The 230,686-nt window shown below is 41.0% G+C and carries 197 protein-coding genes (1 of these 197 cut by a window edge); 84 read left to right on the top strand and 113 right to left on the bottom strand.

Annotated elements, in window-relative coordinates:
* On the top strand, positions 1 to 244 hold a 244-nt coding region (locus LPA49_RS06435; RefSeq protein ID WP_230235958.1), incomplete at its 5' end, for an integrase core domain-containing protein.
* Positions 245 to 274: 30 nt separating this feature from the next.
* Here LPA49_RS06435 and LPA49_RS06440 read toward each other — a convergent pair.
* Positions 275 to 760: an arsinothricin resistance N-acetyltransferase ArsN1 family B gene (locus tag LPA49_RS06440; protein ID WP_036972311.1), complete on the bottom strand. Its 486-nt coding sequence runs from the start codon at positions 758 to 760 to the stop codon at positions 275 to 277.
* A gap of 125 nt (positions 761 to 885) precedes the next feature.
* Complete coding sequence (locus tag LPA49_RS06445; protein WP_036972313.1) at positions 886 to 2,406, bottom strand: aldehyde dehydrogenase family protein; 1,521 nt, start codon at positions 2,404 to 2,406, stop codon at positions 886 to 888.
* Positions 2,407 to 2,568: 162 nt separating this feature from the next.
* Here LPA49_RS06445 and LPA49_RS06450 point away from each other — a divergent pair, with 162 nt between their 5' ends.
* Positions 2,569 to 3,477 (top strand): AraC family transcriptional regulator, encoded by a 909-nt coding sequence (locus LPA49_RS06450; protein ID WP_036972314.1) that lies wholly within the window; start codon positions 2,569 to 2,571, stop codon positions 3,475 to 3,477.
* A 1-nt stretch (position 3,478) separates the two neighbouring features.
* Here LPA49_RS06450 and LPA49_RS06455 read toward each other — a convergent pair whose 3' ends face one another.
* Positions 3,479 to 4,141 carry a YoaK family protein gene (locus tag LPA49_RS06455; RefSeq protein WP_036972315.1) on the bottom strand — a complete coding sequence of 221 codons (663 nt, stop codon included), beginning with the start codon at positions 4,139 to 4,141 and terminating at the stop codon, positions 3,479 to 3,481.
* 128 nt (positions 4,142 to 4,269) lie between these two features.
* On the opposite strand from LPA49_RS06455, the gene LPA49_RS06460 reads away from it, so the two are divergent.
* Positions 4,270 to 5,301 (top strand): LacI family DNA-binding transcriptional regulator, encoded by a 1,032-nt coding sequence (locus LPA49_RS06460; RefSeq protein ID WP_036972316.1) that lies wholly within the window; start codon positions 4,270 to 4,272, stop codon positions 5,299 to 5,301.
* Here LPA49_RS06460 and gtfA read toward each other — a convergent pair.
* Complete coding sequence (gtfA, locus tag LPA49_RS06465) at positions 5,298 to 6,770, bottom strand: sucrose phosphorylase (RefSeq protein WP_036972317.1); 1,473 nt, start codon at positions 6,768 to 6,770, stop codon at positions 5,298 to 5,300. The two genes, LPA49_RS06460 and gtfA, sit on opposite strands and share 4 nt — an antisense overlap.
* Positions 6,771 to 6,908: 138 nt before the next feature.
* Between gtfA and LPA49_RS06470 the strand changes: the two genes are divergently transcribed.
* Both LPA49_RS06470 and LPA49_RS06475 read left to right on the top strand, forming a co-directional pair.
* Entirely contained in the window at positions 6,909 to 8,129 is a 1,221-nt protein-coding gene (locus LPA49_RS06470; RefSeq protein WP_036972319.1) for a sugar MFS transporter, read from the top strand.
* 152 nt (positions 8,130 to 8,281) lie between these two features.
* A complete protein-coding gene (locus LPA49_RS06475) occupies positions 8,282 to 10,681 on the top strand; it encodes a TonB-dependent receptor (protein ID WP_230235960.1) in 2,400 nt (799 codons plus the stop codon).
* A 65-nt stretch (positions 10,682 to 10,746) separates the two neighbouring features.
* On the opposite strand, the gene LPA49_RS06480 is transcribed toward LPA49_RS06475, so the two are convergent.
* The 3 genes from LPA49_RS06480 to LPA49_RS06490 form a co-directional block, all read right to left on the bottom strand.
* Complete coding sequence (locus tag LPA49_RS06480; RefSeq protein WP_230235969.1) at positions 10,747 to 11,952, bottom strand: sugar efflux transporter; 1,206 nt, start codon at positions 11,950 to 11,952, stop codon at positions 10,747 to 10,749.
* A gap of 392 nt (positions 11,953 to 12,344) precedes the next feature.
* Positions 12,345 to 15,482, bottom strand: a complete 3,138-nt coding sequence (locus LPA49_RS06485; protein WP_230235970.1) for a M1 family aminopeptidase — start codon at positions 15,480 to 15,482, stop codon at positions 12,345 to 12,347.
* A complete protein-coding gene (locus LPA49_RS06490; RefSeq protein WP_036972323.1) occupies positions 15,469 to 16,344 on the bottom strand; it encodes an ABC transporter ATP-binding protein in 876 nt (291 codons plus the stop codon). Before LPA49_RS06490 ends, LPA49_RS06485 begins: the two co-directional genes overlap by 14 nt.
* A 447-nt stretch (positions 16,345 to 16,791) precedes the next feature.
* Here LPA49_RS06490 and LPA49_RS06495 point away from each other — a divergent pair, with 447 nt between their 5' ends.
* Positions 16,792 to 18,168 carry a sensor histidine kinase gene (locus tag LPA49_RS06495; RefSeq protein ID WP_230235972.1) on the top strand — a complete coding sequence of 459 codons (1,377 nt, stop codon included), beginning with the start codon at positions 16,792 to 16,794 and terminating at the stop codon, positions 18,166 to 18,168.
* A complete protein-coding gene (locus LPA49_RS06500; protein ID WP_036972324.1) occupies positions 18,146 to 18,820 on the top strand; it encodes a LytTR family DNA-binding domain-containing protein in 675 nt (224 codons plus the stop codon). The genes LPA49_RS06495 and LPA49_RS06500 overlap by 23 nt, the downstream gene beginning before the upstream one ends.
* On the opposite strand, the gene LPA49_RS06505 is transcribed toward LPA49_RS06500, so the two are convergent.
* From LPA49_RS06505 to LPA49_RS06515, 3 genes are read right to left on the bottom strand one after another with little or no spacing between them, the layout of a single operon-like run.
* A complete protein-coding gene (locus tag LPA49_RS06505; protein WP_074988708.1) occupies positions 18,817 to 19,416 on the bottom strand; it encodes an SGNH/GDSL hydrolase family protein in 600 nt (199 codons plus the stop codon). The genes LPA49_RS06500 and LPA49_RS06505 overlap by 4 nt on opposite strands.
* The gene (locus tag LPA49_RS06510) at positions 19,416 to 19,940 is read right to left on the bottom strand and encodes a DsrE family protein (protein WP_036972326.1); all 525 of its coding nucleotides are present in this window, start codon (positions 19,938 to 19,940) and stop codon (positions 19,416 to 19,418) included. Before LPA49_RS06510 ends, LPA49_RS06505 begins: the two co-directional genes overlap by 1 nt.
* A gap of 48 nt (positions 19,941 to 19,988) precedes the next feature.
* Positions 19,989 to 20,453: a flavodoxin family protein gene (locus tag LPA49_RS06515; RefSeq protein ID WP_036972327.1), complete on the bottom strand. Its 465-nt coding sequence runs from the start codon at positions 20,451 to 20,453 to the stop codon at positions 19,989 to 19,991.
* Positions 20,454 to 20,530: 77 nt separating this feature from the next.
* Here LPA49_RS06515 and soxR point away from each other — a divergent pair, with 77 nt between their 5' ends.
* A complete protein-coding gene (soxR, locus tag LPA49_RS06520) occupies positions 20,531 to 20,992 on the top strand; it encodes a redox-sensitive transcriptional activator SoxR (RefSeq protein ID WP_036972328.1) in 462 nt (153 codons plus the stop codon).
* Here the strand turns inward: soxR and LPA49_RS06525 are convergent.
* From LPA49_RS06525 to LPA49_RS06645, 25 genes are all read right to left on the bottom strand, one after another.
* Entirely contained in the window at positions 20,989 to 21,501 is a 513-nt protein-coding gene (locus LPA49_RS06525; protein WP_230235974.1) for a DUF6795 domain-containing protein, read from the bottom strand. The genes soxR and LPA49_RS06525 overlap by 4 nt on opposite strands.
* Positions 21,502 to 21,598: 97 nt before the next feature.
* Positions 21,599 to 22,645, bottom strand: a complete 1,047-nt coding sequence (locus LPA49_RS06530; protein WP_230235982.1) for a hypothetical protein — start codon at positions 22,643 to 22,645, stop codon at positions 21,599 to 21,601.
* A gap of 73 nt (positions 22,646 to 22,718) precedes the next feature.
* Positions 22,719 to 22,907 carry a hypothetical protein gene (locus tag LPA49_RS06535; RefSeq protein WP_230235984.1) on the bottom strand — a complete coding sequence of 63 codons (189 nt, stop codon included), beginning with the start codon at positions 22,905 to 22,907 and terminating at the stop codon, positions 22,719 to 22,721.
* Between the two features lie 85 nt (positions 22,908 to 22,992).
* On the bottom strand, positions 22,993 to 24,219 hold the full coding sequence (locus LPA49_RS06540) for a hypothetical protein (protein WP_230235986.1): 1,227 nt from the start codon (positions 24,217 to 24,219) through the stop codon (positions 22,993 to 22,995).
* Between the two features lie 25 nt (positions 24,220 to 24,244).
* Positions 24,245 to 28,102: a toxin VasX gene (locus tag LPA49_RS06545; protein WP_230235995.1), complete on the bottom strand. Its 3,858-nt coding sequence runs from the start codon at positions 28,100 to 28,102 to the stop codon at positions 24,245 to 24,247.
* A complete protein-coding gene (locus tag LPA49_RS06550; RefSeq protein WP_230235997.1) occupies positions 28,099 to 29,124 on the bottom strand; it encodes a DUF4150 domain-containing protein in 1,026 nt (341 codons plus the stop codon). The genes LPA49_RS06545 and LPA49_RS06550 overlap by 4 nt, the downstream gene beginning before the upstream one ends.
* Positions 29,112 to 30,020, bottom strand: coding sequence for a hypothetical protein (locus tag LPA49_RS06555; protein WP_199524377.1), 909 nt, complete (start codon positions 30,018 to 30,020; stop codon positions 29,112 to 29,114). The genes LPA49_RS06550 and LPA49_RS06555 overlap by 13 nt, the downstream gene beginning before the upstream one ends.
* The gene (locus LPA49_RS06560) at positions 30,010 to 31,041 is read right to left on the bottom strand and encodes a DUF2169 domain-containing protein (RefSeq protein ID WP_199524378.1); all 1,032 of its coding nucleotides are present in this window, start codon (positions 31,039 to 31,041) and stop codon (positions 30,010 to 30,012) included. Before LPA49_RS06560 ends, LPA49_RS06555 begins: the two co-directional genes overlap by 11 nt.
* Positions 31,031 to 32,188 (bottom strand): hypothetical protein, encoded by a 1,158-nt coding sequence (locus LPA49_RS06565; RefSeq protein ID WP_199524379.1) that lies wholly within the window; start codon positions 32,186 to 32,188, stop codon positions 31,031 to 31,033. Before LPA49_RS06565 ends, LPA49_RS06560 begins: the two co-directional genes overlap by 11 nt.
* Before the next feature lies 1 nt (position 32,189).
* Positions 32,190 to 32,606, bottom strand: a complete 417-nt coding sequence (locus LPA49_RS06570) for a hypothetical protein (RefSeq protein WP_199524380.1) — start codon at positions 32,604 to 32,606, stop codon at positions 32,190 to 32,192.
* A gap of 15 nt (positions 32,607 to 32,621) precedes the next feature.
* On the bottom strand, positions 32,622 to 34,652 hold the full coding sequence (locus tag LPA49_RS06575) for a type VI secretion system Vgr family protein (RefSeq protein ID WP_230236027.1): 2,031 nt from the start codon (positions 34,650 to 34,652) through the stop codon (positions 32,622 to 32,624).
* Positions 34,653 to 34,664: 12 nt separating this feature from the next.
* Complete coding sequence (tssH, locus tag LPA49_RS06580; RefSeq protein ID WP_230236049.1) at positions 34,665 to 37,403, bottom strand: type VI secretion system ATPase TssH; 2,739 nt, start codon at positions 37,401 to 37,403, stop codon at positions 34,665 to 34,667.
* 27 nt (positions 37,404 to 37,430) lie between these two features.
* A complete protein-coding gene (tssG, locus tag LPA49_RS06585; protein WP_199524382.1) occupies positions 37,431 to 38,411 on the bottom strand; it encodes a type VI secretion system baseplate subunit TssG in 981 nt (326 codons plus the stop codon).
* Positions 38,408 to 40,126 (bottom strand): type VI secretion system baseplate subunit TssF, encoded by a 1,719-nt coding sequence (gene tssF / locus LPA49_RS06590; protein WP_199524383.1) that lies wholly within the window; start codon positions 40,124 to 40,126, stop codon positions 38,408 to 38,410. The genes tssG and tssF overlap by 4 nt, the downstream gene beginning before the upstream one ends.
* A 22-nt stretch (positions 40,127 to 40,148) precedes the next feature.
* Positions 40,149 to 40,556, bottom strand: coding sequence for a type VI secretion system baseplate subunit TssE (tssE, locus tag LPA49_RS06595; protein WP_199524384.1), 408 nt, complete (start codon positions 40,554 to 40,556; stop codon positions 40,149 to 40,151).
* A gap of 54 nt (positions 40,557 to 40,610) precedes the next feature.
* A complete protein-coding gene (locus tag LPA49_RS06600) occupies positions 40,611 to 41,096 on the bottom strand; it encodes an Hcp family type VI secretion system effector (protein WP_054554067.1) in 486 nt (161 codons plus the stop codon).
* A gap of 225 nt (positions 41,097 to 41,321) precedes the next feature.
* Positions 41,322 to 42,848 (bottom strand): type VI secretion system contractile sheath large subunit, encoded by a 1,527-nt coding sequence (tssC, locus tag LPA49_RS06605; protein WP_199524385.1) that lies wholly within the window; start codon positions 42,846 to 42,848, stop codon positions 41,322 to 41,324.
* 10 nt (positions 42,849 to 42,858) lie between these two features.
* Positions 42,859 to 43,380, bottom strand: coding sequence for a type VI secretion system contractile sheath small subunit (tssB, locus tag LPA49_RS06610; RefSeq protein ID WP_199524386.1), 522 nt, complete (start codon positions 43,378 to 43,380; stop codon positions 42,859 to 42,861).
* Between the two features lie 53 nt (positions 43,381 to 43,433).
* Entirely contained in the window at positions 43,434 to 44,987 is a 1,554-nt protein-coding gene (locus tag LPA49_RS06615; RefSeq protein WP_230236051.1) for a TssA family type VI secretion system protein, read from the bottom strand.
* The gene (gene tagF, locus LPA49_RS06620; RefSeq protein WP_230236061.1) at positions 44,984 to 45,976 is read right to left on the bottom strand and encodes a type VI secretion system-associated protein TagF; all 993 of its coding nucleotides are present in this window, start codon (positions 45,974 to 45,976) and stop codon (positions 44,984 to 44,986) included. Before tagF ends, LPA49_RS06615 begins: the two co-directional genes overlap by 4 nt.
* A gap of 8 nt (positions 45,977 to 45,984) precedes the next feature.
* Positions 45,985 to 49,701: a type VI secretion system membrane subunit TssM gene (gene tssM / locus LPA49_RS06625; RefSeq protein WP_230236064.1), complete on the bottom strand. Its 3,717-nt coding sequence runs from the start codon at positions 49,699 to 49,701 to the stop codon at positions 45,985 to 45,987.
* A 10-nt stretch (positions 49,702 to 49,711) separates the two neighbouring features.
* Positions 49,712 to 50,434 (bottom strand): type IVB secretion system protein IcmH/DotU, encoded by a 723-nt coding sequence (gene icmH / locus LPA49_RS06630; protein WP_199525353.1) that lies wholly within the window; start codon positions 50,432 to 50,434, stop codon positions 49,712 to 49,714.
* Between the two features lie 15 nt (positions 50,435 to 50,449).
* Complete coding sequence (tssK, locus tag LPA49_RS06635; RefSeq protein WP_230236066.1) at positions 50,450 to 51,790, bottom strand: type VI secretion system baseplate subunit TssK; 1,341 nt, start codon at positions 51,788 to 51,790, stop codon at positions 50,450 to 50,452.
* Positions 51,790 to 52,257 (bottom strand): type VI secretion system lipoprotein TssJ, encoded by a 468-nt coding sequence (gene tssJ / locus LPA49_RS06640; protein WP_199525355.1) that lies wholly within the window; start codon positions 52,255 to 52,257, stop codon positions 51,790 to 51,792. Before tssJ ends, tssK begins: the two co-directional genes overlap by 1 nt.
* Positions 52,258 to 52,285: 28 nt before the next feature.
* Positions 52,286 to 52,705: a hypothetical protein gene (locus LPA49_RS06645; protein ID WP_199525356.1), complete on the bottom strand. Its 420-nt coding sequence runs from the start codon at positions 52,703 to 52,705 to the stop codon at positions 52,286 to 52,288.
* Between the two features lie 348 nt (positions 52,706 to 53,053).
* On the opposite strand from LPA49_RS06645, the gene LPA49_RS06650 reads away from it, so the two are divergent.
* The 7 genes from LPA49_RS06650 (at position 53,054) to LPA49_RS06680 (ending at position 61,933) form a co-directional block, all read left to right on the top strand.
* Positions 53,054 to 56,878 carry a contractile injection system protein, VgrG/Pvc8 family gene (locus tag LPA49_RS06650; RefSeq protein ID WP_230236082.1) on the top strand — a complete coding sequence of 1,275 codons (3,825 nt, stop codon included), beginning with the start codon at positions 53,054 to 53,056 and terminating at the stop codon, positions 56,876 to 56,878.
* Positions 56,879 to 56,891: 13 nt separating this feature from the next.
* Positions 56,892 to 57,755: an immunity 49 family protein gene (locus LPA49_RS06655; protein ID WP_230236084.1), complete on the top strand. Its 864-nt coding sequence runs from the start codon at positions 56,892 to 56,894 to the stop codon at positions 57,753 to 57,755.
* A gap of 301 nt (positions 57,756 to 58,056) precedes the next feature.
* Positions 58,057 to 58,605, top strand: a complete 549-nt coding sequence (locus LPA49_RS06660) for a hypothetical protein (protein WP_230236086.1) — start codon at positions 58,057 to 58,059, stop codon at positions 58,603 to 58,605.
* Between the two features lie 322 nt (positions 58,606 to 58,927).
* Complete coding sequence (locus tag LPA49_RS06665) at positions 58,928 to 59,782, top strand: immunity 49 family protein (RefSeq protein WP_230236094.1); 855 nt, start codon at positions 58,928 to 58,930, stop codon at positions 59,780 to 59,782.
* Positions 59,779 to 60,099 (top strand): hypothetical protein, encoded by a 321-nt coding sequence (locus LPA49_RS06670; RefSeq protein ID WP_230236105.1) that lies wholly within the window; start codon positions 59,779 to 59,781, stop codon positions 60,097 to 60,099. Before LPA49_RS06665 ends, LPA49_RS06670 begins: the two co-directional genes overlap by 4 nt.
* A 21-nt stretch (positions 60,100 to 60,120) precedes the next feature.
* On the top strand, positions 60,121 to 60,453 hold the full coding sequence (locus LPA49_RS06675; RefSeq protein ID WP_230236107.1) for a DUF600 domain-containing protein: 333 nt from the start codon (positions 60,121 to 60,123) through the stop codon (positions 60,451 to 60,453).
* 1,135 nt (positions 60,454 to 61,588) lie between these two features.
* Positions 61,589 to 61,933, top strand: a complete 345-nt coding sequence (locus LPA49_RS06680) for a PEGA domain-containing protein (RefSeq protein WP_199524976.1) — start codon at positions 61,589 to 61,591, stop codon at positions 61,931 to 61,933.
* Positions 61,934 to 61,979: 46 nt separating this feature from the next.
* Here LPA49_RS06680 and LPA49_RS06685 read toward each other — a convergent pair whose 3' ends face one another.
* Positions 61,980 to 62,339 carry a DUF1294 domain-containing protein gene (locus LPA49_RS06685; protein ID WP_036972329.1) on the bottom strand — a complete coding sequence of 120 codons (360 nt, stop codon included), beginning with the start codon at positions 62,337 to 62,339 and terminating at the stop codon, positions 61,980 to 61,982.
* Between the two features lie 51 nt (positions 62,340 to 62,390).
* Here LPA49_RS06685 and LPA49_RS06690 point away from each other — a divergent pair, with 51 nt between their 5' ends.
* Positions 62,391 to 62,915, top strand: coding sequence for a hypothetical protein (locus LPA49_RS06690; protein WP_065978941.1), 525 nt, complete (start codon positions 62,391 to 62,393; stop codon positions 62,913 to 62,915).
* A 62-nt stretch (positions 62,916 to 62,977) separates the two neighbouring features.
* On the opposite strand, the gene LPA49_RS06695 is transcribed toward LPA49_RS06690, so the two are convergent.
* The 6 genes from LPA49_RS06695 to LPA49_RS06720 form a co-directional block, all read right to left on the bottom strand.
* Positions 62,978 to 64,495, bottom strand: a complete 1,518-nt coding sequence (locus tag LPA49_RS06695) for a DUF3360 family protein (RefSeq protein ID WP_036972331.1) — start codon at positions 64,493 to 64,495, stop codon at positions 62,978 to 62,980.
* A gap of 350 nt (positions 64,496 to 64,845) precedes the next feature.
* Positions 64,846 to 66,969, bottom strand: a complete 2,124-nt coding sequence (locus LPA49_RS06700; protein ID WP_074988707.1) for a methyl-accepting chemotaxis protein — start codon at positions 66,967 to 66,969, stop codon at positions 64,846 to 64,848.
* 90 nt (positions 66,970 to 67,059) lie between these two features.
* Positions 67,060 to 68,277, bottom strand: coding sequence for an organoarsenical effux MFS transporter ArsJ (arsJ, locus tag LPA49_RS06705; protein WP_118845175.1), 1,218 nt, complete (start codon positions 68,275 to 68,277; stop codon positions 67,060 to 67,062).
* A gap of 9 nt (positions 68,278 to 68,286) precedes the next feature.
* Positions 68,287 to 69,288: an ArsJ-associated glyceraldehyde-3-phosphate dehydrogenase gene (locus tag LPA49_RS06710; protein WP_230236109.1), complete on the bottom strand. Its 1,002-nt coding sequence runs from the start codon at positions 69,286 to 69,288 to the stop codon at positions 68,287 to 68,289.
* Between the two features lie 13 nt (positions 69,289 to 69,301).
* Entirely contained in the window at positions 69,302 to 69,655 is a 354-nt protein-coding gene (locus LPA49_RS06715) for a metalloregulator ArsR/SmtB family transcription factor (RefSeq protein ID WP_036972337.1), read from the bottom strand.
* 84 nt (positions 69,656 to 69,739) lie between these two features.
* The gene (locus LPA49_RS06720) at positions 69,740 to 70,750 is read right to left on the bottom strand and encodes an AraC family transcriptional regulator (protein ID WP_036972338.1); all 1,011 of its coding nucleotides are present in this window, start codon (positions 70,748 to 70,750) and stop codon (positions 69,740 to 69,742) included.
* A 106-nt stretch (positions 70,751 to 70,856) separates the two neighbouring features.
* Between LPA49_RS06720 and LPA49_RS06725 the strand changes: the two genes are divergently transcribed.
* The 5 genes from LPA49_RS06725 (at position 70,857) to LPA49_RS06745 (ending at position 76,030) form a co-directional block, all read left to right on the top strand.
* Positions 70,857 to 72,290, top strand: a complete 1,434-nt coding sequence (locus LPA49_RS06725; protein ID WP_230236111.1) for a coniferyl aldehyde dehydrogenase — start codon at positions 70,857 to 70,859, stop codon at positions 72,288 to 72,290.
* A gap of 25 nt (positions 72,291 to 72,315) precedes the next feature.
* Positions 72,316 to 74,034 (top strand): GMC family oxidoreductase, encoded by a 1,719-nt coding sequence (locus tag LPA49_RS06730; RefSeq protein ID WP_065978936.1) that lies wholly within the window; start codon positions 72,316 to 72,318, stop codon positions 74,032 to 74,034.
* 25 nt (positions 74,035 to 74,059) lie between these two features.
* Entirely contained in the window at positions 74,060 to 74,272 is a 213-nt protein-coding gene (locus LPA49_RS06735) for a hypothetical protein (protein WP_230236113.1), read from the top strand.
* A 207-nt stretch (positions 74,273 to 74,479) separates the two neighbouring features.
* A complete protein-coding gene (locus tag LPA49_RS22355; RefSeq protein WP_326847788.1) occupies positions 74,480 to 75,571 on the top strand; it encodes an alkyl sulfatase dimerization domain-containing protein in 1,092 nt (363 codons plus the stop codon).
* Positions 75,572 to 75,631: 60 nt separating this feature from the next.
* Entirely contained in the window at positions 75,632 to 76,030 is a 399-nt protein-coding gene (locus LPA49_RS06745) for an alkyl sulfatase C-terminal domain-containing protein (protein WP_230236115.1), read from the top strand.
* A gap of 38 nt (positions 76,031 to 76,068) precedes the next feature.
* On the opposite strand, the gene LPA49_RS06750 is transcribed toward LPA49_RS06745, so the two are convergent.
* Positions 76,069 to 76,497, bottom strand: a complete 429-nt coding sequence (locus tag LPA49_RS06750) for an organic hydroperoxide resistance protein (RefSeq protein WP_036972342.1) — start codon at positions 76,495 to 76,497, stop codon at positions 76,069 to 76,071.
* A gap of 121 nt (positions 76,498 to 76,618) precedes the next feature.
* On the opposite strand from LPA49_RS06750, the gene LPA49_RS06755 reads away from it, so the two are divergent.
* The 7 genes from LPA49_RS06755 to LPA49_RS06785 all read left to right on the top strand — a co-directional run bounded on the left by LPA49_RS06755 (position 76,619) and on the right by LPA49_RS06785 (position 83,751).
* The gene (locus tag LPA49_RS06755) at positions 76,619 to 77,050 is read left to right on the top strand and encodes a MarR family winged helix-turn-helix transcriptional regulator (protein WP_036972343.1); all 432 of its coding nucleotides are present in this window, start codon (positions 76,619 to 76,621) and stop codon (positions 77,048 to 77,050) included.
* A gap of 93 nt (positions 77,051 to 77,143) precedes the next feature.
* The gene (locus LPA49_RS06760) at positions 77,144 to 78,154 is read left to right on the top strand and encodes a zinc-binding alcohol dehydrogenase family protein (protein WP_036972344.1); all 1,011 of its coding nucleotides are present in this window, start codon (positions 77,144 to 77,146) and stop codon (positions 78,152 to 78,154) included.
* 401 nt (positions 78,155 to 78,555) lie between these two features.
* Positions 78,556 to 78,786 carry a helix-turn-helix domain-containing protein gene (locus LPA49_RS06765; RefSeq protein ID WP_036972346.1) on the top strand — a complete coding sequence of 77 codons (231 nt, stop codon included), beginning with the start codon at positions 78,556 to 78,558 and terminating at the stop codon, positions 78,784 to 78,786.
* 49 nt (positions 78,787 to 78,835) lie between these two features.
* A complete protein-coding gene (gene astB, locus LPA49_RS06770; RefSeq protein ID WP_230236117.1) occupies positions 78,836 to 80,179 on the top strand; it encodes an N-succinylarginine dihydrolase in 1,344 nt (447 codons plus the stop codon).
* Positions 80,180 to 80,183: 4 nt separating this feature from the next.
* Positions 80,184 to 80,699, top strand: a complete 516-nt coding sequence (locus tag LPA49_RS06775) for a GNAT family N-acetyltransferase (RefSeq protein ID WP_180311718.1) — start codon at positions 80,184 to 80,186, stop codon at positions 80,697 to 80,699.
* A gap of 281 nt (positions 80,700 to 80,980) precedes the next feature.
* On the top strand, positions 80,981 to 81,976 hold the full coding sequence (locus LPA49_RS06780; protein ID WP_065978933.1) for a DUF4382 domain-containing protein: 996 nt from the start codon (positions 80,981 to 80,983) through the stop codon (positions 81,974 to 81,976).
* A 179-nt stretch (positions 81,977 to 82,155) separates the two neighbouring features.
* Positions 82,156 to 83,751 (top strand): carboxylesterase/lipase family protein, encoded by a 1,596-nt coding sequence (locus LPA49_RS06785; RefSeq protein ID WP_230236119.1) that lies wholly within the window; start codon positions 82,156 to 82,158, stop codon positions 83,749 to 83,751.
* A gap of 40 nt (positions 83,752 to 83,791) precedes the next feature.
* On the opposite strand, the gene LPA49_RS06790 is transcribed toward LPA49_RS06785, so the two are convergent.
* The 3 genes from LPA49_RS06790 to LPA49_RS06800 form a co-directional block, all read right to left on the bottom strand.
* On the bottom strand, positions 83,792 to 84,511 hold the full coding sequence (locus LPA49_RS06790) for a Sir2 family NAD-dependent protein deacetylase (protein WP_036972352.1): 720 nt from the start codon (positions 84,509 to 84,511) through the stop codon (positions 83,792 to 83,794).
* Complete coding sequence (locus tag LPA49_RS06795) at positions 84,508 to 85,530, bottom strand: kelch repeat-containing protein (protein ID WP_074988567.1); 1,023 nt, start codon at positions 85,528 to 85,530, stop codon at positions 84,508 to 84,510. The genes LPA49_RS06790 and LPA49_RS06795 overlap by 4 nt, the downstream gene beginning before the upstream one ends.
* Positions 85,531 to 85,592: 62 nt before the next feature.
* Positions 85,593 to 86,222 (bottom strand): NAD(P)-dependent oxidoreductase, encoded by a 630-nt coding sequence (locus tag LPA49_RS06800; RefSeq protein WP_036972354.1) that lies wholly within the window; start codon positions 86,220 to 86,222, stop codon positions 85,593 to 85,595.
* Between the two features lie 102 nt (positions 86,223 to 86,324).
* Here LPA49_RS06800 and LPA49_RS06805 point away from each other — a divergent pair, with 102 nt between their 5' ends.
* Both LPA49_RS06805 and LPA49_RS06810 read left to right on the top strand, forming a co-directional pair.
* On the top strand, positions 86,325 to 87,209 hold the full coding sequence (locus LPA49_RS06805) for a LysR family transcriptional regulator (RefSeq protein ID WP_230236121.1): 885 nt from the start codon (positions 86,325 to 86,327) through the stop codon (positions 87,207 to 87,209).
* 45 nt (positions 87,210 to 87,254) lie between these two features.
* Positions 87,255 to 87,506, top strand: coding sequence for a TIGR03643 family protein (locus LPA49_RS06810; RefSeq protein WP_036972356.1), 252 nt, complete (start codon positions 87,255 to 87,257; stop codon positions 87,504 to 87,506).
* A gap of 64 nt (positions 87,507 to 87,570) precedes the next feature.
* Here the strand turns inward: LPA49_RS06810 and LPA49_RS06815 are convergent, their stop codons facing one another.
* From LPA49_RS06815 to LPA49_RS06830, 4 genes are all read right to left on the bottom strand, one after another.
* Positions 87,571 to 87,825, bottom strand: a complete 255-nt coding sequence (locus LPA49_RS06815; RefSeq protein WP_065978819.1) for a YfhL family 4Fe-4S dicluster ferredoxin — start codon at positions 87,823 to 87,825, stop codon at positions 87,571 to 87,573.
* A 541-nt stretch (positions 87,826 to 88,366) separates the two neighbouring features.
* Positions 88,367 to 89,665 (bottom strand): PAS domain-containing methyl-accepting chemotaxis protein, encoded by a 1,299-nt coding sequence (locus LPA49_RS06820; RefSeq protein ID WP_036972379.1) that lies wholly within the window; start codon positions 89,663 to 89,665, stop codon positions 88,367 to 88,369.
* A 341-nt stretch (positions 89,666 to 90,006) separates the two neighbouring features.
* Entirely contained in the window at positions 90,007 to 91,407 is a 1,401-nt protein-coding gene (locus LPA49_RS06825) for a heavy metal sensor histidine kinase (protein WP_036972380.1), read from the bottom strand.
* Positions 91,397 to 92,083 (bottom strand): heavy metal response regulator transcription factor, encoded by a 687-nt coding sequence (locus LPA49_RS06830; RefSeq protein ID WP_036972381.1) that lies wholly within the window; start codon positions 92,081 to 92,083, stop codon positions 91,397 to 91,399. The genes LPA49_RS06825 and LPA49_RS06830 overlap by 11 nt, the downstream gene beginning before the upstream one ends.
* 226 nt (positions 92,084 to 92,309) lie before the next feature.
* Here LPA49_RS06830 and LPA49_RS06835 point away from each other — a divergent pair, with 226 nt between their 5' ends.
* The 13 genes from LPA49_RS06835 (at position 92,310) to LPA49_RS06895 (ending at position 104,910) form a co-directional block, all read left to right on the top strand.
* Positions 92,310 to 92,717 (top strand): copper resistance CopC family protein, encoded by a 408-nt coding sequence (locus LPA49_RS06835; RefSeq protein ID WP_182396730.1) that lies wholly within the window; start codon positions 92,310 to 92,312, stop codon positions 92,715 to 92,717.
* A 15-nt stretch (positions 92,718 to 92,732) separates the two neighbouring features.
* Positions 92,733 to 93,638 carry a copper resistance D family protein gene (locus LPA49_RS06840; RefSeq protein ID WP_182396729.1) on the top strand — a complete coding sequence of 302 codons (906 nt, stop codon included), beginning with the start codon at positions 92,733 to 92,735 and terminating at the stop codon, positions 93,636 to 93,638.
* A gap of 22 nt (positions 93,639 to 93,660) precedes the next feature.
* The gene (locus LPA49_RS06845) at positions 93,661 to 94,149 is read left to right on the top strand and encodes a DUF4440 domain-containing protein (RefSeq protein ID WP_074988538.1); all 489 of its coding nucleotides are present in this window, start codon (positions 93,661 to 93,663) and stop codon (positions 94,147 to 94,149) included.
* A gap of 10 nt (positions 94,150 to 94,159) precedes the next feature.
* Positions 94,160 to 94,675 carry a DUF411 domain-containing protein gene (locus LPA49_RS06850; protein WP_227006877.1) on the top strand — a complete coding sequence of 172 codons (516 nt, stop codon included), beginning with the start codon at positions 94,160 to 94,162 and terminating at the stop codon, positions 94,673 to 94,675.
* Between the two features lie 145 nt (positions 94,676 to 94,820).
* Positions 94,821 to 97,064, top strand: coding sequence for a heavy metal translocating P-type ATPase (locus LPA49_RS06855; protein WP_230236123.1), 2,244 nt, complete (start codon positions 94,821 to 94,823; stop codon positions 97,062 to 97,064).
* A gap of 11 nt (positions 97,065 to 97,075) precedes the next feature.
* The gene (locus LPA49_RS06860) at positions 97,076 to 97,432 is read left to right on the top strand and encodes a cupredoxin domain-containing protein (protein WP_065978803.1); all 357 of its coding nucleotides are present in this window, start codon (positions 97,076 to 97,078) and stop codon (positions 97,430 to 97,432) included.
* Positions 97,433 to 97,471: 39 nt separating this feature from the next.
* Positions 97,472 to 97,846, top strand: coding sequence for a cation transporter (locus tag LPA49_RS06865; RefSeq protein ID WP_180311739.1), 375 nt, complete (start codon positions 97,472 to 97,474; stop codon positions 97,844 to 97,846).
* 450 nt (positions 97,847 to 98,296) lie between these two features.
* On the top strand, positions 98,297 to 98,863 hold the full coding sequence (locus LPA49_RS06870) for a hypothetical protein (protein ID WP_230236124.1): 567 nt from the start codon (positions 98,297 to 98,299) through the stop codon (positions 98,861 to 98,863).
* Positions 98,864 to 99,258: 395 nt separating this feature from the next.
* A complete protein-coding gene (locus LPA49_RS06875) occupies positions 99,259 to 99,750 on the top strand; it encodes a hypothetical protein (protein WP_230236126.1) in 492 nt (163 codons plus the stop codon).
* 173 nt (positions 99,751 to 99,923) lie between these two features.
* Complete coding sequence (locus tag LPA49_RS06880) at positions 99,924 to 101,648, top strand: ATP-dependent endonuclease (protein WP_230236128.1); 1,725 nt, start codon at positions 99,924 to 99,926, stop codon at positions 101,646 to 101,648.
* Positions 101,645 to 103,054 carry a UvrD-helicase domain-containing protein gene (locus tag LPA49_RS06885; RefSeq protein ID WP_230236130.1) on the top strand — a complete coding sequence of 470 codons (1,410 nt, stop codon included), beginning with the start codon at positions 101,645 to 101,647 and terminating at the stop codon, positions 103,052 to 103,054. Before LPA49_RS06880 ends, LPA49_RS06885 begins: the two co-directional genes overlap by 4 nt.
* Before the next feature lie 126 nt (positions 103,055 to 103,180).
* Positions 103,181 to 103,777, top strand: coding sequence for a tyrosine-type recombinase/integrase (locus LPA49_RS06890; protein ID WP_062565915.1), 597 nt, complete (start codon positions 103,181 to 103,183; stop codon positions 103,775 to 103,777).
* Between the two features lie 602 nt (positions 103,778 to 104,379).
* A complete protein-coding gene (locus tag LPA49_RS06895) occupies positions 104,380 to 104,910 on the top strand; it encodes a hypothetical protein (protein WP_156426486.1) in 531 nt (176 codons plus the stop codon).
* Between the two features lie 60 nt (positions 104,911 to 104,970).
* On the opposite strand, the gene LPA49_RS06900 is transcribed toward LPA49_RS06895, so the two are convergent.
* The 4 genes from LPA49_RS06900 to LPA49_RS06915 all read right to left on the bottom strand — a co-directional run bounded on the left by LPA49_RS06900 (position 104,971) and on the right by LPA49_RS06915 (position 107,933).
* Positions 104,971 to 105,444: a GGDEF domain-containing protein gene (locus LPA49_RS06900; protein WP_062565911.1), complete on the bottom strand. Its 474-nt coding sequence runs from the start codon at positions 105,442 to 105,444 to the stop codon at positions 104,971 to 104,973.
* The gene (locus tag LPA49_RS06905; RefSeq protein ID WP_281547079.1) at positions 105,428 to 105,961 is read right to left on the bottom strand and encodes a hypothetical protein; all 534 of its coding nucleotides are present in this window, start codon (positions 105,959 to 105,961) and stop codon (positions 105,428 to 105,430) included. The genes LPA49_RS06900 and LPA49_RS06905 overlap by 17 nt, the downstream gene beginning before the upstream one ends.
* 108 nt (positions 105,962 to 106,069) lie before the next feature.
* The gene (locus LPA49_RS06910) at positions 106,070 to 106,897 is read right to left on the bottom strand and encodes a mechanosensitive ion channel family protein (protein ID WP_180311776.1); all 828 of its coding nucleotides are present in this window, start codon (positions 106,895 to 106,897) and stop codon (positions 106,070 to 106,072) included.
* Between the two features lie 64 nt (positions 106,898 to 106,961).
* A complete protein-coding gene (locus LPA49_RS06915) occupies positions 106,962 to 107,933 on the bottom strand; it encodes a calcium/sodium antiporter (protein WP_230236134.1) in 972 nt (323 codons plus the stop codon).
* A gap of 398 nt (positions 107,934 to 108,331) precedes the next feature.
* Between LPA49_RS06915 and LPA49_RS06920 the strand changes: the two genes are divergently transcribed.
* Positions 108,332 to 109,036, top strand: coding sequence for a hypothetical protein (locus LPA49_RS06920; protein ID WP_130052460.1), 705 nt, complete (start codon positions 108,332 to 108,334; stop codon positions 109,034 to 109,036).
* A gap of 529 nt (positions 109,037 to 109,565) precedes the next feature.
* Here the strand turns inward: LPA49_RS06920 and LPA49_RS06925 are convergent.
* Genes LPA49_RS06925 through LPA49_RS06935 form a run of 3 tightly spaced genes read right to left on the bottom strand, consistent with a single transcriptional unit; the run spans position 109,566 to position 111,200 of the window.
* Positions 109,566 to 109,901 (bottom strand): DUF6488 family protein, encoded by a 336-nt coding sequence (locus LPA49_RS06925; RefSeq protein WP_230236136.1) that lies wholly within the window; start codon positions 109,899 to 109,901, stop codon positions 109,566 to 109,568.
* A gap of 49 nt (positions 109,902 to 109,950) precedes the next feature.
* The gene (locus LPA49_RS06930; protein ID WP_230236138.1) at positions 109,951 to 110,484 is read right to left on the bottom strand and encodes a hypothetical protein; all 534 of its coding nucleotides are present in this window, start codon (positions 110,482 to 110,484) and stop codon (positions 109,951 to 109,953) included.
* Between the two features lie 20 nt (positions 110,485 to 110,504).
* Positions 110,505 to 111,200 carry a HupE/UreJ family protein gene (locus tag LPA49_RS06935; protein ID WP_036972393.1) on the bottom strand — a complete coding sequence of 232 codons (696 nt, stop codon included), beginning with the start codon at positions 111,198 to 111,200 and terminating at the stop codon, positions 110,505 to 110,507.
* A 364-nt stretch (positions 111,201 to 111,564) separates the two neighbouring features.
* Between LPA49_RS06935 and LPA49_RS06940 the strand changes: the two genes are divergently transcribed.
* The 3 genes from LPA49_RS06940 to LPA49_RS06950 are packed head-to-tail and all read left to right on the top strand — an operon-like array spanning position 111,565 to position 115,256.
* Positions 111,565 to 113,394, top strand: a complete 1,830-nt coding sequence (locus LPA49_RS06940; protein WP_230236140.1) for a DUF3604 domain-containing protein — start codon at positions 111,565 to 111,567, stop codon at positions 113,392 to 113,394.
* Between the two features lie 9 nt (positions 113,395 to 113,403).
* A complete protein-coding gene (locus LPA49_RS06945; protein ID WP_230236142.1) occupies positions 113,404 to 114,273 on the top strand; it encodes a peptidyl-prolyl cis-trans isomerase in 870 nt (289 codons plus the stop codon).
* Positions 114,270 to 115,256 carry a HupE/UreJ family protein gene (locus LPA49_RS06950; protein ID WP_230236144.1) on the top strand — a complete coding sequence of 329 codons (987 nt, stop codon included), beginning with the start codon at positions 114,270 to 114,272 and terminating at the stop codon, positions 115,254 to 115,256. The genes LPA49_RS06945 and LPA49_RS06950 overlap by 4 nt, the downstream gene beginning before the upstream one ends.
* A 79-nt stretch (positions 115,257 to 115,335) precedes the next feature.
* Here the strand turns inward: LPA49_RS06950 and LPA49_RS06955 are convergent, their stop codons facing one another.
* The 12 genes from LPA49_RS06955 to LPA49_RS07010 form a co-directional block, all read right to left on the bottom strand.
* Entirely contained in the window at positions 115,336 to 117,117 is a 1,782-nt protein-coding gene (locus tag LPA49_RS06955; protein WP_230236146.1) for a bifunctional diguanylate cyclase/phosphodiesterase, read from the bottom strand.
* A 65-nt stretch (positions 117,118 to 117,182) separates the two neighbouring features.
* Positions 117,183 to 118,214 (bottom strand): MASE3 domain-containing protein, encoded by a 1,032-nt coding sequence (locus tag LPA49_RS06960; RefSeq protein WP_230236148.1) that lies wholly within the window; start codon positions 118,212 to 118,214, stop codon positions 117,183 to 117,185.
* A gap of 3 nt (positions 118,215 to 118,217) precedes the next feature.
* Positions 118,218 to 118,502: a hypothetical protein gene (locus tag LPA49_RS06965; RefSeq protein ID WP_230236150.1), complete on the bottom strand. Its 285-nt coding sequence runs from the start codon at positions 118,500 to 118,502 to the stop codon at positions 118,218 to 118,220.
* 132 nt (positions 118,503 to 118,634) lie between these two features.
* Entirely contained in the window at positions 118,635 to 119,627 is a 993-nt protein-coding gene (locus LPA49_RS06970) for an HD-GYP domain-containing protein (protein ID WP_230236152.1), read from the bottom strand.
* A gap of 388 nt (positions 119,628 to 120,015) precedes the next feature.
* Complete coding sequence (locus LPA49_RS06975; RefSeq protein WP_230236154.1) at positions 120,016 to 123,324, bottom strand: EAL domain-containing protein; 3,309 nt, start codon at positions 123,322 to 123,324, stop codon at positions 120,016 to 120,018.
* A gap of 126 nt (positions 123,325 to 123,450) precedes the next feature.
* Positions 123,451 to 124,836: a tRNA 5-hydroxyuridine modification protein YegQ gene (gene yegQ, locus LPA49_RS06980; RefSeq protein WP_230236156.1), complete on the bottom strand. Its 1,386-nt coding sequence runs from the start codon at positions 124,834 to 124,836 to the stop codon at positions 123,451 to 123,453.
* A 224-nt stretch (positions 124,837 to 125,060) separates the two neighbouring features.
* Complete coding sequence (locus LPA49_RS06985; RefSeq protein ID WP_230236158.1) at positions 125,061 to 126,605, bottom strand: S8 family serine peptidase; 1,545 nt, start codon at positions 126,603 to 126,605, stop codon at positions 125,061 to 125,063.
* 14 nt (positions 126,606 to 126,619) lie between these two features.
* Entirely contained in the window at positions 126,620 to 127,201 is a 582-nt protein-coding gene (locus LPA49_RS06990) for a hypothetical protein (RefSeq protein WP_036972400.1), read from the bottom strand.
* Between the two features lie 488 nt (positions 127,202 to 127,689).
* Positions 127,690 to 128,169 (bottom strand): hypothetical protein, encoded by a 480-nt coding sequence (locus LPA49_RS06995; RefSeq protein ID WP_118845085.1) that lies wholly within the window; start codon positions 128,167 to 128,169, stop codon positions 127,690 to 127,692.
* Between the two features lie 70 nt (positions 128,170 to 128,239).
* Positions 128,240 to 130,873, bottom strand: a complete 2,634-nt coding sequence (locus tag LPA49_RS07000; protein ID WP_230236160.1) for a hypothetical protein — start codon at positions 130,871 to 130,873, stop codon at positions 128,240 to 128,242.
* Positions 130,873 to 131,484, bottom strand: a complete 612-nt coding sequence (locus tag LPA49_RS07005; protein ID WP_036972403.1) for a hypothetical protein — start codon at positions 131,482 to 131,484, stop codon at positions 130,873 to 130,875. Before LPA49_RS07005 ends, LPA49_RS07000 begins: the two co-directional genes overlap by 1 nt.
* 404 nt (positions 131,485 to 131,888) lie before the next feature.
* Positions 131,889 to 132,485 (bottom strand): hypothetical protein, encoded by a 597-nt coding sequence (locus LPA49_RS07010; RefSeq protein WP_036972404.1) that lies wholly within the window; start codon positions 132,483 to 132,485, stop codon positions 131,889 to 131,891.
* A 242-nt stretch (positions 132,486 to 132,727) separates the two neighbouring features.
* Here LPA49_RS07010 and ndk point away from each other — a divergent pair, with 242 nt between their 5' ends.
* The 9 genes from ndk (at position 132,728) to der (ending at position 143,249) form a co-directional block, all read left to right on the top strand.
* Complete coding sequence (ndk, locus tag LPA49_RS07015) at positions 132,728 to 133,159, top strand: nucleoside-diphosphate kinase (RefSeq protein ID WP_036972405.1); 432 nt, start codon at positions 132,728 to 132,730, stop codon at positions 133,157 to 133,159.
* 172 nt (positions 133,160 to 133,331) lie between these two features.
* Positions 133,332 to 134,462, top strand: a complete 1,131-nt coding sequence (locus LPA49_RS07020; protein WP_036972406.1) for a bifunctional tRNA (adenosine(37)-C2)-methyltransferase TrmG/ribosomal RNA large subunit methyltransferase RlmN — start codon at positions 133,332 to 133,334, stop codon at positions 134,460 to 134,462.
* A 113-nt stretch (positions 134,463 to 134,575) separates the two neighbouring features.
* Positions 134,576 to 136,486, top strand: a complete 1,911-nt coding sequence (pilW, locus tag LPA49_RS07025; protein WP_230236162.1) for a type IV pilus biogenesis/stability protein PilW — start codon at positions 134,576 to 134,578, stop codon at positions 136,484 to 136,486.
* The gene (locus LPA49_RS07030) at positions 136,483 to 137,340 is read left to right on the top strand and encodes a RodZ domain-containing protein (RefSeq protein ID WP_075593185.1); all 858 of its coding nucleotides are present in this window, start codon (positions 136,483 to 136,485) and stop codon (positions 137,338 to 137,340) included. The genes pilW and LPA49_RS07030 overlap by 4 nt, the downstream gene beginning before the upstream one ends.
* 5 nt (positions 137,341 to 137,345) lie before the next feature.
* On the top strand, positions 137,346 to 138,464 hold the full coding sequence (ispG, locus tag LPA49_RS07035) for a flavodoxin-dependent (E)-4-hydroxy-3-methylbut-2-enyl-diphosphate synthase (RefSeq protein ID WP_075593184.1): 1,119 nt from the start codon (positions 137,346 to 137,348) through the stop codon (positions 138,462 to 138,464).
* Between the two features lie 132 nt (positions 138,465 to 138,596).
* The gene (hisS, locus tag LPA49_RS07040) at positions 138,597 to 139,871 is read left to right on the top strand and encodes a histidine--tRNA ligase (RefSeq protein WP_230236164.1); all 1,275 of its coding nucleotides are present in this window, start codon (positions 138,597 to 138,599) and stop codon (positions 139,869 to 139,871) included.
* Between the two features lie 24 nt (positions 139,872 to 139,895).
* Positions 139,896 to 140,516, top strand: a complete 621-nt coding sequence (locus LPA49_RS07045) for a tetratricopeptide repeat protein (RefSeq protein WP_036972411.1) — start codon at positions 139,896 to 139,898, stop codon at positions 140,514 to 140,516.
* 9 nt (positions 140,517 to 140,525) lie between these two features.
* Positions 140,526 to 141,704, top strand: coding sequence for an outer membrane protein assembly factor BamB (bamB, locus tag LPA49_RS07050; protein ID WP_036972412.1), 1,179 nt, complete (start codon positions 140,526 to 140,528; stop codon positions 141,702 to 141,704).
* 75 nt (positions 141,705 to 141,779) lie between these two features.
* Positions 141,780 to 143,249, top strand: a complete 1,470-nt coding sequence (gene der / locus LPA49_RS07055) for a ribosome biogenesis GTPase Der (protein WP_036972413.1) — start codon at positions 141,780 to 141,782, stop codon at positions 143,247 to 143,249.
* Positions 143,250 to 143,301: 52 nt separating this feature from the next.
* On the opposite strand, the gene LPA49_RS07060 is transcribed toward der, so the two are convergent.
* From LPA49_RS07060 to LPA49_RS07080, 6 genes are read right to left on the bottom strand one after another with little or no spacing between them, the layout of a single operon-like run.
* Positions 143,302 to 143,916 (bottom strand): hypothetical protein, encoded by a 615-nt coding sequence (locus tag LPA49_RS07060; RefSeq protein WP_065979599.1) that lies wholly within the window; start codon positions 143,914 to 143,916, stop codon positions 143,302 to 143,304.
* Entirely contained in the window at positions 143,910 to 144,044 is a 135-nt protein-coding gene (locus tag LPA49_RS22320) for a hypothetical protein (RefSeq protein ID WP_268260725.1), read from the bottom strand. Before LPA49_RS22320 ends, LPA49_RS07060 begins: the two co-directional genes overlap by 7 nt.
* Positions 144,031 to 144,789 (bottom strand): hypothetical protein, encoded by a 759-nt coding sequence (locus LPA49_RS07065; RefSeq protein ID WP_230236165.1) that lies wholly within the window; start codon positions 144,787 to 144,789, stop codon positions 144,031 to 144,033. Before LPA49_RS07065 ends, LPA49_RS22320 begins: the two co-directional genes overlap by 14 nt.
* Positions 144,776 to 145,534, bottom strand: a complete 759-nt coding sequence (locus LPA49_RS07070; RefSeq protein ID WP_065979600.1) for a hypothetical protein — start codon at positions 145,532 to 145,534, stop codon at positions 144,776 to 144,778. The genes LPA49_RS07065 and LPA49_RS07070 overlap by 14 nt, the downstream gene beginning before the upstream one ends.
* Positions 145,521 to 146,261 (bottom strand): hypothetical protein, encoded by a 741-nt coding sequence (locus LPA49_RS07075; RefSeq protein WP_230236167.1) that lies wholly within the window; start codon positions 146,259 to 146,261, stop codon positions 145,521 to 145,523. Before LPA49_RS07075 ends, LPA49_RS07070 begins: the two co-directional genes overlap by 14 nt.
* Before the next feature lie 24 nt (positions 146,262 to 146,285).
* Positions 146,286 to 146,480 (bottom strand): hypothetical protein, encoded by a 195-nt coding sequence (locus tag LPA49_RS07080; RefSeq protein WP_141687270.1) that lies wholly within the window; start codon positions 146,478 to 146,480, stop codon positions 146,286 to 146,288.
* A gap of 952 nt (positions 146,481 to 147,432) precedes the next feature.
* On the opposite strand from LPA49_RS07080, the gene LPA49_RS07085 reads away from it, so the two are divergent.
* Both LPA49_RS07085 and LPA49_RS07090 read left to right on the top strand, forming a co-directional pair.
* Positions 147,433 to 147,783, top strand: a complete 351-nt coding sequence (locus tag LPA49_RS07085) for a hypothetical protein (RefSeq protein ID WP_065979602.1) — start codon at positions 147,433 to 147,435, stop codon at positions 147,781 to 147,783.
* Between the two features lie 117 nt (positions 147,784 to 147,900).
* A complete protein-coding gene (locus LPA49_RS07090; RefSeq protein ID WP_036972420.1) occupies positions 147,901 to 148,281 on the top strand; it encodes a VOC family protein in 381 nt (126 codons plus the stop codon).
* Here LPA49_RS07090 and LPA49_RS07095 read toward each other — a convergent pair.
* Positions 148,278 to 148,703, bottom strand: coding sequence for a MarR family winged helix-turn-helix transcriptional regulator (locus LPA49_RS07095; protein WP_036972421.1), 426 nt, complete (start codon positions 148,701 to 148,703; stop codon positions 148,278 to 148,280). The two genes, LPA49_RS07090 and LPA49_RS07095, sit on opposite strands and share 4 nt — an antisense overlap.
* Positions 148,704 to 148,898: 195 nt before the next feature.
* Here LPA49_RS07095 and LPA49_RS07100 point away from each other — a divergent pair, with 195 nt between their 5' ends.
* Positions 148,899 to 149,897 carry an NADP-dependent oxidoreductase gene (locus LPA49_RS07100; RefSeq protein WP_118845078.1) on the top strand — a complete coding sequence of 333 codons (999 nt, stop codon included), beginning with the start codon at positions 148,899 to 148,901 and terminating at the stop codon, positions 149,895 to 149,897.
* A gap of 417 nt (positions 149,898 to 150,314) precedes the next feature.
* Here LPA49_RS07100 and LPA49_RS07105 read toward each other — a convergent pair whose 3' ends face one another.
* From LPA49_RS07105 to LPA49_RS07115, 3 genes are read right to left on the bottom strand one after another with little or no spacing between them, the layout of a single operon-like run.
* A complete protein-coding gene (locus tag LPA49_RS07105) occupies positions 150,315 to 150,710 on the bottom strand; it encodes a DUF805 domain-containing protein (RefSeq protein ID WP_182396714.1) in 396 nt (131 codons plus the stop codon).
* Positions 150,703 to 151,218: a zf-TFIIB domain-containing protein gene (locus tag LPA49_RS07110; protein WP_230236169.1), complete on the bottom strand. Its 516-nt coding sequence runs from the start codon at positions 151,216 to 151,218 to the stop codon at positions 150,703 to 150,705. The genes LPA49_RS07105 and LPA49_RS07110 overlap by 8 nt, the downstream gene beginning before the upstream one ends.
* A gap of 21 nt (positions 151,219 to 151,239) precedes the next feature.
* Entirely contained in the window at positions 151,240 to 151,827 is a 588-nt protein-coding gene (locus LPA49_RS07115; protein ID WP_230236171.1) for a DUF4202 domain-containing protein, read from the bottom strand.
* A 174-nt stretch (positions 151,828 to 152,001) separates the two neighbouring features.
* On the opposite strand from LPA49_RS07115, the gene LPA49_RS07120 reads away from it, so the two are divergent.
* The gene (locus LPA49_RS07120; RefSeq protein ID WP_176714564.1) at positions 152,002 to 154,512 is read left to right on the top strand and encodes a bifunctional diguanylate cyclase/phosphodiesterase; all 2,511 of its coding nucleotides are present in this window, start codon (positions 152,002 to 152,004) and stop codon (positions 154,510 to 154,512) included.
* Here LPA49_RS07120 and LPA49_RS07125 read toward each other — a convergent pair.
* Positions 154,487 to 154,951 (bottom strand): thioredoxin family protein, encoded by a 465-nt coding sequence (locus LPA49_RS07125; protein WP_036972428.1) that lies wholly within the window; start codon positions 154,949 to 154,951, stop codon positions 154,487 to 154,489. The genes LPA49_RS07120 and LPA49_RS07125 overlap by 26 nt on opposite strands.
* 245 nt (positions 154,952 to 155,196) lie before the next feature.
* On the opposite strand from LPA49_RS07125, the gene LPA49_RS07130 reads away from it, so the two are divergent.
* Both LPA49_RS07130 and LPA49_RS07135 read left to right on the top strand, forming a co-directional pair.
* Positions 155,197 to 155,766: a DUF3365 domain-containing protein gene (locus tag LPA49_RS07130; protein ID WP_074988515.1), complete on the top strand. Its 570-nt coding sequence runs from the start codon at positions 155,197 to 155,199 to the stop codon at positions 155,764 to 155,766.
* 99 nt (positions 155,767 to 155,865) lie between these two features.
* Positions 155,866 to 156,201: a zinc ribbon domain-containing protein YjdM gene (locus LPA49_RS07135; protein WP_074988514.1), complete on the top strand. Its 336-nt coding sequence runs from the start codon at positions 155,866 to 155,868 to the stop codon at positions 156,199 to 156,201.
* Here the strand turns inward: LPA49_RS07135 and LPA49_RS07140 are convergent.
* The 6 genes from LPA49_RS07140 to LPA49_RS07165 all read right to left on the bottom strand — a co-directional run bounded on the left by LPA49_RS07140 (position 156,198) and on the right by LPA49_RS07165 (position 161,068).
* Positions 156,198 to 156,998, bottom strand: a complete 801-nt coding sequence (locus LPA49_RS07140) for an alpha/beta hydrolase (RefSeq protein ID WP_065979609.1) — start codon at positions 156,996 to 156,998, stop codon at positions 156,198 to 156,200. The genes LPA49_RS07135 and LPA49_RS07140 overlap by 4 nt on opposite strands.
* Positions 156,999 to 157,187: 189 nt before the next feature.
* Positions 157,188 to 158,033, bottom strand: a complete 846-nt coding sequence (locus tag LPA49_RS07145) for a mechanosensitive ion channel family protein (RefSeq protein WP_074988513.1) — start codon at positions 158,031 to 158,033, stop codon at positions 157,188 to 157,190.
* A gap of 41 nt (positions 158,034 to 158,074) precedes the next feature.
* A complete protein-coding gene (locus LPA49_RS07150) occupies positions 158,075 to 159,046 on the bottom strand; it encodes a calcium/sodium antiporter (protein ID WP_065979611.1) in 972 nt (323 codons plus the stop codon).
* A gap of 344 nt (positions 159,047 to 159,390) precedes the next feature.
* Positions 159,391 to 159,795, bottom strand: a complete 405-nt coding sequence (locus LPA49_RS07155) for a hypothetical protein (RefSeq protein WP_036972435.1) — start codon at positions 159,793 to 159,795, stop codon at positions 159,391 to 159,393.
* A 14-nt stretch (positions 159,796 to 159,809) separates the two neighbouring features.
* Positions 159,810 to 160,040, bottom strand: a complete 231-nt coding sequence (locus LPA49_RS07160) for a hypothetical protein (RefSeq protein WP_065979612.1) — start codon at positions 160,038 to 160,040, stop codon at positions 159,810 to 159,812.
* A gap of 218 nt (positions 160,041 to 160,258) precedes the next feature.
* Positions 160,259 to 161,068, bottom strand: coding sequence for a sulfite exporter TauE/SafE family protein (locus LPA49_RS07165; protein WP_065979613.1), 810 nt, complete (start codon positions 161,066 to 161,068; stop codon positions 160,259 to 160,261).
* Positions 161,069 to 161,457: 389 nt separating this feature from the next.
* On the opposite strand from LPA49_RS07165, the gene LPA49_RS07170 reads away from it, so the two are divergent.
* The 3 genes from LPA49_RS07170 to LPA49_RS07180 all read left to right on the top strand — a co-directional run bounded on the left by LPA49_RS07170 (position 161,458) and on the right by LPA49_RS07180 (position 165,237).
* Positions 161,458 to 162,432, top strand: coding sequence for a DUF1852 domain-containing protein (locus tag LPA49_RS07170; protein WP_230236172.1), 975 nt, complete (start codon positions 161,458 to 161,460; stop codon positions 162,430 to 162,432).
* 24 nt (positions 162,433 to 162,456) lie between these two features.
* The gene (locus LPA49_RS07175; RefSeq protein WP_180311772.1) at positions 162,457 to 163,488 is read left to right on the top strand and encodes a methionine synthase; all 1,032 of its coding nucleotides are present in this window, start codon (positions 162,457 to 162,459) and stop codon (positions 163,486 to 163,488) included.
* Positions 163,489 to 163,701: 213 nt separating this feature from the next.
* Entirely contained in the window at positions 163,702 to 165,237 is a 1,536-nt protein-coding gene (locus tag LPA49_RS07180; protein WP_230236174.1) for an EAL domain-containing protein, read from the top strand.
* Positions 165,238 to 165,489: 252 nt separating this feature from the next.
* Here the strand turns inward: LPA49_RS07180 and LPA49_RS07185 are convergent, their stop codons facing one another.
* Positions 165,490 to 166,314, bottom strand: coding sequence for a MipA/OmpV family protein (locus LPA49_RS07185; protein WP_230236176.1), 825 nt, complete (start codon positions 166,312 to 166,314; stop codon positions 165,490 to 165,492).
* A gap of 578 nt (positions 166,315 to 166,892) precedes the next feature.
* On the opposite strand from LPA49_RS07185, the gene LPA49_RS07190 reads away from it, so the two are divergent.
* Positions 166,893 to 168,719, top strand: coding sequence for a tetratricopeptide repeat-containing diguanylate cyclase (locus tag LPA49_RS07190; protein WP_230236178.1), 1,827 nt, complete (start codon positions 166,893 to 166,895; stop codon positions 168,717 to 168,719).
* A 97-nt stretch (positions 168,720 to 168,816) separates the two neighbouring features.
* Here LPA49_RS07190 and LPA49_RS07195 read toward each other — a convergent pair whose 3' ends face one another.
* The 3 genes from LPA49_RS07195 to LPA49_RS07205 form a co-directional block, all read right to left on the bottom strand.
* Positions 168,817 to 169,044: a hypothetical protein gene (locus tag LPA49_RS07195; protein WP_118845051.1), complete on the bottom strand. Its 228-nt coding sequence runs from the start codon at positions 169,042 to 169,044 to the stop codon at positions 168,817 to 168,819.
* A 73-nt stretch (positions 169,045 to 169,117) separates the two neighbouring features.
* Positions 169,118 to 175,078 carry a DUF4011 domain-containing protein gene (locus LPA49_RS07200; protein WP_230236179.1) on the bottom strand — a complete coding sequence of 1,987 codons (5,961 nt, stop codon included), beginning with the start codon at positions 175,076 to 175,078 and terminating at the stop codon, positions 169,118 to 169,120.
* Between the two features lie 320 nt (positions 175,079 to 175,398).
* A complete protein-coding gene (locus LPA49_RS07205) occupies positions 175,399 to 176,331 on the bottom strand; it encodes a LysR family transcriptional regulator (RefSeq protein WP_230236181.1) in 933 nt (310 codons plus the stop codon).
* Positions 176,332 to 176,364: 33 nt separating this feature from the next.
* Between LPA49_RS07205 and LPA49_RS07210 the strand changes: the two genes are divergently transcribed.
* The 3 genes from LPA49_RS07210 (at position 176,365) to LPA49_RS07220 (ending at position 178,212) form a co-directional block, all read left to right on the top strand.
* Entirely contained in the window at positions 176,365 to 176,865 is a 501-nt protein-coding gene (locus LPA49_RS07210) for a DMT family transporter (protein WP_227006875.1), read from the top strand.
* Positions 176,866 to 176,873: 8 nt separating this feature from the next.
* Complete coding sequence (locus tag LPA49_RS07215; RefSeq protein WP_036972446.1) at positions 176,874 to 177,365, top strand: DMT family transporter; 492 nt, start codon at positions 176,874 to 176,876, stop codon at positions 177,363 to 177,365.
* 370 nt (positions 177,366 to 177,735) lie between these two features.
* Positions 177,736 to 178,212 (top strand): hypothetical protein, encoded by a 477-nt coding sequence (locus LPA49_RS07220; RefSeq protein ID WP_074988506.1) that lies wholly within the window; start codon positions 177,736 to 177,738, stop codon positions 178,210 to 178,212.
* On the opposite strand, the gene LPA49_RS07225 is transcribed toward LPA49_RS07220, so the two are convergent.
* Positions 178,209 to 179,414 carry an anhydro-N-acetylmuramic acid kinase gene (locus LPA49_RS07225; RefSeq protein WP_036972448.1) on the bottom strand — a complete coding sequence of 402 codons (1,206 nt, stop codon included), beginning with the start codon at positions 179,412 to 179,414 and terminating at the stop codon, positions 178,209 to 178,211. The genes LPA49_RS07220 and LPA49_RS07225 overlap by 4 nt on opposite strands.
* 260 nt (positions 179,415 to 179,674) lie before the next feature.
* Between LPA49_RS07225 and LPA49_RS07230 the strand changes: the two genes are divergently transcribed.
* Both LPA49_RS07230 and LPA49_RS07235 read left to right on the top strand, forming a co-directional pair.
* Positions 179,675 to 182,410 (top strand): TonB-dependent receptor, encoded by a 2,736-nt coding sequence (locus LPA49_RS07230; RefSeq protein WP_230236182.1) that lies wholly within the window; start codon positions 179,675 to 179,677, stop codon positions 182,408 to 182,410.
* 180 nt (positions 182,411 to 182,590) lie between these two features.
* Positions 182,591 to 182,824 (top strand): helix-hairpin-helix domain-containing protein, encoded by a 234-nt coding sequence (locus tag LPA49_RS07235; protein WP_230236184.1) that lies wholly within the window; start codon positions 182,591 to 182,593, stop codon positions 182,822 to 182,824.
* 1 nt (position 182,825) lies between these two features.
* On the opposite strand, the gene LPA49_RS07240 is transcribed toward LPA49_RS07235, so the two are convergent.
* Both LPA49_RS07240 and LPA49_RS07245 read right to left on the bottom strand, forming a co-directional pair.
* Positions 182,826 to 183,668: an SMP-30/gluconolactonase/LRE family protein gene (locus tag LPA49_RS07240; protein ID WP_230236186.1), complete on the bottom strand. Its 843-nt coding sequence runs from the start codon at positions 183,666 to 183,668 to the stop codon at positions 182,826 to 182,828.
* 10 nt (positions 183,669 to 183,678) lie between these two features.
* Positions 183,679 to 184,098, bottom strand: a complete 420-nt coding sequence (locus LPA49_RS07245) for a hypothetical protein (RefSeq protein ID WP_065978548.1) — start codon at positions 184,096 to 184,098, stop codon at positions 183,679 to 183,681.
* Between the two features lie 185 nt (positions 184,099 to 184,283).
* Between LPA49_RS07245 and LPA49_RS07250 the strand changes: the two genes are divergently transcribed.
* The 3 genes from LPA49_RS07250 (at position 184,284) to LPA49_RS07260 (ending at position 186,668) form a co-directional block, all read left to right on the top strand.
* Complete coding sequence (locus tag LPA49_RS07250) at positions 184,284 to 185,315, top strand: NADP-dependent oxidoreductase (protein WP_230236188.1); 1,032 nt, start codon at positions 184,284 to 184,286, stop codon at positions 185,313 to 185,315.
* Positions 185,316 to 185,363: 48 nt separating this feature from the next.
* Complete coding sequence (locus LPA49_RS07255) at positions 185,364 to 185,981, top strand: glutathione S-transferase family protein (protein WP_036972455.1); 618 nt, start codon at positions 185,364 to 185,366, stop codon at positions 185,979 to 185,981.
* A gap of 105 nt (positions 185,982 to 186,086) precedes the next feature.
* A complete protein-coding gene (locus tag LPA49_RS07260; protein ID WP_230236190.1) occupies positions 186,087 to 186,668 on the top strand; it encodes a hypothetical protein in 582 nt (193 codons plus the stop codon).
* 61 nt (positions 186,669 to 186,729) lie between these two features.
* Here the strand turns inward: LPA49_RS07260 and LPA49_RS07265 are convergent, their stop codons facing one another.
* The 3 genes from LPA49_RS07265 to LPA49_RS07275 form a co-directional block, all read right to left on the bottom strand.
* Complete coding sequence (locus LPA49_RS07265) at positions 186,730 to 187,638, bottom strand: diguanylate cyclase (RefSeq protein ID WP_230236192.1); 909 nt, start codon at positions 187,636 to 187,638, stop codon at positions 186,730 to 186,732.
* Positions 187,639 to 187,718: 80 nt separating this feature from the next.
* On the bottom strand, positions 187,719 to 188,387 hold the full coding sequence (locus LPA49_RS07270; protein ID WP_230236194.1) for a response regulator: 669 nt from the start codon (positions 188,385 to 188,387) through the stop codon (positions 187,719 to 187,721).
* Complete coding sequence (locus LPA49_RS07275; protein ID WP_230236196.1) at positions 188,380 to 189,684, bottom strand: DUF4118 domain-containing protein; 1,305 nt, start codon at positions 189,682 to 189,684, stop codon at positions 188,380 to 188,382. The genes LPA49_RS07270 and LPA49_RS07275 overlap by 8 nt, the downstream gene beginning before the upstream one ends.
* Before the next feature lie 186 nt (positions 189,685 to 189,870).
* On the opposite strand from LPA49_RS07275, the gene LPA49_RS07280 reads away from it, so the two are divergent.
* Positions 189,871 to 191,325, top strand: a complete 1,455-nt coding sequence (locus LPA49_RS07280) for a TrkH family potassium uptake protein (protein WP_230236198.1) — start codon at positions 189,871 to 189,873, stop codon at positions 191,323 to 191,325.
* Positions 191,326 to 191,512: 187 nt separating this feature from the next.
* On the opposite strand, the gene LPA49_RS07285 is transcribed toward LPA49_RS07280, so the two are convergent.
* Positions 191,513 to 193,447 carry an ATP-dependent DNA helicase RecQ gene (locus tag LPA49_RS07285; RefSeq protein ID WP_230236200.1) on the bottom strand — a complete coding sequence of 645 codons (1,935 nt, stop codon included), beginning with the start codon at positions 193,445 to 193,447 and terminating at the stop codon, positions 191,513 to 191,515.
* Between the two features lie 260 nt (positions 193,448 to 193,707).
* Here LPA49_RS07285 and LPA49_RS07290 point away from each other — a divergent pair, with 260 nt between their 5' ends.
* The 3 genes from LPA49_RS07290 (at position 193,708) to LPA49_RS07300 (ending at position 197,359) form a co-directional block, all read left to right on the top strand.
* Positions 193,708 to 195,012 carry an NAD(P)/FAD-dependent oxidoreductase gene (locus tag LPA49_RS07290; protein ID WP_180311782.1) on the top strand — a complete coding sequence of 435 codons (1,305 nt, stop codon included), beginning with the start codon at positions 193,708 to 193,710 and terminating at the stop codon, positions 195,010 to 195,012.
* A 90-nt stretch (positions 195,013 to 195,102) separates the two neighbouring features.
* The gene (locus LPA49_RS07295) at positions 195,103 to 195,672 is read left to right on the top strand and encodes a manganese efflux pump MntP family protein (protein ID WP_036972950.1); all 570 of its coding nucleotides are present in this window, start codon (positions 195,103 to 195,105) and stop codon (positions 195,670 to 195,672) included.
* A gap of 181 nt (positions 195,673 to 195,853) precedes the next feature.
* Positions 195,854 to 197,359: a DUF2235 domain-containing protein gene (locus LPA49_RS07300; protein WP_036972472.1), complete on the top strand. Its 1,506-nt coding sequence runs from the start codon at positions 195,854 to 195,856 to the stop codon at positions 197,357 to 197,359.
* Between the two features lies 1 nt (position 197,360).
* On the opposite strand, the gene LPA49_RS07305 is transcribed toward LPA49_RS07300, so the two are convergent.
* The 5 genes from LPA49_RS07305 to LPA49_RS07325 form a co-directional block, all read right to left on the bottom strand.
* Positions 197,361 to 198,113, bottom strand: coding sequence for an ABC transporter substrate-binding protein (locus LPA49_RS07305; protein ID WP_230236202.1), 753 nt, complete (start codon positions 198,111 to 198,113; stop codon positions 197,361 to 197,363).
* Between the two features lie 204 nt (positions 198,114 to 198,317).
* Positions 198,318 to 200,951, bottom strand: a complete 2,634-nt coding sequence (locus tag LPA49_RS07310; protein WP_065979273.1) for a glycosyl hydrolase family 18 protein — start codon at positions 200,949 to 200,951, stop codon at positions 198,318 to 198,320.
* Between the two features lie 65 nt (positions 200,952 to 201,016).
* Complete coding sequence (locus LPA49_RS07315) at positions 201,017 to 202,615, bottom strand: lytic polysaccharide monooxygenase (RefSeq protein ID WP_230236204.1); 1,599 nt, start codon at positions 202,613 to 202,615, stop codon at positions 201,017 to 201,019.
* A 55-nt stretch (positions 202,616 to 202,670) separates the two neighbouring features.
* Entirely contained in the window at positions 202,671 to 205,850 is a 3,180-nt protein-coding gene (locus LPA49_RS07320; RefSeq protein ID WP_230236206.1) for a glycosyl hydrolase family 18 protein, read from the bottom strand.
* A gap of 473 nt (positions 205,851 to 206,323) precedes the next feature.
* Entirely contained in the window at positions 206,324 to 206,515 is a 192-nt protein-coding gene (locus tag LPA49_RS07325) for an alternative ribosome-rescue factor A (protein WP_036972476.1), read from the bottom strand.
* 256 nt (positions 206,516 to 206,771) lie between these two features.
* Between LPA49_RS07325 and LPA49_RS07330 the strand changes: the two genes are divergently transcribed.
* Positions 206,772 to 208,640: a cation:proton antiporter gene (locus tag LPA49_RS07330; protein ID WP_230236208.1), complete on the top strand. Its 1,869-nt coding sequence runs from the start codon at positions 206,772 to 206,774 to the stop codon at positions 208,638 to 208,640.
* Between the two features lie 207 nt (positions 208,641 to 208,847).
* On the opposite strand, the gene LPA49_RS07335 is transcribed toward LPA49_RS07330, so the two are convergent.
* From LPA49_RS07335 to LPA49_RS07345, 3 genes are all read right to left on the bottom strand, one after another.
* The gene (locus tag LPA49_RS07335) at positions 208,848 to 211,391 is read right to left on the bottom strand and encodes a TonB-dependent siderophore receptor (RefSeq protein ID WP_036972479.1); all 2,544 of its coding nucleotides are present in this window, start codon (positions 211,389 to 211,391) and stop codon (positions 208,848 to 208,850) included.
* Between the two features lie 321 nt (positions 211,392 to 211,712).
* Complete coding sequence (locus LPA49_RS07340) at positions 211,713 to 212,357, bottom strand: UPF0149 family protein (protein ID WP_230236210.1); 645 nt, start codon at positions 212,355 to 212,357, stop codon at positions 211,713 to 211,715.
* 72 nt (positions 212,358 to 212,429) lie between these two features.
* Positions 212,430 to 213,392, bottom strand: a complete 963-nt coding sequence (locus LPA49_RS07345) for a sensor histidine kinase (protein WP_075593414.1) — start codon at positions 213,390 to 213,392, stop codon at positions 212,430 to 212,432.
* Between the two features lie 95 nt (positions 213,393 to 213,487).
* Between LPA49_RS07345 and LPA49_RS07350 the strand changes: the two genes are divergently transcribed.
* Both LPA49_RS07350 and hemH read left to right on the top strand, forming a co-directional pair.
* Positions 213,488 to 214,795 (top strand): HD domain-containing phosphohydrolase, encoded by a 1,308-nt coding sequence (locus tag LPA49_RS07350; protein ID WP_036972952.1) that lies wholly within the window; start codon positions 213,488 to 213,490, stop codon positions 214,793 to 214,795.
* 77 nt (positions 214,796 to 214,872) lie between these two features.
* Positions 214,873 to 215,895 carry a ferrochelatase gene (gene hemH, locus LPA49_RS07355; RefSeq protein WP_074988485.1) on the top strand — a complete coding sequence of 341 codons (1,023 nt, stop codon included), beginning with the start codon at positions 214,873 to 214,875 and terminating at the stop codon, positions 215,893 to 215,895.
* 38 nt (positions 215,896 to 215,933) lie between these two features.
* Here hemH and LPA49_RS07360 read toward each other — a convergent pair whose 3' ends face one another.
* The 3 genes from LPA49_RS07360 to LPA49_RS07370 form a co-directional block, all read right to left on the bottom strand.
* Positions 215,934 to 216,245: a cupin domain-containing protein gene (locus LPA49_RS07360; protein ID WP_230236211.1), complete on the bottom strand. Its 312-nt coding sequence runs from the start codon at positions 216,243 to 216,245 to the stop codon at positions 215,934 to 215,936.
* 256 nt (positions 216,246 to 216,501) lie between these two features.
* On the bottom strand, positions 216,502 to 217,650 hold the full coding sequence (locus tag LPA49_RS07365) for a benzoate/H(+) symporter BenE family transporter (RefSeq protein ID WP_075593413.1): 1,149 nt from the start codon (positions 217,648 to 217,650) through the stop codon (positions 216,502 to 216,504).
* Between the two features lie 162 nt (positions 217,651 to 217,812).
* A complete protein-coding gene (locus LPA49_RS07370; protein ID WP_036972486.1) occupies positions 217,813 to 218,772 on the bottom strand; it encodes a RimK family alpha-L-glutamate ligase in 960 nt (319 codons plus the stop codon).
* A gap of 195 nt (positions 218,773 to 218,967) precedes the next feature.
* On the opposite strand from LPA49_RS07370, the gene LPA49_RS07375 reads away from it, so the two are divergent.
* The gene (locus LPA49_RS07375; protein ID WP_065979268.1) at positions 218,968 to 219,504 is read left to right on the top strand and encodes a hypothetical protein; all 537 of its coding nucleotides are present in this window, start codon (positions 218,968 to 218,970) and stop codon (positions 219,502 to 219,504) included.
* A gap of 87 nt (positions 219,505 to 219,591) precedes the next feature.
* Here LPA49_RS07375 and LPA49_RS07380 read toward each other — a convergent pair whose 3' ends face one another.
* Genes LPA49_RS07380 through LPA49_RS07395 form a run of 4 tightly spaced genes read right to left on the bottom strand, consistent with a single transcriptional unit; the run spans position 219,592 to position 226,330 of the window.
* Positions 219,592 to 220,785 (bottom strand): alkaline phosphatase family protein, encoded by a 1,194-nt coding sequence (locus tag LPA49_RS07380; protein ID WP_230236213.1) that lies wholly within the window; start codon positions 220,783 to 220,785, stop codon positions 219,592 to 219,594.
* Between the two features lie 12 nt (positions 220,786 to 220,797).
* A complete protein-coding gene (locus LPA49_RS07385; protein WP_230236215.1) occupies positions 220,798 to 222,558 on the bottom strand; it encodes a hypothetical protein in 1,761 nt (586 codons plus the stop codon).
* Positions 222,559 to 222,575: 17 nt separating this feature from the next.
* Positions 222,576 to 224,891 (bottom strand): carboxypeptidase-like regulatory domain-containing protein, encoded by a 2,316-nt coding sequence (locus LPA49_RS07390; protein WP_074988483.1) that lies wholly within the window; start codon positions 224,889 to 224,891, stop codon positions 222,576 to 222,578.
* 11 nt (positions 224,892 to 224,902) lie between these two features.
* Positions 224,903 to 226,330 carry a glycerophosphodiester phosphodiesterase family protein gene (locus LPA49_RS07395; RefSeq protein WP_230236217.1) on the bottom strand — a complete coding sequence of 476 codons (1,428 nt, stop codon included), beginning with the start codon at positions 226,328 to 226,330 and terminating at the stop codon, positions 224,903 to 224,905.
* A gap of 205 nt (positions 226,331 to 226,535) precedes the next feature.
* On the opposite strand from LPA49_RS07395, the gene dgt reads away from it, so the two are divergent.
* Together dgt and LPA49_RS07405 are read left to right on the top strand one after the other, a co-directional pair.
* On the top strand, positions 226,536 to 227,993 hold the full coding sequence (gene dgt, locus LPA49_RS07400) for a dGTPase (RefSeq protein ID WP_065979264.1): 1,458 nt from the start codon (positions 226,536 to 226,538) through the stop codon (positions 227,991 to 227,993).
* A 113-nt stretch (positions 227,994 to 228,106) separates the two neighbouring features.
* On the top strand, positions 228,107 to 230,494 hold the full coding sequence (locus LPA49_RS07405) for a hypothetical protein (protein ID WP_230236219.1): 2,388 nt from the start codon (positions 228,107 to 228,109) through the stop codon (positions 230,492 to 230,494).
* Between the two features lie 78 nt (positions 230,495 to 230,572).
* On the opposite strand, the gene LPA49_RS07410 is transcribed toward LPA49_RS07405, so the two are convergent.
* On the bottom strand, positions 230,573 to 230,686 hold the 3' portion of the coding sequence (locus LPA49_RS07410) for a hypothetical protein (RefSeq protein WP_143104557.1). 576 nt of this gene lie beyond the right edge of the window; the window shows 114 of its 690 coding nt (coding positions 577-690); its start codon lies off the right edge, out of view; the stop codon is at positions 230,573 to 230,575.

The raw sequence follows: 230,686 nt of genomic DNA on the forward strand, positions 1-230,686 counted from the left end.
CATTACTCCATCGATGACCGATGGCTATGATTGCTATCAAAATGCATTGGCGGAGCGCATTAATGGCATATTGAAGCAAGAATTCTTACTCTATAAATGCCAAAACCTGAAAGAGCTACGTGAACTCGTCGAAGAATCAATAGTAATATACAATGAAATGAGGCCGCATTTGAGTTTAGGCATGGAAACCCCAAACCAAGTGCATAAAAAAGACCAGGAGCAAAAGCTACTGGCCTTCAATTAAAACCGTCAACGTATTTTAGGACGAGACAAGCTATAAAATAACCTGCCAATATGCAACATCAATCCAATCATCAAATTTTTTTCCAACTTGTTGAAAATGTGCAACCTTTTTCATACTAAACTTTTCGTGTAATGCAATACTGGCAGCATTAGGTAGTGCAATACCTGCCATAACAGCATGCAGATTACGCGTCTTTAAATGTGTGAAAAGTGCAGTGTAAAGTTGTGTACCCACTCCCTGTGCCTGACACTGCGCATCTAAATAAATCGAGACTTCAACGGAGTGTTGATATGCTTTACGCGCTTTCCACGGTGTTGCATAACAATAGCCAATGATCTTGCCGTTAACCTCAGCAACCAACCATGGTAAATGAGAATCAAGACTGGCCTGTATACGTTTTGCAATTTCGACCCCAGTAACCGGCTCAACTTCAAAGGTCACGGTGCTATTAAGAACATAAAAATTATAAATCTCAGCAATCGCTTCGCTATCATCTATTGTCGTATTTCTTATCATTATTAACTTACTCCCTGCTATTAATAATTGATTAATAGCAGAAAAAGCGCATTACAAATAGATGAAAAAACGCCACTAACTAAAAGTGGCGTTTGGGTAGTTTCGACAACAATAAGAAATTGCTTTTAAAAGAAGCCCAGTGGATTTTCACTGTAACTTACTAATAGATTTTTAGTTTGTTGGTAGTGGTCAAGCGCTAACTTATGTGTTTCGCGACCAATCCCTGACTTTTTATACCCACCAAATGCCGCATGTGCCGGGTACATGTGATAACAATTTGTCCAAACACGGCCAGCTTCAATCTTGCGGCCAAAATGATAAGCCCGGTTCATATTTCGACTCCAAACACCAGCTCCTAAACCAAATTCAGAACTATTGGCCAGCGCTAATGCTTCATCTTCATCTTTAAAAGTAGACATAGAAATCACTGGTCCAAAAATCTCCTCTTGGAATACACGCATATCATTGGTGCCTTTTAATAGCGTTGGCTGAATATAATAACCCCCGTTAAGCTCGTCTGATAACTGCTCTACTTCACCACCGGTAAGTACTTCGGCGCCTTCCTTTTTACCAATTTCAATATAGCTTAAAATTTTATCAAACTGCGCTTGTGATGCTTGCGCCCCTACCATGGTCTCGGTATCAAGCGGGTTACCCCGTTTAATTTGTAATGTGCGCGCCAGTACACGTTCAATAAATTGCTCGTAAATATCTTCTTGGATAAACAAACGTGATGGGCATGTACACACCTCACCTTGGTTAAAGTAAGCAAGTACAGCCCCTTCAATGGCTTTACTTAAAAATGCATCATCTTTGTCCATCACATCATTAAAGAAAATGTTGGGCGATTTACCACCGAGCTCTACAGTCGAAGGGATAATGTTTTCGGCGGCGCATTTTAAAATATGTGAACCAACAGGCGTTGATCCAGTAAAAGCAATTTTTGCAATGCGTGTGCTGGTTGCCAGCGCTTCACCCGCTTCTTTACCATAGCCATTCACTACATTTAATACACCTGCTGGTAATAAGTCACCAATCACTTCGAGCAAAACAAGGATTGATGCGGGTGTTTGCTCGGCAGGTTTTAAAACAACACAGTTGCCCGCTGCAAGTGCTGGAGCGAGTTTCCACGCAGCCATTAATAGTGGAAAGTTCCATGGAATAATCTGCCCGACAACCCCTAAAGGCTCATGAAAATGATACGCTACTGTGGTTTCGTCAATTTCACCAATTGATCCTTCTTGAGCACGCACACACCCCGCAAAATAACGAAAGTGATCCGCCGCCAGCGGAACATCTGCAGCAAGGGTTTCGCGAATAGCTTTACCATTATCCCACGTTTCAGCCACTGCGAGCATTTCGAGGTTTTGCTCAATACGGTCCGCAATTTTTAACAAAATATTACTACGCTCTGTCACCGATGTTGTGCCCCATGCTGCTTTTGCGTCGTGGGCTTTATCAAGTGCAAGTTCTATGTCTTCTTTACTTGAACGAGGTACTTTACAAAATACCTTACCGTTTACTGGGCTAATATTGTCAAAGTATTCACCGTTAACAGGGGCGACCCACTGCCCTCCAATATAGTTCTCATATTGCGCTTTAAAACTAACTTTGGCACCTTCACTGCCTGGATTTGCATAGATCATAATGTGTTCTCTCTTCAAATTGTTGTATTTTATTTAGGCGGTAGGTTATTGTTTATTTAACCGCTAACTAGTGAAGTTAGCCTAGTTCAACAAAACACATTTGATTCCCAGTCCAGATTTTTTGACTATTTGTCCAAATTTAAGGGAAAACACGAGGTAACAATGAACACATCACTAATCAACAGTCGCTTAGATAAAAAACGCCAACGTATTGATGTGCTAATTGAAAATAAGGTAAGTTTTGCCGGTGAGCATGCCGAATTAAGCATTTACGACACCTACCTTGATGCACAAAAAGTCGCGCTGCATTCCAGCGAACTATTATTTTGCGGCATGATCAGCGGTAAAAAAATTATGCATGTTGCCGACAGTGACTACCACAAAGAGTTTTTACCACACCAGTCGTTTGTACTAGCGCCAAAGCAAGGGGTATTAATTGATTTTCCAAACGCATCTCTTAATCAGCCTACGACCTGTTTAGCTATTGAAATTAGTACCGACAAAATTAGCCAAGTGGTTGATGCATTGAATGTTGAGCAGCAAATTAGCCATGATGATTTTTTTCATTATGAGCCTAAGTTAGTCCATGCAGAGCACAACATTCAAACCCAACAACTACTCGAACGCATGATCAATTTATTTAGTGAAAATGAGCAGCACAGAGACTACTTAATCGATCTTTCATTGAATGAACTTATCACTCGACTATTACAACAACAAAGCCGTGATTTAATGATTGCGAGTTGCAAACAGGGCAAGCTTGCAACACCACTGAGCCATGTTATCCAGTATATTGAGCAACATTTAGCGCACACTATCGACATTGATGTACTGTGTAAAATTGCCTGTATGAGTCGCAGTAAATTTTATCAACAATTTAAGCTAGCCTTTGGCTCTACTCCCGCACTTTGGCAACAGCAGCTGCGATTACAAAAGGCTTATAAACGCTTAGAAAAAGGTGAGTCTATTAGTAGTGTGTGTTATCAACTTGGTTTTAATAACCTTAGTCACTTTAGCAGGCTGTTTAAACAAACCTTTGGGGCAACACCTAAAAGCATTGCCAGCCATTAAGTTACTCTGTAATACGGTGCGAATATACTCGGTAAGTCACTGCCAACAAAATACAAATCGTACTCGGCACCAGCAAAGCTAAAAAGGCAAACTGGATAAAAAACCAGGCCCCTAAACAGCCGCCGATGATAAAACCTGCGATGATCAGCAAAAACAGTTTAGCTTTTCGTTTATCTAACGGCTCCCCCCGAAAAAAGCGCCCAAACATAATACCTAAATCAGTAAAAATTCCCGTAACATGGGTCGTACGAACAATAGCTCCACTGTAAGTGGTCGCTAGTGCGTTTTGCAAACCACACGCCGCCGAAGCCAAAAAGTGCCCATAGCCAGACCCCTCTGACAACAACCATAACGCTCCCAATAATAAAAAAGCTTCAATAAATAGCGCGGTGTCGTAATGACGCCCTAACTTTAATGCCGAGCTGTTCAGTAAAAAACCAGCAATGCATGATCCGACTAAAAAAGACACAAGCACGCCGAGCACATGTACAAGACCCAATACACTGCCCTTAATCATACCTACACCAAGTAAGGTGGCCGTACCCGATAAATGCGAGACTGCCTGATGTTCAAAACTAAGCAACCCAATCGCATTGACAAACCCCGCGACTAACGCAAGGATCAATGCGCCAACTTCTACCCATTTTGGTAATTTTGAAATCAAACCTCATCACCTTCGTAAACAAAAAGTCAGTTAATCTGTATGTTACGCTTATTTTTATCGTTAAAAACACTTTTTTTCGGGTCTTTCTATGGTAATTTACTGATAAGTAAATCGATTAAGTTGCCACCATGTCAAAACCTAAAAGCTGGACCTTAAAAAGTATTGCCAATGAATTAGGGGTTTCAAATGCCACCGTATCAAATGCGTTTAATCGTCCAGATCAACTGTCGAAAGCACGCCGAGAAGAAATCTTAGCTGCGTGTAAAAAACTCGGGTATTTCGGGCCAAATAAAGCTGCGCAATCATTGCGCCGTGGCACCTTTAATATTGTTGCCTTAGTGCTACCTGATAGCGTTGAGTATATGGTGTCAGATCCAGTGGCGAGTAGTTTTATGCGCGGTGTGTCATCGGTACTCGAGAAAAATGGCATTAACTTGCTGTTATTTTCTGGCAACAGCGACAACCTTAACAGCGTCGTTGACTTTGTTGACGGCTTTATTTGTTATGGTAGACCCCGAAATAAACAGCTAGTCGAACAGTTAAAAAAAGTACCAAAACATGTCGTTACTGTAGACTTTGACATTGGCCGTGAAGCGTCGGTCAATGTGAATAATCAACAAGCAAGTTTTGATATTGCCATGCATGCCCTCGAAAATAGTGATGATCGGGTGGCAATTTTAGGGCTCAGACTCCTTAATGATAATGTGTTGTGCCGAGTATATGAACATCATGAGTTTGAAGCAGGGCAATCTATCGCGCACCAACGTTTGCGGGGTTATCACCAAGCGATTAACGAAGCGGGCGTCACACTTAGCGATGATAGAACGTGGAATATTCCTGAAAGCAGTGAACGCTTCGCCAGTATTGCAGCTAAAGAGGCATTAAGCAGCACTCCCCGACCTAATGTCTTGTTATGCATGAGTGATTTAATTGCTTTAGCAGCCATGCGTGAGGCTATCAAAATGGGGCTTTCTATTCCAAACGATGTCAGAATTGTCGGGTTTGATGGTATTGATGAAGGCCAGCGATTTGTGCCAAAACTTACAACAGTACATCAAAATAGCGAAGAAAAAGGCCGCTTAGCAGCGACCTTATTTTTATCAAAAGAACAGCAAGTAGCGCAGATTGACTACCAGCTGCAAATAGGCCAAAGCGGTTAAGCGATAAAGTCAGCCAGAGAAATTAAAACTTGCTCATTATCATGCTGATCAATAATGAGGACTTCTCGGCTGGCAAAATTCACTTTAAGTTCAATTGAACTATCATCTTTATGCCAGTTTAAACAGCAACTAGTGCCTTCGCCTTTAATATTAAACTCACCATTAAATGCAGGATGTTCGTTACGCAGCTTAATCAATTTGATCAGTCCGTTAACAACCGGTTTAGCGAGTGCTTTATCAATATCAGCCGCGCTCAGATATGGGCGATTAATATCACGGCCTACATTGGTGTTAGCCAATAAATCCATGTCATTTTCACACGCAAATAATCCACCATAGTAAACCTGTGGAATACCCGGCGCAAAAAACTGTATGGCACGTGCGAGTAAATAATCAAAATCGTCTGCGCCAAGTGCGTTGTAATAAGTACAATTCACTTGATACAAGTCAACATTACTTGCAGCCGCACCGGTTGCTAAGCGACTTTGACCCTTGCTTTTTTCATGTATCGTTTCAACAAGATTATCAATTTGTTCAGCATCTAATAGCCCTGGCTTTTCACCCATTGGACCCGCATCAATAATGCCAATACCGTCATGTGTATCAAGCACGGTTAAACAATTACGCGGTGAAATAGCCAACCAGTCTACGAGTGCATCAGCGTTGTTACTGAATAAACTATGTAAAATCAAAGGAGGAAGAGCAAAGTCATATACCATATTGACACGTTTAGCGACTTCAACCTGTGTTTGATAATGGCTGTGGATTTCAGCAATGGTTTCCATGCCTAAATCATTTGCCTGAGCAGACAACTTGTCTAAATAAGCAAACGTTTCATCGAGCATAAAGCAGTTTGTGCCAGCTTGTTTAATTGCATAGCCTGCAGCGTCTAAACGAATGATATTGACGTTGTTTTCTGAAAACTTAGTTAATACATTATTTAAGTATTCAATACCTGCTAATGACTTAACATTTATATCAATTTGGTTATCGGTAAACGTGGTCCAAAAGTCATACGTATTACCGTCACCACACTTAATAGGTGTGAAACAGCTACCAGGGCGTGGACGATAAATGGCTTTTTGTTCTGTTTCAGACATTCCATTTGGGAAAACATCGTCTTTGGTTAAGAACAAATCCCAAAATTCAGACTCTTTGCCTTTCGCTAATACATCTTTAAATTGATATGACTGAGCAGACACATGATTGACGATTAGGTCAGCCATTAAGTCATAATTTGCACCTAATGCTTGAATGTCTTGCCAACTGCCAAGGCGTGAATCCACTTCACTATGATCAATGGGATCAAAACCAGCATCACTGCCGTCAATCGGGTTATAAAATGGCAATAAGTGTACACCTGCAAACACATCTTTAAGTGGGCCATTTAATAAATTACTTAATTCATCAATACCTTGACCAGTAATCCGGTCTGCGTAGGTGATTAATTGCACTTTATTGTTGATCATAATTGTTAATACCAAGTTGAAACTTAATCGATTAAGTTATATCTTTAACCACGACAGCAAATTATTCAAGCAGTTTTTATAACTTTTATACACTAAGATACATAGTAAAGGCGCAAGCCTTCATGTGAGGATACAACCATGAATAGAACACACGATCCTTTGCAAACGATTAGATGGCTGACATATATGATGTTTTTTATGTTTGCTATGACATCAGATGCCGTCGGTATGATCATTCCAGAGCTTATTAAAGAGTTTGATCTCAGTATGACGCAAGCCAGTGCTTTTCATTATGCACCGATGGCTTTAATTGCGTTTAGCGGACTGTTTTTAGGTTTTCTTGCCGACAGTTTAGGCCGTAAACAAACAATTATGCTAGGACTGGGTTTGTTTACAATTAGCTGCTTTTTATTTGCAGTGAGCAGTAGTTTCATGGTGTTTGTCCTGTTGTTAAGCTGTATTGGCCTTGCCATAGGCTTATTTAAAACAGGTGCACTGGCTTTATTAGGTGATATTTCTAAAAATAATTTAGAACACACCAAAACAATGAATTTAGTCGAAGGTTTCTTTGGTGTTGGCGCCATTGTCGGCCCTGCGTTAGTTAGCTTTTTAATCACCCAGAAAGTCAGTTGGACCTATCTATACCTTATCGCGGGTATAATGTGCTTAATACTCACGATTACCGCTTGGCGAGCTGACTACCCTAAACCTAAAAAGCAAGACAAGCATGCAAAGCCAGCCTCACTTGCGACAACCATGGAAATGATGAAAAACCCATACGCACTAGGATTTTCGCTAGCAATTGCACTTTATGTTGCAACCGAGGTGGCGATTTACGTTTGGATGCCGACACTTTTAGGTGACTATCAGGGTCCATGGCAATTCTTAGCGACCTATGCACTTACATTGTTCTTTATTTTGCGTGCCGCAGGGCGCTTTATGGCAGTGTGGTTATTAAATCATTTTAGCTGGCAAGCAGTTATGCTGTACTTAAGCTTAGGGATAGCACTGTGTTACATAGGGCTAATTTTAGGCGGCGTTGAGTGGGCTGTGTTTTTATTACCACTATCAGGCCTATTTATGTCAATGATCTACCCTACTTTAAACTCTAAGGGAATTTCATGTTTTGCAGTGCAGCAGCATGGAGCTGTGGCTGGCGTTATTTTATTCTTTACCGCCCTATCAGCCGCCGCAGCCCCCCTTTTAATGGGCATGATCAGTGATTACTTCGGGCATATCCGCTATGGCTTTTACTTAGCGACAGGGTTCGCATGTTTACTATTTTTAGCCATGCTCTATAACTATTTACGCAACCCTGCAGAGCACGCTTTAACTCAACACAGCGCGTTGAGCCATTAAAAAGTTATTTAAAATCAACGTTTGAATAGAAAACGTGCAACTTTTTGTTTAAAAATACTTGCACTATGTAAATTAATTGCTATCTTAACTTAATCGATTAAGATTAAATTTTAAGACAACAAAGTCACCTTTGGATTGAGATGAGGCACATTATGACAACACACAAACACGCCCTATACACTCTAAGCGCCTTAGCGCTTGCTATCAGCCACAATCTGTATGCTGAAGAGCAACAAGCACCGCAGGAAGCAAAAAAAACAGGCCTTGAAACAATTGTTGTGACGGGTGTACCCCGCCGCACAACCATCATGGCATCTAGCTCTTCGGTCAGCAGTGTTTCATTGGCTGAAATTGAAGTATCAACACCTCGCTCAACAGCAGAAGCATTTAGAACCATTCCGGGTGTGCGCTCTGAATCAACGGGTGGCGAAGGTAATGCAAATATCGCAGTTCGCGGCTTACCTGTCGCATCGGGGGGTGCTAAGTTCTTACAACTACAAGAAGATGGCTTACCCGTTATGCAGTTTGGCGATATTGCCTTTGGTAACGCAGACATTTTCATGCGCTTAGATTCTACCGTTCAAAGCGTTGAATCTATTCGTGGTGGCTCAGCCTCTACCGCAGCAAGTGACGCCCCTGGCGGTATTATTAACTTTATTTCTAAAACAGGTGAAAATGAGTCAGGCAGCGTGTCAACGACAGTGGGTCTTGATTACGACTCAATTCGCACAGACTTTGAATACGGTACTTATCTAAGTGACAGTGTCCGCTATCATATTGGTGGTTTTATTCGCCAAGGTGAAGGTCCGCGAGAAACTGGCTACACATCAAACAAAGGCGGTCAAATCAAGGCTAACCTAACCAAAGAGTTTGATACAGGGTACGTGCGTGTATACTTTAAGCACTTAGATGATAAAAGCGTGGGTTACCTGCCAATGCCAATGTATTCAAATGGCGACTCAATCCCAGGCTTTGACGCACAATCAGACACACCACATTCAGCATTATTTACACAAACCTTGCGCCTAAATGGTGATAACCAAATTAGCACCGGTGACATGACAAATGGTATGAACCCTGAAGTAACATCGCTAGGGTTTGAAGCTGCATTCGATTTAGAAAACGATTGGCGTATTGAAAATCGCTTTAGAAAATCATCTGTTAGCGGTAACTTTATTTCTCTTATTCCTGCCGAAGTAGCCAGCGCAAGCTCAATCGCTTCAAGCATTGCAGGCGACGGAGCATCAGTGATTTATGCTAATGGTGGCTCAGCTGGTCAAAACTATGGTGATAATCTGGCCATGCGTATCCACACATTTGATGTAACGCTTAACGACATGGGCTCTATCGTTAATGACCTAAAACTAACGAAGTCATTCTCTGATGACACCAGTGTTACTTTTGGTTACTTTGCATCTAGCCAGTCAATTGACATGTCGTGGCTTTGGAACTCATATGTTATGGAGCTTAAAGGCGATAATGCAGCCCTGCTTGATGTGGTAGCAGCCAATGGCGACAATTACTCAGAAAACGGGTTATACGCATACGGGACACCCTATTGGGGAAATTGCTGCCAACGTAATTACGATACAGAGTACGAAACACGTGCTCCTTATATAAACGTTGCTACCAAGTTCGGTGATTTAAGTATTGACGCAAGCGCTCGTTATGACAGCGGTGAAGCTCGTGGTAACTATGCCGGCGCTGTAACATCTACTGTCGATATGAATAATGACGGTGTTATTTCGATTCCAGAACAAAATGTAGCGGGTATCGATAACGCAAACCCAAGCATCGTTAACTATGACTGGAATTACAGCTCATATTCTGTCGGTGCGAACTATCAAATTGATCCAAGTTTTGCGACTTTTGCCCGCCTGAGCAAAGGCGGACGTGCGAATGCTGACCGTCTACTATTTGGTAAGGTTCAAGCTGATGGTTCAGTTGCAAAAGAAGACGCGATTGATGAAGTAAACCAGTACGAAATCGGTGTTAAAAAACGTTTTGATTCACTGTCAATCTTTGCAACCGCTTTCTATGCTGAAACCGAAGAGCAAAACTTTGAAGCAACATCACAAAAGTTCTTTGACCGCGAATACGAGGCTAAAGGGATTGAGATTGAATCGACTTACTTTATCGATGCATGGGATTTCCGTGGTAATTTAACTTGGACTGATGCCAAAATTGCAAAAGACGCGCTTTCGCCAGAACTTGTTGGTAATACACCGCGTCGCCAAGCAGATCTAATTTACTCTTTAATGGCGCGTTATAACTTTGATAAAGGTTCTGCTGGCTTAAGCTTTATCGGCACAACGGATGCGTACGCACAAGATAATAACGACCTGAAGTTTGATGGATACACGCAAGTAAATGGCTTTGTAAGCTATGACTTATCTGAAAACTTAAACTTATCGCTAAATGTAAATAACCTATTTGATACAGTGGGTATTACCGAAGCAGAAGAAGGGTCAGTGCCTGATAACGACATTATTCGTGCTCGTACAATCAATGGCCGTACAACATCACTAACATTAAAATATTTATTTAATTAATAAACACTCCCTTGTTTTAGCCCAGTATTTACTGGGCTTTTTCAGTTTAATACCATGACACTTAACTAAATTACTGAGTGTTCAACAAACCGCTTTTCGGTCTGCGCTTCTTTTTGTTTCAGCAATCTAAAAAGCGCTAGGCATAACATAGCAAACAATGCGGTAGTAATGGAGCCAAGTGTTGCAAACCGGAAGCTATAAAACTGTGCAATAATACCTGTAGCGCCCGCCCCGCACATTACCCCGAGCTTAATTGCATTGGTATAAAATGCAGATGTAAAGCCAATACGATCTGGTAATTGGTCTTGTAAAACCGTTAAACCAATCCCCGCAAAAATACCGTAAAACACACCATTTAACAGTTGCAAAACGATTAAGTGCCATACTTCAAAGGCAAAAAATACACCGACATAAAACACAATCGCACAGCAAAAAGCCCCTGCAAGCAATGTTATTCTATTGTGTGTTCTAGCAAGTTTAGCGCTATACAACATAATTGGAATTTCTAAAAAAGCCACCACCCCCATAAATATGCCTGGCGTGTGCTGTGCAAAACCCAGTTCATTAATACTGTAAAGAGGCAGCGCAGAGGAATACATTATGTTGCCTGTAGAACCCAACATAATAGCTAAACCTAAACACCAAAACGAACTGGGGGTCACTGGTGCTTGCTCACCAAGGCCGGTGCGCTTTTTGTTGTTGTAGTCTGGAATAAATAGAAAAGCAAAAATGAGTGCGAGTAATGCACACCCAGCAGCAAAATAAAAAGACAAACTAAATTGCCCACCCGACGCTAACAAATAACCTAAGGGCGGCCCACCGACCCAAGCAAATGAAATGGCAGCACGCAGACGCGAATTAAAGCTAGTTATATCAATGTTATCTTGTCGAGCTGCCCATTGCCTAGCGACTGTCATCATTTGCGGTATTGCAGCATTACCCATCGCTAAAAACAGCACTCCAGCAAGCATTACTTGCCAAAATGCAGTTGCATTGGCAAACGTAATGAGCGCACACACCATTCCTGAAACAGCCACCATAAACAGTGAACGTGCGCTTGTGCCTTTATCAGCCAAACCGCCCAGCCATTGGCTAATCACTATACCCGTTAAGGTAACCGCGACCATGTAAACACCTAAATATATAGGGGGGGAATTAAGGCCTTCAACAATAAATAAACTCATTAATGGGTTTACAAACGCGCCCATTAAGCCTGTTAACATACTGAGAAGAATAAAAATAACACCATGCTGCTTGAGCAACGTTTTCACGAAAAGACCCCATATAATGAAAAACCCACTATGACGTTACACAAGCCACAGAGGTTATTTAAAGGGCGCAAATTATACATGGCTTTTAGGTGAATTTCATTTTGTATTACAAATAAGCAGTGTAAAAAACTAAATATAACGACTGAGTAGAAAGTTATGGATAAAAGATTGATAGCTAAAATAAGTCATTTTTCTAACTGTTATCCAACAATAAGCTATCGTAATTACATATCACAGAAGAAAAAGTGTTATCTGGGTTTATGGTTTATTCCCCTTTCAATTTAAAAGGTTAAAGCCCAAGCCACCGTGTTTCATTACCTGTGGCTTTTTTGCTCAATTTATTTAAATTTTCATAATTAAATGGGTTATTTTAAGACCATAAAATCTTGTATTTAAGGCTCTAAGAAAAATTGATTAATCAGTGCCTTATCCTGTGTATTGACTTGTAACTGTAAAGCCCGTATTAAATCCATAGAAGTCGCAGGTCGGTTTGGAAATGCATAGTTTTCCCAGACTGACTTGAGTGCTTTAATAATGATTTCATCACCCACCCTATCTCTTAGTTTTGCAAAGATTATCGTTGCTTTAGAGTATTGATCATAACTTTTAGTTGAGTCTACAAGCGACTGTTTAGCTGAAATGTCCACACGTAAAGCTTGCTCATATCGCCTAGTTTCATACTCAATAAGAGAATTCATAGCGGCTTTCCCAAAGCGTTTTTCTATCATCACTAATTCAATATATTTAGCCATTGATTCGACTAAAAAGGCACTATCTTCATTAACGCTATTGCCTATATCGTGACCAAACCACTGATGGGCCGTTTCATGCACTGCACGTCGATATCGCTGATCAAAACCTGCATCAATACTTGGGCTTGCCCTAAAGCCTACTTTATTCTCAATGAGTATAATTTGCGGTAAGGCAAAACCAGTTCCTCCAAACTTAGGGGCTGCAACCAAACTCAATTGTTTTGCTTTATAAGCAACGACATTGTCTTTGAACCAAGTCAGTGTATCTTTCATTGCCTGTAAATGAATGACTATTGAATTTGGCGACTGTAGTAACGTTTTTTGCTTTGCAAATACCTGCAATTTAACATCCCCAAACTGCTCTATTACTGGTGAGTAAGGAATAGACAGCCAGGCTGGTAAATTATTGAATGCTGATGCCGCTTCAAACTTAAAAATTTCCCGATCATTTTCACGCTGAAGAGCGATTTGTTTGCCCTGTGTAACAACGTGGTAACCAACCGCAGTTGAAACTGTGCTCGACATTGTTATGTGATCATATCTATCTGGTCTATTTTTCTCAGAAGCAAACTGCTTAGAAGGGAGAGATACGTTCCTATCAAGTAAGCCATATTGTTTTCGAAGATTAATATCTATTAACTCATAATTAGCTTGGTAGCCAATCGTTGGCAGCATAGGCACAGAGCGAATATAATTAAACTCAGGAGTTAAAATATGATGTCCTACTGCTGGCCACAGCTTTGCTTGCCGAACCTCAAATCGAGACGAAAGTTGTCGTATTTCATTTGGTTTAATAGCACGCTCAAACTCATACACTGCTTGATTCAATGTTGGATAAAAGCGAACTCGCCTTGCACCTGCTATTTTTATGTTTGCCCATTTATAAAAACCAGCTCTACCAACTAAAACGTGTTTTATATCAACTGAATGAGGATTAGTAAGTGTATATGTGAGTTCAAAATGCGCAAACTGCTTGTGAGGATAAAAATCAACATTAGCATCAATATGACTAATAATTGGTTGCTTTTTATGCTTCCAATCAACAAAAGTTTTTTCGTAGTTTGCCTTAAATGACTCTCGCTTATGAGAATTAGTTAGCGGCTTTTCAGAAACTAAATTTATGTGTAATTGCACAAATAAACTAAGTGATAGAAAAATGGGAACCAATACCCAAGTATCCTTTACTTTTATCTGTCGCCGACCAACCCCTACACCACGGTGGTTAAAAATTTGACTAACAGCAACAAAGCTAAACACTGCAATAAGCCAAACTCTCATGTACGGCCAGTAATTATTTAAACTAGCACGATATCCCCAAAATTCATTGGGCGCTTGTAAAGGTGTCCAAGCTAAACTCCAAAAAGTATGAGTGAGACCAAAGAAAGTCATTACTGGCGTAAATTTAAGCAACAAGATAACAATGACAAATAAGCCAGCAACTAAAGAAGAGCATATGTTGAAAATACATACTGCCACCCAAGCAACTAAAATAAGCGGTAATAACATTAAAGCTAATATATAAATATGCTGACTAGGCTGATATTCACTGCCACTGAACCACTCTGCCAAGGAGGTGCCGATAAAGCTCATCACGGAAAATATTATCGCTAAAGTAGCTACCACTAATAATTGACTATATAAAAGTGTCACTGTTTTTACAGGCAATGCGGCAATAAGCTCCGCCATATTAAATCGTTTTGCATAACAACTTACCTGCCAACTCCAAAGAGCAAGCAGTAAACAACCAAAAAGTATATGCATATCAAATGCGTAGTGATTGATTGCATCTATACTCGTCGGGCTAACAATACTCATCGCTTCAGCATATTCAAATGATGAGGCGACACTGTTAAATACCACGACAGACCAGAGAAATAAAATGAGTGACGTTATTGGTTGTTTTAGTATATATGCAAGTGATAGCTGATAGAGTGTTCCCAGCATAAACCAATCGTTCCCTCTGGGCACTACGGACCTGTAATGCACAATCGAATTCAATACTGGCTCACGGATCTGTACGGGTTTATTTATATTTTTTTTAGTGGTGCGCATTGCCCAGATATATATAACCGTTGTAAGTACAATTATTACCAAACGGTTAATTATAAGCTCCCAATGGTGGGGCTCAGCAAAGCCAGCAATAAAAGCGGTGTATGCAAAGGGATCAAACCATAAAGACATCTGATACAAAGACTCGCTAACGATCCCACTACCCGCCAAAATGGGATTGCCAGTAATGCTAGCGAAAAACAAGTAACCAACCCATATCATGCCAAAAGTAGTATAGCTAACCAAGGCACTTTGAAACCTGTCACAGATCCAAAAAGCAATCACAATAAGAAGGTAGCAATTTGGAATTAGTAAAAAAAAGCTATTAAAAAATAGATGATTAACTGCCTGCCAATCAAAGCCATGCACTTGACATTGATAGAGCCAAATTACCAACGAACTCATCATTGAAATAATCAAAAGACATATAAGTAAGCTACCTACACGAAGCAGTGATCTATATTTAGATGTGATAGGCGTAGTACTGATAATCTCATCCATATTATGTATTTGATCACGCAAAAAAGTAACTGGGGCTATTACTCCAACCAGCACAGTGAGCTGTATCATTTGTATTGATAATAAGTGTAAAGAAAACTGCTTAAGCGTATTTCCCTCTTCAATAGCCAAACCAGAAGACAGTGTAAATGCAAATAATGGAGAAAAAATACTACATAACCAAATAATAGGCTGACTAAAAAGATACTTTAAGTCATTACGAAGTAGCATTTTTTACCTCTTGTGATTTTAATTCATAAAAATACTTATCTTGAAGTGTCACTTTTGCTGCTATTGCTTCGGCTGAGGGGCATTCCAAGGCAAAAACACGAAAAATAGGCTCACCATATCGATAGCTTTGACTTAATACGAATGAACCTTTAGCTAAATTTGATGGGAGACTTTTCAATAACCAGACATTACCAGCCAGTTGATTTATTAAATCATCCACATTTCCATGTTGAATGAGATGACCTTGATTGATCATTGCTACAAATCGGCACTGATTTTCTATATCTTCGACAATATGAGTAGAGAGTAAGACTAAACGCTCCTTGCTAATAGCCACTAACAAATTATTAAGACTTTCGCGTTCAGCAGGATCGAGCCCCGCAGTGGGTTCATCTAAAATAATAAGCTTGGGGTTACCGAGTAAGGCTTGCGCAATTCCAAAGCGCTGTTTCATCCCACCCGAAAAGTGGCTTACGTTTTTATTTGCAAATGTTGATAAGTTTAAAAGTGACAGTAAATCATTTATTTGTTGCTTTCGTTGCTTTGCATTAAGGCCTTTTAAAATAGCGATATGTTCCAGCAGAGCTCGACAACTCATCGTTGGGTACACACCAAATTGCTGCGGCAAATAACCTAACTGCTTACGCATATCATTTGGATACTTCAGAACATCTAAACCATCAAAGTTTATTTGGCCTTTATCAACGTTTTGTAAACACGCTAATGTTCGCATCAAACTCGATTTACCAGCTCCATTAGGCCCAAGTAAACCTACCATTCCTTTAGGGATACGAATCGTCACGTCATTTAATGCGTGTGTACCATCAGCATATCGCTTATTAATATTTTTTAGTGCTAGCATAGTTACGTTCCTTAATTAACGGACTGTTACCTTAAGTAACAGCTACTAAACTAGCGAGGAAGTAATGATCAACCCAAGAAAACACAGGATAAAAGTCAATATTTGACGTTCATCAGTAAAAATAACACTTTCATCATTACACTAGTGCAATAAAGGTCAAAAATAGTAAACTCGATTTAAAGTCTATAAAGCCTTGAAATGAATATGGTTTTGACTATATTAGTATGGCGTGATGTACTAAGCAGGTTTACTAGATTGTAATTACTAAAAAGCTAAAACAAGATAATGAGGTGACATTTGCGGGCTATTTTATCATTTCTGTCGAATAGCACTAATAGCAAGTACTTCATTGCCTTACTGCCATTATTCGCAGCTATATTGTTCGAAGGTCATACTCGTTACTTGTCATTAAGACTCGACTCACCAGTTCTATACTTGCAAATAAATATGCAGTTACTATTGGAATGCACCCCCTTTTTAGCTGCTCACTTTTTAACTTTTAAGCAGACATTTAAAAACTCTACTTTAGTGTGGCTTACTGGATTCATTTTATATCCGTTAAGTGTATATGCACTTAGCATGATTTCTTCGCTCTATGCACAGTGGCATTACCTCGGAGTAGAATGTTGGCTATTATGCACATTAGCCAGTCTGATTTGGCTTATTTCTCAACAGGGCATGGTAAAGAACAATGATTTCCTTACAAAATGGTTTAACTCTTTCATTTCATTAGATAACGTAACCTTAACGATTCTCATATGTTGGGCTTTCCTGCTAGCTGGTATACTAAATAGTCACGAAGAACCATTATTAAATCAACCTTTTGAACTAATTTTTGATTTCAGTAAGCTATTGTCTGAATTTGATCAGTTTTTATTTTATTTTCTTCAGCTTATCGTTTATGTAGTCATTATTTATAGCCTCTACTTAATCAACCGTTACGTACTTATTCGCCACTTACTTGCAAACTATGGCGTTTTCACTTTTGTGGTTGCATCCGTTATTTTTATGGTAACTCTCACCCCATTACTTATTGCAATTTTATTAGCGTTACCCCTTAATGATTTACCAAATAACGTTGCAAACTTGACCCCGAGTGGCAACCAAAACATTTTTTCTAAGTATAATTATCAATTCATGTTTTTCTTTTTACTTATTAGCACACCAGTAATCCTAGCTTTTGAAAGACAGCAACAGCAGAGTAAGTTTAATGAAATAGCAAAACAACAAACCACAATGGAATTAAAACTTCTTCAACAGCAAGTGAATCCACATTTTTTGTTTAATACTTTGAATAATTTATATGCGCTAACACTCACAAAATCAGAGCAAGCCCCACAGTTGGTGATGGACTTGGCTGATTTATTAAGATACACAGTATACGAAGGCCAAAAACCATATGTTCTGTTAGAGAAAGAGCTAAACTACATTAGGAACTTTATTGAGCTACAAAAAATTAGAAGTTCAAACAAATGCTCATTTAACCTAACATGGCCAAATAAACTAGAAACACTGCATATTGCCCCTCTATTACTAATTATAATCGTAGAAAACGCGATAAAACATGGCGTAGAACCAGCATTAGATAAAACAAAAATAACACTCTCAATCACAGTAGATGACAATGTGCTGACACTTTTCTGTGAGAACGCTATAAATGTTAAAGAAAAAATAAATCAACAGGGTTTGGGGCTAAACAACTTAAAAAAAAGGCTTCAACTACTCTACCCAAATAAACACTCTCTCACGACTATAAAGCAATCAAATTTATGGCAAACGACACTGATATTGGAGTTATCAAATGATAAGAGCTATCATCATTGACGATGAACCTCTCGCCCACCAAGTTATTGAGCATCACTTACAAGAACACCCCGATATTAAGTTAGTTGCTCAATTTTATAGTGCTAAAGATGCCTTATGTGCACTCGCTAAATCATCTGTTGATATGGTTTTTCTAGACATTAATATGCCAGAAGTTACTGGGCTTGAGTTGATAAAAGCACTTGCTAAACCACCTCAAATCGTCATAGTGAGTGCTTATCATGAGTATGCTATAACTGGCTTTGAATTGAATGTAACAGATTATCTATTGAAACCAGTGTCGGCGCCAAGGCTTGATCAAGCGCTTAATAAAGTGCGTGATCGCTTGCCTAAATACAGCGCTACAAACGCAAACTATATTACTCTTAAAGTAGATCGAGAAAAGCGCAAGTTTGATTTAAATTCTGTTGAATACATTGAAGCATACGGTAATTATGTAAAGCTGCATCAAGCACAGCAAGTCACACTTGCGACAGCCACTCTTAAGCAGCTTAGTGAACAGCTATCTCATTCATTTACCCAGATTCATAAATCATTACTAGTCAACAATCAAAATGTGATTAGTATAAGTCATGATCATGTTGAGCTAAACACAGGCACTACTCTAAAAATTGGTAAGTCCTTTAAAGAAATTGCTCAAACATTACTTTAAAGATGTTGAAATAAATGTTCTGCAAGTAACTTATGTTCTTTTTGTGGCCAATGAATGCCCTCAGTGGGGCAAGGGGAAATAAGTTCATAGCCATTTATAAAATGACAGTTATGACGTTCAGAAATCAATTTATACTCAGCAGTCAATTGTCTAACTTTATTAGCAGCCCCTGCATAAATAGACTGATAAGCCCCTACCTCGTAAATCTTTGGCGGACTCAACACCACAATTTTTGGCAATTCACGGTGCAGATAGTGGTTTTTTATTTCGATAATTAGCGTGTCGAGTGCGTTTGCAATATCAGCAACCGACAATGCAAATCGGCGCTTTAAATCGTTCGTACCTAGTTGAATAATAAGCGTATCAACATGATAGGCTCGTAGGTAAGGTTCTAAATATTTCACACCTAATTTATCACCACTAAACGGGGGCTCATTGGTCAGTGTACGGTTAGGTTGTCCGGCTTCGATAACCTGATACCCCGCCCCTAATTTAATACCCAATAAACTTGGCCAGCGCTCATTATCGTTGAAACGCTTGCCATCTACAGGCGAGATCCCATACGTATTTGAGTCACCAAAACAGAGAATATTCATTAGAATGGATTCAGGGTATAACCCTGTTGCTGTAAGAGTGCATGCGCTGTCATGGCTGATAGTGCCATTTGTACACCGGGGATCAGCTGCTCTTGTTTAACTTTCATATGGGTTGCCGACTGGCCGCATACATAGACAACCGTATTATGCGCTAATAATTGTGAAATCAATTGCTGGTTTTTATTGTCGCTATTAAAACGCTGCTTGTAAAAACTGTTCTCGAGTAAATCGACACTTGCCCCGCCATGTACAACTAAAGCCAGTTGAATATTTTCAGGTTTTACACCATGGGCAATATGCATATTAATAAAGCGTGCTAACGAGTTAATACTATTATTTTGCTTACCCTTTTGTGCAGCATCGGCCACATCAAACACGACTTTGAAGGTCGCTTGCTCTGCGATAGGCGCATGATTTGGTACATCATAATAAAAACCAAAACCTTCAATTGCAGGCTTAGTTTGCTCGGCATGGCTAAACGTGGTTAACAAGGTAAGCGATAAGCCTAATAGCGTTGATTTCATAAAGAATCCTGTTACTTTTTTACTCTAGCCTACCCTGTTTATCTGCGTTTAACTAGCCTCAATATGTTGATGTGCTTTAAAGCTCATGCCTAAATAATTAAAGGTGTTCTTAAACATGTCAATAAACGCATTCGGCGCTTTAGCAGAGCCTGCATTTGATAACAGTGAAAACTGTTTTTCACGCAGTGTTCTCAGTTTTGGTCTGAGTGTTTCGTCATCCATATAATCGGTTATGCGGTCTAAAAATGCTTTGAACTGGGGTGTCGTGTTATACCAGTAAACAGGCGATGCAAGCACCCAATGCTCGTACCCTAATAACGCCTCGAATACCGCATAAAAATCATCATTTTTGTACTGCTTGTCATAGCAATATGGCGAGATACTATAATCATCAAGGCAAACCACATCGCCACCATATTGTGTTTTATAATCATTTACTTGCAAACTTGTATTACCTTGTTTTCGGGCACTTGAATAGATAATTACCGTGTTTGTAGTCGGTTTTTGTTGCATTACTGTCACTCCTTTTTTTATGATGGGCGCAGCGTAAAACCTCAAGCTAACTTTAGGTCAATACTTAGGAGTAAAATATGTCAGGGTGTGAGAAAAAACTTGTTGAAGCGAACCTATCCGTTGGCTTTGTAGCAAAACGTAGCGGTGTAAAAGTATCGACTTTGCATTTTTATGAATCAAAAGGACTTATTCGCAGCTGGCGAAATAATGGAAATCAACGCCGCTATAAGCCCGATGTACTGCGCCGAATTGCGGTTATTAAAGCAGCGCAAACCATGGGGATTACTCTTGAAGACATCAAGCAAACATTAAGCACTCTACCTGAACAACGCACGCCAACAAAGCAAGATTGGGCAGCACTTTCTAAAGTCTGGCAAACTCAATTAGATGAAAAAATTCAATACATGCAGCGATTACGCGAACGCGTTAATGGCTGCATCGGCTGTGGCTGCTTATCAATGGCCAAATGCCCTATCTACAATAAAGACGATTATTTAGGCGAAGAGCACAGCGGCGCTGTGCTGTTAGAAAGAGATTAAAGTTTTGCTTTGCTCAGTTCGCACATACCGTAAATAGCAAAAGTATGCTCAGGTGCCTCTTCAATTTGAATATCAACTGTTTGCGGGCTTTTTGAGAGCTCGCAAACAAGATCGCCAAGCAACCCTTTAAGCGTATTACTACTTTCATGGATTGAAATACTTGTATACCAAAGCACAATACCTTCAGGAGTGCCATTTTCAAGATAAATGTGTTGAATAAGCGAGTCATTATCAAACATATTTGCAGGTTTGGCTGTTCGTATTAGCTTTTCATCAAAGCGAAAGCGGCCATTATCATCTGTTATCGTCTCATCAATATATTCTTTACCATAAGTAAGCGAACGGGTTATTCCTTGCTTTGCCACCGGCTTGCCATTATCAAGTAAAACACCTTGAACTGGAGCCGATAACAAAAAATCACTTTTATTGAAGAAACCAAACATACCCGTTAATTCCTGTGTTGAAATAAAAATAATAACAAATACTAAATAAGCTAGCCTAACTACCACAATCTTTCTCGAATAAGTACACTAATAAACAATTAACACCATTGATTTTGCAGTAAAACTTAGACAATACTCAATTTCACCTTAGTTAAGATAAACCCTAAACACCCATTGCTATTTGCCTTAATAATGTTTTTGTTAACCGCTTCCAATAAGGCGTTGTATCGGGCTGATTTAAGTTTTCGTCAATTGGCCATTTTTCCCATGGTTTGGTGATTTCTTCGTTTGCCCAGCGTTTAGGGTTGGTTATTGCACCATCAAAGTTAAAGCGATAAATATCGTTATCAAGCTGTTCTTCTATCTGCTGCATTTGTTTGTAACTCATTAAACGCCAATACTTTTCTGGGCGGTTATTCTGTTTATCGAAATCGCGTGTTGCTGGGTCTAAATGACGAAACGGCTCTATTTCAGGTGAGTCAACTAATGGTTTGCTTAAATCCATAAAGCGCACCACGCGCTCCCATGTATAACGACAGTAGTTTGGGTTTTGTGGGTTGTCTTTAACGCGAATTTCACTAAACGCACCACGGTGGTTGCGGTAATCTTTATGAGCCACATACATCGCATGGGTGACACCATGTCCTTGTGAATGGTTGGCTTTAGCGTAAAACGCCTCGATATCTGAGAACGGAAATGTCGCATGACCATGCTCATTCTTTTGCGCATTATCAACCGACCAGGTAAAGCTTACCGTTTGATTTATGCGGTCAAAATACACCTCACGTCGAGGTAAAATGTAGCGTGCTAAAATAGGCCCGAAGTTGAGGAAGAAAAGGTTAAAGCCAATTGCAGGTAATACAAACCAAAACGGAAAATCTTCTGGGGTGGATGTAAATTGTGAATAAAACCACACCCCAAAAAATATAATTGACATAAAAGTTAGCACTGCCCCCATCAATATAGGCCCTAATGTTAATGCAAGCATCGCATCATTTGCTTTTTGAAAGCCTAAATAACGAGCTTGATTATCTAAGCTTTTAGCTTTTACTGGTTTCTTATCATCTTTCTCAATTATAAAGCGTAGAAACATAAATCCTTTTGGATCTTTTAAATAATCAAATAATTCAGCTTGAATGTACCGCTTAAAGTTTTGTGACGCTTCGATTGTTCTTGCATTCATTTTTGCGAATCTATACGAAATAGACATAGCTATCCTTATAATTTTAAAATTTCTGCTTGCCAATCAATGGCTTTTTCGGGGTTGTCTCTTCTAAATTCTTCTATTCGCACCACTGGTTAATTGCGTTAATACGATTTTCTCTTTTAATTTTTTCTCTTTCTTCGTGTGTTAAACCGTCGTTTTGTTCAGCAATATAGCGTTTAAACTCCTCATCACTAATAAGGTTATCAAGTAAGTCATCCAACTTGCTTGATTCTACTGGGCCTTTATCATCACTACTCATTGTCATTGCTATCTACATTCCTTGTTATTTGGCCATTCTATTTAGTGCCTTAAGCCTTAAACCTTAAGTACTCTCTGCTATTTATGTTTTTTTACCACACGGCTTCTCTATTTACTTGGCAATCTACTGGATCTAAATAGGGTTTTAGCTCCTCAGGGAATCCGTGCTTTTCTGTTATGTCTTTATCAATTTTGAAGTAATGCTCTATCGATTGATATAAGTGAGTACCAAGCGGGATGGATGTATCCATAAAGGTCATGGCTGTGGCGTATGCCAGTGAATCCCATTCACGATTTGAACCACCTACATAAAAAGTCGGCTTGGTAAAGCGGTAATGTTTAGGGTATTTTAACGGCACCATAAGTGATACAAATACACGTGAGCCACCGCGGGCTGAACCGACATTACGCTCATTTGCGCCATAGCAAACAATGTCTTCGTAAGGTAAGTAAAACGGTTTTCTAAATAAGGTATGCGGAGTTTTTACAAGGCCAGTATGGCGATTAAAGTAAAACTTATCTCGGTGCGATAATATAGCGCGGTGTTTATGCATGTAAAAACCGACAATAAACATAGGTGCATATACAGCAAATGGTACCCATCGGTAGTCTCCCCACACAAAACCAATAACAACTAAATCAGCGAATAAAAACATTACGGCTGCGACCATTAGAAAGAAGCTTAGAGCAGTAAATAAGTTAGACCACCCTCCAAACCATGAAATAGCAAGTTGTTGCCCATCATTGCGAACCCAATGCCCCTCAAGTGTTGAGCCACTATCTGGGCACTCAAGTTCTGCTGAATATTTATCAGTAAAGCGCTTACTTTTAAAGGTGCGAGTTTTGAAGCGGCAGCCATTGAGTGCTTCTGCTTTTTTTAATCGCGTTTCATAACTGTCTTTATGTAAATAGTCTCTTGGTAGCCTTTCAGTGTACTTGGTGAAATTGGCTTGATAAATCGAGTAATTTCTTTGCTTAGTTCTCTCTGCCTTTTCTATTTCAGGATCTTTTTCTTCTTTATTTCTCTGCTCTCTTCTTTCAGCAAAGCTTTCATCGAGTGCTAATTGCCTAATGTTTTTGTCTTTTGCATAAATCGGTTTTTTTCTTGGGTTAAGTTTTTTCCATTCTTTTAGCTTCCTAATTCGTTCAGGCCTTTTTTTTTCATCTTCAGCACTAAACTTTGCTTTGAACTCATCAAAACGCCTATCGACTTCTTCTGGGTTTGCACGCATCCAATCTTCACGCTCTTGATCTCCACGCTTTATATATTCTAACGTTTCTTTTTTTATTTTATCAGTATCTAATTGATTTTCGCTCATTGCTATTCCTTACGCGCTATACTTTTTATAAATTTATCACAGCTTGACTGATCACTTTGCCAATTCGGTGGCTGAACTTGCGATCATCGCCCCAAGATAAAAACCCTGGCTTTTCACCTACCTTGTAATATTCGATTGGTAAACCATAAAGACTATTAAAGCCCTGAATTGTAGGTTGACCTTTACCTTCTGGGTACACTGTCGCCTCTAATTTAAGTTCGATTTGATCGCCAGGTTTTAATCCAAGCTCTGTCAACAAAATGTGATTATTTATTTCTGCTTGCCAACCCGTTCGAGCAGGCTGCAACGCCCACATACTTTTAAGGAAAATAACCGAATCTAATGGAATTTCAGTAAAGTGTTTATTCTTGCTATATCTTGCTAGTCTAGTGTCATAATCAGTTAGTAATGATGCAGCGTAATAATTTAGCATGCCCTTATCAGGTGGAAGCATTCGCCAACTAACCTTTGTATCAACACCTTCTTTCACTGCTGTTACGGGAGCAGTTAAGCCCATTGAGACTGTTTTTGCGTGTTCATTTGCGATGACTTTTGTATAAGGCTTGTAAAGTACGTTGTATATATCAAGAAGCGCTAAATCGGGCCGATTTCGCCATTGTTCTGCTCGTACACTTGTTGAACCATCATTAATAAAAGCAGCCTTACCCCATGGGCATGCATGCAACCAAGCTTCAACCTCTGATTCACTAAAATAATAAATAAGCCCTGCTGCAATGAGGATGATCACTAAGCCAGCGATACCAAAAACAGCAATTAATGCAGATGCCCCTTTAGTGACAATAGCAATGCCCGACGCTGCGGTCATGCTTAAAAACCCTAAAGCCATTACTGAGTTAGCTGTAGCTAGCCCCACATTGCCCTTGTTATATTCGTTAACGGCATCTCTTACAGCCACATAAGTACTAATCGCACCTGCAACCAATGTCGCTACATTGGCGGCGTAAAACAATATTACTTTCGCGGTAATTACACTGACTCTTCCTCTGAGTATTTTTTTAGTAAACTCACTAGCAGGTACTTTATTATCAGCATAAAGAATTAACTGACCTGAGCTTGGCATACCATAACGCCGCTCAACAAGGTCTTTACCTATATTCACCATTACATCAAGTAAATCAAATGCCGCTGATGTTTTATCCATGGCACTCACGCCATCACCCGTTATTACGGTATAAAAGTTAATGGCCTCTAAGCCAGAAACAAACGGCAATATACCAATACTGGCTGAGCCTACTTTACCCTGTTGCTGTTTACCAAATGCTGTTTGTGCGTATTTTTTGAGAGACTTATTGTGATCTTTGTATCCTGTTAAATCCCAGTTACTTTTAAGCTTTTCTTTCTCAAACTCTTTTAACTCTTCATCTAATAGCTTCTTATAAGCTTTCAAGTCAGCCAACTTACTTTTATCAAGTACCACCATTTTTCTAATCACTTTTTCGCTGGCGGTGTCTGCTTGGTAGTATTGCTTAGTAACCATGGCCTCAAGTTCATTTAAAGAGCCATCTAAACTTGTAATAAGGTCTAACCGGGCGGGTATGGTTACTTTATCGTTAACTTTAAGTTTAACAATCGGTCGCGTTCCGCCATTACCAGGGTAACTGCCCTGACTCAATGCTTCATCTATACCTTCAGTTATTTTATTAAACTCTAAAATGCGTTGTTCGGCACGCTTAGAGCGGCTATCAAAATTAAGCGGCACGACTGAATCGGGCAAGTTGCCTTGATAATAGTCGTTTACATCAATATCTATCTCAACAAGCAAGTCGTCTGAGATCATATGTGCTAAATGCATTATTTTTTGATACGGGTTGTACGACATCGCAACTGACTTAATACGTGCCTCACTATTTAGCATGTCTAGCCCCACACTTTTCAGTGTTGATAAATGCGCGCGGGTTACACTACTTTTTGTTTTTGCTTGTTTAAGCAATGTTTTGTAATGCTCTAGTTCTTTGTTTTTTTGTTTAAGCTGTCTGTTTAATTGCTCGGTGATGTCATCGCCATCAATCCCTTGGTTACGTGCTTCTTGAATTAGATCATCGCGTGATTTTTCAGAATTTTTAATTTCGTTTTGTTTATTTTTTATTTGTTTTTTTAAGTTTGATATTTGCTGCTGAACCTCGTTACTTTCTTGCTGAAGGGTCGATTGTTTTTTTCTACGAGCAGTAAACACATCTTTAATTGTTCCGCTACCTTGAGACATTGAATATGTAGCAGAGGGGACTTCCATAATAATATTAAAAAAGCCCCACACAGCTTGACTGCTTCGCCTAAATACTTGCGTTAAATCACCTTCAATGTAGCCATCTAGCCCATCGTCTTTGCTCTCAAGGGCATAAAACTCATCCATATCAAAATCGATATTTTTAGGGTCGTCAGGATCTCTAAAATTTAAGTAGTCGGTTAAGCCTGGGTTACTGCGCTTTTCGTCAGGAAAAAGTAACTTGTGTAATTTCAATAAGTTTGCACGATTACTAGTGTCTTCAGGGTGGGTACCTAACACTTTTAAAATGATATGCTGGCCTAAGTCATTACGGTCTATTTGCTTAAGCTTTTGTGCGTCTTTGTCATACACTACACTTGAACGAAGCAAGTCTGCCGTTAAATCTTTGAGTGGAGCTAATACATCGCACATGAGTTGATACATATCGAGCCTTCGATTACCCGTATGGTATGCATAATCCCTTGTACATTGATAAAAACTAGAGGCGCTATCTTCATCCTCTATAATATCTTTTACATTGGCTCTTAATTCATTGATGTATTCGCCTAACTCGAACACTTTTGCTGTTGCTAAAAATTTTCTGAACGCTGTTTTATCAAATTTGTTATCTACCCATTTTTTATAATCAGCAGCAATATCTTGCTCTTGTTCAGAAACACTGTCTTCACCATAGGTTGCTAACTTGTCTGAAACAGACTGTGGAAAAGCAAAAAAGGTTTGTTGAACAAACGATGCTAATTCGAGCTGACCCCTTTGCTCTTTTGTGAACTCAGCAACACTCGACACCATTTGTCCATTTGCGACTTGCTCTATCGGCAGTGAACTAATAACAGAACGCGTTAATGTAATATCCGCAGCGGCTTGGCGTACTTTGCCTATCTGGTCAGGAATAACTGGACAATACACACCCGCTTGATTAACAACATCAAGCACAACATGCTTAGGTAGTTTGGCGCTATTATAGCCTTGTTCAAAATCACCGAGTTTATCTAACGTGAAAAGCCTATCACCTCGTAATATTTGCGCATCACTATTATTATCGCCGGGTTTAACTGGCTCGCCATAATTTAATCTTGGATCTTCAGGGTTAAGGCCGCCAAAAAGCTCTATTTGCTTCCAAGACCATTGCACTTCAGAGTACGCTACTTGAACCTCGCAGGTTTGCCCATTTAGTTTATAAGGCACAATAACTGTTTTGAGTTCTTCGCCCGTTGCATCTCTGCAACCTTTATTTTGTTTCCATGTCATGACGCCTTTTTGCCACGCAAGATTAACATCATTAAAACGCGTCACGTTTTGCTGAGTAGTAACCTTGAGTTCACGCCATAAATGACCATCAACAAAAATGTATAAGTAACCATCTCTGAGATTCGTTTTATGATTATCTATCTCATCAGCAGGGTGTGCATATCTAATGGGAAAGATATGAACCAGTTCAATATCAGCTGTATTATCACTTTCTTCTTTTGCATCCACTTTGTATAAAGGAATTTTGTAAAAACCTTTTTGACTTCTATCAACTGACTCATCTTTAACCATCAGTGATACATTTTTGGCACCATCTGATTGGCGTTCAAAAACTAGTTCTCTGTGAGCATTTTTTATATTAATTTTGTCTGCGACACTTAAATCACTCATTGAATATTCACCCCGTCTTCGTCTAGCTTTTCTGCTCCAGATAATTTAACTATGATTTTCTTCCCTGCATTTTCAGCTTGCAAACTATCCCTATCTTGCACTTTAAGCCCCCTTGGTGCGGGGCCGCCAGACTGCATAAGTGGCATGGGTGGGGTATTTTTATTATTTGATATCATCGGGTCGCCTTGGCGAGCTGCGGGTTTGCCTTCAATCATTACGTTAAATGACCCCATAATAAATTCGGCTTTGCCATCGTTTGTACCGCTTATAATTCCTTTTTTATTACCGGGTTTATCACCTTTACTTTTTGAAAAGTTACTTTTTATATGCGCTGCGCCATTACCGTTCACTTTGACTGAACTGGCTACCCCTGTTACATCTCGAGACTGCGCATTATTTGGATAAGGAATAGGTATTACACTGGGGCCAACTGTCGTTAAACAGACATCGATGGTTGTTAGCTTACCGCCGCTATCTTTATGCACGGCGGTACGGCCATTAATAAGTACATTTTGCCCTGAGACTGTCGCAGTTTGCGGTGCCTCTGATTCAGTGTCTTTAACCAGTTGCTGCTCTGTACCTGCTTGCCAACCTAAATGATTCGATACTAAATCTAAAAAGGCACGGGGGTTATCGATTGGTTTGTTCACGTCCATATTCGTTTGCGGTTCGTTCCACGGCAGAATTGGCTCGTTTTTTTGGTTATCCCATTTTGGTGGCGGAATAATGTAAGTGGGAATAAAGGCATTAACCATTTCACCAAGTGTATGTTCTCGGTACTTGGGTCTGGCAATTTCATCTAAAAAAGCTGATTCGCCGGCAGTTCTGTCTGCAAAAATAGCCACGCCATTGGCCTTTCCTAGTGCACCGTTGCTTCGTGCACTATTGATTAGACCAAGTAATGTGGGGTTGTTATGGCGCCATGTTACACTGCCACCGCTTCGTACGTCAGCAGTGAGTGCATCTATGTCGTATTGTACGCTACCTGATTCTTTGCCGGCCATGGCATTTATATATGACATTCGCTTTCACTCCTTGAAATCTTAAATAACTGTTCGTTTGGCTGATTGAATACCACAAATACATGGTCACAATCAGTCATAAGCGGGTTCTGCAAATAGCTTCCGGCTAATGTAAATCCAGCTGATTGATTTGCCACACCTTGGTAACCAGTCACGGTGTTTAGTTCTGCAAACTCTATTAGTTCGTCATCATTTTTATAGTGCTTTTGGGTATAGCTAAACCACTGCTTTTGCCATTCATACGACTGCATGCCTGCAAAAATAAAAGGGTCACTCACCTGTATGTTTGCACTTTTGAGCTGAGTAGGCATTGGCTCATCAAAGGTCGTGGCTTTTAAACGACCTTGTCTGTGTACCAACAATGCATAGCCACCTTCGCCATTAATCACGCCGGCGGGGCCATTCAAAACCTGTACGGTGTGTTGCTTGGCTTGCTCTGCAACGTATTCAAAACTGATACATGAATCAATGGCTATTACTAACGTATCTGGTTCTGTTGATTCAAGCTGCCAGTCGCTCACTTGCTCAAAAGCGGGCGTTTGCGCTGGTATTGCGTCAGTCAATAATTCACTTAATGTGTCATTATCAATAACCGGTTGGCTGTCGTTGCCGTGCGGTAATATAAACAAAACTTTATTGACCCTAAATGAACGACACACACTTTTAAAGTCAATATTTTCAATAATATGAGATAAAATTAACATGCAACGTGTTTGTCTATCTAGTTGGGCAAGTTCTGCTAATTCAACAAACACATAAGGCGCATCTAAGCTAATATCACAACGTATCAGTGCTTTACTTGGCTTTGAAAACAACATTTGATTAGCCACTGCTGTATAAAAGCTTTCAGCTAAGCTGCCTGATGCATTCACATGATAAAGGCAATCAAACTGCATTTTCATCTCCTTGTTCAGCGACCAATATATTGCTGTTGCTTGCCACATTTTCACTGTTTATATGCCCGCGCCACAGAAGTGAAAAACACTGTGCATCTGAGTCAATCACTAACGTATCGCAGCGCATGTCGATATCTTGCCTAGTTAACGTATTAACCACTTGTACTATTGGCTTGAGCACAGGTAACTCTACCGTTTGTTGCTGGCCATATTCTTGTAACGGGTATAATCCGGTTAACGAAAACGCCCAGCCTTTTGTAAACGCATGTTTTGTTTGCTGATCAACGGGGGCTGTGTTGTAAACGTTGCTGGCTAATGAGGTTTTAAACGGGTATTTGCCTGCCATTAATGCTTGTTCGTCAATTTCTGGTATTAACTCAACACGGGGAGACCAATGACTTGGGATAGCAGAAAAACCAGCAGTGGATGCTTGATGGCTTGGCTTTCTTAAAACTTCATTTGCATATTCAATCGCTGGTAATAGCTGCCCTACTGCGTGTTTATTTTTAAGTTTAAACCCCACACCCAGCGGGTTTTCAAGTGAGTAGTCACTTGGAACATGAATCGCTTTGCCGCCATAAGCACGGCTATAACATAGAGCGGTTGGTAAAATTGGGGCTGGGTCGGTGGCAACAGGGCCTAATAATGATCGCCGCCACGTGCGCTCACCCGTTACGCGTAAACGCTTTTTAATTAAGGTTTTCTCGTTTTCCGCTAAGCAAAGCTCAACTTCGATAACCCGAGCTGTTTTTCCCTTTGGCGGATAAGCGGTAAAGTTACCATACACCTCAAAACCTTGCTTAAAAGCGACTTGTTCGTTCACTGCCACCAGCGGCTCGCTTGTTGGATCGCCTTTATATTCGTCGGCCATCACAATTTCAACACACGGATCCATTAAGCTGGTATTGCCTTTTTCATCAAATTCAAAGCTTTGTTTTACCAGCACAATATGCGAGGGCGAACCATCAGCTTGCCAACCTTCAAACAGACTTACTTGCCAAGGTGTAAAGTTATGCAGCATGCTGGGCTCCTGTTAATAAAGTTAGCCATTGCTTAGCTGTTTGTTGGGTGTGATAAAGGCCACAGGCCAGTGTTAACTCAAACTTAGGCGCGAGCACTCTCTGTACAATCTTACCGGCAAGTGGGGCTAATTGGTGTGCAGCATTCTCATTCGTAAAACTAATCCCTTTTAAAACACACTCCCCTTTGCTTAAGGCAAGTGCTTGTCTAGTATGCTCTGCATCGTGCAAATTTATACCCGCTTGCACATTATGTTGATTTTGAGCATTAACAAGCGTTAACGGCTCTGCCTTTTGCAAGGGTCTATCAGTTAAGATTAACCACGCTTGATATGCAGCTTCTTGAGTTTGCGCTACAGCCATTAGCTCAATCACCATAACAAGCGCTGGTTTATAAACATAATGACTCAAAACAGCTTGGCAATACTCAGGGTGTGCTTTACAAAATAATGCACAGGGTTCATGCCAGCGATTGTCGTTTACAAGACCAGCTAATTTTAATAATTGAGCTTTTTGTGCGGGCTCATTGGTGCTCGAAAACACTTTAAATAACTTATCACTTAAGCTGTTGTCGCGCTGGCAATAACAGTTAACCAAAGCTGCATAAACTAGAGTAAAATCATTGTGATCTAATGCGCTATTCAGTTCTGTGTCGTTAAGTGATTGCGAAAACAACATCGTTTTAAGTTGCTCTGGTAAGGACTCTTTCCCCTCTAATATTGTTGCTCTTAACGCTTTTTGTTCGGGAATATCCCAAAAGCTTAACTGCTGCGACAACAATGCAAAGTAAGACAACGCATGTTGCTTTTTTAGCTTAAGAAAATAATCACGGTTATCGTGTTCTGGCTTTGCAATTAAGCGTGTCGCACATAAGGCAAAAATAGCCTGTTTATCGCTTGCTAAAGCAAGCTCACAAAAATCATCACAGCTAAGTTCAGCAAGATCGTTAAAACTTTTTCCTTTAAAGTAATCACACGGCGACTCAGCCTTAAGTGCACCAAGCACGTAAAGGTGATTAAGCACTTGATTTTCTAGTACATCTTGCCGCGCAACACTGAACGCCCCAGATGCAAATAGCTTTTCTCTGTGCGCCATTAAGGTCGCAACGCGCTGCTGATGTTGTTTTAATTTAGAAACCGCTGCAAACATATTAATTAAGCCTAATAGGCCAACCTGCCAAGGTTAGGTCTTGCTGGCTATTTGCCGTTATGTCTTGACCTTCAAGCACAATGGTGCCGTCGGCAAACACCTCGATGCTGCCTTTTGCTGTTTGCAAACTAACACTCTGCTCAGCAGCAATTATTATATGGCCTGCGTTGTTAGTTATGTGTGCTGCTGGTGATTGTTCTGGCGCAGCTAAAAGTGCGGTTACAATGACACCTTGCTCGCTGTGCAGTACTACAACTTGGCTGCCGACTTTGCAGCAAGACACATGTGCAGCTTGTAATATGACGTTATAGCGAATGTGATTGATCATCACACTTAATACCTTACCTTGCGGTGACACTTCACTCACTTCTGCAAGGCTTTGTTGCTGATCAAATAACTGTTTTACTGTGGCTGTCATTTTCAATCCTTGAAATTAGTTATTACTAATTGCATTGCCTTTAATGGCTATATTTCGAGCTGATAAAGTGATATTGGTCGCATCAATCGTCAAATTCCCCGCAGCATCAATCTCAACACTTGCGCCGCCTTGGCTTAGCTGAATTGAGCCTTGTCCTTCACCTTTAATTGTGATGTTTGCGCCACTATTAAGTGTTAAATCACCATTTGGAGCTTGAAACTCTATATTGCCGTCTACCGAGTAAACACTAAAATCTTGCTCACTTTGTAGATTAAGTTCTTTCGAAGCTTTAAGCTCACTACTGCCATCGGTGGCTTCAATACGTGTATCAGCATCTGATTTTAATGTTAAATCGGCCGCCGCTGTCACATTAATGTCGCCCTCGCGAGTTTGAATTTGTAAGGTATTCTCTACACGATTTGTAAAGTTGCTGGCGGCAGTAAAAATGGCATCATTCTCAGCAACAAACTGAAGGTTTTCTTTGGCAGAAATTTTAACGTCACCATCTACCGATTTAAGTGTTGCATGATGGGCATTATCGGTTGCATCTAATAACAACTGGTTTTTATTGTCTTTATTAGCAAGACTGATTTTTTCTTCGCCACTTTTATCATCCATAATCAAGCTATGTCCTGCTCTAGTGACAAGCTTATTCTCAGTTGGGTTTTGGCTAGTAACAGGATTAGGTGCGCTTTGGTTATACAGTGCACCTAAAATAATAGGTCTATCTAGATCACCATTTTCACCGGTTACAAGTACTTCGGTGCCCTCTGTCAACGGGAAATGCATACCATGACCACTGCCACCATATTGCTGTAATAACCGAGTTGGACGGCTTTCTTGGCCCTCACCATCTTGATTAAAGGGTAAACGCACCAAATAATTGCCATCATCATCAACTTCTTGTTCAATTGTGGCATTAAAAGTTGCAAATACGCGCCTTGCTGCTGACAATTCAGCTCTAAAATCGACTGATACAGGTAATAAATAAGCTTGATTTTTATAGGTTAACCCTTTGACCTGTGAGCCATATTCTACAGCGGCTGACTGACTGCCCTTGTGATCAACTCGGGTAATTAAATACAGTCCCTTATACTCAGGGTGGTCATACACAGTAAGCAACATACCCGGCCTTAAAGCACGGCAATCGGTATCAATTATTAGCTGCTCTCGCTGACAATCAAATGCTTGCTGACGCACTTTAGCCAGCGAGTTACCAATATCGACTGTCGGAAAGTTATCTGCGTAATGACTGTCATCTCCAAAGCCTGGGTAACTGGTATTATTTGCTGTAGAAACGTTTAGGTTTCCTTGTGCTTTATAATTGTAATCATTGAGGGAGACGCTCTGTGGCTGTAACTGCGCCTTGCGACTAATAGCAAAAATACTTTCGCTATTGCGAACTTGCCCTGAGGGCGGCACATAACTAAGGCTAATGTCATCACACAGTCCAGAAAAATCTTTACTGCTGTTACATACTTTAAAGGTGCAATCGCCCCCTGTTTGCTCAACAAAACCATATACAAAGCCGTATTTTCGCATCAATCGAGTGACAAACTCATAATCTGTTTCGTTATATTGAACCGTCATTTCTAGGCTAGGGCCCGATGCCTGAATACTAAACTTTTGCATTGGAAAACCCGCTTTAGTGAATACACTTTTTACAATGGCTGCGGGGTCCATCATGGTGAATACGCGGTTAGAGTGTTGGTGTTTTAACACGGTTAAGTAAGAACTCAAGGTAAGCGTGTAATGATACCCTTGATGACTTTGTCCGTGCGCTGTAAAAGCACTTATTAGCCCAGAAATAGTACGGTCAGTCATAGACCATACTAAATTTAGGTTGGCATCTTTGCCTAACAGCATTTCTGCGCTTAAGTGCTCTTGACTTAAAACTTGAATATAAAAAGCATAGTCTTCACACAAGCTGTCATTAATTGATTCAAAATCTGTTACCGACACCATTCCATCGGGCAACCCTTGCACGCTGACACTAAAATGACTGGTATTGGCTTTTAGTTCATTTAGGCTATCCATGAATCCCATTGTTCAAATCCTTTATGCTTGGTCCGCGAAGGTTGCGGTAATTTCATCATTCTCATCAACGGCCAACGTGAGAATATCTGGCATGTCTTCTTCTGCCATAAACTCTAAAATTGACTTCGCAATACCCGGCAGAATTTGCTGCTCGATGACAGCATTCACCATACGCGCACCACTATCCGATAATCGGCATTGTTCTGTCAGTTTATTGAGCACTGTTTCATCAACACGAAGTTGCATTTTGTGATTATTCGCTAAACGTTTTGCGATACCATCTAGCTTTAAGCTGACAATTGATTGCAGTGCTTCTTTATCAAGTGCTAAATAAGGGATCACTTGCATACGCGCTAGTAACGCAGGTGCAAAAAACTGAAGTAACTGTGGCTTAATTAACTCTGTCAGCGCTGTAATCGAGGGTACTTGCCAAGGACTGCCGTCTTCATTTAACGGCGCTTGTTCGCTATTCAAGGCTGCGTTAATTTGTGCTTGATTTTCGGTATCAGCATTTTCATCGTCAGTCGGCTCAGTTAAATCAATTACATTTGGTGGGGTGCATGCATCAATCAGTTCGGCTGAGCCTAAGTTTGAAGTCATGATGATTACGGTATTTTTAAAGTCGATTTCACGGCCTTCACCATCACGCATACTGCCACGCTCAAACACTTGATAAAACATGTTCAGCACATCTTTGTGAGCTTTTTCTACTTCATCAAGCAAAATCACAGAGTATGGGCGCTGTCTTACTGCTTCTGTTAATACCCCACCTTCACCATAACCAACGTAACCCGGCGGCGACCCTTTAAGCTGCGATACAGTATGTGCTTCTTGGTACTCACTCATATTAATAGTGGTTAAAAACTTTTCTCCGCCAAACAATTGTTTAGCTAAACAACGCGCCGTTTCAGTTTTACCCACCCCAGACGGCCCAGCCAATAAAAATACACCAAGTGGTCCATATTCGTTACTGACCCCCGCCTTACTGACACGTAACGTTTGCGCTATTTTTGCAATCCCAGATTGCTGACCAATTACTTCTTGGCTTATCGTATTCTCGAGGGTTATTAAATTAGTGATTTGATCTTTCACCATGGCCCCTACGGGCACGCCAGTCCATTGCGAAATTATTTGCGCGACAGCATCGGCGTCAACTTCGCTGTATAGGCCGTTATCTTGGCTATTCTGCTCTTTTAGCGTTTGGCGTAAGTTAAGTAAAACGCTGCTGTCTAACTCATTTAATGTATTGGTCTGCTTGAACTCATTAATTTGTTTAAGTGTTGAAATTTGTGATTCACGTGCGCTAGTTAGTGCTGCTAAGTTTGTTTGCGCTGCGTTAAGCTCTTGCTGTAAATACAGCAATTTATCCATATCAATCGCCAAACCTTGCTCACTCTCTGCGGCAATACTTTTAATACGTGTTTCAAGGTAATTAATGTGTTCACGCTCGGATTCTATGGCAGCTGGGTCGGTTGCAAATGACATTCTTACTCTTGCTGCTGCAGTATCAAGCACATCAATCGCCTTATCGGGTAATTGACGGCCTGTTATATAGCGCGACGACAACACTACAGCGGCTTCAATTGCATCATCAGTAATTTGAATATTATGGTGTTGCTGATACTTATCTTTCAAACCCGCTAGCATGAGCTGCGCAGCTTGCTCTGTTGGCTCATCAACTTTAATAAGTTGAAAACGACGCTCAAGTGCGGCATCACGCTCAAAATACTTTTTATATTCGCTCCACGTCGTCGCGGCCACGGTACGCAACTCGCCACGTGCCAGTGCTGGTTTTAACAAATTGGCCGCATCACTCATGCCAGCATCGCCACCCGCACCAATCAGGGTGTGAGCTTCGTCAATAAACATGATAATAGGTGTTGTTGAATTTTTAACTTCATCAATCACTGTTTTTAAACGACGCTCAAATTCGCCTTTGACACCGGCACCTGCTTGCAATAACCCCATATCAAGCACAAGTAAACGTACACCTTTAAGGTCATCAGGGACTTGAGAGTCGACAATACGCTGTGCAAACCCTTCTACAACTGCTGTTTTACCTACTCCTGGCTCACCAACTAAAATAGGATTATTTTTACGACGACGGCAAAGTACATCAACCATCATACGAATTTCGTCATTACGTCCTAGAACAGGATCAATTTTACCTAGCTTCGCTTTTTCAGTTAGGTCTTCACAGTACTCATCAAGTGCGCCACCTTGAGAGTTTTGCTGATTTGCAGACGCTTGTTGCGTTGCATGTTTTGCCTGTGGGTTTAGGCGTTCACTGGAGCTCTGGCACAACTTGTCGAGATTTTCAGCTATAAAGCGCGCATCAATTTTTTCTAGTAACGCAGGCAATTGCAGTACGGGGCTATAAGGCAATAATTCGGTTAATGCATCGATTAGTGCTGCACCTGTTATCCAGTCACTTTTGTGCTGAACATTAGCACTTAGCCATGCACGCTCTAACCACTCATAAAGCCTACGCGAAAAAACAGGTTTACTTTGATTGCCCGCAGGTTGACGATTTAAAAAGTCGAGAAGCTCATGCCAAACCGCGTCTTGATTAATATTAAAAAAGTGAAAAATATGCTCTAGATCACCATTCCCTCCCTCTTCCATCAACTTAATTAATAAGTGTTCAGGTAACACTTCATAATGACTACGACTACTCGCAAACCCAGCTGCAGACTCAAGTGCTGTTGCAGTATGGCCATTTAGTTTGTCGATAAGTTGTTTTATGCCTTTTGCATCCATGTTGTTTTCCTTAAATCCTGATTACTTTTAATGTTGATATTGTTGATGTGTGTAGCTGTGAACGCTGATGTTTTCCTCAGCACTCCCCAAATAAGAGTTATGACCCAGCAATAAAACGCTTTGTCCTATGGCCTGTTCTTTCACAGCTTTATTGGCTACTTTTATTTGGCAAATCCATTGCACATTACTCGGTAAGTGCGTGCTTAGCATGGCTGCCATTTTTTTACCTTGCGAGTGTTGAGGGTTAAGCGCTATCGCTGTTTCAGAATCGACAGGACCAATAACTATGGTCAGTACACTGCCACTCACCAGCACTCGCTCACCCAGTACAGCTGACTCGCCTAACACCATTTGTTGATCTTTACCAAATGAACTTGGTGAATCTATTTGTTGCCAATTCGCGCGCGTATCATCAACACACAGTTGCTCAACATCCAACGAGTGACGAAGTAATTGCGCTAAGCCCGCAGCACTAGTTTGCTTTAAGCTCGCGATACCGCACTGTACCTTTTGCTCAGTTTTGCTTGATAAAATAGCCTCTATTAAGTGGTCAAATTGCTCAGCTCCACGACCCTCAACATTAATATGTGACTTTTTCCATGCTTGGAATAGTTGGCAATAAAGTACATGGTTAAACATGTCTAAAAATTGCCTAACTCGCCCGCCGCTTTGCTCATCGCTTGCGGCCTGTTCTAGTAAATAATGTGGCATAGGTGCATCTACGCCATACAAGCCTAAAAATGAAGTCGATAAACTTAAACGGCCGCGCCCTTGATTATCTAGCTCACAGCTTCGAACATCTGTGGCAGGAAAGCCTAGCTCTTTGTAAGGCTTAAACAGCACTCGCTCACTGATGCCTTTTTCAAGCTCTAAGGGCGTTGCCCAGTGCTTTTCTATAAGGCTCATCGCCTTAAACAGGTTAAACTGCCAAGGAGTTGCAATAAGCTTTTCAATAGGTACTGGTAGCTTTGCCCATACTGGGTGCTTAGTTGATTCGTACATATTCATAACTGGTAGCTCTTTCCTGGTTCAATTTCCCAGCAATGAGTTTTATAACTTGGAATCGCATTAACGCGAGTTTGCACGCTTTCATTGATTGGCGCGTACATCAAAAAGAACTGATGCAACATATTGCAAAAATGGTATAGGTCAGCATCACAAACAAATTTACTCTCATCAATGTCAATCAGTACATCAACACCTTTAATGAAAATACCGCGTTTAATTTGGCTTATGGGGGTGGCAGTAATTTTTTGTATACTATCAATACGTAAACGATTTTCTGCTTTTTTTGACCAGTCAAATAGTACAAGTAAACGTTTTAATTCAGTAACTTGTGTTATTTGCGAAAACTTTACATTTAATAAGCTGATCAATTGCCAATGCTTTGGTTGGTCAGGGCAAGGTAAATAGTTTGTTGGCCGAATAACATTTTCAACATTGGCAATACTGGGCATGCTAGGGCCACCAATATTCAGATCGCCCTCTTGTAATAGTTGCCTTGGCCAACCAGCATTAAACACTGTTAAATCAACTGATAAGGTTTCTTTTTCTTCTTCTAAGTTAAAAGGTAACTGTAGATAATGGCAAGGTGCAGCGGCACCAACATCTTTTGTTAAAACAGTAAAAAGCTTTTTTTCGTCTTCAAAAACGCTTTGATATCGCGGCGTGTAATCATATGACTTACCACTTAACGAGTTGCGCCCTTTTACCTCATTAATGGTATAGCTAAATATATGATCGGTGCGATTTTGATCAGCAGTGATCATATAATCTGTACGGTTAGACTCAATACGAATAGGCTCAGCTGGTTGTGCAAACAAATTAATCGCTGGCACACAGTTAAGTAAAATATTATCACGGCTGAGTTGATGTCCCGGTGGAAGTTTACTACTGCCTCTAAACACTAACTCAAATCGGTCGATATGCTCGGGTAAAGTAAAATCTTTTAAGCCATTAAAACGCATAAAGTAAAAACGATCTTTGGCATTAAAATAATCAAGTAGTAACGCATAACCCGGATGACTTTGTTCGGCATGTGGTAACAAAGCGCCATCAATATCTAAGTAGCTTGCACTACATCCCTTCACTTTTAACTTTTTGTTGTGCTCAAAATGTGATGGCCCAAAATCTATCTCTGTAAATTGCTCTGCTGTTTTTAATAACTTAAACAACGAGCTGCATAAAGGCGTGTCACCTCGTAAATAAAACTGTAGATTTGATAAGTCGTAATTTTTCCGCTCCCCTTGACACACAAAACGTAAGCCAACACGAAGCTCTGAACCTAAATGCGATTCTTGATAGCGCACATGTTCCACATCAAGTGGGCTTAGCTGTAAATCGTGGGTGGTAGTAAAAGTGATATTTTTATTATCGACTACAGACTTTTCAGCACTCAAAGTAAGCCCTTTTTCTATTAGATGCGATTTTTGCATTGCTAACTTAGGGTTAAACTTCACAACTGTGCTAGAAGGGTAGTAGCTTAACAAAATTGGACAGAGTTGACGCAACACTTGCTCTGATACTTCTGGTACTGACTCATCTAAGCGCTTTTGAGTATGCGCAGTTAAATACGCAACACCTTCAAGTAACCGCTCAATATGAGGATCACGATCTTTGAGTGCATCAATATTCAGCATGCCCGCATGCTCCGGGTAATGCTGCGCAAATTGTTTGCCTGCTTGAGTTAATAAACGCATTTGAGCATCAAAATATTGTTGCATTTTTTTATCCTTTTACGCTAAATCAATCAAATTGCTTGGCATGCTCTACTACATCGGCTTTACCACCTGACTCAAATCGTGTATTGAGTTTTATGCACTGACCTGATGTTAGAAACGCTTGAATATCAAGCCTAATTACGCAATTTTCTTCACGAATTTCCATTGGAATAACATTGGCATAGCGAACGCGGGGTTCGTATTTCTCAATCAATTTTTTAACTTCAAACGCCAGAGTGTGCTGAGAATAGGGTAAGCCTTCATAGATATCCTCGACATCGGGGAGCCCGTAATCTGCTAAGTGTTTTAAAACACCACGACGTGCATTAAGAAGTTCATTCAAATGTTTACAAACACTATGTTGCTCATCAGTTTGAAAACCTTGACTACCCGTTCGTGTGACAGGTTGAGTTAAAAAATCGAATAACGCCATAAACTTACCTCTAATAAAAGGATATGCTCTCGCATATCCTTTAGGTTTCTCGACTTATCGACCTTCAGTCCAAGAGTCAGAGAACTCAATGTTGCCATCAAGGTAAGTCCACGTAATGCGCTTATAACGTAGGCTAACTGTTTCAAGGTGCGGATAACGCTCCTTGTCTAAGTCTTTTACGTTATGCATTGTTGGTAAAATTGAGGTGATTTTTACATCTTCCAACTTGTGGCAGAAATATTCACGCTCGGTCCCTGTGTCATCAATACGGTACCATTTAAGCTCAAGTTGCTTTAATGTTTGACCGTTTGAACACGCTTTGTACAAGTACGGTGTTGCTGCATCAACCGCTTTTGTAATAACAAAAGGTTCGTGCTTACGCGTACCTGTAAGTTCGCCTGTATCGTTATCTGTAGGAATGCGAAGTTCATGATCAAAGTGTAGGATCTCAATTGAACCTTCACGCTCTGCAACAGTTACAGAACCTTTGATGTCATTACCTTGGTCATCCTTTAACCACATATACGCTGGAATTGCCATTTCATTATTCTCCTTTTAGAATGAATTGTTTCCTATTAGATGGCATAGGCATAAACAACCTTGTTTATGCCCCCCAAAAAGCCCGATGCTTCATGCCACTGGGGAACATGTCCCAAGTTGGGTGCAACCAACTTGGGACAATTCTGTTACACCAACCAGCTACTCACCAAATTGACGTCTTTGTATACAGCCTGCTTAAATCCGTTTCATCGGCGGCTTGGCAGTTCATTTTTCCCCAGGCATCTGACCTACAAGCGCTAAACGAACATCAATCCCTTCAACTTGAAAGTGTGGGACAATGTAGGTGCTTACACGGTAATAGCCAGGGTTACCCGGAATTTCAGACACTGTTACTTTTGCATCTTTTAATGGGTGGGTAGCTATTAATGATTCGTCAGGGTTATTCATCTTAGTAACCAACGCGCCTAACCAATCATTGAGTTGTTGCTCTAGCTCATGGCGAGGTTTGCTAGAACCAATATTTTCTCGCTGTAGCACTTTTAAATAATGAGCAATACGAGACACCAAGAAAATATATGGTAAACGCGAGTTAATACGTGCATTTGCAGTGGCTTCATGTGTTTCTAGCACTTGCGGTTTTTGTGCACTATTTGCAGAAAAGAAACAGGCAAAATCAGAATTTTTATAATAACTAAGTGGAATAAAGCCTTGGTTAGCAAATTCAAGCTCTTTCGTTTCTGAAATAAGGACTTCGGTAGGTATTTTAGTTTCCGATCCTTTTCCTGCTTCAAATGAATGCAGAGGTAAATTCTCTACTTTACCACCAGACTGCGGACCACGAATATTGACCGCCCAACCATTATCATGAAAACTGCGAATAATGTTTGCCGCAAATGCAAACGTTGCATTACCCCATAAATAACGCTCATGGTGCTGACTGTTTACATCTTCTTGGTAGTTAAAATTACGAATTGGATTTGTTTCACCGTACGGTAAACGCAATAAGAAACGTGGGAATGCTAAACCAATGTAACGTGAATCTTCTGACTCTCTAAAGTTCTTCCAACGTAAGAACTCTGCACGCTCCATGTATGAGCCAATATCTTGAATTTTAGATACTTCATCAAGTGAATCTTTCAAGAAGAACTTAGGCCCTACACTGCCCATAAACGGACAATGTGCGGCAGCTGATACCCGTGAAATTTCTTGTAGTAACGATACGTCAGGTGCAGAACAATCAAACTCAAAATTAGACACCATTGTCGAAACTGGTTCACCGCCTGGGGTGTCATAATCGGAGGTATAAACGTGCTTATAAAGTGCTGATTGTGTAGTATCAGGCGCTTCTTCAAAGTCATCGCGCAGTGTTTCTTTATCAACATCTAGCATTTCAATTTTGATGTTCGCGTTATTAGGCGTACGGTTAATTAAGTAACGTAATGATCGCCACGCTGATTCAACTTTTTGAAAATCTGGATGATGTAATATCTGATCCAGTTGCTGTGAAATGATCGTATCTACTTTTGCGATATAATCATCTAATAATAGCTTATCGATACGAGTAACTGATTCACCACTCGTGCCAGCCATATCTAAAAATACGTTAATTGCTGCTGTGAGTCGCTCGTTAGCGCGAGTCTCGGCTAAGTTGCTTGCATCACGAAAAGTATCTAGCTTAATTTCGCTACCTACGGGAGCAATATCAACCATACTGCATAAATTCTCATAGGTTGATACCGGTGCTTGCTCAACAGTGTGAGCCGCTACATTTAATTGTTCTTGCATTGACATGGCAACGTCCTTATTCAGTCACAGGTTGTTTTTCGTCTTCTGATGCAAGCGGCGCTATTTCATCTAGCTTCGCTTTTAATTCATCAAGCTCAGGTTGGTTCTGTAAAACACGTTCCAACTCTTTTCTAAGCGATGAGTTATCAAGAAGATTTGACTTTAAATCACGCAATAAATTACGCATTGCCATCATCTTATTTAGCTCAGGGACTTGCGCTGCAACTTGCTCTGGATCAAATGACTTAAATGAATCAAACTGCAAATTAACGTTGATTTCTCCATCGCCTTTTATTTTATTATTGACCTGAAAATTGGCTTTAGGGGCAATATCTTTTAACACTTGTTCAATGTTATTTTTATTGATGGTCACGCGTTCACGCTCAGCTAGTTCTTGGCTATTTTGGCCATTTGAATAGTCACCAATAACCAGCATTTTTAGAGGTAATTCACTCTTTTGTGATGCCCCATCTGTATCAAGCTCTAGCGAGATATTGATCCGCGCTCGTGGTATCTCTTTTTGAAATGTATCTGTCATGTTTCTTCCTTTGCAGTTTGTTTGTCTAACGACTCAATTCCAATTCGGCGTGGTTAAACCCAAGCAATTGCTTGCGCAGGGTTCGTAACCATCATTCGCTGACTAATTTGCTTAGCAGCTAAACTCATGTCATCACTCTCTGTCTGGGACAAGTTGGCATAACATTGCTTGGCAAAACGCCATACTTCCATGCAAAACGGTTGTTGCCACTTCGCTAATTGATAGGTTTCAATTTGCTCGAGTAATTCGGTTAAAATGGCTAAAGCATGTTCGTAGTGCTCAGCCTTAATAAGCAACTTTGCCTTAAGTAACTGACATTGTGCTTGATCAAATCCGGTTGGCGTAGCTAGTTGTGCTGCGAGGCTAAGCGCATTACTGAGCTGCCCTTTTGCAACTTCTTCGCATAAGGCTTTATATTGCTCATCGAACAAATTAACTTGCGATTGCTGAGAATCATTTTGAGTAGCCTGCGCATTAGCAATTTCCCGTAACGCTTCTTTATTGGCAGGGCTGCATAACCCCGAACCATCGTCGTACTGTAAATTTGTTAATAACGGAAAGTGATTAACTAACCCAACAAGCTGCTGCTCTAACCATTGAACTAACTTCACTTTATTGAGTTGTTTTAGTGCCGCGATTGTTAGCATTTGCAAATTCAAATTAAATTGCATTGCCCCTTCCATAAATAGACCTTCAGCAAGCAACAATGCGTGTTCAGCTTGCTCAGCAGCAAGCGCATTTTCGATTGGTGCAAATGCCGCTGCACGGGGAGCGGGTAAACGTGTTTTACCATTGTCATTAGCAGGAATAGCTAAACCAGACCAGCGTGCAGCACGAGAAAGCTTTAAAACACGCTCAAAATTATTGTGCTCTTTATCAAAGTTAAGAAGCTCTCGTATCGCAGCTAAATAAGTCGTGTCACTAGCAATTTCTGTAACTTTAGGGACGGCACTCATCGCTTTAGTCTGACTGCCTTGTGAAATAGGCTCTGCAGTAGCAGTTTGAGTGACTGGTTTTAGGTCGCTAGGCTCCTGTTCAGGCACTGGCTTAACGACAGGATTTCGCTTTATTTGCTCTAAGACCCATTCATTAAGGGTTGATAGGGGCCCTGATTCCGCGTCGAGCATTGGTACTGATACATGATTATACTCTGCAAGTACGTTTTCTAATTCAGCCCACTGCTCTGGGCTTGAATTCTGCCCTTGAGAAATGCCTTTTAGTCGCTCTTGTTGTTGTAAAAACCACGTATTAACAGCACTGCGCATACGCGCTTTGAGTGGATGAACCTGCTCTGTAAAGCGAGCTAACAATTGATTTAAAAGCTTTAAAGAATAGGTTAAACCAATAACACCAAACTCACTGGTTGCCGCTAAGCATAAGTAGCTCACAATACGTAAGTCTTTACTTTGGTTTTGCAATAAGTCAGTGGCTTGAATAAACATGACTTTAAAGTCAACTTCACCAACACCTGATGATGAGGCTTTTAATGTTTTAAACGTTTCTTCATATTTAAGATCTTCACCACACGCTAATCCAGATAACGGACTGCTTAGGTCATCAAGCCACTCTTGCCAGCTGTTGTGAGTATGAGGAATTATAAGGCTCATGCTTTGCACCACCTTCTTAAAGCATCATAAACACTCATATTGTCCATATCTGCAAAATTAAGACTGTACTCGCTCGGCACTTGATCCAGTGACAAATTAACCAGATCAACGATATCGTTTGATTTATCTTCCGCAAGCCACACTGAGCCAAAATACGACGCAGGTACAGGACGACAAAATACCGTTAGACTTGGCGGGTTATTTTGGCTACCTAATTGATAAAAAAACCAGGGTTGCCAATTATGATCCGCAACCATAGAGGCAATTAAATGCAACCAAAAACCTGCAACTAACGCGCTTTCATGTGTAAATGAAGGCATAGGAAGGCGAATACCAAATTGCGTGCGCAAACACCCACGATTAGCAATCGACTTTAACACCGCAGAGAGCTCTTCAATTAATATTGCTCTTCGGTGAATATCATTAATTCCCAAATGCTGCCACACAACACTCATTGGGATACTGCGTAATTTATCCAGTTCTAAATTCAAGTTAGGTTGATGTTTCAGTGCATCGGCTACTTTGCTATACGAATTAGCTTGTTCAGCCATTGCATCAATAGAGTTCGCCTGAACTATACGATCATTCACGCCTAATAAGTGCTCAATGACATGACTTGCAAACAAAAACAAAAATGCAGGATGACGCTTGTAGGTCTCAAGTCCGCTATAAATAAATGAGCTAAATGGATAAAAACGGCCACTGCTATCGGCACTTGGCTGCAATACACCTAGTAAACTACTGTCATCACTATTTCCTGACACAAAAAATAATGAGGCAACACCATTCAATGCCGTAGTTTTTCCGCCTATTACCCCACGATTTATATTTGCAAACCCTTCTTGCAACCAGTGATCAAATGAAACTGATTCGCGTGAAGAGATATTCAATTTAACAAAATCAGGCCTCACAGGTGTTTTGCCCATATACCCGAAGGCAAACTGCTGGACCAGCATTGGCTGCTTTTTCTTGGTAAATAAATTAAACATACCCGCCCCTACTGAACCAATGCTCTACTAGCTTGAGCAAGCTGAGGTTTGGGGGCAAACAATGAACTTGGTAGCGCAAATGAGGTCAGCATATATTTTGAAAAAATACCGCTATTTCGACCTGATTTTAATGAGAATTGAACCGTTAATCTTTGCTCTGATTTATCCACCAGTTCCCAAGTTGCTAAAAACTCAGTCCCTTTAATCCATTTCACATTGGCTTCGTTAAGCACTTTTAGTAATGCCCAAGGGCCATCTTGTTCTATTGTTAGTCTACGACCCGTATTATCTAGGCCATATAAAATCGCTTTTTCTGCTGCACCGCGGCCAGGCCAAGAAAAGTTTCGCCATTCTTCTGGCTCATTACGATAACGATAACCTTGTTCTGAAAAACCCAAATATGTCTCACGAATACCTTTTTGTGGCACAGGCATCATTTGGAAATTAAACCCAGCAGCGTCTACGCCATTTAAAAATAAAGATCGTGTTACTTTATTTGCTTTTGTAATGCCATCGAGTAGTTCTTGACTAAAGCCAATACCAACGCCATTCCATTGTTTTTCTTCCCATACCCCACGGCGTACCTTCATAAATGGTTTTAATTGGCTATTAATGAAATTCCAAAGTACCCCTGTTTCACTGTTTAAAAACTCAGAGACATCGGCAATTGCAGCATCTGGCCCAGTTAAATTAAATGGGTATTTTCCAGCAATACTGTTGCTGTACATTGTATAAACCTGATTTTCCCACTCTTCGTTTAGCTGACTGCGGGCTTTAGCCATAATGCTCGAAATACCAGACTGCAGGGGGGCTTTAAATAGTGTATCGAGGGTATCTTTAGTTTCTGGATCGAGAGCTCGTGTTTGACTTTCAATGATGATCCAAGATGATTGCAGCGCATTTTCTTGGCTATTACCCGATAATAAATCTTGAATAAACACCATCGCTTGTGCATCGTCTTCATTGCTTGCTGCCATGGATTTAATATCAGAATGAATACTACTTAGTGAGCTAATATACTGCCCAATGTAATCTGACATAGCTTTGTCTTCATCGTGTTGTGAGAATCGACGTAAGTCAGCAAAACGTGTTTCAAGTTCTGGTGCTCTTACAGTGTTCACTTGCGCAAAATCAGGACGTTCAGTAACTTGCTTAGCTAGCTTGCCTTTTGCTACTTTTTTAGTTGCACTATCTGTTGCACCAGAAAGTAACGTTGCAATTTTTTCGTTATTTTTGGTGACCGCAGATGGTTTATCAGCAACAACAATGTTGTTTTTCAATAATGTCATTAAATCTATAAAGGGACCATCTGAAGAGGAAAGACGAGCAAAGTTAATACTTGCATCATTTAAGTCTTTAAAAACAGGTACTTTGATACTCTTTAAGAACGTAAACCACGTATTAGCATAATCTTTAAAATAATATGTACGTATTGCTTTTGCTAATGCATCTGCCTGCGCTTCATCAACCGCATTTTGGCCACTTTCGTTGCTAGTGCCCATGACCCAATCACCAGAGAAAACGAGACGAGATATCCTCTGAATTTCTGGATAAACGTATTCTTGCCAACCTGCATTTGTATACACATAAGGAACACTAAAATCACTTCTAAGCACATCACGATTTTTAGCTGCCATGAACTGTTTAAGCTGAATCGCTTTTTTACGCTCAGCAAAGCTACTAATAATTTGCTGGTACAGAGGCTCTGCTTCTGGTTGAGTATTTAGGCTATTACGCGCATTTAGCACTGCCGTTTCATTGTTTTGCCAAAATAGGATTTGACCTGGGTTTTCTATATCAGTACTAATATTGGCTAAATATAAATCAACTAATGCACTTAGTTGTGTTGTGATAGGTGAGTCAGTTTGTGCTTCAATATCAATGTTAAAATGCTGGCTAATAAAGGCGAGCAACTGCTCTTTAGCGAACTCATTATCTTTGTGTTCAGGGTAAGCACTGAGCATTAGGTGCAGTTTTAAAGCGTCATAATATGCTTGACGGCTCGCTGCTCTTGCATCTGCATCATCAGCTGACCAAATATTTTCAAATTCTTTAAGCTTTGCTAGTGTTTGCTTTTCTGCAGGAAAAGTAATCAACTGATTCAATTGATTAAATAAAACTTTTGCAACACTATCGAGCGTTTCGTCACCTTCGTAAATCCCAAAAATAAAATACCATGGCAACTGCTTTTCATAGTTTTTAAGTGATTGGTAATGCTCAAATAAATCTAGTGTTGCAGCTAGTTTTTGCTCATCTTTCGCTTTATTTACATTCGCTTCAACAATCGCTTTAACATGCACTTCCCCTTGGTTAAGCAACAATTGGTTGCTGGTATAAGAAGTGATTAATAATGCTGTAACCGCCGCGATACTTGCCAAGCCCGACGTTACTGTTAAACCTTTTAACCAACGGCCAACCAAGCGTTTTTTACGATTACCACGGGTTAAGTCTTGCAGTTTAAAAATTACATCATTAAATACACGATTGATAAAATAACTTTGCGTAATGCTTTCCTGTTTTTGTTCAACGACAACAGCACCAAATTGGTCACGTACACCATTGGTTACGCGCTCAATCGGAGTCCCCTCTTGCGTGCCTGAAGTAAAGTACACGCCAGCGAACCAAGGAACCTCTTGATACGGATTTGCTTTAAATAACAAATTAACAAACTCAGTTAACTTTGTTGATGCAGATTTGAACTGGTTTGGAAAATCTAAAATTAACTGTTTACGGTGTTCATTACGCTCACGAGCCACTTTACTTAAACGCTGTTCGCAAAGTCGCTGATACAACTCTTCCATACGAACTTCGAACATTTCAGCAGGATCATTTTGCTGATCTTCACTTATATCTAGTAAATAGGCACCAAAAACTTGTTCGCGTTCTTTTTCGGTTAAATCATTAAAAAATGGCTCAAAACCGCTTATCAGATCGGTTTTTGTAAAGGTAATATAAACCGGAAAAATAACCCCTAATTGCGTGATCAGTTCTTCAATACGTTCTCGAACCAACTTTACATGCTGACGAATTTCTTCGCTGTCAGAGGTTAAAACATCTGCAACACTAATAGCGACCATCACACCATTGATTGGTAACTTGGGACGGTATTTCTTTAGTAAGCTTAAAAACGATAACCATTCTTTGTTTTCTGATTGCTCGGTGGTATAACGCCCTGCCGTGTCAATCAAAATAGCTTGATCAGAAAACCACCAGTCACAGTTACGTGTACCACCAAAACCTTGGATATGAAGTTCATTTGAGTTTGAATAAGGAAAATGCAGACCAGAATTAGCGAATAATGTACTTTTACCCGTTGCAGATGGACCAATGATCATATACCAAGGAAGTGCATACAAAGCCGTATTACCGCGATAACCGGCACCAAGATGGGATGCTTTCAATGAACTTAATGCTTCTTGCATTTTTTCTTTAATTTCATCTAGTTCAGCACTCGAGCCCGCATTATGGCTTGCTAGTTCTGATGCTAATTTATCACCCGAGCGTTTGGTCCATAACCAACGAATGAATATAAACACAATAAAAACGGCTGTTACAGCGGCCATTGCAAAAAGTTTTTTATCCGTTGTGTCTAAGCCAACGATACGGCCAGCAAACCAAACTATACTTAAAACAGCAATCAACCCAATTAACTGACCGGTCGCTCTTGATGACACTAAGCCCAGTAAAAAGTGCACTAGGCCACTTTTATTCACTCTTCCTTGCATTACTTTTGTCCTATCGAGTCTCGTTGGTTTTGTTCAATTGAGTAAGTACTTCAACTTGGTTGTCTATTCGTTGAGTGCTTTGTGTTGCCTGCTTGTTAATTACAAAATGAAAGCCAGCAAAAAGCGAAACGATTGACGCGAGGCATATAGATACAATCACCCAGTAAGGTATATTTCGGCCAACTTTCATGGCGAACCCTTCAAGAGGGACGCCATTATCAGATAATTGACCACGTGGAGTGCCTCGCACATCTTCAATTTGCGCACGTATATCAACAATTAAAGCCTTAAGCTGTTCAATACCTCTAACTTTATAGATGCCTTCAAAACCAAGCTGTAAACAGATGTAGTAAACTTCCAGAGCAGGAAATTTGGGCTCACCGCCAGTGCGAAGTTTTGCTAGTCGCTCGAAAAACTCTTCACCCGCTCTATTGTTGCCAAAAAACTCAAGTTGCAGAGGCCTAGACATCCACTCCATTCTAAAATGCGCTCCTGAGCTCATTACAAACTCATCACACATTGCTGTGAGTGCAAATTTAACTTCTTGCATAACGCTGGTTGTCACTTGTTGCGTATAGCAATTACGTTCAAATTCATCAAAGCTCGTTAATAATTGTTCTCGAAAATCATCTAGTTCAAGATCTGTTGATTGTTTTAGTTTTAAGGGAGCGAGTGCATTTACAACTGGAGAAATGCAGGCAATTAAATCAAGTTCTGTATTTTGTTCTTGCATAGCCAATCTACCTTCCTAATGTCTTGCCACAGTCACAATTTCAATTTGTGCAGCCTGTAAACCAAATGGAATAAATAAACTGAGTGATTGTTCTTCAACAATTTGCTGCCAAATATAGCCATGTGCTTCTAATCGAAAATATTCATAGCCACTTTTGATTGCTAACTTATTAGGTGGTCGCTGACAATGAGTTAATTGCACACCCGCTAATGCTGAGGCGATCATTATTTCGAGTTTTTCACTCGCACCAACTTTGACCTGATCGCTAAAGGTATCAATCCATTTCGTATCTTCTGATTCAAAGTAAACTGCTAAGTAGAAGTCATTATTATCAAAAATAGTAGAATCAATAGTGGCAACTTGATAAATCGCATTCGACACTTTTTCAAGTTTAAGTCCTGACATCTTTTTAGGAACAACTCCTTCAAGTAGCTTACTAAGTAAGGTGTCTAGGGTGCCGAAAACATGCGTCAACTGCTTATGTTGGTAAGGGGGGATCTGGCTAACTAAGTCACTGTGCTCAAACATTGATACAGAACTAATCAGATCAACAAGTTCACAATATAACCGCTCGGGGTGAACGAGTTGCAAGCTTTTCAAATGATCTAAACGCTTTGCCGAAGGAGCCATTGCATTTAATAGTAAAAAGCTATTCATTTCGTTTGGACCAAAGTCAGTTACTGAACCAAAGTTTTTTCTTCGGCTTAGTAACACATTCACTTTAGCATTGACTAGGTTTGCTGTGCGATTAAGCAGCTCTGTTAAGTAAAATGATGCCTGTATCGTTAATAATGGCGGAACAAATTCTTTACTGACTTTAAATGATCCATCTTCAGCACGAACAACTTTTATGCAAGCCAGCGTATCAAAATAGGTTTTTATATCTTGATCTGTCAGCAAAATATAATTGGGCTGTGCAATTAACACTTCTCGATTTCTGGCTGCATCATGATGATCACTAAACTCAATATAGTCGGCTTGATAAGCACTTAATTGCCCGCTTGCTGAATAACCTTCAATATCGCTTACAACTTTATTAGCCGCGATAGCTAAATACACCGTCACGTCATCTGCATTTGATGCGAGCTCAAGTTTTAACTCATCATTATGTTGGCGATCGAATTCAAGCAAACGGCCATTTTCTAATATAGCTTTAAAGCTAATTACTTTTAGAATGCCCCGCGCGAGTGCTGACTCATCAATAGTGAGGTGGTGCAAACCAAAAGCCAAAGGCGAAATTAAGCTTTGCCTAACAATCTGATTTTGCTCATGGTAATCATCAAAAAGCTGGAAATGTTGCTGTGCAAGCAGCACACCTTCAGCCCATACAGGTTTCATTGGACCTTTAACATTCATTATTCAGCCTCATCGACATCTGGTAGCTGAACTTCGTTATTGGTAATCAGAACATCAAGCGATGTTGATAGTTTTACTGGACCATCGCCGAGTGGGTAAAATGTTTTCCATTTATCTCCTTGGCGATCTCTAAACAAGGCAACAATAGCCACAAAACGTGCATTTTCAGCTTGCTCAAATTCTATTTTTGTTTGCTCTGCTGGGTTGATTGTTTTTTCTTCAACCGTGATTAAAGTATTTGATAATACTGACTTATCTGATTTCCATAAATCTTCGAAAGTTGCAGTTTTAAAACTTTGAATATCTGATAGCTGGTACACCCTTAGCACCACAGGTAATGCTTCATCAAATTGATTTAAATTAAGATTGTCTGTTGCTGTGATATCAAGCTTTACATTCGTACTCATACACGCAGTCAAAGACATAAGCAAAGTAATTAGCACTGCTTTTTTAATTGCAAAACGCATTCAAAACCTCATAGATTTATTAGATTAATTAGTTTTTACAAAGAATTTCTTCGTAAACAGGACATATCACTCGATTAAATCGCACTGATGCGCAATCGGACCATTTACGACTATTGAAAAATTTTGGAAAAATTCCAGCTTGCTTATTTTCTTGATTATCAACAGCTAGAGACTTAATGACCACATCATCGACAGAAGATATTATTTTTGTATTTAGAACAATTAATTCATCAATATACTTGATGATATTTTCTTTAATTAAAATTATTTTACCGTCATTTCTTGGTGGATTATTTATAAAAAAGAAATAATGATCGATAACCGACTCTGAAAATACGCGATGCGCTGGGATACCGGTCTGATCAAGTAAGGAAGAGATACTTTTAGTGAGAGACCAAGCCAATACATAAAAGCTATTAACTTGATTTATAAATAATTTTTTATCCATAAAATCATCCTTGATTAACCAGAAAAACACATAATCTGCGTTTCACAATTGGGTTCACTCGTCCTTAAATCGGGGGCATAATACAAAGATCACTTTTAAAATGTCAACTCAATATAGCTTAAAAATAAAACTAATTTACAATAAATATAAAAACCAATAAAAAAGCATTAATTTAAATAAACTTTCAATAATATTGAAAATTAATAAAAACGTATTACATAAACAACCAGGAATTATCAACATACTGGTGACGAAAAAATTTCGATTACAATTATTATATTGAACATTTATTAATAAATGTGTATTTTCATTTTTCGCTAATGGATTGAGTTAAAAAAGGACAAGGAAATGTCTCACTCGCGACTATTAATTGATGTAAATAACATTACACTCAATGTCACTCAAGTGAATGGATTTGAGCAACTAAATCAAGGATTTGAATTTACATTAATTGGCGATTCCAGCCATGACATTCTCCTCGAAAACTTACTTTTACAAAGTGCATTAATTACATTTGTAAATAAAGACGATTACTTCCGCCATCAATCTGGGATAATTTATGAATGCGAAAAAGTAGGTACATTTAAAAACAAATATCGATATAAAATAATAATTAAAGACAGACTAAGCACATTAAGAAACATCACAAACAGTAAGGTTTTTATTAGCGTTAATTTAAAAGACGTTATTTTTTATTTAGCCAGCCAAGCAGGATATTCACAAGGGCAAATTGATTTACGTGTGAGCACATCGTTACCAGATCTTCCACAATGTGTACAAGCGATGGAAACAAACTGGCATTTTCTACAACGTTTACTAGCCCAATTCGGTTTGTTTATTTGGTTTGAAACCAAAAACAACACTGAACTGTTAGTAATCAGTGATAGCAATTTAAACAGCCCATACTTACAACGCGGTGTCGTGACAGTCAAAAACACAGCAGGTATGAATAACGATGATAATACCGCATATATCGGTTTTTTTAACAGCCAAGTACATCATTCAATTTACAATGATCGCACTGACTGCGTGGCTCATGGCCAATATTTAAAGGTCGCAAGTAACAGTCAATCTTACTTTGAACCCTGCGCAACAACACCTGCAGCGGCTTCACTTCAAGCTCAAAACATTAGTAACGCTTTAGCTTCACTCAACAAAGTAATACACCTTGTAGGCAATGTATGCGATCTCTATGCTGGTAGTTCTATTGCAATTGACGACCAAACAGGTACAGGCAGTAGTGCTGATTTAATGTGTATTGGCGTGTATCACACAAGTGAACAACCCAGTGACGAAAGTACCCATCAAGGCTTAACGCGCTATAGCTGCAAAGCAGAATTTATCGAACGCGGTACGCCATTTAAAGCAAAACCGTTGCCGCACCAAGCTAAACCTATGGCATTCCCAGCCACAGTAGAATCTCTAACTACATCAAGTTTTATTGATGATATGGGTTGCTACCGTGTGCGAACTGATTTCGACACAATAGCAAGGCCTGTTACTCAATCGAGCAAAGCAATTCAGCAACTTGCTTTATACGCATGTCAAAACCAACCTCAGGCCACAGGCTGGCACTTCCCACTAGTTGGTGGTTCTGAGGTACTTATTGGCTGCATAAATAACGACCCAAATAACACGTTTTTAATGGGGTTTGCGATGAATGAATCGCAACCAAGCGTTGTTACAGCGGCAAATTATTCACAAAACAGACTTGTGAGTGCAGCGCAAAACGAACTGCAGTTTGATGATGACAAACAAGAACCAAAAGTAATTTTACAAACATTAGGCGGTGAGCACTATGTTGAACTCAATGCTAAAAAATCAGGCCGCCAATTTATAGAGTGGATAAGCCAGCTAGGCACCATTAACTTACATGCTGGCAAAGACCTCTGCCTCACAACTGAGAACGACAACATTCAATTTGTGATTAAAAATAATCAGTTTATTGATGTAAAAAATAATGTTTCGCTTAGCACTCAAAACCGCGATATCAATATGCAAAGTGCTGGTAGCCAAACCTGGCAAGGAAAAAACACCCTCATTGAATCTCACCAAGCTCTGTCGATGGTAAGTGGTCGCGCAATTAAAGCCTTTGCGCAAAGCGACATTCAGCTTAAAACCAGCTCAAGCGATTTAACTCTTTCGGCCCCCAATGGCTCTACATTTTTACAAACAAATAAGTCAATCACGATTACTGGCTCAGGCCGTGGTGATTTAATCCTGCATAACGAAGGCGGCGAAATTAAACTCGACAGTCAAGGAAATGTTGAGATTATTGCCACCAACATACTCACCCTCGATGGCACATTTATAAATTTTGATGGCCCCGTTGATTACGATATTGAAAGCCCAAGTACAGCTAGTGCACAAAGCCTTAATGTGAGTCGTGCGCCTACTATTTCATCGTTTGATTTGGCTGATAGCTCACTTGATTCTACTACGCTATGCACACTAGACTTAAGCTATTGCTACCTAGATGGCAGTGCTGAAGACAATATTCGTTACTCGCTTATCGATAGCCTTGGCCATGAACACACAGGCTCACTCAGTAATGGCAAGGCGCAACTGGCCAACGTGCCGCAAGGTCAAAGTCAGGTTCGTTTTATTGCTTCATCTGATGATGACGAACAGCGTTTAGTTACACTGCGTAATGAGTTTAAGCAGACCCTAGAAGCAATGCTAAATGAAGTTCGTCAAAAAGCGGCCATTGAAGATGCCTTGTTTGAACAAGAAAGCCTATTTAACCAATACATGATAGAGCTCGGTGCAAATGCTACTGGTTTTTATCAAGGTGCAAAATCACTTATTGAGGGCGTAGCGGACCTGATTGTACTCGGTATTGATATTAATATAAGTGTGTACTCTGCTTGCTTTAGAATTATAGAAGCCATTGCTCGCGGTGATAAAGAAGCCGTTAAATATGAGCTAGAAACAATAGTTTCTTTCTCACAAAAATCAGCCCAATCACTCACTCAGGCATGTGAGTTACTTTACATTTTACTTGATGATGAACAAACCCGCTTGGCGCTAGCGCGTTTCCCTTACGAGTATATTGATGCCCACTCACACGTAGAGCAAGAACGATTAACAGGTATTTTGGCATTTGAGGTCGTATTAGCACTGCTCACAGGTGGCGTGGGTGCGGCCGCTTCACTGGCAAGTAAATCACGGTATTTAGCAAAAGCAAATAAAGCACTGACTCAGATTGCCGAAATTGTTAAACGCAAGCAGCTAAATAAACAGTTATCACACGCTGTGACGGCTGAACATCCGACTGTTTCAGCCAAAATAACCAAACCAGATACACAGTTACAGCCAAGTAAAAACCACGCTGTGGCGACGCATGTGTCAGCAAAAGACCATGCTGAATATTTATTACTCACTGAATTATCTGACGATATGCGCGGCAATTACCGCGCATATACCAACGGTGAAGGTAAAGTCATTATTAGCCGCCTTGATGGCAAAAAGCCCCCTAAATTACGTTACGAAAATGGTAATTTAGTACCCGTGTCGGACCAAATAAATGTGTTTAACAAAATAGCGCAAAAATTAAAGATAAATCATGCTAATTTAAGTGACAACGTTAAACAGCGACTCAAACAGTTTGAAGCAGCACGCAATCAAGCGGTAGCCAAGCGTGATGTCGCACTCCTTGCCGGAAACGCAACTGCATTAAAAGAAGCGCAAAGTGCGATGCGCTTAGCCAGTGAAGCGCTTGGTGAAGAAGCCGCGCGCATTTATGTTAAACAAAATTATCCAGATGCCACACCACTGGCGAGTAAGCTCCCCGGCAAAGGCAAACAAGGCCAGTTTGACCAAGTGTATGTAACAGAAGACGGTAAAGTATTAATTATCGAAGCCAAAGGCGGTAATGCCAGTTGGGGTAGTCGGAGTGCTGGTAAAGATAGAGCCCAACAAGGCTCCTTAGAGTATATGGAGTCAATAATAAAAAATTACCAAGATAAACTTCGTAACCTAACAAAAGACCCTAGCTACTTAGCGGGCGATAAAGATTTTGTGAAAGAGGTTGAAGGAATTCAAGATATGCTGGATGAGTTAGAAATTGCAAAAGAGAACAAAACTCTAGAGTATATTGGCATACAACAAGAAGCCAATGACGCCGGGCTTATCGAAGTTATTGACGTATCGATTTTTGATATAGGATTTTAAGGAGTTCTTTAAGGTGATTAAAAGCCATTACAGCTTTGCACAAGTAAGCTACGACCGAACCATAAAGTTATATAACAGGTTGCAAGAGGGGGGACTTGGGCGTATTCAAGAAGATCCCAGTCATGGGCTACACAATCATTTTAAGCGCAACTTGATAGATACTTTTCCCATGGAAGCTATTCAAAACCCCAATAGCTATCATGCTTGGCTCTATGTTATTCGCGCTTCGCAATTAGGCCACGGCATATTTCAAAGCAATGCCCATGACGGCCAACCTTTCCCTTTTTTTTACGATGATGAATATATAGAAGTGATTGGAAAAAAAGACGACTATGGCACTAAACACAATAACTGGTTACTTGCATTTTATAGCAGCATCATTGCTCGTAATAACGAAGCTATTAACTACCTGATTACTGTCGACAACGATGTATTTAAACAAGCAAGGCTAAGTGAACAGCGCACCCCATTTGATTATGCATTGTCTGACTTACTTAAAGGCTTATTTAACCCTAGTGCCGATTTAGCCAACTTGATTGAGCAAGCATACCTAACTTGTAATCCAGATGATTATGCCGATGATGAAATTTACTTATATGTTAGTCGCTTGGAATGGCCGCTTATCCCGGTGATCACCGCCATATTCACTGATAACGGCGAGCAAGAATATAATCAAGCAATGGAAAAAGCCTTGCTGGCCCATAGAGAATATTACAACAACGAAGACCACGAAGGTGCAAACGAAGGTGCCATCCCATTAGCTTTAACAGCCTTAGCTATCATCGCTAAAGACGTAAAAGGCTACAAGCTCACTGTTGAAAATGGCTACATTCCAGCATGGTTAATTGATGTTACACCACCAACAGACCCAAATTAATAAACGACAGTAACCGCTCTTTAACAACATGGATGTTGGCAGCAAAGCATGAATTTATACCCTGCTTTGCTGCCATATAACTAAGTCGTACCTATAACAGAACCTGCAATAGGCATACCTACAAAACACCTGAAAAAGCTGTAAGTGCCCTAATACTTACGATAGACGCCCGTACTACGCCCTGTCGAGTGCTAATTACTGTTCTGATGATACTGAAGTGTCCACGTTTGTTGGTACTGTTCGAAAGGCATTAGATGATTTTTACAAGATAAAAATTAACTAGAAATTATAGGAGATATTTATGAGTTATGGTGTGATTCCCTATTGGATAGATCTTAACATTCTGTCAGGTATTATAGGGCCTGAAGATGATAGAAAAGGCTCGTTCGATGTAATGTTTGGCCTACTTCAACCGTCATTGTCTGGTTTAGATGATGAATTTGAAATTGAAGATGGCTGGCTTCCTGCTAACGATATATTGAGTTTACTTTTAAAAGGAGGCACTCCTCAACAATCTGAAAATTGTACCAAACATTGGTATGTGATCGAGCGTATTATTCAGGTATTTGGGAAGAGTTTAAATAACCGTTATTGGTATCCGAGTGATTCTGTCGATGTATTTTATGATTATGATGAATTCAAAATGTATAGAGTTGACCAGAAAGGGGAAATTAAAATAGGCTTTCCTGATGATTCCCCTGTTGTTTTCTCGGTAGTTAGAAATGACTTCAGTAAAGCGTTGGAAAATATTAGAAATAGTAATATTTCCAATAATCAAAAGAAGCAGTTTGAAAGCTGGATAATGCATGCAGAAGATAACAATACAGATTTAATTTTATATTATTATTAGAGGTGTTTGGGGGGCGTTACTTTGCCGAGAAACTATAGCTAAGATGCGTTGCTCTTTTCAGTAAAAAAAGCAACAACGTTCCCCAACTACCGAGACTAACGCTAACAGATGATAGTTGAAGACTACTATAAAGCATCAAGTATTTAACACATCGTATTGATAATAACCTGAGCACAGAATGACACTCGAAGGTATTTTATACTTCATGTTCAATATTTCATTCTTTGAAAAGTGAATAGTAAAAAGGGCTATTGATAATATTGATTGGTGTTTTTATCGTTACAGGCATTTGGTTAATATAGGATTTTAAGGAGTGTATAAAATGATTGAGAATCATTATAGTTTTGCCAAACTTAGTTATAATGAAATGGCCGAGGAATACATCAGGCACGAAGATAAAAATATACCCCGTATTCAAAAAAATCCTCGCTTAGGACTCTATACACAGTTTACCCGTAATATCATTGACTCATTCCCCATGGAAGCGATTCAAAACCCCAATAGCTACCATGCTTGGCTCTATGTTATTCGCGCTTCGCAATTAAGCCACGGCATATTTCAAAGCAATGCGCATGACGGCCAATCTTTCCCTTTTTTTTACGATGATGAATATATAGAAGTGACTGGTAAACGCGACCCTGAACATGCTGAGCACCCTGTGTGGTTACTTGCTTTGTACAGCAGTATTATTGCCCGTAACCATGATGCAATCGCTTACTTAACGACTATCGATAACGATGTGTTTAAAACATCTAATTATGGTAATCAGCGCACCCCGTTTGATTATGCATTGTCTGATTTACTCAAAGGGGTATTTAACCCTAGCGCTGATTTAGCCAACTTAATTGAGCAAGCATACCTTACCTGTAACCCAGATGATTATGTCGAAGATGAAATTTACTTATATGTTAGTCGTTTGGAGTGGCCACTTATCCCTGTGATCACCGCTATATTCACTGATAACGGTGAGCAAGAATATAATCAAGCCATGGAAAAAGCCTTGCTGGCTCATAGGGAATATTACAACAACGAAGATCACGAAGATGAAAATGAAGGTGCCATCCCATTAGCTTTAACAGCCTTAGCCATCATCGCTAAAGACGTAAAAGGCTACAAGCTCACTGTTGAAAATGGCTACATTCCAGCATGGTTAATGGATGTTGGCAGCAAAGCATGAACTTATATCCAGCTTTGCTGCCGTTAATACTCATCATGTTTGAGTTTTTCACAAAAATGCCCCACGAAGGTGGATTACCTCATGGCACAATAAGTACTGATGACCTTGTGGAAGGTGAAGATATTGGCTTAACACGCTTAATGGGCCGGTTAAATGCAAGAGGCGATCAAGGTTATAGTTTATATAACTATTCTCGCAAAGGTTTTGAAGGTTCAAGCTATCAACCATTAATTGTTTCAGATAGTTACCTATTTCAGGGCGGTTTTTTTGACACATGGAAAGAGCTTGCCAAAAAATACGAAAACGACACTTTATAACTACAATGCTAAGGACAGCACATGAACACAGACGCAAAACACATCCCACAGCAGCTGGGGCAATATCTCTATCAACAAATTAACGATGACTGGTCGAAAGCGATGCTAGTTTTAGATTGCCAGCACGATGAAGTCATTACATGCCAGGCCTTTTATGAAAAAGAGGCTGATAAAACTCAGCACCCTATTGCCGTTTCTGACCACATTATTGGTTTATTTAAAACAGTGTTTGATTCAGCAATACAAAATCAACCAGAAAATTGGCAGCGTGCGATTTTTAATCTCACTCGGCAAGGAAAGTTTAATATTACCTTTGAGCAAGAAGGTAGTACTGAAGAAAGCGTGATTCTTTAAATCTGACTAAAAATTAGATCAACAGAAACCTAACACACTGCTCTTTAACAACATGAATATTGGCAAAATCACTAAAAGTAATACAAAGAAATTAAGTTATTTAAACAGTTTATTAGAAGGAGCAGACTATGGCTCTGTTGAAACTTTCAACTTTGAGAGAAAGCTGATCAACTTAGAGCAATTTGGTGATGCTATTACAATCACACCTGTTATCACTTCTATTAAAAGGTAGCATTTAAATGACTAAACAATTTTTACCCCCCCCTAAAAGAAATAACAGATCCTAATAATCCTCCTGAAGGAGTAAAGCATCTGATTACTACAGCTGATTCACTAAATTACCCTAACAACTTTGAGTCTTTTTTACCCAAAGGAACTAACTCTCTATCGTCTCTCATAGAAATATCAAAAGAAAAGACAAACCTGACTTTAAATCAACTTGGCAATTTGATGCACTGCTGTCAATTTTACCTTGGTTCGTTAATAAATTTGAGTTTTTCACAAAAATGCCTCACGAAGGTGGATTACCCCATGGAAAAATAAGCACTGACGATTTAGTTTAAGGTGAAGATATTGGCTTAACACGCTTAATGGGGCGGTTAAATGATAGAGACGATCAAGGCTATAGCCTATCAAACTATTCACGGAAAGATCATGAGACAACAAATTATCAAATTTTAAATATATCAGATAGTTATTTTTTCCAGAGTGGCTTTTTTGATACGTGGAAAGAGCTTGCCAAAAAATACGAAAGTGGCACTTTACAACAACACCGCTAAGGACAGCAGATGACAACCATTATCCACACTCCAAAACAACACGTCTTATTTAACCTTATAAATCAGAGTCAATTTAATATCACTTTTGAGCTATATAGTAAAAACAACCAAACAAACCTTTAACTCATTAAATAAACAATAATGAAAAATCATTAAATAATGTATTTTTCAAAACTATAATTTGAACCTCATTAAGATACATACTAAAATACCACAAATTTATTATTGATAATAAATATGAAAGTCACGGAAGACTAATAATAGCCCCTGAAATACCTATTGTTATTCCTTGATTCTTCATGAAATTTCAAATCATAAACAGTTATGTTTATTGTGAACAATTAAATGGAGTAATTATGAAAAAGTTAAGTGCATTATTTGCCTTTTTAATATTAGCAGGCTGTTCATCAAGTCCTGATATTGAACCACAACCAGAACCAATTGTAGAACCTTCATCTGAAGTGATAGAAGACGAGTCAGTTATTTCTTTAACCGTTATCACAACACCTGATGATGCTCGAGTGCGCATTATGAATATCAAGCCTGTTTACGAAGATGGTATTGAGCTTAATGAAGGTAAATACGATATTGAGGTAACTAAACCTGGTTACTTAACTTACCGAAAGTGGGTTAATGTTGATAAGAAAACGATTTTAACCATCGAACTTGATAGCATTGAATCTATCCAAGCATCGCAATAAGTAATTTATTGATAAAAAAGGAAAGCCACTGCTTTCCTTTTAGTATTTAAATTAACTGTAAATAATACAGTGAAAACAGCGCACTACAGTTAACGATGATAGTTAACCACAGTACGGCGATAAAGCTGCGCTTTTTTGATTTATGCCTGAACCATTGTTGCGCAATTAATGATCCAGGCCAGCCACCAAACACACCTAAGAGGTGTAATGTGCGTTCAGGTACACGGATCACATCTTCACCATGTTGCACTGCTAATCGTTTATCCCAGCCATACACTAAAAAGCTAATTAAGCTTATACCGCTGTAAATCCCAGCGATAAGGTATGGCATATTTAACAGCCAACAGGCGAGCCATAACAATGCTAAAAACAACAATGAAAATGTAATTAATGTTTTCTTAATCAATGAACTATCGCCTATACTCAGCTAAACGAACGAAATTTATTAGGCTGTATTATGGCATATATAAAATCATTTTTACTATCACTGTGCTTTTGCTCTTTAACAGCACTTGCAACAGAGCAACCTCTCGATGAAAAACTAAAAGTATTTGAGCCTTACTTAGGCACTTGGCAATCAGACTTCAACGTAACAGCTGGCAAACCAGCAGTACAAGATGTAAGTACGTGGCAACGTGCACTAAATGGCACCGCCATTAAAACACTTCACTCAATTAACGAGGGTGAATACGGTGGCGAATCGATGATTTTCTGGGATAGCAAGAAACAATCGCTGGTTTTTTATTACTTCACCACCGCAGGTTTTTACACGCAAGGTACGATGAATGTTTTGAGCCCGACACAGTTTGTTGCCTACGAGAATGTGACTGGCAATAAAGAGGGAATTACAAAAGTTAAATCAACCAGCGAATTTAAAGATAACCAGTTTGTGGTGTCGACATCGTATCTTAAGAAAGGGCAATGGACTAAACCTGAAACACGCACTTATACCCGTAGTAATAAACAGGTGGTATTTAAGTAACGCGTATTTAAGTATTTAAAAGAAACTAGGGTAAGGCGACTTAGCCTTACCCCGTAAATCAGTTAGTGTCTAAAATCAGCCATTAATGCAGGGATCCCAGGCAACATTCCTACAAGAGCCATAACCCCCGTTAAAATAATAAACATCACTAATGGAATAATCCAACGACTCATTTGGCTTAATTCAGCGCTTCGCTCTTTACACCCAATTAAACCTAAATTATCGAGCAACATCGTTAATGACCAGCCAAATGCTGGATTAACCAAGGTTGATGAAAACACCACTATGGCTGCTGATTGCGTGGTTTTACCTTCTCGGGTCATTTCCATGCCTGCTTCAAGTAAGGGAATAAATACCCCAACAATCAAGGCTACACACAATACGGGTTGCCAAATAGCTAAATCCATTGGGTAACCCCAAATACTGGCAATAATACAAAATAATGCAGTTAAAACTGCACCCGCTGGGATTGGGCGTTTCGCAATGGCTGCTGGCACAATATAGGTGCCCCATGAAGAGGTAAAGTTCGAACCACCGAGAAGCGAGCCAAACGTTTGACGAATTGACGCACTGAACATTGTGTCGTCAATATTCATTTGTACTTTTTCAGTACGTTCTGGGTAACTAATTTTTTGGAACACTTGATGGCCTAAAAAGTCGGGAGACCACATCGCCACAGCCAGTACAGCAAATGGCAATACCACCACAAAACTTTCGAGTGTGGGTAGGCCTAACATCCAGCCTGTATTTTCACCCCACCAATACATTGGGTTCATATTCGGCAAGCCCGGCGCTGTTTTAAATTCAAAAGGTGCGCCAAGTGAAAAGGCAAGTAACCCCCCTAATAAACAGCTTAATGGCACAGCAAGCCAACGCTTTTTATAATGCTCAAGTAATGCATAAAGCACAATGGTTGATAAGATCACGATAAATGCGATATGAGTCATATCAATGCCTTCGGCCCACGCAAACAGCTTTTTAACCTGTGAAATAGTGCCAATAAAACCAAGGTAAAGAAGCAAACCACCGCACACACCGCGACTGGTTAACCCAGCGAGTAAACTCCCCCCTTTACTGAGCGCTAATAGCAAGCCAAACGCCCCAATTAGTAAACCAAATGCCATGGGATGACCTCCCGCAGCAACAACAATTGGAATTAAAGGAATAAGTGGTCCATGCGTTCCAGCTAAGTTTGCCGTTGGTAAAAAGAATCCTGAAAACAATAAAATAAAGATGGATACAATTAATAGCTCGTAGCGCACATTTTCTAATATAAAACCTTCGCCAAGACCAAGTGGTGCTGCAAACGTAGCTGCAATGGCTCCCACCATCACTACTTTACCGATTGTACCGGCCATTGCTGGAATTGAATCTTCGAGCTCAAAGCGATAATCCCTAAAGGGTAAGTTTGGACGCCAACGCTTTGGCTGCATAATTTGTAGTTCGTGTTCTAGGTATTCATCGCGACTTGAAAATTCACTGCTGGGTTTATGAAGTGCTTGATAGCTTTTTTGTCCACTAAGCGTCTCTGATTCCTGATCAGCAGGCGTTTTTGACGCTTCATGCTGCCTCATATTCATGACTTCTCCTACTACTTATCTTGAAAAATTGTGTGAGTATTTATTTTGTACTTAGGGTAAAGCAGCAAGACACAAAACACGATTAGGCAAAAGGTAGGGTATGAATTTTGAAAAACACCTTTCAAGCAAAAAGCACAACAGGAAAAGTAAACTTAAGCAATTGATTTTAAATGGATTAAATTAATATGAGACAGTGTTTTTAAATTTTAATACCCAGTAAAAAGTCAGAATTGAACACATTAACTATTAGTCTAATAAATTGCCTAAATAGTAAACGCTAAAGTACGGTATAAAAACAAAAGCCGTCAGTTACTCAGTAATCTGACGGCTTGAAGTGTGCGACTCAACCGCTATTTGGTTTTAAGCTTATTAAGCTCATCATCCTGCTGTGCCACGAGCGCATTGAGCGTTTGACTACCGTCGCCGGCTTGAGTCGAGAGCTCGGCTAGTTGCGATGCAGCATCTGAGATTAGGGTTAGATTACGGTTAATCTCCTCGGTTACTGAGCTTTGCTCTTCAGCTGCTGTCGCAATGTGGGTGATCTGTTGCGTGATTTCATCCACTTTAACAACCACTTCATGCAGCGCATCAAATGCAACAGACGTTTCGTCTACCGCAGTTTGAGCACGCACAACCCCTTGCTCAATGACTTTTGACGCATTGCCGACCTCTAGCTGTAAGCTGTCGATTAAACCACTAATATCGTCAGTTGATGCGCGTGTTTTTGATGCAAGTGCACGCACTTCATCCGCAACAACAGCAAAGCCTCGACCTTGCTCACCCGCTCTCGCAGCCTCAATTGCGGCATTGAGCGCTAATAAGTTGGTTTGCTCTGCAATGGTTCTGATCACATCAAGTATTTGTGTAATGTCATTACTTCGCGCAGCCACTTTTTCAACGGCTTGGTTCGCTTGTTTAATCTCACTCGACATCGTTTTAACTTGAGTCACCGCCGACGATAAGCTCGACTCACTGTTTACAACAAGGCTATTAATTTCGTCTGCTTGCAGTGCCGATTGCTCAGAAGCTCGTGCCACTTCAAGGGCAGTCGCACTCATTTCGTTCATGGCTGTAACCACGCTTTCAATCTCTTGGAACTGTGATTGAACATTGTGTTTTGTATCTACCGACACATGCGTCGCTAATTCAGCTTGTTGTTTTGTCTGCGCAGAAACATTTTTCAGTTCACAGATAAGATCTCTTAATTTAGCTAAGAAAGCATTAAACCCTGTTGCCAACGCAATCAACTCTTCATGGGTATCAACATGCAATGTTTGTGTTAAATCGCCCTCTGAACTTGCCAAATTATCAACCCGTTGCTGTATCTGCTGAAGAGGAGCAACGATCGTACGGATCACCAGCAACATGATCACAAAAGCAGCGCCTGCGATAATAATTCCGGTGACTAAAATCAATCCTCCAAGCGTATTAGCATTTTCGCTCATGCTGTCAGCTAATGCTTGCGGCCCTTCAAGAGCAAGTTCAGTCGGCACTTCGATTAATAAATTCCACTGCTTTTTAGCAAGCTTAATAGTGATGGGGTAGTTAACTAAATACTCGTCCTCGACCTTAAAAATTCCGTTTTGTTTTTTTAATCTGTTGTAGTTATCAAGCATATTTTTAGGCACGACTTCTTTAAGTGGTCGGCCTAATTTATCTTTGTGATGACTGCTCCCTACAACCAAATCAAGCGAGCTTAATAAGGTTACGCGCGCTTTTCCGTTATACAGCTCTTTTGACAGTTTTTCTGTCATTGTTTGGAACACGGGTAACGTTAAATCAACCCCTGCAACACCAATGAACTCACTGTTTCTAATAATAGGCACCGTAAGTGAGGTCATCATTTCTGAATAACCTGGCGAAATTTCGTATAGGTACGGCTCCATAATGCACGGGACTTTCGTGTCTTTTGCACAAAGGTACCATTCGGCTTCTCGTTGACCGAATTCACTCAGTTTATCTACATATTTTTCTTCTGCGTCTTCAACCACTTGCTGCTCAATAGCACCATCACGATTACGCGTAAAATAAATTTCTAGGGTACCTGCCCCTGCAACTGAATGATCATAACCACTTATAAAATTCGCATCACGGCCATCAAAACCATTGCGTTCGAATTGGGTATAGATAGATGAAAGAAGTGTATTTTTTTCTAATAATGCGCGGTTTAATTCAACCACAGCATCACGCGTAATGGCATTTGCAGCTTGTTCATCACCGAGGATAGCTGCAAATGAATAAGGCACACGGTAAGCTTCATTTATAAAGCCAGCGACTTGTTCGCCATATGCTGCCGCATTGGAAGAAAGTTTATCTTCAACCTCGGCAACAATTAATTTTTCAGACTGCCCAGCAAGTTGCTCATTACTTTGTGAAAGCTGCCACCAGAGCACACTAGAAAGTACAAACACTGTAATAAAAATGCTTCCTACGGTAAGCCATAAAAGCTTTTTTGCTAATGCTAACTGCCGCATTGAATATTCCCGTTTTTATTGTTTATTTGATAATAGTTTAGACTATCTTGCTAAACTAACAGCAACAAACATAAAAAAAAGTATGAGTTTTTACTTTTTATTCAACGACCAGGTCGTAACAGATGCCATTGCTAATAAAGCCACACTCACCCATAAACACGCAACCAGCCCGAACACCTGAAACACCCAACCAGAGAGCACCGTTCCCACTAGTCGTCCTAACGCATTTGCCATGTAATAAAAGCCCACGTCGAGCGACACGCCATCGTTGTCTGCGAAACTAACAATTAAGTAGCTATGCAACGATGAATTGACCGCAAAAATGAAGCCAAAAATCAATAAACCAATCAATAAGCTTAGTTGCATAAACACGTTTAATGTCAGTGCTGTAGCCAACAAACAAGTGAATAGTGTTAATGCAGTTACCCACATTGCAGCTTGGCGTGTTGGCAAAAAACCTACTTTTTTATGGCCTGTGATACGCGGTGCCTGAGTTTGCACTAAACCGTAACCAATTACCCAACACGCTAAAAAGCCACTCACCCACCAGTGTTGCCAACCAAACTGCGTTGCCAAATACACAGGCAGTGCCACTACAAACCACACATCTCGCGAAGCAAATAAGCACATTCGGGCAAAGCTGAGTAAATTAATTGCCCGCGATTTTGAGAATAAGGTTTTAAATTTTGGCTTATTCTTAGCTTTTCCGATGTCAGCATTAAGCGTAAGCAGGCTTAAAATCCAAACCACTCCCAGCATCACTAACATGGCAAAAATAGCGCCTGTGAAACCAAATAATGTGAGTAACACGCCGCCTAAAAAGAAGCCGAGTCCTTTCAACGCATTTTTAGAACCAGTTAGAATAGCAACCCATTTATACAGGGTTGACTCTCCCTCATGGCCTTTAGGTACCAAATACTTTATCGCACTTTTAGCACTCATTTTATTCAAGTCTTTAGCAATACCACTCAGCGCTTGTGCAGTCATGACAAACCCGACCGTTAACCAGTGACTGGGCGCACACAACATGGCGAGCGCAACAAGTTGCAACAATAATCCCAAATTCATGGTTTTATTGAGCCCCAAACGTGCCCCGAGCCAGCCACCGACTAAGTTGGTAATTACACCAAATACTTCATAAAACAAAAACAGCATGGCAATTGCTAATGCTTCATACCCAAGCTGATGAAAATACAGCACCACCAGCATTCTGAGCGCCCCATCGGTGAGGGTAAACGCCCAGTAGTTACCGGTTATTATTAGGTATTGTTTTAATTCGTTTGGCAAAGCTGCCAATTGTTCACGCATCAAAATACCTTAAGACAATGCCACTTTACGAACCAGCTCAGCAGTGCGATTTGCATAACCCCACTCGTTGTCGTACCAAACGTAGAGCTTTAATTGGGTATCGTTAACAACCATTGTTGAGAGCGCATCGATAATGCCACTGCGAGGATCGGTTTTATAATCAATAGACACTAATGGCTTTTCTTCGTAACCTAAAATACCTTTTAATTCACAGTCGGCGGCTTCCTTAAACCACGCATTGACTTGTTTTTCAGTCACGCTTTCTTTTAATTCAAACACACAGTCGGTGATTGACGCATTGGTCAGTGGCACTCGCACTGCATGACCATTTAATTTTCCTTTTAATTCAGGGAAAATATGGGTAATAGCAGTAGCGCTGCCTGTTGTGGTGGGGATCAAACTTGTGCCGCAAGAACGCGCACGACGCAAGTCTTTATGAGGCGCATCAATAATGGTTTGTGTGTTGGTTATGTCATGAATGGTGGTCATTGAGCCGTGCTTAATGCCAACCTTTTCCTGTAGTACTTTTACAACAGGTGCTAAACAGTTCGTGGTACACGACGCCGCTGTAACAAGTTGATGCTGTTGTGGATTATAAAGATGATCGTTCACCCCCATCACAATATTTAACACGCCGTCTTCTTTAACCGGCGCAGTGACAACAACCCGCTTTACACCTTGCGCTAAGTATTCATCGAGTAAGGCTTTGGTTTTCATTTTACCGCTGGCTTCAATCACGATATCGCAGTTTGACCAGTCAGTTTCTGCGATGGTTTTGTTGTTAGACACAGCAATTGTATGATGAGCAACACGAATGGTATCGTGCTCCACCGTGACAGGCGTCTGTAATCGGCCGTGCACCGAATCAAACTCAAATAAATGAGCATGGGTAATTGCATCACCGGCAGGGTCGTTAATTTGAACGCATTCAAGTTCAGGCCAATTCAGTGCTGCTCTAAGTGTTAAGCGTCCCATGCGGCCAAAACCATTAATACCTATTTTAATTGTCATTGTGCTGTCCTCTTTAACAACAGTGCGCTTGACGTTCGGGGCGATTCCCCATCGTTTCAAGTCGGGTTAAGTCAGTGTCGATTAGCTGAAAATTTGAGTCTAACGTCGCTTTTAGTATTTGCTGCGTCCAGTTAGGTAAATCTGAGTTTAGTTGGTAGTAAACCCACTGGCTTTGTTTTCTATCTGATAATAGCCCTGACTTTCGAAGTAGTGCCAAATGGCGAGAGATCTTCGGTTGGCTCAATGCCAAAGCCGCCACTAATTCACACACACACAATTCTTGCTGATGCATGATCAGCAACAACGTTTTTAAGCGTGTTTCATCCGCTAAACATTTAAAAAAAGCCGTAGGTTCTAAGTTATTCATAGCATCACCTTCGTTAGATAATGCTACTATATATGGAAAAACGAATATAAAAAACTCATATATGAAAAAACATATATTAAAGTTTTATGACACCCCGTGCTGTGTTTGCCATTGTGTTGGTGATACCCCAAACCAGGCCTTAAAACGACGACTAAAAATAGACAATTCAGCATAACCTAACCGCAAGGCTAAATCGGTCATACTTACATTACCGTGTTGAAGTAGTCGAACGGCTTCTGACTTTCTAACATCATCAAGCAGTTGTCGATAAGTCGTTTCATGCATAGTTAAAATACGCTGTAACTTTTTAGGGTGAACACCCATACTTAATGCTGTGTTTTCTTTACTACAGTCCCCTGTTGCCAATAGCATTTTCATGGCGCTTTCAATATGCAGCATTTCATCTGGGAGCTTATTTATACGCTGCATCTCAAGCTGATCTGCAATGAGGGTATCGAGAATGGCATCATTGAGTTTTGGTTTATACGTTAAAAACGCACTCGAAAAATAAATAGCATCAGTATCAGCATTAAATTCAACCTCACAGCCAAGCACCTTGGCAAACAAGGCCGTGTGTTCACTCACTGGCGACTGCCGAAGGCATACTTTATCGGCTCGCCACTTGGGACCCACCAGCTCTTTCATTACTTTATTGACTAAACACACGGCCAGTTGCGCTTTTTGAACAAATTCCTGCTTTTCATCAGACAAACGGACAAATCGTACTTCGCAGCTATTTTGCCCATATAAAGCAAGGTTAAGCACAATGCCCTCTGCATGTAGATAAATATATTTTTGGGCTACGTTTAAAGCATCAAGAATCGTTGGCTGGCGCGACATATACGCCCCAATAAGGCCCACGGTGCTCATACTTTGTTGACTCCCTAATTTTAAGCCAAAGCATGGTTCGTCACAGGCTGCTGCAGCGAGTTCTAAAAGCTGTAAATAGTGGCTATAAACAACAAAACTGTCGGGGTCACGTAATTGTGCAGGTAAAATGCCCGCGTGTTCCAATAGCGTATTTGGGTTTACCCCGTAACGCCTGACTAAACCTTCAAAGCCCGCCAAGCTTGATGAGCGTATTAAACTTTCCACAAAAATACCATATGTCCCAAAGAGTCATTTCAGTGTCCTAAAAAGTCAAATTAACTGCAAGTATTTTATTTAAGCTATCAGTTACCTTTGCTATTAGAGCACCGACATGAACATTGCAAAACATCCAGTCATTATCGACGACATTCTGCACACCACACTTGCAAAGCAACGCGCATTTGCAAAAGCCCAAGGGATAGAAAGCTATGAACAACGTCGTGAGCACTTACTTGCTTTAAAAGCCTTAATTACCAATAACCAAGAACGTATTATTAAGGCTATTAATCTCGACTATGGTAATCGTTCACGCCACGAAACGCTGCTTGCAGAGATCATCAATGCCTGTGCCGATATTAACAGTACACTCAAGCAACTAAAAAAGTGGATGAAAGTACAAAAACGTCATGTAGATCATCGCATGTACTTTGGAGCTAAAAACCGAGTGATACCACAGCCACTAGGGGTGGTTGGGTTAATCATTCCCTGGAACTTCCCAATAAATTTGGCATTTAGTCAGTTGGCAGCAGCCTTTGCCGCGGGTAATAAAGCCATGGTTAAAATGTCAGAGAATTCCCGTCATTTAAGTGCCCTACTCGCTGAGCTTGTTGGTCATTATTTCAAACCCGAAAAATTAGCCTTTTTTTGTGAAACAGGTGAAGTAGGGATTGCCTTTTCAAAGTTGCCATTTGATCACTTAATGTTTACCGGTTCCGGCGAAACGGGTAAAAAAGTAATGGCAGCGGCGGCAAAAAACTTGACCCCAGTTACCTTAGAGTTAGGTGGTAAGTCGCCTGCTGTCATCGCAAAGGATTACCCAATGCAAAAGGCTGTAGAACGAATAATGTATGTTAAACAGCTTAATGCCGGGCAAATTTGCACTAATGTTGATTATGTATTTGTGCATCAATCGCAATGTGAGCACTTTATAGAAACAGCGACCCATTGGGCAAAAAAACACCTACCCGATATTCACAGTGAAGACTACACAGCCATTATTGATGACCGCGCATTTAAGCGTTTAGTTGATTGCGTTGCTGACGCTCAGCAACTCGGTGCCAAAGTAATCACACTGGGTAAACAAGCTGCCGATGCAAAAACACGAAAGTTCCCGCTCACGATCATTATGCATAGTAATGACAATATGCACATTGATACTCGCGAAACTTTCGGCCCTATTTTAATGCTCAAAACTTACTACTCTCCCCAACAGGTGGTTGATTACGTCAGCGAACGAGATAGACCGCTGGCCTTTTACCCGTTTAGCTACGACAAGTCATTAATCAACTACTATATTGATAACATTATGTCTGGTGGTGTTAGCGTCAACGACGCGTTATTTCATGTTGGGCAACATGACTTACCTTTTGGGGGAGTCGGTGCCAGTGGTATGGGGCATTATCATGGCTACGACGGGTTTTTAACGTTCTCAAAATTACGTCCGGTGTTTTATCAAGCCAGATTTACTAGCATTAAGTTTTTAGCACCTCCGTACGGTAAATTTGCTGACCGGCTATTAGCCTTTTTAACCCGAATAAACTCATAACAATAAACCCCAACAGGTGACAACAATGCAGCAAGATAATTTTGATTTTGACCAAATAGTTATTGGTTCAGGCTTTGGTGGCTCCGTGAGTGCCTTGCGTTTAAGTGAAAAAGGCAATCGGGTTTTAGTACTCGAAAAAGGCCTACGCCGAGATGATAAAGCGTTCCCAAAAACCAATTTAGATATTAAAAACTACATGTGGCAACCCGAAATTGGTTTAAAAGGCTGTATTCAATTTTCGTTTACCAATAAAGTCACCGTGTTACACGGTGTGGGTGTCGGGGGAGGTTCGCAAATTTATGCTAATGTGCATTTAATACCGGATGACGAAGTATTTCAATCTCCCGCATGGACACGTATAAAGCCAGACTGGAAAGAAAGCTTAATGCCCTATTATGGGCTTGCTCAGCGCATGCTCGGCAGTGCCAAAAACACCTACACCAATGTCGCCGATGACACACTCAAACATGTGGCAGAAGAAATGGGCCAAGGCAGCTCATTTAAAACCGTCAATACGGGAGTACTATTTGCCAAGCCCGGTGAAGCGTACAATAAAGAAGTACCCGATCCTTACTTTAATGGCGATGGCCCACGTCGTCACACCTGCAACTACTGTGGCAGTTGTATGATTGGCTGTCGTAACAATGCCAAAAATACGCTAATGAAAAACTACCTCTTTTTTGCACAGCGAAACGGGGTTGAAATTAGACCTAGCTCCGAAGTCATTAAAATCACGCCTCTTAATGACGATGGCAGTGCAGGCTATAAAATTAAAATAAAAGATACGAGCCATAAAAACAGCCATATCTACACCCTAAAAACCCGCGGAGTAGTGCTAAGTGCAGGCGTAATGGGCACAGTACCGTTGCTATTGAAAATGCGAGACCAAGATAAAACACTTCCCCATATTTCGCGATGGCTTGGGCAACAAATTCGCACTAACTCAGAAACGCTCACAACCGCAAACAATACAACTAAAAAAGTGGATGACGGCGTTGCAATCAGTTCATTTATTTCTGTAGATAAAGACACCAATATTGAGATTTGTCGTTTTCGAGAAGGCTCAGATGGTACCTGGCTCTATTTGCCTTACGTGCCAATGGTGACAGGCACAGGAGTTAAACGTATTGCAAAATTTTTACTAAACACAGTACGCCATCCAATTAAAACCGCCAAAGTACTCAGGCCGAAGGGAAAAGCTCGCAGCTCTATTTTGTTCTTAGTGATGCAAAAATCAGAAGCTTTTATCCACCTTGAGTGGCGTCGAAAATGGTATCGATTATTTAAAAAGGGTATCACCGCAGTACAAAAAGCCGAAGATACCCCACTGACAGTCTCATTTCCAAAAGCAGAAGAAGCCACCAAACGCTATGCGGAGAAACTGGGCGGCGTACCCGGTTCAGCATTAACCGAAGTGTTATTTGGAGCCCCCATGACGGCACATATCATGAGCGGCGTAGCTATGGGTGCCGATGCGCAAACAGGCGTGGTCGACACCTCTGGTGAAGTTTTCGGTTACAAAAACCTACGCGTTATCGACGGTTCAATTATTCCGGGTAACTTAGGCGTTAACCCTTCTTTAACCATTACTGCCCTCTCTGAGTTTGCGATGAGCCAAATACCTGTTTTTGATGAGCAACGCGCAAAAACAATCAAGCCCATTTCGTTCAGCGAACCTTTAGCCGGTCAAACATCATCTCTCACAGGCTCGGGTGATTTATTGGCACAAATAAAAAATGTATAAAATGAACAACACCAAGGACACAAAAATGATAACAAAATTAATAAATCTCAGCCTATTAGCGTGTGTAATGTGTACTCATTACACACAAGAAGAAAGTGACCTAACGAGTAAACCTGCAAGTAAATTCACCGTTCAAAAAAACCAACAGTTGTTACAAACACTCCCTTTTAATGATAAAACTGACTTTGCACTTGCCAGTAAAGGACTCATTGCTAAACTCCAAAATAAGCACATATAAAATGCAAATGGTGAGGTTATTTGGGACTTCAATCAATTTGATTTTTTAAAAGAACACGACTTTATCCCCTCCATAAACCCAAGCCTTCATCGCCAGGCGTTACTTAATCTAAATTACGGACTTTTTAAAGTTTCTGAGCATATATATCAGGTAAGAGGCTTTGATTTAGCGAATGTAACTTATGTCAAAGGCGATACCGGATAGATTATATTTGACCCCCTTACCGTTCCTGAAACAGCCAAAGCAGCACACGATTTAATAACGAAGCACCTAGGTGATAGACCCATTAAAGCCATTGTTTACAGTCATGCACATGCCGATCATTTTGGCGGGGTAAAAGGCATTATTAGTCAACAACAAGTCGATAATAACGACGTACAGGTAATTGCCCCCGCACACTTTATGGAACACGTTGTAAAAGAGTCTGTTTTGGCTGGCAATGCAATGCAGCGTCGCGCTGGGTATCAATATGGAAGTATTATTGGTAAAAATGAACTATCTACAGTTGATAGTGCGCTAGGTAAAGGGATTGCGTTTGGCTATGTTAGCTTAATCGCGCCTACCCGTATTATTGAACAGCCTCAAGAAACCATTGTTGTCGACGGCATTGAAATGGTAATGAAAAACACACCGCACACCGAATCGCCTTCAGAAATGAATACTTGGTTTCCTCAATTTAAAACTTTATGGATGGCCGAAAACACGGTCGCAGGCATGCACAACATTTATACAATTCGCGGGGCAGAAACGAGGGATGCATCACAATGGAGCAAAAAAATAAACCAAACTTTACAACAGTTTGCTCAGCAAGCCGACATACTAATTGCTTCACACCATTGGCCTCGATGGGGTAATAAGAATATTGTTCATTACCTTGAAAAACAACGTGATATGTACGGATACATGCATGATCAGGCTCTCAATTTAGCCAACCAAGGGGTTACGATAAACGAAATCCATAACCAATTTACAGTACCGGAAAGTTTATCGAACGAATGGTTTAACCGCGGCTATCATGGCTCTGTTAGCCACAACGTAAGAGGCATTATTAATAAGTATCTTGGCTTTTTTGATATGAACCCTGCCACACTTAATAAACTCAGCCCTGCCGATTCCGCAAAACGATACGTAAAACTCGCAGGCGGTAGCAAGGCAATGCTAAACGAGGCACAAACGGCATTTAATAATGGTGAATATAGATGGGTAGCAGAACTGCTAAATCACTTAGTTTATGCGGAACCTGAGAATCAAGCAGCCATTGCATTACAAGCTGACACATTAGAGCAATTAGGCTACTAAGCTGAAAATGCAGGTTGGAGAAATGCATACTTATCTGCAGCTTATGAGCTTAGAAATGGCATGCCAAGCAGTGTAAATAAAACAGAAATTGGGCCAGACATCATCAAAGCAATGAGTACTGAACTCGTCTTTGACTATTTAGGTGTGAGATTAAATGCCGAAAAAGCGGCTCAACATCAGTTTATTATCAATATTCAGCTGCCCGATACCCAAGAACAGTTCGTTATTGAGTTAAACAACGCCCACTTAAACAACTTAGCAAACACACAAAGTGAGCATGCTGATTTAACGCTAACGCTTAATCGTGCAGATTTAGATTTACTTTTAATGAAACAGGTCGACTTTAAGCGCTTACTTGAAAGCAATAAAGCCAGTTTCAAAGGTGATATCCAAAAATTTGCCTTATTAATTAGCTTAATTGACAACTTTGACTATTGGTTTGAAATAGTAAAGCCTTAACGAAGGAGGTGGGCTATTTAAGCCCACCTATCAGCATACTAAATCACTGATAATTCAACAGCAATATTGCCGCGCGTTGCATTTGAGTAAGGGCACACTTCGTGTGCTTTATTGACTAATGTTTGCGCAGTTTCTTTGTCTAAATCGCCCACTGACACCGCCAATTTAACAGCAATACCAAACCCGCCCTCGATTGGACCAATTGATACTTCAGAGTTGATATGTGTATCACTCGGTAGTTTAACTTTAGCTTGGCCTGCCACTAATTTTAGTGCACCAATAAAGCATGCAGCATAGCCCGCTGCGAATAATTGCTCTGGGTTTGTGCCTTGACCGTCATCACCACCTAACCCTTTAGGTGTTGATAATGCGACATCTAAACGACCGTCATCTGATTTTGCAGTACCTTCACGGCCACCTGTTGCTGTGGCTTTTGCAGTATAGGCAACGCTTTGTAGTTCTTTCATGATTACTCTCCTTTGTGAGTGAATATATTTTGCATGCAAAATATATTAGAACAGCTTTTTGAATATTGCAAATATTTTGTATGCAAATTAAAATACACTCACTGATCATAAGGAATCCACTATGAAGTACCCGCAATTAAAACTCGATAACCAACTTTGCCATCGCTTATATATGGCATCGAATAGCATTGCTCGCGCGTACCGTGATTCACTCAACCAGTTAAATTTGACCTACCCACAGTACGTCGTGATGATGGCATTATGGGAAAAAGACAAGATCAGCATAGCTGAATTACTCGAAAAAACAGCCATTGATGGCGGTGCTATGACGCAAATTTTAAAAAAGATGAGCGAAAAGTCGTTATTGAGTATTTACCAAGACAGCCAAGATAAACGTAAACGCCTAGTCCAACTCGAAGCCAAGGGTAAGGCCTTACAAGATGACGCTGCCAGTATTCCTGAACAAATTCGTTGTCGCTTTCCTAGCATCAATGAGCAACAGGCTTTGCAACTTATTCAGCTTCTCGATTTGGTAAATAGCGATCTTGATTAACAAAAATTATTTGAAAGTGAATTTCGATTACACCGCTTTTTAATAGATTTAAATGCGTTATAGTGGGTAAAACCCACTAAAACGGACACGATTATGAAAGCATTTGGTTATAGCAAAGCCACCCCAACGCTTGGTGAACATTCCTTACAAGCAATTGAATTACCAGATCCAGTTGCAACGGGCAGCGATATTTTAGTTGCTGTTGAGGCTATTTCAGTCAACCCTGTTGACACTAAAATCCGCGCAAACGTTTCTCCCCAAAGCGGCTATAAAGTCATTGGCTGGGATGCAGTAGGCACAGTAAAAGCCGTTGGTGAAAACGTGTCATTATTTAACGTTGGCGACCGAGTCTATTATGCTGGCGATTTAACTCGCCAAGGCAGTAATGCGCAGTTGCAACTAGTTGACGAACGCATTGTTGGTAAAGCACCCGCAAGCTTAACCAATGCAGAAGCCGCCGCCCTCCCTCTAACCAGTATTACAGCATGGGAATTGTTATTTGACCGTCTGCAAATTACGCAATCAAAAGACAGCAAACCCGCCTCAGTATTGGTAATTGGTGCAGCGGGTGGGGTTGGCTCAATTTTAGTGCAGCTTGCTAAACAGCTAACAAACTTAACAGTTGTTGGCACAGCGGCACGTCAGCAAAGTGTACAATGGCTAACCGACTTAGGCGTAGATTATGTGCTAGATCACAGCCAAGATCTCAATCAACAACGTATTGACGCAGAACTTGATGAATTTGATTATGTAATCAGTTTAACGCATACCGATAAGCACCTTGACAGTATTGTCGAGGTAATTAAACCACAGGGTAAATTAGCACTGATTGATGACCCCGCAAGCTTCGATATTTTAAAGCTTAAGCGCAAAAGTATTTCGCTTCATTGGGAGTTTATGTATACCCGCTCAATGTTTCAAACCGACGATATGATTGCTCAACATCAACTACTAACAACACTTTCAGAGCTTGTTGATAAAGGCATCATTAAAACCACCTTGGGTGAGCATTTAGGAAAAATAAATGTCGAGAACATACTCAAAGCCCATGCTATTTTAGAATCGCATCAAGCACGCGGTAAGTTAGTGCTTGAAGGATTTTAGCGTTACCAGCTTTCGTTAACATAGCCATTAATTAGCGCTAACGAGTTAGCGCTAATTATGTTCTCCTCTTTTTTTATTTTGTCGATATTCATAACGCACTGCCTTAATAAAACCCACCGCATCATAAAAGTGCAGTTTTTAAGACTTGCTTCACTATTTTAGTGCTTAGAGATTGCTACAAATATTTCCACAAAAAATAAGTCACTGATTTTAAATAATTTAAAATAAAAATAAAGAGTGGCACAGTTCTTCCAATAGTGAAAAAGGAACTTGCACCTAAAAGGAGACGAACGTGACTAACTTTTATCACACTCTTTACTTACTTTGGCGTTTAGATATTAGCACATGGCATGTGCATGAACCGAACGATCCACATACCACTGCAGATAAGGAGCGTCGCTATGTTAAATAACGATCCTGAATTTATAGAAGCACTGCAAAAGGTATCTGTTCATCATCTTACAATTACCGAAGCCGCTGAACAGTATGACATTCCCAAAAGAACGCTTTATAACGCTGTAAGGCAACAGCACGCAAAATTAAATAAGCAAAAAGCTTATTTAATTGCGACACAAAAACGGCTTAAACAACACCTTCGTAATGTTGAAATGGAGTTGGCTCGCTTCGTTTAAAAAAAGTCTGTATGGTTTAAAAACACGCATTTAACAAATTGGAATGAGTATGCACGCAGTAGAAGTAAACTTTGATGGCTTAGTGGGGCCAACACACAATTACGCGGGATTATCGTATGGCAATGTTGCCTCATTAAGTCATGCCTCATCACATTCAAACCCTAGAGAAGCCGTATTGCAAGGGTTAGAAAAAATGAAGGCAATGCATGAGCTCGGCTTAGAACAAGGTATTTTTGCACCCCATGCTCGTCCTGATATCAACGTATTAAAACGTTTGGGATTTACTGGCAGCGACAGGCAAATTATTGAAAAAGCATTTAAAGCCGATCCCATTTTATTGCGAGCCTGTTACAGTGCGTCTGCTATGTGGACTGCAAACGCAGCAACCGTGTCTCCCTCTGCTGATACGCTTGATGGCAAAGTGCATTTTACAGCTGCAAACTTAAACAACAAATTTCACCGCTCATTAGAACCGACAACGACAACAGCGTTGTTGAAAGCCATGTTTAACAACGACCACTATTTTAGCCATCACTGTCACTTGCCTGACCAAGGTTTTTTCGGTGATGAAGGTGCTGCCAATCATAATCGTTTATGCGATAGCCATGCAGGTACGGGGTTAGAGGTATTTGTATTTGGTGCGAGTAGCTTTAATAATGCACTCCCCAAACCAAGTAAATTTCCTGCACGGCAAACACTCGAGGCATCACAGGCTGTTGCTCGTTTACACCAATTAAAACCCCACAGCCAGCTATTTATTCAACAAAACCCTGTTGTGATTGACCAAGGTGTGTTTCATAACGATGTAATTGCAGTCGCAAATGGCAATGTTTTACTGTGCCATGAGCAAGCTTTTTTAAACCAAGCACATGCCTTAGATGAAATAAAAAAAGCCTATACCGGTGAAAAAACCCTGCATATTATTGAAGTACCGACCCAAAAAGTAAGTATTACCGATGCTGTAAGCAGCTACTTATTTAATAGCCAACTTATTACACTTGCCGATGGCAGCATGCTGTTAGTCGCTCCACAAGAATGCCAACGTAACTCCGCTGTGCATCAATATATTCAAGAATTAATTTTGTCGGATAATCCGATACAACATGTCCGTTTTTTTGATTTACGGCAGAGCATGCAAAATGGCGGAGGCCCTGCGTGCTTACGCTTGCGTGTTGCATTAAACGCCAACGAGCTTAACGCGGTAAACCCTGCCGTGCGCTTTAGTCACGACAAATATGACCAACTAGTCAATTGGGCTAACACACATTATCGCGATTCATTAACGAGCAATGACTTTGCTGATCCTCAGCTTTTAACTGAGAGCTATCAGGCACTTGATGAGCTTACCTCGTTACTTAATTTAGGCTCTGTTTATCCATTTCAACAACAATAACGTCATGAAAATTAAAGCAGTACATTCAATAAAAGGGGTCGCCAGTTCGTTAAATACCCTGCTCATTAATAGTGTAGAAAGTGGTGCATCCATCGGGTTTATTGCACCGTTATCATTACACGCAGCTCATGACTATTGGCAAGGCGTTAATACTGACTTAGCCACGCCATATCGACGCCTTTATTTAGCTATGGAAGGTGAGCAAGTAATTGGCTCTGTTCAATTATCTTTGTGTTCAAAAGCAAACGGAATGCACCGAGGTGAAGTAGAAAAACTGATGGTGCACACCGACTATCAAGGCCAAGGCATTGCAAAACAATTAATGAACACCCTAGAAACCGACGCTAACGCAATGGGGATTAGTTTATTAGTACTTGATACCCGTATGGGGGATATCGCATCCACTCTATATCGTAAGCTTAACTACATTGAAGCGGGCTCAATCCCAGGTTTTGCAAAAAGTTCCGCGGGTACGTTTGATGCAACAGTGTATTTCTATAAGCAAATCGGCTCTCGTTGATGGGGCCGAATTCAATCACTGATGACATAATTTTTCATTGTTATCCTGGGTGAGAATGTTCACTTTTTTTCAATAATAGTAAAAAATACGCACACTATAAGTTTAGCGAAAGCAGAAAAGCCATTATACGTTGTTAAATTAATATACTTTAAATGTAAGATAGCTGCATATTTCATCCTGCTTTTTTGATAAACGCAACGAGTTAATAACAATTCAAGTTCTATTAAGTTTTCGTTACTTATACTTCCTAGCATACACATAACACACTAAAGGAATGAATCATGAACTTTAAGTCAACAATGCTTAGCAGCGCTATCTTACTTGCTCTCGTTGGTTGTGGCTCAGACAACGACAAAAATGACAACATAGCCCAGCCGCAAATGGCTAAATTCACTCTGGGTGTATCTGATGCGCCAGTAACAGGCTTAAAAGCTGTCAATGTCGTATTTGATTCAATCACACTGAGAACGCAAGGCGGTGAAGAATTCACTTTTGAAACGCGTGAAGACGATGATGAAACAAAACCTGAAATGGTCAACTTACTTGACTACACAGGCGACGATGTTTTCGCTCTTTTAGAAGATGAAGAAGTGCCTGCAGGCGAGTATCAGTGGATCCGTGCTGATGTTATCAATGGTGATACAAACGACTTAACAATGACATCACATGTTGTGTATGAAGATGACAGCATTGAACCATTAATCGTTAAACGTAAAGGCAACGACGGTGTGGGTGAAATTCAACTTGATGGCTTCACACTTAATCAAGCTGGTAACGAATTTGTTATTGAATTTGACCTTAAAAAATCATTAGTTGACCCGCAAAATAGTTCTGAAATTGTGCTTAAGCCTCGTGGTGTTCGTTTAGAGAACTTGGCTGAATCGCAAGATGTTGAAGGCACAGTAAGCGACGTATTAATTGCTAACTGCGAAACCGATAATATTGCTATTGCTGCTGAAGATGGCTCGTTTGGCCACGCGGTTTACCTATACAGCAGTGACGTAGAAACACCAATGGACAACTACGAAGTAAATGAGAACGAAACACCGGCAGATGCACCACTTGCAACGGCTAATGTGGTTTTTGATAGTGAAGATAATCAATACGAGTTCGAACTTGCGTTCATTCAACCTGGTGATTACCAACTTGCTTACACATGCGCTGCACACATTGATGATGCAGAGGCAGAAGACCAAGAATTTACGCTTCATCAAATTAAACCTGTTACCGTTACATCGGGTGAAGACCTAACAGTGTCATTCACATTACCTGAGTAATAAAGGTTAATACCCCACTTAAAAGCCCGCTTTGCGCGGGCTTTTCTATTCTTTATCATATGAAACAGCCAAAGACTAAACCAACAGAGTCTTTCCCTTGTTGCTGTGCTGGTTTTCTCGTTGTGGCTATTTGAATATGTTAATATTATAAGCCTAACCAAAACAGTCTGGGCTATGTTATGACATCGCGTATTTTAAAATCGATTTTCTATTCCTCTCTTATGTTAGGCTCAGCCCTGTTTCTACAAGGCTGCCAAGACCAACCACAATCCGACCATGTAGCAGTAAGTGGCGGCCTTATTCAAGGACAACAGCAAGGGCGAGTTATTGCCTATAAAGGCATTCCCTATGCAGCGCCCCCTGTGGGAAACTTACGCTGGCGAGCCCCTCAACCGGTTACTAAATGGCAAGGTGTCAAGGTATTGGAAAATTATGCCCCCGATTGCATGCAAAAACCATTTGCTGGCGATGCTGCACCATTAGCAACCACGCCATCAGAAGACTGTTTGTATTTGAATGTGTTTAAACCCGCCAAACACAGTGATAGCCTTTACCCTGTTGTAGTTTGGATCCATGGTGGCGGCTTTGTAAACGGTGGGGCTTCACCAGCAGTATACTCTGGCGAAAGCTTTGCAAAACAAGGTGTTATTTTTGTCAGCTTTAATTATCGTTTAGGTCGATTCGGCTTTTTTGCGCACCCTGCCCTCACACGATTTGAAAATGATGCACTGGGTAACTACGCATTAATGGACCAAATTGCAGCGCTTGAATGGGTGAAAAAAAATATCGCTCAATTTGGTGGCGATGCATCAAAGGTGACATTAATGGGTGAATCTGCAGGTGGTGCATCAGTGCATGCGATGATGCAAACGCCGGCTGCTAATAATTTATTTCAGCAAGCAATTATTATGTCTGCTGGTGGCCGAGACCTATTTAAACAACGGCCTTTACACAGTAATGACGACACGGTGTTAAGCGCAGAACAAATCGGTGAAAACTTTGCTAAACAGCATACAATTTTAGGCAGCGATGAAAACACGCTGGCTGCGCTTCGTGAGTTACCTGCCGAAGATATTATCGATGAACTAAACTTAAGCACGCTACACCAACAAAATACCGACGTACCAAACTATGTTGGTGGCCCCATTATTGATGGCACCATTATTAGTGCATCAACCGAAACGCGTTTAAGAAAAGGGACATTTAGCCACATACCAGCCATGGTTGGCACTACAGACAGGGATTTAGGGTTTGCAGGATTTGCTTCAAAAGACGCTTTATTCGACAGCTTTGCTGGGCACAGCACACAGGCAAGAATTACATACGACGCCAATGGCGACACTCCACTGCCCATGCTTAACTATCAGATTGGTCAAGATGCACAAATGCAAGAACCTGCTCGATTTGTTGCTAAACGCATTTCAGATATGGGCAAGCAGGCTTATTTATACCGCTTTGGCTATGTGGCGCAAACTTTAGATAAACCAGGAGCTGAGCATGCCAGCGAGATTCCGTATTTCTTTAACACGGTGCAAGCAAAATATGGTCATGTTACCACCGAACAAGACAAGCAAGCGGCTAAAATTATGCACCGTTATGTTACTAACTTTATTAAATTAGGCACGCCAAATGGCCCGGGACTCCCGAAGTGGTCTGCGTTTAAACATGATGAGCCATTTTTACTGCAAATGAATAAAGCAGGTACCGCAGAGTTTTTACCTGACCCATTGCAAGCTCGGTTAAACATCACTGAAGCAAAAGCAGAACAACAATAATCAATAGACGAGGCGCACAATATAAGCGCCTCGTTAGCTTTTAACCTTGCTGCTGTACGTACTCAAGTGCCGTCATTTTTTTGTAAGTCACATTAGGATGAAACACATGCGTGGGTTCTGGGTCTACCACTTCGATAGGCGTTCCCTGACTTCGTGCAATATCAAGTGCCATTTGCGTAATATTGACACTAAACGAGGTGCCTATAAATACAATTTTATTAGCATCGAGCATACGTTGCTGCGCCTCAGAAATACGATAAAGTTCGGTGTAATACTCATCGAATAACAACACATACGGCTTAAACGATTGATTAACAATAGGACTTTCATTACTAATGTTGAACACTTCAAGTAATGAATGGTGTAAGTTATCTTCGTTTACTTTATCCCATGGAGCGTTAAAGGCCATCACTTCATCACCTTGATTGTGAAAGACCGTCATTTGATCTAAACGACCGTGAATCGCAATGTAATCGGTGTTACCCGCCTTTCCATCAAGGCCATCAATGTTTTGTGTTATAAGGTTTTTATCGCTCAACCAATGATGAACTTCGTTCGGACCGTGATGTCGGTACGTTGCAAAGCGATGGTAATACCACGCTAAAAATTCGCGTGGGTTGTTTTGATACATCGCACGTGTTGCCATTTCCATCGGCGTGTAGTTTTTGCTGCCAATGGTCCAAAATCCATCTTCGCCACGAAAAGTTGGGATCCCGCTTGCGGCACTCACCCCTGCGCCTGTGATATAGAGTGTATTCATAATGATAACTGTACCTTGTAGCCAAGCGCATCGGGTGTTACTTGCTGGTTATTGTTCATGCCCCCAATGCGATACAAACTGCCTTGATGTTCTAATAATCCGCGGTGATCCATACTGGCGGTATTTGCCTTTGGCATCGCGTGCCAATCATTGCTGTCGACATCAAAACGCCACACATGATCGCTTGCAGGGGCTGGTTTACCATCGTAACCCATGCCATTGTAATTATAGGGATTCGCTGAACCACCCATCATATATATATCGCCATTAAAGCTGGTTGCTGCCATGCGATAATGTGCCACGCCAGTGGGATGAGGAATCGTTCGCCAATCAATTTTTAAGGGGTTATTAGCATCAATGGTTCCTTTTAGGCACTGTGGAACCGCAGCAAACGAGCGACGTTTATCAGCATTCGCTTTGGTTTCTACGCCATCACAAACCAACATAGTATTGCCGCTAATGGCAGCCGCTTGACCAAACACCGGTTTCCCTAAAAATGGTGAAGCCTGTTGCCATGTATCCGTTTTAATATCGTAAACTTGCACTAAGTTTACGTTACCATCGTTATGCCAACCACTGACTAAATAAATATAACGTTGTTTATATGCCAAAGCGACACTGTCATCTACCGGCACTGGCATGCTGGTAAGTGGGGTGTATGAATTAGTAATCACATCATAACGATACACATCTGGGGTCGATACCTCTTGATGATCATGGCTTACTGTATAGCCACCAAACACATAAGCGTGTTCACCAACTCCTACCGCGGTACTTGCTAAACGACCCGTTAAAGGTTGAGTGCTCGGTACCTCTTTAGCTGCGTGCCAAGAATCATCACCAACTTTGAGTACCCATACTTTATTGTGAATATCATGATGTGCTTTACCCTTACCTAGTCCCATAAAACTTAAAAAGTAAGCTTGTTCATGAATAACTACTTTAGCAACCGCATTATTGGCTACCGGTTCTGGTAAGGCTGGAATTGTTGCAAGTGCAATAGAAAATAGCAGGCTCATAAGATGAATAAACGACTAAAAACAGACGTTAAGAATACCATTTTATGAGCCCGAGGAAAGGCCTAGTAAGCAATACTAATACGTTGATTTAAATGTGCTGCAGATTGCGCTTCATCAAGCATGGCTTTAGCATAATCGGTTACTGATATTTTGCTTTCGCCGTTTGAGTCAGTAAAGAAGCTGTCGCCTCCTACACGATAAGGGCCCTCTGAATCACCAGGATAAATTACCGCAGCAGGGGATACAAAGGTCCAAGGTGTATCTGCTGTTGATGTTCTAAACACCTCAAGCGCTTCACCTTGCGCACGTGCTTCATCTTTATATTCAGCTGGAAAATCAGGGCTAGAGATCAACGTGACACCCGGTGCAACCTCTAAACTACCGGCGCCCCCTACCCATAAAATACGTATGCCAGTGCCAGCCAATGCACTCAGTAATTGTTGAGCACTGTTAGCCACAATCTCATGATTACCAAGAGCACGACCACCAATAGCCACAATTACTACATCGCTGCCTGCTGCGGCGTTTGCTATATCGTCTTTTGTTAAATCAAATTCAGTTACCGTGACATTATCTTGGGTTACTTTACCTGCGTCTCTTACTAACACATTAACTTGGTGACCGCGTGTTAATGCTTCTGAAGTAATGTGGCTACCAATCCAGCCTGATGCGCCTAATACTGCTAATTTCATGAGGAATACTCCGTTGTTTGTTTCATTAACAGCAGTTTACTTGTTCACCATTTACTGATAAATACACTACATAGATACACATTGTTTCATATTAAGATACCAATGGATAAACTCAATTCAATTACAAGCTTTGTCGAAGTGGCGCGCACAGGGAGTTTTACACAGGCCGCTGAACACTTAGGTTTAAGCCGACTACAAGTATCAAGACATATTCAAGATATTGAAAAGTGGCTTAATTTAAGATTGTTTCATCGAACAACGCGTAAAGTCAGTTTAACTATTCAAGGCGAAGAAGCGCTAAGCTATTGCCAGCAAATATTAAATCAAGTGTCTGACTTACAAAGCCGTGCTCACAGTCATAACAATGAATTAGTCGGTACAATTCGACTCGCATCTCCCATTGGTCTTGGGCAACATAAACTGTTTGAGGCCATTGAAGCATTTACCAAGCGCCATCCACAAACTCGGTTTGAGTTATTACTGTCCGATAGTCTATCGCAGCTTGTTGATGACCGCGTAGATATTGCCCTGCGCTATATCCACCAGCCTGATGAAGGGTTAATTGCTCGCAAGCTTATGTATATAGCAACAGCGGTATGCACATCGAAGGCGTATTTAGCACAGCACGATACAATAAACGACCCCAATGACTTAGCCACACATAATTGCCTTGTCCATAAAAAACACAACGTGTGGCAGTTTCAACGTAACGGTAATACACAAAAGGTCACCGTTAAGGGCAACATAGTCGCCAATGATATGGGCGTATTACTCAAAGCAGCTAAACAAGGAATGGGGATTGCTCACTTACCCTGCGATTTAGCGAATGATCATTTGTTATCCGGTGAGCTTATAAAAGTGCTGCCAGAGTATACAACCGTCGGTTCACATATATGGGCAGTGTATTTATCGCGAAATTTTCAACAAAATGTAGTGCGAGCCTTTATCGACTTTTTAGCAGAGCAGTGGCATCACGATATTTTGTAATCTAAATGCGCTGCAGGCACGTACAACTAGCAAAAAGGAGTCGTAATGCAGCACTTAGACCACGAAATATCACGCATCATTGAAATGGCGTGGGAAGACAGAACCCCGTTCGAAGCAATAAAGCAACAATTTGGCTTAAATGAGAAAAGCGTGATCGCTTTAATGCGCCAGCAGCTAACAAACTCAAGCTTTAGACTCTGGCGAAAACGCGCAACAGGCAGGCAAACCAAACATTTAAAGCTTCGCCACCCCGATATCTCAAGAGGTTACTGTAAGACCCAATATAAGCACAGGTAAACTAATATACATATCGGTTTAGTACGAAAGCGATTCGTTGTTAAAAAACGCCAAACAGACTTAGCTATGTTGCCTCAGTTGTTAGCTGTACATATTTTTCAGCAAGCTCATCGAGTGACTCGCGGTGATTTGGATCAGGCTTAATACAATCAATAGGACACACACTAACACAGGTCGGGTTATCATAATGCCCGACACACTCTGTGCATTTATTAGGATCAATTTGATAAATCTTTGCGCCCATGTAAATAGCTTCGTTCGGACATTCTGGATCACACATATCACAGTTAATACATTTGTTATTGATGAGTAATGCCATGACAAACCTTACAGGAAGATAAAGAAGTTACGCTTTTAAAACCTTCACCGAAAATTTCAAAACGTAACAAAAATTGCAGCCGCGTAATATAGTTTGCAATGAGCAACTACGCTTTGATCTAGATCAAACAACACACCCGCATCACTCTCTAATCATTCAAGATTGAATGATTAACTGTAGTCAGGAGCCATCAACCGAACATAAATTGCGTAAAGAGATTAGTGAGTTGTTTTATAACATTAAGAGTTTACTTACCCCTACAAGTAGTGTTAACAAGCACCACATAAAAAGTACAAATTTTTCGCAGAAATGGGGCTATGAGGAAGGGTTCTAAATTGGACTTAACCGAGTAATGTCGAGAGAGATAACTGTGGGCCCCCTTCATGAACCAGGAAGTTGGTATATTTATAGCTTTAAAGCGCTAATCTATCTATTTTTAAACAACGGCTTAGTTCATGCATATTCAGTGCTTAGCTACTACAGCAGCAGGAGTGAAAATTTATCATTTTCTGGCCTACACAGTTTTTAGGCACATTGGTACCTAAAGACTGGTTCTAAACTGCCCGACGGCCTCAACAACTTCCTTAGCCCCTTTTTGAATATCATTAATAACAGAGCCTGATTTATTTGATAACTCCAAGGCATCTTTGGCCTCTGCTAAACTCGACTCAATTTCGGTTACCGCATCTTGAGTAAGCGCTTTATTCTCAGACACGACGTTGATTATTTGCTCTGTGGCCAAACTCGTTCTTGATGCCAGTTGCCTAACTTCATCTGCAACAACGGAGAAACCTCGTCCTTGGTCACCCGCCCTCGCGGCTTCTATAGCAGCGTTTAATGCCAGCAAATTAGTTTGATCAGCAATACCTTTAATACTTTCGACTAATTGAGCAATCTTAGACGACTGTACGTCGAGGTTATTAACACTTTCGCTGGCTACTTCGAGTTTCTTTGATAAGTTATTCACTGTAACAATTGTTTGCTTTACGACACCTAACCCTATTTCAGCGTCGGCATCTGTTCGTTTAGAAATGTCATAAGCAATACCAGCCGTTTCAGATATTGCAAATTCTCTTTGCATCTGATCGGTTATTACTGTTGCAAACTTTACGACTTTATAGAGTTCTCCATCATTGTTATGAATTGGATTGTACGAGGCTTCTAACCATACTTCGTTACCGTAACTATCTAATCTTTTAAAACGATCAGAAATAAACCGTCCGTGTTTTAATTCAGACCAAAACTGTTTATAAGCGTTCGATTTAGCTTCTTCAGGGTCGCAAAACATACTGTGGTGTTTACCCAATATTTGGCTTTTGGAGTAACCCATAGAGGTCAGAAAGTTATCATTGGCGTTTAAAATAATACCGTCTAAGCTGAATTCGATAACCGCAGATGAACGACTCAAAGCCGCAAGCATATCTTCTTTTTCTCTTGATTGAGAAATAGTGCGCGTAAGCTCTGCCGAGTAAACAGCTAACTCATTATTAATTGGTTGTACAATACTTCTAAGCCATAACTCACGCCCAGACTGCGTTACGAGCTGCAAAGCGCCATGCCAATGGCTCACTTTTTTTATGGCTGAAAGCATTTTTTGTGTGTGAGGTTTTTTGAGCGACTTTTTAACAATCAGGTCATTGAAATTTAAACCAACAAGCTCACTTTCTTTGTATTCTATCGCGGTTGCAAATAGTTGATTAACTTCGAGAATACGGCCATCTTTGCTTAGCAAAAAGTACAGCATTTCCTCTTTCAATTCTTGCTTTATATTTTCAAACTCAACTGTTTGCTTTTTTAATTCAGCAATTTCAGACAGCAACTTGCGATTAGTGAACCACATAAACTGGTTTCCTTTAGGTTACATACGCTAAAAGTAGAGCACTCAGAATCAAGTGTCTAGGAAGATTACGTTTTTTGCCAATAACTGTATTTAATAAAGGTAAGGCATGACTACATAAATGGTCGGGTGAAATGAGGTTATACGTGTAAAACACGACCCCATGTGATTAACGCTGTTTCATACATTGAGAGATTAATTAACTTTAACGATTAATAAAAGTGTTATACGAAGAACTGGAGTGTTTTGATCACGACTGATTACAGTATTTTACTCTTGCTTTTATTTTTACAATAGCGTTTTTACAGTGAGCGCTGCGTTTTAATATCCTCAGATAGGTGCGCTCACGTTAATTTAGCTGACTTTAAATACACACTAAAACACGTTTCGTGCTCGTCGGAGTAAACTTTTATCGCGCCATCATTGGCCTCTGCGAGCGCTTTAACAATGGCTAAACCGAGCCCCACACCATCACTGTGTTTTTGTCTTGATTTATCCGGCCGATAAAAACGGTCGAACAAATACGGTAAATGTTCAGCGGGTATTTTCTCACCGGGATTCACAACCGAAATACACACTGTATCTGCGCTTACTTTTTCGCTTTTAACTGAAATTGAAGCCCCTTTTGGGGTATACCGAATAGCGTTAGAGAGTAAGTTTGATAACAGCTGTCTAAAATGTAACTGATCACAGTAAAAACGCAGGTTTTCACCCTCTGTTTTAAAACAAATACCTACTTCTTCCGCCAACGCATCAAAGTAGTCAAATAGCGACGCTATCTCGTCATGACTTTGCAAAATTTGTTGTTTTGGCTTTATTAAACCGTTCTGAGTTTTTGCAAGCCACAGCATGTCATTGACCATTTTTGTTAATCTTTCTAACTCTTCAAGATTTGAGAATAACAGCTCTTGATAGTCAACAACCGCTCTTGATTTTGATAAGCCCACCTGCGTTTGGGTAATGATATTTGTTAAGGGGGTTCTTAACTCATGAGCTATATCGCTGGAAAAGTTAGATAAGCGAATAAACTCACTTTGCAGCCTATCTAACATCACATTAAAAGACTGCACCATGTTTTCAAGCTCAACAGGAACATTATTATGATCTAACCTGACATCCATTTTATTGGTTTGTATATCAAGCATTTTTTGAGTTAACCCACGTAAAGGGTTAAGACCTTGATGTATAGCAATCCATGCGACAAGCAACACTAACACAGCCGAGCCTAACATAATGACCCATAAACTCTGTTTAAACTGGGTTAAAAAGCGCAGATGGAAGCTCATATCAATCGCAACGGCTATTTTATAATGCTGTTTAGATGTCTCTAGCTCACTGACTAATGCACGATACGCCTTACTGCCTGTATGCCATGTAATTATGTTCTCCTTTTTAAACCCCTGAGAAGCTTTCGCGCGCATTGCTAATTCAGTAAAATCATTATGGGAGCTTTGATATACAAGCTCTCCCTCTAACGTATTTACTTGGTAGTACACCCCATGATGCCCAACAACAGCAATCGACAATGCGTTTTCAAGCTGTTTTTGTGATTGAAAAGGCTGTGATAATACAGACTCAACTGATTGCGTGATAACCTGTAACTCGCCACTGTCTTGTTGCAAAAAATGATGCTCTATTGAGCTATTTATGAGTGAGGCCACAAAGGTGAAACAGCCAATAATTGTTATTGCTACAAATAACAAAACTCGCATCGTTAATGACAAGGGTCGCGTGCTAACTCGCATTAGGCATTGCCTCTAACTTGTATCCCATCCCTCTTACTGTGTGTATTAGCTTTACTGTAAAATCATCATCCACTTTGCTGCGAAGCCTTCTTATTGCAACATCAATCACGTTGGTATCACTATCAAAATTCATGTCCCACACTTGTGAAGCGATTAATGAACGAGGCAGTACTTCCCCTTCACGGCGCAGTAATAGCTCGAGTAAACTAAACTCTTTATTACTTAAGGTAATGCGTTGGCCTGCACGTTGAACTTTTCTTTTTGGAATATTCATTTCTAGGTCGGCTATTTTTAAGACATCTTCTACTTTTTGTGTGCCGCCTCGCCTAAGTAAAGTGCGCACTCTTGCTAACACTTCAGAAAATGCGAATGGTTTAATTAAATAATCATCAGCCCCTAGTTCAAGCCCTTTAACTCTGTCATCGACACTGTCTCGCGCTGATAAAAAAAGAACAGGGGTCTGTTTTTTAGCTTCGCGAAGTGATTGTAAAATTCGCCACCCAGAGACATCAGGTAACATCACATCGAGAATTATTACGTCAAATAACTCTGTCATGGCTAAATGATGACCATCGAGTCCATTTCGCGCTAGTGACACTTGAAAACCGGCTTCAGTTAAACCTTGTTTTAGGTAATTTCCTGTTTTTAATTCGTCTTCAACTATTAGTAAGCGCATTTCAATCCTTCATCAAAATCATAGCCGTTATCATTATGGTGTTTTAATCACAACAGCAACATGACACCAAGATTACAACTTTGTCATGTTCACGTCATGCTGAAGACAGGTCAACTTTCTAAACTTATGGCATGTTTTTCTATTTATTAACAGAGTCAGTAATCGTTTATTACGTCACACTTTGTTGCAATCTGTTTGATTTTTAATAACAAGTAAGAAGGTAATTATGAAATTTTTTAAGTATGTCGCACTCATGTTCGTACTAACAATGCCATTTATGGCATCGGCTCATGTCTCAGTAACACACACTCTGCCACAAGATAAAGCAATGTTAATGAGTAGCCCTGAGCAGCTATCGCTCGCGTTTAGCGGAAAAGTAAGATTAGCAAAAATAGTCGTTCAAGATGCACATAAACAACCTATCGACTTCGATTTTAAGCCTACAGCAGCTCCAAGTAGTGATTTTAGTTGGCCTCTGCCACACTTAAAGCAAGGCAATTACACGGTAAAATGGATCGCACTCGGTGGTGATGGCCATAAAATGACAGGGGAATTCACTTTCATGATCCATGGTACAAAGCATAGTAATAAAACAAAAATGCCAGAAAATGGCCACGGTAACCATAATCACTAGCCTTAGGTCATGACAATGCAATTTAGTGAGTGGTCGCTGCTTTTACTGTTAATGAAACTAGCAAACTATACGGCTATAGCAGCACTTGCAGGTACATTACTGATACGTTTTATTAGCCATTTTCACCTTAATGGAAACCAGCATACTGCGTTTTTATATTTCTTGAAGCACTGGCAAATCAAATGCTTAATGGTTGGTTTAATAGCGGCTATTTTGCAAACACCAATAGAGACAGGTGCCATTGCCGAATCAGGTTTTATGGGAATGTTAGATCGCCCAATGCTCGAGATTGTTTGGTACTCGGTAATTGGCGAGCAAGCGCGTTTAAGGATTGTTAGTTTCTTAGTCGCACTTATGGTTGCCTCCTTGTGGAATGTGAAGGCAGAAAATAACAACGCAGAAAAATTCAACTTTGCTCTTATGCTAATCATAGCGGCTCTTATTGCGTTTAGTTTTTCTATTACTGGTCACAGTGCCAATGAAAATGGCCTAGTAAAAAGTATTTTGACATTTCATCTTGCGGCTTTAGCCTGTTGGATTGGCGCATTATGGCCATTGCTTAAAAGCTGCACCTTGCTTATCAAAACCGACGTTGAAAAAATAATGCATCACTTTGGACAAATGGCCATCATTATTGTGGTTGTATTGCTTGTGTCTGGCTTGGCGCTTTTACAACAGTATCTGCACTCATTTTCTGCATTATTTACTTCAACTTATGGCCAATTAATTTTACTGAAGTTACTGCTTGTCAGCGCCATGCTTTTGCTTGGCGCATGGCATAAACTATTTTTAGTCCCTAATATTAACCGGCAACGGTATTTTGAAACCTTAAAAGGCTCTATCGCTGTTGAAATGGTCATAGCGCTTTTTGTACTTATCACAACAAGTGTTTTTACCACACTTGTTGGTCCTCCTATTTAACTATGAAGTAGAGAAAAAACGCATGCTAAAAAACACATCACAATTAAAAATGATATCACTGCTACTTTTAGGTGCACTCAGCTCGTTTGCTGTTAACGCACACGGTGATGAAGCTCATCCAAACAAAAGCACCTTATTTGTTGGTATCGACAGTGAACCCGCACACACTGTAACCGCGTTTAAAAAAGCACTAAAACAGGGTGATCAAGTCACAGCTCGTAAACTACTCGCTGACAATGTTATTATTTTTGAAGGAGGCGGTATTGAACGCTCAGCAGATGAATACGCAAATCACCATATGCATGCAGATATGGCATTTTTAAAAGCCGTTGAAAGCACATTATTAGAGCATCAGGTATTCACGCAGGGCGATATAGCTTTCTCAATTGCCAGAAGCTCAACCGAAGGCAGCTACAAAGGGAAAGAAATAAAGAGTATTGGAATGGAAACAATAACACTCAAAAATACCGACAATGGATGGAAAATCACTCATATCCACTGGTCCAATTAAGGAGTACAACATGCGAACAGCTTACCTTGCTTCATTACTACTTTTTATGAGCAATTTGCCAGTGATGGCAACAACTAGTAATCAACCCTTAACCCATAACAGCAATCAACACACACATGATTCAAATAGTGAACTCACTGTGTATAAAAGTAAAAATTGTGGCTGTTGCAAAGAGTGGGTCACACATATGAACAAAAATGGCTTTAACACAACAGCCATTGATGTTGTTGATATGGGCACCATAAAAAATAACTATCAGATAAAACCAAATCAGCGCTCATGCCACACGGCGGTGTCAGCCGATGGCTTTATTTTTGAGGGGCATGTTCCCGCTAAATTTGTTAAGCAATTCTTATCAGAGCAACACCCTGAAGGTACGATAGGCTTAAGTGTTCCTGCCATGCCCGTGGGTACGCCAGGGATGGAAATGGGGAACGTATTCCATAAATACAACATTAATTTACTAACAATAGATTCACCCGCTGTAAGTTATCAATATATTGAACAATATGCCGAGCAATTTTAATGAATTAGGCATACGCTATAACTAGGTGATTACAAAAATAGTACCTCACTTCATCATTTTTACGACACTGTAAAAATTAATGAAAATAAAGCCCAAAAGCAACCATCTCACTAAGCTAAGGGCTTTAAGCAAAAAGGAACACCGCATGAGTAAAGCCGGAACAGAGCAGCAGCTAATCATTGAGGGCGCAGGCTGCGCCAGTTGCGTAGGGAAAATTGAAGCAGCACTGCAAAACACACCTGGCGTGAACAGCGCAGAGATGAATTTTGCAGACCGAACCGTACTCGTCAGTGGGACAGCCAATACCCAAGACCTAGTTAAAGCCATTGAATCTGCTGGATACAATGCCAAACCGTTCAATGACAGTTCGCACACAGACTCCCTTGATGAAAAAGAAGCAGCCGATTGGGCATATTATAAAAAGCTGATGCGCGACACCATTATCGCACTCTCACTGGGTGTGCCTCTTATGATCTATGGTATCGCTATTGGCGAGATGACCGTAGCAACAAATACTGAGCGGCTCGCGTGGTTAATTGTTGGTCTTTTAACGCTTGCGGTTATGTTTTTCTCTGGTAAACATTTTTATATTGGCGCATGGAAAAGCTTTAAAAATCATTCTGCCAATATGGATACCCTCATTGCACTGGGCACCGGTACAGCATGGGTCTACTCAATGCTGGTTGTCTTTATTCCCGATGCTATTCCGCTAATGGCAAGGCATGTATATTTTGAAGCCACCTCCATGATTATTGGCTTAATCAACCTTGGTTTAGCGTTAGAGCTAAAAGCACGAGGAAAAACCTCAGAAGCAATCAAACGCTTAATCGGCTTACAGGCCAAAACCGCCACTGTTGTTAGAGATAACAAAGACGTTCAAATAAATATCGACCAAGTGTTGCTCAATGACATTATCAAAGTCAGACCGGGTGAGAAAATCCCCGTTGATGGTGAAGTAATCGAAGGCCACACCAGCATTGATGAATCAATGCTAACAGGCGAACCCATGCCTGTTGAAAAATCAGAAAAAGACGACGTCACCGCGGGTACGCTCAATAAATCTGGCATGATCCTATTTAAAGCAACACGGGTAGGAAAAGACACCGCGCTTGCACAAATTATTGCGATGGTAAAACGTGCCCAAAACTCAAAACCCCCAATAGGGCGACTAGCCGATGTTATATCTGCGTATTTTGTGCCGGTTGTCATGATTATATCTATCGTCAGTGCACTAGCATGGTTAAACTTTGGCCCTGAGCCCACTCTTGCCTTTGCAATTGTGTCTGCGACAACGGTGCTTATCATCGCGTGTCCGTGTGCATTAGGACTTGCTACGCCAATGTCGGTTATGGTCGGTGTGGGCAAAGCAGCTGAGGCCGGTGTTCTTATTCGAAATGGTGAAGCACTGCAAACAGCTTCCAAAATTACAGCCATGATTTTAGATAAAACGGGCACCATTACCGAAGGCTCCCCCAAAGTCACTGACGTTATTTTAGCAAATGAGAGTGATGAAAAAACCATATTACAGCTAGCAGCCAGTTTAGAAAGTGGTTCAGAGCACCCTCTTGCGCAAGCAATTGTCGACAGTGCCATGGAGCAAGAAATCGAGCTGCTGAAAATAGACGCCTTTAACGCAATTACAGGCTATGGTGTCGAAGCCACGTGTAATGGTAAGTCGCTGCTATTTGGCAATAGTAAATTAATGAAAATTAAAGAAATTGAACTCTCTGACTTCACAACGAAAGCACAGGCCTTAGCGAAAGAAGCCAAAACGCCAATGTATTTTGCTGTTGATGGGCAGCTAGCCGCAATTATCGCGGTAGCGGACCCGATGAAGTCTGATTCACTTTCTGCAATCAAACGTCTTCAAGCCAATGGTATCCGCGTTATTATGCTTACTGGCGATAATAAAGAAACCGCCTCGGCGATAGCAAAAAAAGCAAAAATTACTGAATTCTTTGCTGACGTTCTACCTGAAGACAAAGCCAATAAAGTGCGCGAACTCCAACAACAAGGCGAAATTGTCGGTATGACAGGCGATGGGATCAATGATGCCCCCGCGCTTGCCCTCGCCGATGTTGGTTTTGCGATTGGAACAGGCACTGATGTTGCCATTGAAAGTGCCGACATCACACTCATGCGAGGCTCTCTTCATGGCTTAGCTGATGCCATTGCAGTGAGCAAAGCCACGTTACGCAATATAAAACAAAACCTATTTGGTGCATTTATCTATAACGTGGCAGGTATTCCAGTGGCGGCAGGTATTCTGTATCCATTTTTTGGTCTACTGCTGAGCCCTGTTATCGCGGGTGCTGCGATGGCTTTTTCTTCGCTTACCGTGGTGACGAATGCAAACAGGCTTCGTTTATTTAAAGCACAAGATCACTAAGGAGCCACATTATGATGATTATTAACTTTATCGGTATTTCACTCATCGCGCTGATCATTTGGTGGTTTTGGCTGTATAAACCAAACAACGTTGTTGCAACTAGTACCGACGTACTCATTGAGGTAAAAGAAGGGGTTTATTCGCCTGCTTCTCTACAAGTTACAGCTTACCACCCAATAACCTTATCTTTTTTGCGAAAAGATCCGTCACCTTGCTCCGAAACACTGCTCATTCCCTCCTTAGATATAAGTGAACAACTGACCCTGAACAAAGTGACAAAAATACACCTGCAAAATATCCCACCGGGAGAACATGTTTTTCACTGCCAAATGCAAATGTACAAAGGTGTTATCACTGCAGTCGAATGAAATTGTGAAGTGAAAATAAAACAGCTTGGAGAGATTATTATGAGTGATTTAGAACATAGAGTCGGCGTAAAAGAAGCAAACTTAGTCGTGCGCAATCTGCGGCTGTGTAAAGTGACAGATGAAAATTGTGATGCACTCATTGAAGAGATTGATAGACTCTTTGGCATCGATGAAGTGAGCTACAATATTCGTGAAAACGTAATACACTTGGCCTATGACGCAACCCACCTAAACTTAGAAGGGATCGAAAACGTTATTCGCAAACACGGTGCCGATCTTCACAATGACTGGTGGACACACACCAAAGAAAGTTACTACCAATTTGTCGATCAAAATATAAAAGATAACGTCTCTCACAAACCCTGGAGTTGCCATGCAACCCCACCAAATAGGCACAATAAACATAAAGAGTAAGGTTTCCCCATGACAGGAAACCTGTGAATACTTTTACATGTTGTTAAATGAGTAACCGTTACTAATTAAGTAAGCCTTGATCTGGTCTGTCAAATTCGAAAATGGGGTTTAGTCACATCTGACCGTCGCAAATGTGCAAAAAGCGAACCTTCAGTCATAACTCGTTTATGCCCCAAGACGTGTTTGGCGAATTTCTCAAAAAAGCGGGCTTCGAACGTCCGCAATTGCTTTTCTATTTTGTCAAAATATATTGCTTGCATAGTCAGAAAAACGACCCAATCGCTCGTTTTTATCCTGAGGTAAAAGCGAGAACTCCTAAATTTTAATAACACTGGTAATTAGTTAACAAGTTTGTTAGAAATAATCTAATAAGAAAAACGAGCTACGCTGTGGTAGAAAAACGCGCGATTAGCTCGCTATAAACATGTTATGTAACTAAGGATAGTCTGTATGAACTTTGAAGGAATTCAACCACCATATGTTGCATTTTATGGTCAAGCGATAAGATTTCATTGCGAAGCAGCAATGTTATCAATAGACTTTCTTCACTCCTTCGCCAACATGACAAATGAGAAAAAAGGTGAATATGAACTTACAGGTGAATTGACTGATCAAATCCTAAATCACTTACATAATATTTTCCTCCATGCCGCTTCTATTTCAAGATACTTTTGGCCTGCCCAAAAAGGCGAAGATAAGCTTCATCATAAACGAGCTTCCCAATTAAAAAGTATCTTTAAAATTGATGGAAATAGTCCATTGAAGAGCAGGAAACTTAGAAACTGCCTTGAACACTTTGATGAAAACTTGGACTTTTACCTTAATGATAAGCCGATTGTTGGCTATGTTTTGCCTTCGTATGTAGGTGCTACAATTGAAAGCGATGGTGTCCCCACCCATTTGTTTAGAGCTTTTTATATGGATACAGCAATATTTGAAGTGCTTGGGGAAAAATTTGAGGTTCAACCTATCGTTGACGCTATTTGTGAATTACATTCTGGTGTAGACGTTACATAACAAACGCTTCAAGAAAGGACGTAAAAAAGCTTGGCTTGCGCTCCTTCGTCGCTAATTTTAGCCAAGAATTTTACGCCTGTTAAGCGGGCGTTACTGATTAAATACTCTAACGTGTTTTTGTCCATTAACGAGTGAGTAAGGTGCAAAACTTGCACATTGCTTCTGCCCCTTTTCTACTTAGATTAAAAACTCATTCACATGTTGTTCACCTCTTTTGGCCTTACTAAACCTAATGTCACATCGTAAGATGTTTCGGGCGGATTTTTGTCATGAAAGGCCAATAATCACATAACGTGCTTATATTGCTTGAGTTGCATAAGTGATGGTAGCAAGATAGACCGAAAGCAAACGCGGAAAGATTCTGCCTAAATAGCGTTATAACTCGTGGGGGAAGAATGTACTTTTACTTGCCAATTTATAAAGAAACAAAGGAACAGTTTGAAGAAAGATATGAAAATGCCTTTGCTAAGAGGATTTCTGAGTTAGAAGCTCAAACTGATGGTGTGATTAGTCAAAATATGCGAATCAGAATGAAAGATCAGTTGGCTAAAGATATGGGGAGAAGCTGGCGAGAGAATCATGCTGTTGGCTGGATTAGAGTCGGTAAAGGGAAAGGTGGTTTTACCTTTATTATCTCTAAATCAAACCCCGAAAGACCACGCGGCCCTAAACGCTATTTTGATCTGATACCACCAGATAAGTGTTATGGCGCATACCACGTAATTTCATTTGAAAGCTGTACAAATACAGCAGAAGTACTAGGTCAATTTAAGCGTATCTTTTCAGAGATTGTGCAAGATTCTCCATTCAAAGGCTGCTTTGTCGATGATAGTCAAATTGTAAATTTGAGTGATTTTATCGATTGGAAAGCACTCATCGAAAAATGAGTTATGTTTCAGAGGGTGATATGAAAAGAGTTAAGTATAACTAAGAAAGCTAAAGGTGTTTATAAGATTTTGATTTTAAAAATAAAACTCATAAGACCATGCTCTTAGATAACGACTTTGAGGACGAATTGTGTTATTAAATTGAGTTATGTTCAACCTATTGAGTATTGGTAATGAAGATTCGTCATTTGGAAATCAGAAACTTTAGAGGAATCAAGTCACTTGAGTGGTGCTTACCCGACAATCAAATAATTACCCTTATAGGTAAAGGCGATTCGTGTAAGACGACTATCTTAGAAGCAATCAGATTAGCATTTTACCCTCATTGGGTACTTCAACTCAGTGATGTCGATTTCTTCAAGGTTAATATTGATGATCCGATAAGTATTAAAGTGACACTCGGAGATCTTCCTGAAGAGTTCCTTAATATGGGTAAGTTTGGGCTTCATTTGAGAGGATGGAACCCAATAGAGTCTCGTATTAATGATGAGCCTCAACAGTACGAAAAAGAGTTGGTAGTTGTTGATGACGAACCAGTGATAACAGTTCAGCTTAAAGTTGAATCAGACTTAGAGCCGAATTGGCGTGTAGTCACTGATAGAAACCCAGATGGTATTTCATTTCTTTTAGCAGATAGAAAACGCCTGAATGCGACCTTTATCGGTGCCTACAGTAATAGAATGCTAACGTGGGATGCTCAGAGTCCACTATCAAAGCTAACTGAGGAGGCAAGTGTCCAGTCAAATCTTGCCAAGGCGGCACGGGCAGCTAAAGGGGCTTTTGATGCTAATCGTGAAGATCTTGATGCTTTAGATAAGGCGGCGGCCAAAGTTTATGAGCTATCAAAAAAACTCGGTGTTCAGTCTTCAGACTTGTTTCGCAGTCATCTTGATTTAGGTGCCATAAATGTAAAGGCAGGCGGAATTTCTCTGCATGAAGGAGATGTTCCCTTACGCCAGTTGGGATTAGGCTCTAGAAGAATGTTAACCTGCGGTCTTCAGGCTGAGAATCTAAAGAGCCAACACATAACTCTTATCGATGAACTAGAGAACGGCTTAGAGCCACATCGAATTTCAAGGTTATTGAAGCATTTAAAAGAAGACCATCAAGGTTCCTATCTGTTTACCACGCATAGCCCAATCGTTTTACGTGAACTCAACTTTGAAGAGCTCAATATTGTACATAATGAGGCAGGTATAGTAACAATTAAGAATACGGCAGATAAATCACCTGTCGACTCCAAAGTTCAAGGAACGTTACGCTCTCATGCTGAGGCATTCTTATGCCCTAAGGTCATAGTATGTGAGGGGGCAACTGAGGTCGGTTTTATCAGAGGAATGGATGATTTCTATGTAAGTTTAAATAATGAGTCCCTGAGTTATCATGGCGTTTCGTATCTTGATGCAGCTAGCGGTAGCCAAGTAAAACCAAAAGCTGAAGTAATGCACTCATTGGGCTATAAAGTAGCAGCTTTCGTTGATTCTGATGATCCTAAACAATTTGGTGATAAACATAAAAAAGTCCTAGAAGAAAAAGATATAACAGTGATCATGTGGGACGGGGCAATGGCTCTGGAACAACGTTTGTTTTTAGATCTTCCGTGGAATTCAGTAATTGAGTTACTTTCCTTTGCTAAAGATGACTTAGGTTTAAACATTTGTGCCAATGTAGAATCTAAACTAGGTGGTCGAGCCCCAGATAACATAAAAGAATGGATTGATACGGAAGAATACAGAAAGGCGGTTGGAGATGCTGCTAAGTCGTCAAGTTGGTTCAAAAATATTACTTTAGGTGAAATACTAGGTAAAAAGACAACGGCTCAATTTCATGAGGGAAATCTGAAGGGAACAGATACTCATAAGAAGATGGAAGAGCTAAGAGGGTTTGTAGCACTATGACAGACCAATTAGCGAAGTCTTTAGCAGAAGCTCCTAAATCGGGTTATATCATTGCTCCAGCGGGGTTTGGTAAAACTTTTTTAATTGCAGAAAGTGTTAAATCTTGTACAGGAAAGCAGCTAATACTGACGCACACATTTGCTGGAGTTGACTCAATTAAAAATAAATTGACCAACCAAAATGTGCCCTCTAGCCAATACCATGTAGATACAATCGCTTCTTTTGCTTTGAAATGGGTTAAGGCTTATCCGAAAATAGCTAATTGGGTGTTTGATGAGCCCGAAACAAAAGCTCACTGGAGCACTTTGTATGAAAGTGCGACCTTGCTTTTTTCATATAACTTTATAGAGCAGGTCTTTGCTAGTACATACTCTGGTGTTTTTGTCGACGAATACCAAGATTGTTCAGATATCCAGCACAACCTAATTCTTAAGCTTGTCAAGCTTAAACCAACAAGGATGATTGGAGACCCATTACAAGCAATATTTGAATTTGATGGACAGAAAGTTGTCAATTGGGATACCTGTATTATACCTAAGTTTGATAAGTTGGGAGAGCTCAAAACTCCATGGCGATGGAAGCTCGCAGGTACAGAACAATTAGGTGAATGGTTATACAAAATTCGAGAAGAAATCGCTAAAGGTGATATGCCAAAAGCACCTAAAGAACTAGCTTGTTTTCATCATGTTCATTATGACTTGGAGGATATGCAATCTCCTAACAGGCTTACAGTGTTCAAGGAAAAAGCAAAAGAGGCGGGAAAGTGTATTGTTGTTTATCCGGGTTCAGAAGAATATAAACGTAAGACTCATGCTTTATCAAAGTGCCTATCTGGTATGTATACAAGTATTGAGGAAGTCGAAGGCAAGGCTCTTATTAGAACAGTTGATAAGGTAATTAAAGCTAAAAGTAATAATGCTAAACTGGTTGCTGTTGTTGACCTCGCAAAGTCATGTATGACATCTGTTGGAGGAGTTTTACCTAAAAAAACTATCGAAGGGCAAACTGCTAAGGTTACTACCAGAACTAGATATCCATCTTTAGTTGCTTCCGCGAACGAGTTTTTAGCTAATGGGAATATTGCGACGTTGATGGCTTTTGTTAAAGGGCTTTCTGAGTGTACCGAAACAAAAGTTTATCGAAGAGATCTCTTCTCTCGCTTTATATCAGTATTGGGCTACGCTCACACTTTACCTTTGGCTGAAGCAATAAAGCAATATAGGCAGGACTTTCGACACAGGGGACGCCCAGTACGCATGGATAACCAAATCGGGACGACTTTACTGGTTAAGGGGCTGGAATACAATCACTGCATCGTTACGTACCCTACGAGAATGAGCCCAAAAGAGTTCTATGTTGCTTTGACAAGAGGAACACATAGTATAACGGTAATTTCAGAGCCATAGCGGATGCCATACCTTAGGTAATCCGTTACTTGCTAATTTAGCAAGCGCTGTAACTCGGTTTTGTCCAAACCTTAGTCATTGGCAATCTATCTATTATCAATAGTGACTTTTAATTAGGAGGTCACTATGAAACAAAAACTAAACCACAATGCTACTGGGATGAAACGTCCTTTCAAACTTGAAGAGATTTGGCGTATACGTACTCGCATTGAAATTCAAAATAACTTGATGCAACTGGCGTTACTTAACTTGGCGATAGACAGCAAACTAAGATCATGTGATCTACTGTCTTTAAGGGTTAGAGATGTCGCAACCCAAGATCAAGTTTTCGAGAGGGTTCAATGGACACAAAAGAAAACAGGGATCGAAGTTCAATTTGAGATAACTCCGAGAACACAACAAAGTATTAGCCGTTGGGTTCAAGAAGGTAAATTGAAACCTAGTGAATATTTGTTTAGGAGTTTACGTCGCACTAATCAACCAATAAGCTATTCATATTACAGGTCTATAATCAGGAGTTGGGCTGAGCAGTTAGGGCTTGATTCTGATCTATATGGTACTCACTCAATGCGCAGAACCAAAGCGACTTTGGTTTACGCACGAACCAAAAATATTCGCGCTGTTCAATTACTACTTGGTCACACAAAAATCGATAACACAATTAGATATCTCGGAATTGAGATTGAAGATGCTATCAAGATATCCAGAGAAACAGATTGTTAATTAAGAAAAGGCGGCAATTTAAGCTGCCTTTGCCCCAAGACGTGTTTAGGCGAATTACTCAAAAGAGCGAACTTCGGCCATTCAAAATTGCTTTTCTATTTCGTCAAAGTATATTGCTTGCATAGTCAGGAAAGCGACCCAATCGCTCTTTTTTGTCCTGAGACAAAAGCTAGAACTACTGCATTTTAGTCTTAATGGCAATTAGTTAAGAAGTTTGTTACAAATGAGTCATTCAGAAAAGCGAGCGACACTGTGTTAGAAAAACGCGCGATTCGCTCGCTATAGACATGTCATGTTTCAAAGGGAAAAGTTGACTTATGAGTTATAGATTTGGAAATAAACTACTTTTTATTTTATCCGTTATAGTTTTTATTTATAGCCTGTTCAGTATTTTCGAAATGCAATTTTCAGCATTTGGATTTAGCGTTAAACTTAATGAAAATCCTGTATTATTTTATTTCATTGTAGGTGGCTTATTAATGGCCTCAGGCTTTACGTTACTAATAAAGACCTTAGAATTTGCCAAAAGCAAAACTCAACGAGTTGAAACATAACAAGCCATTGCAGTGCGGGGCGCTATAAAGCAACGAGGCATCAGAATTTTGGAAATGCATTTTGTATTTACTTCCTCTAGAGGACTAATTGAATCAGCAGAATATCTACCGGCACACACTGAAGATGATGATGCATTCTTCAATTCAAATAAATACTCCTTTATCTTAGTTGCTGCCGCTTCATTGGAAAGCTTGCTTAATGAAGGCATCATCTCATGGGCTTTTCGTCATTTCCCTAAAGCTGATCACAAAAGACATGCAACAGCGTTTCTTTCAATGAACTTAAGTAAAAAGTTAGATGTATTAGGGTTCCTTTTATCATCTGGTAAGCTCATTACAGACAATGAAAGTAAAATTTATCAGACTTTGATTAACTTAATAAAACTCCGAAATGAAGTGGCACATAGCAAGGACTTTTATAAAGAAACGGACATTGATTATGGTGAGCTAGATAAAGATGGTGGTAGAAGTTTCCTTTTAGCTTATGATATTTCTAAATTAATGAATAATCACCCTCTAAGTATTGAGCAAGAAAAGTGTCAATTCATTGTGTCGTCATTGAAGCACTCTGCAAGATAACTTTAAACATTCAAAATGTGGTCATTAATGAACGTAATGACCACAAAATTAATCCAAGTTTCATTCATTATATTCAACTCGATTTCTGCCATTTTTCTTTGCACGATATAGAGCTAAATCAGCACGTTCAATTACTGTTAGCGTATTATCATCACTGTGATTAATCGTCACTCCACAGCTGACTGACAATCTTTTTTCGTGAAAATAAATACCATTTATATCTGTAATAATGGTCGTTGCAACCTCTTTTGTTTCATCTAAGGTTGCCCCTTCAATGATGATTACAAACTCTTCGCCACCCCAACGAGCACATAACGCTTTACTTGGAGATACTGACTTTAATTTATTTGAAACAATGACAAGCGCTTTATCGCCTTCCAAGTGACCATAGGTATCGTTTATTTCTTTAAAATAATCAATGTCTAGTAGTATGAAACCAAAATTCGAGCTTTTTAGTAAACTTGAAAGCGTTCTATCTAGTTTTTCTCGATTAAACAATCCAGTGAGTTTATCGGTTTCAGCGAGTTTTTTCATAGAAACGAAATAAGACAATGTGAGCAATGGCAACTTCAATAATATTAAAAACAGAGCCAAGGCCAATTTTAAGAGGTTCCGGATTCTGTGAGTGTTCATAAACTATAAAAGCACACACTGCAAAAGCAAACGCACTAAGTAAACTTCCCCAATTTCGACCTACTAAATAAAATGAAAATGGAGGAATTAATGTTGCCCAAAATAATGAATAGGCCGCGCCGTTAATTGAGATAATAAATGTCAGTATTAAACTGTTAATCAATAACACCACAGCCCATGAAACCGCTTTAATTTTTGAGCTTTTAATGAACCAAACATATAGTAAAATAGACAAAGTTAGCCCAACCGCATCAAGCAAAGCGAGTTCATAGCTGTTGAATTTAAAGATATTGATAACAGTCAGTACAAAGAAGTACACAGTACATATCAATAAAGAATGGGCGATCAAACGGCTTCGCCAAAATAGCTCAGGACTATTGTGGTGTGCTGGAATGTTTTTATACCAATATTTGAGCATAGTAAATTCTGTTTTTAAATTATTACACGCGAGCTATGCTCTCAAGCAAAGGCCCAGTCCTGTCACTCTATCATAGAAAAACGTGCTAGGACTGAGCGAGGTTTTTCATTATTTTTTATCGCCGTTTATTATGTGCAAATCACGTTGAGGGAACGGAATAGTAATCCCTTTGCTCTCCACTTTATCTTTAATTTTACGCTGTGTTTGCCAATATATATCCCAGTAATGTGGTGTAGCGACCCAAGCACGAAGCTGCAAGTTCACAGAGCTATCTGCTAATGTGTGGACTAAATACTGAGGGGCTGGCTCAATCAAAATTCGAGATTCTTCACTAACAAGCTCCCTTAATGCCGCAAGTCCATCTTCAATTGAATCACCATAAGAAATACCCACAGTTATATCCATGCGACGCTTTTCGTTTCTCGTAAAGTTTTTTATCGCATTTGCCCAAACCGTGCTATTTGGGATTGATACAAAAACACCATCGGCGGTTTCAAGGACAGTGGTAAATAGACCTAAATCTTTTACACTCCCTGTATAGCTTGACACTTCAACAAACTCTGCCTTTTTTAGAGGCTTTAAGAAAAGTAGCATGACCCCCGCAGCCACATTACTGAGCGTATCTTTTAGGGCTAGACCAATCGCTAAGCCTGCGGCACCGACGAGTGCGACAAGACTGGCCGTATTGACTCCAAATAAATCTAAAATAATCACAATTGCAATTAAATAAACCACATAGCCTGAAAGCGTGGTAAGCAGTTTTGTAATGATTTCATCTTGCTTGCTCAGTCTGTAAACACCTTTATGTACGGCACGTTTTAGTAATTTTGAACAAATATTTGCCCCAATAAAAATGAAAATAGTCAGCAGCGTATTCTTTGCTATTGCTATAAGTTGCAATTGATGCTCAGAAAAAAAGTTTATGATGGTGTCCATCGGTGATTTCCCTTTTAATATAAATAAAATATGCGCTTTGCTCTAAACAATTTAGCAATAAATGTTATTTAATGATACTGGTAACTAAGTAGCCATTGTAAGCAATATAGGAAGCAAGCAAGATACTACCTTCCCAACTATTTATTCTGCCTTGTCGGCCAAAACCGTAAGCCATAACCAATAACATGACGGAAAGTACAAGCATCACACTCCAATCTCTGTAAAGTACGTCTGTAGAAATGTGAGGGATAGGCTCAATAATACCAGCGATACCAATTACAGCTAAGATGTTAAACATATTCGACCCCACAACATTGCCAATGGCGATGTCATGCTCTCCCTTTTTAGCGGCAATAATAGAAGCTGCAAGCTCTGGCAAAGATGTCCCTAATGCAACGATAGTTAAGCCGATAATAAGGTCACTGACACCGAGCGCAGTTGCAATTTCAACCGCTCCCCAAACAAGTATGCGAGAGCTAATAATGAGTAATGTTAAGCCCACGGTGAGCCAGAAAATTGCTTTCCCTAAAGACATGGCGTGACTTTTAAGCTCAGTATCAAATTCTGTTTCGAGGGTATCACTTGGTGATTTCATACTTGAATAGACTGACCATGCTAAGAACAAGACTAATCCGCCCAACAACAGACTTGCATCAATCACTGATAAAGCGCCGTCATACAGCAAGTACCCACAAAAAAGTACGACAACTAATAATAAGGGAAGCTCGTTTTTAACAATTTTAGACTGAACAGTGATAGGGGCAATGATGGCTGTTACACCAAGAATTAAGCTGATATTTACAATATTGGACCCGAGTGCATTACCTAACGCCAAATCAGGGTTTCCATCACTTGCAGCCATTGCTGATACGACCATTTCAGGAGCCGAAGTCCCAAAACCAACAATGACCATACCAATTAAAATTGAAGGCAAGCCAGCATGGCCTGCTGTAGATGCCGCCCCTTCAACAAAGCGGTCTGCACTCCATACGAGTAAGGCAAACCCTGCAATAATAGCGGCTATAGCTAAAACCATGACTGAGCCCCCGCGATATCAATACCTGAAGGGTGTATGGCAGAGTTGTCTGGTCTATTTGCAAAATGAAGTGAACTTTGGCAGCGATGTAGTTTCATTATTTACCCTTAGGGCAGACTAGACTAAAAAGACAACAAACCATCTCTGCCCGAAATGACTCATTGCCTTAAGTCTTGTCAAAACCTGATACGGTTCGAAACTGCCACGAGCGATGTTGCCCGGAGACTGTTGACAGTTTCCTTGCTTAATGCAAGAGACTACTCCCCTAAGTTTTTCAAGAATAATCCATCCCTAATAATAATACAATTAGCTTGGCTCCCTTTTTTAAAAAATGATAAATATAAAGAATCATCAAAATAGGCCGATATAAAATTACATCACTAAATCAGGGACGTATTATGAAGGTTAATTCTGGAAGTTTACCGCAACCACTTAATATTCAAAATGTGACTTTAGAGTCACCTATAAATGGCAAGGCTCTTTTAGAAACTGAGCTTAAAAAATTGGCGGATGACGTATATCATGAAAGCGCGCCTCCAGAGCTAAACCAAACGTATACCAAACCGCTGACGATGACATCGAGCCAGATAGACATAACTAAAACAGTTGATGACTATATGCATGAGCTAGCTGTTGCTACTGGTGAATTATATTTGCCGGGAGGTAGTGTGCCTAAGGCGGTAGAAAAAATGCTGTCTCCCTATGACTCACTTCTTTCAGATATAAATCGGCAGAACCCTTCATTGGCCTATAAAAATTGGGGAATCGCTATAAACCAATCTGGTGCTTTAGAAGCGACAGGCACAATTACAGGTTTTGAAAAAGAATTCTTAGAAGAAAAACTAAATGATTCAAAGGAACTAGTAAGCACTATATCTGATTTTAAATCTAATTTTTTAAAATATATTGTGCCTGAAAACCGAGGTTATGGAAGGTATGATGTTACGGCTGATAATTTTCTAGGTGTTTTCGATTTTAGAGAAATGCTTGAAAGTTCAAGGAGCAATGACGACTTCAAAAAGACATGGGAATACGAAACTAATTGGTTAAAATTGAATGATAATATCTTGTCACAGTTAAAAAGAAACGCCACAAGTTATTAGGCTTAGTGCCCATATTGTGCTGAAATGAATTCACAGCATTCCTTACTAAATACTACCATGTAGTGGCATACTTTTATGCCTTAATTTAGTCATGACTCTTCAAATATTTTAACGCGTTTATGTCCAAAAGTGAGTTATTGTCTCTTGAACGCTCACTTGAGACTTTTGTACTCTAAAGTTCAGTCACTTACTTTTTAATAGGTCGCATACTTGCAATATACCTCACTGCCTTCATCTTCCTATATTTAATATTACAGTAGCAGTTCAATCTCACTCTAAATAAGAACCAAATTGAGGATACGTTTTCTGTCACTTTTTGGCTTATTTATTATCTATGCATGAAATGAAAACAAGGTAAAAACATCATTTTCAATAAAAATATTGAAATGTATTGCTCCCCACCTCTCCACTGTATACCTGAAAGTAGCCCCGTTACACTTATCTAAATTAAGGTCATGTTTATTGATAGATGAATTACACAGCAAGTTATCAGAGTGGCTCATTTATATTGCACGCTAATGGCTTTCAGCTATTCAAAATCATGATTGGACTTCACATCTAACAATTCGCCAGTCTTAGCTATCTTAAAGAAGATATTTTTCTCATTTTGGTTATTTTCTGCTTTGACAACATAATAGCCCTCTTCAACATGGACTATTGAGAGCTTATCGTTTGCTACCTCTTTCCATGAAGCATCGAGTTTACCAACTTCAAACCCATAATCCTTAAAAGTCATTTTCTTGATTGACTTGGCAGCAATATTCATTGCTTTTTGGTCATTAATAAGGTCATGGCCACTGTGCGCCAACGCACCAACACTCAATAATGCAATGCAGATTAACGCTGTTGTAATTAATCGATTCATTACTTTTCTCTCCTGGTTCTTACTTTTACAATGTGTTTAATTATGCCGTTTATTTTTTTAAGCCAATCACTTCATATTCACCCTTAACAAGGAGCTGTACGGCAATTGGGCTATCTGTTTTATTTTTCCAGTACCAACCGTGTGAACCGGCAAAGGGAGCGGTGAAGCTTCCTTTCATTTCATTACTGGTGGCAATCGTATAGCTTTCAAAATACCCCGTTGTGTCACCTTTTGGTTCACCATGCAAATCAAAATACAATGGCTCACCCTCTGTTAACCATTCATAGGTCATTTTGGCATGTTGGGGCATTGCAAACTTATATTCAACTCCTCTACCTGCAGGAACGATTACTTCAATGATCTGAAATTCATCGGTGCCTTTATTCCCTGTCGGTGATTGATTTGGTTGCGTGCCTGTCTCTGCAGCTATCGCAATGCTGGTTAGGCCAAGCTTATGGCCAAGACCCGTTGGGTCAATGTTATATTCGGCCGGAAGAATTAAAGTCACCAGAGCAATGGCCGCAACAACCGTTGACGATACGCTCGCTATAATTAAGGTCTTTAAACTCACTGTGTGTTGCATACTCATCTCTTATTTATGTGTTAACTAACGAAATAACCCGTTAATTGAAAACCAACTAACATCACACCAGCACTCATGAGTGCTGTATTTGTTAAGGTCGAAAAACGTTGGAATGATGGAAAATGTCGCCACGCATTTATGGCTATTAAAATAAAGATAAGCGCTGCAAATTGCCCCAATTCAACACCAATATTAAACGCGATTAAATTAACTAATAAACCATCCTCTGGTAATTGAAACTCTTGTAACTTCGTCGCTAAACCAAAACCATGAAACAAGCCAAAAATCAGCACCGCTGCTTTTGTATTGGGTTGCCAGTTAAAGCAGCGTTTAAACCCACCTAGGTTATCAAACCCTTTGTAAATAACAGAAAAACCGATAATCGCGTCAATTAAGTAAGCATTAACGTTAATATCACCCAGTACACCGAGCAAAAGCGTAGTACTGTGACCAAGAGTGAACATCGTCACATAGAGCAACACATCTTTGCTGCGATATAAAAAGAAAATCACACCGACTAAAAATAATAAATGGTCATAGCCTGTGATCATATGTTTTGCACCAATATACAAAAACGGGACAAATTGTATTCCCTGATTTTGCTCTAAAAATGCACGGGTGTTGTCATCTACACCATGTGCTAACACATCAATACTGACGAGCCCAAGCACCGCAATCAAAAAGAGTAAGCTCATTTTTAATAGCTTATTTTGCATTCCAACTTCCTGTACATCTAATTCTTTCAAGTAATACGCCTTTCAATTTTTATCACATGTTATAAAACGCAGATAAACCTGCTTGGCCAACTAAACTGTTATCTATACTTAAGTGGTTTAACATTAATTGCAACGTTTGATTTACGTTTTCTCCTTTATAACGTTATCTTCATCATTTGCAGTAATGACTGTTAATTCAACCGACTTAGAAATAATTTCCTTCATCAAACAAAAGTTCAGCACTCCTTAATCGTGCAAAAAAAAAGCCGCTTTTGATGGTTCTTCTACACAAAGCCTGCTATTTTTTAATCAGTTAGTATCCAAAAAATATACATCACCACATTTACTGCGAGGAGTGCTCAAAATGTGTGCACGGATTTCACTTATATCTACAACTATTTCAGTCGCTTTAGCCTGCTCTTTGCCGTTAGCTTTTTCTGCAAAAGCCGAACAAAAACCTAACAGTGCCAAGGTCTACCCATTGAAAGAAGCGTTCTTCGGTGAGCAGCATGTCCATACAGGTGTGTCGATGGATGCGTTTATTGCGGGTAATAGACTAACGCCTGATGACGCCTATCGCTTTGCTAAAGGCGAAGAAATGATGGTGAATGGTAGTCTCCACAAAATAAAACGACCACTTGATTTTGTTGCTGTTACAGATCACTCAGAGTTTATGGGAGAAGCCTTTAGCCTAATGAATGAAGGGGCACCTGGTTACGACCACGAAATAGCCGTTGCTTTTCGTGAAGCTCCAGATTTAGAAACGGCATTAAAACTTTATAATAAGTACGTATTAGCCCCATTAGCAGGCGGTGGAGAACCTCACCCTGCATTTTTTCAAGGCCAAGAAGCCATTAAATCTACATGGCAAAAAAATATAGAAGCCACTGAAAAGCATTATCAACCAGGTAAATTCACCACTATACATGCCTACGAGTGGACATCTGCTCCTGGGGGGGCTAACCAACATCGCAATGTTTTCTTTAGAGATAACAATGTCCCTGATATGCCTTTTTCATCAAACGAAGGGGCCGATCCTGAGCAGCTATGGGCATGGATGCAAACACAACGCGACAGTGGCAAAAAAGTGTTCGCAATACCACATAACTCAAATGAATCGAAAGGCTTATTATTTGCTGAAGCAAGTCTTTCAGGCGTACCCGTAAACAAAGAATATGCTGAAAAACGGGCCAGTATGGAGCCACTCATTGAAATGATGCAAGTTAAGGGTAATTCAGAAGTTATACCCAACTTTTGGCCCAATGACGAGTTTGCAGACTTTGAAAATGCAGTGTCAATTCAAAAGTTTAATGGTCGTGCGTTCATAAAAGAAAACTATGTGCGTTATGGACTAGGACGCGGCATTAAATATCATGCAGAGCTTGGAGTTAACCCTTTTAAATATGGGTTTGTTGGCGGAACAGACAGCCATAATGGCACACCAAGTAACGTTGAAGAAGACAATTACGCTGTCGGTAGTCATGGCTATGCCGACCAAACAGCCGATGTACGTTCTAAGGCAATGCTTGAAGGCGAAATGCTGATTGCAGACTCCAGTCCTGGCGCGTTGACTGCTGTGTGGGCTAATTCAAATACGCGCAGTGCGATTTGGGATTCAATGCAAGCAAAAGAAACCTTTGCCACCAGCGGCCCACGTATGAAAGTCCGTTTTTTTGCAGGCCAAGGGTTCAATAAAAGTTACAAAAATTACACCGACCTTGTAAAAGATGGTTATGAAAAGGGCGTGCCGATGGGCGGCGACTACAAAGGTAAAAAAGCCCCTGAGTTTTTAGTATGGGCAATCAAAGATCCTATTGGCCCAAACTTAGATCGTATCCAGATTATTAAAGGGTGGTACGAAAACGGTGAGATGAAAGACCACGTTTATGACGTTGTAGCCTCGGGAGATCGCCTAAAAGCAGATGGAAGTGTTACCCCTATTGATGCCCCTATAAATCTTAAAACGGGTGAATTCAATCAAGTAAAAGGGGCTGTTGAACTTATGTCAGTATGGACAGACCCTGACTGGGACCCAAATCAAGAAGCATTTTATTATGTGCGTGTTTTGCAACTGCCAACAGCACGTTGGACGTTATATGACGAAATAAATGCCGGTGTTAAATACCCAGATGATGTAAAACGTCAAATTGTAGAACGCGCATGGGCCTCACCTATTTGGTACGAAGTAGAGTAAGTATAATTAATGATTAAACGTATTTTAAAAGAGCCTATTACTCATTTTCTGGTATTAGGCTCACTCTTATTTGCAGCATGGAATTACCTTGCACCTTCGCAAGAATCAGAAAACAATGAGTATGTAATAGTGGTCGATCAAGCTAAGTTTGATCACCTAAAAACCCTTTGGAAAGCGCAGTGGAAACATGAACCTTCGAATGAGGATATTGCTGCCATTCTTGAGCGACATATTCGCAAAGAGGTATTTTACCGTGAAGCGTTAACCATGGGTCTTGATCAAAGTGATGAAATAATTCGTACGCGACTTGCACAGAAAATGGAAGCAGTTGCCAGCGATCTCAGCAATTTAATGCAGCTCCCTTCTGAGCAACAGCTTAAAGAGTTTCATCAAGCTCGCCCAGAACTGTTTACCATTGCGCAATCATTCGCGTTTGAGCAAGTTATATTAACGCCACAAGAGGCTCAAGAGCCAAAACTGAGTGAAATTCGCGCCCAGCTAATAGCAAATCCAAATACACTAAACAGTTTTGAGAATCGCCGTTCAGTGCCTAACAACTGGCCTCTCATGCCTGAAAACACCCTCAAGAATGCATTTGGAGGCACCTTTGTTGAGCAACTCGCTAAGCAGCCAACAGAGCAATGGGTTGGACCCATTGAGTCTGGTATTGGTTTGCACCTCGTTAAAATTGCCAATAATACCCCCGAACATTTAGCCCCTTTCAGTGATATTAGAGACTATGTTTTAGAGCAGTATAAATACTATGCAGTCATCGACTCACAGCAAAAAATGTTCGAAACGTTGCTTAAAAAGTATCGCGTTCGATTGGAAGCTGACACCATTCCGACGGAAATAGAGCAAGAGTTTGCCGCATTATGAGAATGAAAGTATTTTGTTTTGCCTTGCTACTAATATGGGGAAGTTCAGGGTTTGCACATGAAATTCGCCCCGCGTATTTACAAATTAATCAAGTGACTGAACACGAGTATAATTTACTTTGGAAAGTACCCACTAACAACAACTTAGTGCAGAATATACGCCCTGTTTTCGAGCCTCAGTTTTCACTTTCTCCATTACCGAATCACATGGTAATAAATGGATTTGTATTGTTTCAATATCGGTTAAATGCCGATACAGAACTTGCAGGAACAACACTGACAATTGAAAACCTAAACCGCACCACTATCGATACTTTAATCAACATAAAATTGTTGAACGGGAGTCAATATAGTTTATTAATGAAGCCGAATGAAAATACGCTTTCGATTCCAAGCGAAGGCAGTATTTGGCAAATCATCACCTCTTATACAAAACTCGGAATTGAGCATATTTTAGAGGGCTGGGATCACCTGGCATTTGTTGCGGCATTGATGTTTATTGTTAGAGGCTGGGTCACGTTATTTAAAACAATCACCGCGTTTACATTAGCACATTCAATCACGCTCGGTTTAGCAACATTTGGTTATGTATCACTGCCACCTCCTCCCGTTGAGGCACTCATCGCATTGAGTATTTTACTGATTGCAGCTGAATCAATACGTATTAGACACAATCAACACAGCCTAACAACAAAATGGCCTTGGTTAGTCGCATTTATATTTGGTTTATTGCATGGCTTTGGTTTTGCGGGAGCACTAAAAGACATTGGCTTACCACAAGTCGATGTGCCTGCAGCTCTCTTGTTTTTTAACTTAGGGGTTGAACTTGGCCAATTGTTTTTCATTACCGCTATTTTAGGCACCGTTGCCATTACTAAGCACCTTATTAAAGTGCCAAAATCAGCGGCTACGTTTGCGGCATACGGTATTGGTAGCCTTGCCTGTTTTTGGCTTATTGAGCGTATTGAAGGTATGTTTTTTTAATCGTGTTTAACGTAAGGCATGTTATTTGCCACTCTCTCAGCGAGAATAAATAAAATGCCTTACGTGCACCCATCAATCATTATTCACGGTGGTTAAAACTTTGTGGCTTACCTAATAGATAACCTTGGAAAAACTGACACCCTAAACGTTTTAAGTATTGAAATTGCTCTTCTGATTCAACCCCCTCGGCTATCACATTTTTTCCTAAGCTTGTCGCTAAGGTGAGAATCGCTTTCACAACCGACTCGTCTTCGGAGCTAATCAGCATTTTATCGATGAATGACTTATCGATTTTTAACGTATCAATCGGAAACCGCGTTAAGTAGCTAAGCGAAGAATAACCGGTTCCAAAATCATCTAAAGAGAGGTTGATACCCAAGTTTTTTAGATCCTTCATTCGCTTTATGAGCATCTCGGTGCCCATTAAAATAACCCCTTCGGTTAACTCTAGTTTTAACCGTGAAGGTTGTATTGAAAATCGATTAATTGTCTCAAGCACTTGCGGGACAAAGTTAGGGTCTTGAAATTGCAGCGCGCTGACGTTAACAGCCACACTTAAATTAGGGTTTGAATACGCATCATTTTTGCTCATTTCTTCACACACTTGCTCAAGAACCCACTGCCCTATTTGATTAATTTGTTTTGTTTCTTCTGCTATAGGTATAAAAACATCTGGTGAAACGCTCCCTAATTTAGGGCTATCCCATCGCAGTAATGCTTCATAACCAATGAGTTCTTTGCTGGTGTTATGAATAGGTTGATACACAACGTTTAGCTCTTTTTTGGCAATGGCATTGATCAACCCTTGGTTTATTTCATTTCGCTCTAAAATAGATGCTTGTAATTTCGGGTCATAAAAACTAATCATATTTCGCCCTCGCTCCTTAGAGTGATACATGGCAATATCAGCCTGCTTCAGTGCCTCTGACAATTCAAAGTCGCATGCATTAATGATTGTGAGGCCAATGCTAGGTGTTGTATGAACTTCATACCCATCAAGGTAAAAAACGCGCGAAATCGTTTCACGTATGTTTTGCGCAAAGCTATCCACAGAATGAAAGTCACCATCTTTTATGTAGGTAGGATCATCCAGTAAAATAACGAATTCATCGCCCCCTAATCTGGCAATTAAATTAGGCGATAAAACAATACTTTCTAAACGGCGCGAGACTTCTTTTAACAGTAAGTCACCAATACTGTGCCCTAAAGTGTCATTGATCATTTTAAAGTTATCTAAATCAATCAGCAGTAAGGCGTAACTGTGGCCTTGGGTATGATGCTTTGATTTAGCCAATGACTTTGCTTTGTCGATAAGATGACGTCGGTTAGGTAAATTAGTTAACTCGTCATACATTGCTAAGCGATGAACATTTTGCTCAGCAAGTTTACGATCGGTAATATCAGCTCTAATAGCAATGTACTTATACGGCTTGTTATTTTCATCAATAAAAGGAACAACGGTTGAGTTAACCCAATATAAGCTGCCATCTTTGGCACGGTTACAGACTTCTCCTGACCACACTTGACCACTGCGAATTGTTTGCCACATAGTTTTAAAAAAGCGCGGGGGATGCGTTCCAGAATTGACTAACGCATGGGTTTTTCCGATAAGCTCTGCAGCAGAAAATTGCGATATGTTGCAAAACTTTTCATTCACACTCGTGATTACTCCCTTGCTATTGGTGGTCGCGACAATCGCATGCTGATCAAGGGCCTTTTTTAGTTCTGCTCGACTTCTATTGAGCTCTTCATTTTCTTTTTCGGCTAGCTTCATTTCGGTCATGTTTTCAATCAAACATAACAGGCTAATTACTTTTTCTGACTTATCATTTTCTGGGATCACATTAACATCAAGAAACAACGTTTCCTCATCGAGCCCTTTGAGGTTTATCGAAAACTTAACTTGTTCTCCCTTTAATGCCGTCCTTAAAAAGGCAATACTTTATCGATAACATCGGGAGGGAAAACATCATGAATATACTTACCCTGAGTCGGTGTACGTAAATAAAAGTAGGTTTTTAGCGCATTCTGATTGTAATAACTCAACTTAAAATCAGCGCTCAATCTGAGCACACCTATGTTCATATTATCTAAGATTGTTTTCAGCTCATTTTTCTTTTTAGATGCATACAGCTCAGCCTTGTTCACCATTGAATAAGGATATAAAACCCCCTCAATAAATACGCTTTTATAGATAAATAACGCACCACATAACTTCACCAAATGCGCAATGACAAGGTAGGTATCAGACAGGGTTTGATACTGGGTAACCAACAATGAAAACAACGCCATACAAACTGATGATAATGCAAAATGAAGGTACCTTTTTTCACCATCTACGTTATGTTTCTTGTAAAACAAATAAGCCACGACGACATAACCAATTAATAGAACATTTTCTAAGGTTATTTTTACAATGGACACGCCTTCGCCATGAATAAAGAGAGACGGTAGGTTATAAGCAAACAAGGTGCCGAACGCGATTAAAATAACTGAAACAATTAACCCACAGCTTAGCCATACCATTTTCCTGCCATGAAAAGTCAGTGAGGCCGCAATGGCTGCAAACGTCAGTAATTCAAACATTCGCGCAGCTAAAGAAAAGAAAATCGACTTTTGACTTGAGCTGGGTGTAATAAACGCTGGCATACCAGCAAACGAAATCGCGTTCATGTAGTCCATCATTAGGACAATACTAAATCCGAATATGATGATATTCGTTTGTTCTGCATAGCGGCCATCAAGGCGCTGAAATTCAAGCAGTACCACTGATGAGAAAACAAAAACTGACAATAGCTCCGTTGTTAAATGCAGTATTTCAGTATTTTTTTGTGAAAATATATCGATACTTTCAAGCACAAAAAAGCATATTAAAGCCCCAATAATTAAGCTCGAAAACAAAACAAAATAATGGTTATTTACACCCTGACACTTAAAACCCGCTTTAGAGATGTACATTGTCTATTCTCCTTGCCAAATTACAGCAAACATAGGCGTAGCTAAAGCGTCTTCATCATGCTTACTTTGAGCAACAGCATGACTTTTTAAAATCATTAAATTCAAGGTTTTTAATTGCTTTTTCATTGTATAAAGCACAGCGTTTGAAAACTCAAAGCAGCATAAAAAATTAAAATCTTTACCAATTAACGGTTCTTCATCAACACCTACTTTTTGTGAAAGAAACAGTGAACTATTTAAAGTCGAGAGTATTTTTTCTAAATTATTTATTGGTAAATCACTTCGCATGATATCTGTTCCATTTACAGTCTTTTAATAGATTTAAAAATTAAATGCACAACATTTACTGGCTCATTTAAAAATGCCAGTTCAATATAAAGGGTTTTATTTAGCTAGATTAAAAATAAAAATAGAGGCGTGTTATATAAACCACAGACATTTAGCTATATTAACTTTGTCAACAATTGATTTTTCAACTGTGTGGCTATCAGCTAACTCAACGGTGCCATTCGCGAGATCTTTATTAACAATAGCCTGCGACCTATCATTTAATTCAACCTTTGCACCTTTTGGATAAAGACGAATAAAGTTAATAAATTTAGTCGTTAATATATGATCAAACTTACCAATTTGAGCGGCGTGATAAACTTTCTCAATCGCTTCTACACGTGAGAACTTTTCGCGATAATGACGCTGTGAAGTTAAAGCAACGTATGTATCAATGATACGAATTATGCGTGCTTCAAGGGGGATTTCGGGTTTTATTAGGCCATGAGGGTAACCAGAGCCATCACAATTTTCATGGTGGCACTTGATAATCTTGATCACATTGTCTTCAATGCCGCGGCTTTGCAACTCGCGGCAGCCCAACACAACGTGCTCATGAACACTGTCAATTGCTTTCGCGCTTAACTGCTTACTTTGCTTGTAATCAGGCGGGATCAAAGACATGCCAATGTCTTTTAAGAATGCTGACTTTGCAAAGGGGATGAGTTTATCTTTTCTTAATTTTATTTCTTTTGAGAATAAAGTAATTAACACCAATAACCGCACAGACTCTCGAAATGATTGGGAGTCTTCGCTAATTTTTTCGTATATTAAATCCAGACGACTGGCATCATTAAGCACAAATAAAACAATATTTGTAACGGCTTGAGTTATCGCCTTGTTGTTTAATACATCTGATTGGCCACAGTCTTCAAGTGCCACTTTAAGGATTGATAACCCTTTATTCAGCGCACCAACCGATTTGTCTTCAGAGACATATAACGATCCCTCAAATTGCTTGAGTTTGTGCTTATCGCTTTCAGACTTAATTTTAACTTTATTTGTAAAAAAAGGAGTTTTTAGCCAGTGTTCATTGACCCTAACTAACATACCTTTCTTTAATTGATTGGATTGTATTTTTTTCAATCTAAGTAACCTTGTAATAAAAAAACATTAGTTACTCATCGTCTTCCCATTGACAATTCATCCTTTAGTCGTTCTATTTTACTTAAAAAGTTAAATTACATCAATATAAATCAGAAACAAACTAAGACTATTAATCAAAAAAGATAATTGCAATTTAATTTAAAAAAACACTTTTTATAATACAATACTATACAGCAAATAATTTGATGAAATACCTAATAAAGGTAATTTAACATTAAATTAAACAACCCAAAATAATACCTAATAAAGGTAATTGAACATTAAATTAAACAACCCAAAATAATACCTAATAAAGGTAATTGAACATTAAATTAAACAACCCAAAATAATACCTAATAAAGGTAATTAGTTTCTTAATAAATAATCGTCAATTCTTATCGCGTTCATGAGTAGCGTATGTATAAAACGCATCAATTGGCATTGGTTTACTGTGGTAATAACCTTGGATCTGAATGCAGCCTAACTCTTTTAGGGTTTGTAATTGTTTTTCTGACTCAACGCCTTCTGCTATCGACTCCATATCAAGTGCTTTCGCCAGATCAATCATAGCTTTTACAATAGCAATATCTGCTTTAGTTGGGTGTTCTAAATTATCAATAAATGACTTATCAATTTTTAACTTATCTAGTGCAAATTCCTTAAGGTAACCCATTGATGAGTAACCCGTCCCAAAATCATCAATCGACATTTTAAATCCAGCTTCACGCAGTTTAGTTATCGTGTTTAATGCAAACTGTGGATTACCAATCGCAATCGTCTCAGTCAGCTCAAGTTCAATACAGCTCGGCTCAATGGAATATTTTTGCAGTACCGTGGTCAAACTACGTAGCAAGTTCTTTTTAACAAATTTGGTAGCCGATAAATTGATGGCAAAAGTGATCGCTGGCATCCCATTATCGCGCCATTGACGAATCGTTTTTACGGTATTTTCAAAAACCCAATCATCAATGTCACTAATTCGGCCACAACGTTCTGCAATCGGAATAAACTCAGCGGGTGAAACACAGCCTAACGAAGCTGAATGCCAGCGCAATAAAACCTCAGCGGCTACCATTTTGTTTGTTGCTAGTTCTATTTGAGGATGAAATACGAGTGAAAATTCGTTATTTTTTAGTGCGTAATTGATAGCATTAATGATCTGAGCGTGCCTCACACCTGCTTTATTCATTTCTTCAGCATAAAACAAGACATTATTACGGCCTAGTTTCTTCACTTCAAACATAGCCGACTCAGCCATCTGCAATAAAGATTCAAAGTCACTGGCATCCAGCGGGCACAGGGCAACCCCTATCGAGGCCGTTACAACAATTAACTCGTCGTTAATTGATAAGGGTTCTCTGATCACTTTGAGTAAGTTATGAGTACACTTATCAATCTCTTCTGTCGATGTATAGGGGGTAATAAATGCAAAGCGGTCACCTTGTAAACGCGCAACCATGACTTGTTCACCCATAAAATTACTCATTCTTGCACTCAAGTTCTGCAGTATTAAGTTGCAATTCCCTATTCCGAGGGCCTTATTAAGAATTTTAAAGTTGTCTAAGCCAATTAAGATAAAGGCTGATTTAATACCGACATGCGCTTTTATGACCTGCTCAAATTCCATTTGTAACTTCACTTGATTGGCAAGCCCTGTTTGCTGATCAAAGTAAGAGAGCTGATGTATTAAGCTTTCACTTTCGACTTGCTTAGTCATATCATGTTGAAAAGAAATGTAATTACTGATTGCTCCTTGCTTATCAAAAATGGGGTATATGGTTGTTTGCTCTACAATAGCATCTCCGTGTTTAGTTTTATTAACCAATGAACCAACCCACGCCTGTTTATTATTGAGCTGTTGCCACATCCCCTGATAAACACCTAAATCCGTTTGACCTGCGCTGATCATGTTCGGACTTTGGCCTATAAGTTCATCGTAACCATACTGACACATGTCTAAGTACGCCCGATTCATATATTCAATTTTGGCATCCGTATTCGTAAACATAATAGGGTGCGGATTTTGCTCTACAGCTTGAGATAAAATATGCATGCGTTTATTCAACGTGATTTTATTAAACCACTGCCACACTGATTCAGCCCACACGGTGAGCATGTTTTTATCATGAACTGAAAATGTTTTTTCTGTGTGTTGCAAAATAATCGCTAACTGACATTTGCCATGACGCACAACCGGCACCACCAGCAAAGAGCTGGCATTACTTGGCAAGCCAAACTCTTTTGCTTGCTTGCGATTAACAATGACTGCTTCTCCAACAGCGACTTTTTCTTGCAACTTACTGGTACATACATCCAGTTTTGAGCCATGCACCGCACGGTAAGCGAGCTGCTTATGTTCATTACAAATATAGAGCGATGCACCATCACAATTTGCAATTTCACGGGCTTGCTCAACGGCATAATTAAGCAAGGTTTCTTGATCTTCCTGAAACGAAATTTCGGTCAATGTAAGCAATCCCTTATTGAACTTGCTTTGTTGAAGCAGTGCTGCCATTTGCCCTATTTTTTCTGTTACGTCACGCGCGACAACTAAATAAGTTTCATGCTCATTTTCATAAGTAAACAACGTCACAGAGAATTCAAAATGATGCGTACGTCCATTAATTAAGAGAGGTAATGCATCGATAGTAAATAATCCAAATAAATGATTTTGTTGCAGTGAGTGTATAAACTGCGGTGCATGTTGAGGAGCAAAAAGCTGACAAATATTGTGACCTAACACATTGTTCGAAAAGACACGACTCGGCGAATTGTCACTGTAAATAGTTTTAAACGTGCCATCTCGCTCAAGCTCAAAAACAGAATCGGGTAAAGCGGTGAGCGTTGCAGATAACTGCTCTGTTGAATTTTCAAGATCAGCATAGGGTTTGATGACGGTTTCAACAAACACGATTTTATATAATAAGAAGTAGGTCAAACCTTTATAAATATGACCAAAGAAGTTAAGTGTATCGGTTACATGCGAGGCATCATTATAGAGCGTAAAACACGCCTCACTTAATATAGCCAACAAACAAACAAGCGTTTTCCCGGCGATATTTAGAGTGTTTCTTGGTTTTCTTAATTGCGATGCAAACATACACGCAGCAAGGCTGTAGAGCGTAATCAGTGTTATTTCTATCAGCCACTTTTGTTGACTGCTGCCACCCCCTTCAATGTACAACGTGGGCAACCAATCGGGAAAATAAAATACAACAGCCACAATACACGCGGTCACACAAAGTAAAGTACTCAGCACAACACGCGCATTAAACAGCTTATAATTCACCCAAATAGCGGTTGCAATCACTAAAAATGCAGCGGCATTAAAAAACCGGGCAAACAGCCAAAAAGCAAACACTTGCTCCATGTTTTTCTCGTGATCACTGACACTTGAAAAACTCAAAAAGTGCAACGCATCAAAAATAGCAACACACAGCATAAGACAAGATAGCAACAATAACTTGCTATTCCGGGTGAAGTGCCATGTATTCCATCCAATAGCAAAAATTAAGAATGAAATAACAACTGAGAAAAGCTCAACACTGGTGTGCATGCCTACATAAAAAGGTTCAGTAGCAATTAAACCGACCTTTTCTAGCAGTAATACGATGGCTAATAGCAACACACCGACACCAATGTAAGGTAAGGTATTTACAAGTTCTTTATGATGAGAAGTATGTACAAACTGTTTCACTAAGCTTTTAACTATTTTTATAAGTATTACTAAAAAGGATAGTAAAAATAACAGTTAAGTGTAGATAAATAATGAAAAAATCTGTCGGTGTTGCGCTAACTATTGCTTAGCGCAACAGAATGAAAACTAACCTTTATTAAAAGGATTCCGTGTATCTTGATTAGCATCGAGGTTACGCATCAAAATTGCGTGGTCTAAATCAATATCTTGCGGTAGAGGGATTTTTACAATATGGCCTGAGCCTTTTGCATCGCTGATTGACTCGCCCTTTTTGTTTTCCATAAACTCAAGGTTAAAGTTGATATTGCCTTTAGGTGTCATTAACTCAAGCGAGTGACCCGTACAAAATTTATTTTTAACATCAATTTCAACCAACCCATTGCTAGTACGCCCCAGCACTTCACCAACAAACTGTTGTTTATCTGATACCGAGTGACCGTACTCATAGTTTTGATAGTCTTGGTGTGCATGGCGCTTTAAAAAGCCTTCGGTGTAACCACGGTGCGCTAAGTTCTCAAGCGTTTTAAATAAGTTTGCATCAAAAGGACGCCCAGCCACCGCATCATCAATTGCTTTACGGTAAACTTGTGCGGTACGCGCCACATAATAGAAAGACTTTGTGCGCCCTTCAATTTTTAGGCTATGTACGCCCATTTTTGTAAGCTGATCAACATACTGTACGGCGCGTAAGTCTTTTGAATTCATGATGTAAGTGCCATGCTCGTCTTCAAATGCAGGCATGTATTCACCAGGGCGACCTTGTTCTTCCAGCATATAGACTTCATTACTTGGCGCGCCTTCACCGAGTGTGGGGATCACTGATTTAGGATCAATTTTATGAACCATTTCGCCCGTTTCGTTTTCGGTGCCCGGTTTTACATCGTAATTCCAACGGCATGCATTCGTACACGTGCCTTGGTTAGGATCGCGCTTATTAATATAACCCGACAACAAACAGCGTCCAGAGTACGCCATACATAATGCCCCATGAACAAAGACTTCAAGCTCTGTGCTTGGGCATAACTCGCGTATTTCTGCAATTTCTTCAAGTGATAATTCACGCGACAAAATAACACGTTCAATACCTTGTTTTGCCCAAAAATTTACCGTGGCATAGTTAACTGCGTTAGCTTGTACAGATAAGTGAATTGGCATGTCTGGCCATTTTTCACGGACCAGCATAATTAAGCCCGGATCTGACATAATCAGCGCATCTGGCTGCATTGCGATCACAGGTTCAATATCACGTAAATACGACTTTACTTTGGCATTGTGGGGAGCAATGTTCGACACAACGTACAACTTTTTATTTTGTGCATGTGCCTCATTAATACCGATTTGCAAGTTATCTAAATCAAACTCATTGTTACGAACACGAAGGCTATAACGAGGCTGACCTGCATAAACGGCATCTGCGCCATAAGCAAAAGCATAACGCATATTTTTTAAACTACCTGCGGGTGATAACAACTCAGGCGTAAAAGGGCGAGGGGTCAAAATAGGTGACGACATGAATGCTCCACACATCGAACCGAGTACAAATCGGTTGCATGAATTAATATGATTAACGAGCGCGGGAGTATAATAATCTGTGACTATATTTTATTGATCTAGATCATAATTGCAGGTAACTAAGCCGCTAATTAACGCCAAACATTGCTGCTTGCGAAACACAACGAAAAAAAGCGCCCTTTGGCGCTTTGGTATCAATAACAATGTATCTTATAACACGTGAATTAATGAGCCGAGCCATCGCCCCCACGTAACACGCCTTTTGGTGCACTACAGCCATACTCAGAAATATAATCAACGGCGGCTTTTGCTTGAACAACCCCCCAGCCATAAGCATGATCATACCCAGCCTCACCCTGATCATCCGCCGACGCACGAAGCGCTAAGCGAATACCATTTGCAGTACATTCAGGAAAATTACTCCACACCACAGCTGCCACGCCTGATACATGAGGTGTGGCCATTGAAGTGCCTGACTTGAAGTCATGATCTGTAAACTCGGCAACACTTATTGTGGTTTCCTTACCGAGATTTTCCATTAAATTAAGACCCTCATTTCTTGTCACAGAGCCAGCAATCATAGAAGTAGGGTTAATAGTACCGATAAGCTGGCTTTGGTTGTTATTACGAATAATAACTCCCACACCGCCATCCGCTTCACACTGTTCTACTTTTTTATGAAACGGAATTTCCCCTCGTTCGATTAGACAGATTTTTCCTGTTACATCGCCACAGCTCTGAGTACCTAAACCACAATCAACGAGCTCCCCTGTAACACGACCAAAACGCGAGCCATCCATTCCATAATATTGGAAATTAACATTATCTTGCGTGACATTAAATTTTGAAAAGCGCGCGCGGTCAACAGGCACAGTTGAGAAAACATTAACGCCTGGCGCTGATAACTCAACCTGTGAACTGCGCTGTGAAAAGCTTGCATGTTGCTTAACACTATCCACGGCGGCAACTGAAACCACACTATCGTAAGACGCAGGATAACTGTGTGATGCATCGCCTGAGTTACCTGCTGCTGCAATCATTAAAATATTATTACGCGCCACTTTATTAATTGCTCTTTCTTCAATCGGACTTGAATATTTGCCCCCTAAGCTCATGGAGATCACTGTTGAACCCGCTTGCTGACACTCATCAATGGCCCCAGCTAAATCAGAGGCATAAGCCCAACTACCGTTGCCTGCAAATACACGCACAATGTGCATATCCAGAGAGTGGTCACCCACAATACCTGCACTGCCTTTGTTGTCATCAATTGCAGCAATCGTGCCCGCAACATGCGTGCCATGACCAAATGGGTCTTCATACCAAACACCCGCGCCACCATCCGCTGAACCGGTCACGCCCGCACTCGGTAAATCAGGGTGACTTAATCCATAACCACTATCAATGACACACACCTTTTGACCGCCTTGATACTGCACTTTATCTGCCTGAACCATCGTATAGCCATAAGGTAAGAACTGCATCGGCTCTTCTGACATCAGTTTACGAGGTACATCGGGGTAAAACGCTTTAATATTGGATAAACCCGCTATCTCTGCCAATTGCGCTTTATTAATAGTGACTGCAAAACTCTCGAGTGACTTAATTTCTTTTTCTATTTTGACATTTTTAGCCTGTAGTGCCGATTTCACAATTGACGCTTTATTATTGTTCGCTTCAACCACTATGCGAAACGTCTGTTCTGCAAAACTGGGGAAACTACATGCGAGAGCCACACTTGCAGCAAGTACTGTTTTTTTATTAATCATCGTTGGGCTCCTTGTTATTGTGCAGTATTATCGTTTTTGCTCGCTGGGCAATCATGCAACTGAACGTTACCACTGATTGTTCCCGCATTGCTGTAACCTTGATATGGCCCAGACTCAAGCAACATCACATTTAAGAGCCCATTTGCACCAATCCCTGTTTTAACGCCTTCTGAAATATCCATCATACAGGCAAAGCCAACGCCCTCTCCCGGCGCTGTTGGGTTGGTTGAGCTATAATTAAACTCCACCTGATACATTCCCTCAGTGCAAATATCTTGCTTACAGTACAAACGCTCATCACCCGACTCTGCGCCCTCAGGATCAACGGGCTCTTCGCTGCATAATCCAGCACCATACACGTTTGCATTAAACGCTACACCGCCCATTTGCTGCCAATCAATTGCTGTTAAATCCTTATAATTAACCTGTCCAGATACATCACCATCGCATCGCGCAGCATGCGCAGTAAAGACAGCTTTGCCCGCTCCGCCTTTTGAATTAAGCGTTCCACCTGCTGACACTCGTGCATCTATTTTTGCACAGCCACTCAATATAGCGGCTGTTGCAATTAACAACCCTAACTGTGTTAGTTTCATATTTTTTTCCTTGTAGTTTGTTTTCATTATCGTTTTATCCACTGTGACGCAAACTAATATTTCTAGTATATACATCTAGTTAAGAGCGACAGCACAGTATTAGAGCAACCAATAAGAGAATTCAATACGCAGAAATAAGCAAAAATGAACAGCACAAATGTAAGCAGAAAAAACGCCTTCATTTACAATCTGTTAAAATTAAATTCACACAGCGTTCATATGTACCAGTTTGTACCAAAGTGTAATCAAGCACCAAATAGCACATTAAAAGATCTTAATTAAACACTGTTGCACTGTGGTTATAGTGCATTGTGATACCCATTCGCTTAATGAGATGAGTGGCTTTGAAACACGAAAAACTAACAGAGAAAAGAAAAAAAGGTGACCAATCCTATGGCCACCTTTTTTAGATCAAACGCAATTAACTATCCAGGATAATTGGTTTTGATTTAGTTATGTTAACAGCAAAGCCATTCTCATAAAAATTTTTACACGCCTGTTAAGCGTTCGCGGCGCTTTTTCCACAACAGAAATTGATAGCCAAGCAAGCCTTCAGCTTGAATGTTAATTCGCCCGCCCGCCGCTTTTTCAACTTTCAAATGACCTTGCTTGTCATCATGCTGAAAGTTAAATAAAAACGTTGTAAGGGTTTGTTTATTTAAGGTAATCGCTATTTTCTGCTTAGTGTCTTCGAGTACACTCACCAGCTCATTTTCATTAAAACGATATTTTATTTGCTTATTCGTCGCTATGAGTTTAGGCAGTAACTTTGCGATATTATCATTCCAGTACACAGAGCGCTTTGCGTACTCAATTGATGCAGCCTCATCAAGTTCCCATGTTGTCTCAAGTTCAGTTGGAAACTCAGCCTCTACAGTGTTCGATTCTTGATTGATTTGTGCATGTAAGTTTTCAGCTGTGCCAATCACAGATAATAAGCACATTATTTTTATTATATTTTTAAACATAAACAATTCTTTGTTGTAACAATAAAATGGCCCACATTTTGAGTGGGCCATCCACTAACCTAGCAAAATACTAGTCATCTATGTGGGCACAGCGACCAAACTCTGCTCCCTTCTTCACAGCGTTAACCACCTGTTTAGGGAAACTTAGTTCTTGGTTTATGCCATCTTTACATACAAAGGCTTTGTTGGCATCGACTTCAATGGTCACTGGTGTGGGAAGTCCGACAATACCAGCCATCATTTCGGAGCCGTTGGCACTGACACCGAAAATGCCATTGGTCATGAAGTTTTTCGCTTCTACGACACCTTGCTTACCAAAGAACTCCTGACCTGTCATCCAACCAATACCTTCCATATAGATGGTCGACCCAGCAGGCATGCCATTGATAAGCAGGCGGCCTGTGATAACAGATAAATCATCATTGGCATCAAGTACCATGTTCAATGGTAAACCAGCAATTTCAGCAATTTCTTCATGGCTCATATTATAAGGTGCCGCACATAGGTTGTAGATGAACTGATAGTATGGAACATCTTCGCACCAACGTAGACCACCGAGATTAGTCACTTCATCTGTTTTAGCATTCCAGACTTTCACCCCCTCACCGAACGCTCGACGGCCAAATCCACGTTGTGCACCAAAGGCGATACGCTCACCATCATAAGAAATTACAGAAGAGTTGAGTGCTCCGAAGTCCTTGTAGAGGTCTCGTAACTTACCATCCACCCACGCAAGCTGAGAGTTATTGTTGTTGCCTGAGCCGGTCACTGTTTTACCGTTACCAGAAATTTTATCTGCACGCACCCATGCTTCGGTTCGCTCACCATTAATACGTACTTCATAGCCATCTCCCCAAGAGCGAGGAATAAACTCTAAGCCATCGGTTAATGGTGTTGCTTTGCCTGTTTTAACATCCCAGACTGTTGGAACGCCATATGAACTTGACGCCTTGTCTGGTGCACACTCTACGCCACCAGTATTGGGGCGGCGAGAATTACCAACAACGGTTTTACCAGCATCATCCATATCCCAAATAGAGTGCGAACTCACACCTGACTGACTTGCCAGCGCACAGGTGTTATTGCTTGGGTCTTCAAGCACAGAGAGGTGGCCTGAACTGATATCCCATACTGCACCTTGACCAATGCCGTTACCGTCAAGATCAGCAATAACTGCCGCCTTTGTGGCTGTTTTACTCATCGCAGCAGAAGTGGCTTTTAAAGGCGCAAAACCTTGCGGCGTCTCCAGTGTTTCAAAAGTATTCTGTGTGCTGTTATAAATAAATGGTGTACCACCCTGAGTAGTACCTAATGCTTTCTTGCCATTTTTTGCATGATCGCTTACCCAGGCTGCCACAAGCGGGGTGTATTGAATACCATCTTGATAGCCATTGAAGTACATTTCAACTTCTTTAGTTTCACCTCCAGCGACAATGATTTCGGTCATGTTACACGCATTGTCAAGCGCTGGTGAAGTGCCTTCATCTTCATTCCAATATTCATTTTCAGAAATGATATCGGTTGGTGTCGTGGGGTAGCCGCCAGCACGAATTGGATCCATATACAGCGCATAGCGGCCACCAGGCGTTAAGCCGTTGATTGTGAATGAGCCATCAGGGCCTATACGCCCTTGGGTCATATTCCCACTTTGTTGGGTGATTACGTCTTGCAATGGATTATCGAGGTTACGGGCAACCATATTCATGCCTGCATACTCAACACCTTCTTTGGTGTAAAGTTTTCCTTTAATGGTTCCGTATTTGGTTTTGTAATCCGCAGTTGGATATAAATCAGAGATATTGACGATATCATCGCGTACATTGACCGTACCCTGTGCTTCGCCCTCGATACCACGTACATTAATAAATGGAAACATTGTTTCGATACTGTCGACAGGCGCACTATTCCGCCCAGTGTACGAATTCGTACCCGCACAACCAGCAACACCATCATACATAAGGTAGTTTGGGTTAGCTATATAGGTAAAGTGACCATTTGCCTGTGAGTGTGACATATTCATCGCGTGGCCAAACTCATGAGTAAATACGCCTTGTATCATCTTACCCTCGGTGTCGTTGATATCGACATACCATCCATTCATCAGCGCAGTTGCTTCTAGAATTTCACCCGTTTCTTCATCTGCCCATTCAGGAAAAGCAATACCGAGCACAGATGAACGAGGAACTCCAAAGTAATTTTCGAGGATCGCACCGTCAGTATCATAGTTAACCCAAAAACCGTAGCCGTTTTCGGCGCCATATATTTGGTCAACATTAGAAGCGTTAACGTCGCTAATACCAGTTTGACTTTCAATTGTGCCTGCAAGTGCCATGTCTAAGGTTGAGGTTTCAACATTTGACCACTGTGCGACAGCATCTGCTGTGACTGCATTCGCCTGCTCAATCGTTAGAAAAGTGTAATCTCGGTCTAAAGGAACGTATTTTGGTAACACAGTGCCATCTGGTAAAGTTATATCGACATTGAATGTCGTGCCTTGCTCTAATATGGTAAAAGCCTGAACGTCGTTACCGTCTTTGTCTTTAATAACTTGACCACCATCCGTCCATACAGGAATAGTGCCTTTGGAGGTGTCCCATTTATACGGTGCCATGGTTTTATCATGAATATATAAAGGGCCGCCAGCGAGTGAACTGGCTGAAAGAGTGGCTAAGGCAAGGGCTGCTGTAATTTTTGAAAATTTCATTATTGTTGTACTCCAGTCAGTTTACCCACCAAATTTATAAATACATCGGCCTTAACTGCTCCCGGACTGGTGAGCATATTGCGTTCTTCATTTGAAAAATTAGATGTATCCATGTCTTCAAATAGACCGGCATTTGCAAATTCGTTTACGACTTTGCCATCGCGTACAACAAACTTACCTTGTGCCATGCCCGCAGTTGTTTGAAAACCGGTAATAGAAGCTGGTTTGTACATAAAAGCAATGACGTTTTCACCTTCATGCCACTTTGCGAAACCATCTGGAGTAACCCCTAAATACACTTTGCCATTGCCCATTGAGCGAGGCTTAATTAAACCAAATTGACGAAAAGTGTAGGTCGAGTTTTCTTTTAATTTGCCTTTTGCATCAGACCCAACTTGAATAGTGACTTCAGTGTAAGGACGCTTGTTGTCAAACCCATCGGTTACTTTAATAACCTCGCCAGTAATAATACTTTGAGATGCTTGCGTTAGTTCTTGTAAGTTTTGTTGCTTTAATTTCATTGCATTGGCAGCTGGCGACAATGCCATCGCAGTGCCTAGTGCAAAAATAGATGCACATGACAGCTTGGTTAATGACCTGCGTAGTTTCATTCATATCTCCTATCATTCTTTAATTCGTGTATTTATTGTTTTAAATCAGGATTTATAACTACAAAAAACCTAATCACTAATTATTTATGGTTGAATAAAGACAAGAGTTCACGCAAAAACATGTAGCCTTTTGTACACTTAAATTTAACATTTCGGTTACAATTTAAAAGGTGCTTATTTTTTATTTTAAGGTAGGGTAAAAAGAAGAAAAGTGAATTTAAAACCTATATATTCAGAAAGTTAAAGTTATAGCAGCATAACACATTGGTATACGTTAACAGTGCAAAAGTGAATGAAAGGTTAACAAAAGTAAGGTTGTAAAAAGGAATGTTCCACCTAGATAAGTAAAGTAGCGATATGCAAAGTAACTTCACTTATCTAGTTCTAGTGCCTTTTATGATTGCCTAAAAAAGCGCAACTTCTTCTGTTTCGAGTGTGAACGTTTTACCATTTGCAAAATAAATATCTATATAAAAAATATGACTGCTTTGCAGTTCAGGCGCTTGATTTGGTTTTAGTTCAATAAACACAGGTGCTGTAGTAGGTAATATGTCAGCAAAATCAGCGACACTGGCATAGCCTCCCTCATTAAAGTAGTCAAAGTCATTCACATACATCTCTGTGACATTGAAGATACTATTCAAGCTCATACCAGCCGTTAGTTCGCTGCTATAATCGGCGCTTGAATAAACATTAATTGCAGTAATGCTATTAATACTGCCAAGCACCACAGCCGCCACTGGGCAATCAGCGTATTCTTTATTAGGATCTGGTTCGTTACCGTCTTGATAAACACCGTCACCCATTCCGCTTAGCTTGATTTTATAGGTGTCAAAGGCAATGGGTGTAAGTGTATTTGCGCTATCCTGTTCAGCTACCACAGCGTAGTTAGCAATATCGATAGCTACAGGTGAAGGCGGACATGTTAATTCATCATTTGAATCTGAATTACAGCCAGCTAAAACACTAGCAAGTAAACCTATTAAAAGAAGTTTTTTCATTGTTTTTCCTTATTTTAGTACTCTATTTTCCTTGCTGAAAATGATAGCTCAAAATCCCTCTGCAGTAACAACTTTGCAGTCATAATTGAATTAAAGGCAGCCTTTTAGGGCAATCGCCAAAAGGATCATAAAAATGCCATCTATGCTCTATTTAATAAAATTAGGAATTTTAGCGTAAAGCGCGTATAATTCGCGCCCGTTAATATTTAACCTTTTATATATAAAATTATTGGAGCACAAAGATGGCTTTAGAGCGTACTTTTTCAATCGTAAAACCTGATGCAGTTGCTAAAAACCACATCGGCGCTATCTACAACCGTTTCGAAACTGCAGGTCTTAAGATCGTTGCAGCTAAAATGGTTCACCTTTCAAAAGAAAAAGCTGAAGGTTTCTACGCTGAGCACAGCGAGCGTCCTTTCTTCGGTGCTTTAGTTGAGTTCATGACATCTGGTCCAGTAATGGTTACTGTTCTTGAAGGTGAGAACGCTGTACTTAAAAACCGTGAAATCATGGGTGCTACTAACCCAGCTGAAGCGCTAGCAGGTACATTACGTGCTGACTACGCTGACAGCATCGACGAAAATGCTGTTCACGGTTCAGACGCTGTTGAATCAGCTGCACGTGAAATCGCATACTTCTTCGCTGACGAAGAAATCTGCCCACGTACTCGTTAATATCGAGTTCACAGCTAAGTCTGTGATGCAGAAGAAAAAGGGCTTTCGAGCCCTTTTTTAGTCATTAGCTAAGCTTATTATTCGTCTGTTTAGCTAATGACTAAGTCGATTAAATAATATACAATCGCGCACCCTAAATACTTATACCACCGTCACTGATTGAGGTTGTTTCATGACCACAGAAAAAAAGATTAATTTATTAGATTTAAACCGAGATGCAATGCGTGAGCTTTTTGTATCCTTCGGCGAAAAGCCGTTCCGTGGCGATCAGGTGATGAAATGGATTTATCATTTTGGTGTAGATAATTTTGACGACATGAGCAACGTCAATAAAAAGTTAAAAGAAAAGCTTAAAGCTGAATGTGAAATTGTTGCACCCGAGATCTCAGTAAAACAAGTAGCAAGTGATGGCACAATTAAATATGCCTTATTGCTACAAGGTGGCCAAGAAGTTGAAGCTGTGTGGATCCCTGAAAAAGACCGTGCAACCTTATGTGTATCGTCACAAGTAGGCTGTGCGCTAGAATGTACTTTCTGCTCAACAGCGCAGCAAGGCTTTAACCGTAACCTAACGGTATCTGAAATTATTGGCCAAGTATGGCGTGTTGCTAAAGATATTGGCCTTGATGGCGATAGCACCAAACGCCCTGTTACTAATGTTGTAATGATGGGTATGGGTGAGCCACTTTTAAACCTTAAGAATGTTGTGCCAGCAATGGAACTGATGATGGATGACTGGGGTTTTGGTCTATCAAAGCGTCGCGTTACACTGAGCACATCTGGTGTTGTTCCTGCTCTTGATTTACTAAAAGAAAAAATCGACGTTGCGTTGGCCATCTCTCTTCACGCGCCAAACAACGAGCTGCGTGACGTGCTAGTGCCTATCAATAAAAAGTACCCAATTGAAGAGTTTTTAGCGGCGTGTCGTCGTTACATCGATGGCTCAAAAGCAAATAAAGATGTCACTATTGAGTACGTCATGTTGCAAGGCATTAACGACAGCACCGACCAAGCCCATGAACTGGTTAAAACATTAAAAGGGACACCGTCTAAAGTAAACCTTATTCCGTTTAACCCATTCCCTGGCAACGAATATGGTCGCTCAAGTAATAGCCGTATTGACCGTTTTTCTAAAGTACTACAAGCGGCAGGCATTACCTGTATTGTTCGACGTACTCGTGGTGACGATATTGATGCAGCCTGCGGTCAATTAGTGGGCGATGTGGTTGACAGAACAAAGCGTTTAGCGAAAAAGAAAATGCGCGATGACAACGCAATTGCTGTTAATATTCATCAAGCATAATCGTTAAATCCAAGACAAGCCTTTGTGTTAAGCAGCTTATTTTTAAAATAATAGATGCAAGACAAAGGCTTTTCGGTAAGATAGGCATACGGAATCAAACAAGAGATTAGGTAATGCGATCTTTACTTGCCATAACTGTTAGTGCTTTAGCATTAGCTGGGTGTGTCACAGAAAACAGCTACAACGGAAGTAACAAACCTGTTGTTGAAAATAAAATCAATAATACTGGTGCCGCGCGTACTCGTATAGCCCTTGCTTTACAGTACTTAAAAACAGGCAATAACTCGCAAGCAAAGTATAATTTGGAGCGTGCAGCTGACTTCGCACCACAACTACCTGAAGTACACTATTCTCTGGCATATTATTATCAGCAAGTTGATGAAAATGAGTTGGCCGACAGGGCCTATCAACAAGCATTAAAACTTGATCCCGACGATCCTAATACCTTAAATAACTATGGGGTCTTTTTATGTGGTATCGGTGAATATGACCGCGCCGCAGAAGAACTCCTTAAAGCCATTGCGATTCCAAGCTATATTCGTGTAGCCGAAAGTTACGAAAACTTAGCGTTATGCGCCGTTGAGTTTAATGATTTTGAAAATGCTGAAAAATATTTTAAATCAGCATTAAGCCACAGCTCACAACGCCCATCATCATTAATAAACCTTGCAGGTTTATATTATGCTAAAAGCGACTTACATAAAGCACAGGAAGTCGTGGAACAATTTGAATCTACAGGCCGTGTCACTCCTCGCGCTTTAATGCTAAGTTACCTTATTCAACAACGCATGGGCCACATTGAAAAAGCAGAAACCACGGCGGCCATTATTTTACAAACTTACCCCGGCTCAAGTGAAGCTAAAGCCATCTCCTCTCAGCAGTTAAAGAGCACTGAATTTGAGATTTTACGAGAAAAATACCGCCTTTCTCAGTTAGAAGAGCTGCTCATTTCAAGCGATTACTCGTCGGTAAGTAAAGATCAGCCAAAAATCCGTATCGTAAAGAAAAAAGCACCGCCTAAGCCACAACAAGCAAGTTCGGCGAGCACAACAGTAGCTGCAAACACAACAATAGAACCTGTCGCGACAATTAAACCTGTCGCAACTGAAGAATCAGCAGCGGTGTCTGTCGCTGCAGAACCAACAGACACACAACCTGTGGCAACCATGCCAACGCCCGCAGACTCATTACCAGAAGTAAAATCTGTTGAAGTTGCGCAAGCTGATATTGAGCACGTTGCCGCAGTGGAAGAAAAGGCCGCAGTCGAAGAAGAGGCCGCAGTCACGGCACCTAAACAACAGCCAGTGGCAACCGTACAGAAAACGCAGCCTAAAATAGGCGGTTTTACCACCGTGTCATCACGCCCAGTAGTAAAAACCGCGGTGGCTAACGATACCTCAGCAGTCGTGAATGCACTTGGTTCATCACAAACCACAACGCCAGCAGTTGAGCCCACACAAACAAACAGTGATGACGTAAAAATTGTTTCATTTGGTGCTCCACAAACACCTGAAATAAAACAGCAAATTGAGCCATCTACAAACGCTGTGAAAAAAGACACTGGCACCGTGGTTTTTTACGAAGCAGAAAAAGATGCCGATGTATTTAACACCCGTTCTTCTCGTTCTGCGCAAACAAGTAACACGCGCTACAGCGTCAGCACAGAGCAATTACAACTGCCCATGCTGAACCCCAGTGTCGCCGCATTAAATATTCCTTACCATGTTATTCAAAATGGTGAAAACCTATTTAGCATTTCGGTGCGATACAATGTTAAACTACAGAAGATTTTGCAATGGAATGGCTTAAAAGAATCGGATCGTGTGCAAAACGGCACAAAAATCTATTTAAATGATCCGCACATTTACCATGACATTAACGCTGGCGATACTCTTTATGGCATAGCCACCCAGCATAGCGTATTGATCGATCAATTAATGCGCTGGAACAAATTGAGCCCAGATGTAGCCCTAAAACCTGGGCATAGACTCTTATTGGTAGACCCAGACTCATACGCATTATGAATGAAGAAAACACGTTAGAACAACCGCAAGAAACGCTCGGCCAAGCGCTAAAAAAGCACCGCGAAAATGCGGGAGTGAGCCTTGAGCAACTTGCCGGAGCATTAAAATTATCTGTTTTACAATTACAGAGACTAGAAAACGACGAACACGAGTTACTTGGCCCTGCCACGTTTGTTAAAGGCTATATTAAAAGTTATTGCCGAGAGCTTAAAATTGACAGTCAAGCAATGCTTGCATTACTGCCTGAGCAGATAGAACCTGCGAAAAAGTCAAAAATGCAAAGTTTCTCTCGTCGTACTGAAAAAGAAGCACATGACAGCCGCTTAATGTTGTTCAGCTACTTTATTTTAGCTGTGATCATTGGCTCGTCTGTTTTTTGGTGGTGGCAAAATAGCGCACCAGCGATTGAAGAGCCCATTAAGACAATTCAGCCAAATCAACTTGAAACAAGTGAACTTTCGTCCCCTGTTCAAGAGCCTCCCGTTGGCCAAGAACACACTGAAAGTGCAGCACCAATCAGTACTGATTTAGCTGTTGCAGAGTCTGAACCAGCCTCTGCGACAACACCACCTGTGACACCAGAGCAAGCAAGCTCAAGCGATCCTGAACAAAGCACCATTGTCATGCACTTTAATGAAGACAGCTGGGTTGAAATTCACGATGGCAACGGTGACCGCGTAGCATTTGGCGTAAAAAAAGCCGGCTACGTCATGACTGTCACAGGTCCACAGCCATTTAATGTCGTGCTAGGCAAACACCAAATGGTTGATATTACGTTTGAAGGTCAACCTGTCGACACCTCACATTTTGCCAAAAACCGATTAGCTAAATTTACTTTACCGTTATCAGAGTAACCGCAATGTTTTCAGAATCTCCTATTAAACGCAGAAAATCGACACGCATTAACGTAGGCAATGTCCCCATTGGTGATGGTGCACCGATTGCTGTTCAGTCGATGACTAACACCAACACATTAGATGTCGATGCGACGGTTGCACAAATTCAAGCCATTCAAGACGCTGGAGCCGATATCGTTCGTGTTTCAGTGCCTACCATGGAAGCGGCTGAAGCATTTAAAAGCATAAAAGAACAGGTCACTATTCCACTGGTGACTGATATTCACTTTGACTACCGCATTGCACTAAAAGTAGCGCAGTATGGCGCAGATTGTTTACGTATCAACCCAGGTAATATTGGCAGTGAAGAACGTATTCGTGCAGTGGTAGACTCTGCACGCGAACACAAGATTCCTATTCGTATTGGTGTAAATGGCGGCTCATTAGAGCGCGATTTACAAGAGAAATACGGCGAGCCAACGCCCGAAGCATTACTGGAATCAGCAATGCGCCATGTTGAGATTTTGCAACGTTTAGACTTTGATCAATTTAAAGTCTCGGTTAAAGCATCAGACGTATTCTTAGCAGTCGGTGCGTACCGACTCCTTGCCAAAGAAATTGATCAGCCTCTGCATTTAGGTATTACGGAAGCTGGCGGTATGCGTTCTGGCTCAGTCAAGTCAGCTGTGGGTTTAGGTATGCTGCTTGCCGAAGGTATTGGCGACACATTACGTGTGTCACTTGCGGCTGATCCAGTGCAAGAGATCAAAGTTGGCTTCGATATATTAAAATCGTTGCGTATTCGCTCGCGTGGTATCAACTTTATTGCGTGTCCAAGCTGTTCGCGTCAAGAGTTTGATGTTGTTAGCACGATGAACCAACTCGAAGAACGCCTTGAAGACGTTGTTGAACCCATGTCAGTGTCTGTCATTGGGTGTGTGGTTAATGGTCCCGGTGAAGCCCTCGTGAGTGATATTGGCCTTGCGGGTGCAAACCGTCGTTCAGGCCTTTACATTAATGGCGAGCGTCAAAAAGCACGTATCGATAACGACAACATTGTTGACCAGCTCGAAGGCTATGTGCGCGACTTTATCGCTAAAAAAGAGAAAGAAACGCCAATCGACATCAAAATAGTTGAATAATACGAATATAGTCGGCAAACCCAGCGGTTTGCCGTTTACCTTTACCGCTCAGACGTTATAATAGCGGGTCAATTTTTAGTTTTCTTGATGCGTAATGATTATTTACGCAAGTACAGTATTTAGGATTTATCAGTGGCAAAACAAATTCAGGCAGTTCGTGGTATGAACGATTGTCTGCCAGGCGACACGCAGATTTGGCAGAAAGTAGAAAATATCTTACGTGATACCGTTTCATCGTTTGGTTATCAAGAAATTCGTTTTCCAATTGTTGAGTCAACCGATCTATTTAAACGCTCTATTGGTGAAGTTACTGATATCGTTGAAAAAGAAATGTACACATTTGCTGACCGTAATGGCGATAACCTAACACTTCGCCCTGAAGGAACCGCGGTGTGTGTACGTGCAGGTAACCAAAATGGCTTACTGTACAATCAAGAGCAACGTTTATGGTACATGGGACCGATGTTCCGCCATGAACGTCCACAAAAAGGCCGTTATCGCCAATTCCACCAATTTGGTTTAGAAACATTCGGCATTGCCACTGCCGATATTGATGCAGAAGTTATTTTGCTTACAGCCCAATTATGGAAAGAATTTGGTATTAGCGAACACGTTCGTCTAGAGCTTAACTCATTAGGCTCTAATGAAGCACGTGCTGACTATCGCGATGCCCTTGTTGCCTACTTAGAGCAACATGTTGATGTGCTAGATGAAGACTCAAAACGTCGCATGTATTCTAACCCATTACGTGTTTTAGACAGTAAAAATCCAGATGTACAAGCAATCTTAACTGATGCGCCAAAGCTGTCTGAGCATTTAGATGCTGAATCAAAAGAACATTTTGAAAATTTATGTGAACGTTTAGACGCAGCTGGCGTCGAATACACGGTAAACGAAAAGCTTGTACGTGGCCTTGACTATTACAACCGCACAGTTTTTGAGTGGGTGACAGATAGTCTGGGCGCACAAGGAACCGTATGTGCCGGTGGTCGCTACGACGGCCTAGTTGAGCAACTAGGTGGTAAAGCAAGCCCAGCCGTTGGTTTTGCAATGGGTCTTGAACGTTTAGTTCTGCTACTACAAGCATTAGAATGTGTAGGTGACATTCGTCGCAGTGCTGATGTATATTTGGCAGCCATGGGCGACAAAGCCAGTATTCAAGCGCCTATCATCGCAGCTCAACTTCGCAAAGATGTGGCGGGTCTTCGAGTGATGGTTCACGCTGGCGGCGGCAATTTTAAAAAGCAATTAAAACGCGCTGATAAAAGCGATGCATTAGTTGCGCTCATTATCGGCGAAGATGAATTAGAACAAGGCGTTGTGACTGTAAAATATTTACGTGAGCGTAAAGAACAAGTCACCTTAAAACTAGAAGAAGCGAAAACGCTACTAGCTGAACTTATTTAAGTTCAGTTAGCAACAGAGGTAAGCATGGAAATTTATTCAACAGAAGAACAACAAGCAGAAGCGATTAAACGCTTTTTTCGTGAAAACGGTGTCGCACTGGCAGTGGGTATTATCGCAGGCCTAGGTGGTTTGTATGGCTGGAAAGCATATAATCAACACCAAATCACCAGTGCTGAAAATGCATCAGACTCATTCACTCAACTTGTTGATAGCGGTGCCGTGCTAGACAAAGCAGAAACGTTTATCAAAGATAATAATGAATCAAGCTACAGTACCTTAGTTGCTTTCGTTGCAGCTAAAGAAGCCGTAGAAAAAAATGATCTTGATGCGGCAAGTGAAAAACTTAATTGGATTATCACGCACGAGAAAAACACCGAGTTAAAAGCCACAGCTGCAACGCGTCTTGCTCGTGTTCATCTTGCACAAAAGCAGTATGAGCAAGCATTAGCAACATTAAACTCAACGTTACCAGAATCATTTGCTGCAACGGTTGCGGAATTAAAAGGCGATGTGTTTGCAGCACAAGGTGACAAAGACCAAGCGCGCAGCCAATATCAAGCTGCGGCTGATAAAGGTGGCCTTGAAAATAACCCGTTATTACAAATTAAACTTGATGACTTAGCACAAACTAGCCCAGCGGCATAAGGGGTTAAGATGAAGAAGTTAACAGCGGCAACACTTGCTCTGTGTATTGCGACCCTAACAGGGTGTTCTTCAAGTGATGACGAAGATGAATTAGTATTACCAGAAATTGTTAATCAGTTTGAAACAAAGGTTGTTTGGCAAGAGTCGATTGGTGATGGTGTTCAGCACTATTTTTCTCGCCTCACTCCAGCGGTATATAACGACGTTGTGTATGTTGCCAACCGTGAAGGTGAAGTAGAAGCCTTATCGCTTGAAAATGGCGATACTCTTTGGCATACCGATGTACGTGAAAACCCCGCTTTTTGGCCTTGGGAAACATCTGAGAGCGCTAAATTATCAGGCGGTATTTTACAAGCCTATGGTAAAATATTCGTTGGTTCTGAGCACGGCTATTTAACTGCTCTTGACCGCGAAACGGGTGAAATTATTTGGCGCAAAACAGTGCCGGGCGAAGTACTTTCAAAACCAGCTGCGGGCGATGGCCTAATATTCGTTAATTTGGGTTCTGGTAAATTACTGGCCATTCACCCAGACACAGGTGAAGAACGCTGGCGTTATGAGCAAGAAGTACCGCCACTAACACTGCGTGGCCAAAGCTCACCAACGGTTGCGAATGGTGGGGTATTAATAGGCCTTGAAACAGGCAAGCTCAACGTATTAATTTCAGAAAACGGTTATTCTGCTTGGAGCGCTGAAATTGCGTCACCAAAAGGGGCTTCTGAGTTTGAGCGTTTAGTTGATGTCGATACACAAGCTTTAATTAGCGGCCCATATGCTTATGCTATCGCCTATAATGGTAACTTAGCAGCCGTGGATATTCGTTCTGGTAATGTTGTATGGAAACGTGAGTACAGCAGCTACCGTGATTTATCGATGGACAGTCAATATATCTATATTGTTGACAGCAACGGTGTGGTATACGGCTTAGATAAAGTGTCTGGTATTGAACGTTGGAGTCAACCTGCTCTACGTGGCTGGTACTTAACAGGCCCAACAGTTGCTGGAAAATATTTAGCATTGGGTGACCAAGAAGGTAACCTACACTGGTTAGATAAAGAGTCGGGCGAGCTTGTATCGCGTGAAGACTTTGACAGCTCAGGTTTCTTTATTGAGCCTGTTGTTGCCGGTGACAAGTTAATTTTATACACCCGAGATGGTGAAGTTAGCGCGGTTAAAATTCCAGACTAACTTACTAATAGTAAACGTTATTTTTCTAAGGCTTCGCTTGGCGAAGCCTTTTGTTGTTTTTTAAAGAGGTAGTTTATGCTTCCCGTGATCGCTCTTGTTGGGCGACCCAATGTGGGCAAATCCACATTATTTAACCGTTTAACACGTACTCGTGACGCCCTCGTTGCCGATTTTCCAGGCTTAACACGAGATAGAAAATATGGCCAAGCTGACTATGATGGCTATGAATTTATCGTGGTAGACACGGGCGGTATTGACGGCTCTGAGCAAGGTATCGAAACTGAAATGGCCGAGCAATCGTTACTCGCGATTGAAGAAGCCGATATCGTATTATTTTTAGTTGATGCGCGCGCAGGCATGACAGCCGCAGACCAAGCAATTGCTAATCACCTACGTAAACAGCAAAAGAAATGCTTTGTTGTCGCAAACAAAGTAGATGGTATTGATGCTGACTCATACTGTGCAGAGTTTTTTCAATTAAGCTTGGGTGATATTCACCACATTGCCGCGGCTCACGGTCGTGGTATTACGCAGTTACTTGAAACAACACTTCAACCAGTTATCGCTGAAATGGCTGCACAAAACGATGACGTTGAAGAAAGTGATGACGAATTAATTGATCTTTACAGTGAAGACGACGACAGCGAAGAGAACCAACAAGCATTTGCAGATAAACCTGTAAAACTCGCAATCATTGGTCGCCCAAATGTGGGTAAGTCTACGCTGACTAACCGTATTTTAGGTGAAGAACGCGTTATCGTTTACGATATGCCAGGTACTACACGCGACTCTATCTACATTCCGATGACGCGTAATGACAAAGAGTACATCCTTATTGATACCGCTGGTGTTCGTAAGCGTAAAAAAGTAAGCGACGTTGTTGAGAAATTTTCTGTTATCAAAACGCTGCAAGCTATTGAGGATGCAAACGTTGTATTACTGGTTGTTGATGCTCGCGAAGGCATTTCAGATCAAGACTTAAGCTTATTAGGGTTTGCCTTAAATGCAGGTCGTTCGCTCGTTGTAGCCGTAAACAAATGGGACGGCTTAGACGATTACGTTAAAGAGCGAATCAAATCTGAGCTTGACCGTCGTTTAGGCTTTATTGACTTTGCACGTTTACACTTTATCTCTGCGTTACACGGCACCGGTGTGGGTCACTTATTTGAATCAGTTGATGAAGCATATGAGTCTGCGACTAAGCGTATTAGTACTGCAATGCTACGTCGTATCATGGACATGGCTCAAGCGGATCATCAGCCACCTCTCGTTCGTGGCCGTCGTGTTAAGCTTAAATATGCGCATGCCGGTGGTTATAACCCACCACGTATCGTTATTCACGGTAACCAAGTTCATGACTTACCTGATAGCTATAAACGCTACCTAATGAACTACTATCGTAAAGCATTGAATATCATGGGCACACCTATCAAAATTGAATTTAGAGAAGGTGATAACCCATACGCAGGCCGCACCAATAAAGTGACCTTATCGCAAAAACGTAAAATACGTGCATTTGCGAAAGAAAACCGCAATAAGTCATAAACTTTATTCGGTCATGAAAAAACCTTGTACGCATTTGCCTACAAGGTTTTTACTAGTAACTTAAGCTTTGATCAACATATAAATCACCTATTATCTTCCCCATCTCTTTTTTCATTTGACTTACTTGGCTCTTATGTAGCTTCCTTGATTCATTGACACTAGAGCTTGCGACGGCAACGAGAGAATAAAGTGCTCGACTCCTTCCTTCAATAGCCTTTCTCCGACTAACAACATCTACATTCTTAATATATTGTTCTTTTAAATCAACAAAGTGGAGATAAACTAAAGATAAATCTTGTTCCTCTGGGTATGTTTCATCAGCGCACCAACAACTCAGCTGTATATCAATCTTATGAGTAATAAAATCTAAAAATTTAGGTGTATATATTTCCTTTTTTTCTATTGGATGAATGATCTGGAGAACTCCCCCATCGGCTAAAATTCTTAAGTAATTTATCGTGTCTATTGTTACAGTATTATCCGTCGTTATTGACTGAGTAATTATATTTTTTTTATCGATGACCTGGATTAAGTAGCCATTTTCAGTATTTTTTGAAATTAAAAAAAATTTTATTGGGTGCGCATCCCCCACAAGCTTAGTGACATAACCTGGGTGGGTTTGATATAGCTGGTAGTAAGAAAAGCTTTCTTTATCTAGGCCTAGCATTGAAAAATAAATTGCTTCTGTAATACGTGGGTGGCTGGTATTGGGCTGGTATTGGTATCGTGCGCTGCACAATTAAATACCATTACCGCCCCAAAAAGCAGTGCAGCTTTACGCTTATAATCCTTCATACTTAGCCTTCCTTGGTTTTAAAATTTGCTTTCTACAGTCAACCATATCCCAACAATCCGTTTCAGGTACGCCGTAATACCACGCTCTAAAAATCGGTTGATACTTTTCAATTACCCGTTGTTGCATACGTTTTGAAAAATGGGGTAAGTACATAGTTTTGATCACCGTAATGTGCCTTGTAATCGTCGCCCCCAAATTAAAGCGCGCTTGGCGATACCTAATGTCTGCTTTTTTATATTCCCTGCTATCAGGTGTAAAGTTTTGCATGTCTTGTTTAGGGGCAGTCGCCCACCCAGCTACTTTATTCATTTGTTCAGCAAACGGCTTAACGGTAAACGTGATATGAATAGGATCATCAGCATCGGTAGGCCCAAAACCTCGCGGAAATCCGCCTTGGTGATAATTAGGATGGGTAACCGTAAACTCAATCGATGCAAAGGCGTTGGGCTGTAATAAATCCAAACGCTCACGAGGGAAGGTAATTGGCTCATTAGCATAGGCAGTTTTAAAATATTTATAACCAAATTCAATACCACAACTACTGTGACCACACGATTCCGAATAGCCCGACTCTATTAAAAAAGGAAATTCTGGCACTGAGCCATCTTCTGTTTCAATCGTCACAACAATGGGCCCGCGATAACCATGTGCTTTATCAAATAAAAAATCACAGCCTAATGTCAAAAAACACGCCAGTAGCACACAGTAAAATTGCAGTGCAGCTTTACGCTTATAATCCTTCATACTTAGCCTTCCTTGGTTTTAAAATTTGCTTTCTACAGTCAACCATATCCCAACAATCCGTTTCAGGTACGCCGTAATACCACGCTCTAAAAATCGGTTGATACTTTTCAATTACACGTTGTTGCATACGTTTTGAAAAATGAGGTAAGTACATAGTTTTGATCACCGTAATGTGCCTTGTGATCATATCTCCTAAATTAAAGCGCGCTTGGCGATACAGAATGTCTGCTTCTTTATATTCCCTGCTATCAGGTGTAAAGTTTTGCATGTCTTGCTTAGGGCCAGTCGCCCAGCCAGCTACTTTTTTCATTTGTTCAGTAAACGGCTTAACGGTAAACGTGATATGAATAGGATCATCAGCATCGGTAGGCCCAAAGCCTCGCGTAAATACATTGTAGTGATAATTAGGATGAGTAACCTTAAAAAGAATTGTTGCATAGGCGTTGGGCTGTAATAAATCCAAACGCTCCCGTGGGAAGGTAATTGGCTCATTAGCATGCGTGGTTTTAAAGTATCTATAACCGGAGTCTATGCCACAACTACTGTGACCGCATGACTCTGTGTACACGGACTCTATCAAAAAAGGGAATTCTGGCACTGAGCCATCCTCTGTTTCAATCGTCACAACAATAGGCCCACGATAGCCATGAGCCTTATCGAATACCGTAGTGCAACTTGTTGTCAAAAAACACGCCAGTAGCACACAGTAAAATTGCAGTGCAGTTTTACGCTTATAATCCTTCATATTCAGCTTCCCTTGGCTTTAAAATATGTTCTTGGCAAGTCATTTTGTTCCAACAATCCGTTTCGGGTACACCGTAATACCACGCTCTAAAAATCGGTTGATACTTTTCAATTACGCGTTGTTGCATACGTTTTGAAAAATGGGGTAAGTACATAGTTTTGATCACCGTAATGTGCCTTTTAATCATCGCCCCCAAATTAAAGCGCGCTTGGCGATACCTAATGTCTGCTTTTTTATATTCCCTGCTATCAGGTGTAAAGTTTTGCATGTCTTGTTTAGGGGCAGTCGCCCAGCCAGCTACTTTTTTCATTTGTTCAGCAAACGGCTTAACGGTAAACGTAATATGAATAGGATCATCAGCATCGGTAGGCCCAAAACCTCGCGGAAATCCGCCTTGGTGATAATTAGGATGGGTAACCGTAAACTCAATCGATGCATAGGCGTTGGGCTGTAATAAATCCAAACGCTCACGAGGGAAGGTAATTGGCTCATTAGCATAGGCAGTTTTAAAATATTTATAACCAAATTCAATACCACAACTACTGTGACCACACGACTCCGAATAGGCCGACTTTATCAAAAAAGGGAATTCTGGCACTGAGCCATCTTCTGTTTCAATCGTCACAACAATGGGCCCGCGATAGCCATGTGCTTTATCAAATAAAAAATCACAGCCTGATGTCAAAAAACACGCCAGTAGCACACAGTACATTACTAAATTTTTCACACTATTAACCTTCTATTTTAATAATTATTTAGCGCTAATAATGGGGTTGTCGGCACTGCCACTAATTTGGTAGCTATAAATATTTGCAAGTTGCACCAGTTCAGGCGATAAAACAAGGCCGTTGTCTGTATCAAACAATAGCCCTAACTCTTTTAATAAATCAGCTTTATTGTTTTTTAAAATATAACCAAGCGCTTCATCTCTTTCATAGCGAGTCATGCTTTTATTTGTACCTACCATTAACATTATTAGCTATTGATTAAGAACACCATATAAACGACTCTCATTTACATGCCTTAATAAGGCCAGTTTATTTTTCAAAATAAAATAAAGATAAGAAATTTTTTCATTGTTTAACACACGTTCTTTATTTAGATTAGTCTCAACATTATTGAGCTGTATAACTAAATTTTGAATATAACTTAAACCATAACCAGCTTACGTTCTAAGATCTTCTATTTCAGACTCTATTTGATTGACATCATTTAAATTAACAGCGAGTAATTTAGAGCTAAAAAGCAGCAAACCAACCAAAAAAACAAGATACAAAACTACTAGGCCTAATTTCCATAACTATTCCTTATCATTAAAATTCCCCCTTTATTAAAACAAACATTACATCAATTCAATAATGTATCAAACAAAATAAATATTAAAAAACAGAAAGAATAATAAATCACTACATTAAAATAAAAACAAACAAAATATAACTACAAAAAGAAAAAACAAAAATTAGCTATTAAACAACTCAAATAACATTGCAAATAAAAAACAGCTTAATTTATTCAACTTACAAGGACGTTTATTTATCTATGTATATTTTTCTCCTCATGCTTTTTCATAATTTTTAATTTCTGAGCATATAAAAAGAGTCAATTTAAGAGCTCTGGCAACATCATCATCTGAACTTGTTGGCAACATAAATGCAGGTGATAAATATGCAGTTATCGGTACAAGAAGCACCGGTAGCTGGTTAAATATTTAGCACAACGATGCATCATACTAGGCTTATGGCAGTGGATATTTCGGTCAAACTCAGGGCTCTTATATTGAGTTATCTCAAGATCAAGATGGGAATGATATAGGCTCTGTTCCAAGTGATTCGCGAATAGTAGTTTTACAGGAAATAGGCGACAGTGTTTTAACCTGGTTTGATGGTAAGCTAAGCCGTTTGAATAAATCAGATGTTGATCTAGACATTCCTGTTAGTGATTATGAATTTACCTCAACCCCTTCCACCCAAGTTATGATTGAAGAGATATTTTCATATTCCATTACTGTTAATTATGTTGGAGGCGTTGAATATACCCTTGTTAAAGCACCTAGTGGCATGGTAATTAACCGAAATGAAATAACGTGGATGCCTTCTGATTCAGATATTGGGCAATCCACGGTTATTATTCGTGCAATAATTGATGACCAAGTCATATTGCAATCATTTACTATCGATATTTCAGCACCATTTTCATTGTGTAATAATTTAAGTGATATAAATACCAAATTCATAAGACAGAAGAGCTAGGCAAGAACTCTAACAACTATAAAAAACCTTGTACGCATTGTGAAGGTTTTTTTATCCCTGCAAAACAGCAAAAACTGTGCTTTATTTATAGGACGAATAAAAACAAGAGCACAATGAATGGAGTTTATAAGTCAGGTTATTTACGTCGATAACGTAGAAGAAGTACTCGACTTTTATTATCAAGCATTTGGTTTTAATACCAATCATATAAGTGACGATGCAGAATACGGTGAGCTCGTAACGGGCACGGTGAAATTAGCGTTTGCCACTCACCCACACGCGCAATCTTATTTTAAGCAAGGCTACATTCGCGCACACCCGAAGCAACCCGCATTGGGATTTGAATTAAGATTTAGTTGTGAAAACCTAGCACAAAGCTACGATAAAGCCGTACTTGCAGGTGCTGAACCTTTATGCCCACCGACAAAAAAAGACGCCCAACATTATGCCTATGTAAGGGCTATTGAAGGTACATTGGTGTGCCTCATTGAGATTTAACTTTTTGTCAGCTCGGTATGCAGCTCTAGTGTCAGCACGCGAAGTTCCTCAAGGCGATCTAAGCTCATATTAGAGCGTGCCATTAACTTAGCCGTTAATTCTTCCGCGTCTGTTTTAAGCTGTATGCCCTGCTCTGTTAACGAGATCACTTTTTTGCGTTCATCTTCACTAGAGACTTGGCGAGTTAACAAGCCTTTTGCTTCTAACCGTTTCACAATAGGGGTCAGTGTGCCAGAGTCTAAATGCGTATCAAAAGAAAGCTCTTTTAAGCTTACTTGATTTCTGTACCACAAAGAATGCATCACGATGTATTGCGGATAGGTTAAGTCATACGCTTCGAGTAAAGGGCGAAACGCTCTTATTAGCGCATTAGTCGCACTGTAAAGCGTAAAACACACATTGTCTGATAAGTTTTGAGTCATTGCAGTGCCTTAAAGATAATTACTGCGGCTATTATTACGTTAATTTACTTTGCGCGCAAATTATTTTCGAATAACACTTGCCATTTGCCTAAAAGATCATTAAATTGATCACAAATAGTTTGCGCACAAATGTTTTGCGTGAATCTTAGTTTGTTATTTCACTAGCATTGCTAGATTAAAAAATACGAGGTTTTTATGGCTACAAGTCAACAGATTCATTTAGTATCACGCCCTACAGGCATGCCGACCCACAATAACTTCAAGCAAGTAGAAATAACATTGCCTGAACTACAAGACGGTGAAGTCTTAATTAAAAACACCTGGATGTCAGTCGACCCTTACATGCGCCCACGTATGATAGATCGTGAATCTTACATCGAACCCTTTAAATTAAACGACGTTATGGATGGCGGTGCCATTGGCGAAGTAATTGAATCACGTAACAATCAATTTCCTGTTGGCAGTAAAGTAACTCACCTTAGTGGCTGGCGCACTGCACACATTAGCGATGGCAGCGACTTAACCTTATTACCTGATGTACCACTGCCTGATCAATTATTTTTAAGCACCATGGGTATGACAGGTTTAACTGCATGGGCAGGCCTTACAAAAGTTATCACTCTAAAAGAAACAGACACTGTGTTTGTATCTGCTGCATCTGGCGCAGTCGGCAGTGTTGTGTGCCAAATTGCTAAGCTAAAAGGCTGTAAAGTTATCGCCTCGGTGGGTTCAGATGAAAAAGCACGCATGGTAAAAGACTTAGGGGTTGATGCTGTAATCAACTACAAAACCGTTGAAAACCTTACTCAAGCACTTCAGCAAGCCGCTCCACAAGGGATTGATGTTTACTTTGAAAATGTCGGTGGCGACCACCTTGAAGCAGCATTAAATGTGATGAACGATTACGGCCGCATTCCTGTTTGTGGCATGATCTCAGGTTACAACAACGACACGGCGCAACCTGGGCCAAATAACTTATTCTTCATTAACTCTAAAAAGTTAACCGTACAGGGCTTTATTGTTATTGATTATTTTGACCAATTCCCTGAATTTATCGAGCAAATGGGCGCATGGCTCAGTGAAGGTAAAGTTAAGTCTGAAGAAACAGTATACGAAGGCATAGAAAATGCCGTAAATGCTTTTCTTGGTTTATTCGAAGGTAAGAATAAGGGCAAAATGCTGGTTAAGCTATAACACGCTAAACGTGTAATAAACAGCCTGTGTCTTCGCTGACACAGGCTTTTTAATAGTGAAAAAATTTAAAAAATACCATCGTCGAAACCAGAAACACATATGAAACAAAAACACAGCATAACGATGTTTTATACCACTGTGCTTAATTAAGTGGTCTATTTTTAGGCAATAAAACCGCGTTGATAACAAAGCAAAAATGTCGTTATTTAGTTGTGCTCGGCAATTGCTCCTGCATTGCTCTACCTGCATCCATGCAGTCGTAAATCAGACATGTTTAACGCAGGTAGCGACTGGTTTAATCACTCACAATGATTAAGTATTATTGCACAATGGTATTAGCAATGGCTCGCACAGTTTCGTTTTTTGCGTTATTGAACAGTTTATTTAAAAATACATAAATTCAACCCACTAAATTACTTAATCAGCACGGTAGAGCGAACCACCGTATTGATTCCTAATCAAGTGTCCCTTACTTAGCCCTGCTTCAATAAATGTCATCATTAAACCAACCAAGGGGACAAACCAAAGTAAGCAGTTCCAGCCTGATTTTCCAATATCATGCCAACGTTTAGTCTGGGACGCCATGAGTGGCCATTGAAATAAAATAAAGACACCAATAAATAAAAACACATCAATGACAGCAATGGTCTGAGTCAATAGATAAAACCCATGTACAAACCAGAACTGTTTACGATTTAAACGCCCTTGAAAAGAAAACAGTACATCACAAATAGCTAAATCTCGAGGTTTCGAGAGGTACATCGCTTTGCGAGTTAGCTCAGCCTCAGGGGCTTTATATAGGTTATCAGCCATTCAAAAGCGATAAGTATGCCAGCTGTGCCAGTTTTTCTAATGGTGAGCTTGCCTTAGATTCTGGTTTTTCAGCATCAACAGAATAACGCCTTTTTGGGATCTTAACTTGAATAAAGCCATGGTTGTTTGCCATATCGAGACGGAATAGTTCACGTTCTTTTGGGGTTAGGTGATTTTCATGAATTTTTTCAAGTTCACCATTATCAAGCCAAATCGCGGCACAGTTGGGGCACTCATCTAACTCAACTACTTTAAGCGGGGTAAAAAAACGCCGCATCATCACGATATCAGGGCACTTAGGGCAATTAATCCGCTTGGTAAGATCAATGCATTCTGTCGGTAATGTTTGTAAGTGTGCGACCAACACCTGTGCTGTTTTTAAATTGGGATCGCTGAAGTGAAATATTTGCCGATTATCAAAAAACACGCCACCCGTTGATGAAAAATACACCTTAGTATCGCCAATACTCACCTCATTAAGGGGTGTATTTGTGCGTGGACAATCCATAAAACATCCTTGTTTTTAATATTAGTTAAGCGCTTTTAAAATAAGCGGTTTTAATGGTTCTGGCAATGCGATTTGCCCACCTAAAACAAACTCATGTGCTTCACTCGACATTTTTTGCCATGTTTTACGAATGATCCCCAGCCATTTCGCCTCGTCGTAATCAGGTTTACTCATTGCAAAATCAAGCATGTAATGCTCAATAAATACCAAACTTGCAATATCTTCTATCAGCTGGCTGTCAGGGTTATGTTTAATATTCTTTTTAGCAACCGCAGCATACACACGCTCACAATCAGCTATTGAATAGCCCGCAGTTTTCATTAGCGCAGTCACTCGCTCAGCATGAAAATCGTATAACGCGCCTCGCCACTGATAATAACCCTGCTTACCTAAAGGGAAATCACTGCGAGGTGAGCGCCAACGTTCAATATGCTGACCTCGTGCAGCAATGTGCATTAACTCATCAGCGTCAGGTTTAAAACGCGTTAGCATGTCTGTCATACGCATCGCATACAGGAATTCTTTTGCATATGACTGCCCCTCGAACTTCACACTATTTGGATCAGCATTATTTGCATTATCTATTGCTTTTATTACAGCTTGGTACATAGGAGTTCTTTCTTAAGTATTTGCAAGTTATTGTAATCTGGTCTGTTACATTTTGCTATTTTGTTGAAATTGATGAGTAATTATTGAGCTTTGCTAGACAATAAAGCAACCCTAAACTAGTATTTTTCAGTAAGTAATTTCATACTTTAATTGCCTAAGAGTTTAGGGATGCCCTTGCTGAAGAAAAATAAAATCTCTCAATCGTTACTTTCCTTTATCATTAGTTTCGGCTTATTTTCAACGATTGCATTCAAGGTGTATTTTGATAGGCAAGAAATGCATGAGCTGGAACAAAAAACGATTTTGAATAGTTACAGTAGCGATGTTGAAAAGGCCATTCTCAATGCCCTTCAAGGCCCTTATTTAGTGCGCGCAGCAATGCGTGACTATTCATACACACAAGAGCAGTTCGAAACACTCGCCAAACAAATCCTTAATCACAGCGATGGCAGCCAAACGATCCAGTTGGCGCCAAACGGAATTATTGCCTACAGCTATCCATTACTAAGCCATGAAAGTGTCATCAATGCAGACTTATTCAAAAACAAAACCATCCAAGATTCTTTGCAAAAAACGATACAAACCAAACAAATGCAACTTGATGGGCCTAAAGAGCTCTCACAAGGTGGACAAGGGTTAGTCGCACGCCTACCTATTTTTAAACAAGACACCCTTTGGGGCTTTAGTATTGCTGTGCTGCGCTTTCCTGAATTTATAAGCAATATTAAACCTAAACTTGCCTCTGCATCTCATCGTTTTGAAGTCTGGCAAAAACAAGACACCAATTACCGGCCTTTACTCGCTAATCAGACGTTTGATGAAAGTGAATGGCTAACTCAGCCGATCATGATAAAAAATCAGCAATGGGTAGTCGGCATTAAAGACCAATTTATATTGCGTAGTCACACCGAAATTGCTGTTTTACTGCTGTTCTCACTGCTGTTGTCATCTATCAGCTGTTATTTGTTTTTTATCACGGCGCGTCTTCGCGAGCACGAGCATAATTTAGAAGAATTAGTACAAAAGCAAACAGTCGAACTTTCAGAACAAGCGTTAGCACTCAAACAAGCACAATCATTGAGTGGTGTGGGGAGCTGGCACTTATCACCCGATACGGGAACGCGTCATTTATCAGCCCAAGCCAAAGTGCTTTTTAACTCAGATTCGGCAGAACAAACGATCAACGCTATCTGTAACAGCATCGACAGTTTTTATAAAAATGCCTTTTTAAATTTTATCAATTCACGCCCAAATACGCCTATAGAGCTTGAGTACACCATAAAAATTAATGGCGAAAAGCGCTGGTTTCACGAACTTGCAGAGTGGAACTTTAAAACCAACACTTTAGTGGGGACTGTCGAAGACGTCAGTGACGAAAAACACCAGCAACATGAACTCTATCGGCAGGCTAATTTTGATCCAATGACCGGACTGGCTAATCGCCATTACACTGAAAAATACATCACCAGCTTATGTCCTCAAAATCAATATAACTCAGGACTTACCTTGTTATGCGTTGAAATAAAAGGCTTTCGACAACTCGAAGATATCTATGGTCATAATTTCATAAACGAATTACAAATAATCATTGCCAATCGTTTAATAGAGTTTGCAGAGCACTACCACGCATTTTGCGCCCATATTAAACCCGGGTGTTTTCTACTGCTGTTAAAAGAAGCTATTTTTGATGAAAAGCTTGCAACCTTTGTTGATAAACTTCAACACCAAGTTGCTGGTTTAATTGAAACCGCAGGCACGGCCCACTTTTATCATTTTTATATTGGTGTGGGTTATCCTCATTTACAAAGTCTCGATGCAAGAGAGCAAATTAATACGGCACTTATTGCAATGAATGAGTGCCATAGCTTAGAAAAAACATTCACTATTTACAGCCAGTCTCTAAAAGATAAGCTGATAGCAAAGAGCGACTTAGAAAGTGATTTGCGTCACGCCCTCTCTACCGGTAAGCAATTGAGTATGGTTTACCAACCCATTCTTAATACCAAAACAGGGGCGTTGGTTGCATGCGAGGCATTAGTTAGGTGGCAGCATCCTGTTAGGGGCTATGTGTCACCAAACGAATTTATCGCCATTGCAGAGCAGTCTGCGTTGATCAACTTATTATCGCGGTGGATCATTGCCAAAGTCGCTGAAGACTGTCACCGATTAGTGGAAAATAACATTCATATAAGAATGTCGATAAACCTGTCTCGTAAACAGTTTTCAGATGCGCATCTCGTAAAACGTTTAAGCCAAGAAAAAATGACCTTGTTCCCGGCAGATCAAGAAATAAACCTTGAGATCACTGAGTCTGCTCTTTTTCAAAACACACAATATGCCATTAGCTTAATGCACAAACTAAAAACAGCGGGCTTTGATTTATCGCTTGATGACTTTGGAACGGGTTATTCATCGCTTGCGTCCATACAGCAATTCCCCCTTGATAACGTGAAAATAGACCGCGCGTTTATTTGTAATTGCGTCGAAAACCCGCGTGACGGTCTTTTTTTACAAACCATGAGTGACTTGGCGCATCATTTAAACTTAACCATCACTGCCGAGGGGGTCGAAAGCTCAGAACAATGGCAACTGGTCAGTGATAAAGGCATTGATTACATTCAAGGGTATTTAATTTCAATGCCATTACCAATCGAAAAGTTTATTGAATTTGATCCTGCCCCGTAAGATCGCGGGCAATACTTTGCTGAGGCTTTTCAATCATTCGGGTAAGTTCTGTGCCATCATCACTGATAATGATGGTAGGGGTGTAACGTAAGTCATGCTTCTTTGCGAGGCCGTTAGGGTCGAGCTTGTCGTAGCCAACCGCAACTAAACGCAATGAACCAAGTTGCACTTTAGCCATATCAAGCAATTTTAAAAAGCGCGGTACTTCGCGTTTTGAATCATGGCACCACGTGCCTAAAAAAACTAAAGCTTGCTTGCCTTGCAGTGCTTTTATTGTGTTTAGGTCATTTTCGCTTGGCGAATAGTCTTCATATTCTTCGCTAAATTCAGCGTAGTTTTTAAGTAAGTCTGCAACCGTTATATCGCCAGCATAGGGCGCTTCAGCGGCAAACAGCGTCGTTGACAAAAGCACCACAAAGGCACTCAATACATATTTCATAATTATTATTCTCTACGCTATTAAAGTCCCACAATAACTAATTGCGCTTATTTACACCAGTTTTAGGTGCGTTCAAAACAACACTAAACGCTCTAAAATAAACCTCTACGATGAATAAAAACATGTGCATTAATAGGGTTAAATCAACATCCCTGCTTTCAATTCGACCTATGACCACACGCTATTCGCAAAATCTTAAAATCTACCCTATTATATTAGTTATAACTAATATAATGAGAATCACCATGGTCACAGCAAAAAGAGTCAGCGGTCTTTTAGTACTTTTCAGTTCAATGAGCTATGCACAAACAACACCGCCAAATATCGCGAGTTTGGAGAGCGAAGCCGTTGAGCGCATTGCATTATTTGCAAACACACTCAAATCTGAACTTGGTGAGGCAATACAGCAAGGTGGGCTTGTTGCAGGGATTGATGTGTGCCAAATGAAGGCGCCCGCTATCGCTGAAAGTTTGTCAATCAATGGCTGGAAAGTCGCTCGTAAAAGCAGCAAAAACCGAAACCCGAACAATAAACCCGATGGTTGGGAGGCCGAGAAAATAGCCGAACTTCTGGACATGCTACGAAACAGCGAAAGCATCGAGAATGTCACATTTTCAACCACCCGCGATGGTCAGTTTCGCTTTGCCAAAGCCATAAAAGTTGCCCCGGTGTGTTTAGCCTGTCACGGTGAAAAAATATCACCAGAGGTAAAACAAGCGCTCAATAATCATTACCCTAACGACTTAGCAACTGGGTATAAACTAGGCGATTTAAGAGGCATTTTTTCTGTGAGCAAAACACTGGAAACCCCCTAATACAATGCCATGATGGTGTATTTGTAAGTAACTTAGGCTCGCATAGTGCACCATTAGCCATTAATATAAGCGCAAATAAAATTAACCTAGGTGTAGTTTATGTCGACCCCTCCTTGCCCAAAGTGTCAATCGGAATACGTATACCCAGATCAAAATAACCTCATATGCCCTGAATGTGGGCATGAATGGAATCCAACGGCTGTAAATAGCGATGACGTGATCACAGTAAAAGATGCCAACGGCACTTTATTGGTAGATGGCGACAAAGTGACAGTTGCTAAAGATTTAAAAATCAAAGGCAGCTCACAAGTCATTAAAATTGGCACCAAAGCTGTTATTCGCCGAGTGCTCGATAAAAAAGACCACGAGCTCGACTGTAAAGTAGACGGTATCGGCGAAATGATGGTCACTGCAAAATTTGTAAAGAAAGCTTAAGCTTGCGCGTCCTCAGCCAGCCATGACAACATGGCGCTGCGGACAACTTCAACATGCTCGCCGCCCACAGTCCAGTGACAAACACCTTCAAGCTCAATAAACTGAGCCTTATTTCGGGCATATTTTTTTGCCATTGCTCGCTGTGCTTTGATGGGGGTCACCCTGTCTTTATTGCCCGCAATGATAAGTATTGGGCAGCGAATTGATGCACTATTAACGCGTGAATAACCCGTTGGAAAAAAGCCACTTACCCCCATTTGAAATGTAGCCCGCCCCGACTCATAAGTCGCATGCTGATATATTAGCTGCTGAACCGAATCAGGTTGCGTATTCGCAATACCATAACGAATCTGCGCAAGCGTGATGTGTGTTACCCGCCGCCATAGCGGAAATAAAAATAAATTACGTCCAAATGTGCGAATAACAGACCAACTCCATGCATTGATCCCCCCCGGTGCGGCTGATGAAAGTAAAATAAGCTTGGCAACATGCGTCCTTGCTGCGACCAATTGAGCCAGTAACCCACCCATCGAATGACCAACTATAATGGCAGGCCTATCAAGCTTGGCTATTTCTGCCATAATAAACGCAACATAATCTTGTAAGCGCAGCTTCGCTAATGTCTGTTTATCTGCCGTTGTATAACTTGATTTGTCAAAATGCATTGGCAACGTTAATGCATGAACTTCAAAGCCCTGTTGCGTAAATACTGCCGCCACGTCTTGCATAGCCACCGCGGTGCTCCACATACCATGAATAAGGACAACGGGTGGTTTATTTTTAAACTGTGTATTCATGCCGTTCATACCATTTATTAACCCATCGAAACGACAGCTTATGTGTGCTGATGTCGACGTTTGTCGTTGTTAAACTGTAAAACATCATTGGCAATTGGGTCCTGAGTGAGCGTTTGTTTATCTTTACCATAATGCATTGTTACCACCCACGGTGGTTAAACAATAAAAGCCACAGTTGTGGCTTTTATTTCACACAGACTCGCTTTTTGTAACAAGCCGTTCGGGTATGTGTAAGGTACGCTGCGGAAATGGAATCGTTAAGCCTGCGTCTTCGATTGACTCTTTAACGCGCTTATTTAAATCCCAATACGTTTGCCAATAATCGTCATTTTTAGCCCACGCTCTAAGCTGTATATTAACTGCACTTTCGGCCATAGCCGATACCATAACGTGAGGTGCAGGCTCTAAAAGTAAGCGAGGTTCACTGGCAGCAATACGTTTTAAAACATCGAACCCTTCATCAATCGAATCGGCATACGAAATACCCACAACAATATCCATGCGGCGTTTACCATTTCGAGTAAAGTTTTTAATATTGTTGCCCCACACAATCCCGTTCGGTGATGCGATATATAAGCCATCGATGGTTTGAAAAATAGTGGTGAACAAATTAACTTCAGAAACTGTTCCTTGCATTGAACCTATTTCAACAAAGTCACCCACTTTAAAGGGCCTTAAAATAAGTAACATCATGCCAGCAGCAATATTACTTAAAGTATCTTTAAGCGCTAAACCAATCGCGAGGCCTGCGGCCCCCACTAACGCAATCAAACTTGCGGTATTTACGCCAAAAATATCTAAAATAAACACACCACCAATCACATATACCGTATAGCCTGTAACCGATGACAAAATAGGCAAGAGTGTGTCGTCTACTTTATTCAGTTTTGAATGAGAGTTTTTAATCGCCTTTTTCACAGACTTGGCGATAAGCGCACTGGCAATCAAAATTACAATCGCCAACACCAATTTGTAGCCCAGCGCAATAATAGTCTGTGAGTGATTAAGCCAAAAATCGCTAACCGTTTGTTTCATACTATGTCCTGTATAATATATTTATATTTCAATTCGTTAACTTAATTGCTTACTGAAAACAGTAACCACGTATTATAGGCACAGTACACAAGCAGTAGCCCAACCCCTTCAACTCTGTTTATTCTGCCAGTCCTGCGATAACCATAAGCAAACACTAATAAACATAGCGTTAAAGAGAACATCGCTAACCAATCACGCATTAATAAATCACTTGAAAGATTAACGGCAGGCGCAATAACACCAGCAATGCCTGTCACCGCTAAAATATTAAACATGTTAGAGCCAATCACGTTACCAATGGCAATATCGTGTTCACCTTTTCGCGCTGCGACAACTGAGGCGGCAAGTTCAGGTAACGACGTACCCAGTGCCACAATAGTTAAGCCAATAATTAAATCGCTTATTCCCATAAGTTCAGCAATATTTACCGCCCCCCACACAAGTAAACGAGAGCTGGAAATGAGTACAATAAGCCCGATGACTAACCAAGTAATAGCCGCCTTAAGCGACATAGGTTGGGCACTCAGTTCCTGCTCAACATCGTTTTGTAAGGTATCGTTTTTGCTTTTTAGCGCAGCAAAAATACTCCAGCCAATAAAGGCTAGAAACCCAAGTAATAATACAATGGCATCAAAACGCGTTAGGCTGTTGTCCCATATCAACACAGCAAGCAAAATACTAACAAGCAGTAATAGTGGCAGCTCTTTTTTAACAATCGTTGAATGAACGACAATCGGCGAGATAATAGCTGTAAGGCCCAAGATCAGCCCTATATTTACGATATTTGACCCAACGGCATTCCCTAATGCAAGCTCGGGGCTGCCGTCTGCCGCTGCCATAGCTGACACCAACATTTCTGGCGCAGACGTGCCAAAGCCAACAACGATCATGCCAATTAAAAGAGTTGGCATACCCGCATATTTAGCACTGACAGCGGCACCATCAACAAATCGATCGGCACTCCAAATCAGCAATGCAAAACCGCATAAAATAGCGAGGACAAAAGTAATCATATGAACTCCCGGCGCATCAGTGGTAACAAAATGACCGACTTGAACATTGCGTAGTCACCCAGACGACACGCTAGAAAAGTAATAAACACGAGCAGACCCCTTAGGGCGGAATACAATAAGGCATGCACTATGCCCGCCCGGAACACAGTAGATGCCTTAAGTCTTGTCAATCCATACTACGGACATGAACGCCACGAACGAATGTTCGGAGACTGTTGACGTTCATCTTAGTAACTAAGCGACTACTCCCCTAAGGTTAGGCGTAGACTATATAACCAAAAGTCACAAGTACAAAGTAAAATCTACACCTTTTTTACTTGTTTTTTTTACCACGATTCGACTTCTTAAACAGAGTAACGTTCGACGACAATACCCGCCACATCACATGCTTTACAGTGCAATTCCCAACCACCAGCCCAAGTTCGAGCATGAAGACTTGCATGGCAAAGTGGACACACTTCATCAGCAAATGTACTTGGAGTTAGCGCTTTTGCACGCTTAGAAAAAAACCTTAAAAACCACAAAATGTTATCATCGATGTTTATCGCAAGATCGCGACGTAAGGTATCGCAAAATGCGTTAAAGACTGCCTGCTTGTATTCCCGTTCATGTTCAGGCGATTTTGCAGCATACAGACCAAGATAGTGATCGATTTCTTTAACACGTTCAGGCCATGCGTGTGCGTCTATATGATGTTGGCAATCAATCAGTTCTGCCAATGTATAATTTGCGTAATCTGGTTTTATCATCGTAAATTTCCTCCTTAAAACTCACTCGGATAAAGCGAGCCATTTTTATTTATCTCTGCTAACCACTGCTCAAACAAGGTATTAGCATCTGCAAGCTCATTCTGTGACAAGCGTGGGGAGTGCTTTTGCTCAAACCAAGCATAGCGATTATATAAATCATTATTTTGCGTCATTTCCATAAGCAAACGATTAATCGCATAGGCTTTAGCCGCACTGTTTACGCCCACTTGTTCATCGACAAACATATACGTGCTTTTTCATTTCCCTGCATCGCTGCGCGCTCTATCAATTCTGCCCTTGCAAGTTTAGTAGGAAATTGCGAACGCACATAAAATTCAGGTGTTAAACGTAAACATAGCATCCCACGATAAAATGCAAATTGCTAGATTACGCTAGCCCAAAAAACTTGAATGCAAGACATAGCTGCCCAACAGGTGCCTTACATTCAAGCATTAAAAATATGCTAGCGAGTCAGCATATTAACGGTCATTATAATAAGCAAAGTGGCAAATATTTTTTTGATCAATGACACTGGCCATGTCTGCGTTGCTAAGGCCCCCCAAGGCGCAGTAAACCAAGACGTACAAACAATACCCAACAGAGCCGGTAAATAAACAAACCCTGCAAAACCGTCTTGCAATGCAAAGTACTGACTACCCGCACTGATGTAACCTACCGAACCAAAGAGCGCAATAACAATGCCACAAGCCGATGCACAGCCAATGGCTTTTTTCATATCGACTGAAAAAAACGTTAATAATGGCACAAGCACCGCACCGCCCCCAATACCTATCATGGCCGATAAGCCACCGGTGATTGTGGTTAAAAATGTAAGCAGGCCTTTATTAGGTAATTGGCGCGCAGTGGATGTATCTCCCCTGCCCCCAAAAATCATTTTAAGCGCAATGAGCACAACGCAAATAGCGAATACTAACCTCACCACATTTTCTGGTAATAACGCCGCAATAAACCCACTGATGAGCGCACCAAGTGCCACACCAACCATCACCCAAGGCGCAATTTCCCATGGCACATTACCATTTTTATGATGCGCTATTGCTGACGACGTTGAAGTAAAAAGTATGGATGCCAATGAGGTTGCAATAGCCACTACCACGACCTGCTCTGCGGGTAAGACATTAAAGTGCAGTAATATAATGCTGAGTATTGGCACAATCACTAAACCGCCACCAATCCCTAATAAACCGGCTAAAAACCCAACGCCACTGCCAAGTAAAGCGCAGTAAAGCACCAACACGATTAATTCACTCATTCCCTTTATCTCTGTTATTCGTTTAGATTTCGAGTATATCAATTAAAGGAACAATAGTTGCGGCGTTAAGTATTGAATATTACTCACGTTTCACATGAAAAAACCACATCATAGCCTCACCCATTTAGCCATCTAGACTTTCAAAGTATGTTTAAGTACTTTGCACCCATATTAAATACACACCACAAGAGTACGTCCCTTTAATGTATGAATCGCATTCATGTTTTACCTGAAATAAAAACGTTTTTCTTCATGCTCCAGAGCACGTATAAATTTATTAACGCTGCAAAGGTTACTAAAGCTAATTGAGTAGCCTGTTATGACTAACACAGCGATAAATAATTAAACAGCAGTCACGTTTTCGGATTAAACATTGGATACCTACAGCCATGAAAAATGATTTTACATTTACTATTAAGCGCATTTGCTTGGATGAAAACTACCATCCATCAAACAGCACGCGTATCACTACCAACTTTGCAAACTTAGCAAGAGGCGAAAGCCGTAAACAGAACCTACGCAATGCTTTAAAAATGATTAATAATCGTTTTAATGCCTTAGCAAATTGGGATAACCCACAAGGCACTCGCTACTCTGTTGAACTGGAAATTATTTCTGTTGATATCGATATTGCGAACAGTGGCGACGTTTTTCCCTCTATTGAAGTGTTAAAAACGAATATTATTGATCACCAGACCGATGAACGAATCGAAGGCATTGTGGGTAACAACTTCTCATCTTATGTTCGCGACTATGACTTTAGTGTGTTGCTGCTTGATCATAATAAAAGTAAAAGCCAATTTAGCATCCCCGATAACTTTGGCGACTTGCACGGCAAGCTGTTTCAACACTTTGTAAGCTCTGATACTTATAAAAGCCACTTTAAAAAACCACCGGTTATTTGCTTAAGCGTATCTGACAACAAAACCTATCACCGCACTGAAAACCAGCATCCAATTTTAGGGGGAGAGTATCAGCCAAATGAAACATCATTAACCGAACAATACTTCAAAAAAATGGGCTTACAAGTGCGTTACTTTATGCCTCCTAACAGTGTGGCTCCTCTGGCATTCTATTTTTTTGGTGATTTGCTTAACGATTACACTAACCTTGAGCTAATTAGCACCATTAGCACCATGGAGACCTTTCAAAAGATCTACAGGCCAGAAATTTATAACGCCAATGCAGTCGCAGGGAGCCGTTATAAACCAAACTTAAAGAACCAAGATCATTCATTAACACAGATTATTTATGACCGTGAAGAGCGCAGTCAGTTAGCTGTTGCACAAGGCAAGTTTGCCGAACAATACTTTATAAAGCCCTATAAAACAGTGCTTGAGCAATGGTCTAGCAATCTGGCCTAATAACAAGATAACTAAGCGATTATTATGAAAAAATTATTACCTACTTCAACCGCTGGCAGCTTGCCAAAACCGTCTTGGTTGGCACAGCCAGAAACGCTTTGGTCACCCTGGAAATTACAAGGAAGTGAACTTAGCGATGGCAAGCATGATGCTCTGCGTGTTTCGTTACATGAACAACAGTTAGCAGGTGTTGATATTGTGAGTGATGGCGAACAAACCCGCCAGCACTTTGTCACCACCTTTATTGAACACTTAACAGGGGTTGACTTCGAAAACCGTAAAACCGTTAAAATACGTGACCGTTACGATGCCAGTGTGCCGTGTGTTGTTGGACCTGTATCACGTACCAAACCGGTGTTTGTTGACGATGCCAAATTTTTACGCGCACAAACCAAGCAGCCAATCAAATGGGCGTTGCCGGGTCCGATGACCATGATCGACACCCTGTACGATGACCATTATCACAGCCGCGAAAAGCTCGCCTGGGAATTTGCTAAAATTCTTAATCAAGAGGCCAAAGAGCTTGAAGCTGCAGGTGTCGATATAATTCAATTTGATGAGCCCGCTTTTAATGTGTTTTTTGACGACGTTAACGACTGGGGAATTGCCTGCCTTGAAAGAGCAATCGAAGGGCTGCAATGCGAAACCGCCGTTCATATTTGTTACGGTTACGGCATTAAAGCCAATACCGATTGGAAACAAACATTGGGCAACGAGTGGCGCCAATACGAGGAAATATTTCCTAAGCTACAAAAATCGAATATCGATATAATTTCACTCGAATGTCATAACTCGCGTATACCAATTGAATTACTTGAGCTGATCCGTGGGAAAAAAGTGATGGTAGGCGCTATTGATGTCGCACGCAATGAAATAGAAACCCCAGAAGAGGTTGCCGCAACACTGCGTGAAGCACTCAAATATGTTGATGCCGATAAGCTCTACCCTTGCACCAACTGCGGCATGGCCCCATTGCCCCGAGATATCGCAAATGACAAATTAAAAGCCCTCAGCGCAGGGACAGAGCTTGTACGAAAAGAGCTGCTAGCTAATTAATCCTCACGAAAAACAACGACATTACAGATAAACAAGCAGGTAGCGTGCTACACGACACCTGCTTTTTTACTTCACGCTATTCAAAAAATCGTAATTCCTTAATTTTAAGCAATTTCTGAATGTTTAATCACCCTTTCCGACTGGCTAACATAACTACATTCACCAATACTGTAACGGCAATAAACACAACCCAATAAAAAATAAGGAACCTTGATGCTGTCGAATATACCGCGCTTTAAAATTGACGATATTTTGATGGCCATCAAAAACAACGAGTTCTTTTTAGTCGCACAGCCACAAGTCAACCTCGACACATACGAACTGGTCGGGTTTGAATTTCTGGCACGCTGGAACCATCCTAAATATGGTGTCATCGCACCATTTCATTTTATTGATCTACTTGAAATAAATGAACAATGTTATTTATTAACACTCACACTGTTTGAGCGAATGCTGCAGACCATTCAGCCCCTTGATAATACGAAAACGGCTATTCACTATTCATTAAATATGTCAGCTAATGACCTCACCATTGAAGGCTTCGCCAAACAAATCGGTCATTTAATCAATCAATACCAGATAAATGCAGATTCGATTGTACTCGAAGTCACCGAAACCGCAGGCATTTTCAGCAACCAAAGCGTGGCAAACCTAAGACAACTCAGTCAATTGGGTATTCAACTTGCTATTGATGATTTCTGGACGGGCTTTTCGACACTCGAAACGATTCGGTTAAATGTGTTTAGCGAAGTAAAAATTGACTACTCCTTAACCTCGCAGCTTATTAATGACAAAGCAAGCATGGCAGGCATGAATGCTATTCTTCAACTGTGCAGTGATTTAGAGCTGCGTTGTGTAATCGAAGGCATAGAAACCTGCATGGCACGAGGCATTCTTATTGAAGCAGGCGCCAAAATTGGTCAGGGCTTTTTATTTGACAAAGGGGTTGAGGAGCACGCTCTTAAAGAGTGGATTACTAATTATACTCACAGTCAATACAGCGCAAAATGTGATAACGCCACATTGTTACTCAGTGAAAAAGAGCTTCGTTTACTAGAGCTTCGCCCACATCCTTCTTGGCTATGGGATTTCAACACCAATAAAGTCATTTGGGCAAATCGTTCTGGGGTTAAATTTTGGGGAGTAGAGAGCCTCAAAAACTTACAAGCAAAAACATTCAACTTAATGAGTTACTCAGTTAAAACACGGCTAAAAAGCTATTATCGACGCTTTGTTTCAGGAGAAGCCGAAATAAGTTCTGAATGGGATTTTTACCCAAATGGTCGGCACAAAAAAGTCTTTTGTATTCAAATCCCCCGCGTTTCACAAGAAGGTAACTACGTTATGATGGTGCATGCGTTTGAAGGGTTTCATTCGCGCCTCCCCAATAAAAAGCACTTCGATTCAACAAACCAGTTCCCCGCCCCTTTTATCATTGTTAATGAGCAAGGAGCGCTAACACGAATCAATAAACACGCCCATATTGAGATTGATATTCAAACAGACCAAATTAGCGAAATAATTGCCTCTGATGATTTTCAAAACATAAAATCAGCCTGCCGAGGAGGGCATTTGGTGCAAACATTTGTAAAAAACCAAAAGAGTGATTGCCAAGACGTACTCTACATTCGCGCTTTAATGGTGCCGGATCAAAATACGTCTGAACAATGTGTTTACCACATAGTGTTAGTGCCTATCAGCGATTTACTCGCCAACGAGATACCCGCGCTAAAACCTGTAGACAATTAAAATTAACACCAATAGGAAGAACAAAACACATTACATTGACCATAGAATAAGCGTAATAACAATATTCAGTAACTTACTCAATGTTCTAACCCCTCATAGCAACACGACATTTAGGCATTAAGGTTGAAAATGCTGCAGACACTTCAAAATCAATAGAGCTTATAAAGTAGCAAAAATATAAAATACCGTAATTTAGCCACGGTAATTTAAGCCTGCCCAACGCATTGAGCAGTCTGTCAAAGAGCATTAAAGTTAGAAAATATAAATGAAACCGACGCCTATTTCACTTTCATAATTACTACGCGCGATGGGGCTTTTCCTTACATCACTGCTGAAGTACTCAAAAAGAGCTTCCGCGTAAATCTGCCAATTATCATTCATATTATGTCGGTAACTGTAATCAACGCCAAACGAGCGTAATCCCCCACTCAAAGAGGTCGTTTCTAAGCCTGATGCCGCAGATTGCATTTCGTCTATACCAAACCCTTTGTTGGCATAGTCACTATCATGAAAAACAGCCACTAGATTAACTTCAGAACCCGACCCATCCGTGTGGGTTCCAAAGCGTCTGCCCACCCCAAACAAACCTAAATTTCCATCTTCACTTGCCACAACACGGCTTACTAGCCAGTAACGCCAATCAGGTGTGAAAGAACGACGAGCCTGAAACACCAGTTCAAACCCTTCTTCTTGATCACCTAACCCATCTAATCGGCCATCATCTGAATCGCTTTCTTCTCGCCCCTCATCAAAACCTACCGATGCCTCTAACAACCAATCATTGTTTCGAAGACCACGCCAACCAAATGCTTCTCCAGCAAAATAAAATATATTATCGCCCTTACGCCATTGCACCGCTCCCGCAGGCTGTAATTCAAACCCAAATTCGTCTGAACCTTCGTAAGCCGTTTCATATTCAACGCCTGCACCAAGCCCAAAGCTCCAGCCGTCTTTCCCTTTAGTGAAATCATCTAATGAAGGTAAAGGAAACAGTGCTTCTCTATCCTCTAAAGCCAGTACTGAAGGGGTTGCCAACCCATAAATACAAGAAAGAAAAATTGGTAAAAACTTTTTCATCTATTTCATCCTCTCAAAATTTATTGTGGGGTCTGCATGGCAGATCCTATTCTTGTAGAGAGATCGACCAACAACGGCAGTATGCGAATGCTATTGCATCGTATAAGTGTAGCAATAGAGACTCTTACATTCTTAAGATCATCTATCCGCATAAAAATACGAATGAATTTTTTAACTAGATCAGTAAATAACCCCGTTGAGAGAGGTTAGTTAGTTGGTATATAAAAATAGTTTAGGGAGGTTATGAAAATGCTGTTTTTTCTCTTTGAGAAAAACCCAAAATAGTTATAAGAAACACATCTCTGACACCCTCTCAGTAATACTGCAATTCAAGCCTTGCAATAAAGAATTTTCAAATCTGCTGATAAAACCAAAGGGTTTGTGCTCTTTACAAATAAACATGTGAACTCAACAAGTCTTGCCTAAAATGAGTTAAAAAATAAAAACCTGTCATTTTTTAGTGAGTTTTAAGCTTCTTGTAATTGTTATTATTGAACAACTTTTGTGTTAACCTCAATTAAAAATAATAACTAAATTCTAATAATGGATTAGTAGTTTCTGATGGAGTAACAGTTTAAATGTTAAGGGTTTTATGCTTTGTTCTTTTTTCTTCCAGCTTGGCCGCCAATGAAGTAAAAAATGAAATAGATAAGGTTCTTTATGGCTATACCTCTTTATCTGAGTCGAGAGCTATTTTAGAAAAATTAGAACAAGGAATGCCATATAAAAATGGGCTTGATGATGCGCGAGTAATGGCGTTTAAGTGTTGGTTTTCGGATGTTACTACATCTATTGGGCTACTCCATTACAATGCCTTTTTAAATAATGCGAAGCCAATAATCCATAGCTCAAGTAGTGAAACATTAAAACAAGACCTTACAGCCTGTGAAGCTTTCCAAGAGTACAACCAAGGCAATTACCAATTCGCAGCAACACTTTTAACCCCTATAACTCAAAACTCTGCAAACACGCAAAACCCTGAAGAGCTAAACGCCATTGCAACCGCTAACACTGTACTCAACCGTATTTACTTAGCTCTAGGCAACTATGAGGATGCATTCTATGCAGCACAAAAAGCCTATCAGCTATTTGAAAAATCAGGAAATAGCTATGAACAAGCTCTTGCCCTAAAAGAAATAGCAGATATTCATATCGCTCTTTACAACTTTGATCTTGCAATTGAACAACTGCAACGCTCTGCAACCGAATTAGCAAAGTTTAATAAACAAGAACATTACAAAGTAATCGATCAACTCGCTTTTGCTCATGAAAAAAGCGGAAATTTCCCCAAAGCTATAGAGTTGTATCAGTCAATTAAAAAAGATGTAAGGTCTTACGAAAGCGATAACGGTTATGCTTACGTATTGATAAAACTAGCCGAGCTTTACACCGAACTAGACCAGCTCAATGCTGCAAAGTCATATTTAACCGCTGTTGATAAACTAAAGATAAATGATAGCTGGATCACAACACTGCTAACTATGACACAAGCCCAATGGAACTTAAAAAGTAATAATCTAAACGCAGCTCTGACTTTATTTAATATGTTACAAACTGAGCAAAACTCATGGCCGGTCAGTTTTAAAGAAAGGTATTTAAACTTTGCTTCATTAGTTGCTGAAGCCACAAATGACTCCTCGTTACACATAAATGCTCAGCAACAACTGATAACGATAGTAAAACAAAAGCAAAAAGACATAGCCAATAACGCCCTTATATCTGCACGTCTAAACTTTAACTTTGAACAACAAAAGCGTGAAATAACTCGTCTAGAACAAGCTTCAGCTCTGCAAAAAGAGTTACTAACAGTGGCTGAAGATAAAGCCTTTTGGCAACGATTAACACTCATTATTGCCAGCGTATGCTTATCCCTATTTGCAATTTATACCTTCAAACAAGTTCGTCAGAAAAAGTACTATGAAATACTTGCTTTAAAAGATGAGCTAACAGGCATAGCGAACCGAAGAGCTATCATTAACCTGAAGCGTAAGGTTATGCAAAAAAATCAACATAACTCTCAAGTAAGTTCACTGATTTCAATTGATATAGACCATTTTAAAGCTGTAAATGATCAGTACGGCCATGATATTGGCGATGAGCTTATCATTTCAGTTGTAAACACGATTGTAAGTACTGTGCGCTGTTCGGATATGGTCGGAAGAGTCGGTGGCGAAGAGTTTTTAATTGTTCTTGAAAATCAAACTCTCGACAATGCAAAAGAGATTGCATGGCGTATCAGGCATTCAATAGCAGAAAAACAACATACTTCTTTGAGGGTTAATGCGACCGTAAGTATTGGTGTTATTGAAATATCCCAACAGGAGACTGCAGAGCAAGCAGCAAAACGTGTAGATTTAAACTTATACAAAGCTAAGGAAAATGGCCGGAATCGTGTTGTGGTTTAGCCATAGTTAAACATTCTTGGTAACAACTAACCACTGCGTTTATTTTTGAAAAGTAAACGCTTTTCGGTCAAAAGCTAATAGCAAAAACAACCCGCAATCAGAAAAATACAAAAATAGTTACAACAAACACATTTGCTAAAACCCCACTCAATAAGATCTGCAATTCCAGCCCTGTAAGAAAGCATTCCAGTTTAGGCAAAAAAGTACAATTTGCATCTAAGAGTTTTAAATTATCACCAAAGGTCACACCTGCATGTCTGGAGAACATTAAAGCAACAGAAGTTAGAAGCAAATTTCTTCTTTGCCTGCTGGTTGCTTCAATCATTTCCAGAACTTTATCATTCCATTTTTTACAAACTCCTTTTTAGATAAAAACATGCATTTAAAATAGGTAGAACCTATTCAGCTAACGAAAGCCACTGCTCAAATTGCTTAATAGTAGTTTCATGCTTTCTTTTTAAGCCCAGTTCAGAGCACATCTCTTCTACAGGGTTTGAGCTATTATTATTTTTAGCAAACGTTGCTAATCCTAGAGCTTCCTCAAAAGCAAGCTCTTTCCAGTTTCTCTCATATCCAAACGCGTTCACACCACGCCAATGTATTAACTCGCAAGTATCTTCTGGCGATAACCAAACTGTTGGCGAGAAACCCGAATTCTCTTTAATTCCTGCCCATGGCTTTAAAAGCTCATAAATGTAATCAACTTGCTTTTTACTCGTACGTGTTAAGCCGTGTAAGTTAGCAATCTCCAATGCCAAAGTATGTAATGTGACACCGGGCCTTTCTTTCAATGTTTCTTGAGCAATTTCGGTTAACCGTGGTTTATACTCTTCTTTAAAGTAGTTGCTTGCATCAAGCACATTACTGGTAAGCTGTTGAGTATTTGCTACAAGAGATGTTTTATGTTGAGCTGAAGATGTTTTGCAATTGGTATTAGCAGCCGTTTTTAGAACCTCTGCATCTGCATCTGCATCTGCATCTGCTTCTGCTTCTGCTTCTGCTTCTGCTTCTGCTTCTGCTTCTGCTTCTGCTTCTGCTTCTGCTTCTGCTTCTGCTTCTGCTTCTGCTTCTGCTTCTGCTTCTGCTTCTGCTTCTGCTTCTGCTTCTGCTTCTGCTTCTGCTTCTGCTTCTGCTTCTAACAAACTATCCTTTTCTCTCTCAGTAGCAAGTATTTCATTTAACTTTAAATCTAACTTTTTAAGTGCGGTTTCTGAATCTACAAAATAATCCGTAGACCAGAGCCTAACGATATTCCAACCTAAACTTTCAAGGATTATTTGTCTTACGCGATCTCTATCTCTAGCTGCTGGTGAGCCGTGATATGTAGCACCGTCGCATTCGACACCAGCAATGTAGCATCCGGGTTTATCTGGATGAAGAATCCCTAAATCAACTCTGAACTTACTGACACCAACCTGTGTTTGGACCTTCCAACCCATGTTGCGTAATTCGTTTGCAACGGCTTGTTCAAAATCACTATCAAACTGATCCACTCCGTAACGAGCCGACGTACTTTCCGCAAGTGAAATAGGCCCTCTTTCAGCAAACTCTAAATAATGTTTTAAATGTTCGATAGCAGTTGAAGAGGTACGGCTCAAATCAATCATTGAAGAATCAAAACTACTGAAAATTACGACTTCAGTCGTTGCTCTCGTAATGGCAACATTAAGTCTGCGCTCACCACCTTGTTTGTTTAATGGACCGAAGTTCATACTCATCGTTTTCGCTTCTGGCTCAGTAGGACCATAACCTAAACTAAGCATTATGATATCTCGCTCATCACCTTGAACTGACTCTAAGTTTTTAACAAAAACAGGCTCTCTAGTTTCTGCTTCATGAAAATACTTTTCAATTTTTGGGTTATTCCTTCTAGCATCATCGAGTAAGTCTTCAATAGTGCGTTGCTGCTCTGTGTTTAAAGTAACGACACCAATTGACAATTTCTGTTGCTGCTTGTTGAGCAATCGCTTAGTGATTTCGTTTACAACAGCCTGTGCTTCTTTGATATTGTTCCGACCCTTGCCCTTTGCATAAAGGCCATTAACCCGATGTAAAGAAACAGCTGACTCTTTTGTCTCTGATGATGGGTAAGTTACTAATGAGTTTTCGTAGTACTTGCTGTTTGAGAATGCAATTAGAGTCTCATGTTTGCTTCGGTAGTGACCCATCAACCTTTTTAGCGGTAATCGAGCAGCTAAAGCTTGATCTAAAATAGATTCAAGATCTTCTTCATCTGGGGCATCGGAAGTACCGGCCGCGAAGAAGTTGGTTGGAGGCATTTGTTTAGGATCACCAACAATAATTACATTGCGCCCTCTGGCAATTGAGCCGACAGAATCCCATGTTGTCATTTGAGATGCTTCATCAAACACAACTAGGTCAAATCCTCTAAAGTCTGATGGTAGAAACTGAGCAACAGATAACGGTGACATCATCATACATGGAGTAAGCTCCAGCAATGACTCCCCAAGCTCTTTAATCAAAGCTCTAATTGGTATATGACGAGTTTTTTTCTGGATCTCTTTCGACAAAACACCGAAGTGACGGTCGTTCTTAGCATCTTTAATTTCAGTAGTTGGCACTCGACTTGAAGCCAGAGCAATAATGTAATCACTTGTTACTTCAGCTACTTTTTCATCTAATTTACGGAATGCTTCTATAGTAGCTTCATGTGTTGAAGCCTTAAATTCTCTTAAAATTTCACTGTCATCAATCAAAAGAGGTGCAAGCCAAGAAAAATAAGCTAATTCAAATTGCTCTAGTAATTCTGAAGATGAAATAACACCTTGGCTTAATGCCTGCTCAACAGAGTCTAAACCTACGCTATTAGCTTGATCTTTGGCGCTGACCCATTCACACCAGCTTTTAAGTTTCGCTTGATTGTTTTTTATTACACTTAAGGCTTGACTTAATTCAGTTAAATTTGAACCTGAAGTCTCTGTGACATTGAAATCGAGTAAGTTATTGTGCGCCTGTTCAAACTCTTTATAACTAGAGGCGAAATCATCTAATTTAGCCTCTACTTGAGAGTTTTCAATAAAATCTCTGCCGTCAACAAATTGCTTTTTAATTACTATTAAAGCTTCTGTTGGGTCATTACATAACGAAAGAGCGCTATTTAACTTAGCTTTTACTTTTCTTCCGAACTCCACGGAAGCTATTAAGTCTTTCGAAGTTGTTAACCAACCTTTCCAAATACCTAACGCTTCAAGTTCACCATTAGTTTCAGAAATATCATCGGCAAGCTGCTTTGCTTCTAATAGTTCAGCTAAAATAGAAAGATCACTAAACTTCTTAAACCCAAACTCATTTGCTTGTTTATTAACTTTCCACTTAGCAAATAGAGATTTAAGCCAACTACTATTTGCAGCTTCATATTCTGAATACCACCTGCTTATTGGAGCTTTCAATAGCTGACTAACTTCAATATTGCTACTTAGCTTGCTAATAAGCTCATCTAACTTTTCTTTTTTGAGAGCTAAGTTCTCTATAAGCTCAAATCGCTCGTTAAAGCCTGATTTTAAGACAAAAGTTATATCACGGTACTTCACAAGTTCTTTTAATTCATAAAATGAATTCAAGGCCAAGAAATTCTTGTTGGTCAGCTCAGGTGCATCGATGCCTAGGGTAGAAAGAGCCGATTGGAATTTATCTGTAATACTTTCAAATTCAATAAACCAAGCTTCAACTTTATTTATTAGCTGGCTTTGCCAAACATTTGACCATGCAGTAGCATTTATATAAGAGAAGCTAGTAAAGTCGAGTTCTTGAATATCTTCAAAGGCAATTTTAAGCTGCAAAACGATTTCATTTAGTGTGTTCAAGTCACTTTTTAAGGTTTTATCTGCACTTAAATCTAATGGCCAATTTAAGTTAAGTTTGACTTTCCCCTTATGAAGAGCCAGCCTTGATATTGCGTCTCGAACGGATACACCTGACTGTGACTTTTTATGTAGCTCTCTCACATAATCATTTAACTTATCTTTTTTATCCTTAAGCTCAGAAACATACATAGACCAAGCATTAGGATTTAATCCCTCTCTTGATTGCCAAGCCTGAGCTAATTGCTCTAAAACGACCTTTTTGTTCGCTTTATTACTGTGAAGCTCTAAACATAGATGGTCCAAACCTACTTTTTGCAATCGCTTGTATACTACATTCAATGCAGCCATTTTTTCAGCTACAAATAAAACCTTCCGCCCCTTACCAATATTGTGAGCGATAATGTTAGCTATTGTTTCGGATTTACCTGTCCCCGGAGGTCCTTCAAGTACAAAATCTTGCTCTTTTGCTGAAGCATCAACAGCAACTAATTGCGAACTATCACAATTAAGAGGCGTAAACACTTCAGCAGGGTCTATAGCCTCATCGACTTGATGTTGTTCAACAAACTCAGCAGATTGAATATAAGCATCTTTGGGACTTTCAACTAAGTGCTGAACAAATCGATTTTCTTTTAAGTCATCCAATCTGTCTCTTAAATCTTTCCACATCAAATATTTTGCAAATGAAAATGAAGATAAAACTAATTCCTCGACTACCTCAAATCCCTTTTGCTCACTGACAGCCTGCCTTACCTGACTCCAAATAAATGGGACATCAATCCCACTTTCATCTTCAGGCAGCTCATCTTTAAATACATTTAAGTTAATATCGTGTTCAGATAGCAAAAACTCGATCAAAGTAAGATTAAAGATTGCTTCCTCACCTTGTAATTGCTCAACATAAATGGGAGCTCGAGCACTTTTTCGAGTGAGGTTAACTGGAATAAGAATTAATGGAGCTTTAAAGCTTCGGGTATCCTCTGGGTTCTCTTTCCACTTAAGGAAACCCAGTGCTAAGAAAAGTGTATTTGAACCACTTTCTTCTAAATCATTTTTTGCTTTCCGAAATAGCTCGATAGCATTTTTTTCTACCTTTTTAGGAGGCTGATTAGCTAATAAAATTTTATTATTTAACTGATTAAGAGCGTACTCTTTATGTATTTCCGAGCCGGTTTGAAAACGAAATAACTCACTGTCTCGTTCTGAATCAAAATATGGACTTTCTTGAGTTGATAAGAATTTAAACTTTGTCCCATCCGCCAACATATCTTCCATATTAGCTATATCAGGACAATATAACTTTATACATACCGACTTATCATTGAAATTTAAAAGTTTATTTCTCTTAGTTAAATCAAGAAGCTTTCGGCACCATGAGTCAATGCGTGTTTCAGGGCTTTCTTCGACAACACGCTCTTCAGCACGAACGGGAGGTAAAGGAGGAACTTCAGGTAAAGTAAGTTCAACAGTTTCATCTACTGATTCAGTTTCAGCTTTAGCCTCTTCTATAGTTGATAACGGTTTAATTGACTGAGCTCGTGCTTGGCCAATATCTAAAACCATTACAAACTCTTCTTCTTTATCCTCGTCAAGTAAATTTCTGGCATGATCTTTTGCTTGTTCAAATGTAACAGGGGAAGCATTTGTTACGAGCGTTGTTTCAAACAAGACTAAATCTCGGTTATCCACGCGCTTTCTTATATCCTGTGGATCATCATTACAAAGAATTGGCAACTTCTCATCAATTAACCAAGCACCAGCAAAAGCATGCCCACTAGTGATAGCCACCACAGGGTTTAGACCCATAGCTTCTATACAACTTGCAAATAAGACAGAAGAATCTAAACAAGCGGCCATTTTAGATTGGCTGATATCCGCTGCTAGACGAATTCGTTGGCCAGTTTTTGCGAAGCCTTGAGGAGGGCTGACATATGCTAACTTTTCTTGGAAAATAACATTCCAAAGCGCAGCAAGCATCAAATATGGCTTTTCTCTAGTGTTCGACTGATATCCATCTACTGAGCGTCCATGGCCACTACTTTCTAAAAGTAAAGCGACTTTTCTAACTAAAGACTCTACGTATAAACCATTTGGCTTTACAAAAGCCGCTAGTAAATCTGGCTGACGACTCTCTCCACCCCAAAAATTGGCGGGGAGAATACTCACTTTATGCTCACTACTACACAGGAGAAGGTTTTCATCATCCAATAGCTCAAATTTAAGCCCTAGAAGAACTTCTTCGGTCAGGCCAAAAAGAGTTTCAAAAGGAAATTTAAGTTCTTTGACTGGTAATTTAACTGACTGTCCAGAAATCACTTCATCAATAAGCCACTCAGAGGAGTCTAACCAACCTTCAATAGCATTCAATCTTAACTTTAAATTACGATGGACTGGTTTGTCGTAACATTCCGGTACAATGATTTGGATATTACGCAAAACTGAATATGAATTTTGCTGTGCAGCTAGTGAAAAAGTAGAAATCACATCAACTTCTAATTCAATATTGCCTTGGTTTTGCTTATTAACTTCTTCCATGAGAGATTGTAACCCTTTGTTCTTGCTTAAGTAGCAATAGTAGTTTTAACCAATGTAACTATAACTTCGTATTAGGTCAAGAAATGTACGGCACATCAAAAAGCATTGGATTACAGTTCAAAGCGCGAACAAAGGCATTCAGGCACCTTTGGTATAAAAGGTAATGATTGACCAAAAGTAAGACTTGACCTAGTCACTTTTACATATCAAAACAAGGCAGTTGAAAACTGCTGAGGAATTATCAATATTCGCACCATAAAATTGCATTCGACCCTAATATAGGCTTTAAAAGACAGTAACTTCTTTTAAATATAGCGAGGCTATAGCTGCCAATACAAAGGGGACCCAAACACGTCTATGTAGTAGTCAATAATGGCTCTTGCATTAAGTGATGGGTGACGGGCATTCGGGTATATTGCAGCAATAGTTTGAGTTTCAGTATTAATTGATGAATCAATCTCTGTAAAAAGCTTCACAAGTTTCCCCTCAGATAGACTGTCAGCAATGAGCCAATCTGGAAACAATACTATTCCCATACCATTTAAAGCGGCGGTGAGCAGAGACTCGGCGTTGTTCGAACTTAAAGTCGGAGTGATCGAGCAGTGAACCCATAAACCTTCGGGTTGCCTGAAATACCAACGATTTGGACCTGATGAGCCACTATAGACAAGACATTTATGTGTAACTAAGTCTTCAGGTTTTTTAGGCACACCATATTTTTTAATGTACTTGGGTGATGCAGTGAGATGATAACTCTGCTCTCCCACAATACGTGCTCGTAATGAGGAGTCGTTAAGCGTACCAATCCGAAATATGACATCTGACGCATCTTTCATCGGATCAATGTAATCATCAGTAAGAGTTAGCTCTATATCTAATTCTGGATATCTTTCGCTCAGATTAGCAAGGGCTGGAGCTATATGCTTTTGACCAAAAAATACTGGCGCGTTTATCCGAGCAAGTCCCGAGGGTTCTAGTAATCTTTCACTTAACGCTTGTTGTGCATCATGAAAATTTAAAGCCATTGCACGCGCATGATTTATGAATAGGTTACCGCTTTCAGTGGGTATTATCGCACGCGTATTCCGATAAAATAATTGATGTCCAAGCGCATCTTCAAGATTGTGTATAACACGAGACACTTGAGAAGCAGACACCCCTTCCCGTCTCGCTACCAACGAAAAATTCTTTAGCTCATACACATTGATGAAAATCAGTAAGCTCTTTAGATTTATAGATTCAAAATTACTCATATATGCATATTGTGCAAAGGTGTTCACACAATAATGGCATTTTTCTCATCAATCGAAAAGCGTATTCTTCTTCACCTTAAAAAATGGAGAAAGTTTTATATGCAACTCTTTTTAATTTTGATTGTTATCGCTGGTGGTATGGGGCTTTCCGTTGAAGCCGGGTTACTAGGGCCTTTGGGAACGCAAGTTGGCGATTTATGGGCAACATTTAGTATTTTCGCAGTTGGGGCTGCATTAACATTTTTGTTGATGTTGTTTTTTAGCCCTCGTAATAGTGCATCTTTTTTCTCTCAGCCATCATGGCAACTGTCAGGGGGAGTATTAGGTGTCGTTTATGTCGTTATTCTCACTGTGGCGACGCCTAAAATAGGTATTGCAATGACGATGATTGGTATTTTAGCTGGGCAAATCTCTAAAAGTTTAATTATCGATCACTTTGGTCTATTTGGTACCCCTCACAGAAGAATCGACAATAGACGAATTATTGCACTCATTTTCATCATTATCGCGTTAGCGATGGTTGCACAAGGTTAGGATCTATTATGACATTTATAATGATTTTATTAGCGATACTCGGTGGCGTTATGCTCAGTATTCAAGCAGCAATTAATGGTCAACTTGGAAGTAAATTAGGCGTTTTTAAGACCGCATTCCTTACATTTTCAGTGGGTGCATTAATCACAGCTTTATTGATCTTCTACTTTGAGCCAAAGCATTCAATCACGTTGCTGGATGTACCCAAATGGCAATTACTGGGAGCTATGTGTGGTGTTCCATATATAGTCATAATGGTACTTGCTGTGCAACGAATCGGTACCGCTGTCGCAACGGTTGCGGTTATTTTCGGGCAGCTAACAATGAGTATGTTAATTGATAATTTTGGCTGGCTGGGGAATGAGCCAATACCTTTTTCAATTTATAGGGTAATTGCAATTATTTGTCTTGGTATTGCCTTATATTTTATATATTCAAGCAATAAGACTACAAATAGCTCAAGTGAACAAAAATTAACGAGAACATTTACTTCAGATTAGTGTGTTTAAGTTATCTAATGTTTAAATATTCCTACCCCAATGAGCTAGGTGCCTAGCTCATTGACTAATTAAAACGACGCTACATGCGGCTTACAAAGTCTCATCAAAACATTCATAACGCAAAGTTACAAACAGTCTTCAACCAATGAATACGACTCTTAAAACTGCTTAATGGTTATCTTGCGGTGCCTAGTTGAGATCCATATCATTTATCGGATTTTAATTTATTACTATTCCAGCCTTGGATCAGAAAGAACAATTTTAGTTGTTCATAAAATAAATAATCCCTCTTATGGCAATAGTCATAATTCTGTCATTTAATTGATCAATAATTGGCGCTAATTTAATCAACTAACGTAATGAAGAAGTAATGAACAGTGCTTTGGTGCAACTTTCGTTTGCACTCCCCTCTAGTGATGATCCCTTATGTGCGGCACTTGAGCATACGATGGAATACGAACAACTGCATTTTGTTGCTAACGAGCAAAAGCAGGTTTTGTTTTATTGTGTGCTACCCGAAGATGCGCATGAGGGCGATGTGATCTCTATTAGTGCGACCTATCCTAATGCGCGTGAATCAGCGTATTTTACTGCGCGCACACTGACGCAACATGACCTAGATCAGCAGCTTATTATGCTTACGTTAGAAAACGTGACACAAAGTGGTGAATTTGTATTGCAGCTAATGCTTCATGGTAAGCATGCAACATTGAAAGACAGCGCGCAATTCGACGTGGGTATCGCTGCCAACGCATCGCCACAATTAGCGCCGACAAACCACGCTAAAAATCAGGGTTTTCGGCACTATATCAGTAATCTTGGGGCAAGTTTCTTAGCGTTTTTCTAATCGCAAAAGCTTATTTTACCCATGGTAATATCGGGGATCCCTTGCTCGGTATTACCAAAACGCTGTTGACCCCCCGACAAACACTCATTTGCCAGAATCGCAAACAATACCGCCTCTTTCGCATCTGGGTTAATGCCTAAGCTATCGGTGTTTTTAATAGCTGAAAGCTGCGGACAATTCGCTAAGATCATTTTCATTAGCAGCGGGTTATGCACTCCACCGCCACTGGCATACACTGCAATATCGGTCAGTTTTTCACTGCATTGATTGATTGCTTTAGCAATCATTAAAGCCGAAAACGTGACTAAAGTGGCCATGACGTCGTAATGAGACAGATCGCTCGTGTTAGAACGCGCTTGAGCAGACGCTAAATACTCTAGGTTAAATACTTCAGGCCCTGTTGTCTTTGGAAAATCTAAACTAAAGAATGCATCACTGCATAACGCCGCTAACAAAGCGTCGTTTGCGGTGCCTTTACTGGCGATTAATGCATCTTTATCATACTGAAGCGGAGCAAAATGACGCTGTACATACGCGTCCATAATGGTATTGCCTGGGCCAATGTCTGAACTAAAAACAGCTCGCGCATCGGCAGATTTTGGTAAATAGGTAAGATTAGCAATCCCCCCCATATTTAACAAAATACGGTTTTCTTGATGACTTGTGAAATACAAATAATCACCGTATACCGCCAAAGGAGCACCTTCTCCACCCGCAGCAATATGCTTTTGCCTAAAGTCGCCAATAGTGGTGATCCCTGCGGTAACCGCGAGATGATCACTGTCGCCAATTTGTAACGTTGCATTACCGTATTCAGGGCGTTTGTGCTGAGTTTTAGGGCAATGATAAATAGTTTGTCCATGGCTTGCTATTACATCAATATGCTCTTTATCTATACCCCAGCTCGCTAAAGTATGTGCAACCATCTCGCCATGAAGCTGACCTATCCATGGGTTAAGTAAGGTTACTTCTTCAAGGTCGCATTCACGCTTTGCAAACACGCGCTTAACGCGTGATTTATAATTATCGTCGTAATCAACGGTAGTAAACTTAATAACATCAACATGGGTATTCATGCCCTGCCCAGAGACCTCACACAGCGCAATATCAAGGCCATCTAATGAGGTGCCACTCATCAGACCAATAATTAATTTTTTTTCTTTTTTTGCACTTAAATACAGTTTTTCAATATGTTGATGCATAAATAAATCACTTAAAATCAGCTTGTTATATAATAATAAGCCGCTTGATGGATTGGAATAGTTTATATTTTAAAACAATACATTCAAAGAATAATTATTGCAAAGATTTTTAATTTGCTTTAAAACTGTACGGGTGAGCTCCCCAAAAGGAGAACACAACAGCCATCATAACAAAAAGTATGACGCATTAAATTAACTAAATGGTCTTGGTCGCATACCAACCAGCGTTGATTTAAATGATAAAACGCTAGGGAATCAACATGAAAGCAAAGACAACTCACACAAAACGTTCGCTACTGCTGCTCTCACCACTTGCTATTGCTGTAAGCTCGGTTATGGGGGTGGCGCACGCTGCAGATACCGAACAAGCCAAAAAGCCTGAAGTAATCACTGTAACAGGCTCACGTATTCAACGAACCGAATTAGTTTCAAGCAGCCCTGTTGTCAGCGTTGATGAAGCACAAATTCATCTAGACCGTGCGGTAAACGTTGAAGATATTACGGCTAAACTGCCACAAGCGGCAGCAGGTGCAAATAGCACAGGCGCAACCGTTGGCGACTCGTTTGGCTCATCGACGATTGATTTACGTGGCCTAGGTCAAAACAGAACACTTGTGCTTATTGATGGTACACGCGCTGTGCCTTTTAGTTTTCGAAACTCAGTTGACGTAAATACGATTCCGGCAGGTTTAATTAAGCGTGTTGACGTGCTTACCGGCGGTGCTGCTGCGGTATACGGTGCTGATGCCGTTGCTGGGGTTGTAAACTTTGTATTAGATGATGATTTTACCGGTGCTGAATTCTCGACGAGTTATGAAAGTGCTGATGGCGGGAATGAAAAACTCAATTTTGAAGCAATTTTCGGGGGTGATATCGCCGAGGGTCGCGGCCACGTTACCGGATATTTAGGCTACACCGAACGTAAAGAACTTTTAGCAGGCGAGCGAAGCTACGCCCTTGATAACTCAACACCGCTGATTAATAGTGGTGGTTACTATACCGATGTTGCATCAGGCAATAGCCTTGCTATTACAGATGCAGGAAGTGTTTCAAATGAGCGTCAAACAACTGATTTTACAGCCGATCGTTACTTAACCCAACCAATGGATCGCTTTTCAACTGGCTTGTTATTCGATGTTGATGTAAGCAACAGCGCCGTTGCATATGGGCGTGCCATGTATTCGAAAGTGACTGTAAAAGGAGCGGGTGCCAGTGGTCAAACACCTATTTTTGTGAACGAGCAAGTCACTCTTACCAGTAATAACCCGTATATTCCTAGCGAGTTACGTGACCAACTAACGTTTGATAGCGAAGGTAATGCACGTGTAAATGTAGAGCGAAACCTTGGTTTAGGTGTACAACATACAAAAGCCGTTCGCGATTCAATGCAATTTCAATTAGGTTTAAAAGGCGATTTAACCGATTACTTACGCTACGATGTGTGTGGCCAATACGGTAAAACCGACGAAGTAGCAACCATTTATAACAATGCCTATCGCAATGACAACAGTGGCAACAGCCGCTTTGCAGCGCTTGCTAACTCAGTGGACATTTTTGATCCCAACCTCGACTTAACTGATTTCAGCGACCCACTAATTTATACCACTCGCGACCGTACACAAAGTGTGATTTCAGCAACCTTATCGGGTGATTCAGGGTTCTTGTTTGAGCTTCCTGCTGGCCCTGTCGACTTTGCCGTTGGTTACGAATACCGTAAAGAGACCGGTAAACAAACACCGGGCGATGCGTTTAGAAATGGCACCAGCTTTGCGTCAATTAGTGCATTTGATATGGACGCAAGCTTCAGCTCAGAAGAGTTTTATGCTGAGGTATTAGTGCCTATTTTAGTTGATCAGCCCTTTGCCGAAGAGCTTAGTTTTGAAGGTGCTTATCGCATTTCTGACTACTCAAACACTGAAGCAGAAGATACCTATAAACTGGGTATAAACTGGGCAATTAACAGCGATATTCGTATTCGTGCAAACCGCTTAACGGCATTTAGAGCACCTAACTTAGGTGAATTTGCCAGCCCTATTACGGCACTTTCGCTGTCGTTATTTGATCAAAACAGTGATCAATTTGTCCCTCGACTAGCGGGCCGTTATAACGGCGATCCTTGTTTGCTAGGTACGGGCGATGCAAGCCAATGTGCTGCATTTGGTGCGCCGCCAGTTGGCACTGAGTTTGACTCAAGCACAGCAAAATACACGTACGGCGGAAACCCAAATATTAAACCAGAGCAAGCTGAATCTGATACTTTGGGCATTGTTTACACCCCTAGCTATTTAGAAGGCTTTGATTTATCGTTAGATTATTACAGTATTCGCGTAACGGATGCGGTAAGTCAAATTCAACCTGGTGCGGCACTGCAAAGCTGTTACATTGACGATCCTAACCCGAATAACCCATTGTGTGGTGCTGTACTTCGCGATCCGAATACTGGGTTTATTAGCACAGCTATTGTTAACGACTTTAACTTAGCAGCAATTGAGCAAGCAGGTATTGATGTTGCGGCTAACTACGTTATTGATGCCCCAGCTCAAATGGGCGGTCGCTTTAGATTCTCGTACCAAGGTAACTTTGTTACTAAACAAACTCGCCAAAATAACAGCACCGTGGCAGAAGTAGACTGTAAAGGCACCTATGGCAGTGCGTGTTCTGGTGACTTTGCGAGTATTTTACAAGCAGACTATAAACACCGTGCAAGCATTGATTGGCAATTAGATAACATGAATTTCCAACTTGGCTGGCGCAGAATCGGGGAAGTAGAGTATGCTGTAGACCGTTCAGAAACAATCTCAGCACAAAATTATCTTGATTTCGCAGCAGCATGGCAAGTTAATGAGGAACTTGCTGTTAATTTTGGTGTCGATAACTTGTTAGACCGTGAACCACCAACACCTGAAATCGGTGCAAACCACTTTAATACCGTAAGTGATTATAGTGTGATTGGCCGCTCTGTCGGTGTTTCATTGAGATACGCTCCGAGTTTTTAATTAGTCCTACTGTTTTAGCTACACAGGATTAATCCCCTCAAGCGCACCCTGCCCGGTGCGCTTTTTTATTGCCTCAAGATAGACCACTTAATTAAGCGAATTAGTATAATATTTAATTTTAACGCCTTAATAATTAGGTCAAAGTACCTAAATAAAAACTGATAAACAGGGAATGTATACATGCCATTTAATGAACAAGAACGCGCGGCTTTATTAGCGCTTAAAGGGGTGGGGCCCACAGTAGTAAAACGCTTTGAAGAAATTGGGATTGACTCATTTGAGCAGTTAGCAGGGTTCAATGCAAACACAATTGCTGAGCGAGTTGCCTCAATGCTACAGACAAGCTGTTGGAAAAATAGCCCGCAGGCAAAAGCGGCGATTAACGCCGCTATCACTCGCGCTAAGCAAGGCTAATTTAAAGTTTAATGACCTCTATCGCACCGCGCTTTTGCATAGTAACAAAGATCGTATCCTGCTCGTCGTTAAAGGTTAGGTTTGTGGGATGCTGGCCTTTAAGCGTGTAGGTTTTTAAAACCTTACCTTCAGGTGAAACCTCCAGCACTTTACCCGCTCCGTAACGGGTAATAAAAATATGCCCTTGGTTATTCACGCGCATGCCATCTAGGCCATGATCATCAAAGCGTATCAACACGCGTTTATTACTAATATTCAGTGCATCGTCAAGGTCATACTGCCATACAACGCGTTGCACACTTTCATTTACATACAGCTTGCTGTTGTCGTTATTCACGGCAACCCCGTTAGTGGTTCCCATGTTTTTTTCTAGAAGGTGTGTGCTACCGTCTGCGTTTATGCGCCACAGCTGTCCGGTGCTTTTTGCCCAATTAGGATCGCTGGCAAAAAAGCTTCCTCCTTGCGTAATCGCAATATCATTAGGTTGATTCATTTCGCTGTTGTGGGCAAATACTTCGACTTGTTGGCTGTTCGCAGGCACTTTTAAAATACGGTGATTAACGTAATCGGCAATATAAAGGTTACCATGTTGATCAAATTGCAAACCATTACCAACGCTGTCATTTGGTAAGCGCACAAATAATGACGACTTGCCCATGTTATCGACTCGGCCTATCGTCCCTTGCTCTGCATAGTTAACGGCATACAAAGTGCCGTTGAACATGGTAGGTCCTTCAATGCCTTGTGTAAACACATTGTCTTTTACAAAGTCTTGGCTATCAACGGCCATAACGGTTTGTGAGCTAAAAAGCGCAACGACAGCTGCTAAAGTGCGAAATTTCATGATCATCCTTTTATTTATCTAGGCTGGTATAGACAGCTAAAATTGGGTACTCATTTTCACCAAATGAAAGTGTAAGAGAGCGCTTTTCTCCATCATCAAGCTTAATGCCTTCATCGAAAGTGAGTGGGTTTAATCGGCTGCCATCTGCAAACAACGCCATAATATGGTCGGCTTGTAAAATACGAGAGCCAGATGCTTTGTTTTCGATAGTAACCACGGCGAGACGTCGGCCACTTTCGCTACTCATCATCACACTATGCAAAATACTAAATTGGCTTTGTTTGGGATAACGTTTGGCGTCGTTTTCAAATGCAAACGCACCGCCCGAAAGCGAGACAGGGTCAACCGATAATACCTCATCATTCGCGTTAGCCTGAGCGCTAAACGCGCCAGTTAAAAGCGCCGTCGTTAACAATAAAATACGTTTCATATCAATCCTTTTGACTTATCTGTTGCATTTGAGCATACACCTTTCTATGCCCTCTGCAAAATCGATTATTGCATGACTGAAATTGTGTTTATTTTCACAGTGACAATTTAATCATTGAATTTTATGAATGCGCCCGCACTTCATCTATATGCACCACTTCATAAACCTAGTAATAGGAACAAAGTATGTCTGATATTCAAAATCGTCAATATATTCTTGAGTCTCGCCCAAATGGCGTCGCAAATGAAAGCAATATCGTATTAAAAACACACTCAGTACCCGCACCAAAAAACGGTGAGGTACTGCTAAGAACTATTTATTTATCGCTCGACCCCTATATGCGTGGACGAATGAGCGATGCAGAGTCATATGCTGACCCTGTCGAAATTGGTGATGTGATGGTGGGCGCAACCGTATGCCAAGTTGAGCAATCAAACCACCCTGACTACCAAGAAGGTGAATGGGTGTTGGCGTATACGGGCTGGCAAGAATACGCAATCAGCGACACAAAAGGCTTAATGAAGCTGGGTAAGAACCCTGAAAACCCTTCTTATGCGTTAGGTATTATGGGTATGCCTGGGTTTACGGCGTACATGGGGCTTTTGGATATTGGTGAACCAAAACCAGGTGAAACGGTCGTTGTTGCTGCGGCCACAGGACCTGTCGGTGCAACGGTAGGGCAAATAGCTAAATTAAAAGGCTGTAAGGTCGTTGGCGTAGCTGGCGGTAAAGAAAAATGCCAACATGCCGTTGAAAACCTTGGGTTCGATGCTTGTATTGACCACAAAGCGGATGATTTTGCAGAACAGTTAAGCGCAGCCTGTAATAAAGGCATTGATGTCTATTATGAAAATGTCGGTGGTCATGTACTCGACGCCGTCTTACCACTGTTAAATACCAAAGCACGCATTCCATTATGTGGCTTAGTATCACAGTACAATGCAACCGAGCTGCCACCGGGTCCAGACCGTTTGTCTATGCTTATGGGCTTAATTTTAAAGAAACGTATTAAAGTGCAAGGTTTCATAATTTTTGATGACTACGCTCATCGTTATGAGGAGTTCGCAAAAGACATGCAAGCATGGCTAAGCGAAGGAAAAATCAAATATAAAGAGCACCTTGAAGCTAATTTCGAAAATACACTTAACGCCTTTAATGCTATGTTGAGTGGTGAGAATTTTGGCAAAACTGTCGTGCAAGTTCAGCAGCCAATGTAATTTTTTTAGGCGTAGCAACCCATGCTGCGCCACTATTAAGGATAACGAATGATTAAGTTACACCATTTAAATAAATCACGTTCTAAACGTATTATTTGGTTACTGGAAGAGCTTGGTGTCGATTACGACATTGTTGCCTATCAACGCAATAAAGAAACGTTCTTAGCGCCTGATGAACTAAAACAAATTCATCCGCTGGGTAAATCGCCCGTTATTGAAGATAACGGTAAAGTAATTACCGAGTCTGGTGCAATTACTGATTACCTAATTAGCCAGTACGGGCAAGGCAAGTTTATGCCAAGTCAGCAAAGCGACAGCTATGTTGATTACCAGCAATGGCTGCATTTTGCTGAAAGTTCTGCCATGGTGCCTCTTCTACTAAAACTCTTTATTACTAAAGATGGCTGTCAAACTAACTTTATTGCCGACTATGCCGACCATGAAATTGCTAAAATACTGAGCTATGTTAATCAGCAATTACAAGGTAAGCAGTACTTAGTCGATGACACATTGACAGGCGCTGATTTCATGATGTCTTTTGTTGTAGAGCAGGTTGCTCAGGCGGGTAAGCTGTCGCACTTCCCTGAAATCGAACGCTACTTTGAGCAGCTAAAAACTCACGAAAGCTATCACACAGCCAATGAGCTAGAAGCAAAATACGATTAGCGTAAAAAGTAAGGGCACTGTTTTGTGCCTTTACTGCCTCTATATTATTACGATGGAGGGCATAGCCGTGGTTTTACTGGGCATTTTTAAAATAGTAAATAAGTAATGTTTGTACCTATTCACGAATTATCTAACGATTTAAACATCGCCATATTAGTACCAAACCTAACGGCCTCAGAGCATGCAACATTGCTTTGCCCTCACACATTTCAGGCAACAGATTTTGCTCAATTCGATGCCGTATTTGTTGGCGGGCTTGATTGCTCTAACACAAAAGAGCTTACTGATTATTGTGCATCGTATGGCACACCACTCATTAAAATAACCCACCCAAGCAACGACACAAGCGTGATACAAAATGTCATTTTAAATACTGTTACCAAGCTTTACAGTCATGAAATGCCTAGCAATATAGACCTTGCAGATATCATAAACCTTAATAATGAAGCAGACACATTATGTTGCTTTGATTCCTTTCAAGCAGCGGTGACATTTTTAAACACCGTAAATAACGCTATCGTTAGCAATGGCCTGTACTTAGCATCGACTCACCTTGATTTAGAAACTTTCACAAAACACTCACAACAACTTTCAGCCTATATCGCTGATAGCGGCTATTTATGTGCCAGTTTATTTAGTTCACGTAATGCAAAGTCGTCTGTGTTGATTGGGCTTAAGGTAAAGTAAGCATGGCCATGTTCATCGCCAAAAATAATCAGTAAAGAAAAGGCAAGCGTCGCTAATATCCTTACGTCACGCAGACTCTGTTGCGGCCAGACTTTTTAGCTTGATACATCGCGTGATCTGCTCTTTCAATTGCTTGCTCAATATCATCGTTAACACTGACAGAGGCAATACCAAACGAGCCTGTCACATTTATAGGGGTGTTGGTCCCAATATTAATGTTTAACTCTTCGACACTCGCTCTTAAACGCTCAGAAAATGACTTGGCCCCTTCAAGCTCTGTCTCTGGCAGACACACTAAAAATTCCTCCCCCCCATAACGATACAGTTGATCGTACTCTCGTAAATGCGATTGAATACATTTTACTAAGGCAACCAATACCTTATCGCCAGCTGCGTGGCCATGCTCATCATTTACGCGTTTAAAATGATCAAGATCTATCATGATAATTGCACATTCAAGCGAGTGACGTTTACAGCGTTCGTGCTCTTTGCGCACGTGACTCAGTAAGTTGGTGCGATCAGTTGCCCCAGTAAGTGGATCACGGGTATGTAAAACGTCGGAAAACTCATCGCTCACCGCTTCAAATAAATCTCTGAGTGTGTCTAAATCAGCATGAAATTGATCGAGTAAGCTCACTGGAATAGCCGATTTAGCTTCATTTAACGACAAAAGCACTTTAGCACCTTGATGCATTTTTTGATGCGCCGTGCCCATCTCAGAAAAATGAGGATGCAACTTTTTAGTGTCGGTTGGTAACTTATTAAACCACTGACCAAACTCGCAAAAAGTATGCGCATTGTCGCTAAGGTCATGCTTATTGGCAGGGACATTTGAGATTAGGCTGCGTAGTAACTGCTTATACCAAGATTGGTGCCATTCAATTGCTTGATCAATTTCTGCAATAATACGCTCTAGCTGCTTATTGGACAGCGTATTAAGCCCTTTGCTGCCCTTTGAATTAGACGTCAATCAAATACCCCAATTTATTGTTTTTAATATTAAAAGAGTAGTCAATAAATGGGGTATGCTCAACGAAAAAGACATAAAGCTTAATCAACTAGCCGATAACCCACGGCGGGCTCGGTAAGTATGTGTTTAGGGTTTGCTGCATTATCTTCGAGTTTTTGTCTTAACTGACCTATGTGAACACGCACGTATTCAGGGCGATTAATATATTGCTCCCCCCATACTTGAGATAAAATAGCGTTATGCGTTAATACTTTATCTTTTTGTTGAAAGAGTAACAGTAAAATAGCGTACTCTTTTTTAGTTAGTTTGACTTCTTCTGCACCTTTCCGGACCACATGTTTATGCGGGTCTATGTGAATATCGCCACATTGCAATGTCATATTTGGCGAAGATTGGGCGCGTAATAAAACCCGTATTCTGGCAAGAAGTTCATTGGCACTAAAGGGCTTCGTTATGTAATCGTTTGCGCCATTATCCAGTGCGGTTACTTTTTCTGTTTCGCCATCACGCGCAGATAAAACCAGTACCGGTAATAAACTCCATTGCCTAAACTCAAGCAGCCAATTTTGTCCATCCATATCGAGTAAGCCTAAATCAAGTAGCACTAAATCAAACTGTTGCTCACTTAACAGTGCAAAGCCATCTAAGCCCTTTGCGCATAGGCTGACTTCATAGCCACTGGCTTTAAGCAGCGTTTTTAAAAAACTTTGCAGTGGAGGTGAGTCTTCTAACACTAAAATGTTAGCCATGCTGTTTACTCCAAATCAACTGGGCTTTCGCCTGCCCTGTTTGCTCATTAAGGGTTAACTCAAATTGACCTTGATGACACTTAGCAACTACATCGCAGATAATACTGCCAAGACCAACGCCTTCGTCTTGACTGGTTTCATTATTGCGATTAATCGAGTTTATTAGCACGAGTTGATACTCATTATCTCGTTCAATAAATTGCATATCCGCCGTTCCGTCACCATAACGCGCTGCGTTCTCGAGCATATTAGCACAGGCAATTTCTAGCAGTGTTTCATCACCATAGCAGGCACTATTTTGTGCAGCATTAATGGTTAATTTAAAGTCGCTTAATTGCTGTTGCCTACGCGCTTTTGCTTCGCTAATGAGGGTCGAAACGTTGAGTTTTTGCCATGTAATATTCTCACCTAACTTATTGACTTTGCTTAGTTCCATTACCTTATCAAAATGTTGATTAAGTATTTTACTTTGCTCAAAAATATTATTGGCTTGTTCTTTAACCACGTTACGACTTAATTCAATCTCTTCATCTGCCAGCATACTTGATGCCCCCATTATGGTTGCCAAAGGAGTTCGCAAGTCATGCGATAAACTGCGCAGCAAGGTATTCTTTGACCGTTCAAGTTCAGCTTGTACTGCAATGGCCGCAGACTGTTGACGCAATAACGTTTTTTCGTGAACTTGATACAATAAAGAGCACGCCGTATCTGCCAGCGCTTGTTGCTCACTCGTCAAGGGTTTTGCAAACGCGATCCCCCCTAATTCAGGCTGCTGCTCATTTAAATACATAACATTGTTTGTCTGCGATACATGCCAATCACATTTAACCTTTAAATGTGCCGTCATCGCGGCTATAAATAATTGCTTTTGCTCATCTAAACTGTCGAGTTCATTTAATTTTTTCGCAAGCTCGTAGAGCAGTCGGCTATTGCTGGCGTGTTCTTGCACATCGCGCACTTTAGTATTGAGCTCACCGGCTAAATGGCTTATCACTAGGCCAACAATAAGCATCACCACAAATGTCACCACATATTCAATGTTTTCAATATGAAAGGTAAAGTACGGCACCACATAAAACCAGTCGGTGCAGGCTACACTCACTAGGGTTGTCAGCGCTGCAACACGGCGATTACTTCGTACAGCCACCCACGTCACCCACAACAGCTGTAACATCACAATATCGGTAGTTGTAAACAGTTCTCTAAACGGAAAAATAGCAAGCACCACCACAAGTGGCATCAATACACTTAAAAATATGGCTTTAAATAACGGGGGTTTGAATACTGACTGCATCATCTGTTTATGCTCATCTAACGAATTGTCATTAGATTAAAGTGTTTTTATTTTTGTCACTATAAAGTTTTTATAAAGTTTTTTTATCTCGGCATAAAATCTTTATAAAGCTTTCACTCTCTCTAAAGACATCTACGTCTATTTCAATAGCATGCTGATTTAAGAGCCGTTCATTAAATCAGTAGACGTATGATCAATTGGAAAATCACATTTCGATTACTCGCTTTCCCTATTTTGTGGATGAGTATAGTGCAATTGATATTTGCAGCTTTATCTGCATTTTTATTTAAAGATAATGTATCCGTGTCATTCCTATTGCCTGCGTCAATAATGCTTTTTACAGCAAGTGTCATACTGTTAAAAACCCAGCATGTTGATTCATCACTGGCCAACTTTAGAGATGCACTGATTTACGCGACAGCCACGTGGGTAATTGCTGGCTTTTTGGGGGCAATTCCAATCATTTTAGTCACCAAAGTGAGCTTTACAGATGGCATGTTTGAATCAATAAGCGCATTAACCACCACCGGCGCCACAATACTGTCGGGCTTAGATGATATGCCGCGTACGTTTTTATTATACCGCCAGTTTTTACAATGGATGGGAGGGCTCGGCATTGTGATTTTCGTGGTGGCTATTTTACCCATGCTAAATATAGGTGGCATGAAGCTCTTAAAAGCCGAAACACCTGGCCCAATTAAAGATGAAAAGCTATCACCTCGTATTGCAAACACGGCGCATTACCTTTGGAGTGTATACTTAAGCATAACCGTGTTGTGTACTGTTTCTTACTATTTTGCAGGCATGACTTTTTACGATGCACTGGCTCATGCACTGACAACCGTTTCAACGGGAGGGTTCTCGACCCACGATGCCAGTATGTGGTTTTACAAAAGTCATTTAATTTTATGGGTCGCCAACTTATTTATGATTGCAGGCGCTATTAATTTTGCACTGCACTTTAGAGTCGTCCACAAACGAGCGCTCGGTAGTTACTATGCTGATGAAGAAACACGTTATTTAATATACATCATTACAACCCTTTCAGTGTTGTCGGGCGTTATTTTGTACAGTCACGACACCTACTCCTCTATTTTTGAGTCATTGAGTTTTTCAACTTTTCATATAGTGTCGTTTATAACCAGCACCGGATTTGGTGCAGCAAGCTTTACTGAATGGCCCGAAGCTGTCGGATTTTTACTTATTATCACCGGCTATTTAGGGGGATGCGCGGGCTCAACGGCTGGCGGAAATAAAATCATCAGAAATATTCTAGTGGTTAAAATGCTCAACAATAACTTTAAACAACTTCTTCATCCCCGCGCTATATTCACCATTAAGTACCAAGGCAGCCCTGTAAAAGATGATGTACTTCATGCCGTTATGGCATTTATGACTTTTGCCGCAGGATCAAGCATGCTGTTTACATTATTACTCATGTTTACTGGGCTGGATTTTTGGAGTGCGTTTTCAGCAGTCGCAGCATGTGTCAATGTGCTCGGACCGGGGTTTGGTGAAGTAGGCGCTAACTTTGCACCGGTTTCAGACGCAGGAACCTGGATATTAACCAGCGCAATGCTTGTTGGTCGCTTGGAATATTTTACTGTTTTTGCTCTTTTTACGCGTACGTTTTGGAAGCAATAAAAAGAAGCTCCTAAATACTCAGCCCTAAAACTGATAAGTGGCACGTTGCAATAGTTACCACTCTACAAAGAAAACTTTCAGTTGTCCTTACAAAGTACACTGACAAAGTTATTCAAGACAGGTTCGTCAAAAATGGTTACCTAAGCTACCGAAGCTTAAGCACATGCGTTTAAAATTTAAAGCGATGCTACAACTGCTGTAGCACCGCTTTAATATCGCTATAACGCTGGTGTTCACACACCCCAAAACCTGAAAGCTGCCTAACTTTATTGCGGGTAAACAGTGGCACACTCATTCCCGCTAAAAAACGGCATTGAGTATCAATACTGATTTCAGTTACCCCTTTAGTGGCTAAGTGCTCTTTTAGCTGTGTAACTTTAGCTGCAATAACCGCAGTGTCTGGCATGGTGTGCTCAAGTGAATAACTAAGTTTTACAGACTGGCCTCGACACACAGAACAATGACCACACTCTTTTGGGGCATTGTGATCATCAAAATAACGTGCAAGGTTATAACTCAAACAGCTATTAAGCTCAAAAAAGCGCACCAATGCGGCAATGCGTTTTATTTCTGCCTGCTCTTTTTCAATAAAGTACTGATGTAATTGCGACGCTAAATTGTCTGCATTAATGACTTCGTTATTCACCTCATACACTTGTGTAATGCGTTTAGTTTCAAGGGCTATGTGACCTTTTTCGGCCAAATAATCGAGCGCAGCAACCACCCGTTTTCTATCGACTTGCGTGGCATGTGTTAAGGCGTCAAAGTTGAGAGTGCCCCAAATTTTCTTAAACTCAGTATGATTAAATACCTGCTGTAAAAATGCTTGGCGCTGCTCATCAAATTGCTGAAGAAGTGTGTCTTTGTCTGTTAAAAACTTATATTTAAAGTCAGCATAATAGGCATACAACGGCATGATAGCGCCATGAATTTCAAGCTGTACTAATAACGTTTTTAAGGCTAATGCACGAATATTACTGTCACTCGACAAGCTGTATTCTTGCATTTCCCACTGACCATTCGTTTGCTCCGTGCGAATATTGTTGATCACATATTCAATACCACTTTGCTCGGGGGTGTCGGCATAAACAAAGTTTTCAACCGTGTTCAGGCCATCTAGATTTGCCAAGGTATAACAATTTGATTGCTTAGAATCTCGCCCTGCGCGGCCTATTTCTTGGCTGTAGTTTTCAATTGATTTAGGTAAATCATAATGAATAACAAAGCGAATATCCGACTTATCAATGCCCATGCCAAACGCAATGGTGGCAACCACAATATTAATGTTACCTGCCATAAAGTCATCTTGAATTTGCCAGCGCTTATCATCGTCAAGACCCGCATGATACGCCACTGCATTAAGTCCTGTCTGCGCTAACGCTGCGGCCACTTGCTCGGCAGTGTGTTGCAGTGTCACATACACGATGCCTGCGCCCTGCTGCTCAGCAATAACGCGTGTTAAGTGCGATTGTTTGTCTTGGCTCGCCACACTTAACACCGATAAATCAAGGTTCGCACGATAAAACCCTGTTTGCACAACGCATTCAGGTGCAATGGCAAACCGCTCACACATGTCACGTTTTACTTTTTTGGTTGCCGTTGCAGTTAATAGCAACACCAGAGGAATATTAAGCTCATCGCGATAACGTGGCAGTTTTAAATAGTCGGGCCTAAAGTTATGCCCCCATTCAGAAATACAGTGCGCCTCATCAACCACCAGCATTGAAATCGGCACTTGCTTTATGAACTCGCGAAAGCGTTCGTTCTTAAAACGCTCCACCGACACCATTAAAATTTTAACCTTCCCGGTTCGCACATCACTCATCACGGTATGACTTTGTTCGCTCGTTTGACTCGAATCTAAGTTGGCCGCGTAAATACCTTTGCTATTCAAAAAGCTGATTTGATCTTTCATCAGCGCTAACAAAGGTGAAACCACCAAGGTCAAATTAGGCAAATGCAATGCAGTTAATTGATAACACAACGACTTGCCCGACCCCGTCGGAAAGATAGCCAATGATGATTGTTGATTTAACAGTTGTTCAATCGTTTGTTGCTGACCCTGGCGAAATTCAGTAAAGCCAAAGTATTGATTTAGCGAAGTGTGGAGTGCTGTAGTCATCCTGATCCCTTGTTTCATTTCCCTGTATTAGGTAATGATAGGTGCCTTAGTGCGAATTAGCCATGTTAACGTGTTTAGGCTCATCACCCAAGGCCATTAATATCACTAAATACACTATATTGTTCGTAAGCTCTGCTGACAAAACCAGTAAAAAGGCGCACAATAGACCCGTTGCCATGGGGTATTGAAGAATGGATTTGCAATACCTAAGCGCTTTTAAATCGAGAGTGTTTAGGTATTATACTTTTGAGGGCAACGTAATGACTAACCAACCTCCTAAAATCGTGATAGTCGGTGGTGGCGCAGGCGGCTTAGAGCTTGCAACACAATTAGGACATAAACTCGGGAAAAAACGCCAAGCAGATATTTTATTAATCGATAAAAACCGTAGCCATATTTGGAAACCGTTACTTCATGAAGTAGCGACGGGGTCGATTGATGCCGATTTAGACGGCGTTGTGTACTCTGCTCATGCAGCAAAACACCATTATAATTTTCAACTCGGCAGTTTTTGCCACTTAGATTCAACCAACAAAACCATTACCTTAAGCGAGTTAAAAGACGAGCTTGGCCATCGCATTTTGCCACAACGACATGTCAGCTATGACTACCTAGTGCTCGCCATTGGCAGTGTGAGTAACGACTTTAATACCCCCGGCGTAAAAGATCATTGCTTTTACCTTGATTCAAACCAACAGGCCGAGCGTTTTCAACATGCATTACTCGATAACTTTACTCGCTTACACCAAGATGACGACCCACAGCAGGCTCTAACAATTGCCATTGTTGGCGGTGGAGCGACGGGCGTTGAGCTTTCGGCTGAGCTATATCATGTATCCGATATGCTAAAAATGTATGGCCTAGATAAAATGACAGCCAAGCGCCTACACATTGATTTAATCGAAGCAGGTCCTCGTATTTTACCTGCCTTGCCTGAACGCATAGCCAACTCGGCAAAACGAGAACTGGTAAAACTAGGGGTCACGGTGCGCGAAGGCACGCAAGTAAAAGAAGCCACAGAAAACAGCTTTATCACTAACAATGATGCCATTATAAAGGCCGATATCATGGTATGGGCAGCGGGTGTAAAAGCCCCCGATTTTATCAAAGATATTGGTATTTTTGAGCTTACACGCAACAACCAAATTAAGGTAAATCAATACCTACAAAGCAGTGTTGATGAGACTATTTTTGTGATTGGTGATTGCTGCGCGTTTACTCAAGACGATGGCTCGCAGGTTCCACCACGCGCACAATCAGCGCATCAAATGGCACAATGCGTAGAAAAAAACCTACTAGCCACTCTCAAAAACAATCCGTTAAGCGTGTTTACTTATAGTGATCATGGCTCTTTGGTGAATTTGTCTCGTTACAGCACCGTGGGCAGCTTAATGGGTAACTTAACCAGTAATAGCTTTTTTATCGAAGGGAAAATAGCGCGGTTTATGTATATTTCTCTTTATCGTATGCACCAGCGCGCCATTCATGGCAGTGCCAAAACCTTTGCATTGTGGATCAGCGAAAAAGTACTCCGCGTGGTAAGACCCAAAATGAAACTGCATTAACAAACAGCGCGACTCATCCTAAGCCGTAAATTACTCTACCTGTTTACGGCTTATACGCGTATAATGCGCACTTTTTGTGGGGCGCAAAAATTGAATATTATTACTCTCAGCGTATTGTCGCTTGCAATGTCAACCGACGCGTTTGCTGCATCAATCACCAAAGGCAGTTCACTTAAAAACCCACGTATTCTTAGTGCCATTAAATTGGGTTTAATTTTTGGCTGCATTGAAGCAATTGCCCCTGTTTTAGGTTGGTTAATTGGCAGTGCGGGTGCCGAGTACGTTGAAGCCTATGATCACTGGATTGCGTTTGTATTATTGGTGGGCCTTGGCATACACATGATCATTGAAAGTCGTAAAGACGACGATGACGACGCCGACGAAGTGCCAAGCAATAAGCGCTCATTAATGGCAACCCTGCTGACCGCAGTAGGCACCAGTATTGATGCAATGACCGTGGGCATAAGCCTTGCGTTTATGAAAGTTAATATTTATGTTGCTGCCGCAATGATAGGTCTCGCCACAACCGTAATGGTGACTATCGGCTCATTACTGGGGAATGTGATGAGTGGCTGGGTTGGCAAAAAAGCTGAAGCCATTGGCGGTATTGCCCTTATCTTAATTGGCTCAGGCATTCTATACAGCCACACTTACGCTTAATTTTAGCTGTTCAAACGGCTATTTTGGGCAAGGTTAACCACACACCTTGCCCAAATCTCTCTCCTGTCTTCTGTGTTCTCATAAAAAGCCTGATATAAAAAGAGTGCCATCACGCATAATTTGTCTTCAAATTTTAATAAATGCCTTGTATGTTATGACAAACCACTAAAGGAATGACGCTATGACCCCTAAAACGCTGATTTTCAACTTTGATGGCACAGGCAGTGAGCCCCGTGATGCAGAACAATTTAGTGCCGCTCATTTCAAAGAAGATGCCAGTATTTCCAATATTCTTAAACTTCACTTGTTATTTGGCGGCACACTCAACAGTGAACCCGAAACGCCATTCCCAAGCCAACTTAGTTTTTATTATCAAGGCATAGGCACTCAAGGAAGCCGCTTCAGACGTTTATTCAATCAAGCATTAGCCCCAAGAGGCGACGATGTCGCCAGTATTTTAAACCGCGCAATAAACGACTTTAAACAATATTACGCTGTGGGCGATCGGGTTTTGCTAACGGGTTTTAGTCGTGGTGCAGCATTGGCAAGGCGTTTTGCAAAATGCCTTGAGCCCTTAATAAGCGACAATGTTTTTCTATGCGTATTTGATACCGTGGCATCCATTGGTTTTTCAAAAGTGACCAAAGCAACACGTGGCGCTGAACACGTTATTTTTGAAAATTACACCCTAGCCAGTAATATTAACGCAGCCCTGCATTGTGTTGCATTGGATGAAAAGCGCCGCGCGTTTGAGCCAACACTCATAAACAAAGCGCCCCATGTAGAAGAGGTATGGTTTGCGGGCGCACACTCTGACGTGGGTGGCGGGTATTACCGTGATGGCTTAGCCGACATTTGTCTGCGTTATGCTATTGAGTGGTTAATAGAACAAACTATTTCACTTAACCTTCTGACCAGTGCTGATATTAATTACCATAGTTTACTGCCCGATGAGCACCGTAATTTAATTGCCCAAGACGATGTTACTGTTACCCCCGATCCGTTGGCGCTTAGCCACCAACAAAATTACTTTTGGTTTAATCCTTTATTTAAGCTTGTTGACCGAGAGTGCTGCGTATTGGTTGATAATGAGCAAAGTGAACATCCTCCCACAATTCATTACACCGTGGCAGAGCGTATTAACCGTTTAACCAGTTATCGTCCTGAGTCGCTAAAAAGCCTTACGTATGATGTGCTCTACAGTGATGAAAGCCGCTTAACCTTCAACGGCTTAAGCCCACATATTGCGCTTGATAAACAAAACATGACCGTACTCAGTATTGGTCAAAGTAAAGATGTATTTGTTTATGGCGCCGAAAAATATAACCACACCGGATTAATGTTAGCGCAAGGGGCGACCTATCGGTTTACGCCTTATCCTGATCAAACTTGGTATGACGATGGCATTAGTTGCGGCCCCGCGGGTTGGCATCGTGATAACGTGCAATTAGGTGTAAAAGAAATTCCCATGGCTGTGCTTGAGCCATTTAGACGCTTAGCGCATGCACAGTGGTTTGCACTTATTGGCGCGATTGATGACAACGATGAGCATTTATTTGAAATTGCTGAAGGTGCCGATATTCGCATTACAAAGTCAGGCGAGTTTTGCCCCTTTGCGAATGACTTAAATCGTTTTTATGGTGCCAATGCCGGACGTATCAAGTTGCGTGTTACGCGGTTAGGCTAACTCACTGTGTTTTATAGGAACTGATTATATCGGTTATTGCTTGCTTGTTGAATTGAATCGCGTGGTTAACAGCCTGTCGTTCCTCCTCGGAGAGGCTCAAGTCGCTTAGCATAAAATAAATATAATCGTTATTAATAATATACGGATGAATTTTTACGTTGTTAGCCTGATGTTGTTGAATCAAGCTTAAGCCTGCTAGTTCATCGTCAATAAAAAAATCAACGCGTTTGGCCACTAGCATTGCTAAGCGCTGTCGTAATGATGGGACAGTAACAAACTGATCTTTATATTTTTTATTCGCACTTAAACGTGTCAATTCATCGCCATAATAACTGCCGCTATTGGTAAGAATAGTTTGTTTATGGTCGAGTAAACCTTTTAAGTCTTGTGATTCTAAATGGCTGTGCGGATACCAAAAAAGACGCATAACTTCGTTACGATAAGGCACTGAAAAAGTGCTAAAATCATCTCGCTGTTGGCTGTAGCTGGCTGCGGGAAGTAAATCAACAGTGCCATGTTTTAATTCAGCAAATCCACGTTTTGACGAAGGCATTACGATAAATTGACTGCAAAATCCCGCTTCCTTTAACACCAAGTCAGTAATCTCTATATCAATCCCGGTGAGCTGATCATTTTGGCTAAAAACATAGGGTCGCCACGATTGACTCACCCCGACTTTTAAAACCCTATCGCAGCTAAACGCTTCAGTGCTTAACGCAGCAAAAACCAATAAGAAAAGCACTTTCATCGTCATCAACACACCTGTAGTTTAAGAGCCTAAACTCATCACTCTTTTAGTATGGTTCATAATAGGTGAAACACAAAAACTAAGCGAGGAGGAAAGTGAGCAATTAAAATAAGGAAAAGTTAGAGATTAGACACTAAAAAAGCAGCCCGAAGGCTGCTTTGTAGGGAAATCACATTTTTAATAAAATACACTACATGTAGCTAGGTAGGTTTAAAGTGCTTTCCATACATCCACAACGCCTGGCTCTTCTCCTTGAGTCCACCACTTCGCTTCGTATTTTGTACCTTGGTGAACGACTTGGTCGCCCCCGTTGTAGATACCAGCAGCTTGCCAAACCACATCACCATTACCGTCTGTTGGTTTTGAGCTTGCTTCCCACGGGCCACCTAAATCAGGACGGTTTCCTTGTGTCCACCATTTTGCAGTATATTCAACACCGTTATAGATTACCGTGTCACCGCCCACATAAATGGCGGCTTCATCCCATGTTGTATCGCCACCCGGTGGGTTTGTTGTGCCAGAGTCTGTCACTGTCACGTTGAAGCTTACCGATGTCGTAGCTTGTGTGTCAGATACCTCTACCGTTACAACATAGCTTGTATCGGCATCAACGCTGCCCGCTTGCAAACTAATATTTGCACCTGAACCCACCAATGTTAAGCCTGCAGGCACTGTCCAGTTATAGCTAAGTGCATCATTATCTGCATCTGTAGCAGACACAGATACCGCAACGCTTGCATCTTCAGCAACGGTTTTATCTGAAATTGCAGCCACGACAGGCGCTGAATTGCCGCCCGTACTTGGCGCCACAACATTCACTGTTACATTACGGCTCACCACGGCTTTACCGTCGGTAACCGATACCGTTGCTAGGTATTGCGCATCACTTGTCACTGATGGCGCAGCAATAACCAGTGTATTTGAGTTTTCACCCGTTACAGACAGCGCGGCGTCTGCTGTCCAGCTATAAGTCAGTGCATCGTTATCGGCATCGGTTGCTGATGCGACAACTGAAACAGACTCACCGGCGTTTACAGTTACGGTGCTTGATACTGACAGCACAGGCGCTCTGTTGCTAGGCTCTGTAACCGCACCACCTAAACCTTCGTGCATCGCATTCAGGATATCACCATTATCGGCATCGATTTCCCATGCAAATAATCCCCCTAAGTCATGTTGATTAACATAGTTACCCTTTGCAATAACAGAGGCAGGGCTGTCATACGTAATCAGTTTACCTGTAGAGCGATTCCAGACATATGCGCCTTTTGCTTGCTCATCGTAGCCCACTTCAAAGCCATTAATACCGGTGCCTGCTGCGCCGATCATATGTGCTTTTATGCCTTTATAATCAATAACACCGTCTTCCCAGACGCCTTGCGCAGTGCTGCCTTTTAAAGGACCCGACCCTGTTGCAGTCATAGGGTTACCATCAATAGTCGTGCCTGCTGGGTAAACCCCTTCCCAACCACGACCATACATCGCTGTGCCCACAACAATTTTCTTCGATGGAACATTTTGCGCAAGTAATAGCTGCACTGCGTTATCGGTGGTGTATGCAGGTCCTTTGTATGGTACGCCTTGGGCGTCAACACCCGTGCCATCACATTGGCCAGGGCGGAAATGCGATGAACAGTACAGGGCGGTTTGATGGCCTGTTACTCCACTCCACGCGCCGTAAAAATCGTACGTCATGGCAAAAATGTAATCCATATATTGGCTTGCTGCTTGGTAATCAACATCTTCAATTTTGTCGTAGCCTGCACCAATCGCTGATGTTAGCTCATATTGACGACCAGTCTCGGCTTCAAGCTCATCAAGCATAGCTCGCAGCTCTTGCATTAATGCCACATAAGCAGGGCCATCTGCAATTGGGTCACCTAACGCCGGATTAGCACCGTCGCCCCCAGGGAATTCCCAGTCAATATCGACACCATCATAGAATTTCCATGTTTTTAAGAACTCTTTCATTGATGCGACAAACGTGTCGCGGTTTGCTTTATTAGTAAAATATGCGAACGGGTCAGATAACGTCCAACCGCCTACAGATGGCAATATTTTTAAATCAGGGTAGCGTTGTTTTAGCGCCATTAATTGTGAGTAAGTACCACGGATTGGATCGTCTGCACTGACACCCGGAAGAGCTTTTTGAATCGCCGCCCACGGATCATGAATAACGACTTCAAAATCTTCTGAGCCCGCACACGCAGTATTTAACGCGTTTTTAGGGCCTCCAGTCAGTGAATCATTCGGACCACAAATTGGAATGAAACCATATAAAATGTGACTTAAGTTTTGTGCAGGAATATTTGTGACATCGTAGTCACGCCCATAAATACCCCATTCAACGAAATAAGCCCCTGTTACCAACCCTTCTTTTGTACCAATGTCTTTATTATTGGGATCGTAATCCATGGGTAATGGGGCTAAGTGCGCACCGTCGGTGTCAGCAATAACAATGGGTTTGCCTTCACTGCGCGCGCACGTTGTGCCACCTTCACAAAGCTCAACATACAAAGTGTGGCGACCCGCTTTATCATAAGGGAAACTAATCACTCCGCTTTTAGTGCCCGCAGCCAAAGGGCCTTCGTTTACCAGCATATTGTCAAAATACACTTTGTAGCTATCGCCACCATCACCGCTCCATGCATTCCACTCAATGTTAATCGTTACTTGATCAACACGTTTAACGAGGCTTTTATACGAGCCCGTTCCTTCAAGGTTTACTTCAACAAACGAGTACTCTTGCGGTTCCCAAATAATGGTCGGTGTCGATGGTGCAGCATTCGCTGCACTGGCACATAATGCAACACCAATGGCTGCGCTTAATTGTTTTATATTCATGATTCTCTCTTATCTATTTTTATTTAGCTGTTTGCTGTTATTGATAAAGTTTGAACTACAAAACTTTAGATTTTTGCCCATACTTGGCTGGTACTCGGTGTATCGCCCTGAGTCCACCACTGCGCACGATAGCGCTGTCCTTGATAGGTCACCTCGTCACCGCCTTGGTAGGCTTTGCCGATGTTCCATTCGCTCGATGCCGAACCTGATTCAAGCTGCCATGCATCACTGCTGTCGGGTTGTGCGCCTTGGTTCCACCATTTCGCACTGTAGATCCCGCCGTTAAAGCTCACTTTATCGCCGGTGTTATATTGCGCGCTGTTATTCCACGCGGGCGCATCGGGGTTTGGCTCAACCACACTGCTATTTAGTACCGTGACCGTAAAGCTGGCTTCGCTGGTAAGTATGCTGTCAGATACTGAGGCCGTGACAGTAAAAGAGGTATCTGCATCGACTTCTGGTGCTATTAACGTGATGTCGGCACCCGCCCCAGTAAAGCGAAGAGGAGCCGGTACATTCCAGCGGTATGTTAATGCGGTTTGCTGATCGTCAAAGGCATGTAAGTGCACATCTGCCGTACTATTTTCATTCAGGGTGATATCTTCAGGTTGATGGATAATAGGGGCAGTATTTTCAGGTGCGGCTTTTACGCTCAGTGCAAAACTGTAGTTGGCGTTTGTTGCAAACACCTGATTGGTTAATATATCGCTGGCATTAAAAGCGATTGCGCCACCAGCATCTTGCACACCAATGCGTAGTAAATGGCTGTAATTCAGATTAAGCAGCTGAGCAAACTCTGCTTGCCAATTAGCCTGATTATCGCTGGTGACTTGCATTTGTTGCGTAAACAGCTCTTGCCCTGTTTCATCAAACAAACGCGCAGACACACTGTCACCCACTTCTGCATTTTGACCTTGGCGCACAAAATACGTCAGTGCAGACCATTCACTCGGATCAGTCGGTGCTGTGTCTGTAACAATGGTAATATCGCTACAGTTATAAAAGCCCTCGCCACCTGCATCATCACGCTGCCAGCGAGTATATAAAATAGCGTCGCCACTGCGCTCAGCAGGAATAGACACGCTCATTTCATAGTAACGGTCGTTATTATCACCAATCACAAAATCAAGATTGCCGTATTCCTCAACCAGCTCTAAATCGTCCCACGTGAGAACGTGTGTGGCGCTATCAAATCCAGGCTTTGTCAGGTAAAACTGCCAAAAACTTGGGTTATGAGGCGTACTTGCTAAAAAACGCACTAAAATATCGCCATTCGCGTTGGGCACCACCTCGGTACGTTGCCAATGAGCCGAGGGTAAATCCATGCCTCGTTTTTCACTGTCGCCTGCCGCACATAAACGGCCATCGGGCACACTGTCTTTTACCGCTGCTAGGTTGGTGTAATCAATCGTGTTCGCTGAATATTCAATATCTTGCACAAACTGCACATGCCCTGCCTCTGCAAATGCTGCACGGCAAGCAAGATTAGGAATAGCGCTACCATCAGCGGGCCACCAATAGCCGCCGTCTGCCTGACAAAATGCTTGGCGAGCTTTAGGGCTTTCTAAAAATCCGTGGGCATTCACATGGCTTGATGCACAGGCAAGCAGCATGCTGGTTGCCACTGCCGATAAAGACAATGCCTTCGATTTAGTTGTTTTCATTGTTGTATTCTCGCTGTAGAAATGCGGAGCACATTGCGTGCCCCGCTTTGTTGAGTTAAAGCGTGCAGCTCACAGTCCAATCAGCTGATGTGCCTGGCTCTGTGCTTGTCCACCACTTAGCTTCGTAAATCACATTGTTGTGATTCATCAGATCACCGCCAACGGCATGGCTTGGGTTACCAGCCCAGTCTGTTTGCGGCCAATTTGGATAGACCGCAATGCTGGCGACATCGACACCGTCACATGTTGCATCGTTACCCCCTGTGTCACCGCCATTATCACCACCATTGTCACCGCCTGGGTTTGTGGTGCCCGGCACGGCATCAGGAAGCATTGGGTACTCGTATTTAAATGCGTAGGTTTTGCCCTCTTTTTCAATAGTGAAATTAGTTGGGCCAGTAATAGGCATGTAATACATGACTTGTGCATCAACGGTGTCACCGGTGTTAAAGACTTTTTCAATTCCACCCCACTCATTTACAAGAGTGATTGAAAAGCGATGGAATTCATTCTCATAACCACCAATATTGTTGCCCGCAGCATTCGAGCCATTTGCCTCAACCGCCATACCGAGCTTTTCTTGCGCATTCCAGTTCGACTTGAAAATGGCTGATGTCGATACCGGCACATCAAAGCTAATTTTCGCGCCGCTTAAATCAATATTTGAGTTATTAGTAAATGAGAAAGTCGGTGAAATTGGGTAGTTATCATCACCAATCGGGAAGTCTTTAACCGTAAAGCTCACATCTACAGCTTCGCTGGGCACGGTAAAATCAACATTGCCTTGATGTGTGTCGTATGCCACACCGCTTTGATTAAACTTATCGTAAGCCAGCGTCGTTAAACTTGACCCCATAAAGTACTCGCCTTTTGCCGAGTCGTAATCAAAGTCACCCGCCAGTTCCCAAAACATGATGCCACCCAAGCCATTGTTGATAACGTAATCAACTTTGGTTGCCATCGACTGTTCATCTTCAATTGATAAGAACACCTTTTTATCTGCGTTCCATAACCAAGGCGCCACGGCAACATCATCGTAATAACGTGTATAAGTGCCTGTTAAAACATCATCTGTGTCGGTATCTGGCGTTAAGCCGTAGATTTCAAGGTAAGACGGATTAATCCCGTTTTCTAAATTTTTCGCATGCCATAAAGGATTAGAACCTGCAGGCATTTCTTCACCTACATCGTTCTTGTCATGCCACAGGTTATCAATGCCTAGCGCACCATTGCCACATAGGTTTTTCTCACCGACTCCAGTGCCTTTTGCACAGTTAGATTGATCAGGTAACGCAGCTTGTCCCCACAGGCCATGTGTGCCACCCGACACATCTTTAAAGCCACGCGTGTAGTAAGGAATACCAATATTGATGCGACCCGCAGACAACGCGCCACGGAAATAACGTACAGCCCAATCGGTATTTAAGTAACCAATGCCTTCGAACTCAGCTGTTGTATACACGCCCCATTGTGCAAGCTCTGAATCAAGGCCAGTGTCATACAATGCTGCGTTGTGACCTACGTGTGAGTTCCATGCGCCATGTAAGTCGTACGACATAATGTTCACGTAATCTAGGTACTTCACGCTTTGGAAAGTTTCCATACCACGCAGTAAGTAACCCGAAGACGGTGATGCAATAGTGAGTAGGTAATGCTTACCGGCTTTTTCACCCGCAATATCAAGCTCTTCACGCAATTTTTGCATCAGCACACGATACGAGGCATTTAAGCCTGCTCGACGCGCATTCGAAATAGCAAAATCATCAGGATGGCCCGAATCATTCATCGACGATGGGTATTCATAGTCAATATCAACCCCATCAAAACCATACGTTTCAATGAATTCAACGGCGCTTTTCGCAAACGCATCAATACCAGCTTGGTTTACCGAGCCATCGGCATTCGTTGTCATTGTGTAAAAACCACCGCTGTTTACGCGCGTGCCATCTGCACCAAAATAACCACCGGTTTCGGCCCAGCCACCCACAGAGATTAATGTTTTTACATCTGGATGCTGTTTTTTAAATTTATTCAGTAGGTTAAAGTGACCTGTGTAGCTAAAGCTAGGATCCATTTCGGCCCCTGTTACCCCCGGCCAAGTCATATTTGTTGCGGGGTTGCCCGCAGCATTCGGATCGCCTATCGACACCTTGTTATTGGCATCAACGTGCGCAAAGGCATAGTTAATATGGGTAATTTTGTCCCACGGAATATCATTCACTAAATAACTCGGTTGACCATTTGCACCATTACGCCAGCTAGTGAAATAACCAATCACACGACGCGGATGATCAGCGCCCATTTTTTCACGGCCATTGCTGTCATAAACTGTACAATACGGTGTATTCACACCCGGTGTTTGGTATAAACCGTGTGGCTTACAATCAGCACCTGGCGGCGTCGCTTCAACCACATTCACAACGTGAGTGGCAGTGCCAGTTGCGCCTTCATTGTCTGTCACGGTTAACGTAAAGGTAAATTGACCCAGTGCCGGTGCTTGCCATGTATAGCTTGATGACGCGCTACTTGCCTGATAAACAGCGCTGTCATTTTCTGCCAAACTAAGCCCGGTCACCTGACCATCGCTATCACTGCCCGAAAGTGCAAATACAATATCTGTACCCACGGTAACTTGACTCGCCACAGTGCTAAATTCAATGCTTGCTGTCGGCGCTTGATTACCCGGTTCGACAGCATCAGACACACTCACCGAATGTGCCACCGCTGTTGATGTAAGCCCTAACTCATCCGTTGCAACCGCACTTATTACATGACTTCCCACGGTTGCCTGCCAACTTGTTGAATATGGCGCACTGCTTGTAACAGCCACCGATGTTCCATCAACAAAAAATTCAACACTCGCAACTGTGCCATCAGTGTCAATGGCGCCAGCCTCTATGACAACGCTGTCACCAGTGATAAACAAAGAACCCTCAGCAGGGTTTAAGCTTGTTACTTGTGGTGCTTGATTTTCACTGACAGCGCTGTCACAAACACCCAATAAACGCCACTCTTGATCAACACCCGATGTCTCCACGGGGTTAGTCTGTGTCCACCATTTAGCTTCATAGGCACTGTCTTGTGCTTGCACCTGATCGCCACCGACATGTGTTTGGCCTTGCTGCCATACTTCTAAGTTACTGCAATCAATTGCAGCCTGTGCTGTAAAGCCAAATACACTGAGTGACAGCGCACTTAGTTTAAAGGCATTTTTTATTAATTGATGTGAGCTCATTCGCTCCCTCCGCCCAAGGTTGTTATAACAATTATTTTACATTTCCAACCTAAAAGTAACATAAAAAATAATCAGGTCAACCTCTAATTTACCCAATAAAGGTAAATGCATTCTTATTTTTACTGAAAAATACCGTTAATCTCAGTCAAAACTGATAAAAATTATTGAGCTGCGACTAAAACTTGCTCGATTCTACAGCGTAAAAATGAACACAAAATTAACAAGTTTTTAACCTTGAAGCGTACGGCTTACAAGGCATTTAGAATTTGGCGAGGGAAAATAGCGGTAAATAGCGTTAATAAAAAATGTATCTTTTTTGGGTATATAGCGAATAAATTAGTTTTATTGTAAAAACATATATAAAAATTGTGTAAAAAGTAAACGCGGTGACTTTTTTAGAAGATGTTTGAGATAAAAAAAAGCAAACAGCGGGTGTTTGCTTTTATAAAAAATCCTATTTGATCACAACTCAATTAAGCAGCGATTAAATAGGACTCTCGTCCTGCATGTTTTGCCTTACGCTGATACGCACCTTTGCCTTTTTTAGCTTTTTCAACTTTAGCCTGAAACAGCTTAGAGGTAACCAATGCAGCATAGGCATTGTCGTTAATTACGCCGCGGCCAATATCAACTTGGCTTTGGTTTTTTTGTTTCTTTTTGCTCATTTTTTACTCCTCATGAATGTGTCGCGATTGTATACCGTTAATACTGCTACGCAAGTAGTTTTATTAAAAATATGGCTCTTTTTTCACCCTTATTTTGTCGTAATTTAAATCAATGGCTGCCATGCATTTTTGCCATTTTTATGGTTAAGCGTGTTTTTTATTTGCATTCACATACCAACAACTGGCAATACTGATTAAAACAACCATAGTTATTAAAAAATAATGACTAAAAATAAAAAAGAACAACAGGATCATAATGACTGACTTACTGTTAATAGCCTATATTTTCCTCATTGCAGGCATTATTGCCGTGCCAATAGCCACCAAGCTGGGACTCGGGTCTGTACTGGGTTACCTACTGGCTGGTATTGCCATTTCTCCTTTGCTAACCACCTTAAATGTGGATGTGATTGCCATTCAGCATTTTGCCGAATTTGGTGTGGTGATGATGCTGTTTATTGTTGGTCTTGAGCTTGAACCTAAAACACTGTGGTCAATGCGCAAACAACTTATTGGTCTTGGCGGAGGGCAAGTTTTATTAACCAGTGCAGCATTTACTGCACTGGCTATGATGTTGGATCACCCGTGGCAAACAGCCCTCACTATTGGCTTAATTTTATCGCTTTCTTCAACGGCGATTGTGCTGCAAACCCTGTCAGAGCGTGGGTTATTAAAATCAGACGGCGGCCAAGCATCATTTAGTGTGTTACTCACGCAAGATATTGCGGTTATTCCCATGCTCGCATTTATTCCATTATTAGCCCTACCAGAGCTGGCAACAGGAATAACAGGCACCAGTAATAACAGTCATACAGGGCTTAGCCTCGTAGCAGGGCTTGAAAGCTGGCAAGCAGCCTTAGTTACATTAGGTATGATTGCGCTTGTGGTGTTTGGCGGAAGCCATCTCACAGCCCCACTTTTTAGGTTTGTAGCACAAGCACGGCTACGTGAACTCTTTACCGCCACGGCGCTATTTTTTGTTATTGGCATAGCATTGATGATGTCGTTAGTGGGCCTTTCACCCGCATTGGGCACATTTTTAGCAGGCGTGGTGCTTGCAAACTCCCCCTATAAACACGAGCTTGAAAGCAATATCGATCCTTTCAAAGGGTTACTGTTAGGGCTCTTTTTTATCACGGTTGGCGCCAGTATTAATTTTCAGTTATTAACTGATAACCTCGCGACCATTGTGCTTTTAACCGCGATACTGATCCTTACTAAAACAGCGGCGTTATTAATACTTGGGCGACTGTTTGGCTTAAAAGGAGCCGCCCTATGGTTACTGGCGCTAGGGCTTGCTCAAGCCGGTGAGTTTGGGTTTGTGCTATTAAGCTACAGCGTGGGCAATCATGTGCTTCCATCGGCTTTGGCCGACCAACTGTTATTGGTTGTCACACTCTCTATGTTGTTATCACCGGTATTATACATTGTGTATCAACGTTTCATTGCCCCTCGCTATATTGGCGAGCAAGCTCACCGAGAAGAAACCTTTCCTGAAGATAGCCACGTCATCATTGCTGGCTCTGGTCGTGTTGGAGGGGTTGTCGATTTAATCTTAAAAGCGGGCGGCTTTAACACCACCGTAATTGATTACAATTACAAACAGCTTGATCGATTAGAGCGTGTCGGGATCCGCAATTTTTTTGGTGATGCAACAAGACCCGACTTACTAAGCGCCGCCGGAATAGACAATGCAAAATTACTAGTTGTTACACTTGATGATGCCGAGCAAATAACCAAACTGGTTCGCTATGCAATGCAAAACTATCCGCACCTTCATGTTGTTGCGCGTGCTGTAGACCGCCATCATGTTTATGACTTGTGGGCATACGGGTGTCGCGACATTATAAGAGAAACCTACGACAGCTCCCTTCGCATGGGTCGAAGCGCATTTGAAGCACTCGGCATTGAGCAACAAAAAGCACAAGAGCTGGTTAATATCTTCAGCGAATTTGACAAGGAAATGCTGCGCTTAGCCGCAGACGCCTACGAAATAGGTGTGCCATTTGAAGAAAACCACGCGTATATCGACTGCATTAGTAAACTACTCAACGAAAAAGAGCCTGAGATTAAACGGCGAATGCGCGACATATGCGAACGGGCTGCCAGTAGTTCAAAGCAATAAAGGCTTACACGTAACAGCGGCTTTATGCGGTATAACTCAAAGTGAATTAAACCGCTGCTATACGCTTTGCTTTACCCCAGCTGCGTTTTATAAATGCAGGGCGCTATACGTATACCACTGTGCTTAATTAAGTATTAGTATGCACCTTCGCAAAGACAAAAAAATAGCGCCTTTCGGCGCTATTTAAACTTCATTTCAATATAGGAATTAAAAGCTAAAACTAAGTTTTGCATAGTAGGTCATGCCATCAAAGCCATAAGGCAAGGCACGTACAGGGTACTTAAACGCTTGGTTAGTGATAAAATCAAGTGCTTCATCTTCGCCTAACTCATCAGGGGTCACGTCGAAGATATTATCAATACCTGCCGACAGCATAAGCTCATCAGTTAACTGATAACCCACGTTAATATCAACTAAAACCGCAGACTCTACCGTACTGGTATCTTTAAATTCGCCTGTAGGTGAAAGCTCATCTGGTAAGCCAATATGGTCATTACCAAAGTACTTAACGTCTGTTTCGCCATAATAATTAAAGCGCAACATACTGTTAAAGTCGCCACGATCATATTCAAACGTAAGCGTTGCACGCTCACCTGGTTGACCATCTGTTAAAAAGCTACGCTGCAAATCATCCAGTGCAATCGACTCAGGGATCCCCTCTGGGGCATTAACATTATCAATTTCGGTGTCGTTAATGTTACCAGCAAACGTTGCTGAGAAATTACCGTCGTACAAATCAGTACGGTACGAGGCAATAATATCAACCCCTTTCGTGGTTGAGTCTACCGAGTTTGAAAAGTAGTTCGCTTGCTGTGCGCCAGTGGCGTTCAATGCAGCCACAGCCGCAGGGCTAAAGGCTACATCATCCGCAGACATTAAGCTGCCAAGCGTAATGCGGTCTTTAATTTCAACATGATAAAAATCAACGGTTAACGACAGTTCACTGCTCACGTTATAAACAAAACCTGCGCTTAGGTTCTCTGAGCTTTCAAGGCCAAGGTTATCAACGCCCAGTGCTGAAGGAAAATCAGATCCCGCCGTTGCAGTAAATGACTGCAATAATACCCCACCCGCACCTAAGTTAGTGGTGTAAGCCGTGTAAGCACTTTGCTGTAATGAAGGCGCTCTGAAACCCGATGAGATTGCACCACGCACTGCAAAATCATCCGAGATTTCATAGCGTGTCGCTAATTTACCAATGATGTCGTCACCCGCATCAGAGAAATCTTCATAGCGCAGTGCCGTACTCACTTGCCATGCATCTGTCAGCAAGGTTTCAGCATTGACATAAAATGCATAGCTGTCGCGGCTTTCTTTGTTTGATGCCTCAGGACGAAGGCCGTTATAAGCCTGAAAACCACATTCAGCAAATACGCTGTCATCGTTTACCGCTGGGTAAGAAGTGTCTGTATTAGCAAGGCCGCACGCATAGGATGCTTCTTCGCCTGGGACAATTTGATAGTTTTCTTTGCGGTACTCAGCCCCCACCGACACATACACAGGCTCACTGCGGCCAATATTAACAACGCCGTTTAAATCGGCATTAACGGTGGCTTGATCAAATCTAAACCCGCCCGAATACCCGCCTCGTGGGCCCGCATTAGCAGCAATATCTGCATCACTCGCATTTGGGTTATTAGCTACATATTCAGCAGCATAAGAGGCATTTAAGGTATTTTTTGAAGTGAAATCATAGCTATTTTCACCGTACACAGCAGACACATCATAACCCCAGTCAGGGTTCAGCTCGCCACGCAGACCCACTGCAAATGAAATATCTTCGGCTTCGTTGTCTATACGAGGTAAAAAGCCATCGCTGTATACTTGCACCACATTCTTTGCGGCCTGATTATAGTTACGGTAAAAACCATTCCCTAATGCTGTTCGGTTTGAATAGCCACCAAATGAGTAAAGTTCAGTGTCACCCAGCGGGAGTGCCATATTATAAAAAAGTGACGTAAACTCGCTGTCAGCATTACCTTGCCCCCAGCGGACATCGTCAGATAATGTGCCAGCAGGGACATCTAACGACCCACCCGTATCACGCTCGGCTCTATTAGTGCCATCAGCATTACGGTATTCAGCCGAAAAATTAATAAACCCCCCTTCGTCGCCTAAATCAAAACCACGATTTAAACCAATCGAAATCGTATCGCCGTCGCCTTCGCCCGTACTACCTGCTTGCACATAGCCCGTTGTCACACCGGTAGAATCGTTAAGTGATAAGTTAATCACCCCTGCAATTGCATCAGAGCCATATTGCGCCGCTGCGCCATCACGCAATACTTCAACCCCTTTTAATGCGCTAAGCGGAATAGCGTTCATGTCGGTTCCCGCTGCACCCGCGCCCACAGTGCCGTTTAGGCCAAAAATAGACTGATTATGACGACGTTTACCATTAATAAGCACCAACGTTTGATCTGGCTGTAAACCGCGCAGAGTCGCGGGTCTAAATAAATCAGACCCATCTGACACTTGCGTACGAGAAAAGTTAAAAGACGGTGCGGTCGCTTGTAAACTTTGGCCAAGTTCAGTGAAGCCCCCTTTATTCAGGGTATCAGCATCAATTAAATCAATAGGAGAGCTTGATTCGGTCGCAGTGCGGTTTGCTACTCGCGATCCCAAAACTGAAATTTGTTCAATATTTTTATCAGCTTGAACGTCTGTTGCTTGCTCAGCAGCCTGCAGTGAAGTCGCCGACACAGCGACGCTGACGGCAATAGCCAGCATACTAAAAGAATGTGTTGTCATGTGAATCCTGTTGATATTCTGGCTTTTCCAAAGCTAAAAAATAAAGCGCCCCACAGGGAGAAACAAAGGAAAAGCATTAAGCACGTGTTATAGATTTATAAAATCTTAATTTTGAAAGCTAACTCAAGCCTGCGAGTTAACCTTTACAAAACATCCTATCAACAAAAAAATGAAAAGAAAGAAAAATTAGCTACGACTTAGGTATAATTATACCCATTTGTACTATTAAGTGATTAAAGAAAGGGCTTTTGATTATTTAATAAGCAGAAATAAGCAAGAAAATGCAACCACACACTTATCTCTGCTATTAACAGGGTGAGGTTATTCTTGCTCTATCATCGCGAGTTTTTCATCTTCAAGCATCAGCGCCATCGTTGCAATCTCAGACAAGCTTTCATCTAACGCGGTAAAAAAGGTCGCAAAACCTTCTCCTAACTTATCAGGCTCGGGGTGATTTGCAAGCGCCTGATCCCACATGGCTAAGGTTGTGAGTAAATCAAGCGTTGCTTCAAAATTATCAATAAACAGCTGACCATCACCTTCGTTGTCATTCTGTTCATCGGCTTTCAACAAAAATTGTAAATCACTATGCCAGATATCTTGGTTAACAATATAGGCTGCAATATAGCCACTACAAAAATCTTGCAATGCTTGGCTTGGCTCGTTGGCTTTCACTTCATCTGGGTATAAATGTACGAGTAATTTTTTTTGCTCAACTTGTGCTTCCGTTACATTATCAAGCAGCTCAATCATCGCATCACGAGGGGCTGACTCAGTCATTAACGTGTTAAACACCGTTTCGTCTCCGTCGGCTATGTAATTAGCCAATTCAGACTCGCCAAAAAACTCAGAACACGCTAACAAGCCACTCATAAAACCGATTACTTGGTCTAAACTAACCTGCTGTGTTTCGCTTTGACTTGCGAGATAATTTTTAAATACATCTGCACTTTCTTTATTAAGCATATTGAGCCTTTATATTTTGCCTTTGTTAGGGTGTATTCCTACACTAGCGAATCCACATTTTTTTGCAACAACTTAGATATTGTCAACAACTTGCCTTACATGACTGAGGATCGGAAACACACAGCTAATACGCGTTCCCATACCTTGTGTACTTTGAATATCAATCCGACCTTGATGCTCATGCACAATAGCGTATGCCATGGTCATGCCCATACCGGTTCCCTCGCCTACAGGTTTTGTGGTGTAAAAGGGATCATAAATTTTAGCCATTGTTTGCTCGGACATTCCCTCGCCATTGTCTTCAATATCAATGTAAATATGATGCTCAATCTCATACACCGACACCGTAATCTGTGCCTCTGAGCGATTACTGTCACATGCTTGCTTGGCATTTATTAAAATATTAACGACAACTTGGCTTATCGCAGGCAAATTACACCAGCTAATCGAAATAGGACTGTAGTGGGTGTGTAAGTGGTAATCGTTTAACTGATTTGCTAACAGTTTTACGGCACTTTTCACCGCATCAGTCATATCGGCAAATTGCTTTTCGTGCCCTTTAGGCCGCGAAAAATCGAGCAAGTTTGCAACTATTTTACGGATCCGTTGTAAGCCTTGGGCTGTGTCGCTAATTAGCTCGGGCAAGTCGTTGGCTACATAATTAAATTCATGCTTTTTATTCAGTTGCGTCAATTGCTCAGAAAAAACATCTCTTTCAATGTGTCGCTTGGCAAACTTGTCACATGCACTAAGCAACTCACTAAAAAAATCACAGTAATCTTTTAAACAGTCAACATTACTAATACTGTAAGCCAGTGGATTATTAATTTCATGCGCAACACCCGCGCAAAGCGTGCCGAGTGTTGCCATTTTCTCGGCCTGAATAAACATCGCCTGATGATGCTCTAAATCAGCAATTTTTTGTTCAAGTTCACTGTTTAATGCAACCAACAGCCGGCTTTTATCTGCTAACAATTGCTCCGCTTGTTCACGCGCCGCTTTTTCTAGTAAATAGGCTTGTTTAAAATCACCCATTTTAGCCTCAAACTTAGCTCATCTCTTATAAAACCTAGCACAAGCCCTAATTTAAGGCTATGTTATTGATTAAAGATGATTCAAAGCAATGTGGTATGGCAAAACAACTTAATAAAGAACATATTCAGGTTTTATGCATTGATGACGATGAAATTGTTTTACGCACCTTAGTTAGGTTGTTAACGGCAAATAATCTTTCGGTTAAAACCAGCCTTTCGCCCATTGAAGCACTAAAACTTTTAGACAGTTTCACCTTTGATGTGATCATTTGTGACATGCGCATGCCCGGTATGGATGGCGCAGACTTTTTTGCACAAGCAATCAACATTGCCCCCGATACACAGCGTATTTTATTAACCGGCTATTCCGATATCGACAATACCATTGCCGCTGTAAATAAAGGAAAAATTCACGCTTATATTCAAAAACCTTGGCAAAATGAGCTGTTGTTACGCAACATTCATGACGGTATCGAAAAAACCTCTTTAAAACGTAAAAACAAGCAACTTGAGCAAAAAATTAAAGCCCAAAATAGCCAACTAAAAGAGCTCAATAATAACCTTGAGCAGATGGTTGAAAAACGCACCCAACAAATACGTAAAGTGCTTAAACAGCTTGAAGAAGCAAACGAACGTGAAAAACACGAACACCGCACAACTTTCGAGATTTTATATAATTTTATCAACGCCAACCCATACCTAGATGGTATTCAAGCGCAAAATATAGCGAACACCTGCAAGCAAATTGCGCAGGCACTTGGGTTAGATAAAAAACACATAGAAATGGCCGAAATGGCAGGCTATTTAGCGCAAATTGGCTTATTGGCAATGGAGCCAGCCCTGTATAAAAAGCCCACGCGTGAATTAAACGAAAATCAAAAAAAGCTTTTTTATACGCACCCAAGCACCGCGCAACTTATGTTAATGCCCGCAACGCATTTACACGATGTATCCGAAGCCATTTATTACCAATTTGAGCAATACAATGGCAATGGTATTCCAAAAGGATTAAAAGGCGCAGACATCCCGATAACCGCTATGATTTTGGCTATTTCTCGCGACTTTTGGCAAGCCGTGGCTCAAGTCAGTTCGCTGGGAAACAGCAAGTTCGAAAATGCACTGGGGCAATTACAACTTTACAGTGGCACCTACTACCATCCTAAATTGCTCGAGATTTTAAGTGGATTAAAAATTAGCTGCGCCAGTAACCAACTCGTTGGCAGCATGAAAATCATTAATGCAAACGAGTTAAAAAACGGCATGGTGCTTGGGCATGCCCTGAGAAACTACGATGGAATTTTGCTCTTACCTAAAGGGCATGTATTTGGCCCTAAATCGATAAGTAAGTTACAGCAGCTCGAAGCGAAAAAACCGAATCCTTTCAGGATCATGATCAAAAATTAACGAATAAAGTGATCACTTATTATCGCTACTTCGTTACAATGTGATTTATATTACTTTTACTTCTAAAGGAGCGATCAGTGTCGCGATTTTCCGCTATAACAGATAAGCCTCATGATGGCCGATTTAATAAAAAAACCGGTATCTTATTGACCAACTTAGGCAGCCCTGATGCCCCAACCACAGCGGCACTCAGAACCTACTTACGCGAATTTTTATCTGATCCACGCATTGTCGAAATCCCGCGCTTCATTTGGATGATCATCCTGTATTGCTTTGTACTCACGCTTCGCCCAAAGCGCTCTGCTGCACTTTATAAAAGTATATGGACAGAAAACGGTTCGCCATTAACGCATATCACACGCCAACAAAGCGAAAAACTCGCCGCAATTTTAAAAGAGAAAGGCCATCAAGATACCGACGTTGTTATGGCAATGCGTTATGGTAATCCATCGATTGAAGCGGGGCTTGAAGCACTGCGCGAAAAAGGCATTACCCGCGTTATTGTGCTGCCGCTTTATCCGCAATACTCAAGCACAACGATTGGTTCAACGTTTGATGCTGTGTCGAACGTATTACGAAAATGGCGCTGGGTACCCGAGCTTCACTTTATAAACGGCTACCACGACCACCCTATTTACATTGATGCGTTAGCAGCCAGTATCAGCGAAGATTTAAATGCCCATGGTACACCGCAAAAACTGGTATTTTCGTATCATGGTATGCCAAAACTATTTTTAGAAAATGGCGACCCTTACTACTGTTTTTGCATGCAAACCACGCGTTTAGTGTCAGAAAAGCTAGGCTTAGACAAAGACTTAGCGGTGACCACGTTCCAAAGCCGTTTTGGTAAAGCAGAATGGTTAAAACCATACACCGATGCCACGCTTGAGAGTTACCCCGCACAAGGCATTAAAGATATTGCCATAATTAGCCCTGCGTTTAGCGCCGATTGCTTAGAAACATTAGAAGAGATAGAAGGCGAAAACCGCGAAATATTCGAGCATGCAGGCGGTGAAAAATACCGTTATATTCCTGCACTTAATACGCGCGATGACCACATTAACGCCATGTATGAAGTTATTAAGCCTTTGCTTAAGTAATTATAGTTAGGCCCTAGTTACTAGGGCCTAATTGATACTCACACGCTGCCATGTGTCTCGACCACCAAAATACGCGCTTCACCTTTTGGGTGAGCCACATGCTCAGTGCCAACACTGGCATAAAAGATATCTCCGGCATTTAACAGCTCAGCGCATACTTCACCCTGTTGCTTATAAAGCATCTCAACCTGACCACTTAACACCACAAACACTTCTTCACCATCGTTGGTGTGCCACTCGTAAGGCTCATTCGTCCAATGCAAACGGGTTGTAATGCCGTTCATTGTGGCGATATCTAATGCGCCCCATGCACGGTCGGCAGTAAATTCATGACTTCGTATTACTTTCATTTGTTACTTTCACCTTTAATACTAATTTGTTTAATTAAGTGATCTATTTTGGGCAATATAAGCTCGTTGATAACTGGGCAAACATGTCGTTATTGAGGTGTTCTCGGCAATTACTCCTGCATTGCTGTACCTCCTGCCTCCAGCCTCCAGCCTCTTGCATCCATGCAGTCGTAAATCAGACATTTTTAACACAGCTTGCGACAGGTTTAATCCCTCAAAATGATTAAGCATCATTGCGGATTAGTTTAAATAGCCCCTAATCTTTGCGTGTCATCACTAAGGTTATTACCCCTGCAACAATCCCCCAAAATGCCGAACCAACCGTGAACAAGGTCAGGTTTGAAGCCGTCACTAAAAATGTCACTATGGCTGCCTCGGTATAATAAGCCTCTGTTAACGCTTGCTGTAAACTACTGGCAATCGTGGCAAACAAGGCTATACCCGCTAATGCTAAAATAAGTGCTTGCGGTAAACTGGCGACTAAACCAACTAATGTCGCAGCCAGTAACGCCATAATGATATAAAACACACCACCAGCAATACTTGCCCAATAACGCTTATCGGGATTTTTATCGGCTTCGGGGCTCATACAAATTGCCGCAGTGATCGCCGCAAGGTTAATCGAATACCCACCAAATGGCGCGATAAACACATTTAAAAGCCCCGTAACATTTAAAGCAGCCGAGACCGGAGCCTTATAATGATGTGCTTTTAACACAGCGATGCCCGGTAAGTTTTGCGATGTCATCGTCACAATAAACAGCGGTAAGCCCACACTGACCATGGCATTTAAATCAAACTCTGGCGCAATAAATGTAAACTTGCTTAATTTCCATTGCCAACTGCTTGTATCAATTTGTCCGGTCATTGCTGCCATTAAAAAGCCAACCACAACAACGGCTAACATCGCAAAACGGGGGAAATAACGTTTACCACATAAATAAACAGCCACCATCACGCCAATCACTAAGGGCAATTCGTTCATAAAATTGAACACATCAATGCCAAAATTCACCAAGACACCCGCCAACATAGCACAGGCCAATTGACTGGGAATTTTGTTCATCATTTTTTCGAAAATACCGGTGATACCGCATAAAAACACCAACACCGCCGAGAACATAAACGCCCCAACAGCTTGGTTTAAGGTGTAGCCTTGCGCGCTTGAAATAAGTAATGCAGCGCCCGTGGTCGACCACGCAACCAAAATGGGCACTTTATAGTAATACGACAATGCAATAGAGCTTACTCCCATCGCAAGCCCCAGCATTAATACCCAACTGGCCACTAAATCAGGGGTACCGCCTAGCACCATCACTAATTGATATATCAATGCAATTGAGCTGGTAAAGCCAATAATCACCGCCACTAAGCCCGCGGTTGCTCGACTGATCAGTTGACTCATAAAGGGGAGACTCCTTGCAAAACATGCAGATAAAAACCTACCTTATCGCAAGAAGCACACGTTGACACTGTACACTTTTGTAGTATTTGAAGAGTAATTTACTATACAGAAGGCCACCTAGTCGCGGTGGCCGTATTTGTGCATCTTTCGGTTAAGTAATCACTAAGCGGCAGTTTGATCAACCACTTCTTCGTTTACTTCTTTCGCTACGGGCTTGTCAAAAATACCTAAGCGGATACGAATAAAGTGCAAAATTTCTTTTGCGACATCAATGCCCAATGCACCTTCTAGGCCTTCAAAGCCAGGGCTTGAGTTTGCTTCACATATTTTAAAATGCTGCTCGTCAAATAATAAATCGATGCCCGCTACATCGAGCTTTAAAACGTTGGCCGTTTGTGTTGCAAGCCACTCAATTTCAGGGGTAATTGGGAATGACTTACCTGTACCACCCGCACTGACATTTGCTTTAAAGTTTTTACCCTGCGAGTTGCGTTCCATACATGCAACGGCACGTCCACCGATAGTAAGTACACGCAAATCACGACCGTGGCTCGACTTAACAAACTGCTGCAAAATAATGTTTGCTTGTGGGTTTGCAGCCTCGATTAACTGCATAAGATCATCAAACTCTTCTTTCGACTTTGATAAAAAGACACCACTGCCTTGCGACCCCGATAACGTTTTAATCACTACCGGAAAACCAATTTGTTTTTCAACTAAATCAATATTTACCGGAAACTTTACGAGCATTGTATTAGGGGTTGGTAAATTACACTCAGCTAAAATTTGCTGTGCAAATAACTTGTCTTTCACCGTTTCGATTGACTGCGAGCTATTCACGCAATACACACCTAAACGCTCAAGGTGGCGAATAATAGCCAAAGCAAAATACGTTGTGCTCGCGCCCATACGTGGAATAACAAAATCAGGTAGTGCAACGGATTGACCATCAATCAAAATGCTTTTGCCATCTTCGCGGGTAATGGTTAAATCAAATTGATCAGGCGAAAAAACTTGTAAATCAATGCCCTCTTCTTTGGCAGCTGCAAGTAAACGCTCAACTTCATAGGTTTCTTGCTTTAACAAGCCCGAACTGTCTTTATAAATGATCCACCCACGCATGGTTAGTACCTCTAGTCTTGGGGTTTAAGTGACAAAAAAACGCGGATTATGCGCAGCATTGCAGCCCGAGTAAAACAAATAAATTTTATCGTCACGATTACCAAAAGCAGCATTGATAGAACAACTATTGACCATTAAGTTAATTTAAGGTAAAAACTTACATTAAGTTAACATTAAAACCCGTAAGAGAAACATGTGAACAGGACGCTTGCATTAATCTTCATTCTTCCAATCAGTGCATTTGCGCTTAACGAATGGCATATTCAAAGCGATGGCTTTATATCTACGCCAAGCGCTGAAAAGCCTGTTATTGCATACAAATCAGATGAGCAATTTATTGCTCCTCAGCCTATTGTTAACTTAACCGCGCCCCTTAATCAGCTTTCAAACAAAGCGCACGACTACTTGTACAAACAAAGGCGCTTACCTAAAACGCTGAGCGATACCGCATTTAGTGAGTTTGATATTGAAACACTCAAAACCTTAAAAACCGGTGATCAGTATATTTTGAAGGTAGACGAATACCTAAGTTACACCGTCGAAATTACCGACATTATTGAAGCCAGCAACGGTGATCGCAGTGTGTTTGGTAAACTAAATGATCACGCACAAAACTACCATCAAGCCGTTATGACCCTGACAGAAAATACCTTACACGGGCAGTTTAATGCGGGTAACGAAAACTACCAATTTGAAAGTTATGGCAAGTATGGTTGGGTTACCAAGCTGTAAGTGACAAGATTGAAGCAACAAAGGGCGAGTTTGTAGCCGCGGTTTTACATCGCACTACACGCTCGCTCTTTGCTTTTAAGCCGCGTATTACTTTTTTAACACTGGCCACAAAGTCGCGCCATCGCTGTCGATAGGACTTAAAATTTTCAGGCCTAATATATTTGCAATAAGCGGATACACATCTAAGTTACTCACTTCATCAAGTTGCATACCGTTTTTAAACGCAGGGCCGGTGGCAATAAATGTGGCGGCCATATCATCGGTGTATGCGTAACCATGGGTGCCTAAATAAGGCGCCATTTTGCTGTCGGTGAATACGCGCGGTGCAGTCGTTTGTAAAATAATATCCCCCACACGCGGGCCTTTATCGTAATGATAATCACGCTTTTGTTGATCATTTAAAACGATGTATCGGCCATCTGCCGCCTTAGCAAGCTTTTTGCTAAACCCCGCAATATCGGCTTGGCTATCTGGTTTGGCGTAATAAAGCACGCGCGGACCGGTGTTTTTAACAATGAAGTTATCATCCTCTGGTAGCTGACTAATTTTGATGCTCTGTTGGGGATCAACTGTCGACATGCCATGATCAGAAACAATCACCAAATTAATATTCTCATCAAGCGCTTTTAAGCGTGTGTGCAAGTCTGCCATTAGGGCATCTAAGGTTTTTACTGCATCAAAGGTTTGCTTTGCATCAGGGCCATACTCATGCCCCATACTGTCTACCAACGAAAAGTAACTCACCACCAAACGTGGGCGCTTTTCTTTTGGTAAGCTTAACCATTGAATAATTTGATCAACACGTTTTTGGTAATCACTGTGCTTAGAATAGTGATAAAAGTAATCAGGCAACATGCCGTTAAAGCGCGCATCAGACTCTGGCCAAAAATAGGTTGCCGCTTTAACCCCCTGCATTTGTGCAAGGTTCCAAAGCGGAATACCATTTAGCCAAGTGCTGTCGTCTTTGCCTTTGCCCATGCTGTAACACTCATTGCGCTGTGTATCGCAAAAACGGTTATCAACAATACCGTGGTTAACTGGCAACAACCCCGTAATAATCGACACGTGATTAGGAAAAGTTTTAGTTGGATAAACAGGGCGCATTTTGGTTGCCCTTACACCCTGTTCACTGATTGCTTTTAACGCAGATGCGCGGTGTTTTTCAATGTAATCCCAGCGAAACCCATCTATCGAAATAAGCACAACAGACTGCTCACTATCAGCTTTTACCGTTCCACTTATGATTAACAAACCTGCTAAAAGTAACTGAAAAATACGCATACAAAACCCTTATTAGTTTAATTTTTTGATTCGTTCGAGTATGTTACCGTACTCTTTTGAAAATTTTGTGATCGTGCTTTCAAGCTTTTTCACACTGCGTTTTAAACGTGTACCATTTGCTAAGCTATACATAAATCCCCACAGCCCAGTAACCACACTTAACACAATAAATACCACAACAGGAAAGCCATCTAAATGCTCCACGACTTGCGGGTATTGATCAAGTAACTCAATGCCGGCGTCTGGCACAAGCGCATTCACCAGTGGATAAAAATCTTGCGGGTCTAAATACCAAGCCAAGCCAATTGATGTAAGGCCTAGCATTACCATACGGTTAAAACCATGCACCATACCAAAGCGTTTAACTGATGAGTAATCATATTTAATATCTTTACTCACATTCACCGCATACTCACGGTAGTACTTTGAATAACGCTGTGTTTCTACATCACTGTAGGCATAGTAAACCCAATCACCGACATCGACAGACCCTAATAAGTCTTCACCGGCTTTAAAAATATACGGCTCGCCCGAGGCTGTTTCGAGCATGATCTCACCTTTTAGGGTCGTGCTACGATTACGGTATACCTGAACGCGCTCTGTCACATCGGTGCCAACATAATTACCGCCACGGTAGGTGGTGGTGGTTTCTGTTGTAGTGACTGTTTCACGGGTTTCATTGGCGTGCGCGCTTTGTGCTTTGTCTAATACTTTACCTAGCACGGCACGGTGACGAATAGTGCCCTTTTCATTACGCGCCCACACGTTTTTATGCACATAGTTTGTTTTGTAGTCTAGGCTGTATTCACCCATTATGGCGTGTTCAAGATCAGCAATAGTGGTTGGTTTAACTAAATGTGATTCAGCCTTTCGCTCTGCACTCACCGTTTGGTTTTCTGTGCTTTGCTCGTCATCTGCCAAAACCGATGCTACCGGCTCAACATGCTGCTTAACACCACAACAATAACAGTGTGCGGCATCTTTACTAATACGCTGCTGACACGAAATACAAATTACATCGGACTTACTCGGCAAGCGAGCAAGCATGTGATACCCCAATTGATTTTGACTGGTTGATAACATGACATCGGTGGCCGCTAAAATCGCATCGTAGTGTGCTTCCTTTTTGGCCTTGGCTTTTTTATGGTATTTATGTTCTGCAATAAATACCCCGATAGCGACAGGCAAGGTTGCTAATAATGCCGGCACAAACTCAAGTTTGGCAGCAAATAGCATCACTAAAAATGTAATAAAGCCCAATACAAGCCATAGCACAGTCCCGCCGGTGTAGACTCGGTTAATGCTGCTATCCCAACTGCGGTATTGTTGATCAGCAAAGTGCACAATCACAATTGGCATAAAGCGGTTATTCTTCACGACTTTAATCGCGTCGTTGTTTGCTATTCGGTAATTTAGTGTCAAAGGGCTTGGCTGAAATGCAGTGATCACATTGCCCTTTTGTAAATTAGCAATCACCTCTTTTTCAGCATCCACGCTAAACTCGTGAATCTGGCCGTGTTTGTCTTCAACTTCTAACCACCAATAGCCATATAACATATCGTCATTATTGGTTTTATAACGGCGCTTATAGTAGTACATCGATTTAACAACACCGGTAATAGTGCAGGCTTGTGGCGAGTAGTGTTTTACTTCAGCAAGCAAGTCTGGGTTGAGCTCTTCAACCGTGTGCATTTGTCTTTTTTGCTCAAGAGCTTCACCACAATCACAACAGTGAAGATCGGTAGCATACACCGTATTTTGGCAATGTTGCATAGTCATTCCTTGCTTAATTATTTACTTAAATCAATTGTTAATGTTTGTTCGCCAGCCTCTATTTGATGCCAACGACGATACGTTTTATACCCCGGTGCCGACACCTGAATATCGTACGCGCCCGTTTTTAAAGTCATTCCTGGGCGGTACTTAGGACCTATATTCATAATACGAACCGTGGCATTAGGTGCATTGGTGGCAATGGTCAGTTTGGTTTTTTGCTCAACCAAATATTGTCTGCGAGATTGTTGCTCGGCGCTTAAATTTGCCGTCTCGTGACGTAAAATATCAACCTGTGCCAGCGCATGGCTCATCGGGCTAAAACGCTCGTATATATGCAGTTTTTCTTCAAAGGCTAAGCCTAAAGGATGCAGTACCGGCTGGGCATGAAGAGTCCAACGAATCGCGTAGCTAAATACCGGATTACTCGACTCATCCACTTTGTCTAAAAAGTAGTTAACCGGGCTTTGCTCATCTTCGGTAAAGCTATTATGAATAAAGAGCACTGGGGCAATTAAAATCACGGCAGGCATTATCAGTTTTTGCAGTACGCTCAGCCATGTTGTTGGCTGCTTTTCTTGGGCAGGTTTAATAAGTTGCCATAATTTCAACGGCAGCTTGCTAAACGTTAAACAAATTAAAAATAACGATAACGACATTGAAATAGGCGGAATAATCACCGAACGCAGCGCCTGTTTACCGTACTGTGCGTACTCACCGCCATCGGCAAATTTACCTTCAGCGCTATTAAGCATGGCTACGTACTTGTCGGTGCGTTTTTCAATATTCGGATCAAGCACCTGATCTTTAAAGTTCTTTTTATTCCAGTCTGCGCGAATGTTTTTCACGTATAAGTCGCCCATACGATCGGCGATTTTGGCTTGAATTTCTGGGTGTAACTGAAACTCAACCCAGCTTAAGTTAGGCTGTAAGCTCATACCCCGTTTGCGCATTTCACTTTGCCATTGGTTTGTCGCTTCTTGAGTGACTTTAGTCGCAACGGCATTAGCAAATACCTGACGTTGATTAACATTCCACGTGCTATCAAGCTCAAGGCCTTTGCTTGCAAAATGGGCACGCAGCTTTTGTTGCGTGGTGTCGTGTGCACGAAACGCCATTAAGTTTTCAAGGGTAAACGGGTAACCCGTTTCTTTAACAAACATTTTATGAAAATTAGGATGCTGTAAAAAACGTAGTTGATAATGATCAGGGTCGTCGGTGTATTTATACCGCTTATCTTTAAAGCCGCCGTCGCCACCGGTCGCTAAACTTGCCGCTTGCAATGCAGTGTAAACACCGCCCGTTAGCACACCCATTAAAATAGTGCCTGCGGCGTTTTCTGCTACCGAGACATCTTCTTCTATTAACCAATAGTCTGGCTCAATGTAACCAATACCGGCTTTTAAAATGGTGCTTCGGTAATCGGCCGCTTCACGTTCGTAACAGCGATTACGGCGGTCTTTTTCGCTGCTTTTATCGTAGCGCTCACGGCACTTCGCAATACTATTGTGGTAATCGTATATTTTAGGGCCGTACTTTTGTGCACGCGCAGAGGCTTTAGCAATATGGGCTTTTTGCGCTTGTTGATACTTATTCCACCCGCTGTTGATTTCTTGCTCAACCTGTTGCCAATAACCTTGCTCGCGCTCACCTATGCTGGCTAACGTGTGGTTATATTTTTTACTGCCCTGTGCGTAGGCTTTGTACTTAACCACCAGCTCATCGTACAACTGGCTGTAATTTTTATAATGTTTATCAAAATCTTGATACGCTTTCTTTTGCACGAAAGAGGCAATAATTTTACGCTTATCTTGCTCAAGGTTATCAGACAGTGCCGCATCGCTATAAAGTAGGCCACCAAACAACGCTAAAAAAGTCAGGTTTTCTGAGCTGTGCAACTGTTCGGGGTTGTAATCAAGGTCGTTTACTTTAATTGAGTTAATTGCCAAGGCATCACGCAGCGCTGCGCTATAGGTTGCAAACTGGCGTTGCTCAGCCGTTGAGGGTTCTATTAACGTTTTTTCGATGGCGTACTTTTGCCCAAAAAACACCACCGGCCACACAAGGCAAAGTAGCGCAATAAACGAAACAACACCGCGGCCAACTTTAGCAACCATGGCTTTGGGTAAAAAGTCGGCTAATAACAGTGCGACACCAACGCCCGACACCGCACGCCCATAAATTTCGAGGTGCTCTAAATCGGCCGCAGAAGGGGTGCCTAACCCTACGAGCGACACAAGTTGCGCATTAAAAATTGCTTCGGGTAATAAATATAAAGTAGCTAAAACAAGCAGCAGACAGCGCCACCAAAACGGCTTTATTATTGTAGTCATAGTATTGTTCTTTATTGCTTTTTACGTAGTTCTAATTCAACCGCTGGGTCGGTTTCCAAGCTAAAGTCTTCATCGGCTTGGCGTGTGCCAATTTCGAGATTGGGTGCTTTAGGCGTCTGTGTAACCTGTGGAACATAGCTCACTGCTTGAGTCGATTTAAGCGTGCCTCCAACAGCAGGATAAAGCTTGTTACTTTGATACGCTTTAAGCTCGTCTAGGCGCTCTAAATCAAGATCATCGGGCATGCTTGCTATTAACTTAGCGTCGGCTTCATCGCTAAAATAAGGGGTCACGTTTGGCAGCTCAAACACCGAGCAAAAGCCATACACTGTGTCGTCAATAATCACAGAGTCGGGACGCACCGAGCGCGACTGCGCTAACAAACTGCGCTCATGATAGTCGTGACCGTTAATTGAATAAGTCGCAATCATAATGCCACGCGCCTTGGCACTGGGCTTTAAACGAGCAGCGGTTTGCTTGTAGTGTCGAATATCAAGCACGTAGCCAAAGTTACGCTTCAGCTGTTTAGCTAATTTGTCGAGCTGCAACGGGCTGTCGTAACGCTTTTCACGGTGATAACGATTACCTAACGCTTGCAAGCTTTCGAGCTGTTCTTTGTTACGCTCATAAATAGGGTCACTCCCTGCACCGCGTTTTAAGTCACTGGCAAGCTTGTTCATAGACGCTTTAGCTGGCGACTGAATAAACGCTAAATAAATGTCGGGGTTAATGTCACGCATACGCGTTAAATTGCGCATTTCTAAACTGCTAAAAAAGTAATTACCGCCACCAATGTATTCATACGCCAGGTAGTCGAGCATTTTAAGATCGTTGATCGAAGCGTTTGATTTAATTTCAATATTAAGCTTTTGATGCGGTTTACGATAACGCGCAAAGCTCGATGCTAACTCACGAAAAGAGGCAGGTAAGTCATCACTCAGTAAGCCTGTATCTTGATTGCGCAGGCGTAAATACCCCCACTCTTTTTTATAACTCATCGACTCAATTTTACGACGCTTGTTGTCGACCGTGCCCGTTTCGCGGCCGGTACGCGCATCGTGGTGTACAACCCACACATCGTCGCGGGTAATACGCACGTCAATTTCAATCACGTCAAAGTTATTATCAATGGCATCAATCACTGCATTAACTGAGTTTTCGGCGTAACGAATCGAACCTCGGTGGCTTTGTAGGTTAAATCCACTGCATTGTCGCGCCGACACATAGTTAATATTGCCAAGTTGGCTCTCAAAGAAACCTCGGGCAAACAGTGCTTCTTGCTTGGCTTTCACTGCTTGCTTTTGTGCAACAGTGAGCGTGCTTTCGGGAGTCGCTTCTGGGGTACTTTTACAGGCCGTTAAGCCAACACAAATAAGTAAAATGCCGACCAGCAGCAAAGGTTTAGTAAACGAAGTTTGCATCATTGCATTTACAGCCAAAAGGCTTTCCTTTTTTATTAGAGCTCATAAAGAAGTGTGTAAAGCTGAATAATATATGAATAGAGGTCCCGATTTAAAGTAATAACTTTAATTAATCCAAATATTTTAATTTAAGATACAAGCTGTTAGATTAAATTTAATAACTATCGCAGTTTTGATAACAACACTGAGCAGCCTAATAGGAAGCGCCTCGTGGGAATGAAACATGATCGACTTTCGTAAAAAAATTACCCCTGCGCGCGAAATGCGCTCAACCAACACGTTACACACAGCCCTTGAAAGTGATCGGGGGCGCATTATTAACAGTGCCGCCATTCGTCGTTTACAACAAAAAACCCAAGTTTTCCCACTCGAACGCAATGCAGCGGTGCGCTCGCGGCTAACCCACTCTCTTGAAGTACAACAAGTGGGGCGCTTTATAGTGCAAACAATTTTTAATAAGTTAAGCGACGCCCAACAAAAAGAGTATGGCCTTGCAGGCCTAGAAAGGCCCTTAGAGAGCCTTGTTGAAATGGCGTGTTTGATGCACGACATTGGCAACCCGCCATTTGGTCACTTTGGCGAAGCCGCCATAAACCAATGGTTTGAAAAACACCTAGAGTCGCTCACGCCAGAGCGCTGCAAAGCCAGTGGCATACATGTTATTTTTAAGCACCTTGCACAAGACATCAAAAATTTTGAAGGCAATGCGCAAGGTATTCGCATTATTCATTCTTTGCTTTCACTCAACCTAACATACAGCCAAAGCGCCGGCATATTAAAGTACACCCGCCCTGCCAGCATGGCTAAAAAAGACATCCCACAAGACAAAAATTACTTAATGAAAAAAGTGGGTTATTACTTTAGCGAAAAACCCTTTATTGAGGCACTGCAAACCGAGCTTGATATAGAGCAGTATTGCCGCCACCCCGCAAGTTACATAATGGAAGCAGCCGACGACATTTCGTATTGCCTTGCCGACATAGAAGACGCTGTAGAAAAAGGCATTATAAACGTTGAACTATTGTGCGAAAAATTAAAAGAGCAATACACGCGCACCTTAACAAACCTCACGCTTAACGACACCAAGCACAGTGACTTTGCCGAAAAAGCCATTGATTACGCACTGAGTAAAGCCGCCGAGCAGCCGTATAACTATAATAGCGAGTTTTTTATTTACCTACGCGTGACCTTGCTACACCCCTTGGTAAATTATGCCGCAGAGCGTTTTGTTGGCAATATTGAAGCCATTTACCACGGCGACTTTAACCAAGCCTTACTGGAAGATCGCAGTCACTTGCATGCAGTCACACTCACGTTAAAACAAGTGGCCATTAAACATGTATTTTGCCACAAAGAAGTAGAGCGCCTAGAACTGCAAGGTTATCGGATCATTAGCGGTTTGCTCGATTGCTACAAACCGTTACTCGCCCTTGACCACGACGCCTTTAAACGGGTTTTAAAAGGCGACCCTCAGTATTTAATTGAAACACGGCTCGTTAAAAAACTCTCAAATAAACACATAAACAGCTACCAAAAAGCCATTGATGCCTTAAAAGCAGAGCCCGATCACTTTGCAGCTTATGAGTTTTATTACCGTTGCAGACTTGTTCAAGATTACATTAGCGGTATGACCGACCAATTTGCTTACGACGAGTACCGCGCTTTAATGGTTATTGATTGATTCATTTAGCTATTTATTTTAATTTGTTAACAAAATGTGGATAAAAAACCTATCAAGGCTTAGAATTAAGTCATTGTTTGGGTCACCAGATTAACCTTACTGGTCAGGAAACTATGCCAATTATAAAAACAACACTTTTACTGATACTTGCTAGTGTAAGTTTCACCAGCGAAGCGCAGTATAATGAGGCCATGTGCATTTTGTTAAAACAACAAATGCATGAATTTCGTAATAATACGAGTAATCGCAATTATCGCTCTGCAGCTCGTAACTATGAAAAGAACTGTAAAAATCCGACGCCTGTCCACAATGTCGAAGCATTTGAAAAGTTAACCGCGCAATCGGCAGAATCAACCCCCATAACCCCCAACAAATCAGTAAGCCCAACAGAGCACTCGGCTGCCATTCAAGGCATTGCTGACGATACTCCAGCACCTGAGCCACAAAACCTCGACGTAACGCAATTAGAGCAAGCAACTCAAGATACGCCGCCTACATCAGAGCCAGAACTCATTTCTGATGTAGCCGCCATTGAACCTGTTGCCAATGTATCAGCGCGTGAAACAACAGATCCAGTGCAGAGCGTACCGCAGCCGCAAAACGAGACTAACGAAGCGCTAACAACGGCGCAGACAGCAACGCCGCAAACAACAGCATCACAAACAACAGCGCCGCAGACAAATAATTCAACCGATAACCTTGAAAGCGAGCCCGCATCTGATACACCCCCTGTGTCAGCAACAGAGGCAGAAAAACCAGTCGATGCCGCGCCAATACCCGCAGAGCCTGCACCAGAACCACAACCAGCCCCGGTGCAAAATGCCGCGCCTAGTTCGTCAACGTCACTGCTTATGCCCAGCTTAATCGTGCTATTAGTGCTGCTTGTGGCGGGTTTGTTTATTGTACGATTACGCAAAAGTAAACAACAAGACACACATCCTGAACTTGAACACAGCTTACTAGAAGCGCAAGCACTAAAAGCTGCCGCAAACGCAAATAAAGAAGCCGAAGAACTTAAATCGGCCACCGCCGCGATACTTGCAGAGCAAAGCACAGAACAAGCCGCCGACATAGAGAGCGAATTAGAGCAAAGTCGTTCGTTTACAGCCACAGACAACGAAGACAGCAACGATGAGCTTTCGGAACTTGCCCGCTTTAGTGCTGAACGCGACTTTCACGAGCAACACACTGATTTTGCCGATGCGGATCAGTTTAATGAGCTTGAACTCGACAACGACGAGACAGAGCCCAAAGATGAAACTGAGCCCAAAGATACTGAGCCCAAAAATACTGAGCCCACACAAGCTGAAACCTTGTTAAGCAGTTCATCATTCGGCTTCGACGAGTACGCAAAACAAGAACCGCTTACAGACGACGAGCCATTGACCAATGAACTTATTAATGACGAGCTTGAAAGTAGCGATTTTGAAAGCGATGCTCTTGAAAGAGACAACCTTGAAAGCAGTGATCTTGAAGGTAACGAGCTTTCAAATAACGAGCTCGAACAAGCGCCTGCCTTTACCAGTAGTTCATCATTCGGCTTCGACGAGTATGCAAAGCAAGAACCACTTGCAGACGACGAGCCATTGACCAATGAGCTTTCAAATGACGAGCTCGAACAAGCGCCGGCTTTTACTAGCAGTTCATCATTCGGCTTCGACGAGTATGCAAAGCAAGAGCCGCTTACAGACGACGAGCCATTGACCAATGAGCTTATAAATAACGAGCTTGAAAGTGATGATCTTGAAAGTAACGTTCTTGAAAACGATAGATTTGAAAGTGATGCTCTTGAAAGTAACGAGCTTGAAAGTACCGAGCTTGAAAATGACGAGCTCGAACAAGCGCCGGCTTTTACTAGTAGTTCATCATTCGGCTTCGACGAGTATGCAAAGCAAGAACCGCTTACAGACGAGCCATTGACCAATGAGCTTATTAATGACGAGCTTGAAAATGACGAGCTTGAACAAGCGCCTGCTTTTACTAGCAGTTCATCATTCGGCTTCGACGAGTATGCAAAGCAAGAGCCGCTTACAGACGACGAGCCTGTAAAAGATGACGTACCAGAGTACGACTTATCATCGTTAATGGGTGACGATTTATCATTTGCCGATCAATTTAACGACCAGCCATCGCTAGTTACTGAACCTAAGCCATCAAACACCGACGACGATATTAGCGACGACGATTTGGCAAAAGCGTTACAAGCACTTGAGCAAGAACTGTACGAAGAGCCTAAGCACACTCAGGTTGAATATACAGAGCAAAACGATGATGAAACACTAACAGAAACCGAGCAAGAGCAGGAACCAGCACAACAAGATGATAACGACGAGCATACCGACAGTAAGCCACACAATCCGTTTGCAAACTTGTCGCTAGACCCTGCGTGGGATCCAAACTCATCAGAAAAACCCTCGTTAGAGAGCAAAGCTAAACAGCCGAAATCTCAAGCCTTAATCGACGCCGAAGAACGCGCCAAACAACTCAAAACCGACGACTAGCGACTAAGGTTTTTTAAATAAAGGTTTTTTTAATCAATAAAGATTTTAAAAAAAGGGAAAGCACCGTGCTTTCCCTTTTTATTTCAGTGTGGTGCGCGGGCGCATCAACCAATGAAAAACAAATATCAACGAAAAGAAAACAGCCACGGCCAGCACACACAAAAGAATAATGTTTTTTGGCAAAAACGAGTC

Origin of the sequence: Pseudoalteromonas sp. MB41, from assembly GCF_020966275.1 — a bacterium.
Taxonomy (GTDB): domain Bacteria; phylum Pseudomonadota; class Gammaproteobacteria; order Enterobacterales; family Alteromonadaceae; genus Pseudoalteromonas; species Pseudoalteromonas lipolytica.

Coding starts and splice junctions, on each gene's coding strand:
- LPA49_RS06440 (WP_036972311.1), bottom strand. CDS start 760: ATGATAAGAAATACGACAATAGATGATAGCGAAGCGATTGCTGAGATT.
- LPA49_RS06445 (WP_036972313.1), bottom strand. CDS start 2,406: ATGATCTATGCAAATCCAGGCAGTGAAGGTGCCAAAGTTAGTTTTAAA.
- LPA49_RS06450 (WP_036972314.1), top strand. CDS start 2,569: ATGAACACATCACTAATCAACAGTCGCTTAGATAAAAAACGCCAACGT.
- LPA49_RS06460 (WP_036972316.1), top strand. CDS start 4,270: ATGTCAAAACCTAAAAGCTGGACCTTAAAAAGTATTGCCAATGAATTA.
- gtfA (WP_036972317.1), bottom strand. CDS start 6,770: ATGATCAACAATAAAGTGCAATTAATCACCTACGCAGACCGGATTACT.
- LPA49_RS06470 (WP_036972319.1), top strand. CDS start 6,909: ATGAATAGAACACACGATCCTTTGCAAACGATTAGATGGCTGACATAT.
- LPA49_RS06475 (WP_230235960.1), top strand. CDS start 8,282: ATGACAACACACAAACACGCCCTATACACTCTAAGCGCCTTAGCGCTT.
- LPA49_RS06485 (WP_230235970.1), bottom strand. CDS start 15,482: ATGCTACTTCGTAATGACTTAAAGTATCTTTTTAGTCAGCCTATTATT.
- LPA49_RS06490 (WP_036972323.1), bottom strand. CDS start 16,344: ATGCTAGCACTAAAAAATATTAATAAGCGATATGCTGATGGTACACAC.
- LPA49_RS06495 (WP_230235972.1), top strand. CDS start 16,792: ATGCAGTTACTATTGGAATGCACCCCCTTTTTAGCTGCTCACTTTTTA.
- LPA49_RS06500 (WP_036972324.1), top strand. CDS start 18,146: ATGATAAGAGCTATCATCATTGACGATGAACCTCTCGCCCACCAAGTT.
- LPA49_RS06505 (WP_074988708.1), bottom strand. CDS start 19,416: ATGAATATTCTCTGTTTTGGTGACTCAAATACGTATGGGATCTCGCCT.
- LPA49_RS06510 (WP_036972326.1), bottom strand. CDS start 19,940: ATGAAATCAACGCTATTAGGCTTATCGCTTACCTTGTTAACCACGTTT.
- LPA49_RS06515 (WP_036972327.1), bottom strand. CDS start 20,453: ATGCAACAAAAACCGACTACAAACACGGTAATTATCTATTCAAGTGCC.
- soxR (WP_036972328.1), top strand. CDS start 20,531: ATGTCAGGGTGTGAGAAAAAACTTGTTGAAGCGAACCTATCCGTTGGC.
- LPA49_RS06530 (WP_230235982.1), bottom strand. CDS start 22,645: ATGTCTATTTCGTATAGATTCGCAAAAATGAATGCAAGAACAATCGAA.
- LPA49_RS06535 (WP_230235984.1), bottom strand. CDS start 22,907: ATGACAATGAGTAGTGATGATAAAGGCCCAGTAGAATCAAGCAAGTTG.
- LPA49_RS06540 (WP_230235986.1), bottom strand. CDS start 24,219: ATGAGCGAAAATCAATTAGATACTGATAAAATAAAAAAAGAAACGTTA.
- LPA49_RS06545 (WP_230235995.1), bottom strand. CDS start 28,102: ATGAGTGATTTAAGTGTCGCAGACAAAATTAATATAAAAAATGCTCAC.
- LPA49_RS06550 (WP_230235997.1), bottom strand. CDS start 29,124: ATGTCATATATAAATGCCATGGCCGGCAAAGAATCAGGTAGCGTACAA.
- LPA49_RS06555 (WP_199524377.1), bottom strand. CDS start 30,020: ATGCAGTTTGATTGCCTTTATCATGTGAATGCATCAGGCAGCTTAGCT.
- LPA49_RS06560 (WP_199524378.1), bottom strand. CDS start 31,041: ATGCTGCATAACTTTACACCTTGGCAAGTAAGTCTGTTTGAAGGTTGG.
- LPA49_RS06565 (WP_199524379.1), bottom strand. CDS start 32,188: ATGTTTGCAGCGGTTTCTAAATTAAAACAACATCAGCAGCGCGTTGCG.
- LPA49_RS06570 (WP_199524380.1), bottom strand. CDS start 32,606: ATGACAGCCACAGTAAAACAGTTATTTGATCAGCAACAAAGCCTTGCA.
- LPA49_RS06575 (WP_230236027.1), bottom strand. CDS start 34,652: ATGGGATTCATGGATAGCCTAAATGAACTAAAAGCCAATACCAGTCAT.
- tssH (WP_230236049.1), bottom strand. CDS start 37,403: ATGGATGCAAAAGGCATAAAACAACTTATCGACAAACTAAATGGCCAT.
- tssG (WP_199524382.1), bottom strand. CDS start 38,411: ATGAATATGTACGAATCAACTAAGCACCCAGTATGGGCAAAGCTACCA.
- tssF (WP_199524383.1), bottom strand. CDS start 40,126: ATGCAACAATATTTTGATGCTCAAATGCGTTTATTAACTCAAGCAGGC.
- tssE (WP_199524384.1), bottom strand. CDS start 40,556: ATGGCGTTATTCGATTTTTTAACTCAACCTGTCACACGAACGGGTAGT.
- LPA49_RS06600 (WP_054554067.1), bottom strand. CDS start 41,096: ATGGCAATTCCAGCGTATATGTGGTTAAAGGATGACCAAGGTAATGAC.
- tssC (WP_199524385.1), bottom strand. CDS start 42,848: ATGTCAATGCAAGAACAATTAAATGTAGCGGCTCACACTGTTGAGCAA.
- tssB (WP_199524386.1), bottom strand. CDS start 43,380: ATGACAGATACATTTCAAAAAGAGATACCACGAGCGCGGATCAATATC.
- LPA49_RS06615 (WP_230236051.1), bottom strand. CDS start 44,987: ATGAGCCTTATAATTCCTCATACTCACAACAGCTGGCAAGAGTGGCTT.
- tagF (WP_230236061.1), bottom strand. CDS start 45,976: ATGTTTAATTTATTTACCAAGAAAAAGCAGCCAATGCTGGTCCAGCAG.
- tssM (WP_230236064.1), bottom strand. CDS start 49,701: ATGCAAGGAAGAGTGAATAAAAGTGGCCTAGTGCACTTTTTACTGGGC.
- icmH (WP_199525353.1), bottom strand. CDS start 50,434: ATGCAAGAACAAAATACAGAACTTGATTTAATTGCCTGCATTTCTCCA.
- tssK (WP_230236066.1), bottom strand. CDS start 51,790: ATGAATGTTAAAGGTCCAATGAAACCTGTATGGGCTGAAGGTGTGCTG.
- tssJ (WP_199525355.1), bottom strand. CDS start 52,257: ATGCGTTTTGCAATTAAAAAAGCAGTGCTAATTACTTTGCTTATGTCT.
- LPA49_RS06645 (WP_199525356.1), bottom strand. CDS start 52,705: ATGGATAAAAAATTATTTATAAATCAAGTTAATAGCTTTTATGTATTG.
- LPA49_RS06650 (WP_230236082.1), top strand. CDS start 53,054: ATGTCTCACTCGCGACTATTAATTGATGTAAATAACATTACACTCAAT.
- LPA49_RS06660 (WP_230236086.1), top strand. CDS start 58,057: ATGAGTTATGGTGTGATTCCCTATTGGATAGATCTTAACATTCTGTCA.
- LPA49_RS06665 (WP_230236094.1), top strand. CDS start 58,928: ATGATTGAGAATCATTATAGTTTTGCCAAACTTAGTTATAATGAAATG.
- LPA49_RS06670 (WP_230236105.1), top strand. CDS start 59,779: ATGAACTTATATCCAGCTTTGCTGCCGTTAATACTCATCATGTTTGAG.
- LPA49_RS06675 (WP_230236107.1), top strand. CDS start 60,121: ATGAACACAGACGCAAAACACATCCCACAGCAGCTGGGGCAATATCTC.
- LPA49_RS06680 (WP_199524976.1), top strand. CDS start 61,589: ATGAAAAAGTTAAGTGCATTATTTGCCTTTTTAATATTAGCAGGCTGT.
- LPA49_RS06690 (WP_065978941.1), top strand. CDS start 62,391: ATGGCATATATAAAATCATTTTTACTATCACTGTGCTTTTGCTCTTTA.
- LPA49_RS06695 (WP_036972331.1), bottom strand. CDS start 64,495: ATGAATATGAGGCAGCATGAAGCGTCAAAAACGCCTGCTGATCAGGAA.
- LPA49_RS06700 (WP_074988707.1), bottom strand. CDS start 66,969: ATGCGGCAGTTAGCATTAGCAAAAAAGCTTTTATGGCTTACCGTAGGA.
- arsJ (WP_118845175.1), bottom strand. CDS start 68,277: ATGCGTGAACAATTGGCAGCTTTGCCAAACGAATTAAAACAATACCTA.
- LPA49_RS06710 (WP_230236109.1), bottom strand. CDS start 69,288: ATGACAATTAAAATAGGTATTAATGGTTTTGGCCGCATGGGACGCTTA.
- LPA49_RS06715 (WP_036972337.1), bottom strand. CDS start 69,655: ATGAATAACTTAGAACCTACGGCTTTTTTTAAATGTTTAGCGGATGAA.
- LPA49_RS06725 (WP_230236111.1), top strand. CDS start 70,857: ATGAACATTGCAAAACATCCAGTCATTATCGACGACATTCTGCACACC.
- LPA49_RS06730 (WP_065978936.1), top strand. CDS start 72,316: ATGCAGCAAGATAATTTTGATTTTGACCAAATAGTTATTGGTTCAGGC.
- LPA49_RS06735 (WP_230236113.1), top strand. CDS start 74,060: ATGATAACAAAATTAATAAATCTCAGCCTATTAGCGTGTGTAATGTGT.
- LPA49_RS06745 (WP_230236115.1), top strand. CDS start 75,632: ATGCCAAGCAGTGTAAATAAAACAGAAATTGGGCCAGACATCATCAAA.
- LPA49_RS06750 (WP_036972342.1), bottom strand. CDS start 76,497: ATGAAAGAACTACAAAGCGTTGCCTATACTGCAAAAGCCACAGCAACA.
- LPA49_RS06755 (WP_036972343.1), top strand. CDS start 76,619: ATGAAGTACCCGCAATTAAAACTCGATAACCAACTTTGCCATCGCTTA.
- LPA49_RS06760 (WP_036972344.1), top strand. CDS start 77,144: ATGAAAGCATTTGGTTATAGCAAAGCCACCCCAACGCTTGGTGAACAT.
- LPA49_RS06765 (WP_036972346.1), top strand. CDS start 78,556: ATGTTAAATAACGATCCTGAATTTATAGAAGCACTGCAAAAGGTATCT.
- astB (WP_230236117.1), top strand. CDS start 78,836: ATGCACGCAGTAGAAGTAAACTTTGATGGCTTAGTGGGGCCAACACAC.
- LPA49_RS06775 (WP_180311718.1), top strand. CDS start 80,184: ATGAAAATTAAAGCAGTACATTCAATAAAAGGGGTCGCCAGTTCGTTA.
- LPA49_RS06780 (WP_065978933.1), top strand. CDS start 80,981: ATGAACTTTAAGTCAACAATGCTTAGCAGCGCTATCTTACTTGCTCTC.
- LPA49_RS06785 (WP_230236119.1), top strand. CDS start 82,156: ATGACATCGCGTATTTTAAAATCGATTTTCTATTCCTCTCTTATGTTA.
- LPA49_RS06790 (WP_036972352.1), bottom strand. CDS start 84,511: ATGAATACACTCTATATCACAGGCGCAGGGGTGAGTGCCGCAAGCGGG.
- LPA49_RS06795 (WP_074988567.1), bottom strand. CDS start 85,530: ATGAGCCTGCTATTTTCTATTGCACTTGCAACAATTCCAGCCTTACCA.
- LPA49_RS06800 (WP_036972354.1), bottom strand. CDS start 86,222: ATGAAATTAGCAGTATTAGGCGCATCAGGCTGGATTGGTAGCCACATT.
- LPA49_RS06805 (WP_230236121.1), top strand. CDS start 86,325: ATGGATAAACTCAATTCAATTACAAGCTTTGTCGAAGTGGCGCGCACA.
- LPA49_RS06810 (WP_036972356.1), top strand. CDS start 87,255: ATGCAGCACTTAGACCACGAAATATCACGCATCATTGAAATGGCGTGG.
- LPA49_RS06815 (WP_065978819.1), bottom strand. CDS start 87,825: ATGGCATTACTCATCAATAACAAATGTATTAACTGTGATATGTGTGAT.
- LPA49_RS06820 (WP_036972379.1), bottom strand. CDS start 89,665: ATGTGGTTCACTAATCGCAAGTTGCTGTCTGAAATTGCTGAATTAAAA.
- LPA49_RS06825 (WP_036972380.1), bottom strand. CDS start 91,407: ATGCGAGTTAGCACGCGACCCTTGTCATTAACGATGCGAGTTTTGTTA.
- LPA49_RS06830 (WP_036972381.1), bottom strand. CDS start 92,083: ATGCGCTTACTAATAGTTGAAGACGAATTAAAAACAGGAAATTACCTA.
- LPA49_RS06835 (WP_182396730.1), top strand. CDS start 92,310: ATGAAATTTTTTAAGTATGTCGCACTCATGTTCGTACTAACAATGCCA.
- LPA49_RS06840 (WP_182396729.1), top strand. CDS start 92,733: ATGCAATTTAGTGAGTGGTCGCTGCTTTTACTGTTAATGAAACTAGCA.
- LPA49_RS06845 (WP_074988538.1), top strand. CDS start 93,661: ATGCTAAAAAACACATCACAATTAAAAATGATATCACTGCTACTTTTA.
- LPA49_RS06850 (WP_227006877.1), top strand. CDS start 94,160: ATGCGAACAGCTTACCTTGCTTCATTACTACTTTTTATGAGCAATTTG.
- LPA49_RS06855 (WP_230236123.1), top strand. CDS start 94,821: ATGAGTAAAGCCGGAACAGAGCAGCAGCTAATCATTGAGGGCGCAGGC.
- LPA49_RS06860 (WP_065978803.1), top strand. CDS start 97,076: ATGATGATTATTAACTTTATCGGTATTTCACTCATCGCGCTGATCATT.
- LPA49_RS06865 (WP_180311739.1), top strand. CDS start 97,472: ATGAGTGATTTAGAACATAGAGTCGGCGTAAAAGAAGCAAACTTAGTC.
- LPA49_RS06870 (WP_230236124.1), top strand. CDS start 98,297: ATGAACTTTGAAGGAATTCAACCACCATATGTTGCATTTTATGGTCAA.
- LPA49_RS06875 (WP_230236126.1), top strand. CDS start 99,259: ATGTACTTTTACTTGCCAATTTATAAAGAAACAAAGGAACAGTTTGAA.
- LPA49_RS06880 (WP_230236128.1), top strand. CDS start 99,924: ATGAAGATTCGTCATTTGGAAATCAGAAACTTTAGAGGAATCAAGTCA.
- LPA49_RS06885 (WP_230236130.1), top strand. CDS start 101,645: ATGACAGACCAATTAGCGAAGTCTTTAGCAGAAGCTCCTAAATCGGGT.
- LPA49_RS06890 (WP_062565915.1), top strand. CDS start 103,181: ATGAAACAAAAACTAAACCACAATGCTACTGGGATGAAACGTCCTTTC.
- LPA49_RS06900 (WP_062565911.1), bottom strand. CDS start 105,444: ATGAAAAAACTCGCTGAAACCGATAAACTCACTGGATTGTTTAATCGA.
- LPA49_RS06905 (WP_281547079.1), bottom strand. CDS start 105,961: ATGCTCAAATATTGGTATAAAAACATTCCAGCACACCACAATAGTCCT.
- LPA49_RS06910 (WP_180311776.1), bottom strand. CDS start 106,897: ATGGACACCATCATAAACTTTTTTTCTGAGCATCAATTGCAACTTATA.
- LPA49_RS06915 (WP_230236134.1), bottom strand. CDS start 107,933: ATGGTTTTAGCTATAGCCGCTATTATTGCAGGGTTTGCCTTACTCGTA.
- LPA49_RS06920 (WP_130052460.1), top strand. CDS start 108,332: ATGAAGGTTAATTCTGGAAGTTTACCGCAACCACTTAATATTCAAAAT.
- LPA49_RS06925 (WP_230236136.1), bottom strand. CDS start 109,901: ATGAATCGATTAATTACAACAGCGTTAATCTGCATTGCATTATTGAGT.
- LPA49_RS06930 (WP_230236138.1), bottom strand. CDS start 110,484: ATGCAACACACAGTGAGTTTAAAGACCTTAATTATAGCGAGCGTATCG.
- LPA49_RS06935 (WP_036972393.1), bottom strand. CDS start 111,200: ATGCAAAATAAGCTATTAAAAATGAGCTTACTCTTTTTGATTGCGGTG.
- LPA49_RS06940 (WP_230236140.1), top strand. CDS start 111,565: ATGTGTGCACGGATTTCACTTATATCTACAACTATTTCAGTCGCTTTA.
- LPA49_RS06945 (WP_230236142.1), top strand. CDS start 113,404: ATGATTAAACGTATTTTAAAAGAGCCTATTACTCATTTTCTGGTATTA.
- LPA49_RS06950 (WP_230236144.1), top strand. CDS start 114,270: ATGAGAATGAAAGTATTTTGTTTTGCCTTGCTACTAATATGGGGAAGT.
- LPA49_RS06960 (WP_230236148.1), bottom strand. CDS start 118,214: ATGTACATCTCTAAAGCGGGTTTTAAGTGTCAGGGTGTAAATAACCAT.
- LPA49_RS06965 (WP_230236150.1), bottom strand. CDS start 118,502: ATGCGAAGTGATTTACCAATAAATAATTTAGAAAAAATACTCTCGACT.
- yegQ (WP_230236156.1), bottom strand. CDS start 124,836: ATGTCGTCACCTATTTTGACCCCTCGCCCTTTTACGCCTGAGTTGTTA.
- LPA49_RS06985 (WP_230236158.1), bottom strand. CDS start 126,605: ATGATTAATAAAAAAACAGTACTTGCTGCAAGTGTGGCTCTCGCATGT.
- LPA49_RS06990 (WP_036972400.1), bottom strand. CDS start 127,201: ATGAAACTAACACAGTTAGGGTTGTTAATTGCAACAGCCGCTATATTG.
- LPA49_RS06995 (WP_118845085.1), bottom strand. CDS start 128,169: ATGTTTAAAAATATAATAAAAATAATGTGCTTATTATCTGTGATTGGC.
- LPA49_RS07000 (WP_230236160.1), bottom strand. CDS start 130,873: ATGAAATTTTCAAAAATTACAGCAGCCCTTGCCTTAGCCACTCTTTCA.
- LPA49_RS07005 (WP_036972403.1), bottom strand. CDS start 131,484: ATGAAACTACGCAGGTCATTAACCAAGCTGTCATGTGCATCTATTTTT.
- LPA49_RS07010 (WP_036972404.1), bottom strand. CDS start 132,485: ATGAAAAAACTTCTTTTAATAGGTTTACTTGCTAGTGTTTTAGCTGGC.
- ndk (WP_036972405.1), top strand. CDS start 132,728: ATGGCTTTAGAGCGTACTTTTTCAATCGTAAAACCTGATGCAGTTGCT.
- LPA49_RS07020 (WP_036972406.1), top strand. CDS start 133,332: ATGACCACAGAAAAAAAGATTAATTTATTAGATTTAAACCGAGATGCA.
- pilW (WP_230236162.1), top strand. CDS start 134,576: ATGCGATCTTTACTTGCCATAACTGTTAGTGCTTTAGCATTAGCTGGG.
- LPA49_RS07030 (WP_075593185.1), top strand. CDS start 136,483: ATGAATGAAGAAAACACGTTAGAACAACCGCAAGAAACGCTCGGCCAA.
- ispG (WP_075593184.1), top strand. CDS start 137,346: ATGTTTTCAGAATCTCCTATTAAACGCAGAAAATCGACACGCATTAAC.
- LPA49_RS07045 (WP_036972411.1), top strand. CDS start 139,896: ATGGAAATTTATTCAACAGAAGAACAACAAGCAGAAGCGATTAAACGC.
- bamB (WP_036972412.1), top strand. CDS start 140,526: ATGAAGAAGTTAACAGCGGCAACACTTGCTCTGTGTATTGCGACCCTA.
- der (WP_036972413.1), top strand. CDS start 141,780: ATGCTTCCCGTGATCGCTCTTGTTGGGCGACCCAATGTGGGCAAATCC.
- LPA49_RS07060 (WP_065979599.1), bottom strand. CDS start 143,916: ATGCTAGGCCTAGATAAAGAAAGCTTTTCTTACTACCAGCTATATCAA.
- LPA49_RS22320 (WP_268260725.1), bottom strand. CDS start 144,044: ATGAAGGATTATAAGCGTAAAGCTGCACTGCTTTTTGGGGCGGTAATG.
- LPA49_RS07065 (WP_230236165.1), bottom strand. CDS start 144,789: ATGAAGGATTATAAGCGTAAAGCTGCACTGCAATTTTACTGTGTGCTA.
- LPA49_RS07070 (WP_065979600.1), bottom strand. CDS start 145,534: ATGAAGGATTATAAGCGTAAAACTGCACTGCAATTTTACTGTGTGCTA.
- LPA49_RS07080 (WP_141687270.1), bottom strand. CDS start 146,480: ATGACTCGCTATGAAAGAGATGAAGCGCTTGGTTATATTTTAAAAAAC.
- LPA49_RS07090 (WP_036972420.1), top strand. CDS start 147,901: ATGGAGTTTATAAGTCAGGTTATTTACGTCGATAACGTAGAAGAAGTA.
- LPA49_RS07095 (WP_036972421.1), bottom strand. CDS start 148,703: ATGACTCAAAACTTATCAGACAATGTGTGTTTTACGCTTTACAGTGCG.
- LPA49_RS07100 (WP_118845078.1), top strand. CDS start 148,899: ATGGCTACAAGTCAACAGATTCATTTAGTATCACGCCCTACAGGCATG.
- LPA49_RS07105 (WP_182396714.1), bottom strand. CDS start 150,710: ATGGCTGATAACCTATATAAAGCCCCTGAGGCTGAGCTAACTCGCAAA.
- LPA49_RS07110 (WP_230236169.1), bottom strand. CDS start 151,218: ATGGATTGTCCACGCACAAATACACCCCTTAATGAGGTGAGTATTGGC.
- LPA49_RS07115 (WP_230236171.1), bottom strand. CDS start 151,827: ATGTACCAAGCTGTAATAAAAGCAATAGATAATGCAAATAATGCTGAT.
- LPA49_RS07125 (WP_036972428.1), bottom strand. CDS start 154,951: ATGAAATATGTATTGAGTGCCTTTGTGGTGCTTTTGTCAACGACGCTG.
- LPA49_RS07130 (WP_074988515.1), top strand. CDS start 155,197: ATGGTCACAGCAAAAAGAGTCAGCGGTCTTTTAGTACTTTTCAGTTCA.
- LPA49_RS07135 (WP_074988514.1), top strand. CDS start 155,866: ATGTCGACCCCTCCTTGCCCAAAGTGTCAATCGGAATACGTATACCCA.
- LPA49_RS07140 (WP_065979609.1), bottom strand. CDS start 156,998: ATGAATACACAGTTTAAAAATAAACCACCCGTTGTCCTTATTCATGGT.
- LPA49_RS07145 (WP_074988513.1), bottom strand. CDS start 158,033: ATGAAACAAACGGTTAGCGATTTTTGGCTTAATCACTCACAGACTATT.
- LPA49_RS07150 (WP_065979611.1), bottom strand. CDS start 159,046: ATGATTACTTTTGTCCTCGCTATTTTATGCGGTTTTGCATTGCTGATT.
- LPA49_RS07155 (WP_036972435.1), bottom strand. CDS start 159,795: ATGATAAAACCAGATTACGCAAATTATACATTGGCAGAACTGATTGAT.
- LPA49_RS07160 (WP_065979612.1), bottom strand. CDS start 160,040: ATGTTTGTCGATGAACAAGTGGGCGTAAACAGTGCGGCTAAAGCCTAT.
- LPA49_RS07165 (WP_065979613.1), bottom strand. CDS start 161,068: ATGAGTGAATTAATCGTGTTGGTGCTTTACTGCGCTTTACTTGGCAGT.
- LPA49_RS07170 (WP_230236172.1), top strand. CDS start 161,458: ATGAAAAATGATTTTACATTTACTATTAAGCGCATTTGCTTGGATGAA.
- LPA49_RS07175 (WP_180311772.1), top strand. CDS start 162,457: ATGAAAAAATTATTACCTACTTCAACCGCTGGCAGCTTGCCAAAACCG.
- LPA49_RS07180 (WP_230236174.1), top strand. CDS start 163,702: ATGCTGTCGAATATACCGCGCTTTAAAATTGACGATATTTTGATGGCC.
- LPA49_RS07185 (WP_230236176.1), bottom strand. CDS start 166,314: ATGAAAAAGTTTTTACCAATTTTTCTTTCTTGTATTTATGGGTTGGCA.
- LPA49_RS07190 (WP_230236178.1), top strand. CDS start 166,893: ATGTTAAGGGTTTTATGCTTTGTTCTTTTTTCTTCCAGCTTGGCCGCC.
- LPA49_RS07195 (WP_118845051.1), bottom strand. CDS start 169,044: ATGATTGAAGCAACCAGCAGGCAAAGAAGAAATTTGCTTCTAACTTCT.
- LPA49_RS07200 (WP_230236179.1), bottom strand. CDS start 175,078: ATGGAAGAAGTTAATAAGCAAAACCAAGGCAATATTGAATTAGAAGTT.
- LPA49_RS07205 (WP_230236181.1), bottom strand. CDS start 176,331: ATGAGTAATTTTGAATCTATAAATCTAAAGAGCTTACTGATTTTCATC.
- LPA49_RS07210 (WP_227006875.1), top strand. CDS start 176,365: ATGGCATTTTTCTCATCAATCGAAAAGCGTATTCTTCTTCACCTTAAA.
- LPA49_RS07215 (WP_036972446.1), top strand. CDS start 176,874: ATGACATTTATAATGATTTTATTAGCGATACTCGGTGGCGTTATGCTC.
- LPA49_RS07220 (WP_074988506.1), top strand. CDS start 177,736: ATGAACAGTGCTTTGGTGCAACTTTCGTTTGCACTCCCCTCTAGTGAT.
- LPA49_RS07225 (WP_036972448.1), bottom strand. CDS start 179,414: ATGCATCAACATATTGAAAAACTGTATTTAAGTGCAAAAAAAGAAAAA.
- LPA49_RS07230 (WP_230236182.1), top strand. CDS start 179,675: ATGAAAGCAAAGACAACTCACACAAAACGTTCGCTACTGCTGCTCTCA.
- LPA49_RS07235 (WP_230236184.1), top strand. CDS start 182,591: ATGCCATTTAATGAACAAGAACGCGCGGCTTTATTAGCGCTTAAAGGG.
- LPA49_RS07240 (WP_230236186.1), bottom strand. CDS start 183,668: ATGAAATTTCGCACTTTAGCAGCTGTCGTTGCGCTTTTTAGCTCACAA.
- LPA49_RS07245 (WP_065978548.1), bottom strand. CDS start 184,098: ATGAAACGTATTTTATTGTTAACGACGGCGCTTTTAACTGGCGCGTTT.
- LPA49_RS07250 (WP_230236188.1), top strand. CDS start 184,284: ATGTCTGATATTCAAAATCGTCAATATATTCTTGAGTCTCGCCCAAAT.
- LPA49_RS07255 (WP_036972455.1), top strand. CDS start 185,364: ATGATTAAGTTACACCATTTAAATAAATCACGTTCTAAACGTATTATT.
- LPA49_RS07260 (WP_230236190.1), top strand. CDS start 186,087: ATGTTTGTACCTATTCACGAATTATCTAACGATTTAAACATCGCCATA.
- LPA49_RS07270 (WP_230236194.1), bottom strand. CDS start 188,387: ATGGCTAACATTTTAGTGTTAGAAGACTCACCTCCACTGCAAAGTTTT.
- LPA49_RS07275 (WP_230236196.1), bottom strand. CDS start 189,684: ATGATGCAGTCAGTATTCAAACCCCCGTTATTTAAAGCCATATTTTTA.
- LPA49_RS07280 (WP_230236198.1), top strand. CDS start 189,871: ATGATCAATTGGAAAATCACATTTCGATTACTCGCTTTCCCTATTTTG.
- LPA49_RS07285 (WP_230236200.1), bottom strand. CDS start 193,447: ATGACTACAGCACTCCACACTTCGCTAAATCAATACTTTGGCTTTACT.
- LPA49_RS07290 (WP_180311782.1), top strand. CDS start 193,708: ATGACTAACCAACCTCCTAAAATCGTGATAGTCGGTGGTGGCGCAGGC.
- LPA49_RS07300 (WP_036972472.1), top strand. CDS start 195,854: ATGACCCCTAAAACGCTGATTTTCAACTTTGATGGCACAGGCAGTGAG.
- LPA49_RS07305 (WP_230236202.1), bottom strand. CDS start 198,113: ATGACGATGAAAGTGCTTTTCTTATTGGTTTTTGCTGCGTTAAGCACT.
- LPA49_RS07310 (WP_065979273.1), bottom strand. CDS start 200,951: ATGAATATAAAACAATTAAGCGCAGCCATTGGTGTTGCATTATGTGCC.
- LPA49_RS07315 (WP_230236204.1), bottom strand. CDS start 202,615: ATGAAAACAACTAAATCGAAGGCATTGTCTTTATCGGCAGTGGCAACC.
- LPA49_RS07320 (WP_230236206.1), bottom strand. CDS start 205,850: ATGAGCTCACATCAATTAATAAAAAATGCCTTTAAACTAAGTGCGCTG.
- LPA49_RS07325 (WP_036972476.1), bottom strand. CDS start 206,515: ATGAGCAAAAAGAAACAAAAAAACCAAAGCCAAGTTGATATTGGCCGC.
- LPA49_RS07330 (WP_230236208.1), top strand. CDS start 206,772: ATGACTGACTTACTGTTAATAGCCTATATTTTCCTCATTGCAGGCATT.
- LPA49_RS07335 (WP_036972479.1), bottom strand. CDS start 211,391: ATGACAACACATTCTTTTAGTATGCTGGCTATTGCCGTCAGCGTCGCT.
- LPA49_RS07340 (WP_230236210.1), bottom strand. CDS start 212,357: ATGCTTAATAAAGAAAGTGCAGATGTATTTAAAAATTATCTCGCAAGT.
- LPA49_RS07345 (WP_075593414.1), bottom strand. CDS start 213,392: ATGGGTGATTTTAAACAAGCCTATTTACTAGAAAAAGCGGCGCGTGAA.
- LPA49_RS07350 (WP_036972952.1), top strand. CDS start 213,488: ATGGCAAAACAACTTAATAAAGAACATATTCAGGTTTTATGCATTGAT.
- LPA49_RS07360 (WP_230236211.1), bottom strand. CDS start 216,245: ATGAAAGTAATACGAAGTCATGAATTTACTGCCGACCGTGCATGGGGC.
- LPA49_RS07365 (WP_075593413.1), bottom strand. CDS start 217,650: ATGAGTCAACTGATCAGTCGAGCAACCGCGGGCTTAGTGGCGGTGATT.
- LPA49_RS07370 (WP_036972486.1), bottom strand. CDS start 218,772: ATGCGTGGGTGGATCATTTATAAAGACAGTTCGGGCTTGTTAAAGCAA.
- LPA49_RS07380 (WP_230236213.1), bottom strand. CDS start 220,785: ATGCGTATTTTTCAGTTACTTTTAGCAGGTTTGTTAATCATAAGTGGA.
- LPA49_RS07385 (WP_230236215.1), bottom strand. CDS start 222,558: ATGCAACATTGCCAAAATACGGTGTATGCTACCGATCTTCACTGTTGT.
- LPA49_RS07390 (WP_074988483.1), bottom strand. CDS start 224,891: ATGACTACAATAATAAAGCCGTTTTGGTGGCGCTGTCTGCTGCTTGTT.
- dgt (WP_065979264.1), top strand. CDS start 226,536: ATGATCGACTTTCGTAAAAAAATTACCCCTGCGCGCGAAATGCGCTCA.
- LPA49_RS07405 (WP_230236219.1), top strand. CDS start 228,107: ATGCCAATTATAAAAACAACACTTTTACTGATACTTGCTAGTGTAAGT.